The organism is Glycomyces mayteni (assembly GCF_042428885.1).
Classification (GTDB): domain Bacteria; phylum Actinomycetota; class Actinomycetes; order Mycobacteriales; family Micromonosporaceae; genus Glycomyces; species Glycomyces mayteni.
In genome coordinates, this window is sequence record NZ_JBHMBP010000004.1 from 389849 (window position 1) to 615373 (window position 225525).

Sequence of the window (225525 nt, forward strand, 5' to 3'; positions counted from 1 at the left end):
CGAGGGGCGGCACGTCGTGTTGATCTCCGGCACCAACGGCAAGACCACGACCACGCGGTTCACCACGGCCGCGCTGGAGTCGATCGGGAAGGTCGCCACCAACTCGTTCGGCGCGAACATGCCCACCGGGCACACGACGGCGCTCGCGAAGGCCCCGAAGGCCGAGTACGCGACCCTCGAATGCGACGAGCACTACCTGGGGCAGCTGCTGGACGCGGCCAGCCCGAAGGTCGTGGCGCTGCTCAACCTCTCCCGGGACCAGCTGGACCGGGCCATGGAGGTGACCGCGCTCGCCGCGAAGTGGCGCCAGACCCTCCAGGCGTCGGCCGCGCAGACCACGATCGTCGCGAACGCCGACGACCCGCTCATCGTGTGGGCCGCGTCGGTGTGCCCGCGCGTGGTGTGGGTCGCGGCGGGCCAGAGCTGGACCGCGGACTCGGCGATCTGCCCGAACTGCGGCGCGCACCTGGACCGCTTCGGCGAGTTCTGGCGCTGCACGAACTGCGGCCTGAACCGGCCGAGCCCGCAGTGGTCGGTCGCCCACCAGGGCGAGGCCGTGGTGGGCCCGGACGGGCGCCGCTACGAGCTGAACCTCCAGCTCCCGGGCCGGGTGAACCGCGCGAACGCGGCGACCGCGCTGGCGGTGGCGAGCCTGTTCGGGGTGGACCCGGCGCTGGCGGCGCCGCGGTTGTCGGAGGTCGCGTCGGTCGCGGGCCGGTACGCGAAGGTCGAGCGGGACGGGCGGCACCTGCGGCTGCTGCTGGCGAAGAACCCGGCGGGCTGGCTGGAGTCGTTCGACATGATCGACCCGGTGCCGCCGGTGGTCCTGTCGCTGAACGCCCGCGAGGTCGACGGCTTCGACACGTCGTGGATCTACGACGTGGACTTCACGTCCCTGGCGGGCCGCAAGGTCGTCGTCACGGGCGACCGCCGCACCGACCTGGCCGTGCGCCTGGAGGTCGACGGGGTCGACTTCCTGGTGGTGGACGACATCCGGGCGGCCATCGCGGCGGTGCCGCCGGGCCCGGTGGAGGTCGTCGCGAACTACACGGCGTTCCAGGACATCCGCGCCGAATTCAACCGGGTCAACTAGCGAGAAGAGAGCGACCGACCGTGGCAATCAGCACCCTGCGCATCGTCTGGCTCTACCCCGACCTCCTGTCGACCTACGGGGACCGGGGGAACCTCCTCGTGCTGGCCCACCGGGCCCGCGCCCGCGGGATCGACGTGGAGCCCATGCAGATCCGCTCGGACCAGCACATCCCGCACACCGCGGACATGTACCTCATCGGCGGCGGCGAGGACGGCCCGCAGGCCGTCGCGGCCGACCGGCTCCTCCAGGACGGCGCGCTCAGCCGCGCCGCCGAGGCCGGGAAGCCGATCCTCGCGATCTGCGCGGGCTACCAGCTCCTCGGCTCCTCGTTCTACGCGAACGGCCGCGCCTACGAGGGCCTGAACATCCTCGACCTGCGCTCGGACCGGGGCCCCTCGCGGGCCGTCGGCGAGATCGCGGGCGACGCCCACCCGCAGCTGGGCATCGGCCCGATCACCGGGTTCGAGAACCACGGCGGGCGCACCCACCTCGGCGAGGCCGTGCAGCCGCTCGCGCGGGTCACCGCGGGCGTCGGCAACGACGGCGCGACCGAGGGCGCCTGGGCCGGGCACGTCATCGGCACGTACATGCACGGGCCGGGCCTGGCCCGCAACCCGAAGCTCGCGGACCTGCTGCTGGCGTGGGCGATCGGCGTCGACCCCGCGCAGCTCCCGCCGCTCGACGACACGTGGCCCGAGCGGCTGCGCTTCGAGCGCTTCCAGGCGCTCCAGACCGCGTCGCAGTAGCGGCGCGCGGGCACCGACCGGAACCTGTCGCGTGGTCCACTCGCATTAGGCTGGGCAAAACACCCGAAGCCAGTTAGTTTTGTTTGACAACTAACTGGCCCCCCTTTTGCGCGCGTGGAGGACCCATGGACTGGCCCCGAGGTCTCGACGGCCTGAGCTACGGCGGCGACTACAACCCCGAGCAGTGGCCCGAGGAGGTCTGGGACGACGACGTCCTCCTCATGCGCGAGGCCGGGGTCAACCTCGTCACCGTCGGCGTGTTCTCCTGGGCGCGGCTGGAGCCGCGCGAAGGCGAGTACGACTTCGCGTGGCTCGACACGGTCCTGGACAAGCTCCACGCCGGGGGCATCCGTGTCAACCTCGCGACCCCGACCGCCTCCCCGCCGCCGTGGTTCACCCTCGCCCACCCCGACGCGCTCAACGTGCGCGCCGACGGGGTCCGGCAGGTCCACGGATCGCGCGACACCTACGACGTCTGCGCGCCCGCCTACCGGGAGGCGTCCCGGCGCATCGCCGCCGCCCTCGCCGAGCGGTACGCCGAGCACCCCGCGCTCGCCATGTGGCACGTCCACAACGAGTACGGTTCGACCTCCTACTCCGAGCACGCCGAGCGGGCGTTCCGCGTCTGGCTCGAAGCGAAGTACGGCACGCTGGAGGCGCTCAACGCCGCGTGGTGGGGCTCGTTCTGGAGCCAGCACTACGGGGAATGGGACCAGGTCCTCGCCCCGCGCGCCACCCAGTACCTCGCCAACCCCGCCCACGAGCTCGACTTCAAGCGGTTCACCTCCGACGCCATGCTGGAGCACTACAAGGAGCAGCGCGACCTCCTGCGCGAGGCGAACCCCGAGGTCCCGATCACCACGAACTTCGTGTTCGGCCAATGGGTCCCGGTCGACCCGTGGAAGTGGGCCCCGGAGGTGGACCTCGTCGCGTTCGACTCCTACCCCTCCCACCCCGACGAGCGCGCCGAGCAGCAGAGCGCCCTCCACGCCGACCTGTCCCGGTCCTGGGCCGGGGGCGACTGGCTCCTCATGGAGCAGGCCGCGGCCACCGTCCACTCCAAGGACGGCGCCGTCGCCAAGACCCCCGGGCGCATGGCCCGCCACTCCATGGTCCACATCAGCCGCGGCTCCAAGGGCGCCATGTTCTTCCAGTGGCGCGCCGGGCGCGGCGGCGCCGAGCAGTGGCACTCCGCGCTCCTCCCCCACGCGGGCAAGAACACCCGCATGTTCCGCGAGGTCACCGAGTTCGGCAACACCCTCCCGGGCATCGCGCACACCGTCGGCGAGCCCGTCGACGCGACGGTCGCGGTCCTGTGGAGCCCCGAGTCGTGGTGGGCCACGTCCGGGGCGCACCTGCCCGCGCCCGTCGACTACCTGGAGAACGTCGCCCAGATCCACCGCGTCCTGCGCGACCGGGGCGTCGTCGCCGACTTCGCCTCCCCCGAGGGCGACCTCTCCAAGTACGCCACGGTGATCGCCCCGACCACGTACGTGCTCTCCAAGGCCGCCGCCGAGAACCTCCGCTGGTTCACCGCCGGGGGCGGGCGGCTCGTCGCCTCCTACCTCACCGGCGCCGTGGACGAGCACTGCCAGGTGTGGCTCGACGGGTACCTCGGCGGCCTCACCGACCTGTTCGGCGTCCGCGTCACCGAGCACCTCCCCCAGCCCGCCGGGGAGCGCCGCGCCCTGTGGAACTTCGGCGCCGCCGAGCGGTTCTGCGAACTCGTGGAGCTGCGCGGCGCCCAGTGCGTCACCCAGTACGCCACCGGCGACCTCGTCGAGGGCCAGCCCGCCGTCACCGTCAACCCCTTCGGCGAGGGCGAGGCCTGGTACGTCTCCTGCAAACTCGCCGACGACGCCTGGGACCGCCTCTTCGAGGAGCTCGAACTCGCCGGCCCCGGCGGCCCCGGCCTCGACGTGGTCGACCGCGGCCCCTGGCGCTTCATCGTCAACCACACCGACCAGGAAGCCCAGGTCGGCCACATCATCGTCCCCGCCGGCTCCTGGGCCGTCGACAAGAAACCCCAATAGGCCGATTCCGCCCCGCCTCCGCGGAGGCGGGCCATACGCTCGCTCGTATGGCGGAACGGCCGAGCGCGGCGGGGATGAGCAGGAGCGAGCTGTACACGCTCTTCGGGGCGCTCATGCTCACGATGCTGCTGGCCTCGCTCGACCAGACCATCGTCGGGACCGCGCTGCCCACGATCGTCGGGGACCTCGACGGGATGGGCGACTACACGTGGGTCGTCACCGCGTACCTCATCGCGACCACCGCCTCGACGCCGCTGTACGGGAAGCTGTCGGACCTGTACGGGCGGCGGCCGGTCATCCTCGTCGCGATCGTCATCTTCCTCGTCGCCTCGGCGCTCGCGGGCCTGTCGCAGAACATGCTCCAGCTCATCATCTTCCGCGGTCTCCAGGGCCTCGGCGGCGGCGGGCTCATCTCGCTCGCGTTCACCGTCGTCTCCGACGTGGTGTCACCGCGCGAGAGGGGCAAGTACCAGGGGTTCTTCGGGGCGGTCTTCGGGATCTCCTCGGTCGCCGGGCCCGTGCTCGGCGGGTGGCTCTCCGAAGTGGACTGGCGCTGGATCTTCTACATCAACCTGCCGCTGGGCCTCGCCGCGATGATCGCCGTGGACCAGGTGCTGCGCCGCCACTCGTTCCCGACCCGGCCGCGGCGCATCGACTACCTCGGCGCGGCGTGCCTCGTCCCGGCCGTGGTGTGCCTGCTGCTCGCCGTCACGTGGGGCGGCGACGACTACGCGTGGGACTCCGGCGTGATCATCGGGCTGTTCGCGGCCTCGGCGGTCCTCGCGGTCGTGTTCGTCATCGTGGAGACGCGCGCGGAGGAGCCGATCCTGCCGCTGCGGATGTTCCGGCAGGGGACGTTCGCGCTCGCGAGCGTCATCGCCCTGATCTTCGGCGTCGGCATGTTCTCGGGGATCGTGTACATCCCGCTGTTCTTCCAGATGGTCCGCGGCTACTCCCCCACCGCGTCGGGCCTGCTCATGATCCCGATGATGGCCGGGATGGTGCTCACGTCGGTGTCGTCGGGGTTCGTGATCTCGCGGATCGGGCGGTACAAGTGGTTCCTCGTCGCCGGGTCGATCGTCATCACCACCGGGCTCGGGCTGTTCACGCAGCTCCACGTCGAGACGCCGCTGTGGCTGTCGAGCCTGTACCTGCTGGTCCTGGGCATCGGCATGGGCATGTTCATGCAGCCCTTGGTGCTCGCGATGCAGAACATCGTGCGGATCGAGGACCTCGGCGCGGGCACCAGCACCAACAACTTCGCCCGCTCGCTCGGCGGCGCGATCGGCACGGCCGTGCTCGGCGCCGTCATGACCACGAAACTGAACGACGAGCTCGCCGCGAACCTGCCCGGGGCGCTCGCGAAGCTCTCGCCGCAGGAGGCCGCCGGGTTCGGGAAGACCGACCTGTCCGCGGTCATGGAGTCCCCCACGGTGGTCGCGCACCTGCCCGAGCCCGTGCGGCTCGTCGTGCGGCAGGCGTTCACCGACGGCCTGGACCTCGTGTTCGTCGTCGCGGCGGCCATCGCCGCCGTCACGATCGTGCTGACCCTGTTCCTGCCGAACCTGACGCTGCGCGGCGCGAAGCCGCCCATGGACGACGACGCGAAGGCGTGCGAAGTGCGCGCCGAAACCGCCCCCTGACACCCCGCCTGGACGTCCCTACCGGACGACAAGAGGAGGAGACACGCATGGAAGTCCTGATCGTGGGCTCGGGCAACATGGCGCGCGGCATCGGGCTGCGCCTCGTGCGCGGCGGGCACCGGGTGCGCATCGCCGACCGCGAGCCCGACAAGGCCGCCGACCTGGCCGCCGAACTCGGCGACAGCGCCGCGGGCGAACCGCTCGACAGCGCCGCCGGGGCCGAGGTCATCGTCCTGGCGACGCCGTACGAGGGCAGCAAGCAGGTCGCCGAGATGTGGGCCGGGGACCTCGCGGGCAAGACCGTGATCGACATCTGCAACCCGGTCGACTTCAGCACCTTCGACGGGCTCGTCACGCCCGAGGGGAAGTCCGCCGCAGAGGAGATCGCCGCGGCCGCGCCCGGCGCGCGGGTCGTCAAGGCGTTCAACACGACCTTCGCCTCGCGCCTCGCCGAGACCGTCCGCCTCGACGTCTTCGTCGCGGCCGACGACCCGGACGCCAAGCAGACCGTCGTCCAGCTCTGCCTCGACGGCGACCTGCGCCCGATCGACGTCGGCGCCCTCAAGCACGCCCGCGCGCTCGAAGCGTTCCAACTGCTCCACATGAAGGTCCAGGACCAGATCCAAGGAGGCTGGTCCACAGCCCTCACCTTCGCCGCCGCCTGACCGCACCGCGAGGAGGCCGCCCCGGCGTCGCCGGGGCGGCCTTCGCGTGCCGGGGCACAATGGGGCGATGCGCACCATCGGACTCATCGGCGGCATGTCCTGGGAGTCGTCCGCCGAGTACTACCGGCTCGTCAACGAGGACGTCAGGAACCGCCTCGGCGGCCAGCACAACGCCCGCAGCCTCATGGTCACCGTCGACTTCGCGGAGGTCGAGGCGATGCAGCGCGACGGGGACTGGGACGGCGCCGGGAAGCTCCTCGCCGACGCGGCCGCGGCCCTCGAACGCGGCGGCGCCGACCTCATCGGCCTGTGCACCAACACGATGCACCTCGTCGCCGACCGCATCGAAGCGGCCGTCGCGGTCCCGTTCGCCCACCTCGTCGACGCCACCGCCGACCGCGTCCGCGCCGCGGGGGCCACCCGGGTCGGCCTCCTCGCCACCAGGTTCACGATGGAGATGGGGTTCTACACCGAGCGCATGGCCGCGCACGGCATCGAGGTCCTCGTCCCGCCCGCGGACGACCGCGACGCCGTCCACGGCGTCATCTACGACGAGCTCACCCTCGGCGTCGTGAACCCCGACTCCCGGGACGAGTACCGCCGCGTCATGACCCGCCTCGCCGCCCGCGGCTGCGAGGGGATCATCTACGGCTGCACGGAGATCACCCTCCTTGTGGACGACGCCGACAGCCCGGTCCCGGTCTTCGACTCCACCCGCCTCCACGCCGAACGCCTGGTCGACCTCGCCCTGGAGTGACCTACACGGTCGAGTCGGCGATGAAGTCCCGGCCAAGACTCAGCAGCCTGGCGTCAGCGGTCAGCAGCGTCAACCGGTCCGCCGGTCGCGGTGGCGTGGCGCCGCGACCGGCGGGGGTCAGAGGATGGCGGTGACGCCGCCGTCCACCGCGAGGGTCTGGCCGGTGATGAAGGAGGCGGCGTCGCTGGCGAGGAAGACGACGGCGCCAGCGATTTCGGGGGGACGGCCCCAGCGGCCGAGGGCGGTGCGGGTGCGGATCCACTGGGACCAGGCGGGGTCGGCCACGAGGGCGGCGTTGACCTCGGTGGCGAAGGGGCCCGGGGCGACGGCGTTGACGGTGGTGCCGGTGGGGCCGAGGTCGGCGGCGAGGGCGCGGGTGAGGCCGTCGAGGCCCGCTTTGGCGGTGGCGTAGGCGACGTCGCCGACGCGGCCGAGCTGGCCGATGACCGAGGAGACGTTGATGATCCTGCCGGGGCCGCCGCGCTCGGCCAGGCCCGCGGCCACCCGCTGGGCGAGGGCGTAGGCCGAGACGAGGTGGACGTCGATCATGCGGGCGAGCTCGGCCGGGGTCACCTCGTCGAGGCCGCGGCGGTCGCGGTGGCCGACGTTGTTGACGAGCACGTCGACCGGGCCGAGGCGGTCGAGCGCGCGCCCGGCGGCGTCCTGGTCGGTCACGTCGAACGGCGCGGCGACGACGTCGAGGCCCTCGTCCCGCAGGCCCGCCACGACGGGTTCGACCGTGGCCGGGTCCCGGCCGTTGACCGCCACGCGCGCGCCCGCGGCCGCGAGGCTGCGGGCCATTTCGAGTCCGAGCCCGCGCACGGAGCCGGTCACGAGGGCGGTGCGCCCCGAGAGTGAGAAACCTGTGGAGTCGGCCATCGCATCACTCCTTACTGAAACAGTCGTTTCAGTGAGCTTAGCGCGGCGGGATCAGGGGCGCGCCGGTCGGGGCTTCCCTGCGGCCTTTGAGGAGCCAGACGCCGTAGGCGAGGAGGGCGAGGGCGATGGCGACGTGCATCGCGAAGGGGACGGGCTCGGTGGTGAGGATCTGGGTGAAGTCGCTGGCGGCGTGGCAGAGGACGAGCGGGAGGACCCAGGCGAAGCGGAACTGGTAGGCGCCCAGGGCGAAGCCGTAGACACCGGTGAGCACGAGGATGGTGAGGAGGTCCTCGGTGGAGGGGCTGCCGGTGGCGAGGAGCGAGAGGTGCTGGAGGCCGAACATGACGCCGGAGAGCACGACGGCCCAGGTGGAGGAGAAGGCCGTGCGGAGGGTCTGGAGGACCGCGACGCGCGAGGTGAGCTCCTCGTTGACGCCGACGAGGAGAAGCGTCAGGGCCCACAGGCCGACCCCGGGGGCCTGGGACACGAAGCCGCCGGGGTAGGCGAGCCAGACCAGGGCCTCGATCGCGAAGGGGAGCAGCAGGAGCGCGGCCCTCTTGGACTTCCAGAGGACGAGCAGGCCCGAGTGCTTCCACAGCTTCAGCCAAGTGACGACCCCGACGGCAAAGGCGGCGCACACGGCGTTGGCGAACAGGCCCGTGTACCAGCCGCCGATGCCGAGGTCGGGGGCGATCTCGATGGCGCCGACGATGAGGCCGAAGCGGACCAGTTGGATCGCGGCCGCGAGGACGAGGGCGCGGGCGGGTGAGGTGCTGATGGCGGCGTCCTTCGTGGAGGGGGCGGGACGGCCTCAGTGTAAGTCGGCGCCGCCCGGGACGACGCGGACGCGGAAGGCTATGGCGCGGTAGGCGGTCTCGGTGAGGAGGGACTGCTTGGGTTCGGCGATGTCGCCGAAGTGGGCCGCCGGTTTGAGATGGGCGAGGCGGGGGTCTTCGAGGATGCCGTCCACGACGCCGCCGGTGACGAGGGAGTCGAAGCGGGCGCTGCCGAGGACGGCGAAGGCCGCGTCGCGGGCGCGCTTCTCGGCGGCGTGGGCCTGGCCCTCGCGGCGGCGGGCGAAGCGCTGCTGGGACTGGCCGCCCGCCTTGGTCTTGCCCTGGACGTAGGCGGTGCCGGTCTTGGAGGCCTCGATGCGGCCGTCGTCGAGGACGCCGACCGAGTAGGCGCCCTTGCGGGCGAGGAGCACGGCGATGCGCCGCGGTTCGAGGGCGTAGGCGCTCAGGCGCTCGGCGGCGGTGAGCGGGTCGCCGTCGAGGAGCCAGCCCGCGGGGAGGCCGTCGGCCAGTGCCCATCGGACACCGGCCGACGTCCCCTCGTTCGATTCGATCGTCCAGGCGTTGCCTTCGGCGTGGTGGGCGGCGATGCCGCCGTTCCTCGCGGCGAAGTTCTCGACCCAGCGCCTGAGGCGCTCGGGCTCGATCTCGACGATCCGGCCCCCGCCGGGGGCCGGGCGGGCTCTAGACGTTGAAGCCAAGTGCCCGGAGCTGGTCGCGGCCGTCGTCGGTGATCTTGTCCGGGCCCCACGGCGGGATCCACACCCAGTTGATCCGCAGGTCGGAGGCGAGGCCGCCTTCGGCGCCGGAGCACAGGGCGGAGCGGGACTGGTCCTCGATGACGTCGGTCAGCGGGCAGGCCGCCGAGGTCAGGGTCATGTCGAGGGTGACGACGTTGGTCTCGTCCACGTGCACGCCGTAGATGAGGCCGAGGTCGACCACGTTGATGCCCAGCTCGGGGTCGACGACGTCCTTCATGGCTTCGAGGATGTCGTCCTCTTTGGCCTTGACAGTGTCGGTCATGCGTCGGTCCTTCCGGAGGTCGAGGCCGCTTCGGCGCGGACCAGGGCGTCCTTGAACGCCATCCAGCCCAGGAGCGCGCACTTGACGCGCATCGGGTACTTCGAGACGCCCGCGAACGCGACGGCGTCCTCCAGGGTCTCCTCGTCGCCCTCGCCCTGGCCCTTGGAGTTCATGAGCTCGGTGAACTCGGCCAGGCGGGCCAGCGCGTCGTCGACGGTGGCGCCGCTGACGAGCTCGTAGAGGACGGAGGCGGAGGCCTTGGAGATCGAGCAGCCGACGTTCTCGTAGGAGACGTCGGCGACCTTGTCGCCGTCGACGTGGACCCGGAGGGTGATCTCGTCGCCGCAGGTCGGGTTGACCTGGTGCGACTCGCCCTCGTAGGGTTCGCGCAGGCCGGCGCCGCGCGGGTGCTTGTAGTGGTCCAGGATGACTTCCTGGTACAGCTCGTCGAGATTCATCAGGTGAACACCTTTCGCACCTTGCCCAACGCGTCCACGAGCCGGTCTATTTCCTCGTGCGTGTTGTACACGTACGCGGAGGCGCGGGTGGTGGCGTTGACGCCGAAGCGGTCGCAGGTGGGTTTGGCGCAGTGGTGTCCGACGCGGACGGCGACGGCCTCGGCGTCGAGGACCTGGCCGACGTCGTGCGGGTGGACGCCTTCGAGCGTGAAGGAGACGGTGGCGGAGCGGCCGATCGGGACGCGGGGTCCGATGATCTGGAGGCCGTCGACGGTCTCCAGGTGCTCCAGCATGTACCCGGCGAGTTCCTTCTCGTGGGCGCGGACGTTCTCCATGCCGAGCGCGTCGAGGTAGTCGACGGCGGCGGCGAGGCCCACGGCTTCGGCGATCGGCGGCGTGCCGGCCTCGAACTTGGCGGGCGCGTCGGCGAAGGTCGTCTTCTCCATGGTGACGGTCTTGATCATGGAGCCGCCCGTGAGGAACGGCGGCATGGCGTCGAGGAGGTCCGCTTTCGCCCAGAGGACGCCGATGCCGGTGGGCCCGAGCATCTTGTGTCCGGTGAAGGCGATGAAGTCGACCCCGAGTTCGGCGACGTTCACGGGGAGGTGCGGGACGGACTGGGAGGCGTCGAGGCCGACCAGCGCCCCGACTTCGCGGGCGCGGGCGGTGATCTGCGAGGTCGGGTTGACGGTGCCGAGCAGGTTCGCGACGTGCGTGAACGACACGAGCTTGGTGCGTTCGGTGATGACGTCGGGGACCGATTCGAGGTCGAGGCGGCCGTGGTCGGTGATGCCGATCCATTTGAGGACGGCGCCGGTGCGCTGGGCGAGCTGCTGCCACGGGATCAGGTTCGCGTGGTGCTCCATCTCGGTCACGACGATCTCGTCGCCGGGGGCGAGGCGGAGTCTCGGGTCGGCGTGCGGGTCGAGCGCGGCGTTCTGGAACGCGTAGGCGAGCAGGTTGATGGCCTCGGTGGAGTTCTTGGTGAACACCACTTCGTCGGCGCTGGGGGCGCCGATGAAGGCGGCGACCCGGGCGCGGGCGCCCTCGTAGGCCTCGGTCGCCTCGGCGCCGAGGGTGTGGACCGAGCGCGAGATGTTCGCGTTCGAGTGGTCGGTGAACCGGCGCATGGCGTCGACGACCTGGACGGGCTTCTGCGAGGTCGCAGCGGAGTCCAGGTAGGCGAGCTGCTTGTCCCCGATCATGCGTTTGAGGATCGGGAAGTCGGCGCGGACGGCTTCGACGTCGAGCTTGGTGACAGCCTCCACGGGCTCCTCCTGGTCTAGGCGGCCTTCGTGCCGACGTAGGACTCGTAGCCTTCGGCTTCGAGCTTCTCGGCGAGTTCGGGGCCGCCTTCTTCGGCGATCCGGCCGTCGACGAAGACGTGCACGAAGTCGGGCTTCACGTACCGCAGGATGCGGGTGTAGTGGGTGATGAGGAGGACGCCGGAGTCGGTGGTCTCCTTGGCGTGGTTGATGCCTTCGGAGACGACGCGGAGGGCGTCGACGTCGAGGCCGGAGTCGGTCTCGTCGAGGATCGCGAACTTGGGCTTGAGGAGCTCCATCTGGACGATCTCGTGGCGCTTCTTCTCGCCGCCGGAGAAGCCCTCGTTGACGTTGCGGTTGATGAACGCCTCGTCCATCTTCAGCTCGGCCATGGCGCCCTTGAGGTCCTTCATCCAGGTGCGGAGCTTGGGGGCCTCGCCGTCGACCGCGGTCTTGGCGGTGCGCAGGAAGTTGGAGACGCTGACGCCGGGGACCTCGACCGGGTACTGCATGGCGAGGAAGAGTCCGGCGCGGGCGCGCTCGTCGACGGTCATGGCGAGGACGTCGTCGCCGTCGAGGAGGACCGTGCCGCCGGTGATCTCGTACTTCGGGTGCCCGGCCAGCGAGTAGGCCAGGGTCGACTTGCCGGACCCGTTGGGGCCCATGATGGCGTGGGTCTCCCCGGAGTTGATGGTCAGGTCGACGCCGTGCAGGATCGGCTTGGCGCCCTCGTCGGTGTTGACCGAGACGTGCAGGTCGCGGATCTCAAGCTTGCTCATTGCTACAGGTTTCCTCTAGGCGTTTTCGGTGGTCTTGGGCTTCAGGCTGAGGTAGACGTCGCCGTCGCGCAGCTCGACCGGGTAGGTCGGGACGGGCGCGGTGGCGGGCGGCCCGGACGGCTTGCCGGTGCGCAGGTCGAACATGGACCCGTGCAGCCAGCACTCGATCGAGCAGTCGTCGATGTCGCCTTCGGAGAGCGCCACGGCGGCGTGGGAGCACTCGTCGTAGAGGGCGAACACCTCGTCTGACTTGCGCACGAGCACGATCGACGTGCCGTGGATGTCGGCCGCGACGGGCTCGGACTCCGGCAGGTCGTCGAGCGCGCACACGCGCAGGAAGTCGGGATCGGTCATTTGGCCGCGGCTCCTGCGTCCAGGCGGGCGACGACGAGTTCGGTGAGCTCCTCGCGGAGGGCCTCGTCGGGGACCTTGGCGACGATCTCGTTGAAGAAGCCCTTGACGACGAGGCGGCGGGCCTCGGCCTCGGGGATGCCGCGGGACTGGAGGTAGAACAGGTGCTCCTCGTCGAAGCGGCCGGTCGTGGACGCGTGGCCGGCGCCGGCGATCTCGCCGGTCTCGATCTCCAGGTTGGGGACCGAGACGGCGCGGGCGCCGTCGGAGAGGACGAGGTTGCGGTTGATCTCGTACGTGTCGGTGCCGGTGGCGGCGTCCTGGATGAGGATGTCGCCGACCCAGACGGTGCGCGCGGTGTCGCCCTGGAGCGCGCCGCGGTAGTTGACGTTCGAGCGGCAGTCGGGGACGGAGTGGTCCACGAGCTGGCGCTGCTCCAGGTGCTGGCCGGTGTCGGCGAAGTACAGGCCGTAGGCGTCGACGGAGCCGCCGCGGCCGGCGTAGTCGACCGACAGGTACTGGCGGACCAGGTCGCCGCCGAGCGTGACGGCGATGTGGTCGAGCTTCGCGTCGGTGCCGAGGCGGGCCTTCTGGTGCTCGACGTGGGTGGACTCGCGGTCCCATTCGGCGAGGACGACCAGGCGCAGGTGCGCGCCGTCGGCGACCGAGATCTCCACGTTGTCGCCGAGGCGGGCGGCGCCGGTGTGGCGCACGATCAGCGTCGCGTCGGCGTGGCGGCCGATCTCGATGTAGGTGTGGGCCCAGGTGGCGCCGTCGAGGCCGCCGCCGGTGACGTCGATCCAGACGGGCTCGGACACGGCGGTCTCGGGCGCGACGGACACGAGGAGGGCCTTCTCGGTCTTGGACCACGCGACCGCGCTGGGGCGGTCGAACGGGGTCAGGATCGAGCCGAGCCGCCGGTCGTCCTTGCCGACGGCCTGGGCGGTGACCCCTTCGGGCAGGTTGCGCACGGCGTACTCGGCGGCCTTGGCCGCCGGGGCGGTGCCGGTCGCGTCGAGCCCGGCGAGGCGCTTGACGGGCGTGTACCGCCAGTCCTCCTCGCGGCCGTTCAGCTCCGGGAACTCCTCCGGGTCGAACGAGCGCAGGAGCTGCGACTTCGTCTTCGGGGGCACCTCGCCGAGGCCGTGGGTGTGCGGCTTGGGCGCCACTTCAATGCTCATAGAAAACTCTGGTTCCTAGTCTCCGGGCCGGGTCGCTTAACCGACCGCGCCTTCCATCTGGAGTTCGATCAGGCGGTTCAGCTCCAGGGCGTACTCCATCGGCAGCTCCTTGGCGATCGGCTCGATGAAGCCGCGCACGATCATCGCGGCCGCCTCGTCCTCGGTGAGCCCGCGGCTCATGAGGTAGAACATCTGGTCCTCGCCGATCTTGGAGACCGTGGCCTCGTGGCCCATGTCGACGTCGTCCTCGCGGATGTCGACGTACGGGTACGTGTCGGAGCGCGAGATGGTGTCGACCAGGAGCGCGTCGCACTTGACGGTGGACTTCGCGTGGTGGGAGCCCTCGTCGACCTGGACCAGGCCGCGGTAGGAGGTGCGCCCGCCGCCGCGGGAGATCGACTTCGACACGATGGTCGAGGAGGTGTGCGGCGCGGCGTGCGTCATCTTCGCGCCGGTGTCCTGGTGCTGGCCCTCGCCGGCCATGGCGACCGACAGGACCTCGCCCTTGGCGTGCTCGCCGACCATGACCACGGCCGGGTACTTCATGGTGACCTTCGAGCCGAGGTTGCCGTCGACCCACTCCATGGTGGCGCCCTGCTCGGCGACCGCGCGCTTGGTGACCAGGTTGTACACGTTCGAGGACCAGTTCTGGATCGTGGTGTACCGGACGCGGGCGTCCTTCTTCACGATGATCTCCACGACCGCGGAGTGCAGCGAGTCCGAGGAGTACACGGGGGCGGTGCAGCCCTCGATGTAGTGCACGAACGAGCCCTCGTCGGCGATGATGAGCGTGCGCTCGAACTGGCCCATGTTCTCGGTGTTGATCCGGAAGTAGGCCTGGAGCGGGATGTCCACGTGGACGCCCTTGGGGACGTAGATGAACGAGCCGCCCGACCAGGTCGCGGTGTTGAGCGCCGCGAACTTGTTGTCGCCCACCGGGATCACGGAGCCGAAGTACTCCTTGAAGATCTCCGGGTGCTCCTTGAGGCCGGTGTCGGTGTCCATGAAGACGACGCCCTGCTGCTCCAGGTCCTCGCGGATGGAGTGGTAGAGCACCGTGGACTCGTACTGGGCGGCCACGCCGGAGACGAGCTGCTGGCGCTCGGCCTCGGGGATGCCCAGCTTGTCGTAGGTCTTCTTGATGTCCTCGGGCAGGTCCTCCCAGGACTCGGCCTGCTTCTCGGACGCCTCGACGTAGTACTTGATGTTGTCGAAGTCGATGCCCGAGAGGTCGGCGCCCCAGTTCGGCATGGGCTTGCGGCCGAACAGCTTGAGGCCCTTGAGGCGCAGGTCGAGCATCCATTCGGGCTCGTTCTTGCGCGCGGAGATGTCGCGGACGACCTCCTCGGTCAGGCCGCGCCGCGCGTTCGCCCCGGCGGCGTCGGAGTCGGCCCAGCCGTACTCGTACCGCTCCAGGGAGGCGAGGGCCTCCTCCTGGCTCAGGGGTTCGCTCTTCTGCGTGTCGGTCATCTGAAGTCTCACCTTCGACCTGTCGGGTTGTCGGTCTGCGCGCGCTCGGGGGCGGGCAGCGGGATCGGTCCGCGTCCCCCGGCGCCGTGTGCGGCCTTGCGGCCGCGGTTCGAGCCGGGGACATGGGTGGTGCACACCCCGTCCCCGTTGGCGATCGTCGCCAGGCGCTGGACGTGGACGCCCAGCAGGCGGCTGATCACCCTGGTCTCCGCCTCGCACAGCTGCGGGAACTCCGCGGCCACGCCCGCCACCGGGCAGTGGTGCTGGCAGATCTGCCCGCCGGAGGCGATGACCGACGCCGTGGCGGCGTAGCCCTCGCTCGACATGGCAGAGGCCAGCGCCTGCGCCCTCGCCATCGGATCGTCCGCGTCGACCGCGTCCAGGGCGGCCCGGCATCGGGCCTCCAGGCGCGCGACCTGCTCGGCGGCGAAGCCGCTGACGGCCCCTTCGCCTTCGAAGCGGCGGATCCAGCGGAGCGCCTCCATCGCGAGGTCGTCGTAGGTGTGGCCGAAGGAGGTGCGGGCGGCGGGCGTGAGCTGGTAGCTCCTGGCGGGCCGTCCGCGTCCGGAGGTCTTGACCACGCGGGTCTCGACCTGGCCTTCGGCCTCCATCGCGTCGAGATGGCGGCGGGTGGCGGTGGCGGTGATGCCGAGGTCCCGCGCGAGGTCGGCGGCCGTGGCGTGGCCGCGTTCGAGCAGGAGGCGGGTCACTCGGCGGCGGGTGTCCCCGTCCGTCGAGTGGCTGGTCGCCCTCGTCACCATTTCCACAAGATAAATGTTACTTAATTCGCTGGGAACCGTCGAGACGGTCGATCGTGAGACGGGGCACGCAGGTTTGCCTAACCTCACACGGCTCGGGGACGCCTGGCGCACACCCTTGCACGGCGGGGGGTTCCCGTCCCGGGGCGGCATATACATTCGCCGGGTGAACCTGTTGCAGCGGTGGTTCAGCAAGCCGGGCGCGGTGCGCCGGTGGGCGCTGGCCAGTGTGATCGCCAATATCGGCATCATCGTGACCGGCGGCGCGGTGCGCCTGACCGAGTCGGGCCTGGGCTGCCCGGAGTGGCCCAAGTGCACCGAGGACTCCCTCGTGGCGACCCCCGAGATGGGGATCTACGGGGCGATCGAGTTCGGGAACCGGGTGCTGACCTGGGTGCTCGTGGCGATCGCGGTGGCCGCGCTGCTCGCGGCGTGGCTGCGGGTGCCGCGGCGGCCGTCGCTGGTGAAGCTGGCGTTCGGGGCGTGCCTGTACGTCCCGGTGCAGGCCGTCCTGGGCGGGATCACCGTGTGGACCGGCCTGAACCCATGGGTGGTGGGCCTGCACTTCCTGGCGTCGATCCCGCTCGTGGCGCTCTCGATCGCGCTGTACGTGCGCTCGGGCGAGCCCGACGGCGCGGTGGTGCCACTGGTCCCCCGCCCGGTGGTGCTGCTGGGGCGCGGCCTGGTCGGGGTGGCAGCCGCGGTGATCGTGCTCGGCGCGATCGTGACCGGCTCGGGCCCGCACGCGGGCGACGCCGACACGCCGCGCAACGGCCTCGACCCGGCGATGATGTCGCAGTTCCACGCGGACCTGGTGTGGCTGCTGGTGGGCATGACGGTGGCGCTCATCGCGGCGCTGCACGCCGTCAAGGCCCCCGAGCGCGCGGTCCGCACGGCGTACGTGCTGCTGGTCGTGGAGCTCCTCCAGGGCGTCATCGGGTACACGCAGTACTACCTGGACCTGCCGGTGCTGCTGGTGGGCCTGCACATGCTCGGCGCGGGCGTGCTGTGGGCGGCCGTGGTCGCGGTGCCGTTCAGCCTGCGCAAGCGGGAGCCGAGCACCGACGCGGTGCCGCTGCACTACGAGATCCACGGCGAGCGCGAGGGCGACTTCATCGTGGAGCGCGAGCCCGAACCGGCCGCGTAGGCGAGACGTGAGGACGGACCCGGGCGGATGCCCGGGGCCGTTCGTCATTCCACGGATTCGGGGGCGGCCCCGCCGCCGTACGCGGCGATCTTGAACTCGGTGGCGGCGAGGGAGAGCGTCAGCTCGCGGATGCGGCGGCGCACGGTGTCGCGGTGCTCGATGAGCATGTCGAGGCGCTCGGGCACGGTGGCCTCGCCCGCGTCGACCAGCGCGATGTAGTGCTGGAGGTCGCGCATGGGCATGCCGGACAGGCGCATCCGGGTGAGGAAGACGAGGCGGCGGACCGCCTCGGCGTCGTAGACGCGGTGGCCGAGGCCGTCGCGGGCGACCGCGACGAGTCCGGCGCGCTCGTAGTAGCGGAGCGTGTGGGCCGAGACGTCGAGGAGGTCGGCGGCCTCGGCGATCGTCATCGACTCGGGGACGGCGGCGGGGTCGGTGAGGCGGCGGATCGCCTCGGCCGAGACCGGGCCGTCGTCGCCGAGGGACTCCAGGGCCCGCGCGAGCAGTTCTTCGGTGGCCATGGGCTGAACCCTAGACCGGGCGGACGGAGGGGGCCACTGCGTCGAAGTCGGCACTGCGGGCGATGTCGGCGAGGCGGTTCACTTCGGCGAGGCCGTGCCGGTGGGCGTCGGCGAGTCGCCGCACGGCCTCGGCGCCGAGGGGCAGGCGCAGCGGCGGGTCGTCGGCGGCGACGAGGTCGAGGATGATGCGGGCGGCCTTGTCGGGGTCGCCTTCCTGGCGTCCCGCGACGCCTGCCATGTCGGCGCGGACGGCGGCGAGGCTGTCGCCGTAGGCGGCCGCGGCGTCGGCGAAGTCGAGGGCGCCGTGGAAGCCGGTGCGGAAGCGGCTGGGCTCCACGATCATGACGCGGACGCCGAAGGGCGCGACCTCGCCCGCGAGGGACTCGGACCAGCCTTCGAGGGCGAACTTGGAGGCGGAGTAGGCCGAGACGCCGGGGAAGGAGATCCGCCCGCCCTGGCTGCTCATCTGGACGATCGTGCCGCGGCCCTGGGCGCGCATGGCGGGGAGGACGGCGCGCACGAGCGCGGCGGGGCCGAAGAGGTGGAGGTCCATCTGGTCGCGCAGGCGACGGTCGGCGACCTCCTCGACGGCGCCGACGACCGCGCCCCCGGCGTTGTTGACGAGGGCGTCGATGCGGCCGAAGCGTTCGAGCGCGGCGGCGGCGAGCCCGGGGGCGGCCTCGGTGTCGGTGACGTCGAAGGCGATCGCGGCGAGGCGGCCGGGGTGGGCGGCGGCCAGGTCGTCGAGCTGCTTCGGGTCGCGGACGGCGGCGACCACGTTGTGGCCGTTCGCGAGTGCGGCGGCGGCGAGGGAGCGGCCGAAGCCGCGGTTCGCGCCGGTGATGATCCAGGTGTCCTGCTGCATGGGGACGACGCTATGGCTTCGAGCGCGCTCGAACGCAAACCGCTGTGGCGGGGGTCATGAAGGCGCGTCCGGGGCCGGTCCGGGCGACACGGGCCGAGTGGTGGAGGGCGGACAGGCAAGGACGCCATAGAATCCCGGCGTGACTGAAGCGCTCACGCGGCACGACCGCGTCCTCGGCTGCCTCGTCGGCGGCGCGGTCGGCGACGCCCTCGGGTACCAGGTCGAGTTCGACGCCTGGCGGTTCATCGAGGAGGAGTTCGGCCCCGAAGGGGTCACCGAGATGCGGTACAACCGGGTCTCCGACGACACGCAGATGACGCTGTTCACCGTCGAGGGGCTGCTCCTGGCGGCTCCCGGCGACGAGGTCGAGTCGGTGCGGGAGGCGTACCTGCGGTGGCTGGAGACGCAGCGGGAGCCCATGCCGCCCTTGGCGTCCGAGGGGCTCGCGGCGCAGCCGTGGCTGTACGCGCGGCGCGCGCCCGGCAACGCGTGCATCTCCGGGCTCGCGCACGGGGCGCGGCCGGGCGTCAACCCGAACTCGAAGGGCTGCGGCACCGTCATGCGCTCGGCCCCCTTCGGGCTGCGGTTCGGTCCCGAAGCGGCGTACGCGCTCGCCGAGCAGTGCTCCGCGCTCACGCACGGGCACCCGACCGCCGGGTCCTCCGCGGGCGCGTTCGCGATGATCACGGCCCGCTTGACGAACGGCGAGGCCCCGCAGAAGGCGGTGTCCGAGACGATGCTCCACCTGCGCCGCACCCTCGACCGGTCCGAGACCGCCGACGCGCTCCAGGCGGCGTACGCGCTCGCCGGGAACGTGCCGCCCGGGCCGAACACGTGCGCGCCGCTCGGGGAGGGCTGGGTGGCCGAGGAGGCGCTCGCGATCGCCGTGTACTGCCTGCTCGGGACCGACGACGTGCGGGACGGGCTCGTCGCGTCCGTCAGCCACGGCGGCGACTCCGACTCGACCGGCGCGATCCTCGGAAACCTCTACGGCGCGGCGTACGGCCACGCCGCGCTCCCCCGCGAATGGGCCTCGCAGGTCGAGGGCCGCGAGGTGATCGCCGCGCTCGCCGGGCTCCTCGCCGAGGCGTGAGTCGGCGCGGGGGCCCGAAGCGGCTGCGCCGCATCCGAAGCGCGCATGTGCCAAGCTGACACGATGACCGCTCACCCCCTCCGGACCCGGCGCGAGGTCCTGTTCGCGCTCGGGTTCGCCCTCGTCCTCGGCGGGCTCTACTCCTGCTACGGGGCCCTGAACCACGGCCCCGCCGACTGGATCCCGCGCACGCCGCTGGACGAGCACATCCCGTTCGTGCCCGCGTTCGCGATCCCGTACCTCTCGGCGTTCCTCCTCGCGGTCCTCACCGCGGTCGCGTTCGCCCGCAAGGACGCGGACCTGGCGCTGAGCACGCTGCTCGCGGGGATCGTCCTGCTGCTCATCGCGTACGCGTGCTACCTGACGTTGCAGACCTATGTGGAGCGCCCGACGGAGATCGGGGAGGGGTTCCTGCCGGACCTGGTGCGGTTCGTGTACGGCAACGACGAGCCGTACAACGCCTTCCCGAGCCTGCACACCGGGTTCTCCACGGTGTTCGCGATCCACTGGCTCCGCTACGGCGGCAAGGCGGGCGCGCTCTGCACGGCGTGGTGCGCGCTCATCGTGCTCTCGACGCTGTTCATGCACCAGCACTACGTCGCCGACCTCGCCGCGGGCATCGCGGCCGGGACGATCGCCTCGCTCATCTCCTGGCGCGCAAGGGGACTGTGGGCCGCGAAGGCGCCAGCCGAGTGAACCCCGCCGCCGCGCAGGGGCCGCGCCCGACCGGCGGGAACGCCGTGGAGTTCTTGATCGACAACGAGGACGCGTGGGGGCGCCTGGCCGAGGCCGTCGGGTCCGCGCGCGAGTCCGTGCGGTGCCTGCTGTTCATGCTCGACCTTCCGCACGTGCGCATGGGCTTCGGCGGGCCCGTCGAGGGCAGGCGCGGCGCGCCCGGGAGCGTCAGGCTGGAGGAGCGGCTCGCGCAGGCAGCCGCGAACGGCGCCGAGGTGAGCGTCCTGCTCAACCACGTGCTCCCGGCCTGGTCCCCCGCGAACACCTCGCGGCAGGTCGAGCGGTACTTCAAGCGGTGCGGAGCGCAGGTCCGGACCAGGCGGCTGCGCACCCCGCAGGCCGTCCCCGTCCACGCCAAGCTGTTCGTGGTCGACGGGCGCACCGCGTTCTCGATCGGCTCGATCTTCGCGCAGGAGTACTTCGACGGGACCGGGCACCTCGTGGACGACCCGCGGCGCGGGCACCTGCGCTGGCGCAGTTCGGTCCTCGCGCCGACGCACGACGTGAGCGCGGTCGTGCGCGGCCCCGCGGTCGCCGACCTCGACGCCGCGTTCGGGCTCCACTGGGCCCACGCCGGACCCGCCGACCTCCCGCCGGCCGAGCCGCCCGAACCCGCGGGGACGCTCCAGGTCCAGGTGACCCGCACCCTCCACGGGGCGCGGTACCGGGGCCTGCCGCAGGGCGAGACCGGGATCTTCGAGTCGTACCGGCGGGCACTGGAACGGGCCGGGGACTTCGTGTACCTGGAGAACCAGTACCTGACGTCGGTGGAGGTCGCCGACGCCGTCGCGGCGGCGCTGCGCGGCAACGAGGCGTTGCAAGTGATCGCGCTGCTCAACTCCCGGCCCGACATCCCCGGGTACCCGCGGTGGCAGCGCGACGCGCTCCACCGGCTGTTCCGCAAGGCCGGGGACGCCGCGGAGCGGCTCGGGGTGTTCACCGCGTGGAGCCACCAGGGCCGCTCGGTGATCCGCACCCACATCCACTCCAAAGTGGCCGTCGCGGACGACGCGTGGGCCACCGTCGGTTCGGCGAACCTGGACGGGCTCTCGCAGCTCGCGTCCGAGCACCAGGCGCGGGCCTCATGGCCGATGCGGCTGGGCGGCAGGCTCATCGGGGCGTTCGGGTCCGGCGCGGACGGCGACGCGCGGGCCACGGAGGTGAACCTGTCGATCGCCGACTTCGACGGGACCGGGGCGGCGACCACGGGCGCGCAGATCGCGGCGCTGCGGCGGCGGCTGTGGGCCGAGCACCTCGGGCTCGGCGCCGAGGAGCTGCGGGAGCGGCCCGCGGGCGGGTGGCTCGCCCTGTGGCGCGAGCGCGCGGAGGCCAAGCGGCGCATGCTCGTCGAAGCGCCGGACCGGCCCGTGCCGTGCCGGGTCCTGCCGTTCCCCGGGGACGCGGGCGGGTTCCCGGACGGGACCCAGGACTCCGCGGTGTACCTGCGCGAGCTCGGGATCGACCCCGCGTCACTCGACCTCAGGAAGCGCCTGCGCTCCTTCTCGTTCACCGCGGGGGCGTGGCAGAACTGACGCGGGCGTCCACGCCTCGATCGCCGCGGCCACGCTCTCGTGCCGGAACACGTACGCGCCCCCGGCCTGGCGGCGCAGCACGCCGCGCTGGTGGGCCTCTTCGAGGAACCGCATGACGTGCCACGGCAGGTGCCCGCGCGGCGCGAGCGCGAGCACCGCGAGTCCGAGATGGACGAACGCGGCCGCGCCCGCCTTGCCGCCCTGGAGGGCGAAGAACCACTGGAGGCCGTAGAGCGTCGCGCCCGCGAGGGCCGCGGTGACGCCGAAGGCCGCGCCCAGGCGCCAGTCGCCGGACACGAGGAGGCCGACGAGGAACGCGGGGAGGCCGTAGGCGGCGCCGAAGACGTAGCCGACGCGCAGGTCGCGGCGGAGCAGGAGCCGGGGGTTGGTGGCGGTGGGCTCGGCGTCGGGGGCGACCATCGCGTACATGGCGGCGATGGGGACGGCGAACGCGAAGCCGACGATGGGCCCGCGGGTCACGCCGACCATGGCGATCCCGGCGACGGTGGCGAAGATGAAGATGGGGACGCCGCTCTTCAGGGCGGCCATGAGGTGCTGTCCGTCCACTTGCACCTGCGTCTCGGCGGGGGCGGGCGGCTGGTTGCGGTAGCAGGCGGTGCCGAGGGCGACGGCGGCGACGAGGCCGAGGAAGACGGCGAGCGCGAGGGTGGCGGGGGTGCCGATGCCGGTGCGGGCGAACCCGATCGCGGCGCCGGTGAACACGGACGCGAAGCTCAGGCCCGCGCCGACGGCGCACGCGGCGATGCGGGTGGCGCGGCGGGCGAGGAGGGAGAGCCGCCACCAGCGGACGGGTTCGCGCTCGCCGCCGCGGGCGGTGCCGCGGGCGATGGAGGCGAGCCAGCGCATGGCGTCCTCGCGGGCGACGCGGCCCTTGCGGCGGTCCTCCTCGTCGGGGGCGAGGGCGAAGCGGGAGGGCGCGAACTCGCGCAGGACGTGGGCTTTGAGGGCCTCGGGGCCGTCGAAGGCGGTGACGCGGGCGGGATCGGCCAGGTCGCTCGTGCCGTCGAAGACCTTGGGGGCCAGGGAGAGGACGAGGGGCGTGGCGAGGGCGTCGGCGAGGGGGCCGCCGGTGTCGAGGGCGGCGAATACGGGGTCCCAGCGGGGGCGTTCGCGGCCGGTGAGCGCGGCTTCGAGGTAGAGGCGGATCTGCTCGGTGTCGAGGCGCTGGAGCTCGATGACGACGGCGTCGGAGCGGCGGGCGTGCCGTTCGGCCTCCCAGTACTCGGCGCGGCGGGAGGAGACGACGACGCCGGGGAGGTGCCGTGAGCCCTTGACGGCCTCGATGAGGGCGGCGCGGGAGTGGACGGCGGTGCGCGGGGCCTTGGCGGGGGCCTCGTCGAGGGCGTCGAGGACGGGCAGGATGAGGCCGCCGCGGACGAGGCGGCGGGGCAGGTCGCGGCCGTGCTCGTCGGCGCCGAGCCACGCGTGCTGGTCGGCGAGGCGGCGCACGAGCCAGTCTTCGAGGCTCTTGTCGGGGTCCCAGTCGGCGAGGGGGAAGAGGACGGGGACGGGGGCGTCGGAGTCCTTCGGGCGGGCGGCGAGGAGCGCGAGGGTCAGGTTGACCATGGAGGCGGTCTTGCCGGACTCGGGGTCGCCGAGGACGACGAGGGTGTGGTGGTCGGTCTGGTCGTAGAGCTCGACGAGTTCGGAGAGGCTGCCGGTCTGGTCGCCCCAGGCCCCGCCGCGGCCGGGCGCGGTGCGCCAGCGGACGTCGATGAGGGCGTGGGCGCCGGGGGCGAGGTCGAGGCGGACGGCCTCGGCGGACCACTCCTCCTCGACGGCTCCGGCGAGGAGGACGAGGGAGTCGTGGAGGTCGGCGCGGTCCTCGGCGGCGCGCGGGGCGGTGCGGCGGCGCAGGAGGCCGCGGAGGCCGATGACGGCGCCGGGGACGACGAGGGCGACGGCGATGAGGATGCGGAGGGTGAGGTTGCCCTGGAAGAGGGGTTCGGCGGCGGGCAGGACGAGGGGGATCGCGACGACGGCGAGGAGGCCGGTGGAGACGCGGGTGCGCAGGTTCGGGGGTTTGGGCTCCGCCACTGCTCGTCTCCTTCCGGGGAGGGTTCAGTGCGGCATCGGGGGCACGTCCTCGCAGTATGACAGCTCGCGGCCACCCTGTGTTCCCTTGCGTCCGAACGGGGGAACGGCCCGGCGGAGGCCGCCGGGCCGTTCGTTCCGGTGGTTCAGGCCGCGGCCTTGACGGCGGCGGCGACCGCGGGGGCCACCCGCGGGTCGAGCGGGGAGGGGACGATGCGGTCGGCGGCGAGGTCGTCGGCGGCGATGTCGGCGATGGCCTGGGCCGCGGCGAGTTTCATCGCCTCGGTGATCTCGGCGGCGCCGGCGTCGAGGGCGCCGCGGAAGATCCCCGGGAACGCGAGGACGTTGTTGATCTGGTTCGGGTAGTCGCTGCGGCCGGTGGCGACGATAGCGGCGTGCTTGAGCGCGGTCTCGGGGGCGACCTCCGGGGTCGGGTTCGCGAGGGCGAACACGATCGCGTCGTCGGCCATGCCTTCCAGCGCGGACTCTGGGATCGTGCCGCCGGAGACGCCGACGAGGACGTCGGCGCCGCGGAGGGCCTCGGTGACGTCGCCGCGGCGGCCCTCGCGGTTGGTGGCGGCGGCGAGGCGGGCCTTCACGGAGTTGAAGCGGCCGCGTCCTTCGTGGATGATGCCGGTGGAGTCGCAGACGACGACGTCGCCGACGCCGGCCTCGGTGAGGATCTTGGTGATGGCGACGCCCGCGGCCCCGGCGCCGACGACGGTGACCGTGAGGTCGGCGGCGCGGCGGTCCTGGAGGCGCAGGGCGTTGGTGAGCGCGGCGAGGACGACGACGGCGGTGCCGTGCTGGTCGTCGTGGAACACCGGGATGTCGAGGAGGGCCTTGAGGCGGTCCTCGATGTCGAAGCAGCGCGGCGCGGCGATGTCCTCCAGGTTGATGCCGCCGAAGGACGGCGCGATGGCGGCGACGGCCGCGACGATCTCGTCGGGGTCCTTGGTGTCCAGGCAGATCGGGACGGCGTCCACGTCGGCGAACTGGCGGAACAGCGCGGCCTTGCCCTCCATGACGGGCAGGGACGCGGCGGGGCCGATGTCGCCGAGGCCGAGGACGGCGGTGCCGTCGGTGACCACGGCGACGAGGTTGGAGCGCCAGGTGTGCGTGCGGGCCAGGGACTCGTCGGCGGCGATGGCCTCGCACACGCGGGCCACGCCGGGCGTGTAGGCGACGGAGAGGTCCTCGCGGCTGTCGAGGGGGACGGTGGTCGAGGTGCGGAGCTTGCCGCCGCGGTGGGCGAGGAAGATCGGGTCTTGCAGGTCGATCACAGTGTGTGGCACGGAAAGCCTCATTGCTTTGCTTCGTGGTGGATCGCCGACTCTGCGGAGGGGACGGTTGGTCCCGGTGGTGTCCGAGTGGCTGGTGTTGTGGCTGGGGATCTTCCCAAGAGACGGCTAGTGTAGCTCAGCGGTGACCAGCATCCGGACGGCGGCGGCGGTCCAGGCGGCGCTCTTCGCGGCCTCGTCCTCGTTCCCCAACGCTTTGGACAGGTGCACGAAATCCGTTGCGGCCCTTTGGAGCCCGACCCGGTTCAGGGCCGAGGCGGCGGCCTCGACGCGGACCCGGGAGGGCTCGCGGGAGCGGCGCAGGCCCTGGTGCGCCAGGTCCGCGCACACCGCGATCGCGTCCTCGATCGCCGCCGAGACCGGCTCGGCGGCCGCGGACTCCCCCGCGGCTTCCAGCTCCGCGGAGTCGTCGCCGGGGGCCAGGTCGGGGACGACCGGGCCGTCGGGGGTGAGGATCGCGGTCGGCTCGACGATGAGCTCCCCGCGGTGGCGGTGGACGTGCCCGGCGACCGCGAGCGGGCCCGCGTTCAGGGCCTGCTCGGCGGCTTCGAGCGCGCCGGGCGCGGCCGAGGTGTGCGCGACCAGGACCCGGGCGGTGCCGCCGTCGGGGCCGGTGACCAGCGCGTGGAGGCGCTGCGAGGCGGGGTCGTAGCCGAGGAGCTCGGTGGACTCGACGGCGAGGACGCGCAGCGACTCGGCGGCCACGCGGGCGCGCACCAGCGCGGGCGGGCGCTCCCCCAGTTCGGCGGCGAGCGCGTCGAGGTCGGTGGCGCGCAACGTGGCCGGGAGGTCGTTCCAGGCGAGGCCGAGCGGGAGGACCTGGGTCTTGGCGAGGCGGCCGGTCCCGAGTTTGAGGGCGCGGGCGGCGGTGCGGGTGGCGGCCTCGGTGACGGTGTTCCCGGCCGCGAGGGAGCCGATGCGGCACCCGGCGAGGCGGCGGGCGGCCACGTCGGCGCCGGTGACCTGCTCGTTCTCGGGGATCGGCCAGTCGCGGCGGATGGAGAGGACCATGCCGGTCTCGGGCTGCGCGAGGTACAGCTCCAGGGTGCGGCGGTCCCCTTCGGTGCCGACGCGCGCGCCGAGCCCGGTGAGGCGCACCAGGGTCAGCGGGGTCGCGTCCGCCTCCTCGGAGCCGAGGACGTGCGCGGCGGGGGTGCCGGTGGGGTGGGCGGCGGCCCTGGCACGGGCGGGGATCTCGGCGAGGAGCACGGCGAGGCGGTGCGGGTCGTAGGCCGCGGAGCGGTCCTCGTAGCGCTGCAACTGGTCGATGAGGTCGTTGACCGCCCCCGCGGGCCAGTGGGCGCGGCGGCGGGTCAGGGCCTTGGACTCGCGCTGGAGGGCCGCGCGCAGGACCGCGTCGGCCCCGGCCGCGCCGTCGAGGAGCACCTGGTGGACCAGGTGCACCGATTCGGCGAGGGTCTCGGCGGGGTCCGAGCCGCCGACGCTGACGGTGGCCGCGCCGGCCTCGGCTTCGCGGAATGCCCAGACGGCGAGGACGATCGCGGCGTCGCGGGCGGGGCCGGTGGCGTCGGAGTGGGCGTAGCCGACGTCGCCGGGGACGAGGAACTTGACGGTGGCCGCCGGGAGCTCCGCGGTCGCGTGCTGGTCGGGGCCGGGCCAGGTGAGGCGGGCGGTGTACCCGGCCTTGCGGGTGGCCTCGGCGGCCTTGAACGCGTGCGGGCCGAACGCGGCGCGGAGCTGGTCGTCGGTGATGACCGCGGGGGTCTTCACGGGCCCGGCGTCGGCGGGGACCGCTTCGGCGGCGGGGGCGGCCTCCTGCTCGCGCTGGTAGGCGAGGACCGCGCCGACGCGGTGGCGGCACTTGCCGGGGGCCCCGCAGGAGCAGGTGGCCGCTTCGAGGCCGCCTTCGGCGGGGAGCACGGCGGTGGCGCCGTCGGGGAAGACCGCGGTGAGCGCGCCGTCGGCGAGGGCCAGCTCCGGGACGGTCCCGGCGTCGAGGTCCTTCGCGGCGCGCTTGACGAGGCCGCGGTTGGCAAGGGCCGCCAGCGCGTCCGGGGTGAGGGCAAGGAGGTCGTCTCTCACGTGCCGAGCCTTTCCGCTACGAATTCGACCAGGTGGGAGGGGGTCATGGCGCCGATGTGGGCGCCGACGTCGGACATTCGCTTGGCGAGGTTGCGGTCGTAGGAGGGGTTCGCCTCCTCGTCGAGCGCGGCGAGGCCGAGGAACTGGGTGCCCTGCTCGCACAGCTGCTTCGTGGTGTGGACGAGCCGCGCCTCGCTGCCGCCCTCGTAGAAGTCGGTGATGAGCGCGACGATCGAGCGGCGCGGGTTCTCGATGAGCCCGGCCGCGTAGTCCACGGCCTTGGCGATGTCGGTGCCGCCGCCGAGCTGGACCTTCATGAGCAGCTCCACGGGGTCGTCCACTTCGGAGGTCATGTCCACGACGGAGGTGTCGAACGCGACGAGATGGGTCTTCAGGCCCGGCAGGGCGTACAGGCACGCGGCCGTCACCGCGGAGTGGATGACCGAGCTGGTCATCGAGCCGGACTGGTCCACCAGGAGCACGAGCTGCCACTGCTCCAGGCGCTTGGAGGTGCGCGAGTGGAAGTGGGGCCGCTCGATGGAGACCTGGCGGTCCTCGGGGCTGTAGTGCTTCAGGTTGGCCTTGAGGGTGCGCTTGAGGTCGAAGTCGCGGGCGCGGCGGTGGAAGCTGGGCTTGCGGCTGCGGCTGCCGGTGAAGACCGTGCGCACCTGCACCGAGAGCTTCTCCACGAGCTGGCGCACGACCTCCTCGACAATGCGCCTGGCGGCGTTGAGGACCGCGGGGTTCATCAGGTGCTTGGTCTGGAGCACCGCCTTGAGCAGCGCCGGGTTCGGCTCGATCCGGGCCAGCACGTCGGGGTCGGTGAGCACGTCGTTGATCTGGTAGCGCTCGATCGCGTCGCGTTCGAGCCGCTCGATCGTCTCCTTGGGGAACAGCCGGTGAATGTTGTCCAGCCAGTCCACAGTGGTCACGATGGAGGGCTCGTCGCCGCCATGGCGGTCCGCGCCGCGCGCGCCGCCGCGGCGCACGTCGCGCTTGCCGAGGTCCTCGTCCCGGCCGTACAGCCAGTCCAGGGCGGCGTCGCGGCCCGCGTTCTCCCGGCTCAGGCCGCCGGTGCTGCGCTCGGCGGCCGGGCCGAGGATGAGCCGCCAGCGTTCGAGGTCCGCGCTCATGAAGTCTCCGTTCGGAAGTCGAGGTTCTCGCGGGCGAGGACGGCCTCCACGCGCGCTTCGAGCGCGAGCGAGCCCGCGACGGTCACCGGGTCGACCTCCAGGCGCGCGGTCAGGGACGCGGCGTCGCCGCCGCCCTGGAGCGACACGACCCGCTCGGCGATGAGGCCCCGCTCGCGCGGCGGGAACATCGCGAACGCGCCGCGCAGCGCCGGGAGCGCTTCGAGGAACTCGGCCTCGTTCAGGTCCCCCACGAGCTCGTCCACGGCGGCGATGACGCCCTCGTCCTCGGCCACCACCTCCTCGCGGGCGAGCGAGAACAGCCCGGCGAGCCAGTCGCCGAGGCGGTCGGGCGCGGCCTCCGCCTCGGCCGCCGCGGCGGCCTCGGCCGGGGCCCCCAGGGCCCACGCGAGCCCGAGGGCCGCGCCGCGCAGGTCCGGCGGGGCCTGCGGGTCGAGCGCGATCCGGTCGGCCGCACCGGTCACCGTGCCCGCGGCCGGGGCGAGCCCCGGGGCGTGGCGCACCGCGTCGCGCAGCGCCACGAGCGCGCGCAGGCGGCCCGGCTCGGCGGGCCCGGGCGGGGCGTGGAGCCCCTCCACCAGCCACAGGATGCGGTCGCAGCACGAGGAGACGACCGAGCCGTACAGGTCGCTCCCGGCCGTGCCGAACAGGTGGTCGTGGCGCCACAGCGCGAGCGCCACGGCGAGCGCCTGGCCCACGGCGGCGACGTCGCTGGAGTCGGCCACGGCCGCCTCCACCGCGGCGCCGAGCCGGTCGGTCAGGTGCGCGCGGCCGCACAGGGCCGCGTCGAAGAGGATGGAGGCCAGGGCTTCCAGGGCGCCGTCGCGGTCGAGGCGGTGCTCCAGGACGGTCTGAGCCGCGTCGCCGAGGGTCGCGCCGAGCGCGCCCGCCTCGATGAGCGCGGGCAGCCGCTCCTCGCCGGGGCGGAGCGTCCAGTGCTCCTCGGCGGTGACGTCGGCGCCCGCGGCCGGGCCGTCGTCCCGGCGGACCCCGGGGACGCTCAGCAGCCGCAGGCAGTGCAGGACCCGGCTGCGTTCGAGGTCGGCGGGGCGCGCGAGGTCCAGGCGCAGCGAGCCGTCCTTGTCGAGCCCGAGGCGCTCCATCTCGGCCTGCGCGTCCGCGACGAGCGGCGGCGCGGGCGTGTCGGGGTGGAGGCGGCCCACGCGCTCGCCGGTGAGGGCCGCGGTCATCTCCACGACCACCGGATGCGTTCCGGCCGTGAGGGTCCCGCGCCGCGTCCACGGCAGCGGGGCTTCGAGGTCGTCGCTGATGAGCGCGCTCGCGAGGCCGTCGAGGAGGTCGGTGCGGCCCGGCACGCGGTGCCCGCGCAGCCGCGCGAGCCCGTCGGTGAGCGCCCTGGCCCCGATGAGATCCGAAGTGGAGACGTGGAGTCCCTTGCCGCGCAGGCGGGTCGTGATCCGCTCCATGAGCGCGCCCGCCGCGACGACGGGGCCGTCCTCCCACAGGCGCTGGTAGAACTCCGGCGAGGGCATCCCGGACTGGTAGCCCGCGAACGCGTCGAGGCGCCGGAACGAGTACGGGACGAGGAACCCGCCGACCTCGGTGCCCTCGGGCGGGCGCGGCACATCGGGGGCCGCGGTCTCGCCCTCGGCGGCGAGGCGGCGCAGCGCGGGCGCGTGGAAGCCGCCGCACACCACCAGGACCGGGCCGTCGGTGTCCGCCAGCGCGGCCCTGATCCACTGGGCCATGTGGGCTTCGCGGACCGTGTCGGTGCCGTTCGCGTCGGCTTCGCCGCGGACCAGGTCGAAGTAGTGGTCGAGGCGCTCGGCGAGGCCCTCGGGCTCGGCGTTCTCGACCAGGTGGTCCCACAGGGCGTCCTGGTTGTCGGCGCTGAACGCGGCGCAGAGCCGGTCGGTGGCCTCGGTGTAGCGGCGCTCGGCGTCGGAGTAGCGGTTCTCGACGCCGTCGAACGCGTCGTGCCAGGCGGGGAGGTCGATGAACTTGACGTCGGCGCCGATGCGGCGGCCCTCGGTGAGCGCGGTCCACTCGGGCGAGTAGTCGCACAGCGGGGTCCACGAGCGGCGCACGGAGGTGTCGGTGCTCGCATACGAGTAGATCGCCACGGGCAGTTCGTGTTCGAGCGCGAGCTCGCCGAGCCGGTCGTTGAAGTCGGCCGGGCCCTCGATGAGCACGGCCGCGGGCCGCAGCGCCTCGATCCGCTCGGCGACGAGGCGGGCGCAGGCGGGCGAGTGGTGCCGCACGCCCTGGACGTGGAGGCGGTCGGTCATCCGGGCAGCAGGTTCCGGGCCTGGTAGAGCGACTGCCAGTGCGGGCCCTTGCGCTTGGGGGCCTTCTGCTCCAGGTAGCGGCGCAGGCGCGCGAGGTCCTCGGTGGAGTCCTTGGCGGCGGCGCCGGCCATGCAGTCGACGATGTCGCCGGCCTCGGCGTTGCCGCCGCGCAGGTACCACGCCTTGATGCCCACGGCGTGGGCCACGGACACGGCTTCGGCGGTGGACATGACGGCCTGGGGGCGTCCGCCGTTGGCGTCGCCGACGCGCAGGTCGCGGAAGACCCGCACGAGCACTTCGAGGACGTCCCGGGAGGGGGCCTGGGGGACGCCGGAGCGGGCGAGCGCGTTGGCGGCCTCGTGCTCGACGAGGTCGAGTTCGGTCTTGAAGTCGGCGATGGGGAAGACGGTCTCGAAGTTGAAGCGGCGCTTGAGGGCCGCGCTCATCTCGTTGACGCCGCGGTCGCGGGTGTTGGCGGTGGCGATGATGTTGAAGCCCTCGCGGGCGAAGACCATGGAGTCGCCTTCGAGCTCGGGGATGGCGAGCACGCGGTCGGAGAGCGGGGACAGGAGCGAGTCCTGGACTTCGAGGGGGCAGCGGGTGATCTCCTCGAAGCGCACGACGCGGCCTTCGGACATGCCGCGCAGGAGGGGCGCGGGGACGAGGGCGCGCTGCGTGGGGCCTTCGGAGACGAGGAGGGAGTAGTTCCAGGAGTAGGCGATCTGGTCCTCGGTGGTGGAGGCGCCGCCCTGGATGGTGAGAGTGGAGTCGCCGGAGACGGCGGCGGCGATGAGCTCGGACAGGAGCGACTTCGCGGTGCCGGGCTCGCCGACGAGCATGAGGCCGCGGCTGGTGGCGAGGGTGACGAGGGCGCGGTCGATGAGCGAGGGGTCGCCGACGAACTTCTTGGCGATGCCGCGGGCCTCGTCGCCGCAGATGAACGTGCGGGCGGCCTGGAGGCTCAGGGCCCAGCCGGGCGGGCGGGGGGCGTCGTCCTCGGCGGCGAGCTTGGCGAGCTCGTCGGCGTAGCGCTGCTCGGCGGGGGGCCTCTGGAGGCGCGGTTCGGCGGTCTTGGCGGTCATCGTCTGCTTTCTAGTCGGTCGGGTCGGTGTGGCCGTTGAGGCGGGCCAGGAGTTCCGCGGCGGCCACCGGGTCGACGGCGCTCCCCGGAAGGGGGCGGGCCGCGTCGGGGCGGCGGTTGCGGTTGGTCTGGAGGCGGACGTTCGTGAGCGTGTGGACGACGGCCGGGTCGGGCTCGTGGCGGGCGGGTTCGGGGTCGACGTCGCCGAGGAGCCAGCCGCCGGGGACGGCGCGCTGGAGGCGCCAGACCCAGGCGTCGGAGGTGGCGAAGGAGGCGCGGGTCTGGGTCCAGCCGAGGCGGGCGCCGAGGTCGTGGAAGGTGCCGCGGTGGCCGTCGAAGCGGGTGAGGCGGCCGGTGGCGAGCTCGTCGGCGGTGAACCCGTCGCCGGGGCGGGAGAGCTGGTCGAACGGTTGCAGGAGTTCGTAGTCGGCGATGAGGGCGATCCAGGCGGGGGTGTCGTCGCCGAGGAGCGCGGGGTGGGCGAGGCGGATCGCGGCGGGGTCGGGGTGGAAGACGCGGTCGTGGACGTCGGCGAAGCCGCCGTCCTCGGCGATGCGGAAGCCGGTGCCGCCGGAGTGCCAGACGAGGCGGCGGGGGAAGACCCCGGCGATGGGGTGGGCGTCGAGGACGCGGAGGTCGTCGAGGGTGAAGACGCGGCCGGTGAGCATCGCGGCGCGGAGGCGCTCGGACTGCTCCTCGGCGGTGAGCTCGACGGCCTTGACGAGGGCCCGGTAGCGGGCCTGGCTCGCCTTGGCGAGGGCGGCGTCGTCGCGCTGGGCGGGTTTGGGGAGGGCCTTGCGGGGCTTGCCGTCGCCGTCGGTGAGGTGCGGGGTCAGGAGCCGGTCGAAGGTCACGTGGAAGCGCCTGGGGCCGTAGTCGAAGGTGAGGGCCTCGGGGTCGGTGATCCCGGCGTCGGGCAGGAGCCGGTCGGCGAGGCCGTCGTAGGTGAGGCCGCGGGCGGCGGCGAGGCGCTCGGCGTGCTCGCGGGCGCGCTCGGAGGCGGTGTTGGGGAACTTGAAGGACCGCTCGATGTCGCGCAGGGCGGTGAAGGCGGCCTCGGTGCCGATGTGGGCGAGGACGTCGAGGCCGGTGAGGGCGCGGTCGTGCTGGCTGCGGCCGGGCCATTCGGCGACGAGCGGGCCGAGGACGGCGGCGGTGGCGTCGTTCCCGAACGCGCCGAGCTGGTCGACGGCCCAGGAGTCCTTGCTGGGGGCGTCGGCGCGCAGCCACAGGTCGAACAGGGCGAGCGAGAAGCGTTGCAGGGACGCGGGGTCGCAGTGCTCGGCGTAGTCGTCGACGCCGGGGAACGGCAGTCGCGGCGTCCACAGTGCGAGGGCGGCGATGAGGTGGCGGACGGCCTCGGCGGGGAGCGCGGTGGCGGGGGGTGCGGTGGCGCTGCCGCGCAGCATGACCGGGGGGAGCATGGCGGGGTCGGCCCACGCGCCGGGGGTGACGGCGCCCGCGAGGGGGATGCGGGCGTCGGTGGCGAGGATCGCGGCGGTGCGGGGGCGGGCCTCGGCGGGCGCGGCGGCGAGGACGGCGGGGGTGCCGAGGCGGCGGGCGAGGTGGCGCAGGGCCGCTTCGCCGCCGTCGCGCAGGCGCTTGTCGGGGCCGAGGGCGCAGGGGACGAGGAACGGGACGGCGTGCTCGGCGTGGCGGTCGAGCCAGTCGGCGGCGTGGGTGCGCGCGGACTTGAGTCGCGCGAACCAGTCGGCGGCGAGCGCGGCGGCTTCGGCGCTGCGGATGGGGACGAGCGCGTACGCGTACTTGGGGGCGTCCTTGAGCTTCTTGAGGATCGCGGGGGACTCGGCGGCCCCGCCGCGGGCGAGGCGGCCGCGGAGGCGGTCGGCGAAGCCGAGGCCCAGTTCGGTGTCGGCGGCCCAGTACTCGGCCTCGTCCCATTCGCCGAAGGCCGGTTCGAGGGCGAGGGCGGCTTCGTGTTCGCCCGGGGCCCAGACGATCTCGACGGTGTCGGGGGCGGCGAGTCCGGGGAGGGGCTCGGGGGCGCGGCGGCGCCTGCGCTCGGCCCAGGGGGGCGCGGTGAGCGCGGGCGGGAGCGTGTCGGCGACGGCGGGGGCGGCTTCGGCGAGGAGCGCTTCGACGGCGGCGCGGTCGGTCTCGGGGAGGTCGGCGAGGACGTCGGCGAGGGGCACGTCCTCTTGGCGGAGGGCCCCGGCGAGGCGGAAGCGGTCGGCGTGGGCGGTGGTCGCGGCGAGGGCGGCGACGGCGCGCGCGAACCGGCGGGGGTGGAGGACGGCGGCCCGCTTGACGGCGGCGAGCGCGCCTGGCCGGTCGACGCGCTCGACGATGAGGAGCGCGGCGTCGTCGCTGGGGAGCAGGCTGATCGCGTCGAACAGGAGGGTCCGCTGGGCGAGGTCGAGGCTGCGCTGGTCGAGGGTCTTGACGAGCGCGGGGAGGATCGCGGAGCCGGTGCCCCGCACGAGTTCGGCGACGAGGTTCGGGCGGACCAGGTGCGCCGGGAGGCTGTGGAGGCGGAACGACTTCAGGTGCCCGGCGCTGGAGACCGAGCGGAGCACGGCGGCCTCGACGGCGGCGGTCCCGGCGTACCCGGATTGGATGTGGCGGGCGAGGCAGGCGGCGTCGACCCAGTCGGTCTGGCCGGGGAGCAGGACGGCGGCGGCGATGAGCTTGAGGACGGTGTCGCCGGTCTCGCGCGCGGCCTCGACGGCGCGGCCGTACTCCTCGTCCTCGGCGGCGGCGAGGAGGCCGCGCAGGAGCGGCAGGGCCCCTTGCGGGTCGGACCAGACGACGGTCCACTTGAGGCTGGAGAAGGACCCGGCGGCGACGGTGGGCAGGGAGTTCGGGGACCAGGTGCCGGGGGTGGTCCAGCTCGTGTCGAGGGCGAGGTCCTCCATGGCGGCGGCCACGGCGAACGGGAGGCCGTGGTCGGCGGCGAGGGCCGCGTACAGCTCCCGGTTGGCGGCGGAGTGCTCGCCGCCGGTCTCGAAGAGCGCGCCGCGGTAGTGGTCGTCGAAGCGGAGGATGCTGAGGACGGCCGCCGCGCCGAGGGGGCTCGGGTCGCCGTTGAGGTGGGCCAGCCCGGCGCGGCCCGCGGCCGGGTCGCAGTCGGGGTGTTCGAGGGCCGCGACGAGGTCGTCGCGGCGCTCGTTGCGGATCACCGCGGCCTTCTTCGGCGCCTCGGGGTCCGGCTCGACCGCTTCGCCCCTTCCGTCCCCGCGCCGGGGCAGCAGCCGACCCGTCCACTCGGCAGGAAGGATCAGTCGATCTTCTTGCGCTGCAACGGTTTCGGTCATTTCGGTCCTTCGCGGGGGGCGGTCGGTTCCCCAAGATCATAGAGACAGGGTGCGACATCCCCCCGAGGTCATCGCACCGTCGGCTGTTCGAGAGGGGAGAGGACCTCGGGGAGGACCGCGGTCACTCCTTGGCGGTGATCCGGGTGAGGGCCGCGAGGACCTCGGAGGCGGTCACCGGGTCGATGTCGGTGGGGTGGTTGGGTTCGGGGTTTCGGCCCGCGGCGGACCACCAGTAGTCCTCGGAGGCCATGAGGCGCACGCCCGAGAGGGTCTGGACCGGGTTCTCGGCGATCATGCCGACCCAGATGCCCGGGTCGAGGGCCACGGTGACGAACCCGCCGTTGGGGAGCGGGAAGTAGATGCCGGGTTCGACGCCGCCGTCCTCGGGCGAGGACCGGTGCCAGCCCTTGCTGGTGAGGCCGAGGAGCTTGCCGACCTCGACTTTCGCACCGTCGAAGCGGGCGAGGCTGCCGGTGGACAGCTCCTCCTCGGTGAACGCGAGGATCGGGCGGGAGAGCTGCTCGAAGGGTTGCAGGATCTCGTAGTCGGCGAGGATGCCGGCCCAGTCGGCGGCCCGCTCGCCCATGCGGATCGGGTGGTCGAGGCGGATCACGGCGTCCTCGGGGAGCTCGAACGCGTCGTCCTCCACGTCGGTGTAGGTGCGGTCCTCGGCGACGCGGAACGCGGTGGACATGCCGTTCGCTTCGGCGGACCACACGAGGCGGCGGGCGAGGTGCCAGGTGAGCGGGTGGCGCACGTAGTAGCGCTCGAACTCGTCGCGGGTCCAGGTGCGGCCGTTGATCATCGCCGCTTCGAGGCGCTGCACCTGGTCGGCGGAGACGGTGCGCAGCTCCTTCTTGAGGAGCGCGAACCGCTTGTAGGCGGCGTCGGCCCGCTCGGCGTCGTCCTTCGCGCCGGGCTTGGGGAGGCTCTTGCGGGGCTTGCCGGCCTCGTCGGTGACGAACGGCTTGAGCTGCTCGTCGAAGACGACGGTGAACCGGCGCGGCCCGTAGTCGAGGACGAGCGCGCCCTCCTCGCCGAGGCCGAAGTCCGGGAGGAGCCGGTCGGCGAGCTGCTCGCGGGTGAGGCCGAGGCTGTCGGCGATGCCTGCGATCTGGACGCGGGCCTCCTCCTTGAGCGCCTTGAACTTCACCTTCTCGGCAATGCCCTGGATGGCGCGCAGGGCCGCCTCGGAGCCGATCGCGCCGAGCACGCCGAGGCCGTTGACGGCCCGCTTGTGCTGCGCCTGGCCGGGCCATTCGCGCACGAGCGGGGCGAGGAGGCGCACGGTGTCGTCGTCGGCGAAGTGGGCGAGCTGGGTGAGCGCCCACCCGTCCTTGGAGGGCGACCCGGAGGACAGCCACAGGCGGAACAGGCCGCGGGAGAAACGGGTCAGGGACGCGCGGTCGCAGGCCGCGGCGGCCGCGTCGAGCCCCGCGTACGGGTAGTCCGGTGTGGACAGCGCGAGGACGGTGACGAGGTGGCGCACCGAGTCGGCCGGGAGCGCGCGGTCGCCCGCGGCGGTGAACACCTGCGGCAGGAGCCGCGGGGCGACCCACGCGCCGATCTTGGGGACCTTGACGCCGCGCGGCTCCAGCGGGTCGCCCGAGAGCAGTTCGGCGACCGCGGCGACGGCTTCGGGGCCGTACGGCTCGGCGGCGGCCGTGACCGCTTCGGTGCCGATGCGCAGCGCGATGTTCCACAGGGCCCCTTCGGCGTTGCCGCGGCGCTTCTTGTCCGGGCCGAGCGCGTCGGGGACGAGCAGGGCCGCGGCCGCGGCGCCGTGGCGCTCGAACCAGGCGACGGCCGAGGCGCGGGCGCCCTTGAGGCGGGCGTACCAGTCGGCGGCGAGGCGGGCGGCCTCGACGCTGAGGATCGGGACGAGCGCCTCGTGGTACGTCGGGTGCGAGCGCAGCGCGGTGACGACCTTGTCGGCGGCGAGCGGCCCGAACCGGCCGAGGACCACCTTGAGGTCGCCGGTCGTGTAGGGGCTGAACGAGCCGTCCCACTTCGCCAGCGCCTGGAGGGCGAAGGACGTGGGCGCGAAGGTGACCATGACGGAGTGGTTGTGGCGCACGGCCCCGCGGCCGACGCCGCCGCGGTCGAGCATCTTCTGCCAGTCGGCGTCGCTGTGGTTCCGGAAGTAGTCGTACTCGGGCTTCGACCACCGCTCGGCCTCCCCCGCGGCCCAGACGACCTGGGGCGCCGCGTCCGAGGCGACCTCGACGACGGCGGGCTTGCGCTTGGCGCGCTTGGCGGTCCACGGCGGGGCGGTGAGGATCGGGGGCAGGTCGGCGGGGTCGGCGTCGGGGATCGCGGGGGGCGCGAGGAGCGCGCTGATCGCGGCCGCGTCGTCGCCGGTGAGGGCCGCGCGGGCGTCGGCGGGGACGGCGTCGGCGACGGCGGCGAGGCGAGGCGCGAACTCGGGCGCGGCGGTGCGGGAGGCGGCGGCGACGACGCGCAGGACGCGGCCGGGGAAGCGCGCGGCGGCGGCGACCGCGACCTCGAAGACCTGGGCCTCGTCGAGGCGGGACACGAGGTGGGCCATGGCCTCGTCGGCGGGCACCAGGGCGATCGCGTCGAGGACGGTGCGCTTGGCGCCCGCGTCGAGCTGCTGGCGGCCGGTACTGATGAGGAACGGGAGCGCGGCGGTGCCGAGGTTGTCGAGGATCGCGGTCGCGGCGTACCGGCTGACCTGCCACTGGTCGAGCTTGGAGATGCCCGCGGCCGTGAGGAGTTCGGGGCGGTCGAGGTTGATCCACAGGAGCGGGTCGAAGTAGCCGTTCCCGCCGGCCTTGTACTCGCGGCAGGTCTCCTCGGCCCAGTCGAGGCGCTCGGGCATGAGGATCGTGGCGGCGAACCGCGTGACCGGGTCGGTGCGGTGCTCGGCGAGCTCGTCGGCGACGGCGGCGTACTCGTCGTCGGAGGCGGCGGCGAGGAGCGCGCGGAGGCGGCTGACGCCGCGGCTGTGCTCGGAGTAGAGCCGGTTCATCTCGGTGAGGCCCACCGGCCTGATCCTGCGGTCGGGCAGCGCGTCGGGCTTGTTCCAGCCGCCGGAGGGGTTCCACGCGTGGATGCCGAGGCGGACGGCGCACGCGGCGACGGCGAACGGGAGGCCGAAGTCCTGGACCCACGCGTCGAGTTCGGGCCGGAGCGTCGTCTCGCCGCCGCGGCGGTCCGACTGCTCGCTCAGGGCCGCGAGCGCCGCGGCCCCTGCGGGGTCGGGCTCGCCGTCGAGGTGGCGGATCGCCGCGGCGGCGTGCAACGTGTTCGCGCCGGGTCCGAACGCGGCCCGCAGGTCGGCGTCGCGGGACTTGAGGCGGCCGCGCACGAGCAGCGGGGCCTTGGGGTCGAGCTCCCCGGGCTCGCCGGGGCGCACGCCGCGGCGCGGCGGCAGCTCGGCGAGCCAGCTTTCGGGGATCTCAAGGCGGTCTTCGGAGGTCATGTGCGGTCCTTCGGTTCAGTGGCCGGTGAGGCGGGCGAGGGCGCCGAGGGCCTCGGCGGCGGCGACGGGGTCGATCGGGCCGGTCGGGGGCACGGGGTCGGTGCCGAAGGTCCCGAGGTCGGCGAGGTGGACGGAGGCGGTGGTCTGCACCGGGTGCTCGGCGGTGTACGCGAGGTCGATGCCGGGCGCGACGTGGAGGACGAGGAAGCAGCGGCTCGCGAGCGCGTACGTGAACCCGGGGACGAGCCCGCCGTCGCCGGGGTAGCCGCGGGTCCAGCCGCGCCGGGAGAGGCCGAGGAGGCGTCCGGTGTCGACCGTCGCGCCCTCGAAGCGGGTGAGGCGGCCGGTCGCCAGTTCCGCTGCGGTGAAGGCGAGCACGGGCCGGTCGAGCTGGTCGAACGGCTGGAGGATCTCGTAGTCGGCGAGCAGTGCGGCCCACCGGCCGGTGTCCTCGCCGAGGAGCGCGGGGTGGGCGAGGCGCACGGCGGCGCCCGCGGGGAGGTCGAACGCGTCGTCGTCGAGGTCGCTGAAGGTGCCGTCCTCGGCGACGCGGAACGCGGCCCCGTCGGCGAGCCACACGAGGCGCCGGGCCAGGTGCCCGGTGAGGGCGTGGTCCACGAGATGCCGGCGGAACTCCCCCGCGTCCCAGGTGCGGCCCGAGACCATCGCGGACTCCAGGCGGGTCACCTGCTCCTTGGCGACGGACTTGAGTTCCTTGCGCAGCGCCTGGAACCGCTGGTAGGCGTCGTCGGCGACGGCGTCGTCGTCCTTCGCACCGGGTTTGGGGAGGCTCTTGCGGGCCTTCCCGGCCTCGTCGATCACGAAGGGCCGCAACTGCTCGTCGAAGGCGACGGTGAACTTCCGAGTGCCGTAGTCGACGGTCAGGTCCCCGCCGAGCCCGAAGTCCGGCACGAGCCGGTCGGCGAGCTGGTCGCGGGAGAGCCCGAGTTCGGCGGCGATGCGCTCGATCTGCTCGTGCGCGGTCCACATGAGGGCCTTGAACTGGGCCTTGTCGGCGGTGGTCTGGACGGCGCGCAGCGCCTCCTCGGTGCCGATCGCGCCGAGCACGCCCAGGCCGGCGACCGCGCGCTTGTGCTGGCCGTCGCCGGGCCACTCGCGCAGGCGGTCCGCCAGGAGCCACACCGTCGCGTCCTCGGCGAAGTGCGCGAGCTGCGTGAGCGCCCACTGGTCCTTCGCGGGCGCGCCGACGGCGAGCCACTGCTCGAAGACCGCGCGGGAGAAGCGGGCGAGGGACGCCCGGTCGCAGGCCGCGGCGACCACGTCGAGGCCCGGGTAGGGGTACTCGGGGGTGGCGAGCGCGAGGACGGTGAGCAGGTGCCGCACCGCGTCCTCCGGCAGGGCGCGCTCGCGTCCTTCGAGGAGGACCTGCGGGAACATGACCGGCACGGCCCAGGGGCCGGGCCTGGGGACTTTCGCGCCGCGCGGTTCGAGGGGGTCGCCGTCGAAGAGGGCGGCGACGGCGGCGGCCGCCTCGGGGCCGTAGGGTGCGGCGGCGGCGACGATCTCCTTGTCGCCCAGGCGGACCGCGAGGTGGAACAGCGCGGCCTCGGCGTACTTGCGGCGGTCCTTGTCGGCGCCGAGGGCGTCGGGGACGAGCACGGTGGCGACGGCGATGCCGTGGCGCGCGAACCAGGCGGCGGCGAGCGCGCGGTCGGTCTTGCGGCGCGCGTACCGCTCGGCGACGTGCCTGGCGGCGTCGAGGCTGAACACCGGGCCGAGGACCTGGTCGAACTCGCAGTACTCGGCGGCCTTGACGGCCTTGGGGATCGATTCGGGGCCGTAGCGGGCGAGGATCGCGAGGATCTGGTCCTGGCCGGGTTCGGCGTCGGAGGCGAGCCACTGGCCGTAGTACGGGTCGGCGGCGTCGGGGGGACCGAACGCGAGGAGGGAGGGCAGGAGGTAGCGGGCCGAGTCCCCGGTGAGGCGGCGGGCGGAGTGGCCGCGCCAGCTCGCGGCGGTCTCCGGGTCGTCCACATAGCTCGCGACGAGGTCGAGCCAGCGCTCCCGTTCGCCCTCGTTCCAGGCGAGGCGCGGCTCCCCGACCGGTTCGAGCCCCTCGATGACCTGGGGCTTCGCCTTGCGGCGCTTGACAGTCCAGGGCGGGGCGGTGAACAGGTAGTGCAGGTCGGCGGGGTCGGCGTCCGGGACGGTGCGCTGCGCGAGGCCCGCGACGGCGGCGCGCTCGGCGGCGGCGAGGCCGCCGAGGGCCCCGGCCGCCTCGGCGACGGCGGCGAGCCGCCCGCGCTGGGCGGGGGCGGCGTCGGGGGCCGCCGCGGCGAAGGCGCGGAGCGCCGCCTCGGGATGGAGGCGGGCGCCTTCGACCGCGCCGTCGAAAGCGTGCGGCCTGTCGAGGTTCGCGACCAGGTACGCGGCCCCTTCCGGCAGGAGCGCGAGGCCCTTGGCGAGGAGGCGGCGGTTGTCGGCGCTGATCTGCCAGCGGGTGCCGAAGGTGCGGGAGAGGAGGCCGAAGGCCTGGTCCCCCAACGAGTCGAGGGCGGCGGCGATGCGCTCGGCGTCGAGGTAGTACTCCTCGAACTTGTGGACCCGGGCGGCCTTGAGGTGGGCGGCCCTGGAGACGAAGTGGAACAGGAACCGGTCGGTGCCCCCGGAGGAGTTGTGCTCGTGGTACTCCTCGCAGACCTCGGCGGTCCAGTCGGCCTCGTCGGGCAGGAGGAGCGCGGCGGCGAGGCGCTGCGAGGGGCCGCCGCGGTGGTCGGCGACGGCCGCGACGACGGCCCGGTACTCCTCGTCGGAGGCGGCGGCGAGGTGCGCGCGGAGCTCGGCGACGAGGCCGCTGTCCATGTCGCGGTGCAGGGACCGGTAACTGTGCCAGGAGGCGGCGGTGAGGTGCAGGCCGCTCATCTGCGGGCGCACACCCTCGGTGTAGTAGGCGGCGATCTCCACCGCGTGGCGCTCGACGAACGCGCTGGCGGCCCACGCCAGGCCGTGCGCGCGCAGCCAGGCGTGGAGTTCGAGGCGGCTCCACTCGTCGGGGGTGTGCGGGCCGACGTACCGCAGCAGCTCCCCGGCGGCGACGGCGCCGGCGAGGTCCGGTGCGCCCGAGAGGTAGTCGTCGATCGGCTGGCGGTGGCGGCGGTTGCGCTTCATGTGGAGGATGCGCGAGAGGAGGTCGGCGTGGACCTCGAACCGCTCGGCGAGGAGGTCGGGGGCGTCGGGCTCGGGCTCGGTCGGCGTCCCGGGGCGCGTGCCGCGGCGCGGGAGGAGCTTCGCGGTCCAGGCCGCGGGGAGTGCGGGCGCTTCAGGCGTCATCTCGGTCTTTCCAGCGTGGGGGGTGCCGCCCCGAGGATACGGTCCCGGTGCGACACCCCCGCAGGTGAGCGGGTCAGGAGCGGCCGGTCAGGCGGGCCAGGGAGCCGAGGACCTCGGCGGCGGTGACGGCGTCGACGTCCTTGGGGCGGGCCCGTTTCGCGGTCTCCTCGGCGGTCCAGTAGTACCGCTCGTGGTCGGCGAGGTGGACGCCGCGGACGGTCTGCTCGGGGGTCTCGCCGATCGCGCCGACGTAGATCCCCGGGTCGAGCTCGATGAGCGCGTACCCGCCGCCCGGGAGCTTGTAGGCGAGGCCCGGTTCGACGCCGCCGTCCTCCGGGGAGGCGCGCCGCCAGCCGCGCTTGGTCATGCCGAGCACGCGCCCGACGTCGGCCTTCGCGCCCTCGAAGCGGGTGAGGCGCCCGGTCGCCAGCTCCTCCTCGGTGAAGGCGAGCACGGGCCGGTCGAGCTGGTCGAAGGGCTGGAGGATCTCGTAGTCGGCGAGGATCTCGGCCCACGCGGCGATGGCGTCCCCGAGGTGGACGGGGTGGGCGACGCGGATCGCGGCGTCCGCGGGGAGGTCCACGGTCTCGTCCTCGGCGTCGCTGAAGGAGCCGTCCTCGGCGATGCGGAACCCGGTGTGGACCCCGCCGGTCTCGGCGGTCCACACGAGGCGGCGCGCGAGGTGCCTGGTGAGCGCGTGGTCCACGAAGAACCGGCGGAACTCCTCAAGGGACCACGAGCGGGTGGAGGTCATGGCCGCTTCGAGACGCGCGATCTGGTCGGCGGCGACGGCCCGCAGCTCCTTCTTCAGGGCCGTGAACCGCTGGTAGGCGGCGGGGGCCAGATCCGGGTCGTCCTTCGCGCCGGGCTTGGGGAGCACCTTGCGGGGCTTGCCGTCCTCGTCGGTGACGAACGGCTTCAGGGCCTCGTCGAACGCGACGGTGAACCTCCGCGGCCCGTAGTCGAGGACGAGCGCGGCGTCCTCGCCGAGCCCGAAGTCCGGCACGAGCCGGTCGGCGAGCTGCTCGCGGGAGAGCCCGAGGTCGGCGGCGATGCGCTCGATCTGGCGGCCCGCCTCCTCCTTGAGCGCCTTGAACTTGACGCGGTCGGCGATGACCTGGATGGCGCGCAGCGCCTCTTCGGAGCCGAGCGCGCCGAGCACGGCCAGGCCGGTGACCGCGCGCTTGTGCTGCGACTGGCCGGGCCATTCGCGGATGAGCGGGGCCAGCGCCCACACCGTCTCGTCCTCGCCGAAGTGCGCGAGCTGCGTCAGGGCCCAGGAGTCCTTGGGGGGCGCGCCGATCGAGAGCCAGAGCTGGAACACCGCGCGGCCGAAGCGGGCGAGGGACGCCCTGTCGCAGGCGTCGGCGACTACGTCGAGCCCCGGGTAGGGGTACTCGGGGGTGGCGAGCGCGAGGACGGTGAGCAGGTGGCGCACCGACTCGGCGGGCAGGGCCCTGCCGTCCTTGAGGAGGACCTGCGGGAGGGTCGCCGGGGAGGCCCAGGCGCCGGGCTTGGGGAGCTTGACGCCGCGCGGTTCGAGCGGGTCGCCGTCGAGGAGCGCGGCGATCGCTTGGGCCGCTTCGGGTCCGAAGCGCTCGGACGCGGCGGCGGTCTCGGCCGCGCCGAAGCGCATGGCGAGGTGGAGGAGCGCGGTCTCGGCGTAGCGGCGCAGCTTCTTGTCGGCGCCGAGGGCGTCGGGCACAAGGTAGGGGACGGCGGCGAGGCCGTGGCGCGCGAACCACTTCGCGGCCGAGGGGCGGGCGGACTTGAGGCGGTCGAAGCGCTCGGCGGCGAGGCGGGCGGCGTCGAGGCCGAGGATCGGGCCGGGAAGGCGCTGGAAGGTCGCGTCCCTGCGGGCGGCGGCGACGGCGCGCTCGGCGGTGCGGTCGCCGTAGCGGGCGAGGACGCGCAGGACGCTGTACTCGTACCCGTAGTAGTCCTTGGCGATCCACTTGTCGAGGTACTTCTCGGCCTTCGCGGGGTCGCCGAAGACGAGGTACTGCTCGATCTGCCAGTCGTGGGCGTCGGGTCCGGGCTCGTCGGCGTCCTCGTCGTCCCAGTACTCCTTGAGGCCCGCCCACTCCTCGCGCTCGCCTGGGGCCCAGAGGATCGCGGTGCCCTCGGGCGCTTCGAGCCCCTCGATGACGACGGACTTGGCCTTAGCGCGCTTGACGGTCCACGGCGGGGTGGCGAGGAGCGCGGGGACGTCGGCGAGGTCGGCCTCGGGGGCGCGGCCGTTCTCGGCCAGGAGCGCGTCGAGGGCGGCGCGCCCGGCCTCGTCGAGGAACGCGCGGTCGGCCTCGGGGACGAGGGAGGCGAGGGCGATGAGGCGGAAGCGGGCGTCGCCGCTGGTGCGCCCGGCGCGGGCGAGGACGGTGCGCAGGGTGCGCTGCGGGAAGCGGGCGGCGGCCTCGGCTGCGGGCTCGAACACGTGGGGTTCGTGGAGGCGCTTGACGAGGAGGTCCATGGCCGCGTCGGAGGGCAGCGCGGCGACGGCCCGGTAGAGGGTCTTGCGGAACTCGGCGTGCAGGTGGCCGTTCTGGCTGAAGGTCCGCTCGATGATCGGGAGGGCCCCGGCACCGAGGGAGGTGAGGAGCGCGGCGACGGCGGCCGTGTCGGTGTAGTACTCGTTGAGCACGGTGATCCCGGCGGCGTCGAGTTGCGCTGCGCTGCTGGCGGACTGGAGCACGAGCGGGTCGCACCAGCCGTAGGAGCGCGCCCGCGCGTACTCGGGCATGGCCTCGTCCACCCAGGCGGTCTCGTCGGGGAGGAGGAGCGCGGCGCAGATCTGCTTGAGGGGCGTGTCGCGGACCGGGGCGACGGCGGCGACGACCGCGGCGTACTCGGCGTCGGGGAGGTCGGCGAGGAGGGAGCGGACGGCGGCGAGCCCGCCGTGCTCGTGCTCGTGCATGAACGGGCTCATGTACTCGAAGTGCGCGGGGCCGAGGACCCGGTGCTCGTACCCGCTGCCGCTGCCGGTGTGGTGCTGGAGGGCGAGGCGCTCGACCGCGGCGGCGACGGCGAACGGGAGCCCGTGCTCGACGGCCCAGCCGTCGAACTCGGGGCGCAGCCACGATTCGCGGTGGCGGGCGTGCGGGTCGCACATGAGCGCGGCGACCGCGGCGGCGCCGCGCGGGTCGGCCTTCCCGGCGAGGAACGCCTCCGCCGCGTCGGCGTACTCGGCGTTCTCCTCGCGCGCCAGCGCGATCCGCACCTTCTCGGCGCGGGCGTCGACCTTCCGCCGCAGCTTCTCCCCCGCCTCCGGGTCGAGGACGACGGGCTTCCCGGTCCGGCGTCCCCGCCGCGACATCGCCCGCGCGGCCCATCCGGTCGGCATTTCCAGCGAGTCTTCTTGGGGCGCAACGTGATCAGTCATATGAATCCTTCAAGCCTGCGGGGTTCAGTGCCACGAGAGTATGCGGCGGGTGCGACAGCGCCCCTCGAACAGGCGGCTCCGCGGGGATCTTGCGCGGGGGCCGGGAGGTGAACTAGGCTCGAAGCGTCCCGTTCACCGGCATACCGTCCCGTTCATCGGGACGCTCGTCCTGGGAGGACCCCTTGACCGACTCCGCGTTCCTCGACTTCACCAGCGCCGCTGAGACCTCCGCCGCGAACGAGCGGCATTTCAGCGCGCTGCGGCGCGGCGAGGCGAGCACCGACCGGATCGCGTCGGTCCGGGTCTCGGCGGCGACGCTGCCGCTCAAGGGCGCGATCAGCGACGCGAAAGTGCTGACCGGGCGCCAGAAGCCGCTGCGCGACGTGGCGTTCCTGTTCGCGGAGATCCGCACCGAGTCGGGGCTCGAAGGCGTGGGCTTCAGCTACTCCAAGCGCAAGGGCGGCGCCGGCCAGTTCGCGCACGCGCGCGAGGTCGCGCCGGACCTCATCGGCGAGGACCCCAGCGACATCCAGCGGATCTGGACGAAACTGGTCTGGGCCGGGGCCTCGGTGGGCCGCAGCGGCCTTGCCACGCAGGCGATCGCGGCGTTCGACATCGCTTTGTGGGACCTGAAGGCCAAGCGCGCCGGGCTCCCGCTCGCGAAGCTCCTTGGGGCCCACCGCGACTCGGTGGCCTGTTACAACACCTCGGGCGGGTTCCTGTCCTCCTCCATCGAGGAGGTCATCGAGAACGCGCACGCGACGGCGGCGAGCGGGATCGGCGGCGTCAAGATCAAAGTGGGGCAGCCGGACACGAGGCTCGACCTGCGGCGCGTGGCGGCCGTCAAGGAGGCGATCGGCGACCGGATCGACCTCATGGTCGACGCGAACCAGCAGTGGAACCGGAGCACCGCGGTGCGCATGGGCCGGGCGTTCGAGGAGTTCGACCTGACGTGGATCGAGGAGCCCCTCGACGCGTACGACGCGGAGGGCCACGCCGACCTCGCGCGCGAGCTGGCGACGCCGATCGCCACGGGCGAGATGCTCACCTCCGTCGCCGAGCACGCCGAGCTGATCCGCCGCCGCGGCGCCGACTTCATCCAGCCCGACGCGCCGCGCGTCGGCGGCATCACGCCGTTCCTGAAGATCATGGCGCTCGGCGAGGCCGCGCACCTGCGCATGGCCCCGCACTACGTCATGGAGCTGCACCTGCATCTCGCCGCGGCCTACGAGCACGATCCGTGGGTCGAGCACTTCGACTGGCTGGAGCCGCTGTTCAACGAGCGCTTGGAGACCGAGGGCGGGCGCATGCTCGTCCCGGCCCGCCCGGGCATCGGGGTGAGCCTGAGCGATCAGGCGCGGGCCTGGACGACGGCGGCGGAGACGTTCGGCGCCTGACGGCGGGCGGCCCGGCACGGGAGCGTGCCCGGCCGCCACTACGCTTGTGGACACCCGGCGCGAACGCCGCCACGGACTGCGGAGGATGAGGTCATGCCGCGCGCGGAGGCGCCCCCGAAAGGCTCGCTCGACCGGGCCCTGGAGATCTTCGACGTGCTCACGGTGCGCGGCGGGGCCACGACCGCCGAGCTGGTCGCGGCCACGGGCGCATCCCGCAGCGCCGTCTACCGGCTCGTGGAGCGGCTCCAGGCCGCCGAGTACCTCGCGCACGCCGACGGCCGATGGCGCCTCGGGCCCGCCGCCGCGCGCATGGCGATGGCCGCGGTGCAGCGCATGGACGTGTTCGCCGCGGCCCCGCCGCTCCTGCGCGACCTCGCGGCGCGCACCGGCGAGACCGTGAACCTCGGGGTCCTCTCCGGCGACGAGATCGTGTTCGTGTTCCGGGAGCTGGGCCGCCACGCCGTGCAGGTCCGCTCCGAGCTGGGCGCGCGAAGGCCGTTGCACGCCACCGCGGTCGGCAAGGCGTACCTGGCGGGGCTGGGCCCCGAGCGGTCCGGGGCCCTCATCGGCGGGCTGACGCTGGAGCGGTTCACCGAGGAGACGATCACCGACCCCGCGCGCCTGCGCCGCGAAATCGAGGCGATCCGCCTCCGCGGCTGGTCCGAGGAGCGCGGCGAGTTCGACGCCTCCAGCACGTGCTTCGGCGCGCCCGTGTTCGACCAGGCCGGGGAAGTCGTCGGCTCGGTCAGCGTCGCCGGTCCGACGGCGCGCATCGCGGACGCCGCCTTCGAGCCGCTCGTGGCCGAGGCCGCCGGGACGGTGTCCCGCCGGCTCGGATATCTGCGGCCCGAAGGCGCCTGACCGCATCAGTCGGCCGCGGCCCGCTCGGTCTGCCTGGCGCGCACGGTCCGCAGGACCGGGACGACCACGACGGTGAGCACCAGGACCGCGACGAGCGTCCCCGAGACGGGGCGCTGCACGAACTCGGTGACGTCGCCTCCGAACAGGCGCATCGACCGCCGGAACGAGGCCTCCAGGAGCGAGCCGAGGACGAACGCGAGCACGAACGGCCCCGGCTCGAACCCGAGCTTGCGCATCCCGTAGCCCAGCAGCCCCAGCCCGATCATGAGCAGCATGTCGAAGGCGTTGTTGCGGATCGAGTACGCGCCGAGCATCGTGATGACCACTGTCAGCGGCGCGAGGATTCCCGGGCGCACCTTGAGCATCCGCACGAACACCCCGATGAGCGGGATGCTCAGCGCCAGAAGCAGGAGGTTGCCGACGTACATCGAGTTGACGACGCCCCAGAACACGTCCGGGTGCTCGTTCATCAGACCCGGTCCCGGCGTGATCCCTTGCAGCATCAGCGCACCGAACAGGACCGCCATCGTCGCGTTCGCCGGGATGCCCAGCGTCAGCAGCGGGATGAACGAGGACGTCGCCGCCGCGTTGTTCGCCGACTCCGGCCCGGCGACGCCTTCGATGGCGCCCTTGCCGAACCGCGACGGGTCCTTCGCGACCCGCTTCTCCACCGCGTACGACACCAGCGACGACATGGTCGCGCCCCCGCCCGGCAGGATGCCGAGCACGAAGCCCGTCACCGAGCCACGCAGGATCGCCATCCGCGAGCGCAGCCAGTGGAGGCGGCTCGGGATCGCCCGCCCGAAGGCGGGCACGGCGGGCTGGGGCCGGTCCCGGTGCTCCAGGTTGTACAGGATCTCCCCGACCCCGAACAGCCCCATGGCGACCAGCGTGAAGTCGATGCCGTCGGCGAGCTGGTCGGTGCCGAACGTGAACCGCGGCGTCCCCAGCAGCGGGTCCAGGCCCACCGTGGCGATGAGCAGGCCCAGCGCCGCCGCGGCGGCGCTCTTGATGAGCGAGCCGGAGCCCAGCGTGCCCACCAGGAAGATCCCGATGAGCGCCAGCACGGTGTACTCGGCCGGGCCGAACGCCAGCGCGACCCCCGCGAGGGCGGGCGCGATGAACGTCAGCAGCAGGATCGAGGCGGTGCCGCCGATGAACGAGGCGATGGCGGCGACGCCGAGCGCGGGCCCGGCCTCGCCCTTGCGCGCCAGCGCGTGCCCGTCCAAGGCGGTGACTACTGTGGAGGCCTCGCCGGGCATCCGCAGAAGCACCGAGGTGATCGTGCCGCCGTACTGGGCGCCGTAGAAGATCCCCGCGAGCATGATGACCGCCGCGGTCGGCTCCAGCGTGTACGTGATCGGCAGCAGGATCGCGATCGTCGCGGCCGGGCCCAGGCCCGGGAGCACGCCGATGAGCATCCCCACGGTGACGCCGATGAGGCAGAACAGGAGGTTCTGCGGCTCGAACGCGACCGCGAAGCCGGAGAGCACGGTTGAGAAGTCCATGGTCCGCTCCGGCTAGAACGCGATGATGTGCGGCAGCGGCACACCGAGTCCGAGGATGAACAGGGCGTACGCCACGGCCGTCGCGACCACGGCGACGACCGCGCTCGACAGCCACGACTCGCGGCCGAGGAACCGCAGCCACGCGAACAGCAGCAGCAGCGTGGGCACCTCGAACCCGACGACCTCGAACAGCGACGCGTACACCGCGAGCGCGGCCGCGGCGACGAGCACCGCGCCCGTCCCGCGTGTGAACGCCTCGGTGCCGTTCGCGGGCGCGGCCTCGAAGACCTTGGCGGACACCGCGACCACGACGATCCCGACCCCGCAGGCGACGAGCAGCGCGGCCACGACCAGGGGCCACAGCCCCGGGCCGGGGGCGGTGAGCGTCCCGATCCGCAGCCCGAACGCGAGCCACGCCGCGAACGCGCCGAGCGCGATCGGCAGCGCCCCGGCCACGACGGCCTGGACGCGCCCGCCCGCGCGCGGCTCCTCGAACCCCTCCTCTTGGGGCGCTTGGGCATCGGACATGACGGCCTCGCTCATGCGCCGTCGCCGAGCTGGAGGCCCGCGTCCTCCGCCAAGGCGGCGTACTCGGCGGCGGCCTCCGAGAGGTGCGTCCTGGCCTCCAGGTTGTCGACCTCCCAGCGGTCCATGTAGTTGTCCTGGAGGAACTGCCCGTACTCGGCGCCCTCGCGGGCCTCCTCGAACGCGAGCGAGAGGACCCCCGCGGTCTCGTCGGGGACGTCGGCGGGGGCGACGATGAAGCGCCGCTGGTCCACGACCACGTCGAACCCGGCCTCGGCGGCGGTCGGCACGTCCTGGAGGAACGGGCTGCGCTCCTCGGAGAACACCGCGATCGGGCGCAGCTCACCGGCCTCGACCTGCGGCATCGTCTCGGCGAGCGACGCGGACACCGCGTCGACCTCCTGGCCGAGCAGGGCGGTGACGGCGGAGGCGCCGCCGTCGAAGGGCACGTCGGTCGCGTCGATCCCCGCACCGGTGAACAGGAGCTGCGCCGACAGCTGCGAGCCGGTGCCGACGCCCGTGGTCGCGTAGTTGACCGAGTCGGCGGCGAGCAGGTCCTCCAGGGTCTGATACGGCGAGTCCGCGTGCACGACGAGGACGTACGCCTCGTTGGTAAGCGTGGTGATGATCCGCAGGTCGTCGATGACGACCGCGTCCGGGTCCTCCACGGCCAGCGGCGTGATCGCGAACAGGGACTTGACGGCCAGGGCGATCGAGTAGCCGTCGGCCTTGCCCGACAGCAGCTCCTTGAGGCCCACGGCGCCGTTCGCGCCGGGCTTGTTGGTGACGGCGAGCGACTGGCCCAGGGGCTCCTCGGCGGCCTTGGCGATCGCGCGGCTGATCAGGTCGCCGGACCCGCCCGGGTCGAAGGGCACCATGAAGTCGACGGCTCGCTTCGGGAAGTCGCCGTCGGCCGCGTCGCCGCCCTGGACCTCGCAGGCCGCGAGGGCGGCGAACGGGGAGACGGCGGCCGCGGCGAGCAGCCCGCGTCGGGGGAAGGGGTTCATGCTTTCTCGACTCCTCATTGAGTGTTCAGGCGTTTCGTTTCGCAGGGATGGGATCAGCCCAGGCAGGGGCGCTTCGGGTCGAAGGTCCAGCCGGGGACCAGGTACCGCATGGCCGCGGCGTCGTCGCGCGCGCCGAGGCCGTGCTCCAGGTACCGCTCGTGCGCCGCCTCGACCTGGTCCAGGTCGAGTTCGACGCCGAGTCCGGGCGCATCGGGGACGTCGATGCGGCCGTCGCGGATCTGCAAGGGCGCCTTGGTGAGGCGCTGGCCGTCCTGCCAGATCCAGTGGGTGTCGATCGCGGTGATCGCGCCGGGGGCGGCCGCGGCGGCGTGGGTGAACATCGCCAGCGACACGTCGAAGTGGTTGTTGGAGTGGGAGCCCCAGGTGAGGCCCCACGCCTCGCAGAGCTGGGCGACGCGCACGGAGCCGGACATGGTCCAGAAGTGCGGGTCGGCGAGGGGGATGTCGACGGCGCCGGCGCGCACGGCGTGGCCGAGTTCGCGCCAGTCGCAGGCGATCATGTTCGTGGCGGTGGGCATCCCGGTGGCGCGGCGGAACTCGGCCATCACTTCCCGGCCGGAGTAGCCGCCCTCGGCGCCGCAGGGGTCCTCGGCATAGGCAAGAATGCCGCTTAGGTTACGACACAGGGCAATTGCCTCTTCGAGGGACCAGGCCCCATTGGGGTCCAGGGTGATCCGAGCTTCGGGAAACCTTTCGGCGAGCGCGGTGACCGCGGCGGCCTCCTCGACACCGGGGAGCACGCCGCCTTTGAGCTTGAAGTCCCGGAAGCCGTACCGGGCGTACGCGGCCTCGGCGAGGGCGACGATCCCTTCAGGGGTGAGTGCCTCCTTGTCGCGCAGGCGGAACCAGTCGTCCGCATCACCGTCGCCGTCGCGGTACGGGAGGTCGGCCTTGGACTTGTCCCCGATGTAGAAGAGGTACCCGAGGACCGGGACGTGGTCGCGCTGGATCCCGTCTCCCAGCAGCGCCGCGGCCGGGACCTCAAGGTACTTCCCGAGCAGGTCGAGCAGGGCCGCTTCGAGCGCGGTCTCGGCGTGGACGGCCACGCGCTGGTCGAAGGTCTGGCGCCCGCGCCCGGCGGCGTCGCGGCCCGCGAACTCGCGCCTGACGGCGGTGAGGATCGCGTTCCAGGTCCCGATCGGCTTGCCGACCACGAGGTGCCGGGCGTCCTCGATGGTCTCGGCGATGGCCTTCCCGCCGGGGACCTCGCCGACGCCGGTCGCGCCGGAGTCGTCGGTGAGGATCACGAGGTTGCGGGTGAAGAACGGGCCGTGCGCGCCGGACAGGTTGAGCAGCATGGAGTCGCGCCCCGCGACGGGGACGACGCGGAGGCCGGTGACGACGGGCGTGCTCACCGCAGCTCCTCGGGGAGGAGGTCGGCGGGGAAGTCCTGGTACGCGACGGGGCGCAGGAACCGGTCGATCGCGAGCGTCCCCACTGAGGTGGTGCGCGCGTCGGTGGTCGCGGGGAACGGCCCGCCGTGGACGGTGGCCGGGCCGACCGCCACGCCGGTGGGCCAGCCGCCATGGACGATCCGCCCGGCGAGCAGTTCGAGCCGGGGCACCAGCCGGGCCGCTTCGTCAGCATCTCCGGGTCTGGTGTGGATGGTGGCGGTGAGCTGGCCTTCGAGGACGTCGATGATCCGGTGCGTCTCCTCCTCGGAGTCCACGGTCACGATGACCGAAGTCGCCCCGAACACTTCGTCCCGCAGGGCCGGTTCGGCGAGGAAGGTCGCGGCGTCGGTGCGGTACAGCGCGGCGGCGGGCTCGCCGGGCCCTTCGGCGAGGAGCGCGGTCCCGGGGAGGGCGGCGAGGCGGTCGCGGCCGGCCTCGTAGGCGGCGCGGATGCCGTCGGTGAGCATGGGCTGCGCGGGCGTCCCATTGACGGCCGCGGCGGCGGTCTCCAGGAACGCGTCGAGTCCGGTCCCGGTGCGCGCGAAAACGAGTCCGGGGTTCGTGCAGAACTGGCCTGACCCGAGGACCGCCGAGGCGGCGAAGCCGCGGGCGAGCCCCTCGGGGTCCGCAGCGAGCGCGCCGGGCAGGAGGAACACGGGGTTGACGCTGGACATCTCGGCGTACACCGGGACCGGCACGGGCCTGGCGGCGGCGGTCGCGGCGATAGCGAGCCCGGCGGCGCGCGAGCCGGTGAAGGCCACGGCCTTGATCCCGGGATGCGCGACGAGCGCCTGGCCGAGGGTGCGGCCGGGGCCGAACAGGAGCGTGAAGACCCCTTCTGGCAGGCCGTGTGCCTTGAGCGCGTCGCGGATCGCGTTGCCGACGAGCTTCGACGTCTCCGGATGCGCCTCATGGGCTTTGACGACCACGGGCGCCCCGGCGGCCAGCGCGGCGGCGGTGTCGCCTCCGGCCGCGGAGAACGCGAGCGGGAAGTTGCTGGCGCCGAACACGGCGACGGGCCCGAGCGGAACGTGCCGCAGCCGCAGGTCGGGGTCGCCCGGTGCGGTGCGTGGCCGGTTCCAGGTCTCGTCTTCGAGGAGGCGGGCGAACATGCGGAGCTGGTTTGAGGTGCGGCCGCGCTCGTTCTCGGCGCGGGCGACCGGGAGATGCGTCTCGCGGTGGACGGTCTCGGGGAGCTCCGGGATCGCCTCGATGCGGTCGGCGATCGTGTCGAGGAACGCGGCTCGCGCACTCGGCGAGGTCTGCCGGTACGGCTGGAAGGCGGCGGCTGCGGCCGCAACTGCCTGGTCGACGTCGGGGAACCGGCTCATGCGGCGGCCTTCTCGATGAGTGCGGCGAGCAAAGCGAACTCCTCGTCCTTCAACTCGGTCAGAGGCGGTCGGACGGGCCCGGCGTCCCGTCCGACCGCTCGCATCCCGGCCTTGACGATCGAGACGGCGTAGCCCTTGCCGAGATTGCGGATCTCCAGGTAAGGGAGGACGAACTCGGAGAGGCGCCGGTACACCTCGGCTGAGTTCTGCGCGCGCACGTCCTCGTAGAAGGCGAGCGCGAACTCGGGCACGAAGTTGAAGATCGCCGACGAGTAGGTCGTCACTCCGAGCTGAAGGTAGGGAAGCGCGAACGTCTCCGCGGTGGGAAGCCCGCCGACGTACAGGAGCCGCTCCCCCAACGTCGCGTACAGCCGGGTCATGAACTCGATGTCCCCGACCCCGTCCTTGAACCCGATGAAGTTCGGGCACGCATCGGCAAGGCGCGCAATAGTACTGACCTCGTACACCGCATTGGCGCGGTGGTAGACGATGACGCCCAGCGAGGTCGCGTCGCAGACGGCCTTCACATGCGCGAACAGCCCGTCCTGCCCGGCCTCGGTCAGGTACGGCGGGAACAGCAGCACCGCATCGGCGCCCGCGTCCTCGGCGTCATTCGCGAAGGCGACGGCCTGCGCCGTGCCGAGACCCGCCGGGGCCACGATCGGGACCGCCCCGGCCGACTCGCTCACCGCGGCCCGCACGACCTGCGCGGTCTCCGCGGCGGTCAGCGAGAAGAACTCGCCGGTGCCGCCCGCGGCGAACAGTCCGGCGGCCGGGAACGACGCGAGGTGCGACAGGTTCTCGCGGTAGGCGGGCTCGTCGAACGTCAGGTCGTCGCGGAAATGCGTCACCGGGAAGGACAGCAGTCCGGAACCGAGGGCCGTCTGGATCTCCGCGGGGGCGAATCGGGTCATTCGGGGGGAACTCCTGTGGTCGTAGGGATGGGACGACCCTAAAAGCAGTTCCCATACCCGTCAAACACCGTTTCGACATCACCCGATACCTTCAAGGCATGACCGAAGGCAGCTACACCCTCGACCAGCTCCGCGGCTTCGTCGCCGTCGCCGAAGAGGGCCATTTCGGGCGCGCGGCCACCCGCCTCCACATGACCCAGCCCCCGCTCAGCCGCCAGGTCCAGCGCCTGGAGCGAACGATCGGCTTCGCCCTGTTCACCCGCAACGCCACCGGGGCCGACCTGACACCAGCGGGAAAGGTGTTCCTGGAAGAAGCCCGCCGCCTCCTCACCTCGGTCGACATCGCTCCGCTGCGAGCCCGAAGAGTGGCGGCGGGAACGGCAGGAACGATCCGGATCGGCTTCACGGCCGTCTCCGCCCTCACGGTCCTGGGCGAATGGATCAAGATCGCCGCCGCCGAACTCCCGGAAGTCGACCTGGTCCTCAGCGAAATGGTCACCCACGCCCAGCTCGACGCCCTCCTCGCCGGAGAGATCGAAGTCGGCCTGGTCCGCCAAGTCCCCCGCTCGGAAATCCTCGACTCACGCCTGGTCGCCACCGACACCCTGGTCCTGGCCGCACCGCACGGCCACCCCCTGACCAGCCTCGACCACGCCCCCACGCTCGCCGACATAGCCGAGCACGACGTGGTGACCTACTCCCCAAGCGAAGCCTGGTACTTCTACGAACTCGTCGTGGCCGCCTTCCGCAACGCCCACGTCAAACCCCGCTACGTCCAGCACATCAGCCAGGTCCACACGGTCGCCGCCGTCGTCAACGCCGGCCTCGGCGTCGCCCTCGTCCCCAGCTCCGCGGCAACCCTCGCCCTCCCCAACCTCGAATTCCTCACCATCCCCGACATGCCCCGCGACACCGTAGAACTCTTCTGCACCTGGAGAACAGCCCACACCAACCCAGCCCTCACGGCCCTACTCGCCCGCGTCTGACCTCCGTCTGCCGACCCGCGCGGAACACGAGAGCACCGGCGGGGTTCGATTGGCGGGTGAGCATTCGATTCGAGGAACTGGACTGGCGCCCTTCTCCGATGGGTGAGATCAGCCTGAGGCGGCGGTACGACGAGACGGCGCGGAGCGAGGTCTACGAGGTCAAACTCGGCGAGGAGTTCCTCATGTCGAGCCTGTTCCCCGTCGCAGAGATCGAACTCGCCCGCCTCGGCCTGGCCCGGACGCCCGGCACCGGCCTCGACGTCGTCATCGGCGGCCTCGGCCTCGGCTACACCGCCCAAGCGGCCCTCGAAGATCCCCGCATCGCCGCCGTCACGGTCGTGGAGTACTCCGAGGCGGTCATCGACTGGCACCGCAGGGACCTGATCCCCGACACCGCGGGCCTGGCCGCAGACCCGCGGGTCCGCTTGGACCAGAACGACTTCTTCGCCGCCGCGATGGGTGAAGCGGGCTTCCATCCGGACGAGCCCGAACGCCGCTACGACGCGGTCCTGCTCGACATCGACCACACTCCCCGGCACGTCCTGCACTCGCCGCACGCCGCGTTCTACACCGTCGAGGGCCTGCGCGCCGCGTCCGCCCACCTGCGCCCAGGCGGCTGCTTCGCGATGTGGTCGGACGACCCCGCCGACGACGAGTTCATGGCGGCCCTCGCCGAAGTCTTCACCGCCGTCGAAAACCGCGAGATCTGGTTCGACAACCCCTACACCGGAGGGCAGTCCTCGAACTCCATCTACCTCGCCACCAGACCCTGAACACCTGAACGCGAAATGGGGCGGGGCGATCCATCGGATCGCCCCGCCCCTTCAGTCTGCGTGTCCTACATGAGGAAGGAGTCGACCGCGAGCGCGAGGAACAGCAGCGTCAGGTAGCTGGTGGACCAGTGGAAGAGGCGCATGGGCTTGGGGTCCTCGCCGCGGTTGACGCGGGTGAGGAGCTTGTGGCACTCCCAGACGAAGAGGCCGCCGGAGACGAGGGCGACCGAGCCGTAGAGCCAGGTCGCGCCGAGGGGGACGGCGACGAGGGAGACGGCGAGCATCGCCCAGCCGTAGACGACCGATTCGATGGCGACGCGGCGGGCGGGGGCGACGACGGGGAGCATGGGGATGCCCGCGGCGGCGTAGTCGTCCTTGAACTTCATCGCGAGGACGTAGAAGTGCGGGGGCTGCCACAGGAAGACGACCGCGAAGAGGACCCACGCCATCCAGGACATGTGCCCGGTGACCGCGGCCCAGCCGATGAGCACCGGGGCCGCGCCGCAGGCGCCGCCCCAGACCGTGTTGTACGGGGTGGTGCGCTTGAGCCAGATCGTGTAGACGACGTCGTAGTAGACGATCGCGCCGAACGTCAGGAGCGCCGCGAGCCAGTTGACGAGGAGGCCCATGCCCAGGACCGCGACGGCGCCGATGACGAGGCCGAAGACGAGCGCGTTGCGCGGCTCGATCTGGTGCTTGGCGAGGGGGCGGCGCGAGGTGCGGGCCATGAGCTGGTCGATGTCGCGGTCGATGTAGCAGTTGATCGCGTTCGCGGACCCGGCGGCGAGCGCGCCGCCGATGAGGGTCGCGAGGACGGCGGTCAGCGACGGGAGCGCGTCGAACTCCATGCGGGCCGCGACGAGCATCGCGGGGATGGTGGTGATGAGGAGCAGCTCCACGATGCGGGGCTTCGTCAGCGACACGTACGCGCCGACGATCGTCCTCCAGCCCGGCCGGGCCGCCACGGCGGCTTCGGGATCGGGCAGTTCGATGCGCTTGCGGGCGGGCCGGGGGGTGTCGGCGACGGCCTGGGTCGGGTCCTCGTTCATCACGGCCCACCATACGGGCGGTGAGGCGGCGGTCCGGCCGCGGGTCACCGGCCTCTAGCAGGCGCTTTCCTACGCGAGCACTGCTCGTGGGCGGGTTCACAACGAGCGGAATTCCGCCTCCCGAGAGAGTGCGCATAAAGTTCAGCCTGTGTAGGTAGGGTCAGAAGGCACACGTCAAAGGCCCAAATACGACGAGTACCAAGGAGTATCGCAGTGGCACAGTTCGAGTGGACCGAACTCGATCAGAAGGCGGTCGACACCGCTCGGCTCCTCGCCGCCGACGCCGTCCAGAAGGCCGGCAACGGCCACCCCGGCACCGCGATGAGCCTCGCCCCCGTGGCGCACACGCTGTTCCAGAAGGTCATGCGCCATGACCCGAGCGACCCGCACTGGGAGGGCCGCGACCGGTTCGTGCTCTCCTGCGGCCACTCCAGCCTGACGCTGTACGTGCAGCTGTACCTGGCCGGGTACGGCCTGGAACTGGACGACCTGAAGAGCCTGCGCCAGTGGGGTTCCCTCACCCCGGGCCACCCGGAGGTGGGCCACACCGCGGGCGTCGAGACCACCACCGGTCCGCTCGGCCAGGGCCTGGCCACCGCGGTCGGCATGGCGATGGCGGCCCGCCGCGAGCGCGGCCTGTTCGACCCCGAGCCCGAGCAGGGCGGGAGCCTCTTCGACCACTTCGTGTACGTCATCGCCTCCGACGGCGACATCGAGGAGGGCGTCACGCACGAGGCCTCCTCGATCGCGGGCGTGCAGGAGCTGGGCAACCTGGTCGTCATCTACGACGACAACGAGATCTCCATCGAGGACGACACCCGGATCGCCCTCGGCGAGGACGTCGCGAAGCGCTACGAGGCGTACGGCTGGCACGTGCAGCACGTCGACTGGCGCGACGGCGACGAGTACAAGGAGGACCCGAAGGCCCTCTTCGAGGCCATCGAGAAGGCCAAGGCCGTCACCGACAAGCCGTCCTTCATCCGCCTGAAGACCATCATCGGCTGGCCCGCGCCGAAGAAGCAGAACTCGTACGCCGCGCACGGCTCCGCGCTGGGCGCCGACGAGATCGCCGCGACCAAGGAGATCCTCGGCTTCCCCGCCGACGAGTCCTTCTACGTCGAGGACGCGGTGCTCGCGCACACCCGCGGCGCCGTCGAGCGCGGCCGCGAGGAGCACTCGGGCTGGCGCACCGACTTCAACAACTGGGCCGCCGCGAACCCCGAGCGCAAGGCCCTGCACGACCGCCTGTGGGCGGGCGAGTTCCCCGAGGGCTTCGAGGACGCGTTCCCCGAGTTCGAGGCGTCCGAGAAGGGCGTCGCGACCCGCTCCGCGTCCGGCAAGGTCCTCTCGGCGCTCGCGCCGGTCCTGCCGGAGCTGTGGGGCGGCTCGGCCGACCTCGCGGGCTCCAACAACACCACCATGGACGGCGAGCCGTCGTTCCTGCCGCTGAGCCGCCAGACCAAGGCGTACCCGGGCAACCCGTACGGCCGGACCCTCCACTTCGGCATCCGCGAGTTCGCGATGGGCACGATCCTCAACGGCATCAAGCTCCACGGCCCGACCCGCCCGTACGGCGGCACGTTCCTCGTGTTCTCCGACTACATGCGCGGCGCGGTGCGCCTGGCGGCCCTCATGAAGACCCCGGTCGTGTACGTGTGGACGCACGACTCGATCGGCCTCGGCGAGGACGGCCCGACCCACCAGCCCGTCGAGCACCTCGCGGCCCTGCGCGCGATCCCGGGCCTGGACGTCGTCCGCCCCGGCGACGCGAACGAGACCGCCGTGGTCTGGAAGACCCTCCTCAAGAAGGCCGAGCACCCGACCGCGCTGGCGCTGACCCGCCAGAACATCCCCGTGTGGGACCGCACGAAGTTCGCCTCGGCCGAGGGCGCCGCGAAGGGCGCGTACACGCTGCTCGACTCCGACGGCACCCCCGACGTGATCCTGCTCGGCTCCGGCTCCGAGGTCCAGCTCGCGGTCCAGGCCGCCGAGACCCTCGCGGGCGAGGGCGTCAAGGCCCGCGTGGTCTCCGTCCCCTCCATCGAGTGGTTCGAGGAGCAGGACGACGACTACAAGGAGTCGGTGCTGCCCAAGGCCGTCAAGGCCCGCGTCTCCGTCGAGGCGGGCATCGCCCTGTCGTGGCGGGGCCTGGTGGGTGACGCGGGAGTCAGCGTCTCCCTGGAACACTTCGGTGCCTCCGCGCCGTTCGAGAAGTTGTACGAGGAGTTCGGGATCACCGCCGCCGCCGTCGCGGACGCGGCCCGCTCCTCCATCAAGAAGGCACAGCAGTAGCACAACTGAACTAAGCGGATCAAGTACTAGCTGGAAAGCTGGAGGAACCGATGAGCGCGAACGAGAACCTCGCGGGTCTGTCGGCCGCAGGGGTGTCGGTCTGGCTCGACGACATCTCGCGGGACCGCCTGGAGACGGGCAACCTGAAGGACCTCATCGCCGGGGCGGCCGTCTCGGGCGTCACGTCGAACCCGTCAATCTTCGCCGCCGCCATCACCAAGGGCAGCGGCTACGACGAGCAGATCGCCGACCTGGCGGTCCGCAAAGTGAGCGTCGAGGAAGCCGCTCGCGCCATCACCACCTACGACATCCGCTGGGCCGCGGACGTCCTGGCCCCGGTCTTCGAGCAGACCGGGCGCCAGGACGGCCGCGTCTCGATCGAGGTCGACCCGCGGCTCGCCAACGACACGAAGGCGACCATCGCGGAGGCCAAGGCCCTGTGGTGGGCCGTGGACCGGCCCAACACCATGATCAAGATCCCGGCCACCGAGGCCGGGCTGCCCGCCATCACCGCCGCGATCAGCGCCGGGATCAGCGTCAACGTGACGCTCATCTTCTCCCTGGCCCGCTACCGCGGCGTCATGGACGCGTACATGGCGGGCCTCGAAGGCGCCAAGGCCGCCGGGCACGACCTGTCGCAGATCCGCTCGGTCGCCTCGTTCTTCGTGTCCCGCGTGGACTCCGAGATCGACAAGCGACTCGACGCGGTCGGCACCGACGAGGCCAAGGCCCTCAAGGGCAAGGCCGCGATCGCCAACGCTCGCCTGGCGTACCAGGAGTTCGAGAACGCGTTCGCGTCCCCGCGCTGGGAGGCCCTCGCGGCCGCCGGGGCCGTCCCGCAGCGCCCGCTGTGGGCGTCCACCTCGGTGAAGAACCCCGACTACCGCGACGTCATGTACGTCGAGGACCTCATCGCGCCCGGCACGGTCAACACCATGCCCGAGGGCACCATCCACGACTTCGCCGACCACGGCGAGGTCGAGGCCGACACGATCCGCCCCTACTACGCGGACGCGGCCACGGTGATGCTCCAGCTCGAACGCGTCGGCATCGACTACGCCGACGTCGTGAAGGTCCTGGAGGACGAGGGCGTCGAGAAGTTCATCGTCTCCTGGAACCAGCTCCTGGAGCAGATCGAGTCCAAGCTCGGCACGAGCGGAGAAATGAAGTGAGCGACCCGATGGGCAAGATGGAAGCCGCAGGCGGCCTGGCGGTCACCACCGGCGTTGACGTGAACGCCGGCGTCGACCGGCTCAAGAACGAGGGCGTCCCCGCCCGCCTCGCCGCCAAGGACGCCACCCTGTGGGGCCCCGAGGCCGAGGAGGAGGCCGCGATCCGGCTGGGCTGGATCGACACGTTCGTCAAGTCCAAGGAGCTGGTCGCGCCGCTCGCGAAGCTCCGCGCCGACTTCGCCGAGCAGGGCATCGACCACATCGCCCTCGCGGGCATGGGCGGCTCCTCGCTCGCCCCCGAGGTCATCTCCCGCACCCTCGACCTGGGCATCAGCATCCTCGACACCACCGACCCCGGCCAGATCCTGGCCGAGCTCGGCGAGGCGTCGCTGCGGCGCACCGCCGTCGTCGTGTCCTCCAAGTCCGGGTCCACCGTCGAGACCGACTCCCAGCGCCGCGCCTTCGAGGCCGCGTTCAAGGGCGTCGGCATCGAGGACTCGACCGGGCGGTTCGTGTTCGTCACCGACCCCGGCTCCGCGCTGGAGAAGCTCGCGAACGAGCAGGGCTCGCACCTGTTCCTCGCCGACGCGAACGTCGGCGGCCGGTACTCGGCGCTGACCGCGTTCGGGCTCGTCCCGACCGCGCTCGCGGGCGCCGACATCAGCGAGCTGATCGAGCAGGCCGAGGCCTTCGCGACCACGATCGAGAGCGACGGCGACAACCCGGCGCTGGTCCTCGGCGCGGTCATCGCGGCCAAGCAGACCATCACCATCGCCGACGACGGCACCGGCGTCGTGGGCCTGGGCGACTGGGCCGAACAGCTCATCGCCGAGTCCCTCGGCAAGGACGGCAAGGGCACGCTCCCGGTCGTCCTCGAAGGACCGGCCGCCGCGGGCGCCCGCGGCGCCGACCGCGTGTACGCCACCGTCGGCGGCTCCTCGACGGGCCTGCCCGCCGCGGGCTCGCAGCTCGCGATGCCCGACGTGGTCGTCAACGGCCCGCTCGGCGCGCAGTTCCTCGCGTGGGAGCTCGCGACCGCCTACGCCGGCTACCTGATCGGGATCGACCCGTTCAACCAGCCGAACGTGACCGAGTCCAAGGAGAACACCAACCGCATCCTCGCCGACGGCCTCCCCGAGGAGCGCCCGCACGCCGTGGACGGCGCGGTGGAGATCTACGGCTCGCACGCCGAGACCGTCGCGGGCGCGCTCGGCGAGCTGCTCACGAACGCCGACCGCGAGGACGCGTACATCGCGGTGCTCGCGTACCTCGACCGGATCGACGACGCCGAGGTGGCGAAGCTCCGCGCGGGCCTCGCCGAGCGCACCGGCGCGCCCGTCACGTGGGGCTGGGGACCGCGGTTCCTGCACTCCACGGGCCAGTTCCACAAGGGCGGCCGCCAGACCGGCGTGTTCCTCCAGCTCACCGGCGAGGTCGGCGAGGACCTGCTCATCCCGGGCCGCGACTACACGTTCGCCGGGCTCCAGGCCGCGCAGGCCGCCGGGGACCGCCAGGCCCTCCAGTCGCGCGAGCGCCCGCTCGTGCGCCTGCACCTGACCGACCGCAAGCGCGGGATCAACCAGCTCGTGCACGCGCTGAGGGAGCTGAGCTAGATGGGTGACCACGTCCTCGCCAACCCGCTGCGCGACCCGGTCGACCGGCGCCTGCCGCGCATCCCCGAGCCCTGCGCCCTGGTGATCTTCGGCGTCACCGGCGACCTCGCCAAGAAGAAGCTCATCCCCGCGATCTACGACCTCGCCAACCGGGGCCTGCTCCCGGCGTCGTTCGTGATCGTCGGCTTCGCCCGCCGCGACTGGGGCGACGAGACCTTCGAGGAGATGTCCCGCGAGGCCGCCAAGTCCCACGCGCGCACCCCGTGGCGCGAAGAGGTCTGGGCGCGCCTGTCCGGCAACTTCAAGTTCGTGCAGGGCGCGTTCGACGACGACGAGGCGTTCGACAAGCTCGACGCGACCGTGGACGAGCTGCGCATCACGCACGGCATCGTCGGCAACGCCGCGTTCTACTTCTCGATCCCGCCGCTCGCGTTCCCGACGGTCCTCAAGCAGCTCAAGCGGACCGGCATGTCCGACAACCGCCAGGACCGCGGCGGCTGGCGCCGCGTCGTCGTGGAGAAGCCCTTCGGCGAGGACCGCGAGTCCGCGAAGGAGCTGAACCAGCTGGTGGACGACGTGTTCACCGCCAACGACGTGTTCCGCATCGACCACTACCTCGGCAAGGAGACGGTGCAGAACATCTTCGCGCTGCGCTTCGCGAACGCCATGTTCGAGCCGATCTGGAACTCCAACTACGTCGACCACGTGCAGATCACCATGGCGGAGGACGTCGGCATCGGCTCCCGCGCCGGGTTCTACGACGACAACGGCGCCGCCCGCGACGTCCTCCAGAACCACGTCCTCCAGCTCCTCGCCATCGCGGCCATGGAGCAGCCCAACGGGTTCGAGGCCGAGGAGATCCGCACCGAGAAGCTGAAGGTCCTGCGGGCCATCAAGCTCCACGACGACCTGGAGTCCACCGCGATCCGCGGGCAGTACACCGACGGCTGGGTGCAGGGCCGCCCCGTCAAGGGCTACCTGTCCGAGGAGAACATCCCGCAGTCCTCCACCACGGAGACGTACGCGGCGGTGCAGCTGGGCATCCAGAACCGGCGCTGGAACGGCGTCCCGTTCTACCTGCGCACGGGCAAGCGCCTCCCCAAGCGCGTCACGGAGATCGCGGTGGTCTTCAAGGAGGCCCCGCACATGCCGTTCGCCGACTACGACACCAAGACGCTCGGCAACAACCAGCTCGTGATCCGCGTGCAGCCCGACGAGGGCATCACCGTCAAGTTCGGGTCGAAGGTCCCGGGCACGGGCATGGAGCTGCGGGACATCTCGATGGGCTTCGGCTACGGCGAGACGTTCACCGAGTCGAGCCCCGAGGCGTACGAGCGGCTCATCCTGGACGTGCTCCTGGGCGACAAGACGCTGTTCCCGGACGCGCAGGAAGTGGACGCGTCCTGGGCGGTCATCGACCCGCTGGAGGAGTACTGGGCGAGCACCAAGCCCGAGCCGTACGAGTCCGGCACGTGGGGCCCCGCCGGGGCCGACCTGATGCTGCAATCCTCCGGCCGCCGCTGGCGCCGGGCGTAGAAGGGTCCTGACATGCATCTGAAGGACACCACCACCGGCGACATCATGAAGGCCCTGGAGAAGCAGCTCCACGAGACCGGCGGCGGCGCCTCCGGCCTGGCCCTCAACCTGGTCGCCCTGACCACCGAGGACGAGCGCGAGGAGGTCGAGAAGGCCGCCTCGTTCGCCGCGCAGGAGCATCCGTACCGGCTGATCCTCGCGATCCCGCGGGACGTGGACGCCGCCGAGCCGCGCATCGACGCCGAAGTGACCGTAGGGGAGCGGCTCGGTTCGGCCGAGGCGATCATCCTGCGCCTTGACGGCCCGGCCGCCGCGCACCTGACCGCGATCGTGCTGCCCATGCTCGCACCGGACGTGCCGGTCGTGACCTGGTGGCTGCTCGACCCGGTCCGCTACGGCCTGGAGCACGAGCTGCGCTCGTTCGCCGACCGCCGCATCACCTACTCGGCCCGCGCGGCCGACCCGGTGCGGTCGCTGTACCGCCGCGCCGAGTCCTACGTCGCGGGCGACACCGACATCTGCTGGACCCGCATCAGCCTGTGGCGCTCGCTCATCGCCAGCGCCTTCGACGGGGTCACGCAGTCGGTCGAGAAGATCACCATCAAGGCGGACGACGGCGACCCGTCGGCGCAGCTCATGGCCGCGTGGCTGCACACGCGCCTGGGCGTCGCGCCCGACGTGGTCGACACCGAGGTCGAGCGCAACTCCGAGCACCTGCCCGCGATCGCCTCCGTGGCGTTCACGATGGACGGCGGCGAGACGATGGAGGTCGAGCGCAAGTCCGACGGGACCACGGTCCTGCGCCAGGCGGGGCTGCCCAAGCGCCGCCAGACGCTCCAGGGCCGGACCCTGGGCCAGCTCCTCGCCGAGGAGCTGCGGCACATCGACCCCGACACCGCGTACCGGCGGGTCCTGGACACGTTCCAGGAGCAGTACGCGGCGGAGCACGCGGCATGAGCCGCTCGGGCGCGGTGATCGTCCACGAGGGCGCCGAGGTGCTCGCGGAGGCGGTCGCGTCGCGGCTGATCAACCGGCTCGCGGACGTGCAGGCGCAGCGGGGCGAGGCTTCGATCGTGCTGACCGGCGGCCGCATCGCGGCGCGGGTGTACCAGTACGTGCTGGAGTCGCCGATCCGCTCGGTCGTGGACTGGTCGAAGGTCGACTTCTGGTGGGGCGACGAGCGGTTCCTGCCGTCGGGCGACCCGGAGCGGAACGAGACCCAGGCGCGCGCGGCGTTCCTCGACAAGCTCCTGATCGACCCCGAGCGGGTCCACCCGATGGCCGCTTCGGACGTGGTGGACACGCCCGAGGAGGCGGCGGCGCTCTACGCGGCCGAACTGGAGACCGCCGCCGGCGGCTCCGGCCTGCCCGCATTCGACCTGCTGCTCTTGGGGATCGGCGAGGACGGCCACGTCGCCTCGCTGTTCCCGGGCAACCCGGCGCTCGACGCCGAGGGCGCGGCCGTGGGTGTGCGCGACTCCCCCAAGCCGCCGCCCGAGCGCGTCTCGCTCACGCTGGGGACGATCAACGCGGCGACGGCGGTGTGGATCATCGCCTCGGGCGCGGGCAAGTCCGAGGCCGTGGACGAGGCCCTCGCGAAGGGCGAGCTCCCGGCGGGCCGCGTGCAGGCCACGGGCAACACGCGCTGGCTCATCGACAAGGACGCCGCAGCGCACTTGAAGCACCTGGAGTTCTAGCGAACGCTGAAGGGCCCGGATCGTAGATCCTATAGGATATAGGATGCACGATCCGGGCCCTCAGTCTGTTCGGCTTCCCTTACGGGGCGCGGCGCGCGGGGTGGTGGGACCCTGTCAGCGATGCGCGGCCGGCGCTCCGTTCACCCAACCTTGTGACGGGCGGCCGATTGCGGGGTTCGTTCAGAAGAGGGATCGTTCGCCGCGGGCGGCGGCCCTGGCGGCGAGCGCTTCGGCGAGGAGGTCTTCGGCCTCTTCTTCGCTGCGGCGCTCGCGGACGTAGTTCAGATGGGTCTTGTACGGCTTGACGGTTCGCTGTTCCGGGGGATTGTCCTGGTCGGGGCCGGCGGGCCAGCCGCAGCAGGTGCAGTCCCATTCTTGCGGCACTTCCACATACAGTGCGAATTGCAGTACGGTCTCGTGTCCTTTGGCGCACCAGTACTTGATGTTCTGCCGGGGCACCGGTTCGCCGCGCTCCGAGTGGAGGCCCGGTAGGGCGCCGATGCGGGTGCCGCGGATGGCGTGTCCGTTGGACATATGTGTGATCGCTCCTCACAGACAGGGGATCTACTGTGGATGTAAGCCGGGCGCGGCCACAGCATCGGAGCGTCAGCGGGAGGAAGACCGAGACTCCCCGAGGGCGTGGCCGTGGAGTCACCGGCCGAGCGGCTGGGGCACCGCCCTGAGCAATTCTATGACGTAACGCACACAGTGGCAAGATGTCATGTATGGGGGTTGTGCGACGGAGCGACCAGGACCGACTGGACCGTCGCGTCCACGATCCGGGCCGCGTCCGCGGTGGCGATGCGGCCCGCGCGGTGCTCCTCCGCTGCGCCGTGGAGCACGTACTGCACGACGTTGACGAGCCAGTCGACCGGCAGGTCGGTCCGGAAGACCCCTTGCTCGCGGCCGCGGCGCACGAGGTCGGCGACCCGGTCCCCGGCGCCGCCGTGGAGCTCGCGGATGCGCCCGGCGGGGAGCACGCCTTGCGCGGAGGCGAGCAGGGCGGCCGATTCGGCGACGAGTTCCCAGCTTGAGGCCAGGAGCCTGCTGAGCGCTTCGCGGGCGTCCCCCGCGAGGTCGACCGCGGCGAGGGTCGCCTCCCCCGCTTCGAGCACCGCGACGAGCGCGGCCTCCACGAGGTCGGCCCGGGTCTTGAAGTGGCCGTAGAGGGTCATGCGGCCGACGCCCGCGGCCTCGGCGATCGCGTCGATGGTCGCGTCGGGGTCGCGGCTGAGCAGGTCGCGGGCGGCGGCCGTGATGCGGGCGATGCTGCGTTCGGCGTCGGCCCTGCGGCGCGGTCGGGTGCTCGTCATGCCCACAGCCTATCTCGTACGGGAATATACGAGATAAGCTCCAGGTTGTAACTCGTACTTCCCCATACGACTTAACGCCTGGAGGCAGTCATGGACACCGATCGGACCCGCCCTGAACTGGAGGGCCGCCACCCCGCGCGCTGGCGCATCCTCGCGTTCCTCGGGATCGCGCAGCTCATGCTCATCCTCGACGTCACCGTCGTCGCCATCGCCTTGCCGCACATCGACACCGACCTGGGCATGAGCCGCCAGGCCCTCACCTGGACCGTCAGCGCCTACACCCTCGCGTTCGGCGGTCTCATGCTCCTCGGCGGCAGGCTCGCCGACCTCGTCGGCGCCAAGCGCATCGTCATCGCCGGGCTCGCGGTCTTCACCGTTGCATCACTGCTCACCGGCCTCGCCGACTCCTCGGCGATGCTCCTCGGCGGCCGCGTGGCCCAAGGCGTCGGCGCCGCGCTCCTGTCCCCCGCGGCGCTCTCGCTGGTCGTGCGGCTCTTCGAGGGCGACGAGCGGAACAAGGCCCTCGGCGTCTGGTCGGCGCTCGGCGGGGGCGGCGCGGCCCTCGGCCTGCTCCTCGGCGGCGTCCTGACCTCCGGTCCCGGCTGGCCGTGGGTCTTCTTCGTCAACGTGCCGATCGGCCTGGTCATCCTGGTCGCCCTAGCGGCCATGGTCCCCGCGCAGGCCGCGGCCCCGACCGGCGCGCGCCTCGACGTCCTCGGCGCGCTCCTGGTCACCGCGTCCTCCGGCGCCTTGATCTACGCGCTCATCAACGCGGGCGACGCCGGATGGCTCTCCCCCGCCACCGGATGGCTCGTCCTGGCGGCCGTCGCGGGATACCTGCTGTTCGCGCTGTGGCAGCGGAAGTCGAGCGCGCCGCTGATGGACCTGGCGCTGCTGTTCCGGCGCCCCGTCGCCACCGGCACGTTCCTGATCCTCATGGCCACGGTCCTGATGATCGCCGTGTTCTTCCTGGGCACGTTCTACTTCCAGCACGCACTGGGCTACGGGGCGCTGCGCACCGGGCTCCAGTTCCTGCCCGTCGCCATCGCGACCATGCTGGGCGCCAACCTGACCGGGCGCACCATCGCGAAGCTCGGCTCCCGCACGCTCGCGGTGGCGGGCCTGCTCGTCGCGGCGGTCGGCCTGGCCGTGCCCGCCCTGTGGCTCGACCCGGTCGCGGCCACGGTCGGCGTCGCGGTCGCCGGCGCGGGCACGGGCGCCCTGTACGTGGTCGCCTCGGCCACCGCCCTCGGCCAGGTCGCCCCGCACGAGTCCGGGATCGCCTCGGGCCTGGTGAGCACCTTCCACGAGTTCGGCGCCTCCTTCGGCGTCGCGATCGTCTCCAGCGCCGCGGCCGCCGCCATCGCGGGCGACTCGCTCGACGGGTTCACCAACGGCTTCATCGTGATCGCGGTCGCCGCGGCCGTCGGCGCCGTGATCGCCGCACTCCTGACGCCCCGCAAGTAGACGAGAGAAGGCAGACGCATGCAGACCGCAAGGCAATGGCAGCTCACCCGCCGCCCGCACGGGGCCGCGACCACCGAGGACTTCGCCCTCGTCGAGGCCCCCGTCCCCGAACCCGGCCCCGGGCAGGTGGTCGTGCGCAACACCCGCCTGTCGGTGGACCCGTACATGCGCGGGCGCATGGACGACAGGCCCTCCTACATCGCCCCGTTCGAACTGCACGCCCCCTTGGACGGCGCCGCGGTCGGCGTGGTGACCGAGTCCCGCGCCGACGGCTTCAAACCGGGCCAGGTCGTGGAGCACTTCGCGGGCCTGCGCGAGGTGTCGGTCCTCGACGCCGCGGCGGTCTCCCCCGTCGCACTCGACGGGCACGCGCCCGAGACGTTCCTGGGTCCGCTCGGCACCACCGGGTTCACCGCCTGGCTGGGCACCACCGAGATCGCGCCGGTCCGAGAGGGCGACACGGTCTTCGTGACGGGAGCGGCCGGGGCCGTCGGGGGCCTGGCCGGGCAGATCGCGCGGCTCCGCGGGGCCGCGCGCGTCATCGGCAGCGCCTCCGGAGCCAAGGTCGAGTACCTGGTGGACGAGCTCGGCTACGACGCCGCGTTCGACTACCGCGGCACCGATCCCGCAGAGGAACTGTCGCGGCTCGCACCCGACGGCCTCGACACGGTCTTCGACAACGTCGGCGGCCCGCAACTGGAGGCCGCTCTGGGGCGCCTGCGGCTCGGAGCCCGGATCGCCTTGTGCGGCATGGCGAGCCAGTACGACGGCCGCGAGCGCTACGGGATCAGGAACCTGTTCGAGCTGACCAAGCAGCGCGCCACCGCGCGGGGCTTCATCGTCAGCGACCACTACGACCGGCTCGCGCAGTTCCGCGAGGAGGTCGGCGGCTGGCTGCACGACGGGCGGCTGTCGCACCGCGAATCGGTGTTCGAGGGCATCGAGAGCGTCCCCGAGGCGTTCCTCGGACTCCTGCGAAGCGGCGCCCCGACCTCGGGCAAGGTCGTCGTGCGCCTGGAGGGCTGAACACCCCGGTCCCGCTGCCGCCCAGCGGAAAGCATCGGCCTCCGCCCGGGGACACCCCGAGCGCCGGGCGGAGGCCGTGCGGCCGGATCAGGCGGGAACGAGGCGGCCTTGAGCGCCCGGTCGGCGCTCAGGGGAGACGACGCACTCGCCGCACCGGTGCTCGCCGCCGAGGTCGGGGGCGACGCCCCAGCCCTCCGCTTCGGCGGCCGCGCACAGGACCGGCCAACTGAAGTACGAGTCGTCGCCGCAGCGGAAGAGGACTCCGCAGCCGTCGCAGTACAACTCGTACTCGATGCCGCCGTCGAGGCGGCTGTAGCAGGCTCCGCTCATGTCATATGCCTCCCAACTGGGGCGCGTCCGGCGGTGCCGGGGCGCCCCGGATCTCCAGGTGCCGCGGCGGGCGCGGCTACTGCTCGATCTCGCGCTTGCCGGCGCCGATGAGCACCTTGCGCGGCTTGGCCTCTTCCGCCACCGGGATCCGCAGCGTGAGCACGCCGTCCCGGAACGACGCCTCGACGTGCTCAGTGTCGAGGACGTCGCTGAGGAAGATCTGCCTCATGAACACGCCCGTCGGCCGCTCGGAGTGGATCACCTCGCGGTCGCCGGAGTCGGCGGCGCGGCGCTCGGCCCGCACGGTGAGGACGTTCCGCTCGACCTCAAGGTCGATGTCGCCCTCCCGGACACCGGGCAGGTCCAGCTCGACGGTGAAGGAATGTTCTTCCTTCCACGCGTCCATCGGCATCATGAGCTGGGAATCGTTGCGGGACAGGAACTGTTGCGCGAGCCGGTCGAGCTCTCGGAACGGGTCCGTGCGCATCAGCATCGAAGGTCACCTCCTGGATGAGACCTGAGAACGTAACGACATAAAAATATATAGCGCGCGTTTGAGATTTCGTCAAGTCGCGGCAGCGAGATAAACTGAAGTCGTCAGGAACACAAGCGGCAGGAGGAACAGTGGCACCGGATTCGCGGCCCCTCGACCGACACGCGTCCGACCACGCGGTGTACGGCATCTCGGTTGCGGCCGAGCTGATGAACCTCGCGCCGCAGACGCTGCGCGTCTACGAGGCCCGCGGCCTCCTGGAACCGAGCCGCACCGCCGGCGGCACGCGCCGCTACAGCGACGACGACCTCGGCCGCATCCAGCGGATCGGCGAACTGCTCGCCGGAGGGCTCAACCTCGCCGGGATCAAGCTGGTCCTGGAGATGGAGATCGAGAACCGGCGACTGCACTCCGAGCTCGGCGATGCGCGCAGGCGACTGGAGCGCTACGAGGGCTCCTGAACACAGCACGAAGGAGGGCCCCAACCGCAACGCGGTCGGGGCCCTCCTCGAAGTCTTGTACTGCTAGACCATCGTTCGCAGCAGAAGCCCGAAGGCGATGATGCAGGCGAACCAGATGATGCCCACACCGATGGTGATCCGGGTCAGGTTCTTCTCCGCAACGGAGGAGCCCGCCGCGACCGAGGACATGCCGCCGCCGAACATGCTCGACAGGCCGCCGCCCTTACCCTTGTGCAGCAGCACCATCAGGATAAGGATCGCGCTGGACAGCAGCAGGATGACCAGCAGGGCCCAACTCAGAACCGTCATCATCAGTGATCGGGTGTCCTCTCAGCAAATCTGGCCCGGTTTGGGGCTTGGGCCAGGTGTGAGTCTAGCGAAGACCCGATCGGCGACCCAATGCGGTGTCAGGTGGAGTTGACACTCCATACCTGGAGTGTCAACTCCACCTGACAAACGGAAGGAGCCGCCGTACGTCGTTGTACGGCGGCCCTGTCTGCGTCCCGCAGTGCTCAGCTCGGGCACTGCGGGCGAAACCTTCTTACGCCCCGGCGTGCTCGGGGAAGCGGACGATCTTGGCGAACTCCTCGGCGTCCAGCGAAGCGCCGCCCACGAGGGCGCCGTCGATGTCGGCCTTGCCCATGATCTGGGCGACGTTGGAGGACTTCACCGAGCCGCCGTAGAGGATGCGGACCCGCTCGGCCACGGCGCCGAACTTCTCGGCCAGGGCCGAGCGCAGGGCACCGATGACCTCCTGGGCGTCCTCGGGCGTGGCCGTGCGGCCCGTCCCGATGGCCCAGACCGGCTCGTACGCGACGACGACCTTGGCGAGCTCTTCCTCGGTGAGCCCGTCGACGGCGGCGATGAGCTGGCTGACCGTGTGCGGGACGTGGTCCCCCGCCTCGCGGACGTCCAGAGCCTCGCCGACGCAGAGGATCGGGCTGATGCCGTTGTTGAGCGCCTGGCGGACCTTCGCGGCGACGAGCTCGTCGCCCTCCTCGTGGTACTGGCGGCGCTCGGAGTGGCCGACGGCCACGTACGAGCAGCCCAGCTTCGCGAGCATCGAGCCGGCGATCTCGCCGGTGTACGCACCGGACGGGTGCGCCGAAAGGTCCTGCGCGCCGAAGCCGATGGTCAGCTTGTCGCCGTCGACCAGCGTCTGCACGCTGCGGATGTCGACGAACGGCGGGAGGACGACGGTCTCGACCGCTTCGAGCTGCTCGCGGGTGAGGCTGAAGGCCAGCTTCTGCACCAGCGCGATCGCTTCGAGGTGGTTGAGGTTCATCTTCCAGTTGCCGGCGATGAGCGGCTTGCGGGTCTCAGTCATGTTCACTTCTCCAGTGCGTCCAGGCCGGGGAGCGTCTTGCCCTCAAGGTATTCGAGGGACGCGCCGCCGCCGGTCGAGATGTGGCCGAAGCCGTCCTCGGGCAGGCCGAGGGTGCGGACCGCCGCGGCGGAGTCGCCGCCGCCGACCACGCTGAACGCCTCGGAGTCCACCAGCGCCTGCGCCACCGTGCGGGTGCCCGCGGCGTAGTCGGGGAATTCGAAGACGCCCATGGGGCCGTTCCAGAACACGGTCTTCGCTCCGGCGATCCGCTCGGCGAACAGCTTCGCGGACTCGGGGCCGATGTCGAGGCCCATGCGCTCGGCCGGGATCGCGTCGACGGCCACCGTGAGCGGCTCGGCGTCGGCGGCGAACTCGGCCGCGGTGGTCGTGTCGACCGGCAGCAGCAGTTCGACGCCGAGTTCGGCGGCGCGCTCCAGGTAGTTCTTGCAGACCTCGATCTGGTCCTTCTCCAGCAGCGACGAACCGACCTCGTAGCCCTGGGCCGCGAGGAACGTGAACATCATGCCGCCGCCGACGATGAGCGTGTCGACCTTGTCGAGCAGGTTGTCGATGACCGCGAGCTTGTCGGAGACCTTCGCGCCGCCGAGGATGACGACGTACGGCTGCTCCGGCTTGCCGGTGAGCTTCGAGAGGACCTCGACCTCTTTGGCGATGAGCCAGCCCGCGTAGTGCGGCAGGAGCTTCGCGACGTCGTACACGGAGGCGTGCTTGCGGTGGACCGCGCCGAACGCGTCGTCCACGTACAGGTCGCCGAACGCGGAGAGCTGGCCGGCGAACTCGGCCCGCTCGGTGTCGTCCTTGCTGGTCTCGCCCTTGTTGAAGCGCAGGTTCTCCAGCAGGAGGACGTCGCCGTCGCCCTGGGCGACGGCCTTGGCCTCGGCGTCGGTGCCGACCGTGTCGGCGGCGAACGCGACCTCGCGACCGAGGACCTCACCGAGGCGCTTGGCCACGGGGGCCAGCGAGAAGGCGGGGTCCGGGGCGCCCTTCGGGCGGCCCAGGTGCGAGCAGACCACGACGCGGGCGCCAGCTTCGGCGAGCGCCTTGATCGTGGGCGCGACGGCGCGGATGCGGCCGTCGTCGGTGATGGTCTTCCCGTCCAGAGGCACGTTGAGGTCGGCGCGTACGAGTACGCGCCGACCGTTGACGCCCTCCTGGAGGAGTTCGTCGAGCGTCTTCATCAGACTGCTAGCCGACCAGCTTGACGAGGTCGACGAGGCGGTTCGAGAAGCCCCACTCGTTGTCGTACCAGCCGAAGACCTTGACCTGGTTGTCGATGACCTTGGTCAGGAGGCCGTCGATGATGCACGAGTGCGGGTCGGTCTCGATGTCCTTGGAGACGATCGGGTCCTCGGTGTAGTACAGGATGCCCTTGAGCGGGCCCTCGGCGGCGGCCTTGAGCGCGGCGTTCACTTCCTCCTTCGTGGTGGCCTTGGAGGCCTCGAAGGTCAGGTCGGTGATCGAGCCGGTCGGGACCGGGACGCGCAGCGAGTAGCCGTCGAGCTTGCCGTTGAGCTCGGGCAGCACCAGGCCGACGGCCTTGGCGGCGCCGGTCGTGGTGGGCACCACGTTCAGGGCCGCGGCGCGGGCGCGACGCGGGTCCTTGTGCGGGCCGTCCTGGAGGTTCTGGTCCTGGGTGTAGGCGTGGATCGTGGTCATCAGACCCTTCTCGATGCCCACGGACTCGTTCAGGACCTTGGCCATGGGGGCCAGGCAGTTGGTGGTGCAGGACGCGTTCGAGATGATGTGGTGGTTCTCGGCGTCGTACTTGTCGTGGTTGACGCCCATGACCACGGTCAGGTCCTCGTTCTTCGCCGGAGCGGAGATGATGACCTTCTTGACCGAGCCGCCCAGGTGAGCGGCGGCCTTGGTGCCGTCGGTGAAGAAGCCGGTCGACTCGATGACGACCTCGGCGCCCACCTCGTCCCACGCGATGTTGGCGGGGTCGCGCTCGGCGAACGCCTTGATGGTCTTGCCGTTGACGGTGAGCTCGCCGTCGCCGACCTTGACCTCGTAGGGGAGGCGGCCCAGGATGGAGTCGTACTTCAGCAGGTTGCCGATGGTCTCGGCGTCGCCCAGGTCGTTGAAGGCGACGATCTCGATGTCGGCACCGGAGGCGAGAACCGCCCGGAAGAAGTTGCGCCCAATGCGGCCGAAGCCGTTGACGCCAACGCGGATGGTCACGTGCCCATCTCCTCGCTAGAACAGGATCGGATATCTGAATGAGACCGGAGGCGGTCTCGCACGCGATCCGTTCAGCCGAAGAGCGACGGTGGAACAGATCGCTGTTCGGCCTCGTCGCCGAGCACTCCTTGACCCTAACCGCTCCGGTCCTCGGACCTTCCGCGGCTGGCTCCCCCCGATCATGTCACACCCGGGACGGGGGTGTGACATCGCGGTTAAGCCTAACCCTTGCGCCGCCGGTAGCGGCGGCTACGGGGAGCGTGGCGAATCGGGGCGAAGCCGCCCTATGCGACCAGCATTTCCTCTTCGGCGACTACGTCGTCGGGTCCGGGGACGCCGGTCTCCTGGGCGCGTTTGGTCGCCATGTTGATGAGCCGCCGGATGCGCCCGGCGATGGCGTCCTTGGTGAGCGGCGGGTCGGCCAGCGCGCCGAGCTCTTCGAGGGACGCCTGGCGGTGTTCGAGACGCAGGCGGCCCGCGGAGGCGAGGTGCTCGGGGACGTCGTCGGCGAGGACTTCGAGGGCCCGGGTGACCTTCGCGGCGGCGGCGACGGCGGCGCGCGCGGAGCGGCGCAGGTTCGCGTCGTCGAAGTTCGCGAGCCGGTTGGCGGTGGCGCGGACCTCGCGGCGGACGCGGCGCTCCTCCCAGGTGAGGACGGAGGCGTGGGCGCCGAGGCGGGTGAGCAGCTCGCCGATGGCGTCGCCGTCGCGGATGACGACGCGGTCGACGCCGCGCACGTCGCGGGACTTCGCGGAGATGCCGAGGCGGCGAGCGGCGCCGACGAGCGCGAGCGCGGACTCGGGGCCGGGGCAGGTCACTTCCAGCGAGGAGGACCGACCGGGCTCGGTGAGCGAGCCGCGGGCGAGGAACGCACCCCGCCAGGCGGCCTCGGCGCAGCACGGGTAGGCGCCGACGACGTGGTTGGGCAGGCCCCTGACGGGGTAGCCGCGCTGGTCGGTGAGGCCGATCTGCTTGGAGAACGCCTGGCCGTCGGCCATGACGCGCAGCAGGTAGTGGTTGTTGCGGCGGAGCCCGGCGGCCACGAGGACGTGGATCTCGGACTCGTAGTTGTAGAGCTTGTCGATCATGCGCTTGGCGCGGCGGGCGACGTTCCCGGCGTCGACCTCGGCCTCGACGACGACGTTGCCCTGCCCGACGAGGTGGAGGCCCCCGGCGAACCGGAAGAGCGCGCCGAGTTCGGCGCGCTGGCAGCAGGACTTCGCGACCTCGATGCGACTGAGCTCGTCCTTGACCTCCGCGGTCATCGCCATTCGTTAACCACCATCTTCGACCAGCAGGTTTCCCAATACGGCGGCCAGGGATCCGACGTCGTGCGTGACGCCGTCGGCGGCGAGGTCCGCCGCGACCAACCGGGCCTCCAACGATTGTGCCGCACTGTTCAACGATCCGGGATCGGCGAGGGTTCGGGCGTCGCCTGACACGACGTAGTGAAACCGGACACCTTCCGCGTATCGGCGCAGCGTGTCGACGTGCCCGGCGAGCGTGAGGCCGTCGGTCTCCTTCTCCTCGGAGAGGTTGAGCACCACGATCTTGCGGGCCTCGGACGCGGCGATGGCCTCGCGGAGCGAGGGCAGGAGCAGGTGCGGGATCACCGAGGTGTACCAGGACCCGGGCCCGAAGACGTGCCAGTCGGCCTCGGCGACCGCTTCGAGGGTCTCGGGGCAGGCGGGGGCGTCGGCGGGCAGGAGGCGCACGTCCGCGACCTGGCCGTCCGCGACGGCGACGTCGTGCTGGCCGACGATCGTGCGGAGCCCCGAGCCCTCGGCGAGGTCCGCCTCGATGTCGAGCGGCGTGCACGACATGGGCAGGACGCGGGCCCGCGCGCCGACGAGGCGGCCCGCGGCGGCGACGGCCTCCACGGGGTTGGCGTGGCGCTCCAGGAGCGACAGCAGCACGATGTTGCCGACGGGGTGCCCGGCGAGGAAGTCGTCTCCGCCGAAGCGGTGCGAGAACAGCTCGGCGGCCTCGGCGCGGGACGGGTCGGCGGTCGCGAGGAGGGCCTTGCGCAGGTCCCCGGGCGGCAGGACGGGCCTGGTCGCGCGGATGTCCCCGGAGGAGCCGCCGTCGTCGGCCACGGTCACGACGGCCGTGAGGTCCACGTCGAGCCGGGAGAGCGCGCGCAGCGAGGCCGACAGGCCCCGCCCGCCGCCGAACGCGACCACTTTCTGCATCAGCGGTTACCTCGGATCGGGGGTGTCGTCGGGGCGGTGGCGGATTAACTCGTTCCCGCGGTCCCGGTGGTGGGTGTTCGCGGGGAACCCGGCCGCGTTCAGGCGCTTGGCGATCTCCTCGGAGATCGCGACGCTGCGGTGCTTGCCGCCGGTGCACCCGATGGCGATCGTCATGTACCGCTTGCCTTCGCGCTCGAAGCCCTGGGTGGTGCCCAGCAGGAGCGCCGTGTACGACTCGACGAACTCCTCCGCGCCGTCCTGCGCGAGGACGTAGCCGGAGACGTCGGGGTCGGTGCCGGTGTGCTCGCGCAGGGCCGGAACCCAGTACGGGTTGGGAAGGAATCGTACGTCAGCGACATAGTCGGCGTCGCGCGGGATGCCGTACTTGAACCCGAACGACATGCAGGTGAACTGGAGCCGCGGCGACGACGGGGCGAGGAACGCGTCCTCGACGCGGGCGCGCAGCTGGTTCTCGTTCAGGTGCGTGGTGTCGAACAGGGTGTCCGCGGAGCCGCGGGCCGGTTCGAGCAGGCGCCGCTCGGCGGCGATGCCGTCCGCGAGCATCCCGTCCCCCTGGAGCGGGTGGGCCCGGCGGACCTTCTCGAAGCGGCGGATGATCACGTCGTCGTCGGCGTCGACGAACACCAGGTGCGGCTTGAAGCCGCCCTTGCGGAGGTCCTCCAGGACGCCCACGAGGTCGGTCATGAACGCGCGCGAGCGCACGTCGAGGACCATCGCGGTCCGGCGGACCTCCTCGCCGCCCGCGGCGGCCAGCTCCGCGGCCTGGCCGACGAGCGACTCCGGGAGGTTGTCGATCACGTAGTAGCCGACGTTCTCAAGTGCGCGGGCCACTGTCGAGCGTCCCCCGCCCGAGATGCCGGTGACGATCACGAGGTCCAATTCGCTGCGGTCGCTCGAACCCGCATGCACTGCTGCCACACCCATAAGTCAAGTATCCCCGAGTCCGTTCCAACCGCCGTGCTGACACGGCCCCGGCCCTGCGGCCGAATTGACAAGCGTATAGCTACCAGAGCAGTCTCAAGAGCCGTTGTCATCGGGATTACGCAGATGTGTCTGCAAGGCCTCGGCGAGTTTCGGTCCGATACCGGGCACAGCCTCCAAAGCGGACAGTTCGGCCTCGCGGATGCGCTTCACGGACCCGAACTCCTTCAAGAGCGCCTTCTTCTTCGACTCCCCCAGACCCGGCACCGAGTCGAGCGCCGACGCCGTCATCTTCTTGCGCCTTCGCGTGCGGTGCAACGAGATCGCGAACCGGTGGGCCTCGTCGCGGACGCGCTGCATCAGGTACAGGGCCTCGGAGGTGCGCGAGAGGATCACCGGGTACTCGTCGCCCGGGAGCCAGATCTCCTCCAGGCGCTTGGCGAGCCCCGCCAGGTTGATCGTGTCGATCCCCAGCTCCTGGAACACCTGGTCGGCGGCGGCGACCTGCGGCTGCCCGCCGTCCACGACGAGGAGCTGCGGCGGGTAGTGGAACCCGCGCTTGGGCTCCCCGTCCCCCTCCTCGACCGGCGAGCCCGCAGGCTGGTCCCCGAGCTTGGAGAGGCGGCGGCGCAGCGTCTCCTGGAGCGACGCGAGGTCGTCCTTGCGCTCGCCCTTGATGACGAAGCGCCGGTACTCGCTCTTGCGCGGCAGGCCGTCCTCGAACACGACCATCGACGCCACGACGTCCTCGCCCAGGGACTGCGACACGTCGTAGCACTCGATGCGCAGCGGCGCCTCCGGCAGGTCCAGGGCGTCGGCCAGCTCTTCGAGGGCCTTGGAGCGCGACGTCAGGTCCCCGGCGCGCTTGAGCTTGTGGCGCTGGAGGTTCTCCAGCGCGTTCTTCTCCACGGTCTCGGCCAGCGCGCGCTTGTCGCCGCGGCGCGGCACCCGCAGGTCGACCTTCGAGCCGCGGCGCTCCGACAACAGCTCGGCGAGGGCCTCGTGGTCGGCGGGCAGGGCCGGGACCAGGACCTCCTTGGGGACGACCTCGTTCTGCTCGCCGTAGAACTGGAGGCAGAACCGCTCGACGATCCCGGCCAGGTCCACCGGCTCGGCCTTGTCGATGACCCAGCCGCGCTGGCCCCGGATGCGGCCCCCGCGGACGTGGAAGACCTGGACGGCCGCCTCCAGCTCGTCGTCGGCGACGGCCATGACGTCGCAGTCGACGTCCTCGGCGAGGACCACGACCTGCTGCTCCAGGACTTTGTCGAGGGCGCCGAGGTCGTCGCGCAGGCGCGCGGCGCGCTCGAATTCGAGGGCCTCGGAGGCCTCCTGCATCTCGGCGATGAGTCGGCGGCGCACTGGCGCGGTCTCGCCGGACATGAACGCGCAGAAGCCGTTCACGAGTTCGCGGTAGTCCTCGGCGGAGATGCGTCCCACGCACGGCGCGGAGCACTTGCCGATGTCGGCGAGGAGGTTCGGGCGGTCGATCCGGTTGCAGCGCTTGAACTCCGTGTCGGAGCAGGTGCGGATCGGGAAGACCCGGGTGAGCAGGTCGAGGGTCTGGCGGATCGCCCACGCGGACCCGAACGGCCCGAAGTAGCGGACGCCCTTGCGGCGGTTGCCGCGCATGACCTGGGCGCGGGGGAACTCCTCGCCCACGGTCACGGCCAGCCACGGGTAGGACTTGTCGTCCTTGAACATGACGTTGAAGCGCGGGTCGTACTCCTTGATCCAGGTCCACTCCAGCTGGAGGGCCTCGACCTCGGTGGCGACCACGGTCCACTCGACGCTCCGCGCGGTGTTCACCATCCGGCGGGTGCGCTCGTGCAGACGCGTCTCGTCGGCGAAGTACGAGTTCAGGCGGTTCCTGAGGTTCTTCGCCTTGCCGACGTAGATCACGCGCCGGTCGCGGTCCCGGAACCGGTAGACGCCCGGCTGCGTGGGGATCGTGCCGGGGGCGGGACGGTAATCAACTGCCACAACACAAGGCTATATCCCGCCCCCGACACCCCCGCCGTTACGGCCGGGCCGCCAGGCCCAGGACCTCCGCGTGGAGGTCGTCGACCTCGGCCCGGTCGACCCCGTGGTTCGCGAACCAGGAGCCGAGGTTCTCGACGTCCCTGGTCAGGAAGTCCATGCCCAACGGGTTCGCGTAGATGTCGACGACCTGCGGGAGGTCGAGGACGATGAGGCGGCCCTCGTGGACCACCGTGTTGTACGGCGAGAGGTCGCCGTGGGCGAAGCCCAGCTCGGTCATGCGGCGCAGGGCCTCGGCGGCCTGCTCCCACAGGCTCTCGGCCTCGTCCCGGTCGGGCCGGGTCTCGGCGAGCCGGGGCGCGGCGGTGCGGCCGTCCCCGATGAACTCCATGAGGACCTCGGTCCCGTGGACCTGCACGGGGTAGGGCACGGGGACTCCGACCTGGTAGAGGCGCTTGAGCGCGTCGAACTCGGCCGCGGCCCAGCGGCCCGCGGCCTGCTCCAGGCCGAACGTGGTGCGCTTGGCCATGGCGCGGTTGTCGCGGGAGCGCTTGGCGGCGCGCCCGACGGTGTAGTCGCCGGCCCGGTTGAACTGGGTGTGCTCGGCGCTGCGGTAGCGCTTGGAGGCGAGGATCACGGCCCGGTCGGTGCCGGGGAGCACGCGTTCGACGAGGAACACGTCCGCTTCCTTGCCGGTCTTGAGGACGCCGAGTTCGTAGTCCACGGCCCCGTGGTCGGTGATGACCCAGTCCGGCAGGGGCTCGGGGCCGCGCTGGAGCGGCTCGGAGTCCCACCAGATCGACCAGCGGTCCCCGGCCGGGGGCCGGTCGTCGTTGGGGATCTCGTCGAAGACGGTGCGCATGGATTCGTAGCGCTCGCGGTCTTCGTCGGAGAAGACCTCGCGGGACCCGCGGTCGCGGCGCTTGGTGGACTGGAAAGAGTCAGAGTACTGCTGCTTGCGAGGCAAGGTGAAAGGCTCCTGTGAGGAAGTCCGTCCGCCGCAAGAAGAAGAGTCAGTGAGCGGCGACGGGAGGTGAACTGGGTTTCATGGCGTGGACGCAGACGACGACAGCCATCAGTAACACCTCCATTCCTCACGAGCCCCGGGGCGATCCGCCTCCGGGCAACGGATGCCACGTTAGCGGATCGCCCCAGGCGCGCGCAAGCCTTTTATTCCCCGGGTCTCAGTGCCCCGCGGAGTCGTAGGCGCGCAGGCCCGTGTTGAAGACGAACTGGGCCAATGACGCCGACATGACCGCAACGCCCACGCTCCCGAGGATCGCCCAGGGCGCGTAGTGGCCGGTGAGGACGCCTACCGGGACCACCGAGACGAAGGCGAAGGGAAGTACGAATGTCAACGAGGCTCGGACCGCGACGGGGTAGATCTCCAACGGGTAGCGCACGAGTTCCTCTTGCGCTTTCATCACCGCCGAGGCGACGGTGGAGCTCCGGCCCTTCGCCCAGAAGTTGACGGCGTTGCCGATCGTCACAATCGACACATTGATAACCACCGCGCATCCGAGTAGGAGCAGCGCGACGGGCAGGCCCCACGGGCTGATGCCCGCGCCGATCCACCCGACGGCGATAGTCGCGATGGCGATCGACGCATTGCCGAAGCCCTGGGCGCCGAACTGGCCCGATGCCACTTGGAAGAGCACCGGGACGGGTCGGCACAATTGGTAGTCCAAGTTGCCGCCCACCACAAGCTTCCCGGTGTCCCAGATGCCGTTCCAAAGCAGCGAGATCGAGGACCGCGACAGCGACAGGAAGCCTACGAGCATCAGCATTTCGAAGTAGTCCCAGCCTGCGATCGTGTCGACGTTGGCGAACAGCAGGGTGAAGAAGGCGAACACCAGTACCTGGTAGACCAGGCCCGCGCCCATCATCACCCAGAAGTCGGCGGGGTACTCGCCGTAGGAGCGGAGGTGCGCGGACAACTGGCGGAAGTACGCTGCGGCCACATGTCGCGGGTCAACCCCCATGAACGGTCACCTGCTTGATCTGGTGGCGCCACAAGAGTCTTCCAGTTCCCCACAGAACGACGGTCCAGAGAGCCTCGGCGAGAAGCAGGCCGATCGCCTCCGCGTGGTCCACCCGACCAAGATAGATGGCGGCGGGGGCGGCGGCGTAATGCACGAACGGCAGACACCAGGCGAGCGTCTCCAGCCAGTGCGGCATCAGCGACAGCGGCATCATCATTCCCGACATGAAGGTGACCAAGGTGTCCTGCGCCCACTTGAAGCTCATATAGCGGCGTGTCCAAAAGCAGACGAGTATGCCCATGTAGTTGACGCCGAAGACGAGTGGAACCAGCATGACCAGGCTCAGGCAGGCGAGTGCCGCAGCGGTGGCGGATTCCGGTGGAGCAGGGCGGAAGACCAACCAAACCGCCGCGCAGCCGAGTGCGCCTGCGGGCACGGCCGCGGCCACGCTGCCGAAGAACTCAGCCGCTCTGGTGCGCTGGAAGTCGACGGGCTTGGTCAAGTCGATGGCGATGTCGCCGTCCAGGATGCGATTCGCGATCAGTTCTTCGGTGCCGGACCAAGCGAGGGTGGAGGTGACGAAGCAGATCATCAGGTAGGCCTGCATCGAGCTCCAGTCGTACCCTCCGAGCTCGCCGTCGCCTATGAGCTCCGACCAGACCGCGAACCCGACCATCAGCGCGAGGGAACTGGCGAGGAGTCCCGAAAGCCAGTTCACCCGGTAGACGGTCTGCCGCTTGAACGAAGCAGCGGCGAGTGCCAGCCCGAAGGCGGCCCGGCGAAGTAACGAGTCGGGGCGGAGAGCTGAGCTTGGTTTCATTGTTCCTTCTTGTCAGTGCCCCGCGGAGTCGTAGGCGCGCAGGCCCATGCGGAAGACCCAGACGGCGAGGGCCGCGCAGACGGCGGCCGCGACGGGGACGGCGGCGATCCACCAGGGGTCGAGGCGGCCGGTGAGGATCTGCGCCGGGATGAAGCTGGCGAACGCGAGCGGGAGGCCGAAGGTGAGGACGAGGCGGACCGCGGCGGGGAAGATCGTCAGCGGGAAGCGCATGGCCTCGTTCTGGAGTTCGGTGACCATGAACGCGATGATCGGGGAGCGGCCCTTCATCCAGAAGTTCACGGCGTTCGACATCGTCAGCAGCGAGGCTTGGATGACGATCGCGCACACCATGAGGAGCAGGCCCGTGGGCACCGCGGCCCAGCCGAGGCCCGCGCCGACCCAGCCGATGCCGAGCATGACGAGGCCGAGGGTGGCCTCGCCGAAGACCTGCATGCCGACGTGCTTGGAGCCGACCTGGACGAGGACGGGCGCGGGCCGGGTGATCCGGTAGTCCATGTCGCCCTCGACGATCATCTTCCCGGTGTCCCAGATGCCGTCCCAGAACAGGGCCGTCGAGGACCAGGAGGTGGCGAGGAACCCGGCGAGCACGAGCATCTCGTGGTAGCCCCACCCGGCGATGGTGTTGACGTTCCCGAACAGGATCGCCAGGAACGCGAACAGCATGATCTGCCAGAACGTCCCGGACACGGCCATGACCCAGAAGTCGGCCGGGTACTCGCCGATCGAGCGCAGGTAGGCGCCGATCGAGCGGCGGTAGACCCCGAACGCGTGCCGGGGGCCGAAGACGTCAGCCGCCATGGACGGTCACCTTCTTCACGAGTTGCGACCAGATGAGCTTGCCGACGACCCACAGGCCGAGGGCCCACGCCGCCTGCGCGGCGAGGAGGCCGAGCGCCCCGGCGGTGCCGACGCGGCCGAGGTAGATCGAGGCGGGCGTGGTGGTGAAGTGCACGAACGGGAGCGCCCAGGCGACCCCCTGGAGCCACACCGGCATGAGCGTGAGCGGCACCATCATCCCCGAGAAGAACGCCAGCATCGTGTCGCGGGCCCACTGGATGCCCAGGTAGCGCTGGGTCACGAAGCAGGTCAGGACCGACAGGTAGTTGATGCCGAACGCCAGCGGGAAGATGAGCAGGACGCTCACGGCCGTGAGGCCCGCCGCGAGCGGCGAGACCGGCCCGGCGGGCCGGAACAGCAGGGCCGCCGCGACCGTGCCGAGGATCGCCGCGGGGACCGAGGCGACCATGCCGCCGATGTACTCCCCCGCGCGGGCGCGCTGGAAGTCCACGGGCTTGGTGAGGTCGACGGCCACGAGGCCGTCGAGGATGCGGTTGGCCATCTCCCAGTCGGAGCCGGCCCACGCCAGGGTCGAGGTGAGGAAGCCGATGATGAGGTACGCCTTCATCGCCTGCCAGTCGTAGCCGCCCATCTCGCCGTCGCCGATGAGGTGGCTCCACACCGCGAGCCCGGCGAGGAGCGACCAGCCGCCGAACAGGACCGAGAAGATCCACGTGGACTTGTAGGCGATCTTGCGCTTGAAGGAGATCGTCGCGAGCGCGATGTCGACGCTTGCCATGTGTCAGTGTCCAGACGAGTCGTAGGAGCGCAGCCCGAGCCGGTACACGCCGAGTGCGCCGAGGGCTGACGCGGCGGCGGCCACGGGCGGGCCGATGAGCCACCAGGGGCCGAGGTGGCCGGTGAGGACCGCGACGGGCACGAAGTTGACGAAGGCGACCGGGAGCACGAACATGGTCACGATCCGCACCGCGGCCGGGAACAGCCCCAGCGGCAGCGTCATGGCGTTGTGCTGGAGGTCGAGCATCACGAACGCGAACACCGAGTTGGTGCCCTTGATCCAGAAGCACACCGCGCTCAGCATCGTGATGAGCGAGCACTCGATGACGATCGCGCACGCCAGGCCGAGGACGCCCGCGGGGATCGCGGCGGCGCCCATGCCGGCGCCGATCCAGCCGTAGGCGACCACGACGAGGCCGACCCCGACCTCCCCGAAGCCCTGCATGCCGATGTGCGAGGTCGCGACCTGCACCACGACCGGCGCGGGCCGGGTGATGCGGTAGTCGATCTCGCCCTTGAGGACGTACGTGCCGGTGCTCCACACGCCGTCGCACAGCAGCGCGGTCGAGCCCGAGGCGACGATGAGGAGCCCCGAGAGCATGAGCATCTCGTGGTAGCGCCAGCCCGCGACGTCGGGCACCGCGTTGAACAGGACCGTGATGAACGCGAACTGGAGGACGTTCCACATCACGCCCGCCGAGGCCATGACCCAGAAGTCCGCCGGGTACTCGGTGATCGCGCGGATCTGCGCGAGGAGCGAGCGCCCGTAGACGCCGCCGACATGGCGCACCGTGTTGGCGCGCAAGGGTTCGCCGCGGAGCATCGTGTCAGCCACCGTGCACCGTCACCTTCTTGACCGCCTGGTTGAAGATCAGGCGCGCCCCGAACCACAGCCCTGCGGCCCAGGCCGCCTCGGCCGCGAGGAGCCCGAGGGCGCCCGCGGTGTCGACGTGCCCGAGGTAGATCGCCGACGGCGTGGTCGTGAAGTGCGGGAACGGCAGGGCCCAGGCGACGGCCTGGAGCCAGGAGGGCATGAACGCCAAGGGGACCATCATCCCGGAGAAGAAGCTGAGGAGGGCCTCGCGCAGCCACATGACGCCGAGGTACCGCTTGGTCCAGAAGCACACCAGGACCGTCAGGTACGTGATGCCGAACGCCAGCGGGAACACCAGGACGAGACTGACCGCGGTGAGGGCCCCGGCCGTCGCGGAGACGGGGCCGGGCGGGTCGAACAGCAGCCAGGCGCCGAGGACGCCGAGGGCCACCGTGGGGATCGTGGAGCACATCGAGCCGACGTACTCGGCGGCGCGGGCCCGCTGGAAGTCCACGGGCTTGGTCAGGTCGATCGCGACGTGGCCGTCGAGGATGCGGTCGGCGATGTGCCAGTCGGCCGCGCCGAAGACCATCGTCGCGGTGATGAACCCGATGATGATGTACGCGCGCATCGCGTCCCAGTCGTAGCCCGACAGCGCCCCTCCGGAGAGGAGCTCGCGCCACATCGCCATCGAGACGAGCATGGCGCCGCCGCCGAGGACCAGGCCCACCAGCCACTGGGTCTTGTAGGCCAGGCGGCGCTTGAACGCGATGACCGCGAACGCGCGGTCGACCGCGAAAGCACTGGTCACTTGGTGAGTTCTCCCGCGTAGAGGCGGCGGATGACGTCCTCGATGCTGGGCTCGGACAGCGACAGGTCGCGGGGCGCGAGCTGCGCGGTGAGCCCGCCGAGGACCTCGGCGGTGGTGAAGCGGCCCGACTCGTACGTGACGACCACTTCGCTGGGGGCCTCGCCCGCGGCCCACTCGTACTGCGGGAACCGCAGTTCGAGGGCGGGGACGTCGGCGGGCTCCTCCAGGAACAGCTTGACGGCCTTGGTGGTGATGTAGTGGGCCTTGAGCTGCGCGATGGGACCGTCGTAGGCGACCGCGCCCTTGTCGATGACCACGATCCGCTCGCAGACCTCCTCGATGTCGGCGAGGTCGTGGCTGGTCAGCAGCAGCGTCGTCCCGTCGTCCACCAGCTCGCGCAGGAACGCCCGCAGGCGGTCCTTCACCGAGATGTCCAGGCCGATCGTCGGCTCGTCCAGGTAGACCATCTTGGGCGCGTGGATGAGCGCGCACGCCAGGTCCGCGCGCATCCGCTGCCCCAGCGAGAGCGTCCGCGCCAGCGCGGGCATGAACTCGCCGAGGTCCAAGAGCTCGTCGAAGCGCGCGATGCGGGCTTTGTAGTCGGCGTCGGAGACCCCGTACATGTGCTTGAGGAGCTTGAGGGACTCCTCGACCGGCAGGTCCCACCACAGCTGGGTGCGCTGGCCGAAGAGCACGCCGATGTCGTGCGCGTTGGCGATGCGCTCGGTGTGCGGGTCGCGGCCCATCACCCGGACGGTGCCCTCGGAGGGGCGCAGGATGCCGGTGAGGAGCTTGACGGTGGTGGACTTGCCCGCGCCGTTGGGTCCGACGTACGCGACGGACTCGCCCGGCTCGATCGTGAGGTCGATGCCGTCCACCGCGGTGTAGTTCTTGTACTTGCGCTGGGCGAGGTGCTTGACCGCGCCCTTGAACCCGGAGGCCTTGTCAGGTCGCCGGAAGATCTTGGTGAGGTTGCGGGCTTCGAGAATCGGCATCCTTCAACGGTATGGAAATTGGCGCGGATTCCTCAACTCGTTTCCCGCGCTTCAGCCTGCGAACCAGGTCACGGGGCGAAACGCGTTCCAGGGGAAGGAAGCAGGCCATGGCGACCATATGGGGCAGGAAGCTGATGCCCACGGCGAGGTACACGGAGACGTGGAAGCAGTACAGGAACACCACGGCCGCGTACTTGAGGCGCTTGGCGGCGATGAACATGATGACGGGGGTGAGCAGCTCGAAGGAGACCATGCCCCACTGGACGGCGCGGAGCATCCACGGGTAGTCGAGCATCCAGGTGGAGAACTCGGTGCCGCGGCGGATGATCGCCCACGTCATGGTCGCGGAGTTCACCCATTCGAAGCCGCCGTAGCGGAACTTGGCCCAGGCGGCGAAGAAGTAGGTGCAGATGACGCCGATCTGCACGAGGTTGAAGCCCCAGCCGACGTGCTCGGAGAGGTGCTCGCGGTCGCCCCACTTGGCTTTGGGCATGGTGGGCAGGAGGAACAGGAGCAGCAGGAACGCGAACTTGCCGTGGTCGACCTTCCCGTAGGACATCGCGATGATCATCCACTCGAAGTACGCGGCGGCGACGATCCAGCCGAAGAGGCGCGGCTTCCAGCCGAACATCATGGGGACGGTGGCCGCGAGCAGGACGACGAGGGTGCCGACGACGATCCAGTAGTCGGGGACGGGGAAGATCGGGAGGACCCGGGCGATGAACAGCGGCTGGTACAGCTCGCCGGGGACGTGGCGGTGGCCGAGGATCCACGGCATGTACCACCACCAGTCGACCCAGATGAACGCGCCGGCGAGGAACCGCATGGCGGCGACGCGGCCGAGCGCGACGGGCTGGAAGAACCAGCCGACGGCCTTCTGCCGCAAGGGGAGCTGGGTCATGCGTCGTCTCCGTCCCGGGTGTAGGAGGCCTCGACGACTTCGACGACCTCGCCGGTCTGGTGGCCGTCCTTGAGCTCGTAGCGGCGCTCGATGATCTCGACGGTGACGATCTCGGGTTTGCCGGGGTTGGCGTTCTCGTACGCCTGCGCGACGTACTCCAGGAGCGAGGGGTCCTCGATGAAGCGGCTCTTCTGGCCTTCGAGTTCGGCGCGGCGGAACCCGGTGACGCCCTCGGTGAGCTTGAAGCGCTCGCCGTCCTCGTTCACGGCTTCGACGCGGGTCGATCCGGCCCAGCCGTCGAGGTCCATGGAACCGGAGTACATCTTGAAGGGCGCGAACGGGAAGTAGTCGTCGCCGCCCCAGAAGGTGGTGGCGGTGACGAGCGCGAGGACGACCATGGTGATCGAGACGCGCAGGACGCGCCCCTTCGGCCGGACCCTGGAGATACGGGGTAGGTATGGGGACACGGCAAGAGTATGGCACGGGCCCGCCACAAGGGGCGGACCCGCGTCAGGCCTCGAACTGGGGTTCGGGTTCGCGGGTCGTCGCGTCACCGCCGCGGCGGCGGTCCTTGAGGCGGCGGGCGATCGCCTTGGGGTCGATGCGCTCCAGCGGCAGGAAGCAGGCCATGGCGACCAGGTGCGGCAGGAAGCTGATGCCGATCCCGACGAAGACCGCGACGTGGAAGCAGTAGAAGAACGCGACGATCGCGTACTGCACCCGCTTCCACTTGTACACGAACAGGACGACCGGGGTGAGCAGCTCGAACGCGATCATGCCCCACTGCGCGGCGTGCAGCATCCACGGGAAGTCGAGCATCCACTCCGAGAAGACGGTGCCGCGGCGGATGATCGCCCACGTGAACACCCCGGAGTTGGCCCAGTCGAACCCGCCGTAGCGGAACTTCGCCCACGCCGACAGGAAGTACGTGAGGACCACGGCGATCTGCACGAGCTTGAAGCCCCACCCGGCGCGCTCGGAGAGGTGGACGCGGTCGCCCCACTTCGCGTGCGAGGGCATGAGGCACAGCACGAGGAGCAGGGTCATGAACCCGAAGCTGGCGTGGTCGACCTTCCCGTACGAGTTTGCGATGACCATCCACTCGAAGTAGGCGACGAACAGGATCCACCCGAACAGCTTGGGCCGGTAGCCGAGCATCATGGGGACGGCGGCCGCGAGCATGACGACGAGCGTGCCCGTGACGATCCAGTAGTCGGGGGTCGGCAGCGGCAGGACGCGGCCGACGAACAGCGGCTGGTACAGCTCGCCGGGGACGAAGCGGTGCCCGAAGATGAAGGGCATGTACGCCCACCACTCGATCCACACGTAGAGCCCCGCGAGGAACCGCATGGCGGCGACCCGGCCCAGCGGCACGGGCTCGAAGAAGAAGCCGTTCACGGCGCTGCGGACGCTCACGCGGGCCCCTCCTCGGTCCAGGCGGCGACGACCTCTTCGGTCTCCTCGCCGGTGCGCACGCCGTCGACCAGCTCGTAGCGCCTGGTGACGATCTCGGCGGCGACGATCTCGGGCTCGCCGGGGTGCGCGGCCTCGTACGCCTCGGCGATGTACGCGAGGAGGTCGGGGTCCTCGCGGAAGCGCGTCAGCTGCCCTTCGAGTTCGGCCCGGCGGAACCCGGTGTCGTTGTCGCTGATGGCGATCCGCTCCCCCTCGGCGTTCTCCAGGAACACGTTGGTGCTGTCGGCCCAGCCGTCGGTGTCGTGGGCGCGGGAGTACATCTTGAAGGGCGCGAACGGGAAGAAGTCGTCCTCGCCCCACACGGAGGTCGCCATGAGCGCCAGGACCATCGCGAGGGCGGCACTGACTCTGACGATCCGGCCGGTGCGCGTCAGGGGACGTTCGGTGCGGTCAGCGGACATCGGGGAAGTATGGCACGGGGGCCGCGGCCGAGGTCAGCCGCCGCTCTGCTGCCCGCGGAGGCGGTCGCGCTCGGCCTGCGGCAGCGAGCACGCGGCCGTGCCGCCGGGGAGGCGGTGCCGGTTGCGCGCGATGAGCCGGTACACCGGCCACGCGAGCCACGACACGGGCTTGAGCGACAGGACCCACCCGATGGGCTTCCAGTACCACTGGGCGCGGCGCAGGAGCACCGCGATCGCGTCGGGGCCCGAGCGCTGGAAGTGCTCCTCGATCCACATGACGGCGGCCTCGGCCTCCTCCTGGGTGACGCCGAGCGCGTCCAGGTCGGTCCACTGCCACGGGACGACGCGCGCGGTCGTGCGCACGTGCTTCTCCAGGAAGTTCGCCGACGTGGTGCAGAACGCGCAGTCGCCGTCGTAGAGGAAGACGTGGTGATCGTGCATGGTCGGGTCCTTCACTCGGTCCGGGACGGGACCGCGTCGTAGAGTGCGCGGCGCATCGCCGCCACCGGGGCGTCCGCGACGCCCGTGAACTGCGTCCACTGGCGCACCGCCTGCGCGAGCAGGAGCGCGAGACCGTCGAGGACGCGCACGCCCTGCGCTTCGGCGCCCGCCGCGAGCGGCGTCGGCCACGGGTCGTACAGGATGTCGAACAGGACGGCGTCGGCGGACCAGTCGGGCCGCAGGTCGTCGGTGACCCCCTTCGGGACCGTCGCGACGACGAGGTCGGCCCGCCCGGCCCGGGCGGCGTCCTCCCAGTCGGCGGCCCTCAAGCGTAGCCCCAGTCGCGCGGCGACGGGTTCGAGCTCGCGCACGGCCTCGCGGCGCCGCGCGTACACGGTGACCGAGGACGCGCCGAGCTGCTGCGCGGCCGCGAGCGCCCCGCGCGCGGACCCGCCCGCGCCGAGGACCGCGACCTCCTCGGCCTCCTTCATGCCGATCTCCGCGAGCGCGTCGACCATCCCGGGCGCGTCCGTGTTGTCGGCGAGGCGGCGCCCGCCGCGCAGGACGAGCGTGTTGGCCGCGCCGGTCGCCTCGGCGACCGCGGTGGCCTCCGCGGCGACGTCGAGCGCGACCTCCTTGAGCGGCATGGTGAGCGACAGGCCCGCCCACGAGTCGTCCAGGCCGTCCACGAACGCGGCCAGGCCCGACTCGTCGCACTCGTGCCGCGTGTAGGTCCAGTCGGCGAGGCCCGCCGCGGCGAACCCGGCGTTGTGGATGACCGGCGAGAGCGAGTGCCCGATGGGCTTGCCGAGGACGGCGGCCTTCATCATTGGATGCCGTTCTCCTCGGCGATCTCGATGTTCGCCTGGTGCTCCTCGTAGGTCGCGGCGAACAGCGCCGAGCCGTCGTCGTAGGCGGTCACGAAGAACAGCCAGTCGCCCGCCTCCGGTTCGACCGCCGACGCGAGGGCGGCCGCGCCGGGGTTGGAGATCGCGCTCGGCAGGTACCCGGCGTGCTCGACCGCCGAAGGGGACCACGGGTTGTCGGGGTCGCGCATGACCGCGCCCCAGTCGATGTCCTCGCCGGAGGTGATCGCGTCCTCGCCGTTGAGCAGGCGCCCGTAGTTCCAGATGGCTTCGGACTCGAAGCAGTTGCAGTTGGTCTGCTCGTGGTCGTACGGGTTCAGGTACATCTTGTTGTACATGACCTGGGCGATCTTCGGGTCGTCGGTCGCGATGCCGGACTCGGACTGGACGATGGACGCGATCTGGAGCGCCATCCACGGGTAGATCTTGAACTCGCCGTTCGTCGGCGGGTAGAACGTCTGGTTCTCCATGGCGCTCGGGTCGTAGTCCGGGTCGGGGTTCGGGATCGACGCGAGCTTGTCGAGGAAGCCGATCTCGGTGATCGTCTCGTTGAACCGCTTGACCATCTCCGTGAGCATGTCGACCGCGGTCCACGTCTCGTCGAACTCGTACGCCGACGGGAACAGGAAGCCCTCCACGGACTTCACCTGCCGCTCCGAGAAGCCCTCGAACCAGATCGGGTCCACCCCGAGCGCCTCCGGGTCCTGCGCCGCGGCCTCGAAGTCCGCGATCGGCACGCCCGTATAGGAGGAGAGGATCTCGTAGACCTCGAAGGACCGCTTGCCCTCGGGGATGACGACGTGGTCCATCGTGAGGTTCGCCGGGTCGGTCATGAACGCCAGCGCGGACGCGGCGGACATCTCCTCCTCCATGGCGTAGGAGCCCGCCTGGATGGAGGTGCCGGAGTCGCCGTCGTCCTCGGAGGCGTTGACGAACGCCTTCGCGGAGGCCACGACCCCCTGCGCTTCGAGCTCGTCGGCGATGTTCGAGACGAGCCACCCGGACTCGACGGTGATCATCACCTGGTTGCCGTTGCCGTCGCCGGTGAAGTCCTCGGCGACGAAGTAGTCCTTGACGATGTTGTTGTACGCCCACCAGCCGCCGACGCCGAGGACGCCGAACAGCGCGACGACCAGGGTCATGGCGACCAGGGATTTGCCGGAGTCCTTGCGGCGGTGGCTCCGGGGCGCCGCCGAGCGCTCGTCCTCGGTCCTGAAGTCCCCGAGCATCCTTGTCCCTACCTCCGCCGCCGGTCCAACCATGTCTGGAGGATCTCGACCGCGGCCGCCTGGTCGACGATGGAGCGCTTCCGCTTCCCTCGCACCCCGCCCTCGTTCAGGCGGCGGGTGGCGACGGCGGTGGTCATGCGCTCGTCGGTCAGGGTCACCGGCGTTGGCGAGACGTGGTCGGCGAACTGCTCCACCCAGGCTCGGGTGTGGGCGGCTGCCGGCCCCTCCTCACCCGAAAGAGTAACCGGTAGGCCGACGACGATTTCGACCACATCGTATTCCCGTGCCGTTTCGGCGATTTCTTGAATATCGGCCGGAATGTTCTCACCAGCGGTTTTGAGGTCGCGACGAACCGTCGCGACGGGAGTGGCGAGGAGCCCGTCCGGATCGCACACGGCGACCCCGATGCGGGCCTTGCCGAGATCGATGCCGAGACGGCGGCCCCGCACCCACTCGGTTGGTGCGGGGCCGCTCGAAGCGTCTGCCATCTACGCGGCGATGGCGCGGACGACCGCGTCCAGGAGCTGCGGGGCCTGGTCGGCGGGGACGCCGCCGCCCTGCGCCACGTCGTCGTTGCCGCCGCCCTTGCCGGACAGCGCGGCCTTCACGAGCGCCGCCGCCGAGACGTGCTGCGCCTTCGCGGCCGCGTTCGCCGCGACGACGATGCTGGCCTTGCCGCCCGCGGTCGCGACGACCGCCGCGACGCCGGGCTGGTCCTCGGGCAGGTGCCCGCGGATCTGCATCGCGAGGTTGCGCACGTCGCCGCCCTTGGTGCCCTCGGGCGCCTGGACCGCGGCGACCTTCACGGCCCCGACCTGCTTCGCGTTCTGCGCGAACTCGGACGCGCGGCCCGACACCAGCTTCGCCTGGAGGCCCGCGAGCTCGCGCTCGGCGTCCTTGGAGCGCTGGAGGATCGCGCGGACCCGTTCGAGCACGTCGCCCCTTTGAGCGCCCAGTTCCTCGGCGATCTGCGAGACGAGGTCGCGCTCACGGGCGAGGTAGCGGTACGCCTCCATGCCCGTGGCGGCCTCGACGCGCCGCTGCCCGGACCCGACCGAGGACTCGCCGGTGAGGACCAGCGGGCCGATCTGCGCCGAGTGGGACACGTGCGTGCCGCCGCAGAGCTCGCGCGACCAGGGGCCGCCGATCTCGACGACGCGGACGGTCTCGTCGTAGGTCTCGCCGAACAGGGCGACCGCGCCGAAGTCCTTCGCCTCGGGCAGGGTCATGTACTTGACGGAGACGGGCAGGTCGTCGCGGACGGCCTTGTTGGAGACCTCCTCGATCTCGCTGCGGGTCTCGTCGGAGAGCTTGGAGCGCCACGAGAAGTCCAGGCGCAGGTAGCCGGGCCGGTTGAACGAGCCGGACTGGAGCGCCGTCGGGCCGAGCACCTCGCGCAGGGCCGCGTGCACCACGTGGGTGCCCGAGTGCGCCTGGCGGGCGCCGAGGCGCCACTCCGAGTCGACCTCGGCCTCGACGCGGTCGTCGAGGACCAGTTCGCCTTCGAGGACGCGGACCTGGTGGACCACGAGCTTCTTGACGGGCCGCTGCACGTCCACGACCTCGCCGAAGAAGCTCGGGCCGGTGAGCTTGCCCGCGTCGGCGTGCTGGCCGCCGGACTCCGCGTAGAACGGGGTCCGGTCGAGCACGACCTCCACGATCTGCCCGGACTTCGCGACCGGCACCGGCTTGCCCTCGGAGAGGATGCCGATGACGCGGGACTCGGTCACCAGGCCCTCGTAGGCCTTCCAGTCGGTCGGGCCCTGCTCCTGGAGGAGCTGCCAGTACGCGGACAGGTCCGCGTGGCCGGTCTTGCGCGCGGCGGCGTCGGCCTTCGCGCGCTGGCGCTGCTCGGTCATGAGCTGCCGGAAGCCGTCCTGGTCGACCGAGAGGCCCTGCTCCTCGGCCATCTCCAGGGTCAGGTCGATCGGGAAGCCGTACGTGTCGTGCAGCTCGAACGCCTTGGACCCGGACAGGGTCTTGCCGCCCTCGGTCTTGGTCTCGGCGACCGCGGTGTCGAGGATGGTCGTGCCGTGCTTGAGGGTCTTCAGGAACGCCTCCTCCTCGCCGTACGCGTAGGAGGAGATGCGATCGAAGTCCTGCGCGAGCTCGGGGTAGGACTTGCTCATGCAGTCGCGGGCCACGGGGAGCAACTCGGGCAGCGCGGGCTTGTCGTAGCCGAGGAGGCGCACGGAGCGGATCGCGCGGCGCATGATGCGGCGCAGCACGTAGCCGCGGCCCTCGTTGGAGGGCACGACGCCGTCGCCGATGAGCATGAGCGCGGAGCGCACGTGGTCGGCGATGACGCGGAAGCGGATGTCGTCCGGGTGCGACTCGGAGGCGGTGTGCGAGGTGGAGACGCCGTAGCGCTTCCCCGTCAGCTCCGACGCCTTGTCGATGAGCGGGCGGACCTCGTCGATCTCGTACATGTTGTCGACCCCTTGGAGGATCGACGCCATGCGCTCCAGGCCCATGCCGGTGTCGATGTTCTTCTTGGGCAGGTCGCCGAGGATCTCGTAGTCCTTCTTGGCGGGTCCCGCGCCGCGCTCCTGCTGCATGAACACGAGGTTCCAGAATTCGAGGTAGCGGTCCTCGTCGACCTCGGGGCCGCCCTCGGGGCCGTAGTCGGGCCCGCGGTCGTAGTACAACTCGGAGCAGGGGCCGCAGGGTCCGGGGATGCCCATGGACCACATGTTGTCTTCCTGGCCGCGGCGCACGATCCGGTCCAGCGGGAGCCCGATCTGCTTGTGCCAGATGTCGATCGCCTCGTCGTCGTCGAGGTAGACCGTGGCCCAGACCTTGTCGCCGTCCAGTCCCAGGCCGCCTTGTTCGACAGACCCGGTGGTCAGGTCCCAGGCGTAGCGGATCGCCTGCTCCTTGAAGTAGTCCCCGAAGGAGAAGTTGCCGTTCATCTGGAAGAACGTGCCGTGGCGGGAGGTCTTGCCGACCTCGTCGATGTCGGGCGTGCGGATGCACTTCTGCACCGACGCCGCGGTGTCCCACGGGGGCTTCGCCTGGCCGAGGAAGTAGGGCACGAACTGGACCATGCCCGCGTTGATGAACAGCAGGTTCGGGTCCTCGATCGCCGGCAGCGGTGCGCTGGGGACCACCGTATGGCCGTTGGACTCGAAGAACTTCAGAAACCGGCGTCGGATTTCAGCGGTCTCCATGGGGCACCTCCTTCAAGGTCTAGAACTGCCGGCCGTACAGGGCGCGGTCGTCGTCTTCTTCTTCGTCTTCGGTGAGCAGCGGCGAGATGTCGTCGCCGCGCTCGATCGCGTCGTAGAGCTCGGCCTCCTTGGCCTGCTTGGCCTCGGAGACGTCGGCCCAGAACGACTTGAGCGATTCCCTCATTCCAGCACCGGCATCGCCGATCCGCTCCGCGACCCCGCCCGGAGTGACCGACTCCGCGGCCTTCGTGAGCTTCCGGACCACCACGACGCCGACCACGACACCGATGCCTACCCAGATCATCCGCTTGAGCACGGGGACCCCTCAATCCGTTTTCTGAGTGTTGCTACTTCGCGGCGCGGCCGCATCATTTCGCTGCGCGGCGACGGGCCTTCGCGGCCCGCTTCGACTCGCGCTTGGTCTGGCGGGACGCCTCGACCATGCGGCGGACCTGGTCCTCGTCGTAGCCCTGGTTGCGCTTCTTCACGGCCGTGCGGAGGCCGAAGCCGAACGCGGCGGCCTTGACCAGCGGCGAGCCGACGGCCGAGACGACCAGGCTCGTGATGTTCGCGACGTTCGAGGAGATGTGCGCGGCGTTCCCGGTGATCGCCGAGACCTTCTCCAGTTCGCCTTCGACCTGCACGAGGGAGGCGTTCACGTTGTCGAGCGTCGCGTTCGCGTTGCGCAGGATCGGGCCGATCTCGTGGTCGACCTTGTCGAGGATGCCGTTGACGCGGGTGACCGTGCCGTTGAGCTTTCGGATGAGACCGACCGCGAGCATGAGGCTGAAGATGAAGAAAGCGACCGCGGCGATCAGCAGCGCGATCTCCCACACGCCCACGTTGTTGAACTCCACTGCCAACGTCTCGCCTGGCACAGCTCTTCCCCCTTGCTGAAGCATGTCTGCCGACCGGTGCGGCTGTTGATTCTGACCCGGTTCTCGCGTAGAAGCGACGCAGCCACGACCTTACCTTGCGGGATCGGACATCCGACGCAACGGGGCGCGGCCCGGCCTATCCCGCTTCGGCGAGCTCGCGCCGGTCCTCTGCCAGGCGCGGGAGGGCCGCCTGGGCGGCGACGACGGCGGTGACCTCCGAGCCGACGCACAGCTCGTACCGGTCGCCGCACTCGACGGGGACGACCCACAGTTCGAGGTACAGCTCGTCGCGCACGTAGCAGCCCTCTTCGCCGATGCCGCCGACGCAGGTCCCGGGCTCGGCCGGGGCCCATCCGGCGTTGAGGACGGCCTCCCAGTACACCTGCGAGGTGTCCTCGACGGTGCCCTCGGACTCCCAGGTGCGCATGCGGACCCGGCACTCCCCCAGGCACCAGCGCGAGCCGTACGTCTCGTCGGCGACGCTGACGGCGGCCCAGGCGGGGACGGCGAGCTCGTCGGCGGCGCGGCGGGTCGGATCGACGGTGACGGCGCGGCCGAGGAACAGGACCGCGGCCACGAGCAGGACCGCGGAGACGCCGATCGCGACCACGCCCATGCGCAGCCGCTCGATCCGGGCCCCGGTCCCCTCCAGCGCCGCCGCGAGGCGGCCGGGCCGCGGCGGGCGGTCAGTCGCCATCGGCGCCCCGGCCCTCGTCGGCCTTGCGGACGATGCGGCGGAGCTTGTCCAGGCGCGGCCCGATCTCGGCCTCCAGGCCGTGGCGGGTGGGCCGGTAGTAGTCGCGTCCGGCGACGACGTCGGGCGCGTACCGCTGCGGGACCACGCCGCGCGGGTCGGCGTGCGGGTAGACGTAGGCCGCGCCGTGGCCGAGGTGCTTCGCGCCGCCGTAGTGGGCGTCGCGCAGGTCCGGCGGGACCGGGCCGATCTTCCCTTGGCGCACATCGCGAATCGCTTCGTCGATCGCGGTGATGACCGCGTTGGACTTGGGGGCGGTCGCGAGGTGGGCGACGGCCTGCGCGAGGTTGATGCGGGCCTCGGGCATCCCGATGCGCTCGACCGCGGTCGCGGCGGCGGTGGCGGTCTGGAGCGCGGTCGGGTCGGCCATGCCGACGTCTTCGGACGCGAAGATGACCAGGCGCCGGGCGATGAACCGCGGGTCCTCCCCGGCGACGACCATGCGGGCCAGGTAGTGCATCGCGGCGTCGACGTCGGAGCCGCGGAGGCTCTTGATGAACGCGGAGGCGACGTCGTAGTGGCCGTCGCCGTCCCGGTCGTAGCGGACCGCGGCCGTGTCGATCGCGGCCTCCACGACCGCGACGGTGATGACGTCGTCATCGCCCACGGACAGCGCGGCGGCTTCGAGGGCGGTCAGGGCCTTGCGGGCGTCCCCGGCGGCGGTGCGCACGAGGTGCTCGCGGGCCTCCGGTTCGAGGGTCACCTCGCCGTTCAGGCCGCGCTCGTCGGCGACGGCGCGGTCCACGAGCTCGCCGACGTCGGTGCCGTCGAGCTCCCGGAGCGTCAGGAGCACGCAGCGGCTGACCAGCGGCGCGACCACGGAGAAGTAGGGGTTCTCGGTGGTGGCGGCCAGGAGCGTGATGGTGCGGTCCTCGACGGCCCCGAGGAGGGAGTCCTGCTGGGTCTTGGTGAAGCGGTGGACCTCGTCGATGAACAGGATCGTCTGCGGGCCGCCGGTGCGGCGGATGCGGCGGGCCTCGTCGATCGCGGCGCGCACGTCCTTGACGCCGGAGTTCAGGGCCGACATCGCGCGGAAGCGCCGGTCGCCGGACTGGGCGACGAGGTGCGCGATCGTGGTCTTCCCGGAGCCGGGCGGGCCCCACAGGATCACCGAGAGCGGCTGGCGGCCCTCCACGACCTGCCGCAGGGGCGACCCGGCGCCGAGCAGGTGGTCCTGGCCGACGAGCTCGTCGAGCGCGCGGGGGCGCATGCGCACCGCGAGCGGCTCGTCGCCGGTGGCGGCGCCGGTGCCGAGGATGCCCGACTGCTGCGGCTCTTGCGGCTGGGCGATTTCAAACAGGCCTGGTGCGTCCATCTCGCCTTCAGCGTAAGCCATGCGCATGAGCGGGACGCACAACTGAGGCGCCGGTGTGGGCCGGAAACCCCAGGGCCGCCGCACCGGACGGTGCGGCGGCCCTGGATCGATGCGGGGCGGGGCCTAGAAGCCGCCGCCCATGAAGCCGCCCGCGAACTCCTCGAACGGCACGAGGTTCTCGGTGGCGGGCGCTGCGATGTCGTAGGTGCCGCCGACCTCCACGACCTCGGAGGTCATCTCCATGGTCATGCCCTCGGTCTCGGGGAGGGTCATCGACATGGACTTGAGCAGGCCGTCGTCGTCGAGCGCCACGGTGACCTCGATCGACTCGATCGCGGCGGTGTCGGTGGCGGACGCGCCCTCGGTGAACGCGGCCATCGCCTCGGAGTCGGCGGCGAGCGTGCCGGTGAAGGTGTTGTCGCCGGTCTCCTCGACGTCCTCCAGGCTGCCGAGGATCGTCTCGGTCTGCGAGGCGAGGTCCATGCCGCCGAACTGCGAGTACACCTCGCCCATCTCGCCTTCGGTGATGTCCATGGTGAACCAGGCGTCGTCGCCGTACTCCTCGGCCATGCCGTCGAACATGCCGCCGCTGAACTGGAGGTACGCGGTGTCGCCGATGACGATGGTCTCGGTGTGCATGTCGCCGAACAGGGACGCCATGCTCGGGTCGATCTCCTCGCCGGAGGCTTCCGCCATGGCGCTCATGAGGATGTCGCCGGACGCGGCGGCGTTGTCGCCCTCGACGGTGGTCGTCATGGTGACGAACTCGGCGCCGTCGACGGTCATCGTCGACTCCATCTTGTACGAGTCGTTGTCCAGGCCGCTGAAGGCGGCCGCAACGGCTTCCTGCGGGGTCAGGGCCGCGGCGTTGTCGCCGTCGGTGTCGCCAGACCCGCCGGCGGTGTCGTTCTGGCCGTCGCCGCAGGCGACCAGGCCGAACCCGAGCGCGGGCACGGCCAGCGCGCCGACGAGGCGCATCTTGGTACGGGAGTGCATGGGTGTGCTCCTGGGGATTGGGGATCTCTGTTCCTGATCCGAGCTTAAGGGACGAGGACCAGGCGCCGGGGTCCCGACCAGTCGCGCGTGCGCGGTTGCACTAGGGGGAAATGGAAGCGGGCCGCGGATTCGATCCGCGGGCCGTCCCAGGGTTCGGCTGCTACTGCTGGGTGGCGCCTTCGGTGGTCGGCTCCTCGTCGCCGGTCGTCGGGCCCTCGGTCGTGGGCTCCTCCGTCGTCGGCTCCTCAGTGGTCGGCTCCTCGGTGGTGGGCTCCTCGGTCGTCGGCTCCTCGCTCGGCGACTCGGAGGTCTCCTCGTCGGTGGTCCGGTCCCAGTCGTCGTTGCTCTCTTCGGTGGTCTCGTCGTCCTCAGAGGGCGACTCGCTCTCGGAGGTCGCCTCCTCGCTCGAAGAGGACTTGTCGTCGGAGATGTTGCCGTTGTCGGCGTTGTTGTTCGCGTTGATCCACCAGATCAGGCCGCCGATGAGGGCCAGGGCGGCGACGACGCCAGCGATGATGAACCACATCGTGGCGCTCTTCTTCTCCTCGGTCTGGCCGAGCTGGCTCGTGGGCTGCGCGGCGGTGTCGCCGCCGGCGCCCGCGGCCATGGCGCCGCCGAGGAGGGCGGTCTGGTCGGAGCCGAAGTACTGGGTCTGCTGGCCGTCGGGCGGGGTCGATCCGGCGATGGGGATGCCGCCGGTGACGACGCGTCCTTCGCGGGCGGAGCGGGCCATGTCGGCGGCCGAGGCGTAGCGGGCCTTGGGGTCCTTCTGGAGGGCCTGGAGCACGACTTGCGCGACGCCGGGCGGGATGTCGCGGGACAGGGGCGGCGGGGCCTGGGTCATGTGGCCGTTCATGACCGCGACGGGCGTGTCGGAGACGAACGGCGGGCGGCCCATGAGGGCCTCGTAGGCGACGATGCCGAGCGAGTAGAGGTCGCTGGCGCCGGTCAGCTCGGCGCCGTTGAGCTGCTCGGGGGAGGCGTACGCGAGGGTGCCCATGACGGTGCCGGTCTCGGTGAGGCCGGAGGCGCCGCGGGCGGCGGAGATGCCGAAGTCGACGATCTTGGCGGCGCCGGTCTCCTCGTCGACGAGGAGGTTCGCGGGCTTGATGTCGCGGTGGATGATGTCGTGGCGGTGGGCCGTCTCCAGGGCGTCGGCCGCGGCGGCGGTGAACTGCATGACCTCGGCGGGCGGGAGCGGGCCGCGGTCGCGGAGGATCTCGGCGAGGGAGCGGCCGCGGACGAGCTCCATGACCAGGTAGGAGATGAGGCCGTCGTCGCCCTCCTCCTCGCCGTAGTCGTAGAGCGCGACGATGCCGGGCGACTGGAGCGCGGCGACGGCGCGGGCTTCGAGCTGGAACCGGGCGCGGAACTTGTCGCTGTTGGAGAGTCCGGCGTGCAAGATCTTGATGGCGACCGTGCGGCCGAGCCGGGTGTCGGTGCCCTTCCAGACCTCCCCCATGCCGCCCGCGGCCAGTCGTTCGTCCAATCGGTAGCGCCCCGCCACCGAGGTCCCGCTCTGCACGTCGAACCCGCTCCTCTTACTCCTGCATCGGCCGGATGTTACATATATCAGCCGTCAACGGGCCGCGGCCACTTCTCAAGGACTCCTGCCAGTTCGGAAAACGCTGAGGGGCGGCCGGGCACTCCGAAAACGAGTGCGGCCCGAGCCGTCGGCTCGGGCCGCGCACTACGACATCGTAGGGCTAAGAGGCAACGGGGTCGGTACCCGCTTCCTCCTCTTCCGTCTCCGGAACGTAGTCGATCCCGGCCTCTGCGCGCTGCTCGGGCGTGATCGGCGTCGGGGCCGAGGTCAGGGGGTCGAAGCCGCCGCCGGTCTTCGGGAACGCGATGACGTCGCGGATCGAGTCGGCCTTGGCGAGGATCGCGCACACGCGGTCCCAGCCCAGGGCGATGCCGCCGTGGGGCGGGGCGCCGTACTTGAGGCCGTCGAGGAGGAACCCGAACTTCTCGCGGGCGTCCTCGTGGGTGAGGCCGAGCACGTCGAAGACGCGGGACTGGACCGCGGCGTCGTGGATACGGATGGACCCGCCGCCGAGCTCGTTGCCGTTGCAGACGATGTCGTACGCGTAGGTGAGCGCGTTGCCCGGGTCGGTCTCGAACTTGCCGACCCATTCGGGGTTCGGCGAGGTGAACGGGTGGTGGATCGCGGTCCAGCCGCCGTCGTCGGTGGGCTCGAACATGGGCGCGTCGACGACCCAGCAGAACGCCCACGCGTCGGGGTCGATGAGGCCGGTGCGGCGGCCGACTTCGAGGCGGGCCGCGCCGAGCAGCTCCTGGGCCTCGCGGCGGTCGGTGCCCGCGGCGAAGAACACGGCGTCCCCGGCCTTGGCGCCGACGGCGTCGGCGAGCCCGGCGAGGTGCTCCTCGGAGAGGTTCTTGGCGACGGGGCCCTTCGGCTCGCCGGTCTCGGCGTTGAAGGTGATGTAGGCGAGGCCCTTGGCGCCGCGCGCCTTGGCCCAGTCCTGCCAGCCGTCGAGCTCCTTGCGGGTCTGGGCGGCGCCGCCGGGCATGACGACGGCGCCGACGTAGCCGCCCGCGTCGATCGCGCCGGCGAAGACGCGGAACTCGGTGCCGCGCAGGTAGCCGGTGAGCTCCACGAGCTCCTGGCCGAAGCGCAGGTCGGGCTTGTCGGAGCCGTAGCGGTCCATGGCGTCGTGCCACTGGAGGCGCGGGATCGGCAGCTGGATCTCGTGGTCGGCGAGCTCGGACCAGAGGGCCTTGACGATGCGCTCGCCCAGGTCGATGACGTCGTCCTGGTCGACGAAGGACGCCTCGATGTCGAGCTGAGTGAACTCGGGCTGGCGGTCGGCGCGGAAGTCCTCGTCGCGGTAGCAGCGCGCGATCTGGAAGTACTTCTCGAAGCCGCCGACCATGAGGAGCTGCTTGAACAGCTGCGGGGACTGCGGCAGCGCGTACCAGGTGCCGGGCTGGAGGCGCACGGGCACGAGGAAGTCGCGGGCGCCCTCGGGGGTGGAGCGGGTGAGCGTGGGGGTCTCGATCTCCACGAAGCCGTCCTCGACGAGGAGGTTGCGGGCGATGTGGTTGGCCTTGGAGCGCAGGCGGATCGCGTGCGTCGGGCCGGAGCGGCGCAGGTCGAGGTAGCGGTGGCGCAGGCGCACGTCCTCGGAGACGTCGACGTGGTCGTCGACCTGGAACGGCAGCGGGGCGGCCTCGGAGAGGACCGTCAGGGCCGTCGCGTTGATCTCGATCTCGCCGGTGGGCAGCTCGGGGTTCTCGTTGCCCTCGGGGCGGCGCGCGACGGTGCCGGTGACGGACACGCAGTACTCGTTGCGCAGCTTCTGGGCGGCCTCGGCGGCCTCCGAGTCGCGGAAGACGACCTGGACGACGCCCGAGGCGTCGCGCAGATCCACGAACTCGACCCCACCGTGATCGCGGCGACGCGCCACCCATCCGGCGAGGGTGACTTGCTGGTCGACGTCAGCGGCACTCAGCGTGCCGGCGAGGTGTGTCCGATACACGGCCTCAGAACCCCTTAGCGATTGTTGGACAGCGGGCGCCTGTCAAGCGCCGTCGCCAATCGTATAACCGCCGGTGCGCACGGGTCGCGCGCATATCGCCGGGCACGGCGGGGGTCACCCGGAGGTGGCGGGCCGTCAGCGAGCCCGTTCCCTCGCGTCCTTCTCAGCGCGCGAGCGCCGAGAACCCCAGTAGCCGCACCACCACGTCGAGGAAGCGCCGCGCGTCGGCGACGATGGAGTCGGCCTCCTCGGGCGTGACGATGTCGGGGATGCCCGCTTGGGCGAGCACCCGTTTGCGGGCCGTGCGGGCGAAGTGGGAGGCCCACTCCTCCAGTTCCGGCGCGACGTTGCGCAGGAGCTCCCAGGTGCTCGACGGGCGGCCGGGGCGGCGCCTGCCGGTGGCGTCCCCGGCGCGGACGGCGAGGACCGCGACGGCGACGCGCAGCGCCGCCATGTGGGCCTCGGCGTACCGCTCGCCGGGCCGCACGCGCTCGGCGGCGTCGTCGAGGTCGGCGCGGGCGGTGGCGAGCAGTTGCAGCGGGGAGCGGTTCGGCAACTGGTCGGCGGGGATGCGCAGCCGGGAGTTGGAGACGGTGCCGGCCTGCACGAGTCGGGGGGAGCCGGTGCCGGCGGTCGACACGGTCGATGCGGATCGGGTGGCTCCGGGTCGGGAAGCAGCCATGGTGGCCTCCTAAACCTCTGTTCGAACTTGCGTTCGAGAAACATGGAACCACAGGGGTACGACATTTCCAACCCCCAACTTCGCACAAAATCAGCGCATCGCTACGGATTGTCGCCCATCCGACAGGAGAAGCCTTGCGCGGCAAAGCGAAAGGGCCGCGGACTTTGCAGTCCGCGCCCCACTGTGTTCGCTTCCGCGCCATGCGGTGTTCGATCAGGGCCGGGCAGCCGCGCCGTGCCGCCCGGGAAAGGCGGCTACTCGGTGATCTCGTCCACGAGGCGCAGGTGCCCGCGCGCCTCGTCGTTGCGGCCCAGCCGCTGGAGGGTCCGGCCCAGGAGCATGCGGGCGTAGAAGTCCGCCGGGTTGGCCTCGACCATCTTCTCCGAGAGCGCCAGCGCCTTGTTCAGCTGCGCGGACTTGAAGTAGGCGCGGGCCGCCACGAGCATGACGTCCGGGTGCTCCGGGTGGTCGCGCAGGAGCGGCTCCAGGAACTTCAGGGCCGCGTGCGGGTCCTTCTTGGCGAGCATCTCCTCGGCGTCGCGCAGCCGCTGGGTCTCCTCGGGGACCCGGCGCTCGCGCGCGGCGGAGTCGATGAAGGCGGCGATCTGGTCGTCGGTGATGTCGTCGAAGCGCATTCGACCCTCAACACGCGAGGGCGCGCGGGCATTCCCGGTCAGTCGTTGCGCAGGGCCGCGCCGACGACGATGACGAGCTGGAGCAGGCCCAGGGCCGCCAGGAGCATCCACGCGGTGATGGCGATCGTCACCACGCCCTCGGTCCACTCGGCGTACTGGCCGCCCCCGGCGACGGCGATGACGCCGCACGCGCCCAGGCCCAGGGCCACCACTACCTCGCGGACCGAGCGCTCCCCCATGGTGGTCATGCCGAGGTCGTTCAGGCCGACCTGCCGGGCGCGCATGCGGGTGAGGACGTACATCCAGCACAGGGCGCCGGTGACGGCCACGGCCCAGCCGGGCGCGCCGAGGAGCCACAGGGCGAGCAGCCAGGCGCCTTCGGAGAGGCGCGCGGCGAGCGGTTCGAGGACGAGGACCCGCCGCGACAGGCTCGTGGAGCGGGCCGCCAGCAGCATGTAGGAGGCGTCGGCCAGCGCCGTGATCGCCAGCAGCGGCAGGGCGATGAGGACGACCGGGCCGCCGGTGACGACGCAGACGGGGATGAAGAGGCTCGCGGTGAGGCCGACGCCGACGACCGCGCCGGGCTGGAACCGCGTGGAGAGGATGACCCGGCCTACAAGGGAGTCGGCGGGCACTCTTCCCGAGAAGTACACTGATATACTCCCTGGTCATGGATACAATAAAGCTGATCCCAAGTCTCGGATCTATCCGCATCTCAAGACTTGACGATGACACTACCAGCCCCGTTCGTCAGCGCGGCGACCTGAACCAGGTGCCCGGCGTGAAGTACGTTGCCCTGGTTGAGGATCTAGACGTTTCGGCCTACAAGTTCAGCCCATTTGAGCGCCCGAAGCTCGGGCCGTGGCTTACGGAGCCCGAGAAGCTGGCTCGATATGATCAGCTCGTTGTCTGGAAGCTCGATAGATTTTGCCGGTCGATGAAAGACACGCGGGAAATGCAGCGATGGTCCGACAAGACAGGTAAGTCCCTGGTGTTCTTGAAAGACGACCTGACCTACAACCCCAATGCCACGGGCATTGGTCGGATCGTTAACGATGTGTTTATCACTATCGTAGCCGCGGCGGCGGAAATGGAGTCGTACAACACCTCTGTCCGGACGTCATCACTACATGTGCACTTGCGCGAAAAGCAATCGTGGCGCGGCGGCGCCTTGCCGTTCGGATACGAGGTCAAGAAAGAAGGGGATCGTAAGATCCTCGTTCCCTCCAAGAAGACGCACAAATTGTTTCTGAAGGTCGCCGACCGCATCATTGACAAGGAGTCTGTGTATGCGATTGTCGCGGATCTCAACGAAAAGAAAGAGCTTTCGCCTGCCGACTGGTCACGGGTGCTCCAGGGCAAGGACGCGAAGGGTACGCCGTGGCATGGCAAGACTATTCGCGGGCTGTTTGAGACTGACCTGCCCTTGGGCTACCAAATCATTAGCGAGCGGGTTGACGGCGTCCTCCGCCGCTATACCAACCGTGACGAGGACGGCAACCCGATTCAAGTTTGGGAGCCGCTGATTACCAAGGACAAGCTAGCAGAAGTCCGAACAGCGCTGTCAGAGCAAAGCACCGCTAAGCGCCCACACGTCAAGAAGCAGATAGGCCCGTTGCGTGAAGTCGTTATCTGCTACGACTGCGAGGCCAACATGGCGACAGTCAAAGACCCGCGGTCGAAAGAGGCCGCCTACCTTCGATGCTATCGAGCCTCAGACAAGAGCGGCAGGTGCAACAACACGGGCAATATCCCGATTTCCTACGCGTGGGCGTACCTTGAAAACTGGTTCGTCAACGAGCTAGGCCAAGAGCTAGTGTCCGAAGGACGCTACGTCAAATCCGACCCGAACGCGAAGCGGTTGGGCGACCTGACCTCCGAATGGGTCGCCGTCTCTGAGCAAGCGCAGCGGGCCAAGTCGCAAACGGCCCGGCAACGCCTTCAGACGCGCCTAGACGCCCTCGACGCGGCGATTGCAGACCTAGAGACCCAGGCAGCGTCTTCGGGCCGTTGGGAGGTTACACAGTCCTCGGAAACCAACGCTGAGAGGTGGCTCAGGTCGAACGATGAAGAACGCCGCGAGATGATTATCAAGGCGGGGCTGAAACTCCGAATCCGGCGCGAGCCGGGAACGAATGCGTACAAAATCCTTGACGTCTGGAACCACTAAACGCAAAAAGAGCCCCGGGCCATTAGGCCCGGGGCGGTTTCTTACTTGCTAGTCCATTCCGCTCGAAGGCGGATAAGTAGCTCGTCGGCTTCATCGGCGAATTTGCGAAGCGCCTCCGCAGCCTGCTTATGGTAAGGCTCACAACGGTCGGCAAAAGTGCGCTTTTGATCGATGTAAGTCGACAGGGCCGAAAGAATAGCGAACTTCTCTCCGAAGTGAAAGTCAGTCACCCGCCTTGCCCCAATCGACAGCACCAAACAGCTGATTACCAATAGTGACCCTGCTAGGCGTGAATCCGTCGTTCTTGCCGGAAAGGTAGCCCTCAGCGTGAACGACTCGGGTGCGGACCTTGGCAAGCTCGGTGCGGGCCGCGTCGCGGTCCTTCTCCGCCTTCCCCAGCTTCGTGCTGTACAGGTCTGCCCGGTTGTTAGCCGACTGAAGATCGCGCGCCATAGCGCGCACGCCCTCGGCAGGGTCAACGAAGTAGTACCCGGCCCCGCGGAGGGCGTCATTGGTCTTCTTGGTTCGGACGAGTTCCAACCCAGCCCGCTCCCTTAGTACGTCCGCCTGTCGGTTGGCCTCCTTGTTAGCCGCCTCAAGCGCGCGAATCCGCGCGGCAAGTTCTTCGGGCGTCTCGTAGACAGTCGAGACGTTAAGCAGGTGCCGCGGAGTAAGGGTCTGCTCCGCGAGACGGACACACGCGTCACTGACAGCCGCCCTGTACGGAGATAGCTGAGCCTCGTCCAGATACCCATACGTGACCCGCTTCCCAAGCGGCTTCGGATCGGGCCCGCTTCGCGGGCGCCTCGCGGCATTCCAAGCCTCGGCCGAGACATACGGATCACCCTTGACTAGCTCAGCAATCTTGCGAGTAGCCTTCTTGTGCTTTTCCTTGACCTTCGCAAGCTCCGCACGATCAGCGCGGAGCGCTTCTAGCTCTTTGGTCGGTAGTACCGTAAATTCCATAGCTACAGTTGCAGCCAATTTAGTCACTCCAAGAGATGCTGTCACCGTTCTTGACAAAGACGGTGTGGTTAGACTGATTGATAGTTACGTTCGTGTGCCCGTCGTACTTCTGCCCTATTTTCGCGAGAAAGCCCTCAACGTCAGCACGAGTGAGCTGGCGGCGCGTGCCGACAACCAGCGTGCCCCGGTCGGAAAGGACCCAAGAGTTTCGCCGCGGAGCGACGAAACCAGCCGCTTTCAGCTCCTTGTCGAAATAGGCAATTGCCTCGTTCACAGTGCCGACATATTCGCGGAAGATCGTTCCGTCAACGAACAACGAGCGGCGCTCGTTGTTAAGGAACAGCTCTAGCTGACGGACCTTTTCTACGGTCAAAGTGCTTTCAGTAGGCCGCATCGCGCCGCCCCTCGTATTCGTCAGACTCGTCTAGGAACTCGTCTTGCATGACGTCTTCCCACCAATCGTTTTCCTCGTCTTCGTGCAGCTCGATAAGACGGCCTTCGGTGTCGTAGTACATCACTCGCTATCCCCCATGATGAGGCGCCAAAACGCCGGATACTGCTCTCGGTAGTTACGGGCGGTTTCCTCAAGGTCAACCGTCGTAGGTGAGTTGCCAGTCAGAGCGGCAACGCAATCAGTACAGCCGTCGATGGGTGCGCCTTCCGCCGGAAGCTCTTCTAGCGGCGCGTCGTGCACGCCGCAATACTCGTCCATGTCTTCTCTCCGAATACAGAGAGGGCCCTGCCGAAACAGGGCCCTCCAAAGTTGTTGTGTTGTATTTAGTTGGGCTTGAACTCGACAAATTCCAATGGTTGTGATTTGAGATCTAGCCAGACATTGAAACTACGCTTGTCGATACCTCAAGAGCAAGATTGATCTTGGCTCTCAGGTCGTCAACCGTCTTGTCGTTCAGAACGTAGAGATCGCAGTCCCCGACTTTGATCGACGCTTCCGACTCGTGATCGTTGACCGGGCCAACGCCCGGCCGGTCAATCCACCAGACAACCCCGCCGTAGTCATGCACCGACTGAATTTCATTGGGGTAACGCACGTCAGTGATCACGTAGTCAAGGTGTGGCTTGTCGTATAGCGTCTCTTCGATCGGGGCAACCCAGGTGTTGTCTCCAAGGATCTCGCGGACACCCGCGCCTAGGCGCTGGAGCAGCCCGCGGACCTCGTCCGACTTCTTAGCGTCGTCCCAACCCCACTTAGTGACGTACCACGACAGCGGTACGTCTACCTCGTCTTCGTTGTCCCATACGTTCGGGTCGATCTTGATAGCAAGCTCCTTGAGCTTGTCCGCGAAGGCAAGGCGCGTATAGCCGCGGTCAACAAGGATCTTGCCCGCGGTGTCTTTACCGCTTCCGGCGTAGCCAGCAAGGCCGATGATCATAGAGCCGCTACCTTCGCAAGTCGAGTCGTCTTGAACCAGCCTTCTCCGGCGTCCTTCGCCGCCTGGGCAGAGTTGAAATGAGCGCCCCAGCCGATAAAACGACTAGGCGCCTGAGCGGCGAAGACCACGAACGCGCGATCCTCCTTCGCTCCGTTGCCGAAGCGTCGGACTTCGCCCTTAGACATCCGAACCGTCTTGCCCTCAGTCCGAACAGCAATCACCTTATCCCCTACAACTAGGGGCTCTCCGAACGTGTCAAGGAACGTCACTTAGCGATCTTCTCCGCCATTCGAGTAAAGAACTGTCCCAGCTCTTCCGTGGTGAACTTGCCAATGCTGGTAGGCCGTTCCGGCGTTTCGCCGAACGGGTCGAAGGTGGTTACGTGGAACTTGCCGTCAGGCATGACGGCAATCTCTAGCATGACCGGGTAACCCACTAGTTGCCCTCGCGCATTCGTGAAATCAGGTTGGTCACATCGGTTTCAGCATTAGCGCGGAGGTCCGACCAACCGTCAGCCTTCCGGTTAGCAAGGATGCCCTGAAGCGCAGCGGCGCACTGAAAGAAACTTCCCCTAGACAGCTCGTCCTTAGACCGAATGCCCTCAAACGGGGTCGGGCAAGAGCAACCCGAATCGGAGCCCCAGTAGAAGACGCCGTCCGCGTCCTTCCAAACCGCGGTCAGGTCAAACGACCAACACGGCTCAGACCATTCGACCTCGCCAACCTTAGTAAGGCCGTACTTAGAGGGCGACCCGTACGGGTCGCTATACCAATCGTCGCACTCCATTAGCTCTCCAGTTTCTTAAGTCGGGATTCAAGTGCGTGGACAATGCCCTTGGCAGAGTCGCGCGGGTCTACCACGTTGTCAAGCAGATGGGCTAGAACAGCCCTGTAGGCTCTTACAGACCTCGTATAGTCCGGAACACCCTCGTAGGTCTCCATTTCGCTCTGAGCCTCTAGGAGGCGGATAAACTCCTCCTCGGTCACTTACGCACTCCGATCAGCTTGATCGTGATCCGGGGCTTGCCGTCATAGGCAAGCTGGAAGTCAGTGACTCGGAACGTGAGTCCCTGGAACTCCACAGCATCACCAATAAGCAGCATCTTCTTGCGCCGTTTGAACAGTTTCATTCGCTCTCTCCGTACACCCAACCATCGCCCTCCGCGGATTCGTATACCTCCACACGCGCCGCGGCGTACTGGTCTGGAAGATCAGTCTTTACGTCTGAAATGAAGTTCTCATATCGCTCGTTGGCCTCGGCAAGCTCCAGGGCGTCAACGACGCGACTAATGGTCTCTGTATCTAGCGTCAGCGTATGCAGCTTCACTAGTCCCCCAGCTCCTCGAAGTGGTTGGCAAGCTGGTTCATGCGAATGATCGCGTCTGACGCCGTGGTCGACTGAGCGTCGTTGAACACGGGCGCCGGGGTGTCGTACAGGTTGTGGTGCGCGCCGTAGATCCGGTCTACGATGTCATGGTCGTACGCGTCTGACAGCTCCATATGCGCAATCGCAGAACCGATCAGGCAGGCAGGCGCCCCAGCGAGCGCCCTGTCCAGAACCGACCCGTCGCCGTCAATCAGCGAACCCTTAAAGTGCCCGTTCTTGCCGATGTACTCCGCTCCGCCGCGGAGCGCTTCACTGGTCTTCATAGTCTCTCCAATAAACAAGGGGCCCTCTCGGGCCCCTCTCTCACTCGTCTTCGCTAACTTCATCTTCGGCTAGCCACTGGTTAAGCGCAGTAAGTACGCCGATCAGCATTAGCGCTTGCTTCTCAGTAAAGCCAGCCTTGCGATATTCACTAAACAGCTCATGCGCTATAAGCGCCTCGAATTCCATGTTCGTCATAAGCTGTGCGTCGTCATCGTCTTCCAATTAGTCCCCCGAAAGCAGCGCGGTAATAGAAACAACCTGCTTGTTAGTAACGTAAGGGTGTGTGGTCTGAAAATCCCAACGCTTTTCTTGACTGTTGGGACGGTAATAGACCCGGCTACCAGACACCGACATGCAATCCGTATCGAACAGCTCAGGACGGTTTCCGTAAACCTTGCGAGTAATGATGATTCGGTCACCCGGTTCAATCGGGTTGCCGAGGGCGTCAAACGTCTCCGCCATTCATTCCCAATCCGGCGCGCACCAGCGGCACACCGTTTCTAGATTCGTCATCGTGTCCGCCTTGAAAGGATCAATACGAACAACCCTGAGCATTTCCGGGGCGGGCTTGCGCCCGCAGTTCTTAACGCACTTGTTGCCGTCCCGGTCTTTGACCGGCTGCACGTACGCCTCGTACGGAGCTGAACGGACTGCAATGCCCTCGACCCCTCCGACATAGCTAACCGTGATGGAGTACGCCTTGCCGCACTTGCACATATACGGCTTGCTGACGTATTCAGCCTTTCGGGCGTTCTTGAATACCTGCTCAGTCAGGCACTTGTGCCTAACCATCAGCGTCAGCCCATTCCGGCATGAGCTTGTCAATGTGCGCGTACACGCGCTTATACGCCTCAATAAGGCCCTTGCGAAACTCCTTGTCCCGATCAATGTCGTATTTCTTGATCTCGCTCAGCAAGTCCGAGGCGTAAGCCTCAAGCTCCTTAGCCGCCGCTTCGCGGAACGGCTGAAGCATTACGTCTTCGTTGCTCATGCCTGCTCCTTTACTTTCGTCAGTAGCGAGCCGAGCCGGTCGAACGAAGTCATGACCGCCTTGTAACGAGCCCGGGCCTGAATAACCCCTAGCTCATCGCCGTACGTAAGTAGGTTGTGCTCCGCGTCGATTGCCTTGCGACCCTCTTCCGCGAGACGTTCTCGGTTCTCGTTGATAGACCATATAAGGTCTTGCTTCTCCTTGTAACTGAAGTCCATTGCTCTCCTAGTGAATTGCTTCGTACCAAGTCCGGCCCGCGGGGCCGGAGTCGGCAGGGAACTCGATTAGTTGCCCGCCTTGCTTCGGCTTGAACGTGCGATACATGAGCTTGAGCATGTGCGTTCGCCACGCCTCGGCATTCGCCTTCGGAATCGACAGCAAGAGCGCGTCATGAATCTGCGCCTTGACCCGGCGCAACAGCGGGATAGGCATCTCAAGCAAGATGTCACAAATCATTTCCCGAGTGCCAGACTGCCCAAGCAGCGCCGGGGCTTGCGTGTACTCCCGACCCTTCTCAACCGGCATTCGCCGTCCCCAGTCGTTGACGACATAGCCGTTCCGCCGCGCTTCGCGGCGTACGCGGTTTTGCCAAGCGACAAGCACGAAAAACGCTGCGTCCATACCTTCGCAAAACTCGGTAGCCGTCTCAAGCGGCAGCCCAGAGGCTTTCTGAAGCCCTCGCGGGCGCCCGCCGTATGACCAGCCATGCCCGAGAGGTTTGGCTTGCTTGCGATAGCGCTTAGGGTCTTTGCTGACGATCTCTTCGCCCCACGCGGCGAGCGCATTGATCATGTGCCCGTCTGCGCCGGGCTCGAATCGCTCTGCGTATCGCTTGTCGCCGCTTACCGCGGCGATGATTCGGGCGTCAGCGTTCGACATGTCGAACTCAATCAAAACCTCATCATCGCTGTCAGCAATGTAATAGTCCTTCTCGACGGCGCCGGGGCCATTGTTCGTCCAGATGGTTAGACCCGGCTCCGTGGTCGACCAACGGCCGGACCGCTGCAACATCGTGATATCCGGGTGAACGAACCCGTCAGGGTGAACCGAGTCAAGAGCTAGCTGGGACAGCGACCGCTGTCCTTTCAGCTCTGCGAGTGCGGCTCCGAGGTCTTCGGCAGCCGTATCCTTGGTCAGCTCAATCAGTGCATCGCCAGAAAGCGACAGCCCGAAGTACGGCGGAAGCGGCTCTTGCTGCAACTGCTCTAGCTTCTCTGAGTCGCGAGCAATCCAGCGCTGACGCGCTGCAACCGACCGCGGCGGCAGCTCACCGCTACTAATCTCGTCCATCCAGCCAGCAAGATCCGCGCGGAGCGCTTCGGCCTTTTCCTTGGCCTCTGCAAGCTTCTCAGCCCGCTTCGCGTCAACCGGGGTCTTAGGCCAGTCAGGGCGTGTCCGCGCCGTAATGGCGTGGTCGGCGAGGGCCGACAGGATCGCCCGCTTGCCGGGGTCGGTATCCCACGGCGCCGCCCCTTCGGTCGGCAGCCCGTATTTGCTTTGCAGCTCTGCGAGGATCACGTCTTTGCGTGCTGCCAATTCGTCGCGACGCGCCGTCGCCTTGGCGATATCGACCCGTAGCCCGTTCGCTGAGATAATGAACTTGCGGCATTCAATCTCTTGCTCACGCATGGCGTATTCGTTGAGTGGCCCGAGCTTGAGAAGCGCCATTGCAACGGCCTCAGAAGCCCGTACGTCGCCTACCAGATAGTCGCGGTACCTCGGGTCATCTACTGGGATTTCGCCGAATCCCCCGAACTCGCGGGCTAGCTCCTTGAGATCGTGCGTCTTGCCTTGCACGCCTAGCTGGTGCGCTTGCTCGTCTAGGCTGAACCACTTCTTCATTGCCGCGGGCTTGTCCGCGATAGCCTTCCGGCCGAACCGGTCGACGTACTCGGACGGTGCCGGGTTCACGAGCGCCCCGTGCGTCCACGTGTCGTAGACGCGGCCTTGCATCGTCAGCTCTAGCGGCTCATCGCTCTTGACGCCGAACACGGCGGGCAAGTCGAATGAATGAATGTTGTGTCCGATGATCCATCGCGCAGAGCGGATAGCGTCTCGGATCTCGTCAAGATCCGTAGTCAGTGTGACGTGGTCCTCGCCGGACCACTTGTAACCGATCAGCCGGACGAACTCCTCCGGCGCCATGGTGAACAGCTCGGTAGCCGAGTGCGTCTCGACATCGAAAATGAGTGTCCTGCCCGGCATGGCCCCTCCTTTCTAGGGACAGGAGAGGGGCCCCGGAGGGCCCCTCGTCACTAGCTAGCGGACCTTGTCAGCCCACACGGTTTCCTTGCAGCTGTTGGGGTCTCGGTAGTCCGCCACGGCGGCGGGGCACTTGTACGCCTCAAACGTGCGGCCCGAGCCGTCCTTAGCCGTCCACGAGGTGTAGGCGAGCACGCCGTGCGCGCAAGCCTGACCCGTGGGAATCGGGGCGCCCTTCGTTCGGGCGTTGCCGCCGCCCTGCGGAGCCGGGTTCTGCGGGCGCGGCCCGCCCCAGCCGTTGCTAGCCGGTCGGTTGTTCTGCCGCGGAGCCTGCGCCTGCGGAGTAGGCGCCTGAGCGCCCCAAGCCGACTGAAGCTGGCGGCCCGCGTCCGCCGTCTTCGCAAGCAGGCCCGAGCGGATCACGTCGTCAAGGTGAGACGACACCGAGTCGGCCGTGGGGCCCTTGACGACAACCCAAGGCGCGTCGAAGTCGCGACCGGCCTTGAGCGTCGCGGAGACCGCCTCCGGCGAGGTAACCGCCGGGTCAGCCCAAGCGGGCTGACCCTCCTGCACAGGCGCCTCGGGCTCATCAGCCCACGGCGGAACATCGTTGTTGTCAAACGGGCCAGACTGAGTGTTGTAAGACATAAGTTAGTTGCTTTCCTTAGTGTAGTAGGATGCGGCGTACTCGCCGCCAACATAAGAAACAAGATCTTCGATAGGCCAATTGCTCAGGCGACACGGATAAGGCCCGTCGTCGCCGTCAAGAGGCCACTGTCCGTATTGCGGATGCGGGTGATAATTGAAAATCGTGCAGATTTGGTTGTAGTCCTTATCGCGGTCATCGGCCATTAGATGACCAGGTTCACGAGATAGATAAGGAACTCGATAACGTGGTATGCCCCGATGACAAGCAAAGCGACGCAGAGCGCCGTGAACCAGGCCGGGGGCTTCTTGGGTTCCGTAGGGTCTTTGTCAACCATGATGTGTACTCCTTAGTAAGTCTCAGACTTGGTATTGACAAGCTTGCGAGATCCGGTGAAGCCGGTCACCGCGCGGTCCTTGTGCCATTCGGATCGGTTCTCTCCGATCCGGTTCATTTCCATAGCGAGCTTGTCGACAGCACGCTTGAGGGCCATCGCGGCGGCGCCGGGCTTCTTGTGCTCGTCTCCGTTCTCCAGGAACGCCCGGACAATGGAGCCCTGTTCGTCGCGGTCTAGCGTCTGGTACGCCGTCAGCATGTCGCTGCGGCCCGCAATGTCGCCATCGATGTAGCACAGCGCCCCGCGGTCGAGTAGCTCACGCACCTTTTTCGGAGAATAGAAGTACGCGTCCTGACGCGGATTCTTTTCCGCAAGCTCCTTGCCACACATTCGCTGACCCGCCTGAACGAGGAAACGCACGGCGGCGCCGCCCTCGTCAGACGGCGTCAGTTCGTAGGATTCGCGAAGGACCCATTCCCAAAGGTTCTGATAGATCTCGTCATATTCGAGCGAACCAAACTGCGCGGAGACTTTCTCCGCGGCTTTCTTGATATCGGGCGCAATGCGCTTTAGGTATTCCTCACTGTGATTCAATTATCTAGTCCCACTTCCGTCCCTCAAAGATGAATGACCCGTCCTTGTAAACAGGAATGATGTCAACTTTCACCTTCGGCCCGTCAACGTCGATTACGGCGAAGCCGCTTTGCCAATTGGCGTAGCCACCCTTCTTGTCTAGATAGCCAGCCTTTCTCTTGTCCATGAAGTTGCCGACTTCGACGCCCCAGATAGTGCGCTCTCGCTTGGCACCCCCAACGGTCCCGGGCACCGCGGCGAGGCGGTGCGTATGCCCGCACACGATCGACGTGTCCCGCTTCCGGCCCGAGTTGAGCGCGGTAAGTCCGGGAATCTGAGAAAGCGACGCGGGCACTTTGTGCCCGTGGGTCGATTCCCAGCCCTTAGCGAACTCGTAGAAGTCGCCGCGGTCGGCTACGCCGAAGCCGTCGAAGTCGAGCAGGTTGCCGTAGTAGAACGGGGACTCCCGCTTGTCCTCGTAGTCGAGTGCGGGGGCGTACCGCCGCTGATAGTCGAGGGGCCGCGCGTCGTGATTGCCGATGTGCATTCCGACCGGGCCCGAATAGACCTGTCGGATCGGTTCAAAATACGCCCGCTTAGTCGCTTCAACACTGGTCTTAATGCTCCCTTCAAACTCAGCTCGGGTGTCTTTGCTCCAACGACTCGGCTCGGGAAAGTCGGTCAGGTCGCCAATGTTCAGCACCTCGTCGGGCTGAATGTCGCCGATAAACGCGATGTGCTTCCGCAGCATCGCCGGATTGTGAAACGGCAGCTGTACGTCAGGAGTGACGACGATTCTGAACACTACTCATCCTCGCCATCTACAGCCACATACGTAATCTGCCGAGTGTTGACATATGCCAATGCGCCCTCGTCACCCTCAAAGGAAAAGAGGCCCTCGTTTCGCATCGCGTTGATCAGTAGCCCACGCTGGTGCACGGTGAACTCCCAATGAATGGCGTCGCCGTTAGTGAACTTGATTGTCGTCAGACGCTTGTTGTCGTCCAATGTCGTTCTCCTTTTACAGACCTGTCATAGGTCTGTCTACTTCTTAAGCAAAAAATAACGCCTGGTCCCCTAGAACCAGGTCTCGCAAGCCGTTCTCTCCGCGGCTGACTAGTGTGTGGTTAACGTCCTTGTCCATGACAATGACCTTGACGTTGGCAATGCCGTTCTTCGGATCAGCCCACATAGCCGACATGTCCTCACCGGCTTTGTCCTCGTCTTGCAGCATGTACACAGCCTGATACCCGCCCAACAGCCGCGGATACCAGTCCTCCCACTGCGTAGCCCCGGGAATGCCGATCGTCGGCAACCCGGCTTGCTCCGCGGAGATCGCGTCTAGCTCGCCTTCGGTCACGCAGATGTAGTCCGTGTCTTTGAGCAACGCCGCGGGGTTGAAAATCTTGGTACTCAAACCCTTGCGGTGCATGTACTTCCGAACCTTGCCACCCGCGGCTCGCTGCCGCTCTTCGACGTCCGGCATAAGCCGGAACTTGAAAGACGAGCAAGACCAGCCCTTAATAGGGCTGGAGTGCAGGTAGGGAATCGAGATCCGACCCGTGAACGACTCGTCAACCGGCTCCGCCGGTTCACCCACGAAACCGAGGACGAACCTTCGCACCGTCTCGGGACTGAGCCCGCGACCCTCCAAATACTGGACGGCGTCCGGGTGCTCTAGTAGTTGGTTGTGGTACGTCTTCGCCGTACTCAAGAGCGATGCCCTCAAGTCGTCGCTGAGCTTCATCACGACTAAGCTTTTCCTCCTGTCGTATCAATGCAATTGCGTTGCCCTTGATTCCGCAGGCTAGGCAGTTGAACGCGCCTTCGACGGGGTTAACCGCGGCAGACGGATTCTGCTCTAGCCCGCCGGAATGAAACGGGCAGCGAACTTCAAACCATTTGTTTTTGTCGTCGGGTATTTCTTTCTCAAGCTCTAGCCCGTACTTAGTCAGTACGGCAATGATCAGACTCAACGCTAGACCCCATACGCTCATCCATAACACGCCCGATAAGACCGAAGTAGTCTTCCGCCGTATTGTTGAACATGTCCCGACCATTCATAACCCGCACAAGTCGGTCATACTCCTTGTCGAGGGCATTGGCCAACATAGAAAGTTCCTTCGCTGACAGCTCCATTTCACCTCCTAATAGCCGAGTGACAGCAAGAAAGCGAGCCACCAAACGTAGATCGCAAGTAGGATCAGCATGTCTCGAATAGGGTGTTTCATCTAAAATCCTTGTGATAGCGATTCCCAAGCACCCGCTGTGCGGGTGGATCTCGTAGGTACTCGATTGCTCTTTCAAAGAACTCGGCTAGATCACGAGCCAGCCCGAGCATTCGGTTACAGGGCTTGCACAGCAAGCCCCGGGCTAGGCCGGTCTTGTGATCGTGGTCGACAGCAAGGCGACGGCTTGCGCCCGTCGCGCGTTGGCAAATGAAACAGCGGCCCCCCTGAGCCTCGTATAGCTCTTGATACTCGCCGGGCGCAAGCCCGTAGGTATCACATACGTAAGCGTCGTGAGAGGCCGCTGTGCGGCGTTTCAGAGTTGCCCTATGGCAGGTATGGCAGCGGCCCCTAGGATGGGGCCGCTTGCACTTGCAACTCGGGTATCTAGTTATCCCCCTAGCCGCGCAGTCAGGGCACGGCGTGCGGGTCATCCTGTAAAGGACCACTCCCCTTTGAAGGCGTTGTAAGACACAAATCGGGTGGCGTTGAAGTCATGCTTAATCCAAAGCTCCTCCGCCCCGGGTGCTTCAAAGTCGTTGTCATTCAGGAACTTGACCAGCTCCTCATACTTGGCCTTGATTTCGTCGTCATTCACTAGCTAGCTCCTGTCGTGCCTGTCGCCGGAAGCGACGATTCATTGCCTGCTTAATCTTCTTACGCTCTCCCGGACGCCAGTGAAACCACTTCTTAGCGTACGTGGCGTCCTCCTCCAAGCCGTTGATAGCCCGCGGCTTGTTCACTTGTCCTCCTTACCCGATAACTTGAGTAGCCCTGTTCCAGGGAAAGTCGACGTATTCGCCCTCAAAGTGCTTTTGACCACTGCTGTTCTTAAGCACACTCGCGCCTAGCGAGTGCGGATCAGGGGCAAAGAACCCGATCACTTGCCTAACATTCTTACCAACCTTGCCAGACACTGATTTCAGTGTTGGGATTTTGTCGCCGTCTTCCATGTCGCCGGTCAGGTGGTGCAAGAGCACTACCGCGGCGCCGGTCTTATACGCCAACTCCTTAAAGAAGTCGACCACTGAGTTCTGCAACTGCCAGTCGCCGCCGCCGTCTGAGCCGTCGTCGGGCTTGACGTCACGTACGTTGTCGAGTACTACCAAGTCCGGGCTATGCCCGTGAACAGCTTCGTATGCCTCCATTTCGAGATTCACAGCATCGAACGTGAGTGGATAGTCAAAACACCATTGAATATGCTTTAGTGACTTACTGAGTTCAAGTACCTTGTCCTGATCCTTCGCCCGCTTCTCGTCTTCAAAGATGTCGAAGACGTTGCGAACTTCCCAGTTCTCCATAATGCCGATCATGCGAGGCGCAATCGTCATGATGTCACTGTCAGGACTGAAATACATAGTCGAGACGTTCGCCCGGACATCGGGCGCTGAAATGTAGTTGAGCGTCGTAGCCGTCTTGCCCGTGCCCGGCGCGGCGGTCCACATATGGACCTGACCGCGCCGGATCACGGCGCCCATGCGTGACAGCTCGGGCCACGGCATCGGCAACGGCTTCGTTACGCCCGTCTGGCGAGCCTCTGAGAGGCTTCTAAACAGGCTTTGCAATACGACCTACCCTAGGCCGGAACCAGGGCGCCCAGGCGGCTCTTGATCGCCTCGCGCCACTGCTCAGTCAGCGCAGCGTAGGCGGCACCGTACCCGCTCGCCTCGTTGTAGAAGAGAGGGTCCGAAACGCGGAACCCGCGGGCATCCGCCCAAGGGTTCACCGCGTTCGGAGCAAGAGACCCAACGGAGTCGCGAACGTCATCCGCAATAAACCCGCCGGTCTGCCCCAGCACGCAACTCCACATGTCGTACAGGTCCAGTTCTGCAAGATCGATCTCAGCCAGCTTGCCGGGGCGATTCTGCTCTAGCCAAGCGATGCCCGCCTGAATCTGCGAGCGGAAGTCGTAGGCAGTGATTTCACCAGAATTAGTCAATGTTGCTCCTTATACCAAAGAGCCCCGCTCTCCTGCGGGGCTCTCAGTGCGCAAGGCGGGACTTGAACCCGCACGTTCCGAAGAACACGGGAACCTAAATCCCGCGCGTCTGCCATTCCGCCACTTGCGCAGTGCCGCTTTCGCGGCATATTCAGTTAAACGTCGCCTACGCCGCTCGTGAAAGTCACAGCAACATAGTCGGTTGCCTGGTTGGTGACCTTGTACACGAGAAGCGGGTACTTCTCCGATCGCTCTTGAGCGAATCTGCAAGCCTTCTCCAGCGGCATGTCAATTGCCATGACACTCGGCTCCTGATCAATGCCAGTCGATGCACTGACACGGTACGTGTTCATTCCTCACCTCGCAACTTCTTGAGGATGGACTCTTGTGTCTTCGAGCGCTTGTCCAGTTCCGACGTGTCGCGACCGGGTTTAGCGTCGCTACGTCGAATGTCTACATGCGTTTTGATTTGGCTGACAGCCGCGGCAATCTCGGCTCGCTCTTCGTCAGTGAACTCGGGCTTCGTCATGCGCGGCCCTCGATCTTGCAGAGGTCAGCCCACGAGGTGACCTCATCGCCGTAGGTAAGCGACGGCCCGATAGCGTCGTTAATGCCGTCGTAGCGCCAGTAGTCAGAGAAAATCTGACCCGGCTTGTTCGGGAAGTACGTGCAAACCGCTTTGGTGTGCTCGTCCTTGTAGTGCTGAATCATCCGACGCTTGTCGCTGTCGTAGGACTGGATATCAATCCAGTTCGGCGAGTCCACGACGTGACCGCAGTTGGTATACCCGCAGGTGAAAAACACCTTGATCGGAACGCCCGTGCCGTCACACTGGTTGCACTTGGATTCAAACGAACCCGTACGATGCTTGATCGTGGTCTTGCCCGTGCCTTTGCAGCTCGGGCAGTTCTTGTCCTCCACTGCCTTGCTCCTTTGCTCGTTAACCGTTCAACAAAGAGCAGGGCCCGTAGGCCCTGCTCCGAATTGACTACTTAACGATGTCCGAGGAAACCACGGTGTGGTCCTGCTCAGGCTCCGCCTCGCGGAGCTTCGCAACCTCGCGGTTAGCCGCCCCCGCGGACTTGGGCTTGCCTGCCTTGGTGAAGTTGCCGTCCGAGTCGGACGAGACGACAACAGCTGTCTTCTTGAACACGGCGTGTCCTTTCTCTTGGTTGCGTGCTCTCACCGGGGCTTGAACCCGGGACACCCGCCTTGTAAGAGCGGCGCTCTCCCAACTGAGCTATAAGAGCCTATGAAGTTAGAGCCCGCGCTGAGCCAAGATCAGGCGCCCCCGCAGGTGCGCAGTCTTGACAGTCAGACCGGACTGAATGATGTAGTCGGTTTCAGTCTCAGCCGCCAGCCCGTCACTGACGGACTGCGCGTGATACGCGGCGAGGGCCGCGGTAGCCACCTGAAGCTCAGTCCGGTCAAGCCGGACGCGGCGGTACTTGCGCTGAATTCGGATCTTCACTTCGGTGCTCCTCTCATGAGCAAACGTACTTGGTATACACGATTTGATTATTGCTTAGGTTGACCACTTGCACAGTCCCCGCCCAACCGGCGGTCTTGAGTTGGTCGAGTAGGTTGATAGGTTCGTCCGGAGTTTCCCAAGTGCGTGATTTAGCCCGCGCACAGCGCGGAAACCTGATTGCGTACATTCAATCTCCAATGCCAAGGGGGCCGATCCCCAACGAATCGGCCCCCGTTCTATCGAGCAGCGGCTAAAGCTTGGTTCCGTACGCCTCGCGCTGAATGCGCTCGAACAGCTCCCGGCCCTTCAGAGACAACTCAATGAGGAAGTCCCTGGTCTCCGGGTCAAGCTTCTCGTTTTCCGACCGGCCTTCCCGGTCGGCAGAGGCGTATGAGAGCGAGTCGAGAATCGTCTCAAAGTCTTCTAGGCTGAAGTTCATCTTCTCTCCTTCTAAAGCTACAAAGGAAGGCCGGAACCTAATCGCTGTTCCGGCCCTCGTATTGAGGCTTCAGCTACTTCCCGAAGTCGCCGTTCTTAGCCGCGGTCATCGCGTCCAAGAGGGCGTCAAACTGATCCGCGGTCAGGTGCAGCCGCCCGTCCGAGTGAACGTTGTCCACGCTAATCTGCGTAAACGAGAGGTCGTAGGGGCCGCGCGTGCCGTCCCGGTAGACATCGACAGTCGTCCAGAGCCCTTCGTCACTCGTGCCCTTGACCGTGATGCGACCGGACTTGAGGCCGAAGCGGACTTTTGAAAGGTCCATGATCTTTCTCCTTCTAGTTGCTCCCCTACCGACTCGACGTAAGTCGAGTCGGACAGGCAATTACTAGCCACGAGATTCCAGCTCAGCAAGAGCTGTCTTCTTGACTCGCTCAACCGGGTGGAAAAGACACCCTTCAAGCTCGCGGGCCGACATCATCTTGAAAATGTCCTCGTACTCAATTCCAACATCTTGGCTGGGATCGTGCTCCGAGTAGAACCCGTTAGAGAGCGCGTCCACCAGCATCCAACCGTCTTTCAGGTTGTACCACTGTGCCCGCTCCCCCTTTACGGGTCGGTCGCAATCCTGCGGGCATTCGTCCGCATGGATTCCAAACCCTTTGTGCGCCATGTTTCGTGTGGTTTCTCGACTTCTGTCTTTGCAATCCTGACAGATGGGTTCACCGCGCTTGGTTAGCAGCACGGCCGGTCGTTCACACTTCCAGCCAGCCAACTCAGTCTTGGGAATTCCCCTGTTGTAGCAGGTTCCAAGATTCTCCATGCTTGACCCCTCTTTCTAAAGACTCCCCTAGCCGGATCAATGACTGATCCGGAAAGGCCAACCTTTAGAAGTTAGTTCGACCATTTGAGGTTGCGACGGAACTCGAACCCTGCGCAGCGCACACACAGCGGAAGGTACTTTCCGTACTTCTTCTGATTCTCTTCGGTCGCACGGGGGGCTTTGCAGCCGCCGTATTCGCACGTATCGCGGTCCTTGCACATCCAGCAATAGCAAATCTTGGACGTGCATTCCTTGTTGTTGTCTGAAACGAGGTAGCGCATGACTTGCTCCTAATTCTTCTGAGTGCCCCGGCTAGGTCGTGAACCTGCGGCCTCTCAAGCGGCCGGGGCGCCTTGCTAGTAGTTCTCGATCGCGTCGTCATCCGTGTTGACGCGGTACATGAGCTTGTGCGGGTTGAACGACTTCCACTCCGCCATGGCCGACTCGGCGTCTTCCAAGCTGTAGAGCTTGATCTCTCCGCCGGGTTCGCGACAGGGCGTCCACTCCGGTTCGTTCGCGGAGTAGTCGTTAGCGAACTCGACCCGCCAGACCGCGGCGGTAAGGATGTTGATCATTGTCTTGCCTCTCTAGTTGATTCCCCCGCACCTCCCGGCGAAAGCCGGGAAATCAGGGCCTACAACTAGGTAGTAGGTCCGTGGTTCTTTCGCCAACACCCCTTGGTGCATATTCGACTGGCGGTTTCAACGCTCTATGGGGCACTCAACGGCTAATCCCTTAGCGAGCTACACACTGTTTAGTTCTGTAACAACGGCTTCGTTCGGTTCCGCCCTCTCGGGCTTTCCCTTGCGATGACACTAGCTTAACAGACCTATGCTAGGTCTGTCTACCCGGGGTCCAAAGAAATTTCCCGCGGTCGTTGACCTGCGGGAACGCAGAGAAACGGGGCGGGTAGCCCACCAGAGAGCCGCGCCAGCTAAGCCCCACTACCCGCCCCGGTGAGGCGCAGAAGCCCGGGCATTAATCGGGCCGCCTCTGACCTGAGCAGCGCTAAGACATCCAAAACTTTGCCGCTACGCGGGCTAGCGAATCCTTCTGCCGCAACGTAAGTCGCTGTGAGTACTCGTAGTTGAGGTACAGCCCCGGCTGATCCGCGTGGATGCGGAAGGCATTCCCGAACCACTTCACCGGCCAGTCGTCTACCAGCTCCCAGAGCTGCACGACACGATCGCCGGGTGTGATCGTCATGCGGAGCGACAGGCCGCAGTGCTCGATATCTTCGGAGCGAATCCAACCAATTTTCTCCGCGTCCGGGTACGTCGAGGGCAGCTCCTTCACGTCGACCCGCCGGACGACGACGGGGTGAGTACAGCAAGGGCCCAATTCCGCGTTGAACAGTCCTTGATCGCAACCAGGTAGTTGTGCTCTTGCAGATGGTACGTACAGTGTCCTGTCCCGTCGTCTTGGTGGCGCGCAAGGATGCGACGCGCCCGGCGTTCATCCGCGGTCTCATGCCGCTGGTCTTCTCTGATCTCGCTCATAGGAGTAGTCTCAGTCACAGACATGTGCCTATCTAGTAGCCCGCCCGAACTTTGACCTTTCAGAGGTTTTCACGATGACTACCGATGCAGAGCAAGGCTGCCAGCTTCGCCAGCGGCGCAGGGAAGCCGGGGTCAAACTGTCCAAGGTCGCCCGCCTAGCCCAGAGATCCGAGAGCCACCTAACGAACGTTGAACACGGGCGCCGGAGCGCTACTCCCGAGATACTCTCGGCATATGAACGAGCGATCCGTGAGAGCACTGACATGAGGCGCCGGGATATCGTGACAGGTCTCGCCGGGGCCCTGCTTGCCCCGCAGGCGACCTCCGAAATCCTCCGTACCGGGTTCACCAGCCGTCTCGGTGCCCGGCCTACCGGCGATGACTGGGAGGAGCAGCTAGACGGCCTGGGTCGCTCCTACATGGCCGATGGCGCCACCGTTGTGCAAACCCAGCTCGCCGCGGACCTCGCGGTGTTGCAGCACGCTCAGGACTCTCCGCAGATGTGGTCGATCACGGCGCGGTCCATGGCGATCTACGGCAAGACCACGAAAGGCCCATCCGAGGCAATCGAGTGGTATGACCTCGCCGCGGTAGCCGCGCACCGATCACAGGACCGCGATACCGAAGTATGGGTAGCGGGCCGCGCGGCCCTCGCGCTCGGCTACGAGGGCGCCGCAACGCCCTCGGCATTGCGCTACGCGGACAAGGCCATCACGCTCGCAGGCGCTACGCCCTCCGCCGGGCTGTTGAACGCGCTCATGGGCAAGGCCCATGCGCTGACTACTCGCGGCCTCACTAACGAGGCGCTAGACACCTGGGATCACGTGCTGCGCGTCTACGATGCGATCAGTCCCGACGATCAGGTTACGGATTTCAATTACCCGTATTGGCGGCTGTGCGTTGTCGCCTCGCTCTTGCACGCCCGCCTCGGTGACCCGGAGGCGGAGTACTGGCAGGCCGAGGTCGACAAGTATCGCCCGGCGAACATGGTGCGTTTCAAGACTCACGTTGAGTTGCACCGCGGGCTCATGCTCGCGAGGTCCGGCGACTACCGCGGCGGAGTCGAGTACGGAGAGGCCGCGCTAGACGCGCTTCCGGTAGACAAACGTTCTCAGTCGCTATACCTTATGCTTGACGAGATTAAGGCAAGCAAGGCCGGGAGGTAGCAGCATGGCAAGGCAAACAGTCTACGTCGATGACCTAGACGGCTCCGCAGGAGCCGAGCCCGTGACGTTCGGTATCGACGGCCGGACGTACGAGATTGATCTAGGCCCGAAGAATGCCAAGAAGATCCGGGATTTTCTGGCCCCATATCTGGAAGAGGCTCGCGAAGTCAAGACCGATCGCCGCGGCACCAAGGCCCCGGCGCGATCGTCTCGGGGCACCGCCGCGGACAAAGAGCAGAACGCGGCTATCCGGGAATGGGCAGCGAAGAACGGCGTTGAGGTAGGCGCCAAGGGCCGCATTCCCCAAGACGTGGTAGCGCAGTACGAAGCTGCCCACAAGTAGCGAGCACGCAAGAGCCCCGGCCTGTAGGCCGGGGCTTTCTTGTGTCTACCGCGGGAGTCCTTCCGCGGCCTGAAGCCGCTTCATAAGGGCCCCCAACTTCTTGGAGTTGTGCTCCTTGTATTCCTCGGAGATCACTCCATCAAAGAGCGCCTTGGCAAGTTCGTTCTCTTCGCCGCTGATCAACTTGCGGATCATGGCGCATTCGGACTCGCTCAGCTCGATAGTGATGGGGTAGGCAGTCATTTGTCGGTCACCTTCCAGGCGCTCTCTGCATCTTCGTTAGTTACTCGGATGATGCGAGGGCCTTTCTGATCGTTGGTCAGGCTGACAACTCCATTCCAGATAGACACGTCCAGCTCAGTCATGAGCAGCGCCAGCATTTCGGCCTTGGTCTCCTGCTCAGGGGTCATTGGCCCTCCTTCTCGGTCTCGTCTTCTGTAGGAGCGAGCACTAGGGCGCCACACCAGAACTCCAACACACGCCTCCCGGTAGACTCGTCACGTACGCGGTAAGTCAGCCCCGTCTCTCGGGACGCCTCCTCGGCAGCATCTGATGCCTCATCCAGTGTGAGTCCGCCGGGCCCGCGGGACTCCGGCGCGGTGGGCGGCTTGCAACACACTACGTAGCTCATTCACACTCCCTAGATCCTGTGGCGGTCGGCAATGAACGACATCAGCCACGAGTCGTTGAACGGGTTGAGCGTCTCAGCGATCAGCCAGCCGCGGACAACCGCGGCCATAGCGTCGAGACGGTAGCTCGCAGCGTCGTAGCCGAGTGCAATCAGCTCCAGGGTAGTCGGGTCAGAAGTCGGCTCCGCGGGAGCCTCAGAGGGGCGCTCAGGAGTCGTCCGAACCCCATCGTGAAGCGCCCAACCCGCAGCGACATACCGAGCCGCGGCGCGCTTCGCGCCGTCTGCGCGGGTGTATGTGTCGTGGTGAAACCAGCGGTCTTCCCCGTCGTGCATGACCTGGAGAGCAACGGTCCTGTTGCCGGGCTGCGTGCCCGCCTTCTTGATTCGGAATGAGTAGCCCGACTCTTCGGCCTCGTAGACACCCGAGGGCGTCCTAGTCCATTTCAGTGTCATGATTGCTCCTTTGAAAGTCTCTGTGTCTGAGTTCCTAACCCGTGCGATCCGGTTCGGCCGGATCACCAGGCTAAAGACTCAGAGTCCGAACGGGCTGATTGGCTTCTGTGTAGCTGCAAGACTTCCCAGGATCGAATCGCGCGCGGATTGAATGCGCTGCGCTTTCGTCCTAGTGTCGCCTCGCAGTGCCGCGCGACCGGAAACGGTCAGCGCCCAAGCCTTGATTTCACCGGAGCTAGACCACGTACCCTGGTGCCTGAATTTGACCTCACGGCCGGTACCTACCTCGCGGATCAGTCCCTCACGCGCAAGGCCCTGCTCAAGGTTTCCGTTGATTCGGATCATGTCCTTGAGCTGAGAGAATCGAGCCCACGCAACGACACTCATCGGGTTGTCTGCGATTGTCTGGAGCGCTTCGCGCTGCTTCGGCGTGAGTTCCATAGTCTTGCCTTCCTTGTCTGTCTAAGTCGATAACACGGGAGCCCCGCCCCCTTTACGGGGCTCCCAGATTAAGGACTCAGAGACCATACTGCTTCTTGAGGTCTCGCCACATCTTCCACTGTTCCTGAAGCCGCTCCGCGTCCTTGCGAATGCGAATCTTCCAGGTGATCTCGTACATGCCCTCCGGCTTGCCCGCATCAACGTACTTGCGCTGCGCTTCGGTGACCTCAGTAAGCCTCTGCTCGGCATCCGACAGGTACGCACGAGCCATCTTGAGCCCTTCAATCTTCATAGCGTTCAGGGCCTCGTTGGTCACGGGCTGCGGCTCCTCGGACAGCTCCCGAGCAACCTGCTCGCCGTAGGTGTCGATCACTTTCTGAGCAGGCCACCCCATGATTTCCTCGGACACGCCGTGGTTGTCGATCATGTGGAATCGGATCGTGTTGGCGGGGAGTCGCTTCGTGTTCATTGCCTTGCTCCTTCGGTGCGATTCAACTTGCTGACGCAAGCCTAACAGCCCTGCAATAGGGCTGTCAAGCTAGTAGGCAAAAGAAAATCACACTGCGTCTGAACAGTGCTTTTTCATCATGCACGTGAAGCACGAGCCCGGCTTGGCCGGGTAGTCGCCGGAAAGCTTCACCCGCTCCGCTTCGGCGTACAGCTCAGTCAAGTGCTCCCGGGTGTACATCGAAAGGTCCCGCTCGCGATAGTCCCAGTCTTTCAGCATCATAAACCGGCCGTGCGTAATCGTGATGCCGAACAGCGCTTCGAGAACTCGGGCGTACAGCCCCAGCTGTTCGTCCGTGGCGGGCTCTTTCGAGCCTGACTTGTAGTCGACCGGCTCGATTCTGCCTGTGTCAGTCCACTCCCACACCGCATCGATGTACCCGATCACTGTCACACTGCCAAGCATGACCTTGAACCCGACTTCTAGCGCGGGCTCGCCGTCCGGGAGCGTCCACACCCTGAACGGTTGCAACGGCGCCCACTCGACATATCGCGCGACCTGCTCAGCGCCCACCTCACGGCGCTTGTCAATGTCGGCCTGCCTGGTCTTGCCGCGCCCGCCTCGGACCCACTCCGACTCCCACGGGTGGCTCGCGAGGTGCTGAGCAATCAGCCTGTCGAACTCGTCATAGAAGAGCTGGACGGCGTCCGCCGTCCGGCCGGACAGCTCCCAGTACTGCAATGCGTGGTGTTCCGCGGTGCCCTGGTCAAACCAAGCCGCGGTCAGCGGCTTCAATTTGTCTCCGTACTGATCTCGCGCCACGCGCTGTAGCCACCATTGCCTAGGGCAGTCCTCAAGCTGTCCCTTCTGCGAGTGGCTCAGGATAGTCAGACCATTTCCGGGCCCGCCGCGGCGGCGGTTTTCCCCCATGGGCGTATGCGCGTGGGCAGCAACCGTGTTACTCATGCAAAATCCTCCATTCCATGACGTGAATGCGTCCTTCCATTCTCGGTGGTATTTCCTCGATTACTGAGTTTGCCGAGCAGTGCAACTCAATTGTGTATTCGATCTCATCCAGAGTAGCTTTCGCGGAGCCCATAGGCTGATACGCGACGGCGCGCGAGAGTATGCCGGACTCCCGCACGAATTGAATGACGGTGTTTTGAAGTTTGACGATCTCCGCGGTTGCGGAATCTGTGGCAACGGACATGGCGGTTTCCTTCTCTGGATATGCAAAAGTGCGCGAAAGCATCGTTGCAATCGCGCACTGAAAGGTTTTGGTTATAGGTTCTTCTCCTCCACAAACGGCCTGCCACCGTGTGCCTCGGTTCTCGGTACCCAGTAAAAGCCCAAGGTCTCGTTATAGCTCCAAGTCTTGTTCTTCAACTGGTCAACAAACTTTTCAAGGTGCGAACGACTCCACTCGCTCAGCTCCTCCCCCGCACGATCCCGCTCTAGCGCGCGGAACATGTCGTTCGCGTGTTGTTTGCGGTGCTTCGGGTCAATGGGAACAGTCACGTAGCTAGACGTCGTTACGCGCTTCTTGACACGTTCGGGACGTAGACGTTTCATCACAGTGTAGACAGTAGCCCGGGAAATCCCGGTGCGGTCAACTATCTGTGCGGCTGTCAATCCGTCATCCGAAAGGGTTGTTATCTCTTCATCATATCGGCCCATGCATTGCAGCGTACACCACTACGGTAGGGCTGTTAAGACGGGTTTCCGACACTCTCTGGTCTATGCGCACACTGTGTAGTTCTCAAACAACGGGTTTCTCACTGCCTTCGACAGTAACACCCCTACCATAGGGTTGTCTAGCAAGGGTGGCCTAACTTCGCTGACCAGGCATTATGTGAAGTTACTGAGAGGTAGTTCACAAACGCCGTGGACTCAGCGTAACCACGGGGTACGACATACGCCACCCCGATCGAGTGACGTCCCGGGAATCAATCCAGACATCCGACGTATCACTAGCCGTTCGTATGAGTTCCCTGGTGAATGCACGTTTGCGACGTTGCAAACCCCACGGGGGTTGCATCGCGCCTCGCTAGGCGTGTTCGCCATGTAAACACCGAGGTCGCCGCGGCCACGCCGGGCGATCCGGGACAGAACTATCTAGTGACGTTGGTCACATCTAGGGGTCTCGCCGTTAAACCGGCGAGCTTTTAACCCAAGTAACTAAGTGAAGGGGTTAGTTAAGCGGGAGGCTCCGCCGCCTCCCGCCTAGCGGCGGCTGAGCCGCCTAGCTAGTTACCTACTTAGCTAGAGAGAGCCCTTAAGGGCTCTCCTAGTTAGTTATAACTACATAACAACTTAAAAGGGATATCCTTACGGATATCCCGTTACTAGCTAGCTACAACTACATAGCTACTAGGCTCCGCCACAAGCGGAGCCGCTAGCAACCTAGCGGCGGCTGAGCCGCCTATAGCTAGGCAGCATTGCTCTTCGGCCTCCCTGTCGGGACTGCCGAAGTTTTTACTTGGTAAGTCGTCCGCGTTCGCGGGCGCGACGCGGGATAGCTCAATTGGCAGAGCAACGGACTCATAATCCGTCGGTTACTGGTTCGAGTCCGGTTCCCGCTACTAGAACACCCCGACCGCGTTTGGCGGCGGGGTTTTTGATCCGCAGTTCTATTCGATCCGCTTCCCGCGGATCGCTTGGTTTTGCGGATCGTTTCTACCTCCCGATAACGGCCTAACCCCCTTTTTTCTCGCAGAGGCGTTCTCTCCCGCCTCTCAGGGCCGTTTTCACGGCCCCTGGGATCGAGTCCTAGTGTTTCCTCCTTTCCACTAGTCGACTCTCTCAGGGGCCTTCTGACATTGGTAAAACAGGGCCTCTCAGGGAGGCCCTATATAGGGGGCCTTATATAGGCCCCTCGCATAGGGGCCGTATATGGGGTGGCGTACTAAGCCCTTGCCCCCTGACTGGGGGCATATACGCCTAGTAGCACTAGAGCGTGATGGGTACCGCTGCACGTGGTTCCCTGGTGGTTCTGTACAAGGGCATGATTATAAGGAGTCATATACACATCCTTATAGATGTCCTAACAAAGCTACTGATGTTGATCATATAGATTCTAATACGAATCATTCAATCAATAATCTACGTTCTCTATGCAAGCAACATCATTCAAGCAAAACATCTTCATTCGCTCACAAGTCTATGAAACAGCGAAACAATGATGTTATGCGTCGATACTCTGGCAAGTCTGTCAAACACCCTGGGATTATCTCAAATTAGGACATATGGGGGGAGTCCCCCCTCCCGGGGGTGGAACTGCGGCGCCGTGCGCATAGCTGCTGCCGAACCGTACGGGTTCTAGGGGTCGCGAAGCGCTCCGCGGCAATCGGCGGAACACGCCTGTTTGCCCAGCTAGACAGCCAAATTCTAGCTATGGCTCCTACTTGGACAGTTAGGGGTCTATAAGCGCTCAGAGCCCCGCCGCCGCGGGGCCGGTAACGAGCTACCAACCAATGCTATTAGCCGCTGTACGGGCCGTACAGCGGGCCGCTGCTATGCCCTGGAGGCAATCCCGTGGGTCTTTCCTGCTACCCCAGCCGACCGGCGGAGATCCGGGCCGCTGCGAAGGCGCTTGATTACGTAGGCGCCTCCGCGCTCAGCGCGGATCAGCTCAACTACGTAGTCGCCAAGATCCTTGAGGCGCACGGCGCCCCGACAGACACGGTTGTGACTGTAGGTGACTTGGCGTTCCGGGTCGACATCGACGCAATCGAGCAGTCCGCCTCAGAGGCGATTCGCCTCGGTGCCCGGCGGATGGCGGTGCGATGAACTACAGGCGCAGGCCGTACGAGGTTACGGCGTTCCAGCATGACGGCTCGCAGTCGTCCGCTCAGGCGCTCGCCGCTTGGACTCAGGAGAACGGCGCGGAGTCGTGGTTTCTCGTCCCGCTTGGGACGGACCTGTACACGCTCGAAGTGCTGTCCGGCGGGGGCAAGCAGGTGGTTCGGGCTACTGACTGGCTCGTGTTCACGGGCGCTCTCTTCTACAGCCGAACTGCCGAGCAGTTCGCTACCGACTTTGAACCCTTGGAGAGCGCATGAAGACCGGCCCTGTTCCCAAGCGAGAAGACCAGCGGCGCCGCCGCAATACGGACGGCACCCCTACGACTAAGGGGCAGGCCCGAGGCGCGGCGTTCATTCCCGCGGCCAACGCTGATTGGCACCCGCTTGCTATCCAGCTATACGACGCTCTCGAAACGTCGGGCCAGTCCGACTATTTCGAGGATTCCGACTGGGCATATGCCCAGATTGTTTGTGAAGCCCTGTCGAATTGCCTCAAGGCATCGCGCATGAGTGCGCAGATGTTTCAGGCGGTTGATAGTGCTATGGCGCGACTCCTTGTTACGGAGGGCGACCGCAGGCGACTGCGGCTAGAGCTGAATAAGGCCCCGGAGGCTGACCCCGATGAACGCGACGCCTATTCCATCATTGAGGAGTACGCCAACCGAGGATAACAGCCCGAGTAGCCGACTTATCACGATGCCGAGCGGCGCACCGCCGCTCACGCTTGGCTATGAAGTCGCCGCTTGGGTCATGAAGTACCTCAAGCAACCGAACGGCCCGAAGGCCGGAATGCCGTTCCGTTTCGTTGATTCGCAAATGCAGTTCCTCCTCTGGTGGTACTCGCTTGACGAGGACGGGCGTTGGTTGTATCAGCGAGCCGTGAGACGGCTCGCCAAGGGCTCAGGCAAGAGCCCTTTCGCCGCTATGTTGTCAATGGTCGAGTTTCTCGGACCTGTGCGCTTCGATGGTTTCGCGCATGACGACATGAATCGTGTTATGGACTTGCCTCCGCATTTGCGGGTAAGGGGCAAGTCCGTGAGAATGCCCTGGGTTCAGATTGTTGCAACGTCTGAAGCGCAGACGCATAACACTATGCGCGTTGTTCGCGCAGTCAGCGGCAAAGGCTCGAAAGTCCAGCGGGCTTACTCGCTGGACGTCGGCAAGACTCAGCTCTTTTTGCCCCCGGAGGGCACGCTAGAAGCTGTTGCTAGCTCGTTCCGCACCCTTGAGGGGGCGGAGACGACCTTTGTCATTGCTGACGAGACTGAGCATTGGGGCCCGACTAACGGCGGGCCCGAATTGATGTCGACTATTGCCGACAACGTTACTAAATCAGGCGCCCGCCTAATTGAGACCTGCAACGCCTGGAAGCCTGGAGCTGAATCAGAGGCGGAGTCGTCATATACGGCATGGGTTGCTCAAGAAGAGGGGCGCACGCTCTCGTCTGTTGACGAGAAGCTAGGCAAGATTCTTTACGACGCGCGGATTGCCGCGCCAGACGTTGAACTCGATAAGCCGGACCAACTACGAGCCGCACTTGAATTCGTCTACGGCGACTGCGTATGGGCTGATATCCAGGCCATCATGGGCCGGATCTACGACCCCAAGTCGGACCCTGACGACTCCCGCCGGAAGTACCTGAACCAGCCCGTATCCCGCGGCGACGCGTGGTGTACTTGGCAGGACTGGCACTCAATCAAGGACACCGACAAGCGTGTTCTCCCCGGCGAGACGATCGTACTCGGCTTCGACGGCTCGCTCACTAACGACGCTACCGCCCTGGTTGGCTGCCGCGTCTCGGACGGGTTCACATTCCCGATCCGCGTTTGGGAGCCGCTGAAAGACAAGAAAAAGGGTCCGCGAGCAGGTGTCAGCGTCGAGATTGTCGACGCCGTGCTATCCCAGACGTTCGACACGTACAACGTCGTTGCATTCTTTGCTGACGTCGCGTATTGGGAGTCGTACGTCAAGGTGACGTGGCCTGAGAAGTTCGCGGCGGCCATTGACAAGTCGGCATGGGCTCGCCACGGCGACCTAGACCCCCAGCCTTTCGCGTATGACCTCCGCGGCAATCAGCGCGAGTGGGTCGCGCAATGCGAACTCGTGCGCAACGAGATCGCCGAAGGGCTGTTCACACACAACGATGACCCGATTCTCGCTCGTCACGTATTGAACGCCGTCTCCCATGAGACGCGATGGGGCATCGGCCTGCGAAAGCGCACGCCTAGCTCCCCCGACAAGATCGACGCCGCGGTTGCAATGATCCTCGCGCGCCTCGCGCGTACTCGCTACTTGAACGCGGAATCCAAAACTAAAAAGAAGACCGGAAGGGTTTGGGCTTGATGGCTACAGTCACTAGCGATAGCCAGACTGACGGCTACGAGTCCGAATACCTCGAATTCGACCTTGCCGAGGTCGATGATGACGACCTGAAGGCCGCGGATCAGCTTATCGGAATGCTCGGACAAGAGCAGACCTACGTAAAAGAGTGTGACGACTACTTTTACGGCCGTCACAAGACGCCGTACACGCCCACGGAAAGCTCATCCGAGTACAAGGCGCTTGCGGATCGTGCGATTACCAATATGGTCCCGCTGATCATCTCGAATATTGCCCAGCTGCTATATGTTGAAGGCTATATTCCGAGCAAGTCGAAGGAACTCGGGCAGAACTCCAAGAGCTTTGACGAGGACTGGAACCGTAACCGAATGCAGATTCGGCAGCGGCAGTTGATTCGTGGGGCGCTCCGCTACGGCGTTGCCTACTCTGTCCAGTACAAGGACGACGAGGACAAGCCCGCGGTCCGCCTGGTCTCCCCGTCGAAGATGATGGCGGGATTTGCTGATCCGGCGAACGATGAGCGCCCGGCCTTCGCGCTAGAGCGCATTGGCACCCGCAAGACGACGGAAAAGTACATTCTTTGGCGCCATGACGGGACGTATCGCGATCTCAGCCGTACTGAGGTCAAGGGCCGCGACGGTAAGACCCGCTGGGTATGGAACAAGCCCGGAGACCCTACAGAGTCGGGCCTGCCGCATTGCGCGGTTATTCGGCACACGTACGACCTGGACATTGACGGCCGGTACGTCGGCGAGATTCGGCCTATCGTGACGCTTCAGGACCGTTTGAACCAGACGGTTATGGACCGGCTTTTGGTTCAGACCTACGGCTCGTTCAAGATCCGGTATGCGACCGGTATTGCGATCGATTCGGAAGAAGACCGAATCCGCATGAGCAAAAGCCGAATGCTTATCGGCGAGATTGCAGACGCTAAGTTTGGGTCTTTGCCGGAGACGCCACTTGACGGCTTCATCAAGTCCGTTGGCGTCGACCAAGAGACTATCTCGGCTATCTCTTCGATTCCTCCGCACTACCTCACCGGCGAACTGAACAACTTGGGCGCGGAGGCCATTGCCGAAGCGCGCGCCGCCATGGAGGCTAAGGCCAAAGAGATCAAAGATGCCCTTGCAGAGGGCATCAAAATGATCATGCGCGACCTTGCGTATCTTCGCGGAGACATGGAAGACGCCGAAGACTATGGCGCCTCTGTCGTTTGGCACGACGCGCAGAACCGGTCGCTTTCTCAGGTTGCCGATGCTCTGGGCAAATTGGCCACCATGCTTAAGGTGCCCGTCCAAGAACTTTGGAGCAAGATTCCCGGCGTTACCCGCGGCGATGTGCGCCGCTGGACTAAGGCCCTGGAAAAGAACCAAATGGCCGCAATGGCATTCGAGGCCGAAGAGGGCATGAACGAAGAGATAGAGCGGGACGATCCTAATGCCGTCGAGTCGGACGACGAGGCACCAACGCGAAGTAGCGGACGTGTCGACCAAAGCAGTAGCGGAACTAGAGCGCCTACTACGTAACGCGGATACTCACGATATGTACGGCTGGTTTAACGACCAAAAGCCGCACATTCTTGAAATCATTGAGCGCGCCTACGAGACGAACAAGTCACTTGCTTGGCTGTACTTGCACGGCATTGCAGACGAGGCCGGAACCACTACCGACGTCTTTTACAAGACGTTTCAAGAACGGTGGGTGTGGCGCTCGCTCAGCGGCCAAGGCTGGCGGATCTTTGAATCCGATATTGCCCAGGGTGTTCCGACTAACGTCGCGCTCGAACTCATGATCAAACGCATGAGCGGGTCCGCATTTAGGCACACCTACAACGGCAGCCGCGACACGATTATGCGAACTGTTCAGAAGTCGAACACGATGGTTGGATACCAGCGTGTGTCTATGACTGGCTGGCCCTGCTATTTCTGCGCAATGCTGATTTCCCGCGGCGCCGTGTACAAGAGGAACATGGGCCGGTTCAAGGCCCATGACTCGGACAAATGCACGGCGGAGCCGCGGTTTCGTAACGAGCTGCTGAACAAGCCTGACGCTCAGGTCAAGAAGTTCAGTGATATATGGGGCGCCTCGGGCGCCAAGCATTCAGGAATGGATGCAATCAACGCTTTCCGCGACGCATATAACGCGGAGAAAAGTAAATAGACCCTGGAGGTTATCCCGTGGTTGACACGGACAACGAAAACGAAGACGTCGAAACCGACGACCTAGAAGACGAGTCGGATGGCGATTCGCAGGACAACGAGGATTTCGACCCTAAGCGGGCCGCGGCCAAGATCAATAAGGTCAACCGCGAGGCCGCGAACCTTCGTAAGCGCCTGAAGGCGTACGAAGACGAGGAGGCCAAGCGCAAGGAAGCTGACCTTTCCGAGGTCGAAAAGGCTGTTGCGCGGGCCGAAGCGGCGGAAAAGCGCGCCGCTGATCTCGAATTCAACTCGCTTCGTAGTGAGGTTGCCCTTTCCAAGGGCCTTACTGCCGCTCAGGCTAAGCGACTCCAGGGAACTACCAAGGAGGAGCTAGAAGAGGACGCCACCGAACTGCTAGCGATGTTCGGGGGCTCTGACAAGCCTAATCCCCAGCGTAAGCCGACGAAGCTGCGAGGCGGCGCGGACGGCACCGACGATCCGCCGGAGAAGTTCGACGCCAAGTCGCTTGCAGAGAAGCTGCGCAACCGTCGCTGATACGGCGGTATAACTTAAGGAACAACTGAATGACTACTACTCCCCTCAAGGCCGAGAACATCGTAGACCTTGGGATTGAACTGCTTAAGCAGGAGGTTGTTACTCCTTCTGTCTTTTGGACGGTTGGCGAGTCTGAGTTTACCAAGGCGAAGAACGACACCGTTACTATCAAGATCCCTGCTTACACCTCTGCGAGTAAGCGAGTGATGCGCTCTGGTACTGCCATCACGGCGAAGAACTTTGAAGAGCGCAAGGTCGATGTCAAGATCGACACGCACCTGTTTCACCGCACCGACATGACGTCGGAAGAGCTGACGCTTGATATCACTGATTTCGGCGAGCAGATTCTTAAGCCCCAGGTGGAAGCTGTTACCCGCGGTCTTGATGACGAGTGCGTCGACACTATTACCGGCGCCACGTACACCAACAACGTAAACTGGAACTACAGCAACCCGCTTCAGTCCGTGCTGAGGGCTCGCGGTTGGCTCAACCGTGCGCACGTCCCCAAGTCGGGCCGTACGCTCCTTGTCGGTCCCGGCATTGAAGAGAACCTTCTTGAATCGGAGATCCTCCTCGACGCGTCGATGAATGGCGGCTCCAGCGCTGCCCTGCGAGAGGCGACCATTGGTCGCGTCCGCGGCTTCAACGTCGTAGTCAATGAGAACCTGCCGGACGACGTTGCGGTTGCGCTGCATGACACCGCCTTCGCCCTGGTTACCCGGGCTCCGAAGATCCCCGCGGGTGCCCCCATGGGCGCCACGACCTCGGACAGCGGCTACGCCCTTCGTTGGCTCCAGGTCTTTGAGGACGAGATGGTTTCGGACCAGTCGCTCGTAGACCTGTTCTGCGGCACCGCTGTTGTTACTGACCGCGGCCACTGGGACGGCGCGAAGAACCGATTCGTCCCGGCCGAGGATGTCGACGCTGTCGGCGAGTCCGACATGTTCGTTCGCGCCGTGATGCTTGGTACCGGCGTCGAAGAGTCCGCCTGATCCATGCCCCGAATTCGGATGCTTCGCAGTATCGCGAATAGCGCCCGGGGCGCTGAGCGCCTGGTTACCAAGGGTATTGCGGATCATCTGATTCAGATGGGGGCGGCGGAACTCGCCGCCCCCGCTCTGGACATGTCCCCCGCCGCTATTCGTGCGTGGGCTTCTGAGAACGGCGTTGAGTGCAACGCTAAGGGCTTTCTCCCGAAGGCCGTCACAGAGGCTTACAAGGCAGCTAACGGAGGTTAGCCATGCTGCCCCCGCTGGCACCCCTAACTGAACTGGAAAAGCGGGTCGATGTCGATGACACTGACCTTGCCAACTCTGCACTAGCCGACGCGTCCGCGCTTGCGCGGCACGCGGCTCGGCCGGTTACTTGGACCGATGAGAACGGGGCACTAACCCAGGTCCCCGACGTCGTTGTCACTATCGTGCTACGCGCGGCTAAGCGTTTCCTCGTGAATCCTGACGGCTACGCCTCGGAGCAGGTCTCGCAGTACTCGTATCGCTACGGCGGCAACAGCTCGCGCGGCGAGGTGTTTCTTACCGACGACGAAAAGCGCGAGGTCCGCGAAGCGGCCAAGATTCCGCTACTCAAATCAATTGCCTTCACGATCCCTGAACTCAATACGCACGCTTGCCGGAATCCGGCCGAGTGCCTATGTTGCCTCCGTGACCTTATGGAGGAGTCGGCATGAGGCGACTCCCGAAGTTCCCGGATACGGCTGTCCTCGTGACACCCGTCTACGAAGCAGACAACCGCGGCAATAAGAAGCTGACTTACAAGACCCCTCCGGCTACCGCCTCGGAGCCGTTTAACGCGTGGCTGCAACAGGACTCGACAGCCGATATCGCAGAAGACGGCCGCACTCCTACTGTCATGACATGGCTGTTGATGGCGGAAATACCCGAGCTGACCATTACAGGTATCGAACGCATTCGTTGCCGCGGTCTTGAGTTTGAGATCTTCGGCGTTCCCGAGGTCTGTAACACCCTCAAGGGCTATCACCACACTGAAATGCGATTGAAGCGAATCGATGGCTAGCGCACGAATCAGGATTGAACTCGACCACGGCGGCATGGAAGACATGCTTAAGTCCGGGCCCGTCGAAGACGCGCTAGGTGATATCGCGGAGCACGTTGCCGTGACTGCGTATGACAACATGCCGACTCACGATACGGGCCCCCTCAGCTATGAGGCGTTTACCGAGACTATCGACTCCCGTGTTGTCGGCACGGTCAAAACCGCTCACATGCTCGGCCCCGCAATTGAGAACAAGTACGCCCCCCTGCGCAATGCCGCGGAGGCCGCCTAATGGATATCGAAGCCGAACTAGTACAAGCTTTTGAGGCGCTGACTGGCGAGGAGTCCGCAACGCGGGTTCCCAAGCCCGCCCCGGCCCGATTCATTCACGTTCGCCGCAAAGGCGGGTCGACCAACGGCGCCCGCGGCGACGCTGCCTCTGTATTCCGCGACAAACCTCTGATTGACGTCATGGTCTCCGCGGAGGACGAGGACGCGGCCGTGGCCCTCGCAGACCAGATTGAGGCGTTCATGCTGACGGCCGTGCAGACACAGCCGTTCACGGTCCCTTGCTACGAGGTAGACCAGTTTATTCGGGCGTGGTCTGACGACGATCTCGACGGCGTATTTATTGCTCCTCGCGTATGGCTTTCGTATCGGATGTCGCTACGCAAAAACATGTAAGGAAAACAGAATATGGCTTTTGATGCCAATGAAGTTCGCGTAGCCATTACCGGCGAGGTGAAGGTGGCGCCGGTTGGCACCGCCGCCCCGACTACGTATAAGTCAGTTCTAGACCCGGCTTTCAAGGGTCTTGGCTATAACAATGATGAGGGCGTTGTAGAGAGCTACGAGGAGTCGACCGAATCTCTCCGCGCGTGGCAGAACAACGTAGAGGTCCGGACCGTTACGACCGAGTCTGACGCGCGGCTTGCGTTTACGCTGATTCAGACCAACAAGTCGACTCTTGAGCTGTTCCACAAGGGTTCTGTCATTGTCTCTGACGGCGGCGATGGCTTTAAGCTCCCGGTTATCGTCCCGACTCCTGACCCGCGGTCGTTCGTCTTCGACGTCATCGACGGCGACGAGCACATTCGTATTTACGCCCCCGTGGCGGAGGTTATTGAGCGCGGCGAAATCGAATACGTTGGCGGCGGCGCGGTCAGCTACAACGTGACGCTTTCTTGCAAGCCCATCATGATGACCGTTGAGCGCGGCAATGGTCCGGAAATCCTCCCGGTTCCGTTCCTGAAGTTCTCCGGCTCCCCTGCCTGGGGGCCTGTCGAGTCCGCGTAATGGACATCGTCTACCCGGTTGGTCCGGGTGACCGGCCTTGGTTGCGGCACTCGTTGCGAAGTCTGGTGAATCTCCCCCACGACCGCGTTTACGTCGTGGGGGAACTCCCGGACTGGGTCAACCCCGACACGGCCACACACCTGCCGACTAAGCAGTTCTCGCACAAATGGCAGTCGTCTCAGCACAACCTATTGACCGCGGCCAATCACCCCGAAGTCTCTGACGACTTCGTATTGATGAATGACGACTTCTTCGTTACAAGGCCAATCGCAGAGGTGCCGACACTGTACCGTGGCGATCTCGCTATGGTCATCGCTGAAGTAACCCGGCTCGTAGGCGACTCCGAATGGGTCCGCGGTATGCGCGAATCGCTCCGCATCCTGACTAGCCTCGGTATCGAGCGCCCGCGCTGCTATGCGATGCACGTGCCTATGGTGCTGAACAAGACTCAGCTAGCGGCGACGATTCGCCGCAATACCGAGCTGCGTAGCCCCGGCGTCGCCGCCACGGACACGCGGACGATGTACGGCAACCTCAATGCTATTGGCGGCTCGCTCGCAACCGATCCGAAAAGCCACAAGTGGCGGCCTGCGGTTGACACTGAGCTTCCCTTTATGTCTTCCGCCCCTTCGACATGGGGCGGCCCTTTCACGGCCCGAATCCGGGCCGCCTTTCCCCAGAAATGCGCGTATGAGCGCTAACCAGTCGTCCCCCGTCGTTCTACGCCGTCCGGCGGGGGTCTCTCATCATGACGGCGTAGGACGGCGTACCCATGTCTAACAACCGGAATCGAAACCGCTCCCGCACGTATACCGAGCAGAGGTCAGATGCCGCGGGTCAGCCGCGGCAGCGGATCAAGATTCAGTTCGAGGGACACACCTACAGTTTCCCGCATCCTGACGACTGGTCTATGGACGACCTAGTACTGATGGCGGAGTGCGAGGACTCGCACTTCAAGGCGATCCTGCTGGTCAAGTCGCTGCTTGGCAGCCAGTGGGAGCCGTTCAAGACGCGCAACAAGAACTCCGGCAAAAAGCTCGGCGAGTTCCTGAACGAAGTTCTTGAGGTCATTCAGGAAATGAACGGCGGCGAGGACTCCCCAAACTAACGTATTTGCCGGGGTTGCTGCACGCGTACGGCGACGACATCGAGGCGGACTTTCACGAGTATTACCGTCTCGATATCGCTGACGTTTACACGGGCGCCCTGTCCCCGGCGAAGGCATTCAGGCTTATGCTCCGCCTTCCGGCGGCTAGCCGGTTCATTCGGGCCGTTGCAGGCCCTAAAGCCGAGTGGAACGCGTCTGAGTACATTTTGGCGGGCATCCTCGACACCCTCGCTAATGCGAACTGGCAGCGAGGCGGCGGCAAGGGCCGCAGGCCCAAGCCTATACCACGACCGGGTAAGGAAGTGGTCGAAACCCGCTACGGCGCCAAGCCGACGCGATCGAATGCCGAAGTACTGAAGTACCTAGACAGCCTCAAATAAGGACAATTGAATATGGCGACGAATATCAACGTCGGGTCAGCCTACCTGACGATCATTCCGTCTGCCCGGGGTTTTATCAAGGCGCTTCGACGCGAACTCTCGAAAGAGGGGTTCGACAAGTACGGCCAGGATCTCGGAAAAGAGATCGAAAAGGGCTGGAATCGCAGTCGCGTCACTACCAAGATCAAGCGCTCATTTACAAACCTGTTCAGCGGCATCACGTCGCTAGGCAAGGCTGGAGTACTTGACACCCTGATAGCGTCTGCGCTTGCCGCAGTCTCCGCGCTTGCACCTGTTTCAGGTCTGCTAGTAGGCGTACCCGCCGTGGCATTGGCCGCGGCGGGCGCCTTGGGCGCCCTTATGCTCGCGCTCAAAGGGGTTGGCACTGTACTGGGTTCGTCGCTGCTTGGCGACTCGGAAGGTTTCGAGGAGGGGCTCAAGGGGCTTACTCCGAGCGCAGGCAAGGTCGTTGGTGAACTCGGCAGCATATTTCACGGCCTGAACGATCTCATTCAAGAAGCCTTCTTCGCGCCCATGGTGCGCTCTGCAAAGGGTCTAGGAGAGGAACTGAAGGGCCCTGTACGCGAGGGCCTGTCCGCTATAGCGGGCTCGCTCGGAACTGTCGTAGCTGGCGTTCTAGCGTGGGCTAAAGGCGCTGAAGGCGCCTCGACCCTCGCGCAGGTAACCGCGGAAACCGCGAAGTTCATTGAAGGCGCGGGCGCGGGGCTGCCGCAGCTGTTGCAGGGCATTTTCGATCTCGCCAGCCTCGTTGCCGATGACCTCGGAGCTTCGATCGGCGAGACCTTCGGACGCTTCGGCGACTGGCTTTCGCAGATTGCATCGGACGGCCGCGCGCAGGCGTGGTTTGACCAGGCTATCGATGTCAGTAAGCAACTGCTTTCTGTCGTTGTCAACCTAGGCCGGTTCATCGCCGCGGTATTCAATGCCGCGGGTACGGACGGCGGTACGCTCGCCGTGCTTATCGAGCTTTCTGAGAAGATGGCGGATTGGGCCGAGTCCTCACAGGGACAGGCCATGTTGAATAACCTCTTCCTGTTCTTCGGAGCGATCCTCACTGAGGTTGCACGCGCCATTGGCGTACTCGTTACCGGCTTCGCCGGAATCGCAACTTGGTTCAATTCGCTGAGCCCGCAGACACAGGGCCAGATTGCGCAGTTCCTTGCGTGGTCGATTGTCATCGGCCCGCTGGTCGGCCGAATCGCCGCGCTTGTCATGGTTGTCCGCGGCCTGTATACCGCGGTGTCCCTGCTTATCGTCGGCATTGTCAAGGCGATCGGCACGCTTGCCCGCTGGATTGCGGTGGCGTCCGTTGCGGTCGCTCGCGCCGTCATGTGGGGCGTTACCATGACGATTACTTTCGTCCGCGTTGCCGCGGTCGTAGTAGCCGCGGGCGCGCGCATGATGGTCATGTATATCCGTCTTGCCGCCGCGGCGGTCGCCTCCGCGATCCGCACGGCGGTTGCGTGGACGGTTACTGCCACCCCTGCAATAGCGGGCGCCGCAGTCGCAATCGCCCGCAATGCCGGGCTAATGCTTCTGCAATACAGCCGCATCGCCGTTCAGGCGACTATTGCCGCGGCGCGTACCGTCGCCGCCTGGGTTCTTATGGCCGCGGGCGCAGTAGCCCGCACAGCGGTTATCGTTGGCGCGCTCATCGCGCAAGGCGCACAATGGGCGTGGCTAGGGTTGCAAGCGATGATTCAGGCTGCTAGAATCGCGGCTGCGTGGTTCATCGCCATGGGCCCGATTGGCTGGGTCATTGCGATCATCATCGGCCTAGTAGCCCTGATCATCATATATTGGGACGAGATCAAGGCCGCTATTTCCGCAGCCTGGGATTGGATCAAGGAGAATGCAATTGCGGTGTGGACCGCAATTTCTGACTTCTTCTCCGGAATTATCAACGGCATCAAGCAATTCTTTATCGATATGGCCGTTGATTTCCTAATTGAGTGGATGCTTTGGCAAGCCAAAATCAAGGGATTTTGGGAAGATTTGTGGAATGGAATCAAGAATTTCTTTAAGGGAATTTGGGATTTCATCGTACAATTCGTCCAAAACAAAATTGATGAATTTTGGGCCGGTGTCCAAGCGCTAGCGCAGCTCAAGGCGAAATTCGATGAGTGGGTTGGAAATGCCGTAGACGCGGCAGTCGATAAGTTTTGGGAGCTAGTCGAATGGGCGGGCAATTTGCCCGGCGAAATTCTCGACGCTCTCGGCGATATGGGCTCGTGGCTATACAATGCGGGCAAGGATCTTATCCAAGGCTTTATTGACGGCATCGACAATATGGTTGACAACGTCAAGGACACCCTGACGAGTCTGACGGATAAGCTGACTTCTTGGAAGGGCCCGCCCAAGCGGGACAAGGTCATTTTCGAGCCTGCGGGCGAAATGGCTATGGGTTCTTTCGAGCGGGGTCTTAAGAATGGCATTCCCGCTATCCGCTCGTTCCTTCAGGGGTTTACCCGTGATATCGAGCTGACCACGAACGCGAATATCCGGTCTACGCTCCCGGGCGAACGCCGGGGCGTGAATATCGAGAACGTCAACATCAATGCCGCTACGAATCGCTTTGACAAGGGCGAGCTTGAGGCACAGCTAGCAATGGTGGTATAACTGAATGCCTCTCACTGAAGAGGGCCAAGTGATGGTCCGGGGCCTAGTAATGGGCCCCGGTACTGACTTTATCGTTGCCTATTTCAACCCCTGGATTCGCAACGCCTCCGCGTCGTATACCGGCTCGAATCCCTATCAGGATGGCGCCTGGTCCGGCCCGGAGTTCCTTGACCCCGCACAAATCACGCTCATAGTCCACCCCGTAGGCGGCTCCCCCGCGGGCTGGTGGTCACTGCATACGCAACTGCTTCAGGCATTCCGCCCGATCCGCACCGAGACCACGGAACCCGAGATCCATTGGCGCAGCGGCGGCAAGGACTTCATGATGTACGCGCGCCCGCGCGCGCTCTCGCCGGAAGTCAAGAACCTGTACACGGGTGACGTCACGACGTCTTGCAGCCTAGAAGCGCTTGACCCGTCGATGTACTCCGGCGGCGAGAACGGGCTCCACTCCGTTGAGCTGTCGCCGTATGCGACCTCGGGCGGCCTCGCCGCCCCGCTCTCCGCGCCGCTGTCGATCTTTACCGCGGTCGCCGAAGGCCGCGGCACGCTGACCAATGCGGGTATCGACGCTACGTCACTCATGATCCGTATTGACGGCCCCGTGGTTCAGCCGCGGTTTCTCCTGGTCGGCCCTGACGGGGCTGTACAGACGTTTTGGATCGACATTGAACTGCTTGCCGATCAGTGGCTAGAGATCGACACAGGAAACGAGTCGATCGTGTTTAATGGCGTCATGCCGCGCCTCGACGCGCTCCGCGGCGCGTTGCCGCTTCTCGCCCCCGGCGAATCCACAATTGAATTCCGCTCCGCCTCGGATGGCGGAGACGCTACCGCGCACATTAGTTGGCGCGACAGGTGGTAAAACTGAATGGCTAGCAATCTGCTCTGGACTAGCGCCGGTCCCGGCGCCCTAATCGGCTCCGCTACGGTCGCTACTGGCGACACTGTGACCCTGTCCGCCCATGGCCTAGCCGATGGTACCCAGGTCACCGTTAAGACGCTTGTAGCAGGCGCTGGGGCCCTCGTAGAGGGCGCCCCTTACTGGGTCCGCAACTCGGCTACGAATACGTTCAAGCTTGCCGCCGCTCCCGGCGGTATGCCGATGACGTATACCGGCTCGGGCTCGGTTGACATCCATGCCGTTGAGGGCGTGCAGCCCCCGGCGGCGCTTCGGCAGTTTGACGCGCTACTCCTTCAGCCCGGATCACACTCACTGGCGGGAACTTCGGGCGTCCGCGCCGGACAGAACCCGATCGGGCTGACAGGCACGACGGTTGAGTTCCGCCGGGCTACCGGCGTGATCCAACCCGCCGCGGGCGGCACGTGGCCCTCCAACGCGGGCCCGTACCGCTGGCTGATCCCCTCCGTTGTCAACATCTCGCTAGCCCCGGCCAGTGCGCAGACGCGCATTGACATGGCCGCGGTTGAACTGAGCGACACCGATGTCGACCTGTCCGGCGCCCGCATCGCTCAGCCCGTGATCTACACGGGCACGCCGGGCTCGGGCGTCCCCCCGACGCTGCCTGAAGACGCGGTAGCGCTCGCTACGTTCTCTGTCCCGGTTGCGGGCGCTCCGACCATGACCCGTATTCACAAGCCGGTCATTGCGGTTGGCGGCATCGTTCCAGTTGCCTCGCAGACTGAGCGCGACGCGCTCGTAACCCCGTGGGATGGCCTGACCGTGTACCGCAAGGACACGGATGTATTCGAGACCTGGAACGGCATTGCGTGGGATGTCATGGCCCGCACGAAGACCGCCAAAGTGCTTTCCGGGACTGTTGCCGTAACGCCGGTAACGTCGGTGTCTGACCCCGCCTTCGCCGCGTCGTACTACCGCGGCACCTCCGCGGTTTCGTTCCCGGTCGGCTTCTTCTCGACCGCTCCGAACGTCACTATTTCCGCGGTCGCCTCGGTTCCCGGCCTCGTCATCGAAGCCACGGTAACCGGCGCCTCTACGACGGGCTTTACTGCCAACCTCGCGAGGTCTTCGACCTCGGCAACAACGCTGTCTTGGATCGCTGTAGAAAACGGATAACCTCATATGCTCATCTCTACTTGGGTCGGTGCCGTAACTGAAAGCTCAGCCTGGGTAAGGGCAAAGATCGATCCGGGCGCGACTACGGTCCGCCTAGAGCTTTCTACCACCAGCGATTTCGCTACGGTCACGACCTACGGCCCGGCGACGATCGAAGATGACAATGTTGTCTCGCTTACTCCGAGTGGCTTGCCGCCGCTGACCCGGTTCTATTACCGCTGGGTCATCGACGGCGTAGCCGACACGCTGTATACGGGCCGGTTCTCTACGTTCCCTGTCAAGGGCTCGCAGGCGAGCTTTACGTTTGCCGCCGCTGGCGACTCGGGCCTAGTCCCCAATACGCCCGGCGTCGCCGGATCGTTCCTGCCTGACCGGATCTCGAACCACGCTTCGCACAAGATGATTGCGGACATGGACCCGAGTTTCTTTATTCACTTGGGCGATATCCACTATTACAACCCCGGTCAGATTATTGACTCAACTGTCAGCGGCTACCGCCGCTGCATTGATGACGTATTGCTACAGCCGAATCAGCACGAGCTATACCGCAAGGTGCCGCTGATTTGGTCAGCGGATGACCACGACTTCGGCAAGAACGACAGTGACGGCACGCAGGTAGGCAAAGAGAACTACGCGAGTGTCTATCGCGAGCGAGTGCCGCATTACCCGCTCCCGGAGTCCGGCGGCACGTTCCATTCTTTCCAATTCGGTCGCGTGCTGTTCATCATCACGGACGACCGGTACTACCGTGACCCGAACGTCAACCCCGATGGGCCCGGGCACGTCATGCTCGGATACGAGCAACTCGCTTGGATTGCCCAGACGCTCGCCGCCGGAGAGGCGGCGGGCGCGGAATTCCTCGTCATGACTACCGGCGTGCAGTGGCACCTAGGCGGCGCGGGCTCCGACTCTTGGGGCGGCTTCGCCCTAGAGCGTCAACGGCTTACCGACATCCTGACGCCGTGGCATGACCGCATGATTATGCTCCAGGCCGACTTGCACGCCCTCGCCATTGATGACGGCGCTAACAACCCGTGGGGCGGTTTCCCGCTCGCGCTGCTCGCGCCACTCGACGCGAACCCCTCCGCGGTCTCTTCGGTCTACTACAACCAGGGCACGAGCGGCGGCGTATCACACTCGCAGTTCGGCATGATCAACGTGCAGGACCGCGGCGATTCGATCACGGTGCAAATCAATGCCCACCAGGGCACGACAGTCCTGTTCGACCACGCTGTAACGGTTTCCGGCCTGTCGACTCCTGTCGACCCGGTAGAACCCGAAGACGACTTTACCGAAGTCGTTCAGGCGGCGGCTACGCCGACGATTAAGTGGTACGCCTACGACTTGCTGACGCTTCGCAAGATCTCGTCATTGCAGGGCGCCACAGGCGACCTGATCCGGTCGCTAGGCGCCTCCGAGTCGTCTACGGTGAATATCCCTACGCCCCTTTCGGGGCCTATGGCAAACCGCTTCGTAACCGACACGGTCAAGGCGCCTAATACGATCGTCGTAGCAGAGATCAACAAGAAGCCCGCTTGGGCGGGCATCGTCTGGAAGACCGTTGAGACCTCCGAAGGCGGGCTAGATCTTGGCGTTGCGACTATTGAGAGCTATCTCGACCGGCGCTACACGCGCACGTTGAAATTCACGCAGATTGAACAAGCATTCATCATGCGTGACCTCGCGAAGATCGCTGCTGACATAACCGGTATTCCGCTTGAGTTCGATATCACGCCTACTGGTATTGCACGTGATCGCACGTACAACGATGACGAGGACGCCACGCTATACAAGCGCATTCAAGAGCTGTCCGAGGTGATCAACGGACCGGAGTGGATGATCCGGGCCGAGTACGCCGATGAGTGGGGCTCGAAACTGCGCTTGATTTTCACTTGCCGCGCCAAGATTGGCGCCGCGAAGACAAGCCCGCGCGGGCCAATCTCGACCCGCGGCGGCAGCAAAGCGAAGTGGAAGCGCACGAACGACTGGAGCGAGGGAAACGGCGCTAACTCTGTGATCGCCTACTCCTCCGGCGAGGGCGATGTACGCCCGCAGTCGAAGGAAATGACCAACATCCGCGAAGGCTATCCGAGGATCGAATACCGCTACAGCCCGTCTAGCTCGGTTACCAAGATAGCGACGCTCAACGAGCACGCTACGAGTCGGCTAGACGAGATAGGCAACGGCACGGAATCGATTGAAGTTGAGTCTCGCTGGGACCAGTCGCCTGTGCGACTGGGTATTGACATTGATCTAGGCGACTGGGTTTCGTACGCGCTGTACGGGCCGACACGTCCGAACGGGCTGATTGGCATTAAGCGCCTGATCGGCTGGAAGCTCTCCGCCGCTAACGGCACTTTCACCCCGGTATTCCTGGAAGAGACGGAAGAGACGCTAGCCGATGCCTAGAAACGCTGCAATGCACCAGGGCGATATTGACTACAGGTTCAAACAGCTTGAGTCGAAAGTCAATGACCGCCTCAGCGGTCGCACGCTCCAGGCCGCGTCTATCGGCTCGGGTGGACTTACCGTCAAGGACGGCGGCAAGATCACTGTTGACGGCGGGGAACTGGTGCTCCTCGCCGAAGACGGCACAACCGTTGCAAAGCTCGGCATGGTGTCGTTCGGTGGCGAGAGCACCGCGGGTTGGCAATTCAACTATCCGACTGGCGGCAGGGCTTTCATCATGGGCGGCTCTGCCGCCAGCCCGGCAATTGTCTTCTACGACCTCGCAGGCAACTACGTGATGTCAACAGACGCAGAGAGCGGCTACGGCATCGCACGCCCGTATATCCCGTATCGCATGGTCGCCTCGTCTGACTCGCAGGTTGCTACAACCGGGCCTTTCTGGCCGTCAACCAACTCCAGCACGTTCGTAGAGCTGTTCCACGGGTTCAGCCCTATCCAGCACCCCAAGATCAGCTTTGCTATGGGCACCGCCGCCTCTGGCGGCGCCACCGAATGGCAACTCCTGATCGACTCTACGACTATCGCCACGGGTACGGGCAACGCCTCCGGGGCGTACAGCATTCCGGGTTGGGGCACGACTATTTCCCCGATGTCGGAACACAATATCAAAATCATGGTCCGCAATACGACCGGCTCGCGCTCTTGGGCGCAAGTCGATGAATGCTACGGCAGGGAATCCTAGGAACAACTCAATATGACTGACGCAGAGACGTACAAATTCCTTGCCCAGCTGGACAAGAACCAGGCGCTTACTACGCAGGCCCTTCAGAGCGTCGTGGAGAAAGTCAACGGGCATGACTCGCGGCTGACCAACCTGGAAAGTCGCCGTTGGCCTGCGAACACGATTTCTATCGTGATGATGATTATCGGGGCAATCGCATTGGTTGCTCCTTACATTTTCAGGTGACAACTGAATGAGCAATCCCCCGAACAACTACACAACCCCTGCGCTGTGGCGCCTGTGGGAAGAGATCTCCGCGGTAATCGGCTATCGAGTCAAGTACGGCGGTATCTACGCGAACAAGTCGGGCTATCACAATACGCGCGACGGCAACAAGGCCAAATGGCCTAGCAACTACTCTATTCAGCTTGACCTTGACAAGCTAGGGCCTAGCAATAAGGCCGCGGCTATTGACCTGACGTTTTCCAGCGTCACGGACATGATCAAGTACACCAAGCGAATCTCCGACGCTTTCAGCGCGCGAGACGCGCGCCTTGCGAGCGTCAAGGAGTTTTACGGCACCCTCGACGGCAAGGTTGTTCACGGACTCGGCAAGAAGTCGCGAGTCGGCAAGCCGTACGAGACGTCCGCTGACAAGTCCCATCTATGGCATCTGCACGTGAGTTTCTTCCGTGCCGACGTCGAGAACTGGGATCGGATCAAAGGCGTTTTTGAAGTACTCACCGGAAAGACCGCGGGCAGTGCTACGCCCGCGCAGGATGAAAGCCTAGATATGACTGCCCCTACGTATGGCGAAAAGTCGTGGCGCGTTGAGCAGATGCAGCGCCGTTTTGAAACCCTTGGTTACGAACTCGACGGCGGTCACGATGGCGCCTATGGGCCCTCGACTAAGGCCGTTGTCAAGAAGTGGTTTAAGGATTGCTGGGACAAGGACTGGCACGGCGACAGCGTTACGCCGTGGATGTGGGATGAACTCCTACTCCAGTTCCTCGCCAAGCGCGGCCTGAAGGGCGTCAAGGGTGACCCCGGGCCTGCGGGCAAGGACGGCGTTCTCAAGCTCCCGGCGAGCTTCGCCGGGACTGTCACCCTCACTGCTAGCAAGTTAGGAACAACTGAATGAAGCTACCCGAACTTACGCTTGAGCGGCGTAAGTATCTGTACGCTGTTGGCCTCGCGGTTGCCGGTCTCCTCCTCGGCTACGGCGTGATCAACGCCGATGAGCTGTCGGGATGGATCGCCCTCGCGGGCGCCCTCCTCGGCTACAACCCCGCGGTTGCCCTTCGCAATCTGGCTGACAAGCCCTCTGACGAAGGCTGAGCGAGTACCCCTCACCCCAGCGGGTGAGGGGGCTTTCTTTGTGCCTACGGGCACGCTAGGCTGTACGACGTACCCGCCAACGCGGGTGTGGCTCGTGGCTTTCTATGCTGCAAGCATCGTCCCCGCCTTCGCGGGGGTTTGGCCCCTCCTTCGGGAGGGGTTTTTTCGTGTTTACGCAGGTAGATAGCTATTATACTTTCAGGGATAAGCGGGCACTCGGGTGCGCATGGGTGTTGTTGTAGCAGACGGCATCAGGCGCGCATTCGCAGCATCGGGCATAGGAGAGGACTCTACGTGTCCCGGCCGTGACCGCAACCCCCCGATCGGGCTACGGGCGCAGGTTGTTCCAGACCCGCCGCGTGGAGCGCGAGTGGTTCAGGGTGGTGAAGTGCAGGCCGGGGGCGCCTTCGGCGAGGAGCCGCGCGCCCATCGCGGTCGCGACCTCGACGCCGATGTCGCGCACCGCGTCGCGGTCGTCGGCGACGGCGCGCAGGCGCTCGGCGAGGGCCTCGGGGAAGACCATGCCGGTGAGGACCGCGAACCGCTCGATCTGCCTGATGTTCGTGATCGGCATGATGCCCGGGACGATCGGCACGTCGCACCCGGCCGCGGCGACGGCGTCGCGCAGGCGCAGGTAGTCCTCGACGTCGTAGAAGATCTGCGTGATCGCGAAGTCGGCTCCGGCGCGGCACTTCTCCACGAAGTAGCGGACCCCGGTGTCCCAGTCGACGTCCCGCGGGTGCCCGTCGGGGAACGCGGCGACGCCGACGCTGAAGTCCCCGGACTCCTTGATGAGCTCGACGAGTTCGCGGGCGTGCAGGATGCCCTCGGGGTGGCGGACCCAGTCGGCGCGCGGGTTGCCCGGCGGGTCGCCGCGCACGGCGAGGATGTTGCGGACCCCCACGTCGGCGAAGTGGCCGATGAGGTTCCGCAGCTCGGCGACGGAGTGGTCGACGGCCGTGCAGTGCGCCATCGTCAGCAGCGTCGTCTCGGCGTTGACGAGGTTCGTCGTGTCGACGGTCTTCAGGCGCGTCGAGCCGCCCGCGCCGTACGTGACGGACACGTAGTCGGCGCCGAGGCGCTCCAGGTCGCGGATGGTCCGCCACAGGACCCCTTCGGCGGCCTCGTCGCGGGGCGGGAACAGCTCGAAGGAGAACTTGGGCTCGCCCGAGCGCAGCAGGTCGCCGATCTTGGCGGCCTTGACCGGCATCACGCTGGGCGTCCCGAGAGTCATGCACTCAACGGTAACGGCTCTGATACACGTGTCCTGACCTGCATTCGAGGACACCCAACAGGTGGGACGCGGAATTGCTCGTCTAGCGTTCGGAACGTGGAGCTCAACGAGCGCGTCGACGCGGCCCTCGCGGCCTTCCTGGACCGGCAGGCCGCGGTCATCTGCGGCATCGACGAACGGCTCGGCGTCTACGCCGACGCGGTCCGCGACTTCGTGCTCGGCGGCGGGAAGCGGCTGCGGCCCGCGTTCGCGTACTGGGGCGCCCGCGGCGCGGGCCTGGAGGACTCCGACGAGCTCGTCGCCTGCGTCTCCTCCCTCGAACTGCTCCAGGCCTCCGCGCTCATGCACGACGACCTCATCGACGGCTCCGACACGCGCCGCGGCGCCCCGTCCGTGCACCGGCGCTTCGCGGCGCTCCACGAGCGCGAGGGCTGGTCGGGACGGCCCCAGGAGTTCGGCTCCGCGGCCGCGATCCTCCTCGGGGACCTGTGCCTGGCCTGGTCCGACGAGCTGTTCTGCTCCGCGGGGATGCCGTTCGCGAAGGTGGCCGCGGCCCGCGGCGACTTCGACCTCATGCGCACCGAGGTGAGCGCCGGGCAGTACCTCGACGTGCTCTCCGAGGTCCGCCGCGACGTCTCGGAGGCCACGGCCGCGAAGGTCGCCCGCTACAAGTCCGCGAAGTACACGATCGAGCGCCCGCTCCTGATCGGCGCGTCCCTCGCGGGCGCCCCCGAGCGCGTGCGCGCTCGCTACTCCGCGATCGGGCTGCCGCTCGGCGAGGCGTTCCAGCTCCGGGACGACGTGCTCGGCGTGTTCGGCGACCCCGCGCAGACCGGCAAGCCCGCAGGGGACGACCTGCGCGAAGGCAAGCACACGTTCCTCGTCGCGCGGGCCTGGGCCGCCGCGGACGAGTCCCGCCGGGAGGTCCTGGACGCCGGTCTCGGGGACCCCGGGCTCGACGCCGAGGGCGTGGCGCGGCTGCGCGCGATCCTCATGGACACCGGCGCTCTGGCGGACACCGAGCACCGCATCGAGGCGCTGGCCGCCGAGGCGGAGGCGGCGCTGGAGGACTCGCGGGCCGACGTGGACCCCGCGGCCCTGGAGGTCTTCGCGGGCCTGCTCGTGAAGGCCGTCAAGCGCGACTTTTAGCGCCGGTCCCTTTCGGGTTCGGTCGATCGCATGACCCCCGCACGGGTGACCTGACGGTTACCCGGAGTCGACTCGTTCGTTGATCCGAGTGAAGGACACGAACGGACGGTGGGAGACACGTGGGACTCTTCGGTGCCATCGGGCGCGAGACCAAGGGCGCGGTCCGCTCGCTCGGCTACGACCTGCGCCGCTCGAAGCGGTTCCGGCGGATCGGGGTGATCGCGGTGGCGACCGTGGCGGGCGGGGTCATGGCGACCGGCGCGCTCGTGCGCGGCGGCGCCGACCTCCCCGGACTCGCCGAGGGCGACGACGCGGACATCATCGAGGGCTGGTTCGGGCTCGGCTCGGACACGACCGGGCAGGACGCTGAGGCGGCGGGGACCGCTGCCGAGGAGGAGGCGCCCCGGGGCGGCGACGCCGCCGACCCGAGCGCGGAGGAGTCGACCGCGGGAGCGGCGACCCAGGGCCGCGGGAGCGGCGGCGGCACGGGCGGCCGCTCCCCCGACCTGGTGCCCGTCGGCGGCGACGACGGCACGCGCGGCCCGACGGAGGAGGAGAGCTCCCCGACGCAGCCGCCGACGCAGGAGCCCACCGAAGAACCGACGGAGACCACGCCCACGGAGGAGCCCACGAGCGGGGGCCCCACGCAGGAGCCGACCGAGGGCCCCACGAGCGAGGCCCCCACGACCGACCCGGGCGCCTCCGAGTCGGTGACCACGAGCCAGTCGCCGAGCGGGGAACCGTCGAGCGAATCGGCGAGCGCCCCCGCCCAGGCCGAGAAGGGCTCGATCGCCCCGGTGCCCCGCAAGGGCCCGGTCCGCGGCTGATCCGCCCGCGGTTCAGGGCGCGGCGAGCGGGCCGAGAAGGCTTCGCGCAAGGGCCCGGCCCGCGGTTCAGGACGCGTGGACACGGCAAGCGGGCCGCGGTCTGACGACCAGTCCCGCCCCCGCACGTACCTCGTCCCGCGGTTCAGGGCGCGGCGACGCCGCGAGCGGGCGACCGGCCCGGACAGCTACCGCACCTGCCCCCGCACGGGCCCTCACTTCTTGGCGGCGACCGCGCCCTTCGCCTGGGCGAGTTCGGCCCTGATGGCGGTGATGTTGCGCTTGACGGCCGCCACGTCGGGGCTGTCGCCGTCGCGGTCGCCGCGGCGCTGGTCGCGGGCGACGAGCGTCGCGAGGCTCACCAGCTCGTGCTGGAGCTGGCGGAGCAGTTGCGAGGCGTGCTTGCCCCAGCGTCGCTGGGCCCGTTTGCGGGCGCGGCGGCGCGAGTGCAGTGAGCGCATCTCGGTGAGGTCGTCGGTGGTGATCACCGCTTCGTCCTCGTCGGACATGGTGGTGACGAACCAGCGCCATTCGGCGCGGGCCGCGAAGTGGTACAGCACGAAGAACAGGCCGAGGATGATCAGGCCCTTGCCGTAGGTCAGCGGGATCGCGAGCCCCGCGGGCAGCGACGGCGGCATCGGCAGGTTCCACAGGCCGTGCATCGCCAGCGCGAGCGCGAACAGGCCGACCATGACCCCGAGGCGCGTGCTGAAGGACCGCCGCGTCTGGGTCACGAAGAACGCGATGCCGAGCCCGGCCGCGCCGGTGTACAGCGGGTGCGAGAACGGGGCGGCGACGAGCACGCGCGTGAACGTCACCGTCAAAGCCCCGGCCATGTCGGAGTTGGGGTTCAGGGCCGCGAAGTTCACGGCGTACGTGAGGTTCTCGACGACCTGGAAGCCGAGCCCGACGAGGGCGCCGTAGATGAGGCCGTCGATGGAGCGGTCGAAGTGCTCGCGGACGATGAGCACGAGCATGACGACGCCGAGGGCCTTGAGCCACTCCTCGTTGATCGGGCCGACGATCGCGGGACCCCAGGTGCGGGCCCATTTGGCGTCGGCGAGTTCGGCGAGGACGACGAGCGCGGCGTTGTTGGCGAGCATCGCGAGCGCGACGGCGACGATGCCGCCCCAGGCCATCGCGGCGGCGCGGACCGTGGGGGGTTCGCGCTCGAACAGGTCGAGGCGGGAGAGGATCTGGAGGAACACGATCGCCAGGACGGCGTTGACGGCGATGGAGGCCCACAGAGCGGTCGCGATGTCGCCGTAGTCGGGCGAGAAGATCCGGCCGAGTTCGAGCAGGCCGTAGACGAGGCAGGCGACGAACAGCCAGTAGGCGGGGCGCCTGATGCGGATGAACGCGCCCTGGGACTCGACGACGACGCGTTCGGTGCGGACGGTCACTTGCCCTCCAGCTCGAAGGTCGCGACGTACGGGTCGGGGTCGACGTCGGTGGCGGCCGGGTCGGCCCCCGGGGCGATGAGGACGAGGATCGCGGCGGCGCCTTTGTCGTTGCCCACCACGGTGATCGATCCGGCGCTGTCGATGCCGATGATGTCGGCTCGGAAACCGGCGAGCCCGGCGTCCTCGTTCGCGTAGTCGCGCACGTTGTTGTAGATGTAGCCGTTCTGGGCGATGACGGGCTGGACGCGGCGGTCGAGGAGGCGTTCGAGGCTGTCGACGCCGGAGTCGACCTCGACGGAGGCGGTGAGGTGGTCGCGCACGAAGTTCTGGCGCTGGTCGGCGAAGTGGACGCCGGGGCTGGTCCAGCCGGACCCGGGCAGCTCGTATTCGAGGCTGGCCCCGGCGACGGGGTAGGACTGGAGGAACAGGGTGTCGCCCTCGCCGATGTTCTGGACCGAGTCCCCAAGGGCCCGTTCGAGTCCGATCCACACGGCGACAGGCAGGACCACGGCGACGGCGGCCAGGACGGCCTGCCACATGCGGCCGCGCTCCAGGCCCAGCCGGTTCAGCCGGATGGTGACCTCAGCCAACGCGTCCCCTCCCCGAGACCCTGACACACGTGGAATCAAAGGTACGGGAAGGGGACCATGGTTTGTCCGGTTTTTCCGCGGACGCGGTGTCCGCTGTCGGGTAGGCGACTGTCGCCTCGCGGCAGCGGTCGTCCGCGCAGGTCAGCCGAGGGTGGTGATCCAGTTGTGGGTGTCCTCGGTCCGCCCGTACTGGAGGTCCAGGAGCGTCTGGCGCAGCTGCATCGTGAACTTCCCGGCCTCGCCGCCGCCGATGGTGAACGCGCCCTTGCGTCCCTTCACGGTCCCGACGGGCGTGATCACGGCGGCGGTGCCGCACGCGAACGCCTCGGTGAGCAGGCCCGACTCGGCGTCCTCGCGCCAGCGGTCGATCGAGTACTTCGCCTCGCGGACCTCCCAGCCGGCCTCGGTGGCGAGGGTGAGGATCGCGTCGCGGGTGATGCCGGGGAGGATGGTGCCCAGTTCGGGGGTGTAGAGCACCCGCTCGTTCTCGTACGCGAAGAACAGGTTCATGCCGCCGAGTTCGTCGACGTACTTGTACTCCACGGCGTCCAGGAAGATGACCTGGTCGCAGCCGTGCTCGATCGCCTCTGACTGGGGCAGGAGGCTCGCGGCGTAGTTCCCGCCGGCCTTCGCCGCGCCGGTGCCGCCCGGTCCGGCCCGGTTGTACTCCTCGGACACCCACAGCGTCAGGGGCTTGGGGCCGCCCTTGAAGTACGCCGCCGCGGGCGAGGCGATGAGCAGGTACAGGTACTCCTTCGCGGGCCGCACGCCGAGGAACGACTCGGAGGCGATCATGTACGGGCGCAGGTAGAGCGTGGCCTCGTCCTGGCTGGGGACCCAGTCGCCGTCCACGGCGAGGAGCTCGCGGATCGAGGCGAGGAACCACTCCTCGGGGAGGTGCGGCATGGCCATGCGGGTCGCGGAGATGTTCAGGCGCCGCGCGTTGGCCTCGGCCCGGAACAGGCCGAGGGAGCCGTCCTCGTGGCGGTAGGCCTTGAGGCCCTCGAAGATCTCCTGGGCGTAGTGCAGGACCGCGGCCGCCGGGGAGAGGGTGAGCGGCCCGAACGGCTTGAGGGTGGCGCTGTGCCAGCCGCGGCCCTCGGTCCAGGTCATCGTGAACATGTGGTCGGTGAACACGGTCCCGAAGACGGGGTCGGCGAGGATGGCCTCGCGCTCGGCGTCGGGGGTCGGGTTCGGGTGCGGCTCGCGCCTGAGGTCGGGAAGACCGTCGGTGGTCATGATCTGTCCTTCGGGTTCACAAGGTCGAGTGTGCTTGTCGTTACTGGTCCTGATGCTTAACTTACCGCTCGTTCAGGTGGTCGGGCGGCAGGCTTCCGTCAGGGTCCTGACACGGAAAAACGCCCGGCGAGGCGTTCTGGTCGAACGCGGGCCCGCCGGGCGCTGAAGCTGTTGCTTGGGTCTAGCTGAGCTGTCCGGCGACGTCGGCGGCTACTCGGTCGCCTACTTCGCCGGTGCGGATCTGGGTCCCGCTGTCGCGGGACGCGAGCTCGCGCTCCACGGCGGCGTTGACGGCCACGGCGGCGTCGGCGCGGCCGAGGTGCTCCAGCAGGAGCGCGGTGGAGGAGATCGCGGCGACCGGGTCGGCGATCCCCTGCCCGGCGATGTCCGGGGCCGAGCCGTGCACGGGCTCGAACGTCGACGGGTGCGTGTGGTCGGGGTTGATCGAACCGGTCGCGGCCAGCCCGATCCCGCCGGTGACGGCGGCGGCGATGTCGGTGAGGATGTCGCCGAACAGGTTGTCGGTGACGATCACGTCGAACGTGTGCGGCCGGTTCACCAGGAACATCGCCGCGGCATCCACATGCTGGTACTCGGTGGTCACGTCCTGGTACTCGGCGGCCACGTCGTCGAACGCGCGCTTCCACAGCCCGCCCGCGTGGACCAGCACGTTCGTCTTGTGGACGAGCGTCAGGTGGCCGCGGCGGCGGCGGGCGCGCTCGAACGCGTCGCGGACGACCCGCTCCGTGCCGTACCGCGTGTTCAGGGACTCCTCGGTCGCGATCTCCGCGGGCGAGCCGGTGTGGAGGTTCCCCCCGGCGCCGGTGTACAGGCCCTCGGTGCCCTCGCGGACCACCACGAAGTCGATGTCGCCGGGCTTGACGTCCGCCAGCGGCGAGGACGCGCCCGGGTACAGGCGGCTCGGCCGCAGGTTCACGTACTGGTCGAACTCGAAGCGCAGCTTCAGCAGCAGGCCGCGTTCGAGGACCCCCGGCGGGACGGTCGGGTCGCCGATGGCGCCCAGGAGGATCGCGTCGTGCTCGTCCAGTTCGGACAGCACGGTGTCGGGGAGGATCTCGCCGGTCCGGTTGTACAGGCGCGCACCCAGGTCGTACTCGGTGTACTCGTAGCCCGGGAGGGCCACGGCGAGCACCTTCTGGGCCTCGGCGGTGACCTCTTGCCCGATGCCGTCGCCGGCGATGACCGCGATCCTGCTCATGGTGCCTCTCTGGTTTCCGTTTCCTCGACGCCCCGCGCACTCGGACCCGTCCGGCGACTGGGCCGGGAACGGGGAATGCGGGGCGGGTGCGTTCACCATAACGCACCCGTCCCGCATTCCGACGAACGGCTCTCAGCAGATGGAACGGCTGAGACGCAGGGGATTCAGTGAATCCCTCAGTCCTGGAGGGTCACGGCCTTCGCGCCGGTCGCCCCCACCGAGTCCTTGACGCGGCCCAACACCTCGGCCGGCACCGGCGCGTCGAGCGCGATCGCCATGACCGCCTCGCCCCCGGCCGCCTTGCGCGCCACCTGCATCGCGGCGATGTTGATGTTCAGGTCGCCGATCGCCCCGCCGATCAGGCCGACCACGCCGGGCCGGTCCGTGTACCGCAGGAACAGCAGCGACCCGTCCAGGTCGATGTCCAGCTCGAACCCGTCGATGTCCGTCAGCCGCGGGCCGCCGTGCGGCCCGGAGCTGATCGTCCCCGAGACCTGGAGGCCCCGGCCGTCGACCATCGCCCCGCGCAGCGTCACCAGCGTCTGGTACTCCGGCGACTCCGGCGACGTGTACAGGCCCACCTCGACCCCGCGCTGCTCGGCCACCAGCGGCGCGTTCACGTACGTCACCGAGTCGGCCACGTCCACGAACAGGCCCTTCGAGGCCGCCAGCTGGAGCACCGTCACATCGTGCGCGACGACCTCCCCGCGGACCTCCACCGTCACCGACTGCACGGCCGAACCGGCCAGCGAGTTGAACGTCCGGCCCAGGCGCTCCGCCAGCGCCAGCAGCGGCCGCACCTCCTCGTGGACCACACCCCCGGCCTGCACGTTCGCCGCGTCCGGCACGAACTCCCCCGACAGCGCGAGCTTCACGCTCTTCGCCACCGCCAGGCCCGCGTTGTCCTGTGCCTCGCGCGTCGACGCGCCCAGGTGCGGCGCGGCGACGACGTTGTCGAGCGCGAACAGCGGCGAGTCCGTGCACGGCTCCTTCACGAACACGTCGAGCCCCGCGGCCGCGACGCGGCCGTCCTGGAGCGCGGCGGCGAGCGCCTCCTCGTCGATCAGCCCGCCGCGCGCGGCGTTGACGATCCGCACGCCCGGCTTGACCTTGTTGAGCGCGTCCTCGCCGATGATCCCCACGGTCTCGGGGGTCTTCGGGAGGTGGATGGTGATGAAGTCGGCGAGCGACAGCAGCGTGTCGAGGTCGACCAGCCGCACCCCGAGCTTCGCGGCGAGCGCGGGCTGGGCGTACGGGTCGTACGCGACCACGTCCATGTCGAACGCCTGCATACGGGTCGTGACGAGCTGCCCGATCTTGCCGAAGCCGACCACGCCGAGCGTCTTGCCCTGGATCTCGACCCCGGTGAACTTCTTGCGGTCCCACCGGCCCGCGCGCAGCGACGCGTCGGCGCGCGCGATGTGGCGGGCGCTGGCGAGCAGCAGCGTGATGGCCTGCTCGGCGGCGGACACGATGTTCGAGGTCGGCGCGTTGACGACCATGACGCCGCGCTCGGTGGCGGCGGGCAGGTCGACGTTGTCGAGGCCCACGCCCGCGCGGGCGACGACCTTGAGCTTCGGCGCGTGTTCGAGCGCGGCGGCGTCGATGGTGGTCGCGGACCTGACGATCACGGCGTCGGCCTCGACCAGCGCGGCGTGGAGGGAGCCCACGTCCGTCCCGTCGATCTCCCGGACGTCGAAGTCCCCGGAGAGCACGTCGATCGCAGCGGGCGCGAGTGGGTCGGCGATGACCACCACGGGTTTCGGTTCGGTCATGGATACCTCGCAAAGGTAAGGAGCAACGGAGGACCGGGCGCGGCGCTGCGTCGTCAGCGGCAATGGTATGTCGATCGCGTTAACGGCTCCTTACCGACCTGCCGCATTCCGGATGATGGAACACCCGGCCCCGCCGGTGTCGTACCCCCGAGCGACGCTTGAAAGCGGGGGCGCCACCGAACCCGAGCATTCCTCAATCCGCAGTCGCCCCCGGCTTCGATGGTGCCCGGCGGGTGTGACATCGCGGGATCGCTAGAAGACATCGCCGGGTCACTCGAAGTGGGCGTCCTCGTCCAGCAGGGCCGCGGCGTCGCTCTCGGCCTCGGCGAGGACCTGCTTGACCACCGGGATCGCGATGCCGGAGCCGTAGCCCTTGCGGGCGAGCATGCCGACGAGCTTGCGGAGCACGGCGTCGTCGCTCTGCCCGGCGAGCGAGCGGTAGCGGCGGCGGGCGAGTTCCAGGGCCGCTTCGCGTTCGTCCTCGTCGGTGACCTGCTCGACGGCGGCGTCGATGAAGTCCGGGTCGACGCCCTTGCGGCGCAGCTCGCCGACCAGGGACCGCTTCGACAGGCCTCGGGAGCGGTGGCGGGACTCGACCCAGGCGCGGGCGAAGACCGCGTCGTCGATGAGGCCGACCTCCGAGTACCGCTCCAGGATCTCGGAGACGACGTGCTCTTCGAACCCCTTGCGGCGCATGGAGTCCCCGAGCTCGGTGCGCGTCCGGGGCCGGCCCGACAGCAGTTGGAGACAGTACTGCCGGGCCTCTTCCGGGTCGTTCGGCTTAGAAGTCGACTTCGGCTTCTTCAAGCTCGTCCTCGATCTTGGCGGGGGCGTCGGCCGCGGCGGCGTCGACGCCGAGCTTCTCCTTGATCCGCTTCTCGATCTCCAGCGCGAGGTCCGGGTTCTCCTTGAGGTTCGCCCGGGCCTTCTCCTTGCCCTGGCCGAGCTGGTCGCCCTCGTACGTGTACCAGGCGCCCGACTTCTTGACGATGCCGTGCTCGACGCCCATGTCGATCAGCGAGCCCTCCTTGGACACGCCGATGCCGTAGAGGATGTCGAACTCGGCCTGCCGGAACGGCGAGCCGACCTTGTTCTTGACGACCTTGACGCGGGTGCGGTTGCCGACGGCCTCGCCGCCGTCCTTCAGCGTCTCGATGCGGCGGATGTCGAGGCGCACCGAGGCGTAGAACTTGAGCGCCTTGCCGCCCGCGGTGGTCTCGGGCGAGCCGAACATGACGCCGATCTTCTCGCGGAGCTGGTTGATGAAGATCATCGTGGTGCCGGTGGTGTTCAAGCCGCCGGTGATCTTCCGCAGCGCCTGGCTCATGAGCCGGGCCTGGAGGCCCACGTGCGAGTCGCCCATCTCGCCCTCGATCTCGGCGCGCGGCACGAGCGCGGCCACCGAGTCGATGACGATGAGGTCGACCGCGCCGGAGCGGACCAGCATGTCGGCGATCTCCAGGGCCTGCTCGCCGGTGTCCGGCTGCGAGACCAGGAGGTCGTCGACGTTCACGCCCAGCTTCTCGGCGTAGATCGGGTCGAGCGCGTGCTCGGCGTCGATCATCGCGGCCACGCCGCCCTCGGCCTGCACGTTCGCCATGGCGTGGAGCGCGATCGTGGTCTTACCGCTCGACTCCGGGCCGTAGATCTCGATGATGCGGCCCTGCGGCAGGCCGCCGACCCCGAGGGCCACGTCGAGCGCGATGGATCCGGTCGAGATGGTCTTGACGTTCTGCTTCGGCTTCTCCCCCAGTCGCATGACCGAGCCCTTGCCGAACTGCTTGTCGATCTGGGCCAGCGCGAGATCGAGCGCCTTAGCCTTGTCCTGAGCGGAGTTCATCCCGCCTCCCTTGGATCCTGTCTGCTTAGCCATGTCGAATACGGTAGCCGCACCCTCCGACAACGTAGGACAACGGCTTGTTCGAACACGGCGCAACTCGCAACACGAGCGATCCGCGGGTCAGCGCACGAGCCGCGCCGGGATCCGCTCGGGCCAGGCCCGGCACACCGCCATCCACACCGCTTTCGCGTTCTCGCCCTCGGCGAGCGCCTGGTCGATGGTGCGGCCCCCGAGCTGCCCGATGGTGTGGTCGGAGGCCACCGACTTGGCGTAGGCGGGACCGAAGGTCTCGTCCATCCGGTCCCAGAAATCGCTGAGCTTCACCCGCCCGTCACCCCCCGCCGCCCTGACCGGAATGAATGCTGTGCCAATGTGCCGCTCCCCTGCCGTCCGCACCTGTCCATGGGGACAACGGTAGGCGACTCGATGGCCCGGGGCCAATCCCAGGTGGCAAGATTGCCGGGTGCCTCGCGTCAGCCAAGAACACCTCGACTCGCGCCGCCAGCAGATCCTGGACGGCGCCCGCTCGTGCTTCGCCAAATTCGGGTACGAGGGCGCGACGGTGCGGCGGCTCGAAGAGGCCACCGGGCTCTCCCGCGGGGCGATCTTCCACCACTTCCGGGACAAGGACGCCCTGTTCCTGGCGGTCGCGTCGGTCGACGCGGCCGAGATGGCGGCGACGGTGGCCGAGCGGGGCCTGGTCGGCGTCATGCAGGACCTGACCGCGGGGGCCGACAAGCCGGAGATCTCCGGGTGGCTGGGGACGCAGCTTGAGGTTGCGCGGCGCCTGCGCACCGACCCCGAGTTCGCCGAGGCATGGGGCCGCCGCCGCGAGGCCATCGCCGAGGCGAGCCGCGAGCGCCTGGAGCACCAGCGCGAGATCGGCGTCCTGCGCACCGACGTCGACATCGACGTCCTCGCCGGCTTCCTCCAGCTCATGTACGACGGCCTCGTCCGCTACCTCGCCACCGGCCGCGACGACCTGGAGATCACCCGCATCCTCCAACTGGTCGAAGAAGCGGTCCGCCGCCACTGAGGACCGGATCCGAACCGGGCTCGTCTACGATTCCGGCGTGAACCCCTCTGCACCACTCCAACCTCACCCTGCACGGACGGCTTCGAAGTTCGCCTGCGTCATGACCCTCGTCCTGTTGTGGGGGTTCGCGCCTTGGGCGCTGTTGTCGGCGGCGCTGCTGAGCGCGCTCGTCATTCCGCTGGCGCAGTCGATCGACGCGTCGACGGCCGGTGTCCTCCTCGGCTGGTTTCTCGTCGCGGCGGTTCTGCTCATCACACCGGTGGCCGCGCTCCGCGACCTCCCCGAGCCGCTGCAAGGCGAATCGGTGGACCGGGAACGGGCGCCGGAGCTGTGGGCGCTGGTCGAGGAGGTCGCCGCCGCCGTCGGCGGAACGGTGCCGGACGAGATCCTCGTCGACAACGGCTCCGGCGTCTACACGCAGCGGACCTCGCGTCACGGGGTGCGGCGGACCGTGCTCCTCATCGGTGTCGACGTGTTCACGCCCCGGACGGTCGGCCTGTTCCGGGCGATGCTCGCGGTCCACATGGGCGGATCGGCGACGGCGGGCTTGTCGGTCGAGGGCCGGGTCTGGGGTTGGCACCTGTACCTCACGGGGCTGTTCGCGAAGTACCCAGCGAACCCGCTGAACCTGCTGTTGTGGCCATACGCAGCACTCTGCTTCGCGGCGACGTCGCGGATCACGGGAGCCCGCGTGCTCGCGGGCGACCGGGCGGCGGCCGCCTACGCGGGCGGGCCGAACACGTGGTCGACGATCGCCGAGATCCAGGTGCTCGACCGCATGTGGGCCCGGTTCCTCACAACGCACCTGCAACCGGCGGTGGAGGTCGGCCTGCTGCCGTTCGACGTCTCGGGCGGGTTCGCCCGCTTCCTCGACGCGCTGGCGGAGGAGCGCGCGGCGCTGCGCGCCGAGCCTCTGTCGGGCCGAACCGCTTGGAACGCCACGCATCCGTCGCTTGCGAAGAGGGTCGCCGCGCTCGTCGAAGTGCCGGGCGAGGCCAGACCGGGCGATGAGGCGCCTGCGCTGAGCCTGTTCCCCGATCACCGCGTCGCGGCCATGGTCGACGTCATGTGGAAGTCCCCCGGCACGGTGCGCGCTTCCTGGGAGGAGGTCGCCGACCGGGTGGAGCACCACAGGCACTGCGCCAGGGCGGCCCGCTCCTACCAGGTACTCGGCGGGCTGCTCGGCCCGTCGCGGGCGAGCCTGGAAGGGCTGCTGGCCGAGATCGACACGGGGCGCCGCGACGCGCTGTTCCTGGAGCTGGACCGGCGCGGGTTCCCGGCGGGCGGCCTCGCCTCGACGGTCGCGATGGCGGCGTTCCGGTCGCAGGAGATGCGCGCCGAGATCCGTTGGGGCGAGGGGACCGGACTCGTCGGCGCCGACGGGCGGCCGTTCGATCCCAAGGCGCTCATCGCTCCCCTGTTCGCGGCGGCGCCGGACACGGACGCGGTCCGGAAGGCGCTCGCGGACCGGGGCGTGGACCTCCACCGGGCGGTCGCTGAAGGCTGAGTCGTTGCGGCCGAAGCCGACAGAGTACTCCTGTCGGGGGTTGTTGTGGGTGGGGCTTTAGCGCGCAAATCACGTTAGATATCTGAAGGTGGGTCATATTTACACAGACCCATCGGGATTGGTATGCTCACGGGTTAGTTGAACAGTCAACTAAGACTGCCCGGGATCGGGCAGCATCCCCCTTTGGGAGGCAATGTGATCGCAAGACTCCAACCGATAGGGCTGTTGATCGGACGCGTCGCGCTCGGCGTCGTGTTCATCGCGCACGGCTGGCAGAAGTGGAGCACCAACGGGATCGACGCGACCGCGCAAGGCTTCGAGGGCATGGGAATCCCGGCACCCACGCTGTCCGCCTACTTCGCGGCCACGACCGAGCTCGTCGGCGGCTTCCTGCTCATCGCGGGCGCGCTGCTGCCGCTCGTCGGGCTCGCGCTCGCCGCGGTCATGCTCGGCGCGATGTACTTCGTGCACCTCGACGGCGGGTTCTTCTCGATGAACGGCGGGTACGAGTACGTGCTGACGCTGGCCGTGTTCGCCATCGCCATCGGGTTCTCCGGCGGCGGGCTGCTCGCGCTCGACAGTTTGTGGCTCAACAAGAAGAAGGACGAGGCGGCGGTCGAACCGGCCCCCGCCGCGGCCTAGGAGAGACGTCCGGGCGGGCCCCACCGCCCGCCCGGGCTAACACTCGGCCAGGCCGCCCAGGGAGTTGACGTCGGCCGGGTCGATGACGAGCCACACGAACGGGATGTACCCGTATTCGTTCTCGCCCAGGACGACCCGGACCATGACGTCCGAGGCGTCCTTGCCCTCGTGGTAGTCCCAGAACCCCTCTTCGTCCTCGTTGCCGCGCGGCGTGATCAGGTCCGCCCGCTCGTAGCAGACGAGCTCGAAGACCGTGCCCACGGCGGCGTAGCCGATCGCGGTGACGTCGTCGGCCGAGCCGCGGATGCCCGGTTCGCCGCCCTGGTCGGCGCAGTAGGAGCGGGTCTGGGGGCAGTTCCAGTAGACCTCGCCGGTGAGCGGCCCGGGATCGTCGGAGGTCGTCTCCTCGGGTTCGGGGGTGTTCGAGACGAGCGGGGAGGCGGGGTCCTCGGACTCCGCAGTGGACGTCTCCGCCGCCGCCGTGGTCGGGTCCTCTTCCGCCGCTTGGCCGTCGAGGCCGCTCAGCCACCAGGCGCCGCCGCCGATCAGGGCGACCGCGAGGACCGAGGCGAGGGCGAGGAGCGCCACCGGCAGGCCCCGGCGCCGCGGCGGGACGACCGGTTGGACGGCCGTGGCCGGGCCTGTCGGGGGCGGGACGAGCGGCTGCGCCACCGTGACCGGGCCCGGAGGCGGCACGACGGTGAGCGGGAGGGCCGGGGGCGGCGCCGCCGCAGGGGTCGCCGGCTGGTCCGCGACCGCCACGGCGCCTTCGCTGACGACCAGTTCGGGCTGCTCGATCATCGTCGGGGCGATGCCGAGTTCCTGGTGGATCATCGTGGCGGCCAAGGGCATCCGGCTCGCGCCGCCGACCATGAAGACGCCCGCGACCTGCTCGGGCGCGAGCCGCGCCTCGCGGATCACCGCCTTCGTGATCGCGACGGTCCGCGCCAGGAGCGGCCGGGCCAGGAGGTCGAGTTCCGCGCGGGTCAGCAGCTCCTCGGCGGCGAAGCCCGGGACGAGGACCTCCGTGGTCGAGCGGCGCGAGAGCCGCTCCTTCGCCTCGCGCACCTCGTCGTAGAGCTGGAACCGGGCCCGCAGCACCTCGCCGCCCGCGTCCGGGTCGAGGAGCGCCCGCCACGCCGACGACCGCTCCTCGGTCCCCGCGAAGCGCCCGCCGAGGTAGTCCACGAGCTCCTGGTCCAGATAGTGCCCGCCGACGCGGTCCGAGCCGTCCACGGCGAGCACCTCGAAGCCGTCGGGCCCGAAGGCGACCGCGCTCGCGTCGAACGTGCCCGCGCCCAGGTCGTACACGACGACGGCTCGCCCGGGCTCCATCCGGTGCCCGAGGACCTCCGCGAAGTAGCGGGCCGCCGCGACGGGCTCGGGCAGGAGCAGCGGGGCGGGCATCCCGGCCGCCAGAGCGGCGTCGGCGACGATGTGGCGGCGGTTCGGGCCCCACCCGGCGGGGACGGTGATCGTGACCGACCGGGGCGCCCCGGCGACCGCGGTGCACTCGGCGAGGACCCGGCGCAGGACGGCGCACACGGCGTCCCGGACCGGGACCTCCCTGTCCCCCAGCAGGAGCGAGGGCGCGTCGAGGCGGAGCTTGGGGTTGCGCTCGTAGCGGTGCGGGTGGCGGCGGGCCTCCCTCGCCGCGTCCCTGCCGACCAACAGGAGTCCATCGTGGTCGATATATATTCCTGACGGCAGGAGCGGATGGCCGTCGAAGAGGATCTGGTGCCGCCGCCCGTCGCCGCGCAGGACCGCGGCGACCGTGTTGTGGGTGCCGAAGTCGATGCCGAGTGCGGCGGCCGAGCGCGGAGCGGCGTCCATTCAGGACCTTTCAGGGTGCGGCGAGGAGGTCCCGCAAGGGTACTGCGGCAGCGCCGGACCCGGTTCCCCAAGAGAAGACGAACGGGGCCGGTGAGGGAAGTCCCTCACCGGCCCCGGTTCAGTCGTCAGTGCCTACCAGCGGTCGCGGCGCTCGCGGTCGCCGTAGCCCCGGCGCTCGCCGCGGTCGCGGTCGCCGTAGCCGCCGCGCCCGCGGTCGTCGCCGCCGCGGAAGCCGCCCTCGCGGTTCCCCCGGTAGCCGCCGCCGTCACGGTTGCCCTGGTAGCCGCCGCCGCGGTTGCCGTAGCCCCCGCCGTCGCGGTTCCCCTGGTAGCCGCCGCTGCGGCCGCCCTCGCGGTCGCCGTAGCCCCCGCGGTTCCGGTCGCCGTAGCCGCCGCGGTTGTCGCGGTCGCCGTAGCTGCCGCCGCCGCGGTTGCCCTGGTAGCCGCCGCCTTCGCGGTTGCCCCGGTAACCGCCGCGGTCCCCGCCCTCGCGGTTCCCGCGGTAGCCCCCGCGGTCGCCGCCCTCGCGGTTGCCCCGGTAGCCGCCGCCGCGGTTGCCGCGGTCGCCGCCGTAGCCCCCGCGTCCACCGCGGTCGTCGCGGTCGCGGCGCGGGCCGCGGTCGTCGCGGCGCTTCGACGGGCCTTCGAGGATCTCGCGCTCGGCCTGCTCGCGCAGGCGGGTCGCCTCGGCGCGCAGGCCCTCGGCGTCCTCCTTCAGGCGCTGGATCTGGCGTTCGAGGCGCTTAACCTCGTCGTCGTTGCGGGACGCCTGGTGCTCGGAGGACACCGCGCGCAGGTCGGTGAAGTTCCGGGCGCCCATGAGCGCGGTCAGCTCGGCGTCGAAGTTGTCGTTGACGTAGTGGCGGGTGGCCTCCACGCCGGCGCGCTCGATGAGGCTGAACATCGTGCGGTTCTGGTGCGGCAGCACCAGGGTCGCGACGTGGCCGGACTGCCCGGCGCGGGCGGTGCGCCCGGCGCGGTGCAGGTAGTCCTTGTGGGTCTTCGGCGGGTCGACGTGGAGGACCATGTCGACGCCGTCCACGTGGATGCCGCGGGCCGCGACGTCGGTGCACACGAGCGCGTCGAGGCGCCCGTTCTTGAAGCGGTCCAGGACCTTCGAGCGGTCCGCCTGGGTCATGCCGCCGTGGAGGCCCTCGGCGTTGACGCCCTGCTCGCGCAGCTCCTCGGCGATGCGGTCCACCGCGAGCTGGGTCCGCACGAACACCATCGTCAGGCCCGGACGGGCCGCGACGGCGGCGGTCATGGTGGCCTTGTCGCGCGGCCCGATGAGCAGCAGGTGGTGGCTCATCGTGGTGACCGAGCCGGCCGGCGGGTCGACCGAGTGGACGACGGGCTCCGACAGGTACTTGCGGACGAGGACGTCGATCTCCTCCTCCAGCGTGGCCGAGAAGAGCATCCGCTGGCCGCCCTGGGGCAGCTGGTCGAACAGCTCCTCGACCTCGGGCAGGAAGCCCATGTCGGCCATCTGGTCGGCCTCGTCGAGGATCGCGAGCTCGACGTCTTCGAGCGAGCACTCGCCGCGGCGGATCAGGTCGCGCAGGCGGCCCGGGGTGGCGACGAGCATGTCGACCCCGGCGCGGAGCGCGTCGATCTGGCGGGAGAACGCGGTGCCGCCGCAGACGACCTTCATCTCGATGCCGACGGCGTCGCCGAAGGTCTGGAGCGACTCGGCGACCTGGATCGCGAGCTCGCGGGTCGGGGTCAGGATGATCGCGCGCGGCCGCTTGGCCTTGGTGCGACCGCCCGCCGCGAGGCGGGACAGGGTCGGCAGGCCGAAGGCCAGGGTCTTGCCCGAGCCGGTCTGGCCGCGGCCGAGGATGTCGCGCCCGGCCATGGCGTCCGGGATCGTGGCGGCCTGGATCGGGAACGGCGTGATGATGCCCTGCTCCGCCAGCGCGGCCGTGATCTTCTCGGGGAGTCCGAGCTCGTCGAAGCCCGGGCCCTCGGGCACCGCGACCTCGTCGGTCTGGACGGTGAACTCCTCGTTGAGGGGCTCGGCGTCCGCGTCGGCCGCGGGGGCCTCGGCCGGGGTCGCCTCGGTCGCGGGAGCCTCGCTCACCGCGGCCTCCGACGGGGAGGTTTCGAGGGTTTCAGTGGTTTCGGGAGCAATGTCGGATTCACTGATGGCAGCATCCGGCACAGTTTGGTCAAGAGTCATGGTTCGCCTTCCGCGAGAACGACTTCGTAAATGACGCACGTTCCGCGGAATATCGGTTTCACCATGAGCCGACGGTGATGGGGCGGGACGCGCCTGATCGGGCCTCTGCAATGAAGAACTAGGGCCAGCTAAGAACAATAGCCGACCGTGAGAAGCGGTCGCCACTCTCACGGTCGGCTTGTGCCTGGAGACACCCTTTCGGGGTTCGCGCTAGGCGTCGAACTTGCGCTGGAACTCGGCGCCGCCGTCGAGGATCTCGTAGCCGAGCACGACGTTGATGCCGATCATCGGGGCGTTGACGTCGGCGTTGTCGGTCCAGATGCGGCGCACCTGCGGGAAGTTCTCACGCACGAGGCGGAGGTTGAGGATCTTCAGGAGCGTGCCGAGACGGTGGCCGCGGTGCTCGGGGTTGACGATGGTGATGCCCTGGAACGCGTCCGGGTAGTCGGCGTCGTCGTAGGCGAACACGGCGGTGTTGGCGACGGCCTCGCCGGTGGCCTTGTCGACGGCGATGGTCTGGATCGGAGTGACGCCCATGGCCTCGTTGCGGTCGGCCTTGGCGTTCTTGAGCTCCGCGTCGACGGTCTCGGGTCCGAGCTCCAGGTCGCCGAGGGGGACCTCGGACATGATCGTGGAGTCGATGCGGGCCATGGTGTCGACGAGGTGCTCGGGCGTGCGGCCGATCCAGGAGATGATCTCGTAGGCGTCGCCCGCGGCGTCCTGGGCCTTCTCCAGGAGGGCCTGCTCGGCCTCGGGGTCGAGGGCGTCCACGGCGCAGCGGCGGTTGATCCAGGTGAGGGCCTGCTCGAAGCCGTGCTTCTCGGCGAAGAGCTGGCCGGCCTTCGATCGTTCGATGCCGTCTTCCCAGGTGAGGCGCGTGTCCAGGGTGAGGGTGGTGCGTCCTCGGCCCTTGGCGTCGGCGATGAAGTGGTCTAGGAGGGCCGTCGCGACGCCCTGGCGGCGGTGGTCGGGGTGGGTGTGGATGCTCGCCCAGCCGAAGTGGAGGTTCTCGCGGGACGGGTACCCGGCCTCGGCCGTGCCGAGGACCTGTCCGTCGCGCACGGCGATGAACGTGGCCTCGTGGTGGTCGGGCTGGGGGTGGATCAGGCCCAGCGTGAACTTGCCCCGGTGGGGCGCGGGGGCCTCGGGCGCGTCGGCGGCGTGGGCGGCGCGCAGGACCTCGAACGCGCCTGCGACGAGATCGTCGTCGGCGGGGTCGAGTTCGATGATCTTGAGGTTGCTCATGTCCACAGTCTGACCAGCGGGTATGACACTCGGCAACCGAATTTCGGAATCGGGTCCTATCAGGGCTTGAGCTTGCGCTGGTAGACGCTGAGGGCGTCCACGGCCTCGTAGCCGAGCTGGTCGTTGATGGCGACCATGTGGCCGTTGACGTCGGCGTTCTCGGTCCAGATCTCGGCGACGCGCGGGAACCGCTCGCGCAGCTGCCGGAGGTTCGCGAGCTTGAGGAGCATGCCGAGGCGGTGGCCGCGGTGGGCGGGGTCGACGATGGTGATCCCCTGCGCGGCGTGGGCGGCCGCGGGGTCGGCGTAGGCGTGGACGTGGGTGTAGGCGACGGCCTCGCCGGTGGCGCGGTGGACGGCGGCGGCCTTGACGGGGATCTCGTGGATCGCGGCGGCGAGGGCCTCCTTGGCGCGGGCGCGCGCGACATCGACGCGCTCGGGCTCCATCTCGACGTCGCCGGTGGGCACCTCGACGCGGGTCATGGCGTCGAGGCGGCACAGGGACTCGATGAGGTCGTCGGGGGCGGGTCCGGTCCAGGTTCGGACCTCGTAGTCCGCGGCGGCGGCGACGGCCTGGTCCCACAGGAGCCGCTCCTCCTCGGGGCCGAGGGCGTCGGTGCGGCTGCGGCGGTTGACCTGGACGAGCGCGAGGCTGAATCCGTTGCGCTCCAGGAACTCCGCGCCGGTGCCGGGGCGGCGGGGGCCGTCGCCCCAGGTGGTGAGGGTGCCCGCGGTGAGGTCGGTGCGGCCGTGCTCGGCGGCGTAGTCGACGTAGTGGGCGAGGAGGGCGGCGCCGATGCCGCGGCGGCGCTTGTCGGGGCGGACCATGAGCTCGGCCATGGCGAGGTGGGGGTTGTCGCCGGTCAGGAACGCGATGCCGATGTAGCCCGCGAGCGCGCCGTCCTCGACGGCGGCGAAGTACGCGATGTCGAGTCCGGGCCGGTCCTGTCGGAGCTCGGCGCGGAAGGTCTGCTCGACGGGGCGGCGGTTCTCGGGGGCGTCGGCGTCGAGGACCGCGTTGACGAGGGCGAGGATCTCGCCCGCCATGCGGTCGTCGGCGCGGTCGACGGGGGTGATCTGCATGCCCCGAGTATGGCCGGTTCCGTCCATGATCGGGGTCCGCTGCGGGCGCCCCCGGATCGTGAACCCAAGGGCGCCTGCGGGGTTCAGCCCTTGAGCTGGTATTCGGCGTTGGCGTCGACGGTGGCGTAGCCCATGAGTTCGTTGATGGCGATCATCGGGGCGTTGACGTCGGCGTTGTCGGTCCAGATCCACTGCGTCGTCGGGGAGTGCTCGCGCACGAGGCGCAGGTTCGCGAGCTTGAGGAGCAGGCCGAGGCGGTGGCCGCGGTGCGCGGGGTCGACGATGGTGATGCCCTGCATGCCGTTGACGTCGTCGCCGTCGTCGAGGCCGATCTCGGTCCAGGCGCGGACCTCGCCGGTGGCGCGCTCGACGGCGACGGACATGACCCAGGTGCGGCCCTCGACCTCGTTGACGGCCTCCTTGGCGCGCATCTTCTCCGGGGTGATCTCCTCGACCTCGAAGTCGAGTTCGCCGAGGGGGATCTCGTTGACGATCATGGTGTCCATGCGGCACATGGTGTCCAGGAGGTCGTCGGGGATCGGGCCGATCCACTGGCGGACCTCGTAGGCGTCGCCGGCCTTCGCGAGGGCCTCGGCGTGGCGGCGCTCCTCCTCGTCGGCGCCGAACGGCTCGACGGGGCTGCGGCGGTTGACGGTGGTGAGCGCGAGCGTGTAGCCGCGGGAGGCGAGGAACGCGGCGCGGGCGCCGTCGCGGGCGGGTCCGCCCTCCCAGTGGACGGGCGCGGAGGAGACGATGGTGGTGCGGCCGTGCGCGCGGGAGAACGCCTCGACGTGCGCGAACAGGTCGGCCTCGACGCTGCCTTCGCGGTGGTCGGGGTGCACGTACGCCTCGATGCGGCTGAGGTCGAGGTTCTCGTCGGTGAAGAACCCGATGCGCGCGAAGGCGACGGCCTCGCCGTCCTCGCCGACGGCCGCGAACCAGTGGCGGGCGCGGCCGGGCATGAGGTGGGTGAACAGGGCCCGGAAGAACCGCTCGGTGTAGGTGGGGTTCTCGGGCGCGTCGGCGTGGTGCGCCGCGTTGAGGATGGCGAAGGACCGGTCGATCGGATCGGTGTCGGCCGCGTTGAACTCGATGATTTTCACCGACACAGTGTGCCGTCCGGACCCGGCGGCATCAATCGGTTTGCGGATCGTCCGTTCCGACGGGCACGGCCGTCCGTTCGCATGCGGAGCGGCGGTTCACGGAATGGCCCCGGACACCACAGAAGCCGCTGTCCTTCGGAGTGAAGGGCAGCGGCTTCGTGCTCGATTGCCTACAGAGCGCGCAGGTTAGCGGCCTGCGGGCCCTTCTTGCCGGCTTCGATCTCGAACTCCACGCGCTGGTTCTCTTCGAGGGAGCGGTAGCCGTTCCCGGTGATCGCGGTGAAGTGGACGAAGATGTCCGGACCGTCGCCGTCAGGAGCGATGAAGCCGAAGCCCTTGTCCGCGTTGAACCATTTAACGGTGCCTTGCGCCATTACTGCATTTCCTTGCGATGTTGATGTTCAGACCCGCCGCAGTCCCGATCCAGGGGGTACCTAGCTGGGGCGTCGGCGTATTGGTCTGAGGTGTGCCGCCATTGCTGGCGCTTCACCGCTTCGGCGGATATTGAACCGAAGCGGCCTTTGGACCCTACAGTACGCCTGCTTTTTCGGAACCCGTCAGCATGAAATCGTCCTCACGTGTAAGGCTTTGACCTGGGACGATGTGGTTTCGCTCTGAGCGGATATGGCCCATGTCACTCATGCGGCGGTCGAAAGGGGCCCCTCCGGACCGATTTCCACCCCTTCGGAGCGGTCCTCGCCGAGGCCCTGGTCCGATCCGCTGCGCTCCTCGAACTGGGTTTTGTACAGCTCCGCGTAGAGCCCGCCGCGGACCACCAGGTCGTCGTGGGCGCCCGACTCGACGACCTCGCCGTCCTCCAGGACCACGATCGTGTCGGCGCGGCGCACGGTGGAGAGCCGGTGGGCGATGACGAGGGAGGTGCGGCCCTCCAGGGCCGTGTCGAGGGCGCGCTGGACGGCGGCCTCGGACTCGGAGTCGAGGTGGGCGGTGGCCTCGTCGAGGATGACGATCGGCGGGGCCTTGAGCAGGACGCGGGCGATCGCGAGGCGCTGCTTCTCGCCGCCGGAGAACCGGTAGCCGCGCTCGCCCACGACCGTGTCGAGCCCCGATTCGAGGCGGCGCACGGTGTCGCCGATCTGCGCGCGGTCCAGGGCCGCCCAGATCTCCTCGTCGGTGGCCTCGGGCCGGGCGTACGCGAGGTTCTCGCGGACGGTGTCGTGGAACAGGTGCGCGTCCTGGGTGACCATGCCGATCTTGGCCGACAGGGACTCGCCTTTGAGGTCGCGCACGTCGACGCCGCCGACCTCGACGGCACCGCCGGTCACGTCGTACAGGCGCGGCACCAGGCCCGCCATGGTGGTCTTCCCGGCGCCGGAGTGGCCGACGAGGGCCACGAGCTTCCCGGGCTCGACGTCGAAGGAGACGCCGCGGAGGATCTCGCGGCCGGTGTCGGAGCGGTCGGGGCGGGCCAGGTCCTCCAGGCTCGCGAGGGAGACCTCGTCGGCGCCCGGGTAGCGGAAGCGCACGTCGCGGAAGCTGATCGACGCGGCGCCCGCGGGCAGTTCGCGGGCGCCGGGCTTCTCCTCGATGAGCGGCTTGAGGTCGAGGACCTCGAAGACGCGCTGGAAGGACACGAGGGCGCTCATGACGTCGACGCGCACGTTCGACAGGGCCGTCAGCGGCCCGTACAGGCGCGTGAGCAGCAGCGCGAGCGTCACGACCGTGCCGGCGCTGAGCTGCCCGGCGAAGACGAGCGCGCCGCCGAGGCCGTACGCGAGGGCCTGCGAGAGGCCCGCGACGAGGGTGAGCGCGACGATGAACGTGCGCGCGTACATCGCGGTGGTGATGCCGATGCCGCGCACGCGGTCGGCCTTCCCGGCGAACTCCGCGGACTCGGTGTCGGGGCGGCCGAACAGCTTCACGAGCATCGCGCCGCCGACGTTGAACCGCTCGGCCATCTGGGTGTTCATGGCCGCGTTCAGGTCGAAGGACTCCTTGGTGAGCGCCGCGAGCTTGCGGCCGACCCACTTGGCGGGCACCAGGAACACCGGGACGAGGACCAGCGACAGCAGGGTGATCTGCCAGGACTGGAAGAACATGACGCCGATGATGAGCGCGACGGCGATGCCGTTGGAGACGAGCCCGGAGAGGGTGCTCGTGAACGCCCGCTGGGCGCCCATGACGTCGTTGTTCAGCCGCGAGACCAGCGCGCCGGTCTGCGAGCGGGTGAAGAACGCGACCGGCTGGGACTGGACGTGGTCGAACACGGCCCGGCGCAGGTCGAAGATGATGCCCTCGCCGAGCTTCGCGCCGTACCAGCGCATGGCGAGGTTGAGCAGGCCCTCGGCGAGGGCGAGCCCGGCGATGATCGCGGCGATCCTGACGACCCCGGCCTGGGTGCCGTCGGCGCCGGTGAGCTCGTTGACGATGTCGCCGGCGAGGACCGGCGTGGCGACGCCGATCGCGGCGATGAGCGTGACGAGCCCGATGAACAGGGCGATGTCGCGCCGGTAAGGGTGCGCGAACCGCAGGATGCGGCGCTTCACGCCGCGAGTGAGTGTGACGCCTTTGAGGTCGTCCGCGCGCCGCATCGAGCGCATGGCGTCCCAGCCGGCGGGTCCCATCGATGACACTGGGCCTCCCGTGTGCAAGTGCCCAAGTGCGTTCGTCGTCCGGTCAGGTCGGTTGGCAGTCCGCGGCAGTCCGGTGGGGCTTGGGCCGATTCGTCGTTCGTTTCCGAACGTGCAACAACCGGGAGGGCCCCGGTTATTTCCCGGAGCCCTTGCGGGCGCCGCCGCGGGTGCGGAAGTCGATGCCCGCTTCGGCCAGCAGACGGTGCGTGAAACCGTACGATCGGCCTATCGTTGAAGCGATGTCCCTGATGCTCCGGCCCTGCTCGTAGGCCGCGGTGACGCGGTCGGTGAGCTCGCGGCGCTCGTCGCCGCGGACCTGCCGGTTCGGATCGGTCTTCGCCGCTCCCGGCTCAGCGGGGGCGCCTTCGGGGGGAGGAACGGATTCGGGGGTCATGAGTCCTTTCCCGGATACGGAGGGTGATGAAGGTGTGTTGTGAAGTTTGCCGGAGTTCTGTCGCCCGGCGGACGTTTCTGTCGGATACCCGATAGTTTCGTGAGGTGACCGCACCGCAGACCTCTTTCACCGACCGGGTCGACGCCCTCGCCCCGGCGCGGCGCCATTCGCGCCTGCGCGACCTCGGGATCTGGCTGTGCCTCACCGCGGTCGTGCTCACCATGGCGTCGGTGGCGGTCTCGACGACCGAAGTGGTCGGTCCGCGGACGCTCCCGTGGTGGCCGGCCCAGAGCCTGTCGCTGCGGGTCACGCCCGGCATGGTGGTGGCGCCCCTGGCGGCCGCGGCCGTGCTCGGGGTCGCGAGCCGCCCTGCGGCGGTGCGGATGTCGTGGCACACGCTGCTGGTGCTGTCCTATCTGGCCTCCATCGCGTGGTCGGCCGCGCTGCACACCAATGTGGACCCCACGACGATGTCCACGGCCACCGACGGCGCGCGTGGCGCCGTCGCGCTCCTCGTCTCGTACACCGGTTCCGAAGCGGGCCTTGCCATCACGGTCATCGCCCTGTCGTGCCTGTCGGTGCCGCTGGTGCTCGTCGCGGTCAAGTCCGTGTCCGGTCCCGTCGCGGCCCGCGCGCTCGCGCCGGTCCTGATCCTCGGGCCGTGGGCGGCCTGGGCGACGCTCGGCGTCGACGGGATCGCCGCCGCCGCGTGCGCCGCGGTCCTCGCGGCCGGGGCCGTCGCCTCCGAGCGGCACGTCAAGGGCTGGGACGCGTTCTGGGGCGCGGCCGCCGCGGGCGGCCTCCTCGGGATCGCCGCGCTCCTGTCGTACGGCGCCGCGTGGTTCGCGGTGTCGCTGATGTGCCTGTACTTCGCGCGCCGCCGCCCCGGGCAGATCCTCGTCTCGGCGGGCGCGGCCCTCGCGGTCCTCGCCCTCGCCGCCATGACCGGGTCCTCGTGGCCGTACGGCCTGGTGGACACCTACAACGCGGCCATCGGCGAGATCGCCGCGCACCCGGGGCAGCTGTGGTGGGTGGCGCTCATGCCCGCGCTCGTGGCCGTCGCGTGCGGCCCGGCGTTCGTGGAGAGCCTGCGCCGCTTCGGGTCGAGCTCGGCGTGGCCGCTCATGATCGGCCCGCTCCTGGCGCTCATGATCGCCCCGCTCAGCGGCTCGAACCCCGAGCACCCCGAGTACGGCTGGATCGCCCTGTGCCCGTGGCTCATCGTCGCCGCGACCGCGCGGGCCGACCGGACGCACTCGGTGCGCGCCCCGCTCATCAGCGCGGCCGCGGGCGCGTGCGCCGCGATCGTGCTCATGTATTCGGGCTGAGCACGGCCTCGGGCTGAGCACGGCCTCGGGCTGCGCGGGGCCCGGGCCGACTACCATCCCTAGCCCCCACCCACCCCGGGGAAGATAGCGCCGATCCTCCCTGCCGGGTATGACAAGAACGGGTCCGGCAGGGCCGGTTGTCCCCCGGGAGCGGGAGCTCCCGCGAACCCGGCTCGGATCAGGCGAGCTCGACGAGCTCCATCAGGTCGTCGGACCACAGGTCCTCGTCGCCGTCGGGCAGCAGGATCGCCCGCTCCGGGCGCAGGGCCTCGACCGCGCCCGGGTCGTGGGTGACCATGACGATCGCGCCGGAGAAGCCGTCGACCGCGTCGAGCACCTGCTGGCGGCTCGCCGGGTCCAGGTTGTTCGTGGGCTCGTCCAGCAGCAGCACGTTCGCGCCCGAGCAGACCAGGCTCGCCAGCGCCAGGCGGGTCTTCTCGCCGCCGGAGAGGACGTGCACGGGCTTGTGGACGTCGTCGCCGGGGAACAGGAACGCGCCGAGTATCTTGCGCAGCTCCGAGTCGGGCAGGTCGGCGCCGGAGTCGGAGGCCGCGGACTGCATCTGCTCCAGGACGGTGCCGGTGTGGTCGAGCGTGTCGTGCTCCTGCGCGAAATAGCCGATGCGCAGGCCGTAGCCGGGCTCGACCTCGCCGGTGTCGGGTTCGAGGGTCCCGGCGAGCATCCGCAGGAGCGTGGTCTTGCCGGCGCCGTTGAGGCCGAGGATGACGACGCGGGAGCCGCGGTCGATGGCGAGGTCGACGCCGGTGAAGATCTCCAGGGAGCCGTAGGACTTGGAGAGGCCGGAGGCGGTGAGCGGGACCTTGCCGCAGGGGGCGGGCTGCGGGAGGCGCACGTCGGCGACCTTCTCCTGGAGCAGGTCCTCTTCGAGGCCGTCGATCATGGCCTCGGCGCGGCGGAGCATGCCCTTGGCGGCCTTGGCCTTGGTGGCCTTGGCGCCGAGCTTGGCGGCCTGGCGGGTGAGGGCGTCGGCCTTCTTCTCGGCGTTGGCCCTCTCGCGGCGGCGGCGCTCGGCGTCCTCGGCCCTTTGGCGCTGGTAGGCCTTCCAGCCGAGGTTGTACTGGTCGATGACCGAGCGGGTGGGGTCGAGGAACCACACGGTGTTGACGACCTCGTCGAGGAGTTCCACGTCGTGGGTGATGAGGACGAGGCCGCCCTTGTGCCCGGCGAGGAAGCCGCGGAGCCAGCTGATGGAGTCGGCGTCGAGGTGGTTGGTGGGCTCGTCGAGGAGGAGGATGCCGTCGCCGTCGTCGGAGAAGAGGATGCGGGCGAGCTCGACGCGGCGGCGCTGGCCGCCGGAGAGGGTCTCCAGGGGCTGGGCGAGGATGCGGTCTTCGAGGCCGAGCTTGGAGCAGATGCGGGCGGCCTCGGACTCGGCCTGGTAGCCGCCGCGGGCGGAGAACTGCTCTTCGAGGCGGGAGTAGCGGCGCACGAGCTTGTCGCGCTGGGCGTCGTCGGCGACCTCGGCGAGTTCGACCTCGGTCTTGGCGAGGTCGGCGAGGAGCTGGTCGAGGCCGCGGGCGGAGAGGACGCGGTTGCTCGCGGTCTGGGTGAGGTCGGCGAAGCGGGGGTCCTGCGGGAGGTACCCGAAGGGGCCGTTGTTGTCGATCTTGCCGGTGTAGGGCTGGGTGAGGCCCGCGAGGACGTTCATGGTGGTGGTCTTGCCGGCGCCGTTGCGCCCCACGAGTCCGATCCTGTCGCCGGGCTGGACCCGCAGATCGGCCCCGGACACGAGGATGCGCGATCCGGCGCGCAGCTCAAGACCGGTGGCGGTGATCATGGGGCACTCCTCAGCAGAAATTCGGGCCGAATGGCCGCAGGCCTACCAAGTTTAGGCGGAGTCGTGGGTCACGGCTCTACCGATATAACCGAAGACACCTTTTGCGAGTGGCCGTTCACGTTCCGTGACGGGCCTCCTCCTTTCGGAGGAGGCGCGGCCGCCCCCGGGTGCCGACCTGGCCCGCAAGGGGACCAGTTCGGGCGTAGTTTCGCTGGTCGAGCCGGGTTTGTCCGGATTGGATCCGGTAGGTTTCCCGGTCTTATGGGCAAGCACGATGACACCTGCGAGAACGCAGGACACGAATTGACCAGCCGCCGACTCCGCGCCGTGATCCGGCGCCGCCGCATCCGTCGCGAACGTCACACCTGGCGTTTCGTGTCCGGGGGCCTGGCGGCGGCGATCGTCACCGGCTGGGTGGTGTCGGCCCTCTCGGGTCAGGCGGCCGCGCAGGCCGCCGACGCCGAGGTCGACATGGAGGCCACCGTGGTCCAGGCCGACTGGAAGGTGGACGACGTCCTGGCCGGCATGGCCGCGGACTACGCCGCCGAGCAGGCCGAGGCCCAGGCGCAGGCGCAGGCCGAGGCGGACGCGAAGGCCGCCGCCGAGGCCGAGGCCGCCGCGGCGGCCGAGGCGGAGGCGCAGGCGAAGGCGGAAGCGGAGGCCCAGGCGGCCGCCGAGGCCGAGGCCGCGGCGAACCCGTGGACGCTCCCGTCCACCGCGTCGATCACGTCGTACTTCGGGATGCGCAACGGCTCCCTGCACGGCGGCACCGACTTCGGCAACAACGAGGGCGACGAGATCGTCTCCGTGGGCGCCGGGACCGTCACGTACGTCGGCTACGAGGCCGGCGGCTACGGCAACGTGGTCTACGTGGACCACGGGAACGGGGTCCAGACCCGCTACGCGCACGCCTCCGAGGTGCTCGTGAACGTGGGCGACGAGGTCGGCAAGGGCGACGCGCTGATCCTGGCGGGCACCACCGGCAACTCGACCGGCCCGCACCTGCACTTCGAGGTGCTCATCGACGACGAGAAGGTCGACTCCCTGGCCTGGCTCCAGGAGCAGGGGCTCGACGTCGGCTAGCCGCACGCAGACCGCACTCTCCTTGATAGGAAGACGGAGGGCCGGGGACCTCCCTCCCCGGGCCGCCGCTCTGCGTTCAGCGTGCTGCGTGCTGCGTTGCGCCCCTCAGCGGATGGTGAGCTGCGGCTCCACGAGCGTCGAGTCCGGGACGTCGAAGCCGTCGAGCTTGCGCATGAGGTGGCGCACCGCGGTCTCGGCGAGGGTCTCGGCGGGGACGAGCACCGACGGGAGCTGCGGGTGGACCCGCTCGGCGACCTCGTCGGGGCCGATGACGACCACGTGGAAGTCCTCCCCCACGCGCTTCCCGGCGTCGGCCAGCGCGTGCATGACGTGCCCGACGGCGGGCTCGTTGTGGACGGCCAGGCCGGTGAGGTCCGGGTGGGACGCGAGGAGTTCCTTGACGGTGCGCTGCACCGAGACCGGGTCGTCGGGGCACGGCTGCACGAGCGCGGGGCCGGAGCGGCCGAGGAAGCCCTCGCGGACGCGCTCGGCGAAGCCGGTGCGGCGGGCGTAGACCGCCTCGGAGGCCCCGAGGAGCGCGATGGTGCCGCACCCGCGGTCGCTGAGGTAGTCGGCGCAGACGCGGCCCGCGGCGGTGAAGTCGAGGTCCACGCAGGTGAGGCCCTCGGCGTCGGCGGGGAATCCGATGAGGACGCTGGGGAGTCCCAGGCGGCGCAGGGTCTCCACGCGCGGGTCGCGGACCTCCACGTCCATGAGGATGAGGCCGTCCACGATCGCCGAGGCGGCCACGCGGGCCAGGCCCGCGGGGCCCTCGTCGGCGGTCATGAGCAGCACGTCCTGGTCGTGGCGGCGGGCCTCGGTGACCGCGCCGGAGGCGAACTGCATGAGCACGGGCAGGTGCATGCCGTCGCGCAGCGGGAGCATCATGGCGACGACCCCGGCCCGCCGGGAGGCGAGCGAGCGCGCCCCCGCGTGCGGGTGGTAGCCGAGGTCGGCGACGGCCTGCATCACGCGGTCGGCGGTCTCCGGCGAGATCGACCGCTTCCCCGAGATCACATAGGACACTGTGGAGGCGGCGACCCCGGCGCGGGCGGCCACGTCGGCGATGGTGACGCCGCGGCCAGGGCCGGCCACTAGGACTCCGTTCCGAATTGCAGGGACGCGAGGCGGACCGGGCCGGACTCGAACGTCACGTACAGGTCCTTGACCCCTTCGGCGCCGGTGAACTCCACCGTCACGTCGGTGTAGTCGTAGACGCCGCCGGTCGTGGGCGTGTCGATCTTCGCGAGCACGTCCCCGTCGAGCGGGTCGTCCACGCGCAGTTGCAGTTGCGAGGCGTGCCCCGCGACGCGCGCGGTCACGGTGGTGTACCCGGGCGCGAAGTCGCAGTCCCCCAGCATGATCCAGCCGCCCGCCTCCTCGGCGGCGATGACGTCGCCGGAGGCGCGGGTCTCGTCGCGCCACAGCACGCCCGCGTAGGCGTCGTTCGAGGCGGCCGAGAGCGGTTTGGCGAGGTCGCGGGGGCCCGCGGTCTCGCCGTCGATGCGCACCGACGCGGACAGGACGATGTTCGTGGCGGAGCGCCCGACCATGAGGCGCTGGCGGCTCTTCTCGACGATCATGCGGCCGGTCGTGTTGTCCCAGTGGGCGAGGTCGTCCACGGCCACGGTGAACTCGACGGTGCGGGTCTCGCCCGCGGCCAGGCGCACCTTCTGGAAGCCGCGGAGCTGGCGCAGCGGCTGCTTGACGCGGGAGCCGCACTGGTGCGAGTAGAGCTGGACCACTTCGACGCCGTCGCGCCCGGAAGCGTTGGTGACGTCTACGGTGACCTTCAGCTTGTCGCCTGAGCCCGCGTGGTCCTTGTCCGTCTTCAGGTCCGCGTACGTGAAGTCCGCATAGGACAGGCCGTGGCCGAACGGGTAGAGCGGCTGGCCGAGGTAGTACAGGTAGGTCGCGTCCGAGGCCACGATGTCGTAGTCGAGCATCACGGGCAGCTCGGCGGCGTCGGTGTACCAGGTCTGCGGCAGGCGGCCCTCGGCGTCGCGGTCGCCGAAGAGCACGTCGGCGAGCGCGCCGCCCCACTCCTGCCCCCCGTGGCCCGACCACACGACGGCGGGCACGTGCTTGGCGGCCCAGTTCGCGGCGTAGGGGTAGGAGGAGGACATGACAAGGATCGTATTCGGGTTGGCCTCGACGACCCGGCGCAGGAGCCACTCCTGGTGGTTCGGGAGGTTGAGGTCGCGGCGGTCCTCGGTCTCGCGGCCGTTGACGAGCGGGTGGTCGCCGAGGACGACCACGGCGACGTCGGCGTCGCGGGCGAGGTCGGCAGCGGCGTCGTGCGCCCGGACCACGTTGTCGATATCGAACGCGGCGGCCTCGGACTGGCCGTCCACCAGGGTGAGCCGGTCGTCCGCGACGCCGAGCCACTTGCCGTCCTCGGCCCCGTCGGGCCGGTGCAGGTGCTTGATCGCGACCTTGCCTCCCTCGACGTCGATGAAGCGGAAGGTCTCGTGGACGTCGAACTCGTGGGGGCCGGGCGAGTCGGCGCCGACGGTCCCGTCGAGGCGGCCGTCCAGGTACTTGCCGGTGGACACGGAGCGGAACGTGTAGGACCAGCCGCCCCAGTCGAAGACGTCGAACTGGGCGGCCGCGCCGAGGGACTCGGTGATCGTCAGCTCCGCGCCGTCGGCGGAGACGGTGACGTAGCCCTTGTTGTAGCGCAGGCGGATGCGGTCCACGCCCTCGCTGTGGACGACCTCGGCGCGCTTCGAGAGGGCCTGGCGGGCGGTGACGGCGTACGGGAGGGTGCCGGAGTACCAGTCCTGCATCTGGACGTCGGCGAGCGGGCCGATGACGGCGATCTTCTTCGGGGAGGCGAGCGGCAGGACGCCGTCGTTCTTGAGCAGCGTGAGCGACTGGGCGGCGGCCTCGCGCGCGAGCGCCTGGTGCTCGGGGGAGTTCACCGCTTCGCGGCCGATGTGCGTGTACGGGTCCTCGGGGTCGAACTCGCCGAGGCCGAAGCGCACGAACAGGTTGCGGCGCACGGCGGTGTCGATGTCGGACTCGTCGAGCAGGCCGCGGTCGAGGGCGGTGACGAGGTGGGCGAGGACGCCTTCGGGGCGGTCGTCGTCCTGGGTGAAGGAGTCGAGGCCGGCCTTGACGGCGGCGGCGTACGCGGTGGGGAGGTCCTCGAAGTAGCCCTGGAGCTGTGCGAGGTTGTTGGGCGCGTAGGCGTCCGAGACGATGAAGACCTCGTCGGTCGTCCAGGTGCGCAGCTCGGTGTTCACCAGGGGCGTCACGTGCGCGGGGCGGCCGTTGACGAGGTTGTAGGAGAGCATGACCGCGACCGCGTCGCCGCTCGCCAGTGCCGGGCGGTGTGCGGCGAACTCGTACTCGCGCAGGACGCGCGGCGGCATGTTCGAGGAGGTGGTGCAGCGGTCGGCCTCGTTGCCGTACGCGAGGAAGTGCTTGACGGTGGGCGCGGTCTTCCACACGGCGCCGTTGTCGCCCTTGAGGCCGCGCGCGTAGGCGCCGCCCATGACGCCGGTCATCCAGGCGTCCTCGGAGTAGCCCTCCTCGTTGCGGCCCCAGCGGGGGTCGCGCAGGGGGTTGACGGTGGGGGCCCAGACGTTGCGGCCGACCTTGACGGGGTCCTCGTGGTTGAAGGCCAGGACCTCGTCGGCGACGGCGGCGCCGACCTTTTCGACCAGCTCCGGGTTCCAGGTGGCGCCGAGGGCGACGACCTGCGGGAAGACGGTGGCCTCGCCGAGCCACGCGAGCCCGTGGAGGGCCTCGGTCCCGGTCTTGAAGGGGCCCATGCCGAGCCGTTCGACCGGCCGGTGGTACTGGTGCAGGAGGCCGATCTTCTCGTCGAGGGTCAGCCGGGCGAGGAGGTCGCCGACGCGCTCCTCGCGGGAGCGCTCGGGGTCGCGGTAAACGGGACGCGGGTCGGTCATGAGGGTCTTCCTTGCTTGGACGTCGCTGTCGCTGGCTGTGTCTTGCGTCATCGAAGCGCTTCGACGGCCAGGCGGTCGCACCCGGTCGCGGATGTTTCATTGAAGAAGCTTGTCGAAGCGCTTCGATTGAGGAATGCAAGATTTCTACACCCCGGCCCGCCCGCCGGTCAAGGCGGACGGGGCGCTCCAGCGTGCGCGTATGGCGGTTCTCGTCCGTTTCCGTCAGGGTCTACCTGCGGAAACGGTCTGGGTAACAGTTCCGAAACAACCGGCCGGGCCGGATCGTAGATCCTATTTCCTATAGGATCTACGATCAGCGGCCGAGCGGGGTGGGCATGAGCCCGGCGTCGATGTCGTTCAGGATGCCGGTGGCCGCGCCGAGGGCCGGGGCCTCGTGCCCGAGGGCCGAGACGACGATCTCGGCCCCGCCCGCGCCCGAGGCGTGGGTGCGGGCCGCGAGCTCGGTTTCGGCGGCGGGGCCGATCCACGGGCTCAGCGCCTGGTAGTGGCCGCCGAGGACGACGGCCTCGGGGTTGAGCAGGTCCACGGCGAGGGCGATGCCCGCGCCGAGGGACCGGCCGATGCGGTCGAGGGTCTCGATGACGCGCGGCTCGCCGGCGCGGGCGCGGGTGACGATGTCCTCGACCTCCGCCTCCACCTCGGTCCCGGCGATGTCGTCGGACTCGGAGAGCTCGCCGAGGACCGCGCGGATGCCCGCGACGTCCTCGACGCGGCCGATCCGGCCGTCCACCTCGATGAGGAGGTTGCCGATCTCGCCCGCGAAACCCGAAGCGCCCCTGCGCAGCTCGCCGTCCACGATGAGGCCGGCGCCCAGTCCGATCTCACCGGTCAGGTAGATCATGTTGGACACCCCGGCCCAGGACCCGAAGCGCTGCTCCGCGACCGCGCCCAGGTTCGCGTCGTTGTCGGCGGTGACCGCGTACTTCGGGTCGCGCATCGCCTGGCGCAGGCGGCCGGTCAGGTCGAAGTCGGCCCAGCCGAGCATCGGGGCGCGCTGCACGACGCCGTCGTTGTCGATCATGCCGGGGACGGCCACGGCCAGCCCGAGGATCTGGCGGCCCTCGGCGTCCATGCGGTCCACCGCGCGCTTGGCGAGGCCCGCCAGCGCCGAGACCGACTTGCCGGGGGTGGCGCCGGCGCCGTCGTGGGCGCGGCGCCAGGACAGGAGGCGGTTCCCGGCGAGGTCCACGGCCACGAGGGTCATGTAGTCGACGTTCACCTCGACGCCGAGCGAGGCGTAGTAGCCGGTGTCGACCGACAGCAGGACCGCGGGGCGGCCGATGTTGCCGATGACCGAGCCGGACTCGCGCAGGACGCGGCGCTCGATGAGCTCGGCGACGAGCGAGGAGACCGTGGCCTTGTTCAGGCCGGTCTTGGCGGCGAGGTCGGCGCGGGAGCACCGGCCCTCGGCCCGGACCTGGCGGAGGACGAAGCCGAGGTTGTTGGCGCGCACGTCGGTGAAGTCGGCCCGCTTGGCCTTTTCGGCGACGCTCGCGAGCCGTCCGCCGGCACGGCCGGGCTCCTCTTCGGCATCGCCCGGACCGGCGGACTTCGCCGCTATCCGCATCGCCATGTTGTCCTCCTGTTGCGAGCTCGTGGCCCATCGTCGCCGAAGCCGGTGTCGTTGGAAGCACTGTCGTTGGGCATTGTCGTGGATGGCGACAAGCGGTCGTCGGGCAGTCCCTGACAGTGGTCTATGTGCACGTTCAACTACAAGGCCCGTTCCCGAATCGTGATCAATCCGCGCCCGATTCGCCTGACCCCCCGCTTGTGGGGCCTGCCACCGTGCGCTACTTTAGTTTATCGAATAGCCGAACTAATTACCGGCTTACCCCCTCACAAGATCAGACAGACCGAAAGGACAGCAACGTGGCTACTCCCTCAGACGGGTCGATCTTCCGACGCCGGTCCCTGTTCAAGGCGGCCGGCATCGGCGCCGCCGGGATCGCGGGCCTGCCCGTCATCGCCGCGTGCAGCGACATCGAGTCGGGCGGCGGCACCTCGCAGGTGACCGAAGGCTTCGACTTCCTTCCGACCTACAAGGAGTACGCGCTCCCGGTCGAGCCCGACCTCGTCGGCGAGCCGCCGAACCACCCCTCGGGCTTCACCTCGTACCCCTCGCCTGTGGACGGCGTCGAGACCGCCGAGGGCGCGGGCGAGTACGAGATCACCGTCCCGATGTGGGGCACCCCGCCGACCGCGGACGACCCGTACTACGCGGCGCTCCAGGAGGCGTGGGGCGGCACCAAGATCACCCTGCGCCACGCGGACGGCAACACGTTCGCGCAGACCTCGGTGCAGTGGCTCCAGGCCAACGAGTTCGGCGACGCCATCAACATCTTCGGCTGGATGACCGACTCGCACCCGAACTTCCAGGAGACGGTGGTCAACACCTTCTACGACCTGACCGACGTCGTCAAGGGCGACATCGCCGACCGCTGGCCGCTCCTCGCGGGCGAGCCGACCCTCTCGTGGGGCCAGTCGGTGTGGTCCACCGACCCTGCCGACCCCGAGACCGCCCGCGTCTTCGGCATCCCCCAGAGCTTCTACGGCGGCCCCGGCAACGCCATGTTCGTGCGCACCGACCTGCTGGAGGCCGCGAACCTCGCCATGCCGACCACGGTCGAGGAGGTCCTGGAGGTCGCCCGCGCCTGGACCGACGGCGCCAACGGCAAGTGGGCCTTCCTGGCCCAGGACTACGTGACCCCCGAGTGGTTCGGCCTCGCGTCGAGCCCCGGCTGGGCCTACATCGACGGCAAGCTCGTCCACAACTGCGAGCGCCCCGAGTACACCGAGTGGCTCCAGTTCCGCCGCACCTGCTGGGACGAGGGCCTCATCCACCCCGACACCCCGACCGGGACGCTCGACGGGCACGCGCTGCACGTCGCGGGCACGGTCCTCATGTCGCAGGACGGCATCTCCTGGTGGTCGGACTACACCAACCAGGTCCTCGGCGGCACCGCGACGGGCCAGATCGACCCGATCGGCGCGATCGGCTTCAGCGGCCGCGAGCCGATCCGGTACGTGAGCACCTCCGTCGGCGGCTGGACCTTCTTCAACAAGGACCTCTCCGAGGACCAGGTGAAGGAGCTGCTCGACGTCATGAACTTCTGCTCCGCGCCTTACGGCACCACGGAGAACGAGCTGCTCCAGTACGGCGTCGAGGGCACCCACTTCACCTACGGCGACGACGGCTTCCCGGTGCGGACCCAGGCGGGCATCGACATCGTCCAGGCGCCCGTCAACTTCAAGGAGATGTCGGGCCAGGTCCAGACCTTCCTCACCGGCGACCCGGACCTGGTCCAGCGGCGCTTCGAGTACAACGCCTCGGTGAAGGACTTCGCCGAGGAGAACATCTGGAAGGGCCTGCGCGTCGAGGGGCCGTCGGAGTACAAGACGGCCGCCCAGACGCTCATCGACCAGCAGAACGACATCGCCTACGGGCGCGCCGAGCTGTCGTCGATCCCCGACATGGTGGAGACGTTCCTGGGCTCCGGCGGCGAGGCCGCCCGCGAGCTGTTCACCACCGCGTACAAGCAGGCGCAGGGCGAATAGGCTCCCGGCCGGGCGGGGGCGCTCCCCCGCCCGGCCGCCGCCCCGTTCCCACTCGCGCACTCACCGACTGGACTCTCACAAGCGATGGCAGCACTCCAGACCTCAGCGCCCCGGGCCAAGGCCGGGCCCGCGGCACCCCGGCGCGCCGCACGCAAGCGGCCCCTCCGGCAGCGCCTCCGCCACGACTGGCCGCTCCTGCTGATGACGCTCCCCGCGATCGGGCAGCTCGCGGTGTTCTTCTACTGGCCCTCGTCCTGGAACGTCATCGCGTTCATGGACTACAGCCCGTACCGGCCGTTCTGGGAGAACCCGTTCGTGGGCTTCGCCTGGTTCGGGCGCCTGTTCTCCGACCCGTACTTCGTTCCCGCGCTGCTGAACACGCTGAAGTTCTCGGCGCTGAACCTGCTGTTCCTGTTCCCGCTGTCGATCGCCCTGGCGCTCATCATGCACAGCGTGGTCTCCACCAAGGCCCGCAGCGTGTTCCAGTCGATCGTGTACCTGCCGTACTTCTTCTCGTGGGTCCTGGTCGTCACGATCTTCGTGCAGGTCCTCGGGGCCGACGGCCTGGTCAGCAACTGGCTGCTGGGCTTCGGCGGGGACCGGCTCGACATCATGTCCGATCCGAGCTCGTTCACGTTCCTGGCCTGGCTCCAATGGGCCTGGAAGGACGCCGGCTGGGGCATGATCATCTTCCTGGCGGCGCTCGCCTCGATCAACCCGAGCCTGTACGAGGCCGCCGCGGTCGACGGGGCCGGGCGCTGGAAGCGGATGTGGCACATCACCCTCCCGGGCATCCGGCCGGTGATCGTGCTCCTGCTGATCCTCCACATCGGCAACATCCTCTCGGTCGGCTTCGAGCAGTACCAGCTCCAGCGGGAGGCCGTCGGCTACCAGACCACCGAGGTGCTCGACACCTTCGTCTACTACCGCGCCATCCAGACCGCGCAGTACTCGTTCGGCACGGCCGCGGGCCTGTTCAAGGGCGTGATCGGGCTGATCCTGATCCTCGTCGCGAACAACGTCGCCCACCGCCTCGGAGAGCAAGGGATCTACCAGAAGTCATGACCACCGCTGCTGTCCGCGCCAAGCCGCGCCGCAAGAGCAACCGCGCCGCGTGGGACGAGGAGCCGTCCGCGCTCGGGAAGTTCGTCAAGGCCGCGTTCCTCGTCTGCTACGCCGCCGCGATCGTGCTGCCGATCTGGGCGGTCGTGGCGACCAGCCTCGCCAGTGAGAAGGCGCTCCAGGAGGCCGGCGGCAACCTGCTGCTGCTCCCGACCGAGCTGAGCACCCAGGCGTACCAGGAGATCCTCGGCGGCGGCGCGCTCACCAAGTCGCTGCTGGTGACGATCCTCCTGACGGTCGGCGGCACCGCGATCTCCATGGTGCTCACCATCGGCGCGGCCTACGGGCTGTCGCGGCCCGGGTCGGTGCTGCACCGGCCGCTGCTCATGCTGGTGCTGTTCACGTTCCTGTTCGGCCCCGGCATGTACCCCAGCTACCTGGTGGTGAAGCAGCTCGGCCTGCTCGACACCTACTGGTCGCTGATCCTGCCGACGGCGCTCAACGCGTTCAACCTGATCGTGCTGCGGGCGTTCTTCATGAACAGCGTCCCGGGCGAGCTCATCGACGCCGCGAAGATGGACGGCGCGGGCGAGTTCCGCATCCTCTTCCGGGTGGTCCTCCCCATGTCGAAGGCGATCCTCGCGGTCGTCGCGCTGTTCTACGCGGTCGGCTACTGGAACATCTACTTCCAGGCGGTGCTCTACACGCCGGGCCTCCAGACCCAGCCGATCCAGGTGGTCCTCCAGCGGATGCTCATGTCCACGCAGGGCATCCCGGGCGCCGACGTCGGCCAGTACCAGGCCGCGGACGCCGCGCCCGACGCCGCGCTGAAGATGGCCGTCGTGGTCTGCACGATCCTCCCGATCGTCATCATGTACCCGTTCATCCAGAAGCACTTCACGAAGGCGATCATCACCGGCGCCATCAAGGGCTGAACCCCGCACCAGGAAGGGCCGTCCCGCACCGCGGGGCGGCCCTTTCGCGTGCCGTGACAGCCGTGTGAAAGGCCCGTGAAAGGCAAGGGCGCCAAGCTGGTCCCACACCCACCGAACACCAGAAAGGCGCCTCTCATGAAGTACGCGATCGAAGTCCGGGGGCTGGTGAAGTCCTTCGGCGAGGTCCGCGCCCTCGACGGCGTCGACCTCGGCGCGGCCCCCGGCACGGTCCTGGGGCTCCTCGGCCCCAACGGGGCCGGGAAGACCACGGCCGTGCGGGTCCTGTCGACCCTGTCCGTCCCCGACGCGGGCGCCGCCCGGGTCCTGGGCCTGGACGTCGTGCGCGACGCCCCGAAGGTCCGCGAACGCCTCGGCCTCACCGGCCAGTACGCGGGGATCGACGCCGGGCTCTCCGGCGCGCAGAACCTCGTCCTCATCGCCCGGCTCCTCGGCGCGTCCCGGTCGCAGGCGAAGACCCGCGCCCACGAGCTCATCGAGCGGTTCGACCTCGCGCACGCCGCCGACCGGGCCGCGGGCGGCTACTCCGGCGGCATGCGGCGGCGGCTCGACCTGGCCGCGTCGATCGTGCGCCGCCCCGACGTGCTCGTCCTCGACGAGCCGACCACCGGGCTCGACCCCAACAGCCGCACCGGCCTGTGGGAGGTCGTGCGCGAGCTCGTCGCCGAGGGGACCACGGTCCTGCTGACCACGCAGTACCTCGAAGAGGCCGACCAGCTCGCCGACTCGATCGCCGTGATCGACACCGGCCGCGTCATCGCCTCCGGGACGCCCTCGCAGCTCAAGCAGGCCGTCGGCGGCCTGGTGCTGCGGATGCGCCCGGCCCGGCCCGACGCGCTGGGGCAGCTCGCGGAGCTCGCGAACTGGTCCGTCGGGGCGGCCCCGCGCGTCGAGGGCGACGAGGTCGCCGTCCCCGTCGCGCACCCGGGCGAGGCCACCGCGGTCATGGCCCGGGTCGTGCAGGCCGGGACCGACCTGGCCGCGTTCGGGCTCCACGAGCCCACGTTGGACGAGGTGTTCCTGACCCTGACGGGCCACGGCACCGAGAAGAAGGAGGAGGTGGCGGCATGACCACCACGACCACGTGGACCACGACGCGCGGCCCGCTCGCGCAGGCCGCGTCGATGACGGCCCGGTCCCTCGCCTCGATCAGGCACCAGCCCGCGCAGCTCGTGGACTACCTGATGATCCCGATGATGATCCTGCTGTCCATCACGTTCTTCATGGGCGGGCAAATGATGGGCACCTGGCAGGCGTTCCTCGACTACGCGGGGCCGACGCTCATCGCCATGGGCCTGTTCTTCGCGATCGTCTCCACCGGGCTGGGCCTGTTCGCCGACATCAAGACCGGCGTGTTCGACCGGCTCACCGCCATGCCCGTGTCGCGGTTCGCGCTGCTGGCCGGGCGCGTCGCGGCCGACATGATCAAGCACCTGTGGGCGCTCCTCATCGTCGGCGGCGTCGCCTTCGCGATCGGCTACCGGGCCGACGGCGGCGTGCTCGGCGTCGCCGGGGCCGCCGCCGCGGTGATGCTGTTCCTCTTCGCGTCCTCGTGGTCGATGGCCCTGGTCGGGCTCACCGCGAAGTCCGAGGAGCAGATCCAGACGTGGATGGTCAGCCTGCTCATGCCGCTGGCGTACACGTCCACGATGTTCGTGGAGATCGAGACGCTCCCCGGGCCGGTCCAGTGGTGGGCGCGGGTCAACCCGCTCACCGCGCTCGCCGACACGATGCGGGCGCTGCTGGCGGGCGAGGCGCCCGGCGGCGAGGCCCTCGCGCTGCTCGGCTGGTGCGCGCTGATCCTCGCGGTGTTCGTGCCGCTGTCCCTGCGGGCCTACAGGAAGAAGCTCACGAGCTGAACGGCCAGTTCGAGCCGTGGAGCATGGCGGCGGCCCGGGCCTGGAGGTCCGGGTCGCCGCTGTCGTGCGCGACCCTCGCGAGCTCGCGGTACAGGTGCACCGCGACCTCCGAGAAGTCCAGGAACTGGGGCAGGTCCGCCTCGGCCGACAGGAGCTCCTCGCGGGCCTCTTCGAGCCTTCCCAAGCGGTGCAGGCAGATCGCGGCCGAGGTGCGGGCGGCGATGACGTTCTCGGTGTTCCCCACCCGCTCGGCGCGCGCGGCCAGCTCCCGCATCTTCTCCAGGACCGCGGCGGGCTCGGCCCCGTGCCGGGCGTCCAGGCGCCACAGGTACTCCACGATCACCGAGTCCGCGAGGTCCGCCCCGAACTCCGCCTCGGCGGTGAGCGCCCGGATCAGCAGCGCGCGGGCCCCCTCGTAGTCGTCGGCGGCCATCCGCCCGGCCGCGAGGCCCTGGAGCGTGATGATGAGCCCGAACCGCTCCCCCAGCTTCGTGAAGATCCGGTTCGCCTCCGCCAGGTCCGCCAGCGCGGCCCCGGGCCCGGAGGCGCGCTCGGAGTACTCGGACGCGAACAGCAGGCCGATCCCGCGGACCCACGCGTCGCGCTCGGGGTCGAGCGCGGCGAGGATCGCGCGCAGGCCGTCCTCGTCGTTCGCCAGGAGCGCCCGGATGAGCGGGATCATGAGCAGCAGCGGGTCGGCGGCGTAGAGGTCGTGCTCCTCGCAGAGCGCTTGGGCCGCCGCGAAATCCGCTTCGACCTCGGCGGGGTCGAGCCAGCCGGACCACAGGCCCCAGGTGCCCGCGAGGACCACCTCGGCGCGGCGCAGCGGTTCCACCTCCCCGGGCATGGCCCGCACCTGCATGGCGAGCTCCTGGCCTTCGCGGCGGTGGCCGCGCATCCACCAGTACCAGGACAGGGGCGTGACGGCGCGGTACGCGGCGGGGGCGTTCCCGGCGGCGATCATGCGGCGGATCGCGGCGGTGAAGTTGCCGTGGTCGAGGGCGAGGCGGTCGAGCCACTCGACCTGCTCGGCGCGCATCAGGTGGGGTTCGGCCTCCGCGGCGAGGTCGGCGAAGTGGGCGGCGTGGCGCTCGTACCGCCCGGCGGTCTCGCCCGCTTCGGAGAGGCGCGCGGCGGCGTACTCGCGGACGGTCTCCAGGAGCCGGTACCGGCCGCCGGGGAGGCGCTGCACGAGGGACTTCTCCACGAGTCCGGCGATGTCGTCGGCGTCGGCCGAGCAGACGGCGCAGGCGGCGTCGAGGTCGGCGGAGCCGTTGAAGACCGACATGCGGGCGAGGACGTCCCGCTCGCGCGGCTCCAGGAGGTCCCAGCTCCAGTCGACCACGGCACGGAGGGTCCGCTGGCGGGGCTCGGCGGTGCGGGGGCCGCGGGCGAGGAGCCCGAAGCGGTCGCCGATGCGGGCGGCGAGGTCGTCGATGCTCAAGGCGCGCAAGCGGGCCGCGGCGAGCTCGATGGCGAGGGGGAGGCCGTCGAGGGCGGTGCAGACGTCCACGACGGCGGCGGCGTTGGCCGCGTCCACGGTGAAGCCGGGGTCGCTCTGGCGGGCGCGCTCCGCGAACAGGCGCACCGCGTCGTGGGCGCGGACCTCGTCCAGGGGCGCGTCGCGCGCGGGCAGCGGGAGGGGGCCGACGCCGACGACGGTCTCCCCGGTGATGCCGAGGGCCTCGCGGCTGGTGGCGATGACGCGGAGCGCGGGGACGCGGGCGAGCAGGTGCGCGATGAGCCCGGCGGCGGCCTCCACGACGTGCTCGCAGTTGTCGGCGACGAGGACCAGTTCGCGGCCCCAGAGCGCCTCGACCAGGCGGGTCGCGGGGTCGTCGCTGCGGCGGGCGGTCACGGACTCGGTGAGGCCGAGGGCGTCGAGGACCACTTCGGGGAGCTTCCCGGGGTCGGTCACCGGCGCGAGCTCGACCATGCGGACGGTCCGCCCGGAGGCGGCGAGCCGGTGCGCGGACTCGACGGCGAGGCGGGTCTTGCCGGTGCCGCCGGGTCCGGTGAGGGTGACGAGGCGGTGGCGTTCGAGGAGCGCGGGCAGCTCGGCGAGCTCGGCTTCCCGGCCGATGCACGCGGTGAGCGGCTGCGGGAGGCGGTTGGGGCGCGACTCGGGGACGACCGGTTCGATGCCGCGCAGCACGTCGAGGTGGGCTTCGCCGAGGACCGGGGAGGGATCGACGCCGAGGTCGTCGGCGAGCTTGGCGCGGACCTGGTCGTACACGGCGAGGGCCTCGGCGCGGCGGCCCGAGGCGGCGAGGGCCCGCATGTAGCGGGCGGCGTCGGGTTCGCCGAGGGGGTCGGCGGCGTGGCGGGCGGCGAGGTCGGCGAGGACGGCGTCGGCGCCGTCGAGCCGCAGGCGGGCCTCGATGCGCAGGGCCGCGACGGCTTCGCGGCGCACGTCGAGGCGCACGACCGCGGCGCCGGCGAACCCGCGCCGTTCGAGGTCGGCGAGCGCGGGGCCGCGCCACAGCGCGAGTGCGGCGTCCGCGAGTTCCCTGACGGTGCTCGGGGAGTCCTCTCTGGAGGCCGCTTCCACCTGGGCCGCAATGCGGTCGAATTCCTCGACATCGGTGTCGACGCGGGTGAGGCGGTAGCCGCCGGGGCCGTGGACGACGCGGTCGCCGAGGACCCGGCGCAGGCGCGAGAGCTGGGTGTGGAGGGCCCCTGCGGCGTTCGCGGGCTCCTCGTCGGGCCAGAGCGCGGCGATGAGGGCGTCGGCGGTGACGTGGCGGCCGGGGTCGAGGGCGAGCCGGGCCAGCAGGGCGCGCTGCCGCCCGGCCGGGACGGGGATCTCGGCGCCGTCGTCGCCGGTGATCCGCACCGGTCCCAGCAGCTCCACTCTCATAGCGATCATTTTGCCTTCAGGAGACAGCGGACGGGAAGCCGGTCCGGGCGGCCGATCGGGAACCGGCAGGGCGGCGGCTCCTGAATGGAATCTGCTACTTGCATGGACAGGTTGTCACGGCATATCAGTGCTTTTCTGTCAACTTCCCGACTGATCGAACAAACCGCCTGACCGCGCACGTACTGTCGTTCACAAACTCCGACAATCTGAGGTGCGGTGTCCGCCATGGCGATCCGAGTCGAATACCAACACGATTCACACTCCCGCACGTCCGCCTCTCCTGTCTCGGAAGGAGCACCGCCCATGAGCGCTGGCCCCGCGGGCGCGCATGTCGCCGGATACTGCGCCGAGTTCAGGCTCCAGACCAGGGACCACGGCACGCAGATCCTCCTCGCGTACGACCCCGACGGCGTGGCCGCCGCGGTCGCGACGATCGTCGCCGCAGACCTGGTGCAGGTCGCGACCGCGCTCGTCCGCGACCGCCCCGGGTACGAGCCCGGCGGGCGGCCCGACCACGGGCTGAAGATCATCGCGGACCGCGAGACCGAGGTGGGCGCGCTGGCGTACTACGGCCCGGGGGGCGAGGACTACGGCCCGGGGGCGTGGGTCTCGTACTCGGACCAGCGCTGGGCCCCGCAGATCCGCCTGTACCGCGACATGGACACCGCGAGCATGTTCCCGCCCGACGCGCACATCGCGCTCAGCTCGCTCGCGCGGGCGGTGGAGGACTTCCGGGCGACCGGCGGGCTGCGCCCCTCGATGGTGGCGTGGCGGCCGAGCACGGTGTGGTGACGGGCCGGCGTGATGTTGGGCCGCAATGCGGTGACGGACCGCAGTGTGGCGAACGGCGCGCGTGACGGGCGCCCGGACTGCGGGACGGAGCAGGGCCCCTAGCCGCGCGGCTGGCTATCATTCGGCCATGAGCAGCACCGATGTGGTCGCCGTGCGCTTCGCGCGGACCGATGACGTCCCCGCGATCTGCGCGATCGTGAACCACTACATCGCCGAGACCAGCAGCAATTTCAGGACCGAGCCGTACCCGGTCGAGGAGTGGGCCGAACAGCTCGCCGCGGGCGCGGACCGGTACCCGTACCTGGTCGCCGAGGCCGCCGGGGCCGTGGCCGGGGTGGCGTACGCGGGCCCGTGGCGCCCGAAGCAGGCGTACGCGTGGACCGCGGAGTCGACCGTGTACGTGTCCCCCAAGCACCAGGGCCTGGGGATCGGCTCGAAGCTGTACGCCGAGCTGCTGGAGCGGCTCGGGGCGCAGGGCTTCCGGAGCGTCATGGCCCAGATCACGCAGCCGAACGCGGGCAGCGAGGCGCTCCACAAGCGGTTCGGCTTCGAGCTGCTGGGGACCGTCCGCGACGCGGGCTTCAAGCACGGCGACTGGCACGGCGTGGGCATCTGGCAGAAGGACCTCGGCCTCACGGGCCCGCCGGAGCCGACGCGTCCCGTAGAGCGTTAGCAGTCCCGCGGGTTCAAATGAACCTCTCATGGTTCTCACCGGGACCGTGAAGGGCCCGTCCGTAATGTTCGGGCCAAGGGGAAATCGAATCCTCCTGAGGGTGACAGCGCCGCAAGGCGCAGATCCTACTGATGGGTGTGGGGTTGCGAACCGGGCCCGGAGCTGCTGCTCCGGGCCCGGTTCCGTGTCCCAGGAGTCCTGAGACGGAAAGCTGTCTAGCGCACGCCGTACAGGTGCTCAAGCGCGAGCTGGTCGAGCGCCTCGAAGGCCATGCCCTTGGCGGCGAGGCCCTCGACGTCGACCTCGACGGACTTCAGGTCGGCCCAGGTCTCGCCCTCGCCCAGGGTCGGGACGGCGAGCTGGTCGACGCGGGCGGCCTTGAGGGCCTCCTGCACCTCGGGGTCGGCGCGGAACGCCGCGACCTTCTCCTTGAGGATCTTGTAGTTGCGCATGCACGCGGCCGCGGAGACCCACACGCCCTTGTCGTCCTCGGTGCGCGGGGGCTTGAAGTCGAAGTGGATGGGGCCGTTGTACTGGCCCTTGGCGATGCCCTCCTCGACGGCGTCCACGACCCAGAACGCCCCGCCGACGTTCCCGGCGCCGAAGCGCAGGTCCTGGTCGTAGCGCGGACCGGTCTGGCCGTTGAGGTCGATGTGGTAGAGCTTGCCGTGCCACAGGGCCTGGCGGATGCCCGCGGCGTAGTCGAGCCCGGCCATCTCCTCGTGCCCGATCTCGGGGTTGATGCCGGTGAGCTCGGGGCGCTCCAGCTCGTTGATGAACGCGAGCGCGTGGCCGAGGGTCGGCAGGAGGATGTTCCCGCGGGGCTCGTTCGGCTTGGGCTCGATGGCGAAGCGAATGTCGTAGCCCTGCTCGACGACGTAGTCGCCGAGGACGTCGAACGCCTCCTTCATGCGGGCCATCGCGGACTGCACGTCCTTGGAGCCGCCGGACTCGGCGCCCTCGCGCCCGCCCCACGCCACGTAGATCTCCGCGCCCAGCTCGGCGGCGAGGTCGATGTTGCGCATGACCTTGCTGATCGCGAAGCGGCGCACGTCGCGGTCGTTGTGGGTGAACCCGCCGTCCTTGAAGATCGGGTGGCCGAACAGGTTCGTGGTCGCGGTGGTGACCTTGAGGCCGGTCTCGTCGAGGGCCTTCTTGAACGCGCCGATCTTGGCGTCGCGCTCGGCATCGGTGGCGTCGAACGGGAACACGTCATTGTCGTGGAAGTTCACGCCGTAGGCGCCGATCTCCGCGAGCTCGCGGACGGCCCGGTCGGCGGCCATGTCGGCGCGGGTGGCGGAGCCGAAGACGTCCTGAGCCGCCCAGCCGACCGTCCAGATGCCGAAGGAGAACTTGTCCTCGGGCACCGGTGCGTACTTGTCGGTCATGATCGTTCCTTTGCTATTGGTGCTGCTTCCCCGGAGGTGGTTCGTACCTCAAGGTTCACTATTGGTGCTGTTTCCCCGAAGGTCGTCTCGTACCTCTAGGTTCACTATTGGTGCTACTGGTGCTGCTCCCAGGAGGCGGTTTCGTTCCTCAAGGTCGCGTACTGCCTGGACACGGCTGCGGCGGTGCCGGTGAGCCGCTCCGTGTCCCCGTTCTTCCACTGCGGCGGTTCGTCGCGGCCGGACAGGGCCCAGGCCGCCTGCTTGGCGGCGCCGAGGGCCACGTACTCGGCTGAGGGAGGGACTTCCACGTCCACGCCGAACACGGTGGGGGCGATCCGGCGGACGGCTTCGGAGGCGGCGGCGCCGCCGATGAGGAGGACCCGGCGCGCCTCCAGCCCCTGGGCGGCCATCGCGGCGAGGCCGTCGGCCTGGGCCGAGAGCATCCCCTCGACGGCGGCGCGGGCGAGGCCGGCGCGGGTCGCGCCGGTGGTGATCCCCGAGAGGACCCCGGTCGCGTTCGGGCGGGCCGGGGTGCGCTCCCCGTCGAGGTACGGCAGGAGGGTGAGGCCCCCGGCGCCGGGCTCGGCGGACAGGGCGAGCGCGTCGAACTCGGCGTGGTCCACTCCCAGCAGGGTACGGAACGTGTCGAGGACGCGGGCGGCGTTGAGCGTGCAGACCAGCGGCAGGAACCGGCCGGTGGCGTCGGCGAACCCGGCCACGAGCCCCGAGGGGTCGTTCGCGGGGACGTCGGAGACGCCGAAGACCGTGCCGGAGGTGCCGAGGGAGACGGCCACGTCGCCGGGCCCGAGGCCCAGGCCCAGTGCGGCCCCGGCGTTGTCGCCGGTACCGGGGGCGACGATCGCGCCCCACGGGGTGCGGCCCACGGTCTCGGTCGGCCCGGCGACGCGCGGCAGCGCGAGTTCGCGGCCGAAGGCCTGGACGAGCCGCTCGGTCATGTAAGCGCCGGTGCGCGGGTTCCAGTAGCCGGTGCCCGAGGCGTCGGAGCGGTCGGTGGTGGCGTCGGCGGCGGCGACGCCGCGCAGCTTCATGGTGAGCCAGTCGTGCGGGAGCATCACCGAAACGGTTTTGGCCGCGTTTTCGGGCTCGTGCTCGGCCAGCCAGGCGAGCTTGGTGGCGGTGAACGACGCGGCGAGCACCAGGCCGGTGTCGGCGGCCCAGGCTTCGGGGCCGCCGTGGTCGGCGGTGAGCCGCTCGGCCTGGGGGGCCGAGCGGGTGTCGTTCCACAGCAGCGCTGGACGGACCACCTGGTCGTCGGCGTCGAGGGCGACCATGCCGTGCTGCTGCCCGGCGACGGCCACGGCGTCGGCGCGTTCGAGGAGGCCCCGCCCGGCTTCCTGGAGGGCGTCCCACCAGGCTTCGGGCGGGCACTCGGTCCCGCCGGGGTGGGAGGCCCTGCCGGAGTCGACGATCTCGCCGGTCTCGGCGTCTACGAGGAGGACTTTGGTCGACTGTGTAGAGGAGTCGACTCCGGCGACAAGGCTCATGTTCCTACTTACGCTCCAGCTCGGCCTTCGCGGGCGCGCCCGCAACATCGATGACGCTCACATTAGCGATGTCCGCCGGGCCGGTCGAAACCAGGGTCACCAAAGTTTCAGAAACTTTTTCGACGGCGATGGTCGTGTCGCCGTCGACGTCGGCGATCACGGTCCCCTCGGACGGGGTCCCCCACACTTCGAGGGTGATGCCCGCGAAGGGCTCCTCGCCGATCGTCGCGCCCGGCTCGACGCGCGGGATGAGCGCGCCGTAGCGCACGAACACCGGGAAGGTCTCCAGGTCGTGCTTGGTGTCGATGAACCGGCCGCCCTCGTGGACCTCCTTGGTCCAGAAGTCGATCCACCGGCCCTTGGGCAGGTAGACCTTGCGCTCGCCCGACGGGTCGTTCACGGGCGCCACGAGCAGGTCGGTGCCGAGGCGGAACTCCTGGTCGGCGGTCCACGAGACCGGGTCCGACGGGTCGTCCACGTTCAGGGCCCGCAGCACCGGCTCGCCGGTCCGCGAGGCATTGACGGCGGCGGTGTACAGGTACGGCGCGAGCGAGTACCGCAGCTTCAGCGACTCGATCGCGAGGCGCTCGGCCTCCTCGGAGAACTCCCACAGCTCGCGCGTGGTCGTCCCGTGGTAGCGCAGCAGCGGCGAGAGCGCGCCGAACTGGGCCCAGCGGATGTACAGGTCATCGGTGGGCGTGCCGTTGAAGCCGCCGGTGTCGTGGGACCAGAACGGGACGCCCGACAGGCCGTGCGAGAGCCCGCCGCGGATGGTCCCGCCCAGGCCCGCCCAGGTGGTCTGCACGTCGCCGGACCACTGCGCGGAGTGGCGCTGCCCGCCGAGGAACGAGGAGCGGGCCCACACCAGCTCGTGCCCGTTGACCTCGCGGGTCACGTCCACGACCGCGTCGTTGTAGAGCAGGGTATACACGTTGTGCAGCTCGGTGCCGGTCATCCCGTTGTGCGCCACCGCATCCGCGGGCACGCCTTCGGCGAAGTCGGTCTTGTACAGGGCCGCGCCGGCCTGGAGGGGGCCGCGCAGGAGGCCCTTCCACCACTCGACGGCGTCGGGGTTGGTGAAGTCGACGATGCCGCTGGCCTGGTGGGAGCCGTGCCAGACGTCGGCCACGTAGGTCTCGCCCTTGGCGTTCTTGAGGAAGTACCCGCGCTCGTCGCCCTCGGCGAACACCGGGGACTTGTGGGAGATGTACGAGTTCATCCACAGGCAGACCTTGAAGCCCTGCTCGGCGAGGTCGGCGAGCATCCGCTCGGGGTCGGGGAAGTTCTCGCGGTCCCACTGCATGTCGGACCAGTGCGGCTCGTGCTGCCAGAACGTGTCGAGGTGGAGCACGTCGCAGGGGATGCCCCGCTCGCGGATCTTCTTGGCCCGCTCCATGACCCGCTCCTCGTTGTCCACGAAGAACCCCGAGGAGATCCAGGTGCCGAAGGCCCACTTCGGGGGGAGCGAGGGGCGGGAGGTGAGGCCGTCGAAGCGGTCGAGAACCTCGACCGGGGTGCCGCCGATGACGAAGTACTCCAGGGCGTCGTCGGGGACGATGAGCTCGACGGCCGCGTGGGTCTGCTGGGCCATGTCGAACTCGACGGGGGCGCCGGAGTTGACGAGGACGCCGTAGCCGCGGTCGGAGACGTAGAACGGCACGTTCTTGTAGGCGCGGATCGACTCGGAGCCGAACGCGTCGAAGTTCCACATCAGGGGCCGCTGCCCGCGGGCGTTGAGCGGGGCGAACCGCTCGCCGAACCCGGCGTACGCCTCGTCGGGCGCGGCCGTGAACGACTCGTGGAAGGCGACGGGCTCGCCGTCGACCAGGGAGCGGCCGAACGGGAGGGTCCGCAGGCGCCCCGAGATGTCCTCTTCGCCGGGGTTCTGGGCCACGAGGGTCTTCCCGGCGGCGTCGGTGTACCGCAGCGACCAGGCGCCGAGGGTGGCGACGGCGCGGACGGGACCGGCGTCCACCACGACCACTCCATCCTCGACCGCGACCTTCGCGCCGTCGTAGCTCCCGGCGTGGACGAGCTCGATGATCTTCTCGGCCGCGGGACGCGCGGCCGGGTCGGCGGCCAGGCGGGTGCGCACGACGCCCTCGGCGACGGCCGCGATGGAGACGTACAGCTCCTCCCCCGCGCTCGTGGCGGCCTTGAGGAGGACCGAGTCGGCGCCGGTCTCCACGACCTCGGCGCTCGTGACGGACGACAGGCCCTGCTCGCCGTTGGCGCGCTGGGGCAGCTCCGGGGGGTCGGCGACGAAGAACTCGCGGGCGACCAGCGGCGGGCGGTAAGGCATTCGTAGCTCCTGCTCGTTCAGGGTGCGGACGGCGGCGGCCGGGCCGGGGACGGCACGACACGCATTAGTTTATCGACTAGCCCAACAAATTGCGAGCCGGGGAGGCGACCCTTCCGGCCGTCCTCCGCAGGCCCCGAGCGGGCCGGCGCCCGGCCGTTCCGCGGAGGACGCGAGGACCCCGCACCCGTCCCGGTTGCATCGGTTTGGCACCGGGCGAGCCGGGGAAGACTACGATCTGCTTGTCAATGCCGGAACCGACTGCTGCTCTGCGAGGTGCACCGATATGTCGACCGTCCGCTCCAGCCTCTCCGACGAGAACCGCGACACGACCGCCAAAGCGCTGCAAGGCGCGCTGGTCGACCTCATCGACCTGTCGCTGGTCGGCAAGCAGGCGCACTGGAACGTCTACGGCAAGAACTTCCGCTCACTCCACCTCCAGCTCGACGAGATCGTGCTGTCGGCGCGCAACGCCGCCGACCTGGTGGCCGAGCGGGCGATAGCGATCGGCGTCAGCGCCGACGGCCGCGCGGCCACGGTCGCGGAGACCTCCTCGGTCCCCAAGATCCACGACGGCACGATCTCCGACACCGAGGTCGTCTCGCTCATGATCGACGCCTACACCGCGATCATCGCGAACATGCGCGAGCGCATCGAGACCACCGAGTCGGCCGACCCGGTCTCCCAGGACCTCCTCATCGGCATCACCGCCGAGCTGGAGAAGCAGTCCTGGATGTTCCAGGCGGAACTCGGTTGAGCATCCCGACCGGCCCGGTGAAGCAGTCCTGGATGTTCCAGGCGGAACTGGGCTGACGCGCCGGACTTCGCAGCCGGGCCCGGACAATTCCGTCCGGGCCCGGCCTTTTTTCTCTGCGAAGGAAGCAAGTTCTAAGGGTGTGCAGGCCGCCTCGTCTGCGAACGAAGCGCGGTCTAAGCGGGTGTGCAGGTCACCGTCGGGACCGAGGCGGTCGCGCCGTCCGGTTTGGTGATGTTGAAGCCGAACGTCGTGGACTGGCCCGAGGCGAGCGTCCCGTTGTAGGCGGCGTTCGAGCCGGTCACCGTCGCCCCCGTCAACGTCCCCTGGATGCTCCAGGCGTTGGAGATCCGCTCGGAGCCCGGCCATGTCCATGTCACCGTCCAGCCGGAGAGGTTCTGGTTGGCCTTCACCGTCCCGGCGTACGTGGCCCCGGTGTTCCAAGGGCTCTGGACCGACAGGGTCGCGGTGCAGCCGTTCCCGGTGGGCGGCGGGGTGGTGGTGCCGGGGGTCGTCGTCGGGTTGGTGACGGTGCCGCCCCAGGCGTTCAGGACCGCGGTGTACGCGGGCTTCTTCGAGTAGTCGTCGTTGAACAGCAGCGGCGCGCCGTAGCCGGGGAAGACGCCGGGGACCCAGGAGTCGCCGTCGCGCAGGCCCCACACGGTGATGCCGGAGCAGTCGGCGAGGTTCTTGCAGATGTTCGCCACCCGCTGGTAGTCGCTGGCCTGCTGCGCGAGCTCGGTCGCGTCGGCCGGGGTCTGGAGGCGGATGTCGAGCTCGGTGATGCGGACCTTCAGGCCCAGGTTCACGAAGCGCTGGAGGTTCGCCTCCATGTCGGAGGGGACCTGCCCGAGGATCAGGTGCGACTGGAAGCCCACGCCGTCGAGGAGGCCCTGGTTGACCAGGCCCTGCGCAATCGAGTAGACCTTGTTCGACTTGGCGTTCTGGCCCTCGATCGAGTAGTCGTTGATGTAGAGGTCCGCGCTCGGGTCGGCCGCGCGGGCGGTCTGGAACGCGGTCGTGATGTAGCCCTCGCCGAGCCGCTGGAGCCAGAACGAGTCGCGCAGGGCGCCGTTGGAGTCGCTGACGACCTCGTTCACCACGTCCCAGGAGTCCACCCGGCCCTCGTAGCGGTTCGCCACGGTGTTGATGTGGTCGACCATGGCCGCCTGCATCGCCGAGGCGGAGAGGTTCTGCACCCACGACGGGGTCTGCTGGTGCCACACGAAGGTGTGGCCGTGGACGGTCTGGCCGTTGTCCTCGGCGAAGTCGACGATGGCGTCGGCCTGCGTGAACGTGTAGTTCCCGTCGCTGGGCTCGGTCGCGTCCCACTTCATCGCGTTCTCGGCGGTGAGGGAGTTGAACTCGGTGGCGACCGTGGTGCGGTACTGCGCGCTGCTCTGGAGCAGGTTGTAGTTGACGGCGATGCCGATGTCCTTGTTCAGCGCGTCGGCGGCCCCACGCAGGGTCGTCTGCTGGGCGGAGGCGAACTGGGTCGAGAGGCCGATGCCGAGCGCGGCGGTCGCGACGGTGACGACCCCCGCGATCACCGCCCGGCGCCGCCTTCTTGAAAAGTGCGGTCGGGTAAGCAGCACGAAGAGCTCCTCAAGGTGGTGCCGCGCCGTGAGGGAACGAGGCTGACAGAAGGATGGGCCCGCGGGGGCGGAGCGCTCCCAACGAGGTGAGCACAGCCTAGCGTTTGCATAGATGTTGGTCAATACTCCGATGCGGAGGACGCGCGGGACCAATATTCGTCACAGCGACGATAAGATATTCGTCATGATGACGATAAACCCTCGCCCCGAGGAGGCCGCGCCTCCGCGGGCCAAGCCCGCCTACCACCACCCGATGCCCTGGCAGGTCGCGACCGCGCTCGTGATGATCGCGGCCGCCGCCGTGTCCTCGCTCGCCGAGGCCGCCCTGATCGGGCTCGGCTCGATCGTCGCCGACCCGCGGTTCGAGCGGCTGCTCCTCGCCCTGCTGGTCGCGTCGGTCCTCCACGCCACCGTCTGCACCGCCCTCGGCGCGTGCGTCGCCGCCCGCCTCGACTGGGCGCGGCGCCTCGCCGCCGTGGCGAGCCTGTACGGCGTCGCGTGCTCGCTCATGGCGCTCGTGATCTTCGGCGTGCTCGACGCCCTCTCCCCCGCGCCGTTCGCCGCCGGCGGCTTCTCGCTGCTCCTCCTGGGCCTGCTCAGCGGCGAGGCCGCCACGAGGTACACCTACCGGGGCGGCGGAGGGAGCCTGCCCGACGAATGACGAAGGGCGGGACCGGTTCCGGTCCCGCCCTTAATATTCCGTCCAACAGCGCCGGTCTACTTCGCGACGATCGAGACCATCTTGCCGGCCACCACGATGACCTTCTTGACGTCCTTGCCCGCCAGGTTCGCCGCGACCTTCTCCTCCGCCAGCGCGGCGGCCTTGACGTCCTCTTCGGGCGCTCCGGCGGCGACCTCGATGCGGCCGCGGACCTTGCCGTTGATCTGGACCGGGTAGGTCACGGTGTCCTCGACCAGGTACCGCTCGTCGGCCACGGGGAAGTCCACGTAGGCGATGCCGCCGGTGTGCCCCAGGCGCTCCCACAGCTCCTCGGCGATGTGGGGGGCGATGGGGGCGACCATGACCACCAGGGCCTCGGCGGCCGCGCGGGGCACCGGGTGCAGGCCGGTCACGTGGTTGTTCAGCGTGATCAGCTTGGCGACGGCGGTGTTCATGCGCAGGTTCTCGTAGTCGTCGCGGACCCCGGCGACGGCCTTGTGGATCTCGCGCAGCGTCTCGGGCGAGGGCTCGACGTCGGCGACGGCCGTCTCGCCGGTCTCCTCGTCGACGATGTTGCGCCACAGGCGTTGCAGGAACCGCTGCGAGCCGACGATCGCGCGGGTCTCCCAGGGCTTGGAGTCGGCCAGGGGGCCCATGGACATCTCGTACACGCGGAACGTGTCGGCGCCGTAGGACGCGCAGATCTCGTCGGGCGTGACGACGTTCTTCAGGGACTTGCCCATCTTGCCGTACTCGCGGTTCACCTTCTCGCCCTTGTAGGTGTACACGCCGTCGGCCTGCTCCTCGACCTCCTCGGCGGGCACGTAGACGCCGCGCTCGTCGGTGTAGGCGTAGGCCTGGATGTACCCCTGGTTGAACAGGCGGCGGAACGGCTCGCGGCTGGAGACGTGGCCCAGGTCGAACAGGACCTTCTGCCAGAAGCGGGCGTACAGCAGGTGCAGGACGGCGTGCTCGACGCCGCCGATGTACAGGTCGACGCCGCCGACGTCCTCGGCGTCCTGGGGGCCCATCCAGTAGGACTCGTTGGCGGGGTCGGCCAGGACCGCCGCGGCCTTCGGGTCGGTGTAGCGCAGCTCGTACCAGGAGGACCCGGCCCAGTTGGGCATGGTGTTGACCTCGCGGCGGTACGGCTTGGGGCCGTCGCCCAGGTCCAGTTCGACCTCGACCCAGTCCTTGGCGCGGCCCAGGGGCGGCTCGGGCGCGGAGTCGGCGTCCTCGGCGTCGAAGGTCTTGGGCGAGAAGTCGTCCAGGTGCGGCAGCTCGACCGGCAGGTGGTCCTCGGTCAGGGCGACGGGCAGGCCGGTCTCGTCGTAGACGATCGGGAAGGGCTCGCCCCAGTAGCGCTGGCGGCTGAACAGCCAGTCGCGCAGGCGGAACGTGACGGCCTTCTCGCCGCGGCCGTGCTCGGCCAGCCACGCGATGACGCGGTCCTTGGCCTCGGGGACGGACAGGCCGTCCAGGAAGCCGGAGTTGACGATCGTGCCGGTGGTGCTCGACAGGACCTCCTGGCGGTCCCACTCGACTGCGCTTCCTTCGACGGTGTCGGAGACGACCTGGACGATCGGGATGCCGAAGGCGGTCGCGAAGTCGAAGTCGCGGGCGTCGTGGGCGGGGACGGCCATGATCGCGCCGGTGCCGTACCCGGCCAGCACGTAGTCGGCGATGAAGACGGGGACCGTCTCGCCGTTGACTGGGTTGGTGGCGTAGCCGCCGGTGAAGACGCCGGTCTTCTCCTTGGCGTCGGCCTGGCGCTCGACGTCGGTCTTGGCGGCGGCCTGGGCGCGGTAGGCGGCGACGGCTCCGGCGGGGGTGTCGTGGCCGCCGGTCCAGGCCTCGGGGACGTCGGCGGGCCAGGTCTCGGCGGTCAGCGCGTCGACCAGCGGGTGCTCGGGGGCCAGGACCATGTAGGTGGCGCCGAACAGGGTGTCGGGGCGGGTGGTGAAGACCCGGATGTCCCCCGCGTAGGTCGCGAAGTCCGCGTAGGCGCCAGTGGACTTGCCGATCCAGTTGCGCTGCATGGACTTCAGGGACTCGGTCCAGTCCAGGCCGTCCAGGTCGGACAGCAGCCGGTCGGCGTACGCGGTGATGCGCATCATCCACTGCTTCAGGGTGCGCGTGTACACCGGGAAGTTGCCGCGCTCGCTGCGCCCCTCGGAGGTGACCTCCTCGTTGGACAGCACCGTGCCCAGGCCCGGGCACCAGTTCACGGGCGCCTCGGTGACGTACGCCAGGCGGTGGTCGTCGATCGCGCGGCGGCGCTCGACGGCGCTCAGCTCGGACCAGGCGCGCCCGCCCGGGACGGTGCGCTCGCCGGACTCGAACGCGGCGATCAGTTCGCTGATGGGCCGCGCCTTGTCGGCGTCGGTGTCGTACCAGGAGTTGAAGATCTCCAGGAAGATCCACTGCGTCCACTTGAAGTAGTCGGGGTCGGTGGTGGCGAACTCGCGGCGGTTGTCGTACCCCATGCCGACCCGGCGCAGCTGGCGCCGGAAGACGCCGATGTTCTCGGCGGTGATCTCGGCGGGCTGGCGCCCGGTCGCGATCGCGTACTGCTCGGTGGGCAGCCCGAACGCGTCGAAGCCCAGCGGGTGCAGCACGTTGTACCCGGCCATGCGCAGGTAGCGCGAGTAGGCGTCGGTCGCGATGTACCCCAGCGGGTGGCCGACGTGCAGGCCCGCGCCCGACGGGTACGGGAACATGTCCATCACGAACTTCTTCGGGGCGCCGGCCCGCGGGTGGTCCGGCTCGGCCAGCTCCCCGGACGGGTTCGGGGCGCGGAAGGTCCGCTCGGCCTCCCAGCGCTCCTGCCAGCGCGGTTCGATCGCGTTGGCCAGCTCGGCGTCGTAGCGGTGTGCGGGTTCGGTCATGGCTCGTCCTGTGGTCCGGTGCGGCTGCTCTGGTTTCGCGGGTTCGGTCGGCGTTCTCCGGGTACTGACCCTAGACAGCAAAAAACCCCAGACACGCTGGGGTGGCCGTGCTGGGATCTGTCCCGCACGGCTAGGTAAGGAGCTCGAATCGCCGAGTCATGCCCCCCAGTGTAGCGGAGCGGCGCCCAGGTGGCACGGGACATAACGCTTGGGCGGGTCCGAGTAGGATGACCAGAACGCGGCGGATTCCGGTGCACGCCGCACACCCACCTCACCGACTCCCCAGGAGGACCGTTGACCTTCGAGTCGTCCCCCGAGAAGCCCGACGGCACGATGCCGCTCCCGAGCACGGCGCAGTCGGGGCAGGGCCCCGCACCGCTCTCGCCGCAGGAGTTCAAGGCCACCGCCGAGGGGATCCTGACGAACGTCGAATGGGTCATCGAGGGGAAGTCCCACACGATCCGGCTGGCGCTGGCGGTCATGCTCGCCGAGGGCCACCTGCTGCTGGAGGACGTGCCCGGCGTCGGCAAGACCCAGCTGGCGAAGGCCCTCGCCCGCTCGGTCGACTGCTCCGTGCGGCGCATCCAGTTCACCCCGGACCTGCTCCCCTCGGACGTGACGGGCGTGAGCATCTTCGACCCCGAGAAGCGCGACTTCGTGTTCAAGCCGGGCGCGATCTTCGGGAACCTGATCCTGGGCGACGAGATCAACCGAGCCAGCCCGAAGACCCAGGCCGCGCTCCTGGAGTGCATGGAGGAGCGGCAGGTCACCGTCGACGGGAACACGTACAAGCTGCGCAGCCCGTTCATGGTGATCGCGACGCAGAACCCGGTCGAGATGGAGGGCACGTACCCGCTCCCGGAGGCGCAGCGCGACCGCTTCACCGCGCGCCTGGCGATCGGGTACCCGGACATCAACGCGGAGCTGGCGCTGCTGGACCGCCGCGAGGAGTACAACCCGCTGGACGCGCTGCGGCCGGTCGCCGACGCGGAGATGATCGTGCGGATGATCGCGGCGGCGCGCTCGGTGCACCTGGCGCCGGAGCTGAAGCGGTACGTCGTGGACCTCGTGGGCGCGACGCGCACGAACGCGCAGGTGCGGTTGGGAGCGAGCCCGCGGGCGACGCTCCAGCTGCTGCGGTGCACGCAGGTGCTGGCGGCGATGGACGGTCGCGACTTCGCGCTCCCCGACGACGTGCAGCAGCTCGCCGTCCCGGTGCTCGCGCACCGCCTGATTCCCACGACGGAGACCACGATGGGCGGCGGCGACACGAAGGCGATCGTCTCCGACATCCTCAGGCACGTCCCGGTGGTGTCGCACCCGGGGAGGTTCTAGGCGTGGAGCTCACCGGACGCGGCAAGACGCTGCTGGCGGTGAGTGTGGTCGTCGGCCTCACCGCTTTGGCGGTGGGCGAGGGCGACCTGCTGCGCGCCGCGGCGCTCGCCGCGATCGCCCCCATCGGCGGGCTGTTCGTGCTGCGCTGGTCGCGGCCGTCGCTGGAGTCGAACCGGGTGCTCAACCCGGCGCAGGTGGAGGCCGGTCAGGCCACTCAGGTGCGCCTGGGCATCCAGAACACCGGCCGCAGCCGCCCCCCGGCGCTGATGCTGGAGGACCGCATCCCCTACCGGCTGGGGAACCGCCCCCGGCTGGTCCTGGAGCGGCTCGCGCCCGGCGCGCGGAGCGTCGTCAACTACACGATCACGCCCGGCTCGCGCGGCGCGTACGAGCTGGGGCCGTTGACGGTGCGCACCTCGGACCCGTTCGGCCTGGCCGTCTCGGTCCAGGAGTTCCCGGTGACCACGGAGCTCATCGTGACCCCGCGCATCCAGCCGCTGCGCAGCCTGCTCCTGCCGGGCGGCGCGGGCATGTCCTCGGGCGAGTCCGCCTCGCACACCGTGGCGATCACCGGCAACGACGACATCGCGGTGCGCGAGTACCGCAACGGCGACGACATGCGGCGCGTCCACTGGAAGGCCAGCGCGCACCGCGGGCAGTTGATGGTGCGCCGCGAGGAGCAGCCGTGGGAGAACAACGCGGCGGTCCTGCTGGACGTGCGCCGGGGCGCCCACCGCGGGGAGCTGTCGAGTTTCGAGTGGATGGTGGACGCGGCCGCGTCGGCGACGGTGCGGCTCTCGCGCGACGGCATCGACCCGTGGCTCATCACCGCGCACCGCGACTTCGAATGCCGCCAAGGCGATTACAGCCAGGCGATGCGGTACCTGGCGACGGTGGCCGCGGCCCCCGAGGCGCCGGTGGCCGCGATGGTCGAGAAGGCCCAGCGGGCCCGCTCGGTGTCCGGGATCGTCGCGTTCCTGGGGCACCTGACCCCGGAGGAGGCGGCCGCGCTGGGGCGCCTGGCGCGCCGCGGCGGGCGGTGCACGGCCCTGGTCGTGGACCCGGTCCGGTGGATCCCGAAGGCGGCGTCGAGCCGCGTCGACCCGCGCGAGCAGGCGTTCGCGCAGCAGCACGGCCAGGCCGTGTCGACGCTCGCCTCGGCGGGCTGGCAGGTGGTCCCGGTCGTGGCGGGAACGGAACTGCGCCGGGTGTGGACTCAGTTGAGCGCCTGGAGGAACCTCGCATGAGCACAGTGGGGACGGAACTGCGCCGCGTGTGGACCCGGTCGAGCGCGTGGAGGAACCTCGCATGAACGGACAGCGCCACGCCACCGTCGTCGCGGCGGCCACGCTCGCCTTGACGCTGACGCCCCTCATCGGGATCTTCAACGGCCTCGGCTGGATGTTCCCGGTGATGCTCACGATCGCGGTCGTCGCCACGGCCGGGTCGCTCATGCGCGCGGCCGGGCGCGGCCAGGGCCTCCAGACGCTCGCGATGGCCGCGGCGCTCGTCGTGATCCTCACGATCGGGTTCGGCGACGGCACGGGCCTGCTGTTCCTGGTGCCGCTCCCGGCGACGTTCGAGCACTGGGCGGTCCTCGCGCAGGAGGGCGTGGGCGCGATCATCGTGAACGCGCCGCCGGTGGAGGCCACCGGCGGGATCATGTTCCTCACGGTGCTCGGGGTCGGCGTCGTCGCGATCCTCCACGACATGTTCGTGGTGGGCCTGCGCACGCCCGCGCTCGCGGGGCTGACGCTCCTGACGATGTACCTGGTGCCGGTGTCGGTGGCGCCGGAGGCGACCGCGTGGTTCTGGTTCATCCTCCCCGCCGTCGCGTACCTGTGGATCCTCGGCGACGACAACCTCAAGCGGGTGTCGGCGTTCGGGCACCGCTTCACGGGCGCGGGCCAGCTGGTCGGCCGCTCGTTCCCCTCGCCGATGGCGCGCACGGCGCGCTGGTCGGCGGCGGGGTTCATCGCGGTGGCGCTCGCGGTGCTGGCGGTCGTGCCGGTGAACACGTCGGGGCTGATCGACAACGTCGCCGACGGCATCGAGGGCGGCGAGTCGTACGGGCTCGGCGACGTCAACCCGTGGGCGCAGCTCTCGGGTTCGCTGACGCGGCCCGAGGAGGTCGACGTGCTGCGGGTGACCACCGACGACCCGAGCCCGCGCTACCTGCGGATGCACGTGCTGGACGAGCTGACCGGCGACGGCTTCGCGCCCAACGAGTACCAGGGCACCCAGAACCTCGACGAGCTCCCCGACGCCGACGGCGAGCGGTACACCGCGCAGATCGAGAACCTCCAGTTGCAGGCGCCGGTGGTGCCCGTCTACGGGAGCCCGACGAACCTGGAGATCGACGGCGACTGGCGGCTCGACCCTGACACGGGCGTGATCGTCGGCGACGGCAGCGACATGGGCGACGTCGACGAGTACACGCTGGAGTACACCGAGCCCGACCCGGACGCCGAGACGCTCGCGGCCGCGGGCGGCATGAGCAGCTCCGACGACCGGTGGGACCTGAACACCGAGCACCCGGACGTGCCGGAGCTGACCGACATCGTCGCGGGCGCGACGGCGGGGGCGACCACGGTCCACGAGAAGGTCCTCGCGGTGCAGCAGTACCTGTCGGTGTCGAACGGGTTCCGGTACTCCCTGGAGACCGTCGACGCGGGCAACGACGAGGCGGTCCTGGACTTCCTGGAGACGAAGCAGGGCTACTGCCAGCAGTACGCGGCGACGATGGCGTGGATGCTCCGCGAGGCCGACGTGGCCGCGCGCGTCGTCGTGGGCCTGTCGCAGGGCTCGCGCGACGGGAACGAGTGGGTCCTCACCAGCCACGACTACCACGCGTGGGTCGAGGTCTACTACGACGGGCCCGGCTGGGTCACGTTCGACCCGACCCCGGCCGCGAGCGTCCCGGGCTCGGTGAGCTTCCCGTGGGCGAACGAGCCCGACGACGCCCCGGACCCGGAGACCGAGCCGAGCGAGAACGAGGTCCCCACGGACGAGCCGTCCGCGCCGGAGACCGACGCGTCCGGGCAGACGATCCCGCCCGAGGGCGGCGCGTCCGAGGGCCCGTCCGCTGACGCCGGGGCCGGATCGGACGGCGGCGCCGCGCTGCCGTTCCACCCGGGCTGGCTCTCGCTCCTGCTGCTGCTCGCGGTGCCGTTCCTGCCCGTGCTCTCGCGCGGGGCCCTGCGGAAGCGGCGGCTGAACCCGCGGACCCTGACGGCGAAGACCGCGTGGGACGAGGCCATGGACCTGGCCCTCGACTACGGCGTGTCCATCCCGGACTCGTACACGCCGCGCCAGGCCGCGGGCGTGCTCGCGACGGCCGCGCCGAGCGCGCGGGAGGCCGCGAAGGCCCTCGGCTCGGCGATGGCCCTGCACCGGTACTCCCCCCGGGGCGCCGACCCCGCCGGGCTCGCGGACGCCTTGCGGGACCTGCACATCGCGCTCGACAAGACCTCGCCGGCACAGGTCAGGTACAAGGCCGTGTTCTGGCCCGCGTCCCTGGTCGCGAAGGTCGGCGCGGGCCGCGCCGAGCAGTCCGCGCGGCTCTCGCGCCGGTCGGCGCGGACCACCGACCGGGTCCGGTCGGCACTGCGGCGCAGGCGACGCTCGAACAACCGCGACAAGCCGGGTGTCACAGGCCGCGCCTAGGGTTGCCGGTATGTACAGACGCGGCGTGTCGGGCGACGGGTCGGGCGAGGGCCCGGCCGGGGACGGAGGGGCGGGCTTCACGCAGCCCGCCCTCGACAGCTTCGGCACCCCGCTCCGCGAGGTCACGTTCTGCGTGGTCGACCTGGAGACCACCGGGCTGGCCGCGGACGCGTGCGGGATCACCGAGATCGGCGCCGTCAAGGTCAAGGGCGGCGAGGTCGTCGGCGAGTTCTCGACCCTCGTCAACCCCGGCGAGCCCATCGACCCGCGGGTCACCAGGCTCACCGGCATCACCGACGAGATGGTCGCCGACGCGCCCGGCATCGAGGCGGTCCTGCCGATGTTTCTGGAGTTCGCGCAGGGCGCCACGCTCGTCGCCCACAACGCGGGCTTCGACGTCGGCTTCCTGCGCCACGCCTGCGAGCTCACCGACACCCGCTGGCCCCGCCCGCCCGTCGTCGACACCGTGGTCCTGGCCCGGCGCCTCACCGAGAAGAGCGAGGTCCCCAACCGGCGCCTGGGCACCCTCGCGCGGCTCTTCGGCTCCCCGGTGACCCCGAACCACCGGGCCCTGGACGACGCGCGCGCCACCGTCACGGTCCTCCACGGCCTCATCGAGCGCGCCAGCGGCCACGGCGTCGTCACCGACGCCGAGCTCGCCGAGTTCTGCCGCGCCATCCCCTCCGAGCTTCAGCGCCGCAAGCGCCACCTCGCCGACGGCCTCCCGCAGGGCCCGGGCGTGTACATCTTCCGCGACGCCGACGACCGGGCGCTCTACATCGGCGTCTCAGTGAACGTCGCCAGCCGCGTCCGCAGCTACTTCTCCGCGGCCGAGCAGCGCCGCCGCCTGCGCGACATGCTCGCCTCGGCCGAGCGCGTCGAGGTCGTCGAGTGCGCCCACCGCCTCGAAGCGGGCGTCGCCGAGCTGCGCCTCATCGCGGGCGGCAAGCCCCCGTACAACCGGGCCGCGAAGTTCCCCGAGCACCGCAGCTGGGTCCGCCTCACCGACGAGCCGTACCCGCGCCTCCAGGTCTCCCGCAAGCCCCCCGAGCCCGGCACGCCCCGCCTGGGCCCGGCCTCGGGCACCCAGGCGCAGGCCGCGATCAGCGCCATCGAGGCGGCCCTGCCGATCCGCTCGTGCCGGACCCGCCTGTCCCCCAAGCGGACCTCCCCCACGTGCGTCCTCGGCGAGATCGGCAAGTGCGCCGAGCCGTGCCGCCACACCGTCACCGTCGAGGAGTACGCGGCCCTCGCCGAGCGCGCCGCCCGCGCCATGGACGGCGACCCCGCCCCGATCGCCGAGGCCGTCGGCGAGCGCCTCGCCGAACTCGCCGGCTCCGAGCGCTTCGAGGCGGCCGCTGAGCGCCGCGACGAGCTCGGGGCCTATCTGGCCCTCGCCGCGTCCTCGCAGCGCGTCAGGAACTTCGTGGCGGCCGGGGAACTGGTCGCCGCGGGCCGCGCCAAGGGCGGCGGCTGGGAGGTCGCCGTCATCCGCTCCGGTATCCTCGCCGGCGCCGTCAAGACCCCGCCTCGCGCCGACCCCATGCCCTACATCGCGAAGCTCCGCGAGACCTCCCGCGTCGTCGCCCCCGCCACCGACGTCCTCGACGCCGCCCACGCCGCCGAGTCCCGCCTCCTCCTCGACTGGCTCGCCAAACCCGAAGTCCGCCTCGTCCTCGTCGAAGGCACCTGGGCCAGCCCCCTCACCGGAGCCGAACGCTGGGACGGCGCCGTCCCCGGCGACCGGTCCCCGTGGCGCCGCGACCAGTCCACATGGTGAGATAGCTTCGCGAACGCTCTGCTGTCCCAAGCGAACCCACCGTTCCACACCCCGGAACAGGGCCCGCGGCGCGAATCGGACGTGAGTCGTCTCGCATCCATTTGCGGCGCTTGAGGTTTCCGGCGACACCTCCGTACGGGTACGCTGTGTCATCCGCCCGGAACGGCGGACCCGCCGAAATCCGACAGTGTCTAGTGTCGATTCTCTCCAGGAATCGTTGTACATCTAGAATGCGGTCAACCTTGGGCATCGGAGGCTAACATGTTGCGCGCATTGCTTTCGGCTACTCGGACTGCCAGACCTGACGACCCGTGGGACCTCGCGGGGAAGGTCGCGCAGCTCGAAGCGGCGCACCGCGCCCACTTCGCGCAGCCCGACATGCTCCTGGTCCGCCGCGCCTACCGCATCGCCGAGCAGATGCACCGCGGCCAGGCCCGCCGCTCCGGCGAACCGTACATCACCCACCCGATCGCGGTGTCCACCATCCTCGCCGACCTCGGCGTCGACACCCCCACGATCGCGGCCGGGCTCCTCCACGACACCGTCGAGGACACCCCGTACTCCCTCGAAGCGCTCCGCGGCGACTTCGGCGACGAGATCGCCGTCATGGTCGACGGCGTCACGAAGCTCGACAAGATCCACCTCGGCTCCGCCGCCGAGGCCGAGACGTTCCGCAAGCTCGTGCTCACCGCCGGACGCGACATCCGCGTCATGATCATCAAGCTCGCCGACCGCCTCCACAACATGCGGACCATCAAGTTCAAGAAGCGCCCCAGCCAGATCCGCATCGCCGAGGCCACCCAGGACGTCCTCATCCCCCTCGCCGACCGCCTCGGCCTGTACGTCATCAAGCGCGAGCTGGAGGACATCGTCCTGGAGACCCTCCAGCCCGAGGTGTTCCAGCGGATCAAGGAGCACATCGGCTCCGACACCGACCGCAAGCGCCAGGTCGAGCACATCGCCCCGCAGGTGCGCCGCGCCCTGCGCGACTTCAAGGTGACCGCGCGCCTCCTCGACCGGCCCCGCCACCCGTACTCGGTGTACCGCGAGATGCAGAAGCACCCCGGCACCGGCCCGGCCGACCCGCCGCGCCTCGTCATCGTCGTCGACGGTCCCCTGACGGACTGCTACGCGGCCCTCGGCGCGATCCACCGCCTCTGGAAGCCTCTGGGCGGCAAGTTCCGCGACCTCATCGCCGCCAAGAAGTTCAACCTGTACCAGTCGATCCACACCGCGGTCGCCGGTCCGGGCGGCCTGCCCATCGAGTTCCTCATCCGCACCCGCGAGATGCACGAGACCGCCGAGGTCGGCATCGTCGCGGGCCTGCGCCAGACCGGCGGCGACCAGATGGAGATCCAGCTCCCCTGGCTCCAGCGCCTCCTCGACTGGCAGAACGAGGTCGCCGACTCCGGCCAGTTCCTCGACTCCCTCCGCTGCGACCTCGCCGACCAGGACATCCTCGTCTTCACCGGCGACGGCGAGCAGCTCACGGTCCCCAAGGCGTCCACCCCCGTCGACGTCGCCTACTGCTCCGGCCCCTCCAAGGGCCACCGCCTCATCGCCGCCTACGTCAACGGCGAGATCGCCCCCCTCGCCCAGTCCCTGCGCGACGGCGACACCGTCGAACTCGTCCTCACCGCCGAGCAGCCCTACGGCCCCTCGAAACAGTGGCTCGAACACGCCAAGACCCCTGAAGCGCAGCTCCACATCAACGACTGGTTCGGCGCCATCGACGACGTCGACTCCACCGGCGAACTCCCCGTGATCCCCATGCAGCGCTTCGAGGACGAACTCAAAGCGGGCAAGAACCGCCTGTGGCGCTCCCTCATCGCCCGCGGCCGCGGCCTCGCAGGGGAGCAACCCCTCCACGGCGTCGCGTCCTCCCTCGGCTACCCGGACCTCGACTCGCTCTACCTGGCCCTGGCCCGCGAAAAGCTCGACCCCGACGAACTCGCCGAGAAGCTCATCACCACCGTCGACCGCTACTGACCACCGACGAGCGCCACCAACCGCGCCACCACCTCATCGACCGGTGCTCTCGTATCGATCTCCACGGTGGCCCCCGACCGCAACAGCGGCTCGACCTCCCGCTGATCCCGCAGCGCCGCCTCAAGCTGCTCAGGGGTCTTGCCGTACGGATTCCCGGTCCTGGTCAACAGCCGATGCCGGACGGTCTCCGCTGGAGCGCTCAGCAGCACCACATGATCGAAGTCCCGATAGAACACCCCCTGGTTCGGCACGCACCCGCTCACAAAGAGCACTTCCGCATCGGCGGCATCCAACAACTCCCGAATCCGCCCCTCCCGCCACACCCACCCCGGCTCAGCGGTCTCCTGCAACGCCTCCCCATCCGCAGTCGGCGCACACCATCCCCCGAAATCCGTGTCCACCGCCTTGTACCCCAACTCGCCCAACCGAGCCACCACCGTCGACTTCCCAACCCCCGACACCCCGGTAATCAACACCCGCAACATCGGCGAAGCCTACCTGGGGGCGCACTCGCCTCCTTGAGGTCGGACACCGCTCGCGGTTAGAGCGGGCGGCGATGACGGGGTGGGTTGGGGGGCGGGGTCTGGGTCGCCGGCCTGCGGGGTGGGTTGGGGCGCGGGTCTTTTGGCGGCGACAACGGGGTGGGCGGTGGGGTGGGGTTGGGTGCTGCGGCTTTCAGGGGGTGATGGGGCGCGGGTCTTTTTGGCAGCGATGGAGAGAGGTGAGGGCGGCCCAGTTTGGGTGCCGGGCCTGGGGTCTGGTGTGGTTGTGGGCCTTCCCGTTCCTCCTCCCGGCCCGGTTGGCTGGCCGGGGCGGGCCTCCTCAAGAGGGTGGGTCGCCTCGGCTGCCTGCCGGGACCGGTGCGGGTTCCTTTGGCTGGGGTGTGAAGCGTGTTCGGCATTTGGCTCGGGCGGCGCGGATGGCGGCGAGGGCCCTTTGCCTCTCGGCCTCCTCGGCTCGTGAGTCGAGGTCGGGTTTCAGTGTGTCCGACCATTCGGTGCGGTAGAGGCCGGTCGGGAACACATCCCAGTCCGATCCCTGGTGTTCAGTGTCCATGTCCTGGTCGGTTCGCCAGTCCTCGCACCCACACTCCCGGGCCTCCTCGGCCCCGGTGTGGGTGTCGGGGTGGTTGTGGTGGGTGATGGTGGCTTGGCCGGGGCCGGTCTTCGCTACCGTCCAGCCTGCGGTGTGGATGCGGCCGTGGTGGAAGCGGCACAGCAGGATCAGGTTGCCGGCGTTGGTGTCCCCGCCGTTCGCCCAGTGCTGGATGTGGTGGGCTTCGGTCCAGGCGACCGGGCGGGAGCATCCCGTCCAGGCGCAGCCTTCCCGCTGCTCCAGTTCGAGCTTGCGGCGGAGCGCCGCGTTGGGGAGGCGCTTCTCCCTGCCCAGCTCGATGGCCTCGCCGGTCTCGTAGTCGAACACCGAGGGGATGACACCGGCTTCGCAGGCCAGATGCCGGGCCTTGGCGACACTGACCGGCTGGCCCTCCAGAAGGGGCGTCCTGCCGGTGTCTTCACCCTTGAGCGTCTGGATGTCCACCATGAGGTCGAGGGTGGCGGTGTGGCCGTGGCGCTTGACCGCATCAGGGCTGGTGCCGTATCCGGCGAGGAGCTGGTGGAGGGCTTCGGCATGCCGGTTCGGCTGGGCCGGAAGCACACCCTCACTGTCTTGCTCGTCCTGCCTGGGAGGCGGGCAGGCGGTCTTCAGGTACTTGTCCAACAGCCTGCCCGTATCGGAGGAGAGTTCCCCGGAGAGGGCCCACATGCCGTTGTCCTGTTCGGCGACCTCGATCCACTGCAGTGACTGCTCGCCGAGGCTGTCGAGGAGTTCGGTCTCCTCGGCCAGATGCGCGGCCAGCTCGTCGAGGTGGCGTTGGAGGTCTTTGAAGGGGGCGTGCTGGGCGTATTGGGCGATCAGGTGCTCCGGTGTCGCGCACAGGATGTCGGCATCGAAGGGGGAGGCCACGGGGGTGCGGAAGGGGGTGAGGGTGAACAGGCGCATCGCGGGGGTCCGGTCGAGTTGGCGGACGGCGTAGGCGACCTGGTCGATCCTGGCCCGCCCTGAGACGGCCGCCTCCACCAGGGCCCGGAACTTGGAGGAGAGGCGGGCGATGGCCGCGATATCCGAAGCAGTCCGGTGAGTGAAGTCGAACTGGGACAACAGCAGGTCCCTCAAGGCCGAGTACCCGAAGGCGGTGCGGTGGAGGTTCTGCTCTTTCATCGCGATGACCGAGGACAGGACTGCCGCGTATTGGGAGTTGACCACCGAGGCGGCGTCTTCGAGGAGGGTCCGGATGGTCTCGGCCTGGTCGCTGACACTGGTCCGGGCTTCGATCGTCGCTGCTGCTGCCATCGGGATCACCCCCTGTCACTGTTCTCGTATGTGTTGCCTGTTTCCGTGTGTCTGTTCGATTGCTGTGATTCAATTGTGACTCTGTGTGCGATAGGGCGTCAACACCCAGAAGGGTGATCTTTGGTGAGGAAGTTTCAACCCGCCCCACCCGCACCAAGCCAGGCTCCCACCGCGGACCCCATGGCCGCCAACCCAACCCGAGCCCCGCTGCCACCTCTTCGTCGCTGCCCGCTCTAACCCCAACCCAACCAAGCCCGCAAGCCAAGAACGTCAAAAAACCTCGAACACAAGAAACGGGCCCCGCCTTCCGGCAGGGCCCGTTCTCAATGGCTTGCTCGCTTAGTGCTTGCCCGACTCGATCTCCTCGTGAGAGGAGGACGAACCGTTCTCGGACGGCTCCTCGATCGACTTGAAGAAGCCCTTGTCCTGCGGCGGCAGGGCGCCGACGCGGTTCATCTTCTTCGGGACGACCCAGCCGTTGTACTCAAGCGCGGTGTGGCCGTGCTCGTCCGGTTCGGCGAGGGGCTGGTGGACCTCGTAGAAGCGGCCGTTGGGGTCGCGCATGAGGATGCCGGTCTCCAGGCCGTGGGCGAGGACCTCGCGGTCGTGCTGCTGGAGGCCCAGGCAGATGCGGTACGTCAGGTAGTACGCGATGATCGGGAGGATCACGATGCCGATGCGGCCCGCCCAGGTCATCGCGTTCAGGCTGATGTGGAACTTCTCCGCGAAGACGTCGTTGCCGCCGGAGACGGCGCCGATGGTCCAGAAGACCACGATCATGACGCCGAGGCTGGTGCGGCCCGGGTTGTCGCGAGGACGCTGGAGCAGGTTGTGGTGCCCGCGGTCCTTGGTGAACCGCCGCTCCAGCGCCGGGTACACCAGCGGGAGCAGCACCGACAGGCCCATGCCCGCGATCGCCGGCCAGAACACCGCCGGCAGCGTGAAGTACGGCGGTATCCGCAGCTCCCACGCCGGGAACAGGCGGATGAGGCCGTCCAGGTACATGACGTAGAAGTCGGGCTGGGAGGCCGAGGACACGACCGAGACCTCGTACGGCCCGAACAGCCAGATCGGGTTGATCTGGAACAGGCCCGCCATGGCGGCGACCACGCCCCAGATGAACAGCATGAAGCCGACCTGCTTCATGACGTAGTTCGGGAACATGCGGAAGCCGACCACGTTGTGCTCGGTCCGGCCCGGTCCGGGCCACTGCGTGTGCTTCTGCGCGAACACCAGGCCGACGTGGACCGTGATGAGCGCCAGGAGGATCAGCGGGAAGATGAAGACGTGGATGATGTAGATCATCGAGATCACGTCGGTGCCCGGGAACTGGCCGCGGAACAGCGCCGCCGAGGCCCACGGGCCGATGAACGGCACGGAGGCGGTCATGCCCTCCATGATGCGCAGGCCGGTGCCGGAGAGGCCGTCGTCCGGCAGGGAGTAGCCGAAGAAGCCCTCGAAGAAGCCGACCCAGAACAGCAGGATGCCGATCATCCAGTTCGTCTCGCGCGGCGCGCGGAACGCGCCGGTGAAGAAGATCCGGAGCATGTGCACGAGGATCGACGCCATGAACAGCAGCGTCGCCCAGTGGTGCATCTGCCGCATGAACAGGCCGCCGCGGGTCTCGAACGAGATGTCGAGCGCGGACTCGTAGGCCCGCGACATCTCGATGCCCTGGAGCGGCACGTACGCCCCGTTGTAGGTCACCTCGACCATGGACGGCTCGAAGAACAGCGCCAGGAAGGTGCCCGAGAGCAGCAGCAGGATGAACGAGAACAGCGCGATCTCGCCCAGGAGGAACGACCAGTGGTCCGGGAAGACCTTGTTGAACAGGACCCGGGCCGGTCCGGCGAGCTTGAAGCGGTCGTCGAGCTCGCCGCCCGCCTTGGTCAGCAGGCTGTCACTGGAGCCGTTGCGGCGTTTCACTTCTCATCCTCCTCGGGGAGGGACGGGCGGTTCCAGAACGCCGGCCCCGGGGGCACCAGGAAGTCCGACGTGGCGGTGAAGAAGCCCTCGTCGTCGACCGTGATCGGCAGCATCGGCAGGTGCCGGGTGGCCGGGCCGAACACGGGGGCCGCGTTGTCCACCACGTTGAACTGCGACTGGTGGCACGGGCACAGGAGGCGCTGGCTCTGCTGCTCGTACAGCGAGGCCGGGCAGCCGACGTGGGTGCAGATCTTCGAGTAGGCCACGAAGTTGCCCCACAGGGCGTCCACGTCCTGGTACATCGGGTACAGGTTCTCGCGCAGGGTCGCCGCGTCGGTCTCCCGCAGGTGGATGAGCAGCGTCGGCGCCGTCGGGAACTGGTTCGTCGCGCCGTGGTCGATCGCCGGGTAGACGGTGATCTGGCCGCCGGCGGAGACCATGTCGGGCCGCACGAGCGCCCCGTCCTTCATCATGAGGCGGATCGGGTCGCCGTCGTTGTACCGCTCGGCGTTCCAGCCGGTCACGGTGTACATGTCGCCCGGGTCCTTGAGCAGGGCGCCGAGCGGGGCGACGGCCGCGAGGCCGAGCGGCGCGGCGGCCAGCAGGGCCGACTTCACGAGGAAGGGGCGGCGGCGCAGGCCCATGTCGTCGACGATGGTGTCCACGGTGGACTCGGCGATGCGCCGGTCGTCGTGGGACGAGCCGCCGTCGTGGCGGTCCTGGACCAGCTCCTCCACCGGGAGCAGCTTCTTCGCCCAGGTGAGCACGCCGACCGCGAAGAACAGCAGCGAGAACCCGAGGAAGAACCCGATGACCGGCGTGTACCAGGTCTGCGGGTCGCGCCAGGTCGCGGCGCCCTCGTACTCCCAGGGCCACCAGATGAACGCGACCACGAACAGCGTCGCGAACAGGCCCGACAGCAGGAACAGGCCGCCGACGATGCGCTCCATGCGCTTCTCGGCCTTCGTGCCCGGCTTGGGGAAACGCGGCTCGTAGTGGATGATCTCGATGTCGTCGCGGCGCAGGCCCTCCTTGTAGACCTCGAAGCGCGTCAGCTTCGGGTCCTTGAGGTCGACGGGCTCGACCTCGTCACGGGCACTGTCGTTGTGGGCACTCACGATTTACCTGCAATCCAGAGCGTGGTCAGCAGGAGCGCAGTCATGCCGACCAGGAAGATGGCCAGACCTTCGGTGGACGGGCCGTACCGTCCGAGGGTGAACACGCCGCCCGGGTCCTTGTCGTCGTTGACGATGTACTGGACGTAGGCGATGATGTCGGCCTTCTGCTCGGGGGTGAGCTCGTTGTCGGCGAACACCGGCATGTTCTGCGGGCCGGTGAGCATGGCCTGGTAGATCTCCTCGTCGGAGACGCCGATGAGCGCGGGCGCGTGCGCGCCCGAGGACAGGGCGCCACCGCCGCCCGCGTAGCCGTGGCAGGAGGAGCAGTTCACCCGGTAGAGGTCGCCGCCCTCGCCGACGTCGGCGTTCTCGACGAGCGCCGCGAGGTCGTCGGGCACCGCGGCGCCGCCGCCGAGGTACTCGATGTAGGCGCCGAGCCACTCGGCCTCTTCCTCGGTGAACACCGGGTAGTCCGAGTCGGGGGCCTGGGCGCCCTGGGCGGCCATCGGCATGCGGCCGGTGTTCACCTGGAACTCGACGGCCGCCGATCCGACGCCGATGAGGCTGGGACCGCGGCCCTCGATGCCCTCGCCGTCGTCGCCGTGGCAGGAGATGCAGCTCGTGTCGTAGAGCTCCTGGCCCTTGACGACCTCGGAGTCGATCGCGTTGTCCTCGGCCTCCTGCGCGTACAGGCTCGGCGAGAACACCGAGTAGATCCCTCCGACGATGACCAGTGCGCCGGTGAACCTGGCCAGCGCGCCGAGGCGCTTGCGCCAGCCTCGGCGGCGTTTCGCTGATGCAGCCACGGTTGTTGCCTCACCTTTATCTAGCTCGGACCGGGCGGGGCCCCTGTCGGGGCTTTCTCGTCCGGCCGGCGGCCGCCTCCGGGGGGCGGCCGTCGCGTTTCTCGGTTGTGGCCCCGGCCGGGGGCCGGGGCTTGTTGCCTTGGGTCGCAGGCGCGTCCGGTGGGAGGCGCGGGCGGCCGGTCAGTCTCAGTACTGGGCCATCGGAAGGAAGTAGATCACGGCGAAGAGCGCGATCCAGACCACGTCGACGAAGTGCCAGTAGTAGGACACCACGATGGACGCGGTGGCCTGGGCGGGAGTGAAGCGGCCCATCGTCGTGCGGATGAGGTAGACGATGAACGCGATCAGGCCGCCGGTGACGTGCAGGCCGTGGAACCCGGTGGTCAGGTAGAACATGGTCCAGTAGCCGTCGGCGGAGATCGAGTGCCCCTCGCCGACGAGGTTGCGGTACTCGTTGACCTGGCCGAGCACGAAGACGAGGCCCATGATGAACGTGATCGCGAACCACAGGCGCAGCTTGTACACGTCCCCGCGCTCGGCGGCGAAGACGCCGAGCTGGCAGGTGACGGAGGAGGCCACGAGGATCACGGTGAACACCAGCGCGTACGGGATTTCGAGGTGGTGGTATCCCTCCTCGTACATCGAGGGCGCGGCGGCCTGGATGGAGAAGTACATCGCGAACAGTCCCGCAAAGAACATGAGTTCGCTGCTCAACCACACGATGGTGCCGACACTGACGACATTGGGCCGGGTCAGTGAGTGGATTCGGCTGGGGTCGATAGTTGCTTCGGCGGCAGTCACGCGCACATTATTACGGTCCGGCGGCTTCCAGCTGCGCATGGGGTAGGTTTTCCGCGCGTGTCGCGCGGAGTAGGCTTCCAGCCTTCTCCCATCGTGTTCCCAGGTCATTCCGGGTTCGCCTACTGTAGGCACTGCGAGGGAGGGAAGTGGCCGCGCCGGTCTTCCCATTTCAGTGTGGCCCGTTTAATATGCGAAGCGTGAGTACCTCAACGGCTGAGTACGCAGTCCTCCTTTACAGTCATCGACCCGCGGTCATCGAACAGATGCGCTCGGCCATCGGCGAAGCGCCGGCCGAGGGCGTCAGGATCGAGTACGCCGTCGCCGGAGCGTACGACGAGGCGGTGGCCCTCATCGACAAGTACGAGATCGACCTCGTGCTCCTCGACGGGGAGGCGCAGCCCGCGGGCGGCCTCGGGATCGCGCGGCAGCTGCGCGACGAGTTCGACGAGCCCCCGACGCTGGCGGTGGTGGTCGCGCGCGACGCGGACCGCTGGCTGGCGGCGTGGTCGCGGGCCGACGCGGTGCTGAAGCACCCGCTTAACCCCGTGACAACCGGGCAGACGGTAGTAGACTTGCTGGTCAACCGGGCCGCGGGCTCGGCGCCGGCGCAGCGCGCCGCCTGATCGTCCTTTCCCCGGGAGCTCGTATGTCTAGTCCGACCTGGCCCGATGTCCTCGCACGCCTGTCGTCCGGCGACCATCTCGACGAGGCGAGCGCCGACTGGGCGATGGCGGAGATCATGGCCGGGAACGCCGATCCGGCGCAGTTGGCGGCGTTCGCGGTGCTGCTGCGCTCAAAGGGTGAGACGCCCGAGGAGATCGGTGCGATCGCGGGCCGGATGCTCGCGGAGACGACCCGGCTGGACCTGTCGGACCTGGGCGTGGCGGTGGACATCGTCGGCACCGGGGGCGACGGCTCGAACTCGGTGAACATCTCGACGATGGCGGCGATCGTGGTCGCCGCCGCGGGCGTGCCGGTCATCAAGCACGGCAACCGGTCGGCGTCGTCGTCGGTGGGCTCGGCGGACCTGCTGGAGGCGCTGGGCGTGGACCTGGACGCCACGGCGGAGCGGGTCGAGGCGTCGGTGCGCGAGGTGGGCATCGGGTTCGCGTTCGCGCGGACCTTCCACCCGGGGATGCGGCACGCGGGCCCGATCCGGGCCGCGCTGGGCATCCCGACGGTGTTCAACCTGCTGGGGCCGTTGACGAACCCGGGCCAGCCGCAGGCGGGCCTGATCGGGTGCGCGGACCCGGTGAAGGCGCCGCTGATGGCGCAGGTGTTCGCGGCGCGCGGGGCCTCGGTGTTCGTGGTCCGCGGGGACGACGGCCTGGACGAGATCTCGACGTCGGCGACGACGTCGGAGTGGATCGCCTCGGGCGGGCGGGTGTCGCAGGGCTCGATCGACGTGAACGAGATCGGCCTGTCGAACGCGGGGCCGGAGGCGCTTCGCGGGGGCGACATCGAGTTCAACACGGGTGTGGCGCGGCGGGTGTTCGCGGGCGAGGCCGGTCCGGTCCGGGACGCGGTGCTCATCAACGCGGCGGCGGCGCTGGCGTCCCGTCAGGGGCTCCTCGACGGCGTGGACCTGCACGACGTGAAGATCCGCCGGGGCCTGCTGTCGGCGGGCCTGGAGGTGGCCGCCAAGGCCCTCGACGAGGGCAAGGCGGTGGACCTGGTGGAGCGCTGGGCGGAGTTCAGCAGGAAGCAGTAGACGGAAGCGGAAGGGGCCGAACGCCGGTGCGTTCGGCCCCTTCGCGCTACTCGTACTTCTTCAGCTCGTCCTGGGAGGCGAGGGGCGCGGGCGCGGACTTGGGGAGTTCGGTGCGGATGAGGACGCAGCCGCACTCCTCGCAGCGGAGGACCTCGTCGATGGGGGCGGCCTTGATGGGGATCATGTCGGCCGGGGACTTCTCGATGCGGCAGGACTCGCAGCGGCGGCCGACGAGTTCGGCGGCGGCGATGGGCTGCTTGGCGTGGATGCGCTCGTAGAGCTCGACGAGGCGGTCGGGGATGTTGATGGCGAGGGCTTCGCGGGTGGAGGCGGCGTCGGCGGTCTCGGTCTCGATCTCGCCGATCTGGCGGCCCCGGTCGGCTTCGGCGTCGGCGAGGACGGTCTTGGCCTCGTCGAGCTGGCGGCGGGCCTCGGCCAGCTCGGCGTCGAGGGCTTCGCGGCGCTCCATGAGTTCGAGTTCGTCGTCTTCGAGGGTGGCCTGGCGGCGGGCGAGGGACTCCAGTTCGCTCTGGAGCCCTTCGAGCTCCTTGGCGGAGGCCCCGGCGCCCATGCGGTCGCGGTCGGTGGAGGCGCGCTTCTTGACAAGGTCGACTTCGCGTTCGACGCGGTCGATGTCGCGGTCGAGGTCGGCGATGTCGCCGGTGAGGTTGGCGGCCTTGTCCCCCAGGGCTCGCAGGCGCTGCGTGGCGGTGGCGTACGCCGGGTCGGCGTCGAGCTTCCTGCGGCGCTGCGCGAGCTGGGCGAGGGTGGTGTCCACCGCCTGGAGTTCGAGCAGGCGGCGCTGATCGAAGAGGTCGGCTTTCACTTCAGTTCACCCCGGATTTCTGGTGGAGGGTCCACGGATCGGTGTCGAGGTCGGAGACGCGGACGTCCTCGACCAGACGGGACAGTCGTTCGGCAACAGTATCGAGCCAGGGCCGCTCGGTCGCCCAGTGGGCGGCGTCGATGAGGGCCGGGCCGCTTCCGGCGAGGTGCTCGGAGACCGGGTGGTGGCGGAGGTCGGCGGTGAGGTAGGCGTTGGCGCCGGCGGCCGCGGCGTCGGCGAGGAACGCGTCTCCGGCGCCGCCGCAGACGGCGACGGTGCTGACGGGGCGGTCGGGGTCGCCTGCGGCTCGGACGCCCCAGGCGGTCGGCGGGAGGGCCTCAGCGGCGCGTGCGGTGAGCTGGGCGAGGGTGAGGGTCTCGGGGAGGCGGCCGATGCGGCCGTGGCCGCGTCCGGTGCCGTGGTGCTCGGGGCCTTCAAGCGGGCGCAGGGGCCGCAGGTCGACCAGGCCGAGCCGGTCGGCGAGGGCGTCGGAGACGCCCGGGCTCGCGACGTCGGCGTTGGTGTGGGCGGTGTAGAGGCCCATGCCGGACTCGATGAGGGTGTGGACGAGGTCGCCCTTGTAGTCGGCGGCGGGGTCGAGGGCGGAGACGCCGCGGAGCAGGAGCGGGTGGTGGGCGACGATGAGGTCGCAGTCGTTCTCGATCGCCTCGATGACCGTGGCGGGGACGACGTCGACGACGCAGAGGACGCGGCGGACGGAGTTCCCGCCGCGGCCCAGCACCAGGCCGACCCGGTCCCAGTCCTCGGCCCAGCGGCGCGGGTACAGGTCGTCGAGTGCCGCGGTGATCTCGCTGAGCGTGCGCATGCCGTGAGTCTATTGACGTTTCGGGCCGCGCGGTGAGGGGTGTGCCCGGAGCCTGAGCAGCGGCGGCTCCGGGCGCACTCGCGCACCGTGCGCGCGGGGACGGTCCGGCGAATCCGGTACCGGCCCTGGTCCTTCCGGCCTTCGATCGGCGTGCTGCGTTCTGCGTGCTGTGTGCTGCGGCCCTAGTTGAGGGCCCCCACCTCCTCGGCGAGTCGGCGCACGTCCTGGGCGGGCTCGCCCTTGGTGCGGTGGAGGATCTGGTCGATGAGGTCGACCGCGAGCGGGCGGCAGCGGATCTCCGCGGGCGCGTTGCGGTCGGCGGTGACGAGGTACCGCCCGGCCTTCTCGATGTCGCCGACCTGCACGCAGGCCCGCGTCATGTCGAGGTAGTGGTGCGCGCGCCGCTCGGCGACGAGGTCGCCGAGGGCCGCGGGCGGGATGGTCTCGTGGACGGCGAGCGCGTCGCCGCCCTCGCCGAGCTCCACGAACGCGGCCGCGCGGTGCAGCATGACGTTCGTGGGCCCGAACGAGGTGTAGTAGTAGTTCGCGTCGCGGCCGAGGATGTTCGCGGCCCGCGAGGCGCTGTCGAGCAGGTCGTCGCTGGTCGTGGAGTCCCCGGCCAGCGCGGCGGCCATGGCGCCCTGGAGGAGGAGCGCCCCGTAGACGCTGATCGCGGCGGGGCTGGAGGACTCGCCGCCGGCCTCGGAGATGAGGCCGTGCGCGACCTGGACGTTCAGGTCGAGTGCGGCCTGGTAGCGGCCGAGGGACCTGAGCGCGTTGGCGACCCGCGTGGTGGCGATGCCGGCGAGGAGCGGGTCGTTGCCGCGGTTGGCGGCGGAGATGGCGCGGTCGGCGGCGAGCCAGGCGAGCTGGGCCTCCCCGAGTTTGCGCAGGACGGTCGATGCGATCTGGTAGACCTGCGTCATGAGTTCGGCGGCGTCGGCGCTGGTGCCGCCGATGGGCCGGTCCTCGGCGAGGGGGGTGTCGCGCAGGAGCTGGATGAGCGACCTGGCGACGACCGGGTAGTGGCCCTTCTCGAAGGCGAGCCAGCAGTAGTTGACAGCGCCTTTGAGCTCGGGGATGGGCGTCGGGTCGATCGGGGCGGCTTCGAGGAAGCGGCCGAGGCGCTCGTAGCGTTCGAGCGACTGGCGGATGGACTCGACCTCCACCTGGTCGAGGCAGCCGCCGAGGCCCGGGCGGCGCCGGGGTTCGCGGCCGAGGAGCTGGGCGGCGTCGACGCTCAGCGATTCGGCGAGTTCGGTGATGACCGAGTACTTGTCGAGGCGGCGGACGCCGCGCTCGATCTTGTCGACCCAGCTCTTGGACTTGCCGATGCGGTCGGCGAAGACCTGCTGGGACATGCCGCGGCGCTGACGCCAATAGGCGACGCGCCGCCCCATAGGTTGCGTTTCGGACTCCATGTCAGACCCCACCGTCTATATAGGAGTTACACGTTGCTTCGGGACTTCAGGGGATCGTGTCTCGCAGTTGCGTGCGGTATTCGGTTGTGCGTGCGCGCGGCCTCGCGGGAGGCCGGGCCGGGGCGCGGTGCGGCGGTTGTCAGCAGTGCTCGGTTGTCTTGACCCGCACGAGGTTCGGTTCCGCGGGGCGGTTCCGGACCACCGCACGAGGCGCCCCGACACTATGTGTTTACCGTCTTTTCGGTTTCGGCACAACGGCCGCGAACTGCCAATGTGACGCTCCGCTGGAGCGTGCTTACAGTCTTGCCCGCCTCGTCCGGTCCACAGTCGCCTATCAGGTGATATGCCGGGTTTCGGTCGCTCGAACTCGTG

The 225525-nt window shown here is 68.8% G+C and carries 223 protein-coding genes, 3 tRNA genes and 1 pseudogene (1 of these 227 running past the window's edge); 74 read left to right on the forward strand and 153 right to left on the reverse strand.

The features are described 5' to 3' along the window. From ACFFXY_RS17075 to ACFFXY_RS17100, 6 genes are all read left to right on the forward strand, one after another. A protein-coding gene (locus ACFFXY_RS17075) for a Mur ligase family protein (RefSeq protein WP_359951497.1) crosses the window boundary here: on the forward strand, positions 1-1093 show its 3' portion. It extends 152 nt beyond the left edge of the window; 1093 of the gene's 1245 nt are visible here — the last part of the coding sequence; its start codon lies off the left edge, out of view; its stop codon occupies positions 1091-1093. A gap of 20 nt (positions 1094-1113) precedes the next feature. Further along, positions 1114-1839 (forward strand): type 1 glutamine amidotransferase, encoded by a 726-nt coding sequence (locus ACFFXY_RS17080; RefSeq protein WP_382353036.1) that lies wholly within the window; start codon positions 1114-1116, stop codon positions 1837-1839. Positions 1840-1964: 125 nt separating this feature from the next. Then, positions 1965-3872, forward strand: a complete 1908-nt coding sequence (locus tag ACFFXY_RS17085; RefSeq protein WP_382353039.1) for a beta-galactosidase — start codon at positions 1965-1967, stop codon at positions 3870-3872. A gap of 47 nt (positions 3873-3919) precedes the next feature. Further along, entirely contained in the window at positions 3920-5515 is a 1596-nt protein-coding gene (locus tag ACFFXY_RS17090) for an MDR family MFS transporter (protein WP_382353042.1), read from the forward strand. 47 nt (positions 5516-5562) lie between these two features. After that, complete coding sequence (locus ACFFXY_RS17095; protein WP_382353045.1) at positions 5563-6180, forward strand: NADPH-dependent F420 reductase; 618 nt, start codon at positions 5563-5565, stop codon at positions 6178-6180. A gap of 67 nt (positions 6181-6247) precedes the next feature. After that, positions 6248-6937: an aspartate/glutamate racemase family protein gene (locus tag ACFFXY_RS17100; protein WP_382353047.1), complete on the forward strand. Its 690-nt coding sequence runs from the start codon at positions 6248-6250 to the stop codon at positions 6935-6937. Between the two features lie 117 nt (positions 6938-7054). Here the strand turns inward: ACFFXY_RS17100 and ACFFXY_RS17105 are convergent, their stop codons facing one another. The 11 genes from ACFFXY_RS17105 to ACFFXY_RS17155 all read right to left on the reverse strand — a co-directional run bounded on the left by ACFFXY_RS17105 (position 7055) and on the right by ACFFXY_RS17155 (position 15898). Next, positions 7055-7816 (reverse strand): SDR family oxidoreductase, encoded by a 762-nt coding sequence (locus tag ACFFXY_RS17105; protein WP_382353050.1) that lies wholly within the window; start codon positions 7814-7816, stop codon positions 7055-7057. A gap of 37 nt (positions 7817-7853) precedes the next feature. Next, positions 7854-8456 (reverse strand): CPBP family intramembrane glutamic endopeptidase, encoded by a 603-nt coding sequence (locus ACFFXY_RS17110; RefSeq protein ID WP_382353053.1) that lies wholly within the window; start codon positions 8454-8456, stop codon positions 7854-7856. A gap of 171 nt (positions 8457-8627) precedes the next feature. Next, positions 8628-9311, reverse strand: a complete 684-nt coding sequence (locus ACFFXY_RS17115; protein WP_382353056.1) for an acVLRF1 family peptidyl-tRNA hydrolase — start codon at positions 9309-9311, stop codon at positions 8628-8630. Beyond that, positions 9295-9633, reverse strand: a complete 339-nt coding sequence (locus tag ACFFXY_RS17120) for a metal-sulfur cluster assembly factor (protein WP_382353059.1) — start codon at positions 9631-9633, stop codon at positions 9295-9297. Before ACFFXY_RS17120 ends, ACFFXY_RS17115 begins: the two co-directional genes overlap by 17 nt. Next, a complete protein-coding gene (gene sufU / locus ACFFXY_RS17125) occupies positions 9630-10091 on the reverse strand; it encodes a Fe-S cluster assembly sulfur transfer protein SufU (protein ID WP_359951517.1) in 462 nt (153 codons plus the stop codon). Before sufU ends, ACFFXY_RS17120 begins: the two co-directional genes overlap by 4 nt. Continuing rightward, positions 10091-11359, reverse strand: coding sequence for a cysteine desulfurase (locus ACFFXY_RS17130; protein WP_382353062.1), 1269 nt, complete (start codon positions 11357-11359; stop codon positions 10091-10093). Before ACFFXY_RS17130 ends, sufU begins: the two co-directional genes overlap by 1 nt. 14 nt (positions 11360-11373) lie before the next feature. Next, on the reverse strand, positions 11374-12135 hold the full coding sequence (sufC, locus tag ACFFXY_RS17135) for a Fe-S cluster assembly ATPase SufC (protein ID WP_382353065.1): 762 nt from the start codon (positions 12133-12135) through the stop codon (positions 11374-11376). A 15-nt stretch (positions 12136-12150) separates the two neighbouring features. Then, positions 12151-12489 carry a non-heme iron oxygenase ferredoxin subunit gene (locus ACFFXY_RS17140; protein ID WP_382353068.1) on the reverse strand — a complete coding sequence of 113 codons (339 nt, stop codon included), beginning with the start codon at positions 12487-12489 and terminating at the stop codon, positions 12151-12153. Beyond that, the gene (sufD, locus tag ACFFXY_RS17145; protein ID WP_382353071.1) at positions 12486-13667 is read right to left on the reverse strand and encodes a Fe-S cluster assembly protein SufD; all 1182 of its coding nucleotides are present in this window, start codon (positions 13665-13667) and stop codon (positions 12486-12488) included. The genes ACFFXY_RS17140 and sufD overlap by 4 nt, the downstream gene beginning before the upstream one ends. A 36-nt stretch (positions 13668-13703) precedes the next feature. After that, a complete protein-coding gene (gene sufB, locus ACFFXY_RS17150) occupies positions 13704-15137 on the reverse strand; it encodes a Fe-S cluster assembly protein SufB (protein WP_382353074.1) in 1434 nt (477 codons plus the stop codon). Positions 15138-15145: 8 nt separating this feature from the next. Next, positions 15146-15898 carry a helix-turn-helix transcriptional regulator gene (locus ACFFXY_RS17155; RefSeq protein WP_382353077.1) on the reverse strand — a complete coding sequence of 251 codons (753 nt, stop codon included), beginning with the start codon at positions 15896-15898 and terminating at the stop codon, positions 15146-15148. A 163-nt stretch (positions 15899-16061) separates the two neighbouring features. Here ACFFXY_RS17155 and ACFFXY_RS17160 point away from each other — a divergent pair, with 163 nt between their 5' ends. Beyond that, on the forward strand, positions 16062-17042 hold the full coding sequence (locus tag ACFFXY_RS17160; protein ID WP_382353080.1) for a COX15/CtaA family protein: 981 nt from the start codon (positions 16062-16064) through the stop codon (positions 17040-17042). Positions 17043-17086: 44 nt separating this feature from the next. Here the strand turns inward: ACFFXY_RS17160 and ACFFXY_RS17165 are convergent, their stop codons facing one another. Further along, a complete protein-coding gene (locus tag ACFFXY_RS17165) occupies positions 17087-17563 on the reverse strand; it encodes a MerR family transcriptional regulator (protein ID WP_382353083.1) in 477 nt (158 codons plus the stop codon). A 10-nt stretch (positions 17564-17573) separates the two neighbouring features. Beyond that, complete coding sequence (locus ACFFXY_RS17170) at positions 17574-18428, reverse strand: SDR family NAD(P)-dependent oxidoreductase (protein ID WP_382353086.1); 855 nt, start codon at positions 18426-18428, stop codon at positions 17574-17576. 139 nt (positions 18429-18567) lie between these two features. Here ACFFXY_RS17170 and ACFFXY_RS17175 point away from each other — a divergent pair, with 139 nt between their 5' ends. From ACFFXY_RS17175 to ACFFXY_RS17185, 3 genes are all read left to right on the forward strand, one after another. After that, entirely contained in the window at positions 18568-19521 is a 954-nt protein-coding gene (locus tag ACFFXY_RS17175; RefSeq protein ID WP_382353089.1) for an ADP-ribosylglycohydrolase family protein, read from the forward strand. Between the two features lie 63 nt (positions 19522-19584). Beyond that, the gene (locus ACFFXY_RS17180; protein WP_382353092.1) at positions 19585-20217 is read left to right on the forward strand and encodes a phosphatase PAP2 family protein; all 633 of its coding nucleotides are present in this window, start codon (positions 19585-19587) and stop codon (positions 20215-20217) included. Next, positions 20214-21788 (forward strand): phospholipase D-like domain-containing protein, encoded by a 1575-nt coding sequence (locus ACFFXY_RS17185; protein WP_382353095.1) that lies wholly within the window; start codon positions 20214-20216, stop codon positions 21786-21788. Before ACFFXY_RS17180 ends, ACFFXY_RS17185 begins: the two co-directional genes overlap by 4 nt. On the opposite strand, the gene ACFFXY_RS17190 is transcribed toward ACFFXY_RS17185, so the two are convergent. The 10 genes from ACFFXY_RS17190 to ACFFXY_RS17235 all read right to left on the reverse strand — a co-directional run bounded on the left by ACFFXY_RS17190 (position 21726) and on the right by ACFFXY_RS17235 (position 45058). Next, complete coding sequence (locus ACFFXY_RS17190) at positions 21726-23846, reverse strand: NACHT domain-containing protein (RefSeq protein WP_382353098.1); 2121 nt, start codon at positions 23844-23846, stop codon at positions 21726-21728. The two genes, ACFFXY_RS17185 and ACFFXY_RS17190, sit on opposite strands and share 63 nt — an antisense overlap. 143 nt (positions 23847-23989) lie before the next feature. Continuing rightward, a complete protein-coding gene (locus ACFFXY_RS17195; protein WP_382355477.1) occupies positions 23990-25123 on the reverse strand; it encodes an NAD(P)-dependent malic enzyme in 1134 nt (377 codons plus the stop codon). 129 nt (positions 25124-25252) lie between these two features. Then, positions 25253-27187: a YehQ family protein gene (locus tag ACFFXY_RS17200; protein WP_382353101.1), complete on the reverse strand. Its 1935-nt coding sequence runs from the start codon at positions 27185-27187 to the stop codon at positions 25253-25255. Beyond that, the gene (locus ACFFXY_RS17205; protein WP_382353104.1) at positions 27184-28320 is read right to left on the reverse strand and encodes a VWA domain-containing protein; all 1137 of its coding nucleotides are present in this window, start codon (positions 28318-28320) and stop codon (positions 27184-27186) included. Before ACFFXY_RS17205 ends, ACFFXY_RS17200 begins: the two co-directional genes overlap by 4 nt. Then, positions 28317-30587: a DUF5682 family protein gene (locus tag ACFFXY_RS17210; protein ID WP_382353107.1), complete on the reverse strand. Its 2271-nt coding sequence runs from the start codon at positions 30585-30587 to the stop codon at positions 28317-28319. Before ACFFXY_RS17210 ends, ACFFXY_RS17205 begins: the two co-directional genes overlap by 4 nt. Then, on the reverse strand, positions 30584-31669 hold the full coding sequence (locus tag ACFFXY_RS17215) for an ATP-binding protein (protein ID WP_382353110.1): 1086 nt from the start codon (positions 31667-31669) through the stop codon (positions 30584-30586). The genes ACFFXY_RS17210 and ACFFXY_RS17215 overlap by 4 nt, the downstream gene beginning before the upstream one ends. A 10-nt stretch (positions 31670-31679) precedes the next feature. Further along, positions 31680-34808, reverse strand: coding sequence for a DUF4132 domain-containing protein (locus tag ACFFXY_RS17220; protein WP_382353112.1), 3129 nt, complete (start codon positions 34806-34808; stop codon positions 31680-31682). A gap of 256 nt (positions 34809-35064) precedes the next feature. Then, a complete protein-coding gene (locus tag ACFFXY_RS17225) occupies positions 35065-38388 on the reverse strand; it encodes a DUF4132 domain-containing protein (RefSeq protein ID WP_382353115.1) in 3324 nt (1107 codons plus the stop codon). 15 nt (positions 38389-38403) lie between these two features. Then, complete coding sequence (locus ACFFXY_RS17230) at positions 38404-41679, reverse strand: DUF4132 domain-containing protein (protein ID WP_382353118.1); 3276 nt, start codon at positions 41677-41679, stop codon at positions 38404-38406. A 73-nt stretch (positions 41680-41752) separates the two neighbouring features. Then, positions 41753-45058 carry a DUF4132 domain-containing protein gene (locus tag ACFFXY_RS17235; protein WP_382353121.1) on the reverse strand — a complete coding sequence of 1102 codons (3306 nt, stop codon included), beginning with the start codon at positions 45056-45058 and terminating at the stop codon, positions 41753-41755. 257 nt (positions 45059-45315) lie between these two features. Between ACFFXY_RS17235 and ACFFXY_RS17240 the strand changes: the two genes are divergently transcribed. Beyond that, positions 45316-46455, forward strand: coding sequence for an L-talarate/galactarate dehydratase (locus tag ACFFXY_RS17240; protein WP_382355480.1), 1140 nt, complete (start codon positions 45316-45318; stop codon positions 46453-46455). 93 nt (positions 46456-46548) lie between these two features. After that, positions 46549-47316, forward strand: coding sequence for an IclR family transcriptional regulator (locus ACFFXY_RS17245; RefSeq protein WP_382353124.1), 768 nt, complete (start codon positions 46549-46551; stop codon positions 47314-47316). Positions 47317-47321: 5 nt separating this feature from the next. Here ACFFXY_RS17245 and ACFFXY_RS17250 read toward each other — a convergent pair whose 3' ends face one another. Genes ACFFXY_RS17250 through kdgD form a run of 6 tightly spaced genes read right to left on the reverse strand, consistent with a single transcriptional unit; the run spans position 47322 to position 54016 of the window. After that, entirely contained in the window at positions 47322-48824 is a 1503-nt protein-coding gene (locus ACFFXY_RS17250; RefSeq protein ID WP_382353127.1) for a tripartite tricarboxylate transporter permease, read from the reverse strand. Positions 48825-48836: 12 nt separating this feature from the next. Beyond that, positions 48837-49367, reverse strand: a complete 531-nt coding sequence (locus ACFFXY_RS17255) for a tripartite tricarboxylate transporter TctB family protein (RefSeq protein WP_382353130.1) — start codon at positions 49365-49367, stop codon at positions 48837-48839. Continuing rightward, positions 49364-50356: a Bug family tripartite tricarboxylate transporter substrate binding protein gene (locus ACFFXY_RS17260; RefSeq protein WP_382353133.1), complete on the reverse strand. Its 993-nt coding sequence runs from the start codon at positions 50354-50356 to the stop codon at positions 49364-49366. The genes ACFFXY_RS17255 and ACFFXY_RS17260 overlap by 4 nt, the downstream gene beginning before the upstream one ends. A 53-nt stretch (positions 50357-50409) precedes the next feature. After that, the gene (locus tag ACFFXY_RS17265) at positions 50410-51675 is read right to left on the reverse strand and encodes an enolase C-terminal domain-like protein (protein ID WP_382355483.1); all 1266 of its coding nucleotides are present in this window, start codon (positions 51673-51675) and stop codon (positions 50410-50412) included. A gap of 53 nt (positions 51676-51728) precedes the next feature. Then, positions 51729-53102 carry an aldehyde dehydrogenase (NADP(+)) gene (locus ACFFXY_RS17270; protein WP_382353135.1) on the reverse strand — a complete coding sequence of 458 codons (1374 nt, stop codon included), beginning with the start codon at positions 53100-53102 and terminating at the stop codon, positions 51729-51731. Beyond that, positions 53099-54016, reverse strand: a complete 918-nt coding sequence (kdgD, locus tag ACFFXY_RS17275; protein ID WP_382353138.1) for a 5-dehydro-4-deoxyglucarate dehydratase — start codon at positions 54014-54016, stop codon at positions 53099-53101. The genes ACFFXY_RS17270 and kdgD overlap by 4 nt, the downstream gene beginning before the upstream one ends. Positions 54017-54114: 98 nt before the next feature. Here kdgD and ACFFXY_RS17280 point away from each other — a divergent pair, with 98 nt between their 5' ends. After that, on the forward strand, positions 54115-55002 hold the full coding sequence (locus tag ACFFXY_RS17280) for a LysR family transcriptional regulator (RefSeq protein ID WP_382353141.1): 888 nt from the start codon (positions 54115-54117) through the stop codon (positions 55000-55002). A gap of 98 nt (positions 55003-55100) precedes the next feature. Next, on the forward strand, positions 55101-55775 hold the full coding sequence (locus ACFFXY_RS17285; protein ID WP_382353144.1) for a spermidine synthase: 675 nt from the start codon (positions 55101-55103) through the stop codon (positions 55773-55775). A gap of 65 nt (positions 55776-55840) precedes the next feature. On the opposite strand, the gene ACFFXY_RS17290 is transcribed toward ACFFXY_RS17285, so the two are convergent. Further along, entirely contained in the window at positions 55841-56824 is a 984-nt protein-coding gene (locus tag ACFFXY_RS17290; RefSeq protein ID WP_382353147.1) for a heme o synthase, read from the reverse strand. A 213-nt stretch (positions 56825-57037) separates the two neighbouring features. Between ACFFXY_RS17290 and tkt the strand changes: the two genes are divergently transcribed. From tkt to pgl, 6 genes are read left to right on the forward strand one after another with little or no spacing between them, the layout of a single operon-like run. Continuing rightward, on the forward strand, positions 57038-59116 hold the full coding sequence (tkt, locus tag ACFFXY_RS17295; protein ID WP_382353150.1) for a transketolase: 2079 nt from the start codon (positions 57038-57040) through the stop codon (positions 59114-59116). A gap of 50 nt (positions 59117-59166) precedes the next feature. Continuing rightward, positions 59167-60288 carry a transaldolase gene (gene tal / locus ACFFXY_RS17300; protein WP_382353153.1) on the forward strand — a complete coding sequence of 374 codons (1122 nt, stop codon included), beginning with the start codon at positions 59167-59169 and terminating at the stop codon, positions 60286-60288. Next, positions 60285-61901 (forward strand): phosphoglucose isomerase-related protein, encoded by a 1617-nt coding sequence (locus tag ACFFXY_RS17305; protein ID WP_382353156.1) that lies wholly within the window; start codon positions 60285-60287, stop codon positions 61899-61901. Before tal ends, ACFFXY_RS17305 begins: the two co-directional genes overlap by 4 nt. Next, entirely contained in the window at positions 61902-63437 is a 1536-nt protein-coding gene (zwf, locus tag ACFFXY_RS17310) for a glucose-6-phosphate dehydrogenase (protein WP_382353159.1), read from the forward strand. Between the two features lie 12 nt (positions 63438-63449). Beyond that, the gene (locus ACFFXY_RS17315) at positions 63450-64394 is read left to right on the forward strand and encodes a glucose-6-phosphate dehydrogenase assembly protein OpcA (RefSeq protein ID WP_382353162.1); all 945 of its coding nucleotides are present in this window, start codon (positions 63450-63452) and stop codon (positions 64392-64394) included. Beyond that, the gene (gene pgl / locus ACFFXY_RS17320) at positions 64391-65134 is read left to right on the forward strand and encodes a 6-phosphogluconolactonase (protein ID WP_382353165.1); all 744 of its coding nucleotides are present in this window, start codon (positions 64391-64393) and stop codon (positions 65132-65134) included. The genes ACFFXY_RS17315 and pgl overlap by 4 nt, the downstream gene beginning before the upstream one ends. A 180-nt stretch (positions 65135-65314) precedes the next feature. On the opposite strand, the gene ACFFXY_RS17325 is transcribed toward pgl, so the two are convergent. Both ACFFXY_RS17325 and ACFFXY_RS17330 read right to left on the reverse strand, forming a co-directional pair. Beyond that, on the reverse strand, positions 65315-65668 hold the full coding sequence (locus ACFFXY_RS17325) for an RNA polymerase-binding protein RbpA (protein WP_360056306.1): 354 nt from the start codon (positions 65666-65668) through the stop codon (positions 65315-65317). Between the two features lie 185 nt (positions 65669-65853). Continuing rightward, the gene (locus tag ACFFXY_RS17330; RefSeq protein WP_382353169.1) at positions 65854-66447 is read right to left on the reverse strand and encodes a TetR/AcrR family transcriptional regulator; all 594 of its coding nucleotides are present in this window, start codon (positions 66445-66447) and stop codon (positions 65854-65856) included. A 90-nt stretch (positions 66448-66537) separates the two neighbouring features. Between ACFFXY_RS17330 and ACFFXY_RS17335 the strand changes: the two genes are divergently transcribed. Beyond that, positions 66538-67914, forward strand: coding sequence for an MFS transporter (locus ACFFXY_RS17335; protein WP_382353172.1), 1377 nt, complete (start codon positions 66538-66540; stop codon positions 67912-67914). 18 nt (positions 67915-67932) lie between these two features. Further along, entirely contained in the window at positions 67933-68940 is a 1008-nt protein-coding gene (locus ACFFXY_RS17340) for an NADP-dependent oxidoreductase (protein ID WP_382353175.1), read from the forward strand. Positions 68941-69027: 87 nt separating this feature from the next. On the opposite strand, the gene ACFFXY_RS17345 is transcribed toward ACFFXY_RS17340, so the two are convergent. Both ACFFXY_RS17345 and ACFFXY_RS17350 read right to left on the reverse strand, forming a co-directional pair. Continuing rightward, entirely contained in the window at positions 69028-69270 is a 243-nt protein-coding gene (locus ACFFXY_RS17345) for a hypothetical protein (RefSeq protein ID WP_382353178.1), read from the reverse strand. Between the two features lie 76 nt (positions 69271-69346). After that, positions 69347-69763, reverse strand: coding sequence for an Hsp20/alpha crystallin family protein (locus ACFFXY_RS17350; protein WP_382353181.1), 417 nt, complete (start codon positions 69761-69763; stop codon positions 69347-69349). A gap of 131 nt (positions 69764-69894) precedes the next feature. On the opposite strand from ACFFXY_RS17350, the gene ACFFXY_RS17355 reads away from it, so the two are divergent. Further along, positions 69895-70224 (forward strand): MerR family transcriptional regulator, encoded by a 330-nt coding sequence (locus tag ACFFXY_RS17355; protein WP_382353184.1) that lies wholly within the window; start codon positions 69895-69897, stop codon positions 70222-70224. A gap of 63 nt (positions 70225-70287) precedes the next feature. On the opposite strand, the gene secG is transcribed toward ACFFXY_RS17355, so the two are convergent. From secG to ACFFXY_RS17530, 35 genes are all read right to left on the reverse strand, one after another. Continuing rightward, positions 70288-70533: a preprotein translocase subunit SecG gene (gene secG, locus ACFFXY_RS17360; protein WP_382355486.1), complete on the reverse strand. Its 246-nt coding sequence runs from the start codon at positions 70531-70533 to the stop codon at positions 70288-70290. A 232-nt stretch (positions 70534-70765) separates the two neighbouring features. Then, positions 70766-71551, reverse strand: a complete 786-nt coding sequence (tpiA, locus tag ACFFXY_RS17365) for a triose-phosphate isomerase (protein WP_359954796.1) — start codon at positions 71549-71551, stop codon at positions 70766-70768. A 2-nt stretch (positions 71552-71553) separates the two neighbouring features. Continuing rightward, the gene (locus ACFFXY_RS17370) at positions 71554-72750 is read right to left on the reverse strand and encodes a phosphoglycerate kinase (RefSeq protein WP_359954798.1); all 1197 of its coding nucleotides are present in this window, start codon (positions 72748-72750) and stop codon (positions 71554-71556) included. Between the two features lie 7 nt (positions 72751-72757). Further along, on the reverse strand, positions 72758-73753 hold the full coding sequence (gene gap / locus ACFFXY_RS17375; protein ID WP_360056312.1) for a type I glyceraldehyde-3-phosphate dehydrogenase: 996 nt from the start codon (positions 73751-73753) through the stop codon (positions 72758-72760). 284 nt (positions 73754-74037) lie between these two features. Further along, complete coding sequence (gene whiA, locus ACFFXY_RS17380; protein ID WP_359954802.1) at positions 74038-75024, reverse strand: DNA-binding protein WhiA; 987 nt, start codon at positions 75022-75024, stop codon at positions 74038-74040. Between the two features lie 3 nt (positions 75025-75027). Next, complete coding sequence (locus ACFFXY_RS17385; RefSeq protein ID WP_382353190.1) at positions 75028-75945, reverse strand: gluconeogenesis factor YvcK family protein; 918 nt, start codon at positions 75943-75945, stop codon at positions 75028-75030. A gap of 6 nt (positions 75946-75951) precedes the next feature. Beyond that, positions 75952-76890, reverse strand: a complete 939-nt coding sequence (gene rapZ / locus ACFFXY_RS17390) for an RNase adapter RapZ (protein WP_382353193.1) — start codon at positions 76888-76890, stop codon at positions 75952-75954. A 93-nt stretch (positions 76891-76983) separates the two neighbouring features. Next, the gene (gene uvrC / locus ACFFXY_RS17395) at positions 76984-78870 is read right to left on the reverse strand and encodes an excinuclease ABC subunit UvrC (RefSeq protein WP_382353196.1); all 1887 of its coding nucleotides are present in this window, start codon (positions 78868-78870) and stop codon (positions 76984-76986) included. Between the two features lie 37 nt (positions 78871-78907). Continuing rightward, entirely contained in the window at positions 78908-79834 is a 927-nt protein-coding gene (locus tag ACFFXY_RS17400; protein WP_382353199.1) for a serine protein kinase RIO, read from the reverse strand. A gap of 217 nt (positions 79835-80051) precedes the next feature. Further along, a complete protein-coding gene (locus ACFFXY_RS17405) occupies positions 80052-80828 on the reverse strand; it encodes an ABC transporter permease (RefSeq protein WP_382353202.1) in 777 nt (258 codons plus the stop codon). 10 nt (positions 80829-80838) lie between these two features. Continuing rightward, positions 80839-81669 carry an ABC transporter permease gene (locus tag ACFFXY_RS17410; RefSeq protein WP_382353205.1) on the reverse strand — a complete coding sequence of 277 codons (831 nt, stop codon included), beginning with the start codon at positions 81667-81669 and terminating at the stop codon, positions 80839-80841. Between the two features lie 12 nt (positions 81670-81681). Then, a complete protein-coding gene (locus tag ACFFXY_RS17415; RefSeq protein WP_382353208.1) occupies positions 81682-82488 on the reverse strand; it encodes an ABC transporter permease in 807 nt (268 codons plus the stop codon). Further along, entirely contained in the window at positions 82478-83266 is a 789-nt protein-coding gene (locus ACFFXY_RS17420; protein ID WP_382353211.1) for an ABC transporter permease, read from the reverse strand. Before ACFFXY_RS17420 ends, ACFFXY_RS17415 begins: the two co-directional genes overlap by 11 nt. A 3-nt stretch (positions 83267-83269) precedes the next feature. Continuing rightward, the gene (locus ACFFXY_RS17425; protein WP_382353214.1) at positions 83270-84100 is read right to left on the reverse strand and encodes an ABC transporter permease; all 831 of its coding nucleotides are present in this window, start codon (positions 84098-84100) and stop codon (positions 83270-83272) included. Next, a complete protein-coding gene (locus ACFFXY_RS17430; RefSeq protein ID WP_382353217.1) occupies positions 84093-84890 on the reverse strand; it encodes an ABC transporter permease in 798 nt (265 codons plus the stop codon). Before ACFFXY_RS17430 ends, ACFFXY_RS17425 begins: the two co-directional genes overlap by 8 nt. After that, positions 84887-85885: an ABC transporter ATP-binding protein gene (locus tag ACFFXY_RS17435; protein ID WP_382353220.1), complete on the reverse strand. Its 999-nt coding sequence runs from the start codon at positions 85883-85885 to the stop codon at positions 84887-84889. Before ACFFXY_RS17435 ends, ACFFXY_RS17430 begins: the two co-directional genes overlap by 4 nt. Next, positions 85836-86786, reverse strand: coding sequence for an HTTM domain-containing protein (locus ACFFXY_RS17440; RefSeq protein ID WP_382353223.1), 951 nt, complete (start codon positions 86784-86786; stop codon positions 85836-85838). Before ACFFXY_RS17440 ends, ACFFXY_RS17435 begins: the two co-directional genes overlap by 50 nt. Next, entirely contained in the window at positions 86783-87253 is a 471-nt protein-coding gene (locus tag ACFFXY_RS17445; RefSeq protein WP_382353226.1) for a hypothetical protein, read from the reverse strand. The genes ACFFXY_RS17440 and ACFFXY_RS17445 overlap by 4 nt, the downstream gene beginning before the upstream one ends. A gap of 43 nt (positions 87254-87296) precedes the next feature. Continuing rightward, positions 87297-88202 carry an HTTM domain-containing protein gene (locus ACFFXY_RS17450; protein WP_382353229.1) on the reverse strand — a complete coding sequence of 302 codons (906 nt, stop codon included), beginning with the start codon at positions 88200-88202 and terminating at the stop codon, positions 87297-87299. Continuing rightward, positions 88199-88663 carry a hypothetical protein gene (locus ACFFXY_RS17455; protein ID WP_382353232.1) on the reverse strand — a complete coding sequence of 155 codons (465 nt, stop codon included), beginning with the start codon at positions 88661-88663 and terminating at the stop codon, positions 88199-88201. Before ACFFXY_RS17455 ends, ACFFXY_RS17450 begins: the two co-directional genes overlap by 4 nt. Before the next feature lie 33 nt (positions 88664-88696). Then, positions 88697-89104: a thiol-disulfide oxidoreductase DCC family protein gene (locus ACFFXY_RS17460; protein ID WP_382353235.1), complete on the reverse strand. Its 408-nt coding sequence runs from the start codon at positions 89102-89104 to the stop codon at positions 88697-88699. Positions 89105-89115: 11 nt separating this feature from the next. Continuing rightward, positions 89116-89934: a shikimate dehydrogenase gene (locus tag ACFFXY_RS17465; protein WP_382353238.1), complete on the reverse strand. Its 819-nt coding sequence runs from the start codon at positions 89932-89934 to the stop codon at positions 89116-89118. Further along, on the reverse strand, positions 89931-91199 hold the full coding sequence (locus tag ACFFXY_RS17470) for an endolytic transglycosylase MltG (protein ID WP_382353241.1): 1269 nt from the start codon (positions 91197-91199) through the stop codon (positions 89931-89933). Before ACFFXY_RS17470 ends, ACFFXY_RS17465 begins: the two co-directional genes overlap by 4 nt. Before the next feature lie 8 nt (positions 91200-91207). Further along, positions 91208-91687, reverse strand: a complete 480-nt coding sequence (gene ruvX, locus ACFFXY_RS17475) for a Holliday junction resolvase RuvX (RefSeq protein ID WP_382353244.1) — start codon at positions 91685-91687, stop codon at positions 91208-91210. After that, complete coding sequence (gene alaS / locus ACFFXY_RS17480; protein WP_382353248.1) at positions 91688-94369, reverse strand: alanine--tRNA ligase; 2682 nt, start codon at positions 94367-94369, stop codon at positions 91688-91690. Positions 94370-94388: 19 nt separating this feature from the next. Further along, complete coding sequence (locus tag ACFFXY_RS17485; protein ID WP_359954837.1) at positions 94389-94685, reverse strand: hypothetical protein; 297 nt, start codon at positions 94683-94685, stop codon at positions 94389-94391. Positions 94686-94737: 52 nt separating this feature from the next. Continuing rightward, a complete protein-coding gene (locus ACFFXY_RS17490) occupies positions 94738-95247 on the reverse strand; it encodes a DUF948 domain-containing protein (RefSeq protein WP_382353253.1) in 510 nt (169 codons plus the stop codon). Positions 95248-95383: 136 nt separating this feature from the next. Then, positions 95384-95944 (reverse strand): hypothetical protein, encoded by a 561-nt coding sequence (locus ACFFXY_RS17495; protein ID WP_382353256.1) that lies wholly within the window; start codon positions 95942-95944, stop codon positions 95384-95386. After that, positions 95934-97337, reverse strand: a complete 1404-nt coding sequence (locus ACFFXY_RS17500; protein ID WP_382353259.1) for a replication-associated recombination protein A — start codon at positions 97335-97337, stop codon at positions 95934-95936. The genes ACFFXY_RS17495 and ACFFXY_RS17500 overlap by 11 nt, the downstream gene beginning before the upstream one ends. Positions 97338-97439: 102 nt before the next feature. Next, positions 97440-98312 (reverse strand): hypothetical protein, encoded by an 873-nt coding sequence (locus ACFFXY_RS17505; protein ID WP_382353262.1) that lies wholly within the window; start codon positions 98310-98312, stop codon positions 97440-97442. Positions 98313-98472: 160 nt separating this feature from the next. Beyond that, on the reverse strand, positions 98473-99801 hold the full coding sequence (locus ACFFXY_RS17510) for a serine/threonine-protein kinase (RefSeq protein WP_382353265.1): 1329 nt from the start codon (positions 99799-99801) through the stop codon (positions 98473-98475). A 217-nt stretch (positions 99802-100018) separates the two neighbouring features. After that, positions 100019-101815: an aspartate--tRNA ligase gene (gene aspS / locus ACFFXY_RS17515; RefSeq protein ID WP_382353269.1), complete on the reverse strand. Its 1797-nt coding sequence runs from the start codon at positions 101813-101815 to the stop codon at positions 100019-100021. Positions 101816-101978: 163 nt separating this feature from the next. Then, positions 101979-102497 carry an SAV_6107 family HEPN domain-containing protein gene (locus tag ACFFXY_RS17520; protein ID WP_382353272.1) on the reverse strand — a complete coding sequence of 173 codons (519 nt, stop codon included), beginning with the start codon at positions 102495-102497 and terminating at the stop codon, positions 101979-101981. A gap of 254 nt (positions 102498-102751) precedes the next feature. Beyond that, entirely contained in the window at positions 102752-103132 is a 381-nt protein-coding gene (locus ACFFXY_RS17525) for a tetratricopeptide repeat protein (protein ID WP_382353275.1), read from the reverse strand. Positions 103133-103170: 38 nt separating this feature from the next. Continuing rightward, the gene (locus ACFFXY_RS17530; protein WP_382353278.1) at positions 103171-103785 is read right to left on the reverse strand and encodes a hypothetical protein; all 615 of its coding nucleotides are present in this window, start codon (positions 103783-103785) and stop codon (positions 103171-103173) included. A 17-nt stretch (positions 103786-103802) separates the two neighbouring features. Here ACFFXY_RS17530 and ACFFXY_RS17535 point away from each other — a divergent pair, with 17 nt between their 5' ends. Further along, entirely contained in the window at positions 103803-105302 is a 1500-nt protein-coding gene (locus ACFFXY_RS17535) for a recombinase family protein (protein WP_382353281.1), read from the forward strand. A 222-nt stretch (positions 105303-105524) separates the two neighbouring features. Here ACFFXY_RS17535 and ACFFXY_RS17540 read toward each other — a convergent pair whose 3' ends face one another. The 40 genes and pseudogenes from ACFFXY_RS17540 to ACFFXY_RS17730 all read right to left on the reverse strand — a co-directional run bounded on the left by ACFFXY_RS17540 (position 105525) and on the right by ACFFXY_RS17730 (position 122251). Further along, complete coding sequence (locus tag ACFFXY_RS17540; RefSeq protein ID WP_382353284.1) at positions 105525-106286, reverse strand: hypothetical protein; 762 nt, start codon at positions 106284-106286, stop codon at positions 105525-105527. Position 106287: 1 nt separating this feature from the next. After that, complete coding sequence (locus ACFFXY_RS17545; RefSeq protein ID WP_382353287.1) at positions 106288-106641, reverse strand: hypothetical protein; 354 nt, start codon at positions 106639-106641, stop codon at positions 106288-106290. 7 nt (positions 106642-106648) lie between these two features. Continuing rightward, entirely contained in the window at positions 106649-106786 is a 138-nt protein-coding gene (locus ACFFXY_RS17550) for a hypothetical protein (protein WP_382353290.1), read from the reverse strand. Next, positions 106783-106980: a hypothetical protein gene (locus tag ACFFXY_RS17555; RefSeq protein ID WP_382353294.1), complete on the reverse strand. Its 198-nt coding sequence runs from the start codon at positions 106978-106980 to the stop codon at positions 106783-106785. The genes ACFFXY_RS17550 and ACFFXY_RS17555 overlap by 4 nt, the downstream gene beginning before the upstream one ends. 112 nt (positions 106981-107092) lie before the next feature. Then, entirely contained in the window at positions 107093-107659 is a 567-nt protein-coding gene (locus tag ACFFXY_RS17560) for a deoxynucleotide monophosphate kinase family protein (RefSeq protein ID WP_382353297.1), read from the reverse strand. Next, a complete protein-coding gene (locus ACFFXY_RS17565) occupies positions 107656-107928 on the reverse strand; it encodes a hypothetical protein (protein WP_382353300.1) in 273 nt (90 codons plus the stop codon). Before ACFFXY_RS17565 ends, ACFFXY_RS17560 begins: the two co-directional genes overlap by 4 nt. After that, the gene (locus ACFFXY_RS17570; RefSeq protein ID WP_382353303.1) at positions 107925-108062 is read right to left on the reverse strand and encodes a hypothetical protein; all 138 of its coding nucleotides are present in this window, start codon (positions 108060-108062) and stop codon (positions 107925-107927) included. Before ACFFXY_RS17570 ends, ACFFXY_RS17565 begins: the two co-directional genes overlap by 4 nt. 32 nt (positions 108063-108094) lie before the next feature. Then, positions 108095-108445, reverse strand: coding sequence for a DUF7574 domain-containing protein (locus ACFFXY_RS25405; RefSeq protein ID WP_446685446.1), 351 nt, complete (start codon positions 108443-108445; stop codon positions 108095-108097). Further along, on the reverse strand, positions 108445-108645 hold the full coding sequence (locus tag ACFFXY_RS17575) for a hypothetical protein (RefSeq protein WP_382353306.1): 201 nt from the start codon (positions 108643-108645) through the stop codon (positions 108445-108447). The genes ACFFXY_RS25405 and ACFFXY_RS17575 overlap by 1 nt, the downstream gene beginning before the upstream one ends. Beyond that, the gene (locus tag ACFFXY_RS17580; RefSeq protein WP_382353309.1) at positions 108642-108788 is read right to left on the reverse strand and encodes a hypothetical protein; all 147 of its coding nucleotides are present in this window, start codon (positions 108786-108788) and stop codon (positions 108642-108644) included. Before ACFFXY_RS17580 ends, ACFFXY_RS17575 begins: the two co-directional genes overlap by 4 nt. Next, positions 108785-108985 (reverse strand): hypothetical protein, encoded by a 201-nt coding sequence (locus ACFFXY_RS17585; protein WP_382353312.1) that lies wholly within the window; start codon positions 108983-108985, stop codon positions 108785-108787. The genes ACFFXY_RS17580 and ACFFXY_RS17585 overlap by 4 nt, the downstream gene beginning before the upstream one ends. Beyond that, positions 108985-109308 (reverse strand): hypothetical protein, encoded by a 324-nt coding sequence (locus tag ACFFXY_RS17590; protein ID WP_382353315.1) that lies wholly within the window; start codon positions 109306-109308, stop codon positions 108985-108987. The genes ACFFXY_RS17585 and ACFFXY_RS17590 overlap by 1 nt, the downstream gene beginning before the upstream one ends. A gap of 40 nt (positions 109309-109348) precedes the next feature. Next, positions 109349-109531 (reverse strand): hypothetical protein, encoded by a 183-nt coding sequence (locus ACFFXY_RS17595; RefSeq protein ID WP_382353318.1) that lies wholly within the window; start codon positions 109529-109531, stop codon positions 109349-109351. 240 nt (positions 109532-109771) lie between these two features. Next, positions 109772-110101: a hypothetical protein gene (locus ACFFXY_RS17600; RefSeq protein ID WP_382353321.1), complete on the reverse strand. Its 330-nt coding sequence runs from the start codon at positions 110099-110101 to the stop codon at positions 109772-109774. Next, positions 110094-110300 carry a hypothetical protein gene (locus ACFFXY_RS17605; protein ID WP_382353324.1) on the reverse strand — a complete coding sequence of 69 codons (207 nt, stop codon included), beginning with the start codon at positions 110298-110300 and terminating at the stop codon, positions 110094-110096. The genes ACFFXY_RS17600 and ACFFXY_RS17605 overlap by 8 nt, the downstream gene beginning before the upstream one ends. Next, positions 110297-110518, reverse strand: a complete 222-nt coding sequence (locus ACFFXY_RS17610; protein WP_382353327.1) for a hypothetical protein — start codon at positions 110516-110518, stop codon at positions 110297-110299. The genes ACFFXY_RS17605 and ACFFXY_RS17610 overlap by 4 nt, the downstream gene beginning before the upstream one ends. A gap of 7 nt (positions 110519-110525) precedes the next feature. Continuing rightward, positions 110526-112505 (reverse strand): DNA polymerase, encoded by a 1980-nt coding sequence (locus ACFFXY_RS17615; RefSeq protein WP_382353330.1) that lies wholly within the window; start codon positions 112503-112505, stop codon positions 110526-110528. A gap of 54 nt (positions 112506-112559) precedes the next feature. Beyond that, entirely contained in the window at positions 112560-113150 is a 591-nt protein-coding gene (locus tag ACFFXY_RS17620) for a D29-gp49 family protein (protein ID WP_382353333.1), read from the reverse strand. A 347-nt stretch (positions 113151-113497) separates the two neighbouring features. Continuing rightward, positions 113498-114079 carry a hypothetical protein gene (locus tag ACFFXY_RS17625; protein ID WP_382353336.1) on the reverse strand — a complete coding sequence of 194 codons (582 nt, stop codon included), beginning with the start codon at positions 114077-114079 and terminating at the stop codon, positions 113498-113500. A gap of 4 nt (positions 114080-114083) precedes the next feature. Beyond that, positions 114084-114863 (reverse strand): metallophosphoesterase, encoded by a 780-nt coding sequence (locus tag ACFFXY_RS17630; protein ID WP_382353339.1) that lies wholly within the window; start codon positions 114861-114863, stop codon positions 114084-114086. Continuing rightward, entirely contained in the window at positions 114863-115066 is a 204-nt protein-coding gene (locus tag ACFFXY_RS17635) for a hypothetical protein (protein WP_382353342.1), read from the reverse strand. The genes ACFFXY_RS17630 and ACFFXY_RS17635 overlap by 1 nt, the downstream gene beginning before the upstream one ends. Before the next feature lie 43 nt (positions 115067-115109). Continuing rightward, on the reverse strand, positions 115110-115805 hold the full coding sequence (locus ACFFXY_RS17640; RefSeq protein ID WP_382353345.1) for a toprim domain-containing protein: 696 nt from the start codon (positions 115803-115805) through the stop codon (positions 115110-115112). Between the two features lie 40 nt (positions 115806-115845). Continuing rightward, positions 115846-116055 (reverse strand): annotated as a pseudogene (locus tag ACFFXY_RS17645) (CHC2 zinc finger domain-containing protein); the annotation flags it as partial. Beyond that, the gene (locus tag ACFFXY_RS17650; RefSeq protein ID WP_382355579.1) at positions 116006-116197 is read right to left on the reverse strand and encodes a hypothetical protein; all 192 of its coding nucleotides are present in this window, start codon (positions 116195-116197) and stop codon (positions 116006-116008) included. The gene ACFFXY_RS17650 and the pseudogene ACFFXY_RS17645, both read right to left, overlap by 50 nt. Positions 116198-116285: 88 nt before the next feature. After that, the gene (locus ACFFXY_RS17655) at positions 116286-116720 is read right to left on the reverse strand and encodes an endonuclease VII domain-containing protein (RefSeq protein ID WP_382353348.1); all 435 of its coding nucleotides are present in this window, start codon (positions 116718-116720) and stop codon (positions 116286-116288) included. Continuing rightward, positions 116717-116884 carry a hypothetical protein gene (locus ACFFXY_RS17660; RefSeq protein ID WP_382353351.1) on the reverse strand — a complete coding sequence of 56 codons (168 nt, stop codon included), beginning with the start codon at positions 116882-116884 and terminating at the stop codon, positions 116717-116719. The genes ACFFXY_RS17655 and ACFFXY_RS17660 overlap by 4 nt, the downstream gene beginning before the upstream one ends. A 154-nt stretch (positions 116885-117038) precedes the next feature. Then, on the reverse strand, positions 117039-117764 hold the full coding sequence (locus ACFFXY_RS17665; RefSeq protein ID WP_382353354.1) for a DnaB-like helicase C-terminal domain-containing protein: 726 nt from the start codon (positions 117762-117764) through the stop codon (positions 117039-117041). 98 nt (positions 117765-117862) lie between these two features. Continuing rightward, the gene (locus ACFFXY_RS17670) at positions 117863-118225 is read right to left on the reverse strand and encodes a hypothetical protein (protein ID WP_382353357.1); all 363 of its coding nucleotides are present in this window, start codon (positions 118223-118225) and stop codon (positions 117863-117865) included. Between the two features lie 47 nt (positions 118226-118272). Then, positions 118273-118355, reverse strand: a tRNA-Leu gene (locus ACFFXY_RS17675). Between the two features lie 219 nt (positions 118356-118574). After that, the gene (locus tag ACFFXY_RS17680) at positions 118575-118754 is read right to left on the reverse strand and encodes a hypothetical protein (RefSeq protein WP_382353361.1); all 180 of its coding nucleotides are present in this window, start codon (positions 118752-118754) and stop codon (positions 118575-118577) included. Beyond that, entirely contained in the window at positions 118751-119146 is a 396-nt protein-coding gene (locus ACFFXY_RS17685) for a hypothetical protein (RefSeq protein WP_382353364.1), read from the reverse strand. Before ACFFXY_RS17685 ends, ACFFXY_RS17680 begins: the two co-directional genes overlap by 4 nt. 67 nt (positions 119147-119213) lie before the next feature. Next, positions 119214-119378, reverse strand: coding sequence for a hypothetical protein (locus ACFFXY_RS17690; RefSeq protein ID WP_382353367.1), 165 nt, complete (start codon positions 119376-119378; stop codon positions 119214-119216). Positions 119379-119402: 24 nt separating this feature from the next. Continuing rightward, positions 119403-119475, reverse strand: a tRNA-Val gene (locus ACFFXY_RS17695). A gap of 8 nt (positions 119476-119483) precedes the next feature. Next, positions 119484-119696 (reverse strand): hypothetical protein, encoded by a 213-nt coding sequence (locus ACFFXY_RS17700; RefSeq protein ID WP_382353370.1) that lies wholly within the window; start codon positions 119694-119696, stop codon positions 119484-119486. Between the two features lie 250 nt (positions 119697-119946). Beyond that, positions 119947-120135: a hypothetical protein gene (locus tag ACFFXY_RS17705; RefSeq protein WP_382353373.1), complete on the reverse strand. Its 189-nt coding sequence runs from the start codon at positions 120133-120135 to the stop codon at positions 119947-119949. A gap of 73 nt (positions 120136-120208) precedes the next feature. After that, the gene (locus ACFFXY_RS17710) at positions 120209-120457 is read right to left on the reverse strand and encodes a hypothetical protein (protein ID WP_382353376.1); all 249 of its coding nucleotides are present in this window, start codon (positions 120455-120457) and stop codon (positions 120209-120211) included. Between the two features lie 63 nt (positions 120458-120520). Next, positions 120521-120955, reverse strand: a complete 435-nt coding sequence (locus ACFFXY_RS17715; protein WP_382353379.1) for a hypothetical protein — start codon at positions 120953-120955, stop codon at positions 120521-120523. A gap of 71 nt (positions 120956-121026) precedes the next feature. Continuing rightward, a complete protein-coding gene (locus tag ACFFXY_RS17720) occupies positions 121027-121236 on the reverse strand; it encodes a hypothetical protein (protein WP_382353382.1) in 210 nt (69 codons plus the stop codon). A 75-nt stretch (positions 121237-121311) separates the two neighbouring features. Beyond that, complete coding sequence (locus ACFFXY_RS17725; protein ID WP_382353385.1) at positions 121312-121530, reverse strand: hypothetical protein; 219 nt, start codon at positions 121528-121530, stop codon at positions 121312-121314. Positions 121531-121963: 433 nt separating this feature from the next. Beyond that, on the reverse strand, positions 121964-122251 hold the full coding sequence (locus ACFFXY_RS17730) for a hypothetical protein (protein ID WP_382353388.1): 288 nt from the start codon (positions 122249-122251) through the stop codon (positions 121964-121966). A gap of 277 nt (positions 122252-122528) precedes the next feature. On the opposite strand from ACFFXY_RS17730, the gene ACFFXY_RS17735 reads away from it, so the two are divergent. Next, complete coding sequence (locus tag ACFFXY_RS17735) at positions 122529-123620, forward strand: helix-turn-helix domain-containing protein (protein ID WP_382353391.1); 1092 nt, start codon at positions 122529-122531, stop codon at positions 123618-123620. Positions 123621-123681: 61 nt separating this feature from the next. Next, complete coding sequence (locus ACFFXY_RS17740) at positions 123682-123963, forward strand: histone-like nucleoid-structuring protein Lsr2 (RefSeq protein WP_382353394.1); 282 nt, start codon at positions 123682-123684, stop codon at positions 123961-123963. A gap of 45 nt (positions 123964-124008) precedes the next feature. On the opposite strand, the gene ACFFXY_RS17745 is transcribed toward ACFFXY_RS17740, so the two are convergent. The 8 genes from ACFFXY_RS17745 to ACFFXY_RS17780 form a co-directional block, all read right to left on the reverse strand. Further along, entirely contained in the window at positions 124009-124206 is a 198-nt protein-coding gene (locus ACFFXY_RS17745) for a hypothetical protein (RefSeq protein WP_382353397.1), read from the reverse strand. Continuing rightward, the gene (locus ACFFXY_RS17750) at positions 124203-124373 is read right to left on the reverse strand and encodes a hypothetical protein (protein ID WP_382353400.1); all 171 of its coding nucleotides are present in this window, start codon (positions 124371-124373) and stop codon (positions 124203-124205) included. The genes ACFFXY_RS17745 and ACFFXY_RS17750 overlap by 4 nt, the downstream gene beginning before the upstream one ends. Before the next feature lie 230 nt (positions 124374-124603). Next, positions 124604-125047, reverse strand: a complete 444-nt coding sequence (locus ACFFXY_RS17755; protein ID WP_382353403.1) for a hypothetical protein — start codon at positions 125045-125047, stop codon at positions 124604-124606. Positions 125048-125125: 78 nt separating this feature from the next. Further along, positions 125126-125488 carry a hypothetical protein gene (locus ACFFXY_RS17760; protein WP_382353406.1) on the reverse strand — a complete coding sequence of 121 codons (363 nt, stop codon included), beginning with the start codon at positions 125486-125488 and terminating at the stop codon, positions 125126-125128. A 76-nt stretch (positions 125489-125564) separates the two neighbouring features. Then, positions 125565-125957 carry a hypothetical protein gene (locus ACFFXY_RS17765; protein ID WP_382353409.1) on the reverse strand — a complete coding sequence of 131 codons (393 nt, stop codon included), beginning with the start codon at positions 125955-125957 and terminating at the stop codon, positions 125565-125567. Between the two features lie 87 nt (positions 125958-126044). After that, the gene (locus tag ACFFXY_RS17770) at positions 126045-126902 is read right to left on the reverse strand and encodes a RecB family exonuclease (RefSeq protein WP_382353412.1); all 858 of its coding nucleotides are present in this window, start codon (positions 126900-126902) and stop codon (positions 126045-126047) included. After that, the gene (locus ACFFXY_RS17775) at positions 126895-127146 is read right to left on the reverse strand and encodes a hypothetical protein (RefSeq protein ID WP_382353415.1); all 252 of its coding nucleotides are present in this window, start codon (positions 127144-127146) and stop codon (positions 126895-126897) included. The genes ACFFXY_RS17770 and ACFFXY_RS17775 overlap by 8 nt, the downstream gene beginning before the upstream one ends. A 71-nt stretch (positions 127147-127217) precedes the next feature. After that, complete coding sequence (locus tag ACFFXY_RS17780) at positions 127218-127613, reverse strand: helix-turn-helix domain-containing protein (protein WP_382353418.1); 396 nt, start codon at positions 127611-127613, stop codon at positions 127218-127220. Positions 127614-128445: 832 nt separating this feature from the next. Between ACFFXY_RS17780 and ACFFXY_RS17785 the strand changes: the two genes are divergently transcribed. The 25 genes from ACFFXY_RS17785 to ACFFXY_RS17905 all read left to right on the forward strand — a co-directional run bounded on the left by ACFFXY_RS17785 (position 128446) and on the right by ACFFXY_RS17905 (position 148718). Continuing rightward, a tRNA-Met gene (locus tag ACFFXY_RS17785) sits at positions 128446-128518 on the forward strand. A gap of 1203 nt (positions 128519-129721) precedes the next feature. Next, complete coding sequence (locus tag ACFFXY_RS17790; RefSeq protein ID WP_382353421.1) at positions 129722-129997, forward strand: hypothetical protein; 276 nt, start codon at positions 129722-129724, stop codon at positions 129995-129997. Continuing rightward, on the forward strand, positions 129994-130410 hold the full coding sequence (locus tag ACFFXY_RS17795) for a phage terminase small subunit (RefSeq protein WP_382353424.1): 417 nt from the start codon (positions 129994-129996) through the stop codon (positions 130408-130410). The genes ACFFXY_RS17790 and ACFFXY_RS17795 overlap by 4 nt, the downstream gene beginning before the upstream one ends. Before the next feature lie 79 nt (positions 130411-130489). Beyond that, complete coding sequence (locus ACFFXY_RS17800) at positions 130490-132082, forward strand: terminase large subunit domain-containing protein (RefSeq protein WP_382353427.1); 1593 nt, start codon at positions 130490-130492, stop codon at positions 132080-132082. Next, complete coding sequence (locus tag ACFFXY_RS17805; RefSeq protein WP_382353430.1) at positions 132082-133605, forward strand: phage portal protein; 1524 nt, start codon at positions 132082-132084, stop codon at positions 133603-133605. The genes ACFFXY_RS17800 and ACFFXY_RS17805 overlap by 1 nt, the downstream gene beginning before the upstream one ends. Next, positions 133562-134239 (forward strand): VG15 protein, encoded by a 678-nt coding sequence (locus tag ACFFXY_RS17810; protein ID WP_382353432.1) that lies wholly within the window; start codon positions 133562-133564, stop codon positions 134237-134239. The genes ACFFXY_RS17805 and ACFFXY_RS17810 overlap by 44 nt, the downstream gene beginning before the upstream one ends. A gap of 17 nt (positions 134240-134256) precedes the next feature. Beyond that, positions 134257-134775, forward strand: coding sequence for a hypothetical protein (locus ACFFXY_RS17815; protein WP_382353434.1), 519 nt, complete (start codon positions 134257-134259; stop codon positions 134773-134775). A gap of 29 nt (positions 134776-134804) precedes the next feature. Beyond that, on the forward strand, positions 134805-135767 hold the full coding sequence (locus ACFFXY_RS17820; RefSeq protein ID WP_382353437.1) for a phage major capsid protein: 963 nt from the start codon (positions 134805-134807) through the stop codon (positions 135765-135767). Positions 135768-135899: 132 nt separating this feature from the next. After that, positions 135900-136013 carry an Lsr2 family DNA-binding protein gene (locus ACFFXY_RS17825; protein ID WP_382355489.1) on the forward strand — a complete coding sequence of 38 codons (114 nt, stop codon included), beginning with the start codon at positions 135900-135902 and terminating at the stop codon, positions 136011-136013. 2 nt (positions 136014-136015) lie between these two features. Then, positions 136016-136462 carry a hypothetical protein gene (locus ACFFXY_RS17830; RefSeq protein ID WP_382353440.1) on the forward strand — a complete coding sequence of 149 codons (447 nt, stop codon included), beginning with the start codon at positions 136016-136018 and terminating at the stop codon, positions 136460-136462. Next, a complete protein-coding gene (locus tag ACFFXY_RS17835; RefSeq protein WP_382353443.1) occupies positions 136459-136809 on the forward strand; it encodes a hypothetical protein in 351 nt (116 codons plus the stop codon). The genes ACFFXY_RS17830 and ACFFXY_RS17835 overlap by 4 nt, the downstream gene beginning before the upstream one ends. After that, positions 136802-137080: a hypothetical protein gene (locus ACFFXY_RS17840; protein WP_382353446.1), complete on the forward strand. Its 279-nt coding sequence runs from the start codon at positions 136802-136804 to the stop codon at positions 137078-137080. Before ACFFXY_RS17835 ends, ACFFXY_RS17840 begins: the two co-directional genes overlap by 8 nt. Further along, on the forward strand, positions 137080-137472 hold the full coding sequence (locus tag ACFFXY_RS17845; RefSeq protein ID WP_382353449.1) for a hypothetical protein: 393 nt from the start codon (positions 137080-137082) through the stop codon (positions 137470-137472). Before ACFFXY_RS17840 ends, ACFFXY_RS17845 begins: the two co-directional genes overlap by 1 nt. Positions 137473-137484: 12 nt before the next feature. Beyond that, the gene (locus ACFFXY_RS17850) at positions 137485-138084 is read left to right on the forward strand and encodes a phage tail tube protein (protein ID WP_382353452.1); all 600 of its coding nucleotides are present in this window, start codon (positions 137485-137487) and stop codon (positions 138082-138084) included. Then, positions 138084-138785: a hypothetical protein gene (locus tag ACFFXY_RS17855; protein ID WP_382353455.1), complete on the forward strand. Its 702-nt coding sequence runs from the start codon at positions 138084-138086 to the stop codon at positions 138783-138785. Before ACFFXY_RS17850 ends, ACFFXY_RS17855 begins: the two co-directional genes overlap by 1 nt. A 71-nt stretch (positions 138786-138856) precedes the next feature. Next, positions 138857-139192, forward strand: coding sequence for a hypothetical protein (locus tag ACFFXY_RS17860; RefSeq protein ID WP_382353458.1), 336 nt, complete (start codon positions 138857-138859; stop codon positions 139190-139192). 14 nt (positions 139193-139206) lie between these two features. After that, a complete protein-coding gene (locus tag ACFFXY_RS17865) occupies positions 139207-139572 on the forward strand; it encodes a hypothetical protein (RefSeq protein ID WP_382353461.1) in 366 nt (121 codons plus the stop codon). 12 nt (positions 139573-139584) lie between these two features. Next, positions 139585-142212, forward strand: a complete 2628-nt coding sequence (locus ACFFXY_RS17870; RefSeq protein WP_382353464.1) for a phage tail protein — start codon at positions 139585-139587, stop codon at positions 142210-142212. 4 nt (positions 142213-142216) lie between these two features. Then, positions 142217-143077, forward strand: coding sequence for a phage tail family protein (locus ACFFXY_RS17875; protein WP_382353467.1), 861 nt, complete (start codon positions 142217-142219; stop codon positions 143075-143077). A gap of 240 nt (positions 143078-143317) precedes the next feature. Next, positions 143318-144250 (forward strand): hypothetical protein, encoded by a 933-nt coding sequence (locus ACFFXY_RS17880; protein WP_382353470.1) that lies wholly within the window; start codon positions 143318-143320, stop codon positions 144248-144250. A 6-nt stretch (positions 144251-144256) separates the two neighbouring features. Next, complete coding sequence (locus ACFFXY_RS17885; protein WP_382353473.1) at positions 144257-146659, forward strand: alkaline phosphatase D family protein; 2403 nt, start codon at positions 144257-144259, stop codon at positions 146657-146659. A gap of 10 nt (positions 146660-146669) precedes the next feature. Beyond that, on the forward strand, positions 146670-147401 hold the full coding sequence (locus tag ACFFXY_RS17890) for a hypothetical protein (protein ID WP_382353476.1): 732 nt from the start codon (positions 146670-146672) through the stop codon (positions 147399-147401). 12 nt (positions 147402-147413) lie between these two features. Then, a complete protein-coding gene (locus ACFFXY_RS17895) occupies positions 147414-147626 on the forward strand; it encodes a hypothetical protein (protein WP_382353479.1) in 213 nt (70 codons plus the stop codon). 7 nt (positions 147627-147633) lie between these two features. After that, entirely contained in the window at positions 147634-148521 is an 888-nt protein-coding gene (locus ACFFXY_RS17900; RefSeq protein WP_382353482.1) for a peptidoglycan-binding domain-containing protein, read from the forward strand. Continuing rightward, positions 148518-148718: a hypothetical protein gene (locus tag ACFFXY_RS17905; RefSeq protein WP_382353485.1), complete on the forward strand. Its 201-nt coding sequence runs from the start codon at positions 148518-148520 to the stop codon at positions 148716-148718. Before ACFFXY_RS17900 ends, ACFFXY_RS17905 begins: the two co-directional genes overlap by 4 nt. A 328-nt stretch (positions 148719-149046) precedes the next feature. Here the strand turns inward: ACFFXY_RS17905 and metF are convergent, their stop codons facing one another. Next, the gene (gene metF, locus ACFFXY_RS17910) at positions 149047-149952 is read right to left on the reverse strand and encodes a methylenetetrahydrofolate reductase [NAD(P)H] (RefSeq protein ID WP_382353487.1); all 906 of its coding nucleotides are present in this window, start codon (positions 149950-149952) and stop codon (positions 149047-149049) included. 96 nt (positions 149953-150048) lie between these two features. Here metF and ACFFXY_RS17915 point away from each other — a divergent pair, with 96 nt between their 5' ends. Next, positions 150049-151101 (forward strand): polyprenyl synthetase family protein, encoded by a 1053-nt coding sequence (locus tag ACFFXY_RS17915; protein ID WP_382353490.1) that lies wholly within the window; start codon positions 150049-150051, stop codon positions 151099-151101. A gap of 119 nt (positions 151102-151220) precedes the next feature. Further along, positions 151221-151928 carry a hypothetical protein gene (locus ACFFXY_RS17920; protein WP_382353493.1) on the forward strand — a complete coding sequence of 236 codons (708 nt, stop codon included), beginning with the start codon at positions 151221-151223 and terminating at the stop codon, positions 151926-151928. 212 nt (positions 151929-152140) lie between these two features. On the opposite strand, the gene ACFFXY_RS17925 is transcribed toward ACFFXY_RS17920, so the two are convergent. From ACFFXY_RS17925 to ACFFXY_RS17960, 8 genes are all read right to left on the reverse strand, one after another. Beyond that, positions 152141-153328 (reverse strand): PrsW family intramembrane metalloprotease, encoded by a 1188-nt coding sequence (locus ACFFXY_RS17925; protein WP_382353496.1) that lies wholly within the window; start codon positions 153326-153328, stop codon positions 152141-152143. Next, on the reverse strand, positions 153325-153918 hold the full coding sequence (locus tag ACFFXY_RS17930) for a hypothetical protein (RefSeq protein WP_382353499.1): 594 nt from the start codon (positions 153916-153918) through the stop codon (positions 153325-153327). The genes ACFFXY_RS17925 and ACFFXY_RS17930 overlap by 4 nt, the downstream gene beginning before the upstream one ends. A 141-nt stretch (positions 153919-154059) precedes the next feature. Further along, positions 154060-155157, reverse strand: a complete 1098-nt coding sequence (locus tag ACFFXY_RS17935; RefSeq protein ID WP_382353502.1) for a branched-chain amino acid aminotransferase — start codon at positions 155155-155157, stop codon at positions 154060-154062. A 181-nt stretch (positions 155158-155338) separates the two neighbouring features. Then, entirely contained in the window at positions 155339-156376 is a 1038-nt protein-coding gene (locus ACFFXY_RS17940; RefSeq protein ID WP_382353505.1) for a 3-isopropylmalate dehydrogenase, read from the reverse strand. A 176-nt stretch (positions 156377-156552) separates the two neighbouring features. After that, complete coding sequence (gene serA / locus ACFFXY_RS17945) at positions 156553-158151, reverse strand: phosphoglycerate dehydrogenase (protein ID WP_382353508.1); 1599 nt, start codon at positions 158149-158151, stop codon at positions 156553-156555. Positions 158152-158421: 270 nt separating this feature from the next. Beyond that, complete coding sequence (locus tag ACFFXY_RS17950) at positions 158422-158958, reverse strand: regulatory protein RecX (protein ID WP_382353511.1); 537 nt, start codon at positions 158956-158958, stop codon at positions 158422-158424. Beyond that, positions 158933-159991: a recombinase RecA gene (recA, locus tag ACFFXY_RS17955; protein WP_359954869.1), complete on the reverse strand. Its 1059-nt coding sequence runs from the start codon at positions 159989-159991 to the stop codon at positions 158933-158935. The genes ACFFXY_RS17950 and recA overlap by 26 nt, the downstream gene beginning before the upstream one ends. Before the next feature lie 120 nt (positions 159992-160111). After that, complete coding sequence (locus ACFFXY_RS17960; RefSeq protein ID WP_382353516.1) at positions 160112-160315, reverse strand: DUF3046 domain-containing protein; 204 nt, start codon at positions 160313-160315, stop codon at positions 160112-160114. A 139-nt stretch (positions 160316-160454) separates the two neighbouring features. On the opposite strand from ACFFXY_RS17960, the gene ACFFXY_RS17965 reads away from it, so the two are divergent. The 3 genes from ACFFXY_RS17965 (at position 160455) to ACFFXY_RS17975 (ending at position 163176) form a co-directional block, all read left to right on the forward strand. Beyond that, entirely contained in the window at positions 160455-161027 is a 573-nt protein-coding gene (locus ACFFXY_RS17965; RefSeq protein ID WP_382353519.1) for a TetR/AcrR family transcriptional regulator, read from the forward strand. A gap of 37 nt (positions 161028-161064) precedes the next feature. Next, a complete protein-coding gene (locus ACFFXY_RS17970; protein WP_382353522.1) occupies positions 161065-162534 on the forward strand; it encodes a M48 family metalloprotease in 1470 nt (489 codons plus the stop codon). A 225-nt stretch (positions 162535-162759) separates the two neighbouring features. Next, the gene (locus tag ACFFXY_RS17975) at positions 162760-163176 is read left to right on the forward strand and encodes a DoxX family protein (protein ID WP_382353526.1); all 417 of its coding nucleotides are present in this window, start codon (positions 162760-162762) and stop codon (positions 163174-163176) included. Positions 163177-163212: 36 nt separating this feature from the next. Here ACFFXY_RS17975 and ACFFXY_RS17980 read toward each other — a convergent pair whose 3' ends face one another. From ACFFXY_RS17980 to ACFFXY_RS18015, 8 genes are all read right to left on the reverse strand, one after another. Further along, positions 163213-165009, reverse strand: coding sequence for an Hsp70 family protein (locus ACFFXY_RS17980; RefSeq protein WP_382353529.1), 1797 nt, complete (start codon positions 165007-165009; stop codon positions 163213-163215). A gap of 132 nt (positions 165010-165141) precedes the next feature. Then, on the reverse strand, positions 165142-167088 hold the full coding sequence (locus ACFFXY_RS17985; RefSeq protein WP_382353532.1) for a DEAD/DEAH box helicase: 1947 nt from the start codon (positions 167086-167088) through the stop codon (positions 165142-165144). Positions 167089-167397: 309 nt separating this feature from the next. Continuing rightward, the gene (locus ACFFXY_RS17990) at positions 167398-168432 is read right to left on the reverse strand and encodes a GNAT family N-acetyltransferase (RefSeq protein WP_382353535.1); all 1035 of its coding nucleotides are present in this window, start codon (positions 168430-168432) and stop codon (positions 167398-167400) included. A gap of 59 nt (positions 168433-168491) precedes the next feature. Next, positions 168492-169514, reverse strand: coding sequence for a GNAT family N-acetyltransferase (locus tag ACFFXY_RS17995; protein WP_382353538.1), 1023 nt, complete (start codon positions 169512-169514; stop codon positions 168492-168494). Positions 169515-169597: 83 nt separating this feature from the next. Next, positions 169598-170617 carry a GNAT family N-acetyltransferase gene (locus ACFFXY_RS18000; protein WP_382353541.1) on the reverse strand — a complete coding sequence of 340 codons (1020 nt, stop codon included), beginning with the start codon at positions 170615-170617 and terminating at the stop codon, positions 169598-169600. 170 nt (positions 170618-170787) lie between these two features. After that, positions 170788-170991 carry a cold-shock protein gene (locus tag ACFFXY_RS18005; protein ID WP_359954892.1) on the reverse strand — a complete coding sequence of 68 codons (204 nt, stop codon included), beginning with the start codon at positions 170989-170991 and terminating at the stop codon, positions 170788-170790. 264 nt (positions 170992-171255) lie between these two features. Further along, entirely contained in the window at positions 171256-173229 is a 1974-nt protein-coding gene (locus tag ACFFXY_RS18010; RefSeq protein WP_382353545.1) for an ABC transporter ATP-binding protein, read from the reverse strand. A gap of 115 nt (positions 173230-173344) precedes the next feature. After that, complete coding sequence (locus ACFFXY_RS18015) at positions 173345-173605, reverse strand: helix-turn-helix domain-containing protein (RefSeq protein ID WP_382353548.1); 261 nt, start codon at positions 173603-173605, stop codon at positions 173345-173347. Between the two features lie 104 nt (positions 173606-173709). On the opposite strand from ACFFXY_RS18015, the gene ACFFXY_RS18020 reads away from it, so the two are divergent. Beyond that, complete coding sequence (locus ACFFXY_RS18020) at positions 173710-174933, forward strand: hypothetical protein (protein ID WP_382353551.1); 1224 nt, start codon at positions 173710-173712, stop codon at positions 174931-174933. A 178-nt stretch (positions 174934-175111) separates the two neighbouring features. Here ACFFXY_RS18020 and ACFFXY_RS18025 read toward each other — a convergent pair whose 3' ends face one another. After that, on the reverse strand, positions 175112-176731 hold the full coding sequence (locus ACFFXY_RS18025) for an ABC-F family ATP-binding cassette domain-containing protein (RefSeq protein WP_382353554.1): 1620 nt from the start codon (positions 176729-176731) through the stop codon (positions 175112-175114). Between the two features lie 303 nt (positions 176732-177034). Here ACFFXY_RS18025 and ACFFXY_RS18030 point away from each other — a divergent pair, with 303 nt between their 5' ends. Next, positions 177035-177814, forward strand: coding sequence for a M23 family metallopeptidase (locus ACFFXY_RS18030; protein WP_382353557.1), 780 nt, complete (start codon positions 177035-177037; stop codon positions 177812-177814). Between the two features lie 105 nt (positions 177815-177919). Here ACFFXY_RS18030 and ACFFXY_RS18035 read toward each other — a convergent pair whose 3' ends face one another. From ACFFXY_RS18035 to ACFFXY_RS18045, 3 genes are all read right to left on the reverse strand, one after another. Then, positions 177920-178909, reverse strand: coding sequence for a LacI family DNA-binding transcriptional regulator (locus ACFFXY_RS18035; RefSeq protein WP_382353560.1), 990 nt, complete (start codon positions 178907-178909; stop codon positions 177920-177922). Further along, positions 178909-181731, reverse strand: a complete 2823-nt coding sequence (locus ACFFXY_RS18040; RefSeq protein WP_382353563.1) for a glycoside hydrolase family 3 C-terminal domain-containing protein — start codon at positions 181729-181731, stop codon at positions 178909-178911. Before ACFFXY_RS18040 ends, ACFFXY_RS18035 begins: the two co-directional genes overlap by 1 nt. Before the next feature lie 313 nt (positions 181732-182044). Next, positions 182045-183325, reverse strand: coding sequence for an ROK family transcriptional regulator (locus tag ACFFXY_RS18045; RefSeq protein WP_382353566.1), 1281 nt, complete (start codon positions 183323-183325; stop codon positions 182045-182047). Positions 183326-183621: 296 nt separating this feature from the next. Between ACFFXY_RS18045 and ACFFXY_RS18050 the strand changes: the two genes are divergently transcribed. The 5 genes from ACFFXY_RS18050 (at position 183622) to ACFFXY_RS18070 (ending at position 189181) form a co-directional block, all read left to right on the forward strand. Next, the gene (locus ACFFXY_RS18050; protein ID WP_382353568.1) at positions 183622-185307 is read left to right on the forward strand and encodes a type 2 periplasmic-binding domain-containing protein; all 1686 of its coding nucleotides are present in this window, start codon (positions 183622-183624) and stop codon (positions 185305-185307) included. An 84-nt stretch (positions 185308-185391) separates the two neighbouring features. Beyond that, entirely contained in the window at positions 185392-186372 is a 981-nt protein-coding gene (locus ACFFXY_RS18055; protein WP_382353571.1) for an ABC transporter permease, read from the forward strand. Then, a complete protein-coding gene (locus tag ACFFXY_RS18060) occupies positions 186369-187304 on the forward strand; it encodes a carbohydrate ABC transporter permease (protein WP_382353574.1) in 936 nt (311 codons plus the stop codon). Before ACFFXY_RS18055 ends, ACFFXY_RS18060 begins: the two co-directional genes overlap by 4 nt. Positions 187305-187439: 135 nt before the next feature. Next, the gene (locus ACFFXY_RS18065) at positions 187440-188393 is read left to right on the forward strand and encodes an ATP-binding cassette domain-containing protein (protein WP_382353577.1); all 954 of its coding nucleotides are present in this window, start codon (positions 187440-187442) and stop codon (positions 188391-188393) included. Further along, on the forward strand, positions 188390-189181 hold the full coding sequence (locus tag ACFFXY_RS18070; protein ID WP_382353580.1) for an ABC transporter permease: 792 nt from the start codon (positions 188390-188392) through the stop codon (positions 189179-189181). The genes ACFFXY_RS18065 and ACFFXY_RS18070 overlap by 4 nt, the downstream gene beginning before the upstream one ends. Here the strand turns inward: ACFFXY_RS18070 and ACFFXY_RS18075 are convergent. Next, positions 189171-192041 carry an AfsR/SARP family transcriptional regulator gene (locus ACFFXY_RS18075; RefSeq protein ID WP_382353583.1) on the reverse strand — a complete coding sequence of 957 codons (2871 nt, stop codon included), beginning with the start codon at positions 192039-192041 and terminating at the stop codon, positions 189171-189173. The genes ACFFXY_RS18070 and ACFFXY_RS18075 overlap by 11 nt on opposite strands. Positions 192042-192344: 303 nt before the next feature. On the opposite strand from ACFFXY_RS18075, the gene ACFFXY_RS18080 reads away from it, so the two are divergent. Then, the gene (locus ACFFXY_RS18080; protein ID WP_181245783.1) at positions 192345-192833 is read left to right on the forward strand and encodes an Imm1 family immunity protein; all 489 of its coding nucleotides are present in this window, start codon (positions 192345-192347) and stop codon (positions 192831-192833) included. Positions 192834-192960: 127 nt separating this feature from the next. Then, on the forward strand, positions 192961-193506 hold the full coding sequence (locus ACFFXY_RS18085) for a GNAT family N-acetyltransferase (protein ID WP_382353587.1): 546 nt from the start codon (positions 192961-192963) through the stop codon (positions 193504-193506). Between the two features lie 215 nt (positions 193507-193721). Here the strand turns inward: ACFFXY_RS18085 and xylA are convergent, their stop codons facing one another. The 3 genes from xylA to ACFFXY_RS18100 form a co-directional block, all read right to left on the reverse strand. Continuing rightward, the gene (xylA, locus tag ACFFXY_RS18090; RefSeq protein ID WP_382353590.1) at positions 193722-194894 is read right to left on the reverse strand and encodes a xylose isomerase; all 1173 of its coding nucleotides are present in this window, start codon (positions 194892-194894) and stop codon (positions 193722-193724) included. 113 nt (positions 194895-195007) lie between these two features. After that, a complete protein-coding gene (xylB, locus tag ACFFXY_RS18095; RefSeq protein WP_382353593.1) occupies positions 195008-196399 on the reverse strand; it encodes a xylulokinase in 1392 nt (463 codons plus the stop codon). A gap of 4 nt (positions 196400-196403) precedes the next feature. Continuing rightward, positions 196404-198701: a TIM-barrel domain-containing protein gene (locus ACFFXY_RS18100; RefSeq protein WP_382353596.1), complete on the reverse strand. Its 2298-nt coding sequence runs from the start codon at positions 198699-198701 to the stop codon at positions 196404-196406. 283 nt (positions 198702-198984) lie between these two features. Between ACFFXY_RS18100 and ACFFXY_RS18105 the strand changes: the two genes are divergently transcribed. Next, on the forward strand, positions 198985-199455 hold the full coding sequence (locus ACFFXY_RS18105; protein WP_091054270.1) for a Dps family protein: 471 nt from the start codon (positions 198985-198987) through the stop codon (positions 199453-199455). Between the two features lie 173 nt (positions 199456-199628). On the opposite strand, the gene ACFFXY_RS18110 is transcribed toward ACFFXY_RS18105, so the two are convergent. Beyond that, entirely contained in the window at positions 199629-201047 is a 1419-nt protein-coding gene (locus ACFFXY_RS18110; RefSeq protein WP_382353599.1) for an endo-1,4-beta-xylanase, read from the reverse strand. A 184-nt stretch (positions 201048-201231) separates the two neighbouring features. Here ACFFXY_RS18110 and ACFFXY_RS18115 point away from each other — a divergent pair, with 184 nt between their 5' ends. Continuing rightward, positions 201232-201708 (forward strand): hypothetical protein, encoded by a 477-nt coding sequence (locus tag ACFFXY_RS18115; RefSeq protein WP_382353602.1) that lies wholly within the window; start codon positions 201232-201234, stop codon positions 201706-201708. A gap of 56 nt (positions 201709-201764) precedes the next feature. Here the strand turns inward: ACFFXY_RS18115 and leuS are convergent, their stop codons facing one another. After that, positions 201765-204596, reverse strand: a complete 2832-nt coding sequence (gene leuS, locus ACFFXY_RS18120; protein ID WP_382353605.1) for a leucine--tRNA ligase — start codon at positions 204594-204596, stop codon at positions 201765-201767. Positions 204597-204929: 333 nt separating this feature from the next. Here leuS and ACFFXY_RS18125 point away from each other — a divergent pair, with 333 nt between their 5' ends. The 5 genes from ACFFXY_RS18125 to ACFFXY_RS18145 all read left to right on the forward strand — a co-directional run bounded on the left by ACFFXY_RS18125 (position 204930) and on the right by ACFFXY_RS18145 (position 213366). Further along, positions 204930-205931, forward strand: coding sequence for an AAA family ATPase (locus ACFFXY_RS18125; RefSeq protein ID WP_382355492.1), 1002 nt, complete (start codon positions 204930-204932; stop codon positions 205929-205931). Positions 205932-205933: 2 nt separating this feature from the next. Continuing rightward, complete coding sequence (locus ACFFXY_RS18130) at positions 205934-207178, forward strand: DUF58 domain-containing protein (protein ID WP_382353608.1); 1245 nt, start codon at positions 205934-205936, stop codon at positions 207176-207178. Between the two features lie 61 nt (positions 207179-207239). Further along, positions 207240-209597, forward strand: a complete 2358-nt coding sequence (locus tag ACFFXY_RS18135; protein ID WP_382353611.1) for a transglutaminase TgpA family protein — start codon at positions 207240-207242, stop codon at positions 209595-209597. Between the two features lie 10 nt (positions 209598-209607). Then, positions 209608-211377 carry a DEDD exonuclease domain-containing protein gene (locus tag ACFFXY_RS18140; protein WP_382353614.1) on the forward strand — a complete coding sequence of 590 codons (1770 nt, stop codon included), beginning with the start codon at positions 209608-209610 and terminating at the stop codon, positions 211375-211377. 273 nt (positions 211378-211650) lie between these two features. Then, entirely contained in the window at positions 211651-213366 is a 1716-nt protein-coding gene (locus ACFFXY_RS18145) for a RelA/SpoT family protein (protein WP_382353617.1), read from the forward strand. Here the strand turns inward: ACFFXY_RS18145 and ACFFXY_RS18150 are convergent. From ACFFXY_RS18150 to ctaE, 6 genes are all read right to left on the reverse strand, one after another. Continuing rightward, positions 213360-213851, reverse strand: a complete 492-nt coding sequence (locus ACFFXY_RS18150) for an AAA family ATPase (protein ID WP_382353620.1) — start codon at positions 213849-213851, stop codon at positions 213360-213362. The genes ACFFXY_RS18145 and ACFFXY_RS18150 overlap by 7 nt on opposite strands. A gap of 337 nt (positions 213852-214188) precedes the next feature. Next, positions 214189-215718 (reverse strand): HNH endonuclease signature motif containing protein, encoded by a 1530-nt coding sequence (locus ACFFXY_RS18155; protein WP_382353623.1) that lies wholly within the window; start codon positions 215716-215718, stop codon positions 214189-214191. A 339-nt stretch (positions 215719-216057) separates the two neighbouring features. Next, complete coding sequence (gene qcrB / locus ACFFXY_RS18160) at positions 216058-217644, reverse strand: cytochrome bc1 complex cytochrome b subunit (protein ID WP_382353626.1); 1587 nt, start codon at positions 217642-217644, stop codon at positions 216058-216060. Then, complete coding sequence (gene qcrA / locus ACFFXY_RS18165; protein WP_382355495.1) at positions 217641-218765, reverse strand: cytochrome bc1 complex Rieske iron-sulfur subunit; 1125 nt, start codon at positions 218763-218765, stop codon at positions 217641-217643. Before qcrA ends, qcrB begins: the two co-directional genes overlap by 4 nt. Then, positions 218759-219568: a cytochrome bc1 complex diheme cytochrome c subunit gene (gene qcrC, locus ACFFXY_RS18170; RefSeq protein WP_359953975.1), complete on the reverse strand. Its 810-nt coding sequence runs from the start codon at positions 219566-219568 to the stop codon at positions 218759-218761. Before qcrC ends, qcrA begins: the two co-directional genes overlap by 7 nt. Positions 219569-219754: 186 nt before the next feature. Next, entirely contained in the window at positions 219755-220369 is a 615-nt protein-coding gene (gene ctaE, locus ACFFXY_RS18175; protein ID WP_382353629.1) for an aa3-type cytochrome oxidase subunit III, read from the reverse strand. Between the two features lie 188 nt (positions 220370-220557). On the opposite strand from ctaE, the gene ACFFXY_RS18180 reads away from it, so the two are divergent. Both ACFFXY_RS18180 and trpD read left to right on the forward strand, forming a co-directional pair. Beyond that, positions 220558-220992 carry a hypothetical protein gene (locus ACFFXY_RS18180; protein ID WP_382353632.1) on the forward strand — a complete coding sequence of 145 codons (435 nt, stop codon included), beginning with the start codon at positions 220558-220560 and terminating at the stop codon, positions 220990-220992. A gap of 23 nt (positions 220993-221015) precedes the next feature. Further along, positions 221016-222080, forward strand: coding sequence for an anthranilate phosphoribosyltransferase (trpD, locus tag ACFFXY_RS18185; RefSeq protein WP_382353635.1), 1065 nt, complete (start codon positions 221016-221018; stop codon positions 222078-222080). A gap of 46 nt (positions 222081-222126) precedes the next feature. Here the strand turns inward: trpD and ACFFXY_RS18190 are convergent, their stop codons facing one another. The 3 genes from ACFFXY_RS18190 to ACFFXY_RS18200 all read right to left on the reverse strand — a co-directional run bounded on the left by ACFFXY_RS18190 (position 222127) and on the right by ACFFXY_RS18200 (position 225153). Then, positions 222127-222906 (reverse strand): zinc ribbon domain-containing protein, encoded by a 780-nt coding sequence (locus tag ACFFXY_RS18190; RefSeq protein ID WP_382353638.1) that lies wholly within the window; start codon positions 222904-222906, stop codon positions 222127-222129. Position 222907: 1 nt separating this feature from the next. Continuing rightward, complete coding sequence (locus ACFFXY_RS18195; RefSeq protein ID WP_382353641.1) at positions 222908-223732, reverse strand: Nif3-like dinuclear metal center hexameric protein; 825 nt, start codon at positions 223730-223732, stop codon at positions 222908-222910. A 182-nt stretch (positions 223733-223914) separates the two neighbouring features. Continuing rightward, entirely contained in the window at positions 223915-225153 is a 1239-nt protein-coding gene (locus ACFFXY_RS18200; protein WP_359953985.1) for a helix-turn-helix domain-containing protein, read from the reverse strand. Positions 225154-225525: the final 372 nt, after the last annotated feature.

What these genes read in the sequence shown, in the direction of transcription:
- ACFFXY_RS17085 (WP_382353039.1), top strand. Translation starts at nt 1,965, where the DNA reads ATGGACTGGCCCCGAGGTCTCGACGGCCTGAGCTACGGCGGCGACTAC.
- ACFFXY_RS17090 (WP_382353042.1), top strand. Translation starts at nt 3,920, where the DNA reads ATGGCGGAACGGCCGAGCGCGGCGGGGATGAGCAGGAGCGAGCTGTAC.
- ACFFXY_RS17095 (WP_382353045.1), top strand. Translation starts at nt 5,563, where the DNA reads ATGGAAGTCCTGATCGTGGGCTCGGGCAACATGGCGCGCGGCATCGGG.
- ACFFXY_RS17100 (WP_382353047.1), top strand. Translation starts at nt 6,248, where the DNA reads ATGCGCACCATCGGACTCATCGGCGGCATGTCCTGGGAGTCGTCCGCC.
- ACFFXY_RS17105 (WP_382353050.1), bottom strand. Translation starts at nt 7,816, where the DNA reads ATGGCCGACTCCACAGGTTTCTCACTCTCGGGGCGCACCGCCCTCGTG.
- ACFFXY_RS17120 (WP_382353059.1), bottom strand. Translation starts at nt 9,633, where the DNA reads ATGACCGACACTGTCAAGGCCAAAGAGGACGACATCCTCGAAGCCATG.
- sufU (WP_359951517.1), bottom strand. Translation starts at nt 10,091, where the DNA reads ATGAATCTCGACGAGCTGTACCAGGAAGTCATCCTGGACCACTACAAG.
- sufC (WP_382353065.1), bottom strand. Translation starts at nt 12,135, where the DNA reads ATGAGCAAGCTTGAGATCCGCGACCTGCACGTCTCGGTCAACACCGAC.
- ACFFXY_RS17140 (WP_382353068.1), bottom strand. Translation starts at nt 12,489, where the DNA reads ATGACCGATCCCGACTTCCTGCGCGTGTGCGCGCTCGACGACCTGCCG.
- sufD (WP_382353071.1), bottom strand. Translation starts at nt 13,667, where the DNA reads ATGAGCATTGAAGTGGCGCCCAAGCCGCACACCCACGGCCTCGGCGAG.
- sufB (WP_382353074.1), bottom strand. Translation starts at nt 15,137, where the DNA reads ATGACCGACACGCAGAAGAGCGAACCCCTGAGCCAGGAGGAGGCCCTC.
- ACFFXY_RS17155 (WP_382353077.1), bottom strand. Translation starts at nt 15,898, where the DNA reads ATGGTGACGAGGGCGACCAGCCACTCGACGGACGGGGACACCCGCCGC.
- ACFFXY_RS17165 (WP_382353083.1), bottom strand. Translation starts at nt 17,563, where the DNA reads ATGGCCACCGAAGAACTGCTCGCGCGGGCCCTGGAGTCCCTCGGCGAC.
- ACFFXY_RS17170 (WP_382353086.1), bottom strand. Translation starts at nt 18,428, where the DNA reads ATGCAGCAGGACACCTGGATCATCACCGGCGCGAACCGCGGCTTCGGC.
- ACFFXY_RS17180 (WP_382353092.1), top strand. Translation starts at nt 19,585, where the DNA reads ATGACCGCTCACCCCCTCCGGACCCGGCGCGAGGTCCTGTTCGCGCTC.
- ACFFXY_RS17205 (WP_382353104.1), bottom strand. Translation starts at nt 28,320, where the DNA reads ATGAGCGCGGACCTCGAACGCTGGCGGCTCATCCTCGGCCCGGCCGCC.
- ACFFXY_RS17210 (WP_382353107.1), bottom strand. Translation starts at nt 30,587, where the DNA reads ATGACCGACCGCCTCCACGTCCAGGGCGTGCGGCACCACTCGCCCGCC.
- ACFFXY_RS17215 (WP_382353110.1), bottom strand. Translation starts at nt 31,669, where the DNA reads ATGACCGCCAAGACCGCCGAACCGCGCCTCCAGAGGCCCCCCGCCGAG.
- ACFFXY_RS17225 (WP_382353115.1), bottom strand. Translation starts at nt 38,388, where the DNA reads ATGACCTCCGAAGACCGCCTTGAGATCCCCGAAAGCTGGCTCGCCGAG.
- ACFFXY_RS17230 (WP_382353118.1), bottom strand. Translation starts at nt 41,679, where the DNA reads ATGACGCCTGAAGCGCCCGCACTCCCCGCGGCCTGGACCGCGAAGCTC.
- ACFFXY_RS17235 (WP_382353121.1), bottom strand. Translation starts at nt 45,058, where the DNA reads ATGACTGATCACGTTGCGCCCCAAGAAGACTCGCTGGAAATGCCGACC.
- ACFFXY_RS17245 (WP_382353124.1), top strand. Translation starts at nt 46,549, where the DNA reads ATGCCGCGCGCGGAGGCGCCCCCGAAAGGCTCGCTCGACCGGGCCCTG.
- ACFFXY_RS17250 (WP_382353127.1), bottom strand. Translation starts at nt 48,824, where the DNA reads ATGGACTTCTCAACCGTGCTCTCCGGCTTCGCGGTCGCGTTCGAGCCG.
- ACFFXY_RS17255 (WP_382353130.1), bottom strand. Translation starts at nt 49,367, where the DNA reads ATGAGCGAGGCCGTCATGTCCGATGCCCAAGCGCCCCAAGAGGAGGGG.
- ACFFXY_RS17260 (WP_382353133.1), bottom strand. Translation starts at nt 50,356, where the DNA reads ATGAACCCCTTCCCCCGACGCGGGCTGCTCGCCGCGGCCGCCGTCTCC.
- ACFFXY_RS17265 (WP_382355483.1), bottom strand. Translation starts at nt 51,675, where the DNA reads ATGCTGCTCAACCTGTCCGGCGCGCACGGCCCGTTCTTCACCCGCAAC.
- ACFFXY_RS17270 (WP_382353135.1), bottom strand. Translation starts at nt 53,102, where the DNA reads ATGAGCCGGTTCCCCGACGTCGACCAGGCAGTTGCGGCCGCAGCCGCC.
- kdgD (WP_382353138.1), bottom strand. Translation starts at nt 54,016, where the DNA reads ATGACCCGATTCGCCCCCGCGGAGATCCAGACGGCCCTCGGTTCCGGA.
- ACFFXY_RS17280 (WP_382353141.1), top strand. Translation starts at nt 54,115, where the DNA reads ATGACCGAAGGCAGCTACACCCTCGACCAGCTCCGCGGCTTCGTCGCC.
- ACFFXY_RS17285 (WP_382353144.1), top strand. Translation starts at nt 55,101, where the DNA reads ATGGGTGAGATCAGCCTGAGGCGGCGGTACGACGAGACGGCGCGGAGC.
- ACFFXY_RS17290 (WP_382353147.1), bottom strand. Translation starts at nt 56,824, where the DNA reads ATGAACGAGGACCCGACCCAGGCCGTCGCCGACACCCCCCGGCCCGCC.
- tal (WP_382353153.1), top strand. Translation starts at nt 59,167, where the DNA reads ATGAGCGCGAACGAGAACCTCGCGGGTCTGTCGGCCGCAGGGGTGTCG.
- zwf (WP_382353159.1), top strand. Translation starts at nt 61,902, where the DNA reads ATGGGTGACCACGTCCTCGCCAACCCGCTGCGCGACCCGGTCGACCGG.
- ACFFXY_RS17315 (WP_382353162.1), top strand. Translation starts at nt 63,450, where the DNA reads ATGCATCTGAAGGACACCACCACCGGCGACATCATGAAGGCCCTGGAG.
- pgl (WP_382353165.1), top strand. Translation starts at nt 64,391, where the DNA reads ATGAGCCGCTCGGGCGCGGTGATCGTCCACGAGGGCGCCGAGGTGCTC.
- ACFFXY_RS17325 (WP_360056306.1), bottom strand. Translation starts at nt 65,668, where the DNA reads ATGTCCAACGGACACGCCATCCGCGGCACCCGCATCGGCGCCCTACCG.
- ACFFXY_RS17330 (WP_382353169.1), bottom strand. Translation starts at nt 66,447, where the DNA reads ATGACGAGCACCCGACCGCGCCGCAGGGCCGACGCCGAACGCAGCATC.
- ACFFXY_RS17335 (WP_382353172.1), top strand. Translation starts at nt 66,538, where the DNA reads ATGGACACCGATCGGACCCGCCCTGAACTGGAGGGCCGCCACCCCGCG.
- ACFFXY_RS17340 (WP_382353175.1), top strand. Translation starts at nt 67,933, where the DNA reads ATGCAGACCGCAAGGCAATGGCAGCTCACCCGCCGCCCGCACGGGGCC.
- ACFFXY_RS17345 (WP_382353178.1), bottom strand. Translation starts at nt 69,270, where the DNA reads ATGAGCGGAGCCTGCTACAGCCGCCTCGACGGCGGCATCGAGTACGAG.
- ACFFXY_RS17350 (WP_382353181.1), bottom strand. Translation starts at nt 69,763, where the DNA reads ATGCTGATGCGCACGGACCCGTTCCGAGAGCTCGACCGGCTCGCGCAA.
- secG (WP_382355486.1), bottom strand. Translation starts at nt 70,533, where the DNA reads ATGACGGTTCTGAGTTGGGCCCTGCTGGTCATCCTGCTGCTGTCCAGC.
- tpiA (WP_359954796.1), bottom strand. Translation starts at nt 71,551, where the DNA reads ATGACTGAGACCCGCAAGCCGCTCATCGCCGGCAACTGGAAGATGAAC.
- ACFFXY_RS17370 (WP_359954798.1), bottom strand. Translation starts at nt 72,750, where the DNA reads ATGAAGACGCTCGACGAACTCCTCCAGGAGGGCGTCAACGGTCGGCGC.
- whiA (WP_359954802.1), bottom strand. Translation starts at nt 75,024, where the DNA reads ATGGCGATGACCGCGGAGGTCAAGGACGAGCTCAGTCGCATCGAGGTC.
- ACFFXY_RS17385 (WP_382353190.1), bottom strand. Translation starts at nt 75,945, where the DNA reads ATGCAGAAAGTGGTCGCGTTCGGCGGCGGGCGGGGCCTGTCGGCCTCG.
- rapZ (WP_382353193.1), bottom strand. Translation starts at nt 76,890, where the DNA reads ATGGGTGTGGCAGCAGTGCATGCGGGTTCGAGCGACCGCAGCGAATTG.
- ACFFXY_RS17410 (WP_382353205.1), bottom strand. Translation starts at nt 81,669, where the DNA reads ATGAAACCAAGCTCAGCTCTCCGCCCCGACTCGTTACTTCGCCGGGCC.
- ACFFXY_RS17415 (WP_382353208.1), bottom strand. Translation starts at nt 82,488, where the DNA reads ATGGCGGCTGACGTCTTCGGCCCCCGGCACGCGTTCGGGGTCTACCGC.
- ACFFXY_RS17420 (WP_382353211.1), bottom strand. Translation starts at nt 83,266, where the DNA reads ATGGCAAGCGTCGACATCGCGCTCGCGACGATCTCCTTCAAGCGCAAG.
- ACFFXY_RS17435 (WP_382353220.1), bottom strand. Translation starts at nt 85,885, where the DNA reads ATGCCGATTCTCGAAGCCCGCAACCTCACCAAGATCTTCCGGCGACCT.
- ACFFXY_RS17440 (WP_382353223.1), bottom strand. Translation starts at nt 86,786, where the DNA reads ATGACCCAGCTCCCCTTGCGGCAGAAGGCCGTCGGCTGGTTCTTCCAG.
- ACFFXY_RS17455 (WP_382353232.1), bottom strand. Translation starts at nt 88,663, where the DNA reads ATGTCCGCTGACCGCACCGAACGTCCCCTGACGCGCACCGGCCGGATC.
- ACFFXY_RS17460 (WP_382353235.1), bottom strand. Translation starts at nt 89,104, where the DNA reads ATGCACGATCACCACGTCTTCCTCTACGACGGCGACTGCGCGTTCTGC.
- ACFFXY_RS17465 (WP_382353238.1), bottom strand. Translation starts at nt 89,934, where the DNA reads ATGATGAAGGCCGCCGTCCTCGGCAAGCCCATCGGGCACTCGCTCTCG.
- ACFFXY_RS17470 (WP_382353241.1), bottom strand. Translation starts at nt 91,199, where the DNA reads ATGCTCGGGGACTTCAGGACCGAGGACGAGCGCTCGGCGGCGCCCCGG.
- ruvX (WP_382353244.1), bottom strand. Translation starts at nt 91,687, where the DNA reads ATGGCAGACGCTTCGAGCGGCCCCGCACCAACCGAGTGGGTGCGGGGC.
- alaS (WP_382353248.1), bottom strand. Translation starts at nt 94,369, where the DNA reads ATGGAGACCGCTGAAATCCGACGCCGGTTTCTGAAGTTCTTCGAGTCC.
- ACFFXY_RS17495 (WP_382353256.1), bottom strand. Translation starts at nt 95,944, where the DNA reads ATGGCGACTGACCGCCCGCCGCGGCCCGGCCGCCTCGCGGCGGCGCTG.
- ACFFXY_RS17500 (WP_382353259.1), bottom strand. Translation starts at nt 97,337, where the DNA reads ATGGCTTACGCTGAAGGCGAGATGGACGCACCAGGCCTGTTTGAAATC.
- ACFFXY_RS17505 (WP_382353262.1), bottom strand. Translation starts at nt 98,312, where the DNA reads ATGCACTCCCGTACCAAGATGCGCCTCGTCGGCGCGCTGGCCGTGCCC.
- ACFFXY_RS17520 (WP_382353272.1), bottom strand. Translation starts at nt 102,497, where the DNA reads ATGGCTGCTTCCCGACCCGGAGCCACCCGATCCGCATCGACCGTGTCG.
- ACFFXY_RS17525 (WP_382353275.1), bottom strand. Translation starts at nt 103,132, where the DNA reads ATGCGCTTCGACGACATCACCGACGACCAGATCGCCGCCTTCATCGAC.
- ACFFXY_RS17535 (WP_382353281.1), top strand. Translation starts at nt 103,803, where the DNA reads ATGGATACAATAAAGCTGATCCCAAGTCTCGGATCTATCCGCATCTCA.
- ACFFXY_RS17555 (WP_382353294.1), bottom strand. Translation starts at nt 106,980, where the DNA reads ATGGACGAGTATTGCGGCGTGCACGACGCGCCGCTAGAAGAGCTTCCG.
- ACFFXY_RS17560 (WP_382353297.1), bottom strand. Translation starts at nt 107,659, where the DNA reads ATGATCATCGGCCTTGCTGGCTACGCCGGAAGCGGTAAAGACACCGCG.
- ACFFXY_RS17570 (WP_382353303.1), bottom strand. Translation starts at nt 108,062, where the DNA reads ATGCCTGACGGCAAGTTCCACGTAACCACCTTCGACCCGTTCGGCGAA.
- ACFFXY_RS25405 (WP_446685446.1), bottom strand. Translation starts at nt 108,445, where the DNA reads ATGGAGTGCGACGATTGGTATAGCGACCCGTACGGGTCGCCCTCTAAG.
- ACFFXY_RS17580 (WP_382353309.1), bottom strand. Translation starts at nt 108,788, where the DNA reads ATGAAACTGTTCAAACGGCGCAAGAAGATGCTGCTTATTGGTGATGCT.
- ACFFXY_RS17590 (WP_382353315.1), bottom strand. Translation starts at nt 109,308, where the DNA reads ATGAAGACCAGTGAAGCGCTCCGCGGCGGAGCGGAGTACATCGGCAAG.
- ACFFXY_RS17600 (WP_382353321.1), bottom strand. Translation starts at nt 110,101, where the DNA reads ATGGTTAGGCACAAGTGCCTGACTGAGCAGGTATTCAAGAACGCCCGA.
- ACFFXY_RS17605 (WP_382353324.1), bottom strand. Translation starts at nt 110,300, where the DNA reads ATGAGCAACGAAGACGTAATGCTTCAGCCGTTCCGCGAAGCGGCGGCT.
- ACFFXY_RS17610 (WP_382353327.1), bottom strand. Translation starts at nt 110,518, where the DNA reads ATGGACTTCAGTTACAAGGAGAAGCAAGACCTTATATGGTCTATCAAC.
- ACFFXY_RS17615 (WP_382353330.1), bottom strand. Translation starts at nt 112,505, where the DNA reads ATGCCGGGCAGGACACTCATTTTCGATGTCGAGACGCACTCGGCTACC.
- ACFFXY_RS17620 (WP_382353333.1), bottom strand. Translation starts at nt 113,150, where the DNA reads ATGTCTTACAACACTCAGTCTGGCCCGTTTGACAACAACGATGTTCCG.
- ACFFXY_RS17640 (WP_382353345.1), bottom strand. Translation starts at nt 115,805, where the DNA reads ATGAAGCTCAGCGACGACTTGAGGGCATCGCTCTTGAGTACGGCGAAG.
- ACFFXY_RS17650 (WP_382355579.1), bottom strand. Translation starts at nt 116,197, where the DNA reads ATGGAGCTGTCAGCGAAGGAACTTTCTATGTTGGCCAATGCCCTCGAC.
- ACFFXY_RS17655 (WP_382353348.1), bottom strand. Translation starts at nt 116,720, where the DNA reads ATGACCCGCACGCCGTGCCCTGACTGCGCGGCTAGGGGGATAACTAGA.
- ACFFXY_RS17665 (WP_382353354.1), bottom strand. Translation starts at nt 117,764, where the DNA reads ATGGGCGCCGTGATCCGGCGCGGTCAGGTCCATATGTGGACCGCCGCG.
- ACFFXY_RS17680 (WP_382353361.1), bottom strand. Translation starts at nt 118,754, where the DNA reads ATGACGAAGCCCGAGTTCACTGACGAAGAGCGAGCCGAGATTGCCGCG.
- ACFFXY_RS17705 (WP_382353373.1), bottom strand. Translation starts at nt 120,135, where the DNA reads ATGAACTTCAGCCTAGAAGACTTTGAGACGATTCTCGACTCGCTCTCA.
- ACFFXY_RS17710 (WP_382353376.1), bottom strand. Translation starts at nt 120,457, where the DNA reads ATGGACCTTTCAAAAGTCCGCTTCGGCCTCAAGTCCGGTCGCATCACG.
- ACFFXY_RS17715 (WP_382353379.1), bottom strand. Translation starts at nt 120,955, where the DNA reads ATGGAGAATCTTGGAACCTGCTACAACAGGGGAATTCCCAAGACTGAG.
- ACFFXY_RS17720 (WP_382353382.1), bottom strand. Translation starts at nt 121,236, where the DNA reads ATGCGCTACCTCGTTTCAGACAACAACAAGGAATGCACGTCCAAGATT.
- ACFFXY_RS17725 (WP_382353385.1), bottom strand. Translation starts at nt 121,530, where the DNA reads ATGATCAACATCCTTACCGCCGCGGTCTGGCGGGTCGAGTTCGCTAAC.
- ACFFXY_RS17735 (WP_382353391.1), top strand. Translation starts at nt 122,529, where the DNA reads ATGACTACCGATGCAGAGCAAGGCTGCCAGCTTCGCCAGCGGCGCAGG.
- ACFFXY_RS17745 (WP_382353397.1), bottom strand. Translation starts at nt 124,206, where the DNA reads ATGACTGCCTACCCCATCACTATCGAGCTGAGCGAGTCCGAATGCGCC.
- ACFFXY_RS17750 (WP_382353400.1), bottom strand. Translation starts at nt 124,373, where the DNA reads ATGACCCCTGAGCAGGAGACCAAGGCCGAAATGCTGGCGCTGCTCATG.
- ACFFXY_RS17755 (WP_382353403.1), bottom strand. Translation starts at nt 125,047, where the DNA reads ATGACACTGAAATGGACTAGGACGCCCTCGGGTGTCTACGAGGCCGAA.
- ACFFXY_RS17760 (WP_382353406.1), bottom strand. Translation starts at nt 125,488, where the DNA reads ATGGAACTCACGCCGAAGCAGCGCGAAGCGCTCCAGACAATCGCAGAC.
- ACFFXY_RS17765 (WP_382353409.1), bottom strand. Translation starts at nt 125,957, where the DNA reads ATGAACACGAAGCGACTCCCCGCCAACACGATCCGATTCCACATGATC.
- ACFFXY_RS17770 (WP_382353412.1), bottom strand. Translation starts at nt 126,902, where the DNA reads ATGAGTAACACGGTTGCTGCCCACGCGCATACGCCCATGGGGGAAAAC.
- ACFFXY_RS17775 (WP_382353415.1), bottom strand. Translation starts at nt 127,146, where the DNA reads ATGTCCGTTGCCACAGATTCCGCAACCGCGGAGATCGTCAAACTTCAA.
- ACFFXY_RS17780 (WP_382353418.1), bottom strand. Translation starts at nt 127,613, where the DNA reads ATGGGCCGATATGATGAAGAGATAACAACCCTTTCGGATGACGGATTG.
- ACFFXY_RS17790 (WP_382353421.1), top strand. Translation starts at nt 129,722, where the DNA reads ATGAACTACAGGCGCAGGCCGTACGAGGTTACGGCGTTCCAGCATGAC.
- ACFFXY_RS17795 (WP_382353424.1), top strand. Translation starts at nt 129,994, where the DNA reads ATGAAGACCGGCCCTGTTCCCAAGCGAGAAGACCAGCGGCGCCGCCGC.
- ACFFXY_RS17800 (WP_382353427.1), top strand. Translation starts at nt 130,490, where the DNA reads ATGAAGTACCTCAAGCAACCGAACGGCCCGAAGGCCGGAATGCCGTTC.
- ACFFXY_RS17805 (WP_382353430.1), top strand. Translation starts at nt 132,082, where the DNA reads ATGGCTACAGTCACTAGCGATAGCCAGACTGACGGCTACGAGTCCGAA.
- ACFFXY_RS17820 (WP_382353437.1), top strand. Translation starts at nt 134,805, where the DNA reads ATGACTACTACTCCCCTCAAGGCCGAGAACATCGTAGACCTTGGGATT.
- ACFFXY_RS17825 (WP_382355489.1), top strand. Translation starts at nt 135,900, where the DNA reads ATGTCCCCCGCCGCTATTCGTGCGTGGGCTTCTGAGAACGGCGTTGAG.
- ACFFXY_RS17830 (WP_382353440.1), top strand. Translation starts at nt 136,016, where the DNA reads ATGCTGCCCCCGCTGGCACCCCTAACTGAACTGGAAAAGCGGGTCGAT.
- ACFFXY_RS17835 (WP_382353443.1), top strand. Translation starts at nt 136,459, where the DNA reads ATGAGGCGACTCCCGAAGTTCCCGGATACGGCTGTCCTCGTGACACCC.
- ACFFXY_RS17840 (WP_382353446.1), top strand. Translation starts at nt 136,802, where the DNA reads ATGGCTAGCGCACGAATCAGGATTGAACTCGACCACGGCGGCATGGAA.
- ACFFXY_RS17845 (WP_382353449.1), top strand. Translation starts at nt 137,080, where the DNA reads ATGGATATCGAAGCCGAACTAGTACAAGCTTTTGAGGCGCTGACTGGC.
- ACFFXY_RS17850 (WP_382353452.1), top strand. Translation starts at nt 137,485, where the DNA reads ATGGCTTTTGATGCCAATGAAGTTCGCGTAGCCATTACCGGCGAGGTG.
- ACFFXY_RS17855 (WP_382353455.1), top strand. Translation starts at nt 138,084, where the DNA reads ATGGACATCGTCTACCCGGTTGGTCCGGGTGACCGGCCTTGGTTGCGG.
- ACFFXY_RS17860 (WP_382353458.1), top strand. Translation starts at nt 138,857, where the DNA reads ATGTCTAACAACCGGAATCGAAACCGCTCCCGCACGTATACCGAGCAG.
- ACFFXY_RS17870 (WP_382353464.1), top strand. Translation starts at nt 139,585, where the DNA reads ATGGCGACGAATATCAACGTCGGGTCAGCCTACCTGACGATCATTCCG.
- ACFFXY_RS17875 (WP_382353467.1), top strand. Translation starts at nt 142,217, where the DNA reads ATGCCTCTCACTGAAGAGGGCCAAGTGATGGTCCGGGGCCTAGTAATG.
- ACFFXY_RS17880 (WP_382353470.1), top strand. Translation starts at nt 143,318, where the DNA reads ATGACGTATACCGGCTCGGGCTCGGTTGACATCCATGCCGTTGAGGGC.
- ACFFXY_RS17885 (WP_382353473.1), top strand. Translation starts at nt 144,257, where the DNA reads ATGCTCATCTCTACTTGGGTCGGTGCCGTAACTGAAAGCTCAGCCTGG.
- ACFFXY_RS17890 (WP_382353476.1), top strand. Translation starts at nt 146,670, where the DNA reads ATGCACCAGGGCGATATTGACTACAGGTTCAAACAGCTTGAGTCGAAA.
- ACFFXY_RS17895 (WP_382353479.1), top strand. Translation starts at nt 147,414, where the DNA reads ATGACTGACGCAGAGACGTACAAATTCCTTGCCCAGCTGGACAAGAAC.
- ACFFXY_RS17900 (WP_382353482.1), top strand. Translation starts at nt 147,634, where the DNA reads ATGAGCAATCCCCCGAACAACTACACAACCCCTGCGCTGTGGCGCCTG.
- ACFFXY_RS17905 (WP_382353485.1), top strand. Translation starts at nt 148,518, where the DNA reads ATGAAGCTACCCGAACTTACGCTTGAGCGGCGTAAGTATCTGTACGCT.
- metF (WP_382353487.1), bottom strand. Translation starts at nt 149,952, where the DNA reads ATGACTCTCGGGACGCCCAGCGTGATGCCGGTCAAGGCCGCCAAGATC.
- ACFFXY_RS17935 (WP_382353502.1), bottom strand. Translation starts at nt 155,157, where the DNA reads ATGACCACCGACGGTCTTCCCGACCTCAGGCGCGAGCCGCACCCGAAC.
- ACFFXY_RS17940 (WP_382353505.1), bottom strand. Translation starts at nt 156,376, where the DNA reads ATGAGCAGGATCGCGGTCATCGCCGGCGACGGCATCGGGCAAGAGGTC.
- serA (WP_382353508.1), bottom strand. Translation starts at nt 158,151, where the DNA reads ATGACCGAACCGAAACCCGTGGTGGTCATCGCCGACCCACTCGCGCCC.
- recA (WP_359954869.1), bottom strand. Translation starts at nt 159,991, where the DNA reads ATGAACTCCGCTCAGGACAAGGCTAAGGCGCTCGATCTCGCGCTGGCC.
- ACFFXY_RS17980 (WP_382353529.1), bottom strand. Translation starts at nt 165,009, where the DNA reads ATGGACGCCGCTCCGCGCTCGGCCGCCGCACTCGGCATCGACTTCGGC.
- ACFFXY_RS17990 (WP_382353535.1), bottom strand. Translation starts at nt 168,432, where the DNA reads ATGAGCAACCTCAAGATCATCGAACTCGACCCCGCCGACGACGATCTC.
- ACFFXY_RS17995 (WP_382353538.1), bottom strand. Translation starts at nt 169,514, where the DNA reads ATGCAGATCACCCCCGTCGACCGCGCCGACGACCGCATGGCGGGCGAG.
- ACFFXY_RS18005 (WP_359954892.1), bottom strand. Translation starts at nt 170,991, where the DNA reads ATGGCGCAAGGCACCGTTAAATGGTTCAACGCGGACAAGGGCTTCGGC.
- ACFFXY_RS18015 (WP_382353548.1), bottom strand. Translation starts at nt 173,605, where the DNA reads ATGACCCCCGAATCCGTTCCTCCCCCCGAAGGCGCCCCCGCTGAGCCG.
- ACFFXY_RS18025 (WP_382353554.1), bottom strand. Translation starts at nt 176,731, where the DNA reads ATGATCACCGCCACCGGTCTTGAGCTGCGCGCCGGATCGCGCATCCTC.
- ACFFXY_RS18040 (WP_382353563.1), bottom strand. Translation starts at nt 181,731, where the DNA reads ATGACCGACCCGCGTCCCGTTTACCGCGACCCCGAGCGCTCCCGCGAG.
- ACFFXY_RS18045 (WP_382353566.1), bottom strand. Translation starts at nt 183,325, where the DNA reads ATGGCGATGCGGATAGCGGCGAAGTCCGCCGGTCCGGGCGATGCCGAA.
- ACFFXY_RS18055 (WP_382353571.1), top strand. Translation starts at nt 185,392, where the DNA reads ATGGCAGCACTCCAGACCTCAGCGCCCCGGGCCAAGGCCGGGCCCGCG.
- ACFFXY_RS18060 (WP_382353574.1), top strand. Translation starts at nt 186,369, where the DNA reads ATGACCACCGCTGCTGTCCGCGCCAAGCCGCGCCGCAAGAGCAACCGC.
- ACFFXY_RS18065 (WP_382353577.1), top strand. Translation starts at nt 187,440, where the DNA reads ATGAAGTACGCGATCGAAGTCCGGGGGCTGGTGAAGTCCTTCGGCGAG.
- ACFFXY_RS18070 (WP_382353580.1), top strand. Translation starts at nt 188,390, where the DNA reads ATGACCACCACGACCACGTGGACCACGACGCGCGGCCCGCTCGCGCAG.
- ACFFXY_RS18075 (WP_382353583.1), bottom strand. Translation starts at nt 192,041, where the DNA reads ATGAGAGTGGAGCTGCTGGGACCGGTGCGGATCACCGGCGACGACGGC.
- ACFFXY_RS18080 (WP_181245783.1), top strand. Translation starts at nt 192,345, where the DNA reads ATGAGCGCTGGCCCCGCGGGCGCGCATGTCGCCGGATACTGCGCCGAG.
- ACFFXY_RS18085 (WP_382353587.1), top strand. Translation starts at nt 192,961, where the DNA reads ATGAGCAGCACCGATGTGGTCGCCGTGCGCTTCGCGCGGACCGATGAC.
- xylA (WP_382353590.1), bottom strand. Translation starts at nt 194,894, where the DNA reads ATGACCGACAAGTACGCACCGGTGCCCGAGGACAAGTTCTCCTTCGGC.
- xylB (WP_382353593.1), bottom strand. Translation starts at nt 196,399, where the DNA reads ATGAGCCTTGTCGCCGGAGTCGACTCCTCTACACAGTCGACCAAAGTC.
- ACFFXY_RS18100 (WP_382353596.1), bottom strand. Translation starts at nt 198,701, where the DNA reads ATGCCTTACCGCCCGCCGCTGGTCGCCCGCGAGTTCTTCGTCGCCGAC.
- ACFFXY_RS18105 (WP_091054270.1), top strand. Translation starts at nt 198,985, where the DNA reads ATGTCGACCGTCCGCTCCAGCCTCTCCGACGAGAACCGCGACACGACC.
- ACFFXY_RS18115 (WP_382353602.1), top strand. Translation starts at nt 201,232, where the DNA reads ATGATGACGATAAACCCTCGCCCCGAGGAGGCCGCGCCTCCGCGGGCC.
- leuS (WP_382353605.1), bottom strand. Translation starts at nt 204,596, where the DNA reads ATGACCGAACCCGCACACCGCTACGACGCCGAGCTGGCCAACGCGATC.
- ACFFXY_RS18125 (WP_382355492.1), top strand. Translation starts at nt 204,930, where the DNA reads ATGCCGCTCCCGAGCACGGCGCAGTCGGGGCAGGGCCCCGCACCGCTC.
- ACFFXY_RS18135 (WP_382353611.1), top strand. Translation starts at nt 207,240, where the DNA reads ATGAACGGACAGCGCCACGCCACCGTCGTCGCGGCGGCCACGCTCGCC.
- ACFFXY_RS18140 (WP_382353614.1), top strand. Translation starts at nt 209,608, where the DNA reads ATGTACAGACGCGGCGTGTCGGGCGACGGGTCGGGCGAGGGCCCGGCC.
- ACFFXY_RS18150 (WP_382353620.1), bottom strand. Translation starts at nt 213,851, where the DNA reads ATGTTGCGGGTGTTGATTACCGGGGTGTCGGGGGTTGGGAAGTCGACG.
- ACFFXY_RS18155 (WP_382353623.1), bottom strand. Translation starts at nt 215,718, where the DNA reads ATGGCAGCAGCAGCGACGATCGAAGCCCGGACCAGTGTCAGCGACCAG.
- ACFFXY_RS18180 (WP_382353632.1), top strand. Translation starts at nt 220,558, where the DNA reads ATGCGAAGCGTGAGTACCTCAACGGCTGAGTACGCAGTCCTCCTTTAC.
- trpD (WP_382353635.1), top strand. Translation starts at nt 221,016, where the DNA reads ATGTCTAGTCCGACCTGGCCCGATGTCCTCGCACGCCTGTCGTCCGGC.
- ACFFXY_RS18195 (WP_382353641.1), bottom strand. Translation starts at nt 223,732, where the DNA reads ATGCGCACGCTCAGCGAGATCACCGCGGCACTCGACGACCTGTACCCG.
- ACFFXY_RS18200 (WP_359953985.1), bottom strand. Translation starts at nt 225,153, where the DNA reads ATGGAGTCCGAAACGCAACCTATGGGGCGGCGCGTCGCCTATTGGCGT.